General features: G+C 33.3%; 176 protein-coding genes, 4 tRNA genes, 51 pseudogenes and 1 riboswitch. Of the genes and pseudogenes, 127 read left to right on the top strand and 104 right to left on the bottom strand.

What is annotated here, in order from left to right; genetic code table 11:
- Positions 1–5: 5 nt before the first annotated feature.
- Positions 6–114, bottom strand: a riboswitch (SAM riboswitch).
- Between the two features lie 190 nt (positions 115–304).
- The 4 genes from ACZZ95_RS08155 to ACZZ95_RS08140 all read right to left on the bottom strand — a co-directional run bounded on the left by ACZZ95_RS08155 (position 305) and on the right by ACZZ95_RS08140 (position 3966).
- Positions 305–436: a hypothetical protein gene (locus ACZZ95_RS08155; RefSeq protein ID WP_463468672.1), complete on the bottom strand. Its 132-nt coding sequence runs from the start codon at positions 434–436 to the stop codon at positions 305–307.
- Positions 437–1148: 712 nt separating this feature from the next.
- The gene (locus ACZZ95_RS08150) at positions 1149–2237 is read right to left on the bottom strand and encodes a homoserine dehydrogenase family protein (RefSeq protein WP_463468671.1); all 1089 of its coding nucleotides are present in this window, start codon (positions 2235–2237) and stop codon (positions 1149–1151) included.
- A gap of 151 nt (positions 2238–2388) precedes the next feature.
- A complete protein-coding gene (locus ACZZ95_RS08145) occupies positions 2389–3693 on the bottom strand; it encodes an O-acetylhomoserine aminocarboxypropyltransferase/cysteine synthase family protein (protein ID WP_463468670.1) in 1305 nt (434 codons plus the stop codon).
- A gap of 81 nt (positions 3694–3774) precedes the next feature.
- Positions 3775–3966, bottom strand: coding sequence for a hypothetical protein (locus ACZZ95_RS08140; RefSeq protein WP_095952577.1), 192 nt, complete (start codon positions 3964–3966; stop codon positions 3775–3777).
- Between the two features lie 746 nt (positions 3967–4712).
- Here ACZZ95_RS08140 and metK point away from each other — a divergent pair.
- Positions 4713–5963, top strand: a complete 1251-nt coding sequence (gene metK / locus ACZZ95_RS08135) for a methionine adenosyltransferase (RefSeq protein ID WP_463468669.1) — start codon at positions 4713–4715, stop codon at positions 5961–5963.
- A 111-nt stretch (positions 5964–6074) separates the two neighbouring features.
- On the opposite strand, the gene ACZZ95_RS08130 is transcribed toward metK, so the two are convergent.
- The 8 genes and pseudogenes from ACZZ95_RS08130 to ACZZ95_RS08095 form a co-directional block, all read right to left on the bottom strand.
- Positions 6075–6296, bottom strand: a complete 222-nt coding sequence (locus ACZZ95_RS08130; protein ID WP_463468668.1) for a hypothetical protein — start codon at positions 6294–6296, stop codon at positions 6075–6077.
- Positions 6280–7071, bottom strand: a complete 792-nt coding sequence (locus tag ACZZ95_RS08125; protein WP_463468667.1) for a hypothetical protein — start codon at positions 7069–7071, stop codon at positions 6280–6282. The genes ACZZ95_RS08130 and ACZZ95_RS08125 overlap by 17 nt, the downstream gene beginning before the upstream one ends.
- Before the next feature lie 95 nt (positions 7072–7166).
- Complete coding sequence (locus ACZZ95_RS08120; protein ID WP_463468666.1) at positions 7167–7604, bottom strand: hypothetical protein; 438 nt, start codon at positions 7602–7604, stop codon at positions 7167–7169.
- Complete coding sequence (locus tag ACZZ95_RS08115) at positions 7510–8136, bottom strand: hypothetical protein (RefSeq protein WP_463468665.1); 627 nt, start codon at positions 8134–8136, stop codon at positions 7510–7512. Before ACZZ95_RS08115 ends, ACZZ95_RS08120 begins: the two co-directional genes overlap by 95 nt.
- Positions 8108–8335, bottom strand: coding sequence for a hypothetical protein (locus ACZZ95_RS08110; protein ID WP_463468664.1), 228 nt, complete (start codon positions 8333–8335; stop codon positions 8108–8110). Before ACZZ95_RS08110 ends, ACZZ95_RS08115 begins: the two co-directional genes overlap by 29 nt.
- A 90-nt stretch (positions 8336–8425) precedes the next feature.
- Positions 8426–11120 (bottom strand): annotated as a pseudogene (locus tag ACZZ95_RS08105) (carboxypeptidase-like regulatory domain-containing protein).
- A 102-nt stretch (positions 11121–11222) separates the two neighbouring features.
- Positions 11223–11741: a GLPGLI family protein gene (locus ACZZ95_RS08100; protein WP_463468663.1), complete on the bottom strand. Its 519-nt coding sequence runs from the start codon at positions 11739–11741 to the stop codon at positions 11223–11225.
- Positions 11699–12106 carry a hypothetical protein gene (locus tag ACZZ95_RS08095; RefSeq protein WP_463468662.1) on the bottom strand — a complete coding sequence of 136 codons (408 nt, stop codon included), beginning with the start codon at positions 12104–12106 and terminating at the stop codon, positions 11699–11701. Before ACZZ95_RS08095 ends, ACZZ95_RS08100 begins: the two co-directional genes overlap by 43 nt.
- 225 nt (positions 12107–12331) lie before the next feature.
- On the opposite strand from ACZZ95_RS08095, the gene ACZZ95_RS08090 reads away from it, so the two are divergent.
- Positions 12332–13135 (top strand): hypothetical protein, encoded by an 804-nt coding sequence (locus ACZZ95_RS08090; protein WP_463468661.1) that lies wholly within the window; start codon positions 12332–12334, stop codon positions 13133–13135.
- On the top strand, positions 13135–13749 hold the full coding sequence (locus ACZZ95_RS08085) for a deoxynucleoside kinase (RefSeq protein WP_463468660.1): 615 nt from the start codon (positions 13135–13137) through the stop codon (positions 13747–13749). Before ACZZ95_RS08090 ends, ACZZ95_RS08085 begins: the two co-directional genes overlap by 1 nt.
- 110 nt (positions 13750–13859) lie before the next feature.
- Here the strand turns inward: ACZZ95_RS08085 and ACZZ95_RS08080 are convergent.
- From ACZZ95_RS08080 to ACZZ95_RS08060, 5 genes and pseudogenes are all read right to left on the bottom strand, one after another.
- Positions 13860–16408: pseudogene (locus tag ACZZ95_RS08080) on the bottom strand (sodium-translocating pyrophosphatase).
- A gap of 112 nt (positions 16409–16520) precedes the next feature.
- Positions 16521–17051, bottom strand: a complete 531-nt coding sequence (locus tag ACZZ95_RS08075; protein WP_095952568.1) for an inorganic diphosphatase — start codon at positions 17049–17051, stop codon at positions 16521–16523.
- Between the two features lie 133 nt (positions 17052–17184).
- Positions 17185–17784 carry a DNA-3-methyladenine glycosylase family protein gene (locus ACZZ95_RS08070; RefSeq protein WP_463468659.1) on the bottom strand — a complete coding sequence of 200 codons (600 nt, stop codon included), beginning with the start codon at positions 17782–17784 and terminating at the stop codon, positions 17185–17187.
- A gap of 224 nt (positions 17785–18008) precedes the next feature.
- Positions 18009–20510, bottom strand: a complete 2502-nt coding sequence (locus ACZZ95_RS08065; protein WP_463471640.1) for a DUF5686 and carboxypeptidase-like regulatory domain-containing protein — start codon at positions 20508–20510, stop codon at positions 18009–18011.
- Between the two features lie 70 nt (positions 20511–20580).
- The gene (locus ACZZ95_RS08060; protein ID WP_463468658.1) at positions 20581–21558 is read right to left on the bottom strand and encodes a pyruvate dehydrogenase complex E1 component subunit beta; all 978 of its coding nucleotides are present in this window, start codon (positions 21556–21558) and stop codon (positions 20581–20583) included.
- A gap of 499 nt (positions 21559–22057) precedes the next feature.
- Here ACZZ95_RS08060 and ACZZ95_RS08055 point away from each other — a divergent pair, with 499 nt between their 5' ends.
- The 4 genes and pseudogenes from ACZZ95_RS08055 (at position 22058) to ACZZ95_RS08040 (ending at position 25637) form a co-directional block, all read left to right on the top strand.
- Entirely contained in the window at positions 22058–22804 is a 747-nt protein-coding gene (locus ACZZ95_RS08055) for an electron transfer flavoprotein subunit beta/FixA family protein (RefSeq protein WP_095952566.1), read from the top strand.
- Positions 22805–22932: 128 nt separating this feature from the next.
- A pseudogene (locus tag ACZZ95_RS08050) lies at positions 22933–23902 on the top strand (electron transfer flavoprotein subunit alpha/FixB family protein).
- A 166-nt stretch (positions 23903–24068) separates the two neighbouring features.
- Positions 24069–24692, top strand: a complete 624-nt coding sequence (locus ACZZ95_RS08045) for a bifunctional nuclease family protein (RefSeq protein WP_463468657.1) — start codon at positions 24069–24071, stop codon at positions 24690–24692.
- Positions 24693–24785: 93 nt separating this feature from the next.
- A complete protein-coding gene (locus tag ACZZ95_RS08040; RefSeq protein WP_463468656.1) occupies positions 24786–25637 on the top strand; it encodes a thymidylate synthase in 852 nt (283 codons plus the stop codon).
- 39 nt (positions 25638–25676) lie between these two features.
- Here ACZZ95_RS08040 and ACZZ95_RS08035 read toward each other — a convergent pair whose 3' ends face one another.
- Positions 25677–25973 (bottom strand): isoamylase early set domain-containing protein, encoded by a 297-nt coding sequence (locus ACZZ95_RS08035; protein WP_463468655.1) that lies wholly within the window; start codon positions 25971–25973, stop codon positions 25677–25679.
- Positions 25974–26212: 239 nt separating this feature from the next.
- Here ACZZ95_RS08035 and ACZZ95_RS08030 point away from each other — a divergent pair, with 239 nt between their 5' ends.
- From ACZZ95_RS08030 to porT, 4 genes and pseudogenes are all read left to right on the top strand, one after another.
- Positions 26213–26557, top strand: coding sequence for a 2TM domain-containing protein (locus ACZZ95_RS08030; protein WP_095952561.1), 345 nt, complete (start codon positions 26213–26215; stop codon positions 26555–26557).
- Positions 26558–26568: 11 nt separating this feature from the next.
- A pseudogene (locus ACZZ95_RS08025) lies at positions 26569–27050 on the top strand (dihydrofolate reductase).
- 572 nt (positions 27051–27622) lie between these two features.
- The gene (gene ubiE / locus ACZZ95_RS08020) at positions 27623–28354 is read left to right on the top strand and encodes a bifunctional demethylmenaquinone methyltransferase/2-methoxy-6-polyprenyl-1,4-benzoquinol methylase UbiE (RefSeq protein ID WP_095952559.1); all 732 of its coding nucleotides are present in this window, start codon (positions 27623–27625) and stop codon (positions 28352–28354) included.
- A 1-nt stretch (position 28355) separates the two neighbouring features.
- The gene (porT, locus tag ACZZ95_RS08015; RefSeq protein ID WP_463468654.1) at positions 28356–29060 is read left to right on the top strand and encodes a type IX secretion/gliding motility protein PorT/SprT; all 705 of its coding nucleotides are present in this window, start codon (positions 28356–28358) and stop codon (positions 29058–29060) included.
- A gap of 9 nt (positions 29061–29069) precedes the next feature.
- Here the strand turns inward: porT and ACZZ95_RS08010 are convergent.
- Positions 29070–29799 (bottom strand): annotated as a pseudogene (locus tag ACZZ95_RS08010) (TrmH family RNA methyltransferase).
- 37 nt (positions 29800–29836) lie between these two features.
- On the opposite strand from ACZZ95_RS08010, the pseudogene tamL reads away from it, so the two are divergent.
- The 5 genes and pseudogenes from tamL to ACZZ95_RS07985 all read left to right on the top strand — a co-directional run bounded on the left by tamL (position 29837) and on the right by ACZZ95_RS07985 (position 35202).
- Positions 29837–32411: pseudogene (gene tamL / locus ACZZ95_RS08005) on the top strand (translocation and assembly module lipoprotein TamL).
- Positions 32412–32471: 60 nt separating this feature from the next.
- Positions 32472–33540: pseudogene (gene fbaA / locus ACZZ95_RS08000) on the top strand (class II fructose-bisphosphate aldolase).
- A 103-nt stretch (positions 33541–33643) separates the two neighbouring features.
- Positions 33644–34498, top strand: coding sequence for an acetyl-CoA carboxylase, carboxyltransferase subunit beta (gene accD / locus ACZZ95_RS07995; RefSeq protein WP_463468653.1), 855 nt, complete (start codon positions 33644–33646; stop codon positions 34496–34498).
- An 84-nt stretch (positions 34499–34582) separates the two neighbouring features.
- Positions 34583–34831: a hypothetical protein gene (locus ACZZ95_RS07990; RefSeq protein ID WP_463468652.1), complete on the top strand. Its 249-nt coding sequence runs from the start codon at positions 34583–34585 to the stop codon at positions 34829–34831.
- A complete protein-coding gene (locus ACZZ95_RS07985) occupies positions 34828–35202 on the top strand; it encodes a hypothetical protein (protein WP_463468651.1) in 375 nt (124 codons plus the stop codon). The genes ACZZ95_RS07990 and ACZZ95_RS07985 overlap by 4 nt, the downstream gene beginning before the upstream one ends.
- A 1-nt stretch (position 35203) precedes the next feature.
- Here ACZZ95_RS07985 and ACZZ95_RS07980 read toward each other — a convergent pair.
- Together ACZZ95_RS07980 and ACZZ95_RS07975 are read right to left on the bottom strand one after the other, a co-directional pair.
- Positions 35204–36092, bottom strand: a pseudogene (locus ACZZ95_RS07980) (cupin-like domain-containing protein).
- An 82-nt stretch (positions 36093–36174) separates the two neighbouring features.
- Positions 36175–37423, bottom strand: a pseudogene (locus ACZZ95_RS07975) (ABC transporter permease).
- Between the two features lie 164 nt (positions 37424–37587).
- Here ACZZ95_RS07975 and purH point away from each other — a divergent pair.
- From purH to rodA, 6 genes and pseudogenes are all read left to right on the top strand, one after another.
- Positions 37588–39117: pseudogene (purH, locus tag ACZZ95_RS07970) on the top strand (bifunctional phosphoribosylaminoimidazolecarboxamide formyltransferase/IMP cyclohydrolase).
- Between the two features lie 54 nt (positions 39118–39171).
- Positions 39172–40200: pseudogene (locus tag ACZZ95_RS07965) on the top strand (rod shape-determining protein).
- A 111-nt stretch (positions 40201–40311) separates the two neighbouring features.
- Entirely contained in the window at positions 40312–41142 is an 831-nt protein-coding gene (gene mreC / locus ACZZ95_RS07960; protein WP_463468650.1) for a rod shape-determining protein MreC, read from the top strand.
- The gene (locus tag ACZZ95_RS07955; protein ID WP_113677349.1) at positions 41135–41641 is read left to right on the top strand and encodes a rod shape-determining protein MreD; all 507 of its coding nucleotides are present in this window, start codon (positions 41135–41137) and stop codon (positions 41639–41641) included. The genes mreC and ACZZ95_RS07955 overlap by 8 nt, the downstream gene beginning before the upstream one ends.
- Positions 41638–43609 (top strand): annotated as a pseudogene (mrdA, locus tag ACZZ95_RS07950) (penicillin-binding protein 2). The gene ACZZ95_RS07955 and the pseudogene mrdA overlap by 4 nt, the downstream one beginning before the upstream one ends.
- A gap of 14 nt (positions 43610–43623) precedes the next feature.
- Positions 43624–44859, top strand: a complete 1236-nt coding sequence (gene rodA, locus ACZZ95_RS07945) for a rod shape-determining protein RodA (RefSeq protein WP_463468649.1) — start codon at positions 43624–43626, stop codon at positions 44857–44859.
- A 611-nt stretch (positions 44860–45470) separates the two neighbouring features.
- On the opposite strand, the pseudogene ACZZ95_RS07940 reads toward rodA, so the two are convergent.
- The 7 genes and pseudogenes from ACZZ95_RS07940 to ACZZ95_RS07910 form a co-directional block, all read right to left on the bottom strand.
- Positions 45471–46233, bottom strand: a pseudogene (locus tag ACZZ95_RS07940) (DedA family protein).
- Positions 46234–46366: 133 nt separating this feature from the next.
- A complete protein-coding gene (locus ACZZ95_RS07935) occupies positions 46367–46708 on the bottom strand; it encodes a heavy-metal-associated domain-containing protein (RefSeq protein ID WP_463468648.1) in 342 nt (113 codons plus the stop codon).
- A gap of 53 nt (positions 46709–46761) precedes the next feature.
- A pseudogene (locus ACZZ95_RS07930) lies at positions 46762–48755 on the bottom strand (TonB-dependent receptor plug domain-containing protein).
- A gap of 132 nt (positions 48756–48887) precedes the next feature.
- Positions 48888–49287: pseudogene (locus tag ACZZ95_RS07925) on the bottom strand (HYC_CC_PP family protein).
- Positions 49288–49335: 48 nt separating this feature from the next.
- Positions 49336–49782 (bottom strand): exosortase F system-associated membrane protein, encoded by a 447-nt coding sequence (locus ACZZ95_RS07920; RefSeq protein WP_463468647.1) that lies wholly within the window; start codon positions 49780–49782, stop codon positions 49336–49338.
- A complete protein-coding gene (xrtF, locus tag ACZZ95_RS07915) occupies positions 49772–50104 on the bottom strand; it encodes an exosortase family protein XrtF (protein ID WP_463471639.1) in 333 nt (110 codons plus the stop codon). Before xrtF ends, ACZZ95_RS07920 begins: the two co-directional genes overlap by 11 nt.
- Before the next feature lie 25 nt (positions 50105–50129).
- The gene (locus tag ACZZ95_RS07910; protein ID WP_463468646.1) at positions 50130–50309 is read right to left on the bottom strand and encodes a hypothetical protein; all 180 of its coding nucleotides are present in this window, start codon (positions 50307–50309) and stop codon (positions 50130–50132) included.
- Positions 50310–50379: 70 nt separating this feature from the next.
- Between ACZZ95_RS07910 and ACZZ95_RS07905 the strand changes: the two genes are divergently transcribed.
- The 11 genes and pseudogenes from ACZZ95_RS07905 (at position 50380) to rpe (ending at position 64082) form a co-directional block, all read left to right on the top strand.
- Positions 50380–50835: a GAF domain-containing protein gene (locus ACZZ95_RS07905; RefSeq protein WP_463468645.1), complete on the top strand. Its 456-nt coding sequence runs from the start codon at positions 50380–50382 to the stop codon at positions 50833–50835.
- Between the two features lie 98 nt (positions 50836–50933).
- The gene (locus ACZZ95_RS07900; protein ID WP_463468644.1) at positions 50934–51563 is read left to right on the top strand and encodes a toxin-antitoxin system YwqK family antitoxin; all 630 of its coding nucleotides are present in this window, start codon (positions 50934–50936) and stop codon (positions 51561–51563) included.
- 230 nt (positions 51564–51793) lie between these two features.
- On the top strand, positions 51794–52639 hold the full coding sequence (locus ACZZ95_RS07895; RefSeq protein WP_463468643.1) for an energy transducer TonB: 846 nt from the start codon (positions 51794–51796) through the stop codon (positions 52637–52639).
- Between the two features lie 98 nt (positions 52640–52737).
- Positions 52738–53004: a 30S ribosomal protein S15 gene (gene rpsO, locus ACZZ95_RS07890; RefSeq protein ID WP_041516556.1), complete on the top strand. Its 267-nt coding sequence runs from the start codon at positions 52738–52740 to the stop codon at positions 53002–53004.
- A 163-nt stretch (positions 53005–53167) separates the two neighbouring features.
- Positions 53168–55306: pseudogene (locus tag ACZZ95_RS07885) on the top strand (polyribonucleotide nucleotidyltransferase).
- Positions 55307–55561: 255 nt separating this feature from the next.
- Positions 55562–56305 (top strand): hypothetical protein, encoded by a 744-nt coding sequence (locus ACZZ95_RS07880; protein ID WP_463468642.1) that lies wholly within the window; start codon positions 55562–55564, stop codon positions 56303–56305.
- A gap of 7 nt (positions 56306–56312) precedes the next feature.
- Positions 56313–59096: a TonB-dependent receptor gene (locus tag ACZZ95_RS07875; RefSeq protein WP_463468641.1), complete on the top strand. Its 2784-nt coding sequence runs from the start codon at positions 56313–56315 to the stop codon at positions 59094–59096.
- A gap of 23 nt (positions 59097–59119) precedes the next feature.
- Positions 59120–60313, top strand: coding sequence for a DUF4249 domain-containing protein (locus ACZZ95_RS07870; protein WP_463468640.1), 1194 nt, complete (start codon positions 59120–59122; stop codon positions 60311–60313).
- A 126-nt stretch (positions 60314–60439) separates the two neighbouring features.
- A complete protein-coding gene (locus ACZZ95_RS07865) occupies positions 60440–62056 on the top strand; it encodes a hypothetical protein (protein ID WP_463468639.1) in 1617 nt (538 codons plus the stop codon).
- A 144-nt stretch (positions 62057–62200) separates the two neighbouring features.
- Positions 62201–63065: pseudogene (locus ACZZ95_RS07860) on the top strand (sigma-70 family RNA polymerase sigma factor).
- Between the two features lie 354 nt (positions 63066–63419).
- Positions 63420–64082: a ribulose-phosphate 3-epimerase gene (gene rpe / locus ACZZ95_RS07855; RefSeq protein WP_463468638.1), complete on the top strand. Its 663-nt coding sequence runs from the start codon at positions 63420–63422 to the stop codon at positions 64080–64082.
- Here rpe and ACZZ95_RS07850 read toward each other — a convergent pair.
- Entirely contained in the window at positions 64059–64862 is an 804-nt protein-coding gene (locus tag ACZZ95_RS07850) for a DNA/RNA non-specific endonuclease (RefSeq protein WP_463468637.1), read from the bottom strand. The genes rpe and ACZZ95_RS07850 overlap by 24 nt on opposite strands.
- A gap of 94 nt (positions 64863–64956) precedes the next feature.
- Positions 64957–67145 (bottom strand): annotated as a pseudogene (locus ACZZ95_RS07845) (carboxy terminal-processing peptidase).
- A gap of 213 nt (positions 67146–67358) precedes the next feature.
- Here ACZZ95_RS07845 and surE point away from each other — a divergent pair.
- The 5 genes and pseudogenes from surE to ACZZ95_RS07820 all read left to right on the top strand — a co-directional run bounded on the left by surE (position 67359) and on the right by ACZZ95_RS07820 (position 72165).
- The gene (surE, locus tag ACZZ95_RS07840; RefSeq protein WP_463468636.1) at positions 67359–68138 is read left to right on the top strand and encodes a 5'/3'-nucleotidase SurE; all 780 of its coding nucleotides are present in this window, start codon (positions 67359–67361) and stop codon (positions 68136–68138) included.
- Positions 68131–68400: a hypothetical protein gene (locus tag ACZZ95_RS07835; RefSeq protein WP_463468635.1), complete on the top strand. Its 270-nt coding sequence runs from the start codon at positions 68131–68133 to the stop codon at positions 68398–68400. Before surE ends, ACZZ95_RS07835 begins: the two co-directional genes overlap by 8 nt.
- 66 nt (positions 68401–68466) lie before the next feature.
- A pseudogene (lpxB, locus tag ACZZ95_RS07830) lies at positions 68467–69583 on the top strand (lipid-A-disaccharide synthase).
- An 11-nt stretch (positions 69584–69594) separates the two neighbouring features.
- Positions 69595–70080, top strand: coding sequence for a C40 family peptidase (locus tag ACZZ95_RS07825; RefSeq protein ID WP_463468634.1), 486 nt, complete (start codon positions 69595–69597; stop codon positions 70078–70080).
- 51 nt (positions 70081–70131) lie between these two features.
- Positions 70132–72165 (top strand): ComEC/Rec2 family competence protein, encoded by a 2034-nt coding sequence (locus ACZZ95_RS07820; RefSeq protein ID WP_463468633.1) that lies wholly within the window; start codon positions 70132–70134, stop codon positions 72163–72165.
- Between the two features lie 6 nt (positions 72166–72171).
- On the opposite strand, the gene ACZZ95_RS07815 is transcribed toward ACZZ95_RS07820, so the two are convergent.
- From ACZZ95_RS07815 to ACZZ95_RS07790, 6 genes and pseudogenes are all read right to left on the bottom strand, one after another.
- Complete coding sequence (locus ACZZ95_RS07815; protein ID WP_463468632.1) at positions 72172–72621, bottom strand: thioredoxin family protein; 450 nt, start codon at positions 72619–72621, stop codon at positions 72172–72174.
- A 258-nt stretch (positions 72622–72879) separates the two neighbouring features.
- Entirely contained in the window at positions 72880–73332 is a 453-nt protein-coding gene (locus ACZZ95_RS07810; protein WP_095952526.1) for a hypothetical protein, read from the bottom strand.
- A 215-nt stretch (positions 73333–73547) separates the two neighbouring features.
- Positions 73548–74015 carry a thioredoxin family protein gene (locus ACZZ95_RS07805; protein WP_463468631.1) on the bottom strand — a complete coding sequence of 156 codons (468 nt, stop codon included), beginning with the start codon at positions 74013–74015 and terminating at the stop codon, positions 73548–73550.
- 48 nt (positions 74016–74063) lie between these two features.
- Positions 74064–75548, bottom strand: coding sequence for a peptide MFS transporter (locus ACZZ95_RS07800; protein ID WP_463468630.1), 1485 nt, complete (start codon positions 75546–75548; stop codon positions 74064–74066).
- A 1-nt stretch (position 75549) separates the two neighbouring features.
- Positions 75550–77227: pseudogene (locus ACZZ95_RS07795) on the bottom strand (peptide MFS transporter).
- 39 nt (positions 77228–77266) lie between these two features.
- Positions 77267–79442 (bottom strand): annotated as a pseudogene (locus ACZZ95_RS07790) (S9 family peptidase).
- A 183-nt stretch (positions 79443–79625) separates the two neighbouring features.
- Between ACZZ95_RS07790 and ACZZ95_RS07785 the strand changes: the two are divergent.
- A pseudogene (locus ACZZ95_RS07785) lies at positions 79626–80942 on the top strand (hydroxymethylglutaryl-CoA reductase, degradative).
- Between the two features lie 95 nt (positions 80943–81037).
- Positions 81038–81952, top strand: a complete 915-nt coding sequence (locus ACZZ95_RS07780) for a GYDIA family GHMP kinase (protein ID WP_463468629.1) — start codon at positions 81038–81040, stop codon at positions 81950–81952.
- Here the strand turns inward: ACZZ95_RS07780 and ACZZ95_RS07775 are convergent.
- The 11 genes from ACZZ95_RS07775 to ACZZ95_RS07725 all read right to left on the bottom strand — a co-directional run bounded on the left by ACZZ95_RS07775 (position 81949) and on the right by ACZZ95_RS07725 (position 88911).
- The gene (locus ACZZ95_RS07775; RefSeq protein ID WP_463468628.1) at positions 81949–82200 is read right to left on the bottom strand and encodes a hypothetical protein; all 252 of its coding nucleotides are present in this window, start codon (positions 82198–82200) and stop codon (positions 81949–81951) included. The two genes, ACZZ95_RS07780 and ACZZ95_RS07775, sit on opposite strands and share 4 nt — an antisense overlap.
- Positions 82201–82670: 470 nt before the next feature.
- On the bottom strand, positions 82671–83279 hold the full coding sequence (locus ACZZ95_RS07770; protein WP_463468627.1) for a hypothetical protein: 609 nt from the start codon (positions 83277–83279) through the stop codon (positions 82671–82673).
- A gap of 42 nt (positions 83280–83321) precedes the next feature.
- Positions 83322–84125, bottom strand: coding sequence for a peptidylprolyl isomerase (locus tag ACZZ95_RS07765; RefSeq protein WP_463468626.1), 804 nt, complete (start codon positions 84123–84125; stop codon positions 83322–83324).
- A 29-nt stretch (positions 84126–84154) separates the two neighbouring features.
- On the bottom strand, positions 84155–84409 hold the full coding sequence (locus ACZZ95_RS07760) for a hypothetical protein (protein ID WP_463468625.1): 255 nt from the start codon (positions 84407–84409) through the stop codon (positions 84155–84157).
- Complete coding sequence (locus ACZZ95_RS07755) at positions 84390–84776, bottom strand: SurA N-terminal domain-containing protein (protein ID WP_463468624.1); 387 nt, start codon at positions 84774–84776, stop codon at positions 84390–84392. The genes ACZZ95_RS07760 and ACZZ95_RS07755 overlap by 20 nt, the downstream gene beginning before the upstream one ends.
- Before the next feature lie 107 nt (positions 84777–84883).
- Complete coding sequence (locus ACZZ95_RS07750; protein ID WP_463468623.1) at positions 84884–86140, bottom strand: hemolysin family protein; 1257 nt, start codon at positions 86138–86140, stop codon at positions 84884–84886.
- 2 nt (positions 86141–86142) lie between these two features.
- Positions 86143–86337 carry a hypothetical protein gene (locus ACZZ95_RS07745; RefSeq protein WP_095952519.1) on the bottom strand — a complete coding sequence of 65 codons (195 nt, stop codon included), beginning with the start codon at positions 86335–86337 and terminating at the stop codon, positions 86143–86145.
- A gap of 9 nt (positions 86338–86346) precedes the next feature.
- On the bottom strand, positions 86347–86901 hold the full coding sequence (gene lptC / locus ACZZ95_RS07740) for an LPS export ABC transporter periplasmic protein LptC (protein ID WP_095952518.1): 555 nt from the start codon (positions 86899–86901) through the stop codon (positions 86347–86349).
- A gap of 51 nt (positions 86902–86952) precedes the next feature.
- The gene (locus ACZZ95_RS07735) at positions 86953–87300 is read right to left on the bottom strand and encodes a hypothetical protein (protein WP_463468622.1); all 348 of its coding nucleotides are present in this window, start codon (positions 87298–87300) and stop codon (positions 86953–86955) included.
- Positions 87290–88048 (bottom strand): hypothetical protein, encoded by a 759-nt coding sequence (locus ACZZ95_RS07730; RefSeq protein ID WP_463468621.1) that lies wholly within the window; start codon positions 88046–88048, stop codon positions 87290–87292. Before ACZZ95_RS07730 ends, ACZZ95_RS07735 begins: the two co-directional genes overlap by 11 nt.
- A gap of 128 nt (positions 88049–88176) precedes the next feature.
- On the bottom strand, positions 88177–88911 hold the full coding sequence (locus tag ACZZ95_RS07725) for a type III pantothenate kinase (RefSeq protein ID WP_463468620.1): 735 nt from the start codon (positions 88909–88911) through the stop codon (positions 88177–88179).
- Between the two features lie 103 nt (positions 88912–89014).
- Here ACZZ95_RS07725 and ACZZ95_RS07720 point away from each other — a divergent pair.
- From ACZZ95_RS07720 to ACZZ95_RS07705, 4 genes and pseudogenes are all read left to right on the top strand, one after another.
- A tRNA-Phe gene (locus ACZZ95_RS07720) sits at positions 89015–89090 on the top strand.
- Positions 89091–89140: 50 nt separating this feature from the next.
- Positions 89141–89428: a GIY-YIG nuclease family protein gene (locus tag ACZZ95_RS07715; RefSeq protein WP_463468619.1), complete on the top strand. Its 288-nt coding sequence runs from the start codon at positions 89141–89143 to the stop codon at positions 89426–89428.
- A 639-nt stretch (positions 89429–90067) separates the two neighbouring features.
- Positions 90068–91562: pseudogene (locus tag ACZZ95_RS07710) on the top strand (MFS transporter).
- A 60-nt stretch (positions 91563–91622) separates the two neighbouring features.
- Entirely contained in the window at positions 91623–91799 is a 177-nt protein-coding gene (locus tag ACZZ95_RS07705) for a DUF6814 family protein (RefSeq protein WP_463468618.1), read from the top strand.
- A gap of 70 nt (positions 91800–91869) precedes the next feature.
- Here ACZZ95_RS07705 and ACZZ95_RS07700 read toward each other — a convergent pair.
- From ACZZ95_RS07700 to ACZZ95_RS07675, 6 genes and pseudogenes are all read right to left on the bottom strand, one after another.
- Positions 91870–94745 (bottom strand): annotated as a pseudogene (locus ACZZ95_RS07700) (alpha-amylase family glycosyl hydrolase).
- A gap of 88 nt (positions 94746–94833) precedes the next feature.
- Entirely contained in the window at positions 94834–95142 is a 309-nt protein-coding gene (locus tag ACZZ95_RS07695) for a cadherin repeat domain-containing protein (protein ID WP_463468617.1), read from the bottom strand.
- The gene (locus tag ACZZ95_RS07690; protein WP_463468616.1) at positions 95081–95845 is read right to left on the bottom strand and encodes a SusE domain-containing protein; all 765 of its coding nucleotides are present in this window, start codon (positions 95843–95845) and stop codon (positions 95081–95083) included. The genes ACZZ95_RS07695 and ACZZ95_RS07690 overlap by 62 nt, the downstream gene beginning before the upstream one ends.
- A 111-nt stretch (positions 95846–95956) precedes the next feature.
- A pseudogene (locus ACZZ95_RS07685) lies at positions 95957–97565 on the bottom strand (RagB/SusD family nutrient uptake outer membrane protein).
- A 35-nt stretch (positions 97566–97600) separates the two neighbouring features.
- Complete coding sequence (locus tag ACZZ95_RS07680) at positions 97601–99517, bottom strand: SusC/RagA family TonB-linked outer membrane protein (protein ID WP_463468615.1); 1917 nt, start codon at positions 99515–99517, stop codon at positions 97601–97603.
- A complete protein-coding gene (locus tag ACZZ95_RS07675) occupies positions 99441–100583 on the bottom strand; it encodes a carboxypeptidase-like regulatory domain-containing protein (RefSeq protein WP_463468614.1) in 1143 nt (380 codons plus the stop codon). Before ACZZ95_RS07675 ends, ACZZ95_RS07680 begins: the two co-directional genes overlap by 77 nt.
- A 236-nt stretch (positions 100584–100819) precedes the next feature.
- On the opposite strand from ACZZ95_RS07675, the pseudogene ACZZ95_RS07670 reads away from it, so the two are divergent.
- The 14 genes and pseudogenes from ACZZ95_RS07670 to ACZZ95_RS07605 all read left to right on the top strand — a co-directional run bounded on the left by ACZZ95_RS07670 (position 100820) and on the right by ACZZ95_RS07605 (position 118629).
- Positions 100820–101852 (top strand): annotated as a pseudogene (locus tag ACZZ95_RS07670) (LacI family DNA-binding transcriptional regulator).
- Positions 101853–102031: 179 nt separating this feature from the next.
- Positions 102032–103549: an MFS transporter gene (locus ACZZ95_RS07665; protein ID WP_463468613.1), complete on the top strand. Its 1518-nt coding sequence runs from the start codon at positions 102032–102034 to the stop codon at positions 103547–103549.
- A complete protein-coding gene (gene pgmB / locus ACZZ95_RS07660) occupies positions 103542–104216 on the top strand; it encodes a beta-phosphoglucomutase (RefSeq protein ID WP_463468612.1) in 675 nt (224 codons plus the stop codon). The genes ACZZ95_RS07665 and pgmB overlap by 8 nt, the downstream gene beginning before the upstream one ends.
- A 70-nt stretch (positions 104217–104286) precedes the next feature.
- A pseudogene (locus tag ACZZ95_RS07655) lies at positions 104287–106592 on the top strand (glycoside hydrolase family 65 protein).
- Between the two features lie 19 nt (positions 106593–106611).
- Positions 106612–108728: pseudogene (locus ACZZ95_RS07650) on the top strand (glycoside hydrolase family 97 protein).
- A gap of 210 nt (positions 108729–108938) precedes the next feature.
- Positions 108939–109781 (top strand): hypothetical protein, encoded by an 843-nt coding sequence (locus ACZZ95_RS07645; RefSeq protein ID WP_463468611.1) that lies wholly within the window; start codon positions 108939–108941, stop codon positions 109779–109781.
- 84 nt (positions 109782–109865) lie between these two features.
- Positions 109866–111745, top strand: a pseudogene (locus tag ACZZ95_RS07640) (glycoside hydrolase family 13 protein).
- 246 nt (positions 111746–111991) lie between these two features.
- Entirely contained in the window at positions 111992–113581 is a 1590-nt protein-coding gene (locus ACZZ95_RS07635) for an alpha-amylase family glycosyl hydrolase (protein WP_463468610.1), read from the top strand.
- A gap of 142 nt (positions 113582–113723) precedes the next feature.
- Positions 113724–114401: a glycerophosphodiester phosphodiesterase gene (locus ACZZ95_RS07630; protein ID WP_463468609.1), complete on the top strand. Its 678-nt coding sequence runs from the start codon at positions 113724–113726 to the stop codon at positions 114399–114401.
- 90 nt (positions 114402–114491) lie between these two features.
- A complete protein-coding gene (locus ACZZ95_RS07625; protein WP_463468608.1) occupies positions 114492–115700 on the top strand; it encodes a BaiN/RdsA family NAD(P)/FAD-dependent oxidoreductase in 1209 nt (402 codons plus the stop codon).
- Between the two features lie 4 nt (positions 115701–115704).
- A complete protein-coding gene (locus ACZZ95_RS07620) occupies positions 115705–116367 on the top strand; it encodes an HAD family hydrolase (protein WP_463468607.1) in 663 nt (220 codons plus the stop codon).
- A gap of 81 nt (positions 116368–116448) precedes the next feature.
- Positions 116449–117171: a hypothetical protein gene (locus ACZZ95_RS07615; RefSeq protein ID WP_463468606.1), complete on the top strand. Its 723-nt coding sequence runs from the start codon at positions 116449–116451 to the stop codon at positions 117169–117171.
- A gap of 9 nt (positions 117172–117180) precedes the next feature.
- Entirely contained in the window at positions 117181–117903 is a 723-nt protein-coding gene (locus tag ACZZ95_RS07610) for a hypothetical protein (RefSeq protein ID WP_463468605.1), read from the top strand.
- 9 nt (positions 117904–117912) lie between these two features.
- Positions 117913–118629, top strand: a complete 717-nt coding sequence (locus ACZZ95_RS07605) for a hypothetical protein (protein WP_463468604.1) — start codon at positions 117913–117915, stop codon at positions 118627–118629.
- A gap of 15 nt (positions 118630–118644) precedes the next feature.
- On the opposite strand, the pseudogene ACZZ95_RS07600 reads toward ACZZ95_RS07605, so the two are convergent.
- A pseudogene (locus tag ACZZ95_RS07600) lies at positions 118645–119122 on the bottom strand (TspO/MBR family protein).
- Between the two features lie 152 nt (positions 119123–119274).
- On the opposite strand from ACZZ95_RS07600, the gene ACZZ95_RS07595 reads away from it, so the two are divergent.
- The 7 genes and pseudogenes from ACZZ95_RS07595 to ACZZ95_RS07565 all read left to right on the top strand — a co-directional run bounded on the left by ACZZ95_RS07595 (position 119275) and on the right by ACZZ95_RS07565 (position 124807).
- A complete protein-coding gene (locus ACZZ95_RS07595; protein WP_463468603.1) occupies positions 119275–120357 on the top strand; it encodes a diphosphomevalonate decarboxylase in 1083 nt (360 codons plus the stop codon).
- A 30-nt stretch (positions 120358–120387) separates the two neighbouring features.
- On the top strand, positions 120388–120606 hold the full coding sequence (locus tag ACZZ95_RS07590) for a hypothetical protein (protein ID WP_463468602.1): 219 nt from the start codon (positions 120388–120390) through the stop codon (positions 120604–120606).
- 5 nt (positions 120607–120611) lie between these two features.
- Positions 120612–120914 (top strand): type II toxin-antitoxin system RelE/ParE family toxin, encoded by a 303-nt coding sequence (locus tag ACZZ95_RS07585; RefSeq protein ID WP_463468601.1) that lies wholly within the window; start codon positions 120612–120614, stop codon positions 120912–120914.
- Positions 120915–120917: 3 nt separating this feature from the next.
- Positions 120918–121857: pseudogene (locus tag ACZZ95_RS07580) on the top strand (mevalonate kinase family protein).
- A gap of 74 nt (positions 121858–121931) precedes the next feature.
- Positions 121932–122522: a DUF502 domain-containing protein gene (locus tag ACZZ95_RS07575; protein ID WP_463468600.1), complete on the top strand. Its 591-nt coding sequence runs from the start codon at positions 121932–121934 to the stop codon at positions 122520–122522.
- A gap of 60 nt (positions 122523–122582) precedes the next feature.
- The gene (locus ACZZ95_RS07570; RefSeq protein WP_463468599.1) at positions 122583–123539 is read left to right on the top strand and encodes a geranylgeranylglycerol-phosphate geranylgeranyltransferase; all 957 of its coding nucleotides are present in this window, start codon (positions 122583–122585) and stop codon (positions 123537–123539) included.
- Positions 123540–123894: 355 nt separating this feature from the next.
- Positions 123895–124807, top strand: a pseudogene (locus ACZZ95_RS07565) (pseudouridine synthase).
- 61 nt (positions 124808–124868) lie between these two features.
- Here ACZZ95_RS07565 and ACZZ95_RS07560 read toward each other — a convergent pair.
- Both ACZZ95_RS07560 and ACZZ95_RS07555 read right to left on the bottom strand, forming a co-directional pair.
- Positions 124869–125471 carry a DUF937 domain-containing protein gene (locus tag ACZZ95_RS07560; protein ID WP_463468598.1) on the bottom strand — a complete coding sequence of 201 codons (603 nt, stop codon included), beginning with the start codon at positions 125469–125471 and terminating at the stop codon, positions 124869–124871.
- Positions 125472–125747: 276 nt separating this feature from the next.
- The gene (locus tag ACZZ95_RS07555) at positions 125748–126248 is read right to left on the bottom strand and encodes a DUF456 domain-containing protein (protein WP_463468597.1); all 501 of its coding nucleotides are present in this window, start codon (positions 126246–126248) and stop codon (positions 125748–125750) included.
- 475 nt (positions 126249–126723) lie between these two features.
- Between ACZZ95_RS07555 and ACZZ95_RS07550 the strand changes: the two genes are divergently transcribed.
- Positions 126724–127209 carry a hypothetical protein gene (locus ACZZ95_RS07550; RefSeq protein ID WP_463468596.1) on the top strand — a complete coding sequence of 162 codons (486 nt, stop codon included), beginning with the start codon at positions 126724–126726 and terminating at the stop codon, positions 127207–127209.
- Between the two features lie 38 nt (positions 127210–127247).
- Here the strand turns inward: ACZZ95_RS07550 and ACZZ95_RS07545 are convergent.
- Positions 127248–128352: pseudogene (locus tag ACZZ95_RS07545) on the bottom strand (glycosyltransferase family 2 protein).
- Positions 128349–129293: a hypothetical protein gene (locus tag ACZZ95_RS07540; RefSeq protein ID WP_463468595.1), complete on the bottom strand. Its 945-nt coding sequence runs from the start codon at positions 129291–129293 to the stop codon at positions 128349–128351. The pseudogene ACZZ95_RS07545 and the gene ACZZ95_RS07540 overlap by 4 nt, the downstream one beginning before the upstream one ends.
- A 239-nt stretch (positions 129294–129532) precedes the next feature.
- Between ACZZ95_RS07540 and ACZZ95_RS07535 the strand changes: the two genes are divergently transcribed.
- The 9 genes and pseudogenes from ACZZ95_RS07535 to ACZZ95_RS07495 all read left to right on the top strand — a co-directional run bounded on the left by ACZZ95_RS07535 (position 129533) and on the right by ACZZ95_RS07495 (position 136402).
- Positions 129533–131212: a WG repeat-containing protein gene (locus ACZZ95_RS07535; protein WP_463468594.1), complete on the top strand. Its 1680-nt coding sequence runs from the start codon at positions 129533–129535 to the stop codon at positions 131210–131212.
- Between the two features lie 5 nt (positions 131213–131217).
- Complete coding sequence (locus ACZZ95_RS07530; protein ID WP_463468593.1) at positions 131218–131709, top strand: crossover junction endodeoxyribonuclease RuvC; 492 nt, start codon at positions 131218–131220, stop codon at positions 131707–131709.
- A gap of 157 nt (positions 131710–131866) precedes the next feature.
- A pseudogene (gene hemW / locus ACZZ95_RS07525) lies at positions 131867–133019 on the top strand (radical SAM family heme chaperone HemW).
- 115 nt (positions 133020–133134) lie between these two features.
- A pseudogene (locus tag ACZZ95_RS07520) lies at positions 133135–133512 on the top strand (GxxExxY protein).
- A 55-nt stretch (positions 133513–133567) separates the two neighbouring features.
- On the top strand, positions 133568–134380 hold the full coding sequence (locus tag ACZZ95_RS07515; RefSeq protein ID WP_463468592.1) for a cyclase family protein: 813 nt from the start codon (positions 133568–133570) through the stop codon (positions 134378–134380).
- 80 nt (positions 134381–134460) lie between these two features.
- Positions 134461–134859 (top strand): GNAT family N-acetyltransferase, encoded by a 399-nt coding sequence (locus tag ACZZ95_RS07510; protein WP_463468591.1) that lies wholly within the window; start codon positions 134461–134463, stop codon positions 134857–134859.
- Entirely contained in the window at positions 134859–135209 is a 351-nt protein-coding gene (locus tag ACZZ95_RS07505; protein ID WP_463471638.1) for a DUF4260 domain-containing protein, read from the top strand. Before ACZZ95_RS07510 ends, ACZZ95_RS07505 begins: the two co-directional genes overlap by 1 nt.
- Positions 135210–135217: 8 nt before the next feature.
- The gene (locus ACZZ95_RS07500; protein ID WP_463468590.1) at positions 135218–135586 is read left to right on the top strand and encodes an MmcQ/YjbR family DNA-binding protein; all 369 of its coding nucleotides are present in this window, start codon (positions 135218–135220) and stop codon (positions 135584–135586) included.
- A 107-nt stretch (positions 135587–135693) separates the two neighbouring features.
- Positions 135694–136402: pseudogene (locus ACZZ95_RS07495) on the top strand (PH domain-containing protein).
- A 168-nt stretch (positions 136403–136570) separates the two neighbouring features.
- On the opposite strand, the gene ACZZ95_RS07490 reads toward ACZZ95_RS07495, so the two are convergent.
- Positions 136571–137671, bottom strand: coding sequence for a DUF4407 domain-containing protein (locus ACZZ95_RS07490; RefSeq protein WP_463468589.1), 1101 nt, complete (start codon positions 137669–137671; stop codon positions 136571–136573).
- Between the two features lie 236 nt (positions 137672–137907).
- On the opposite strand from ACZZ95_RS07490, the pseudogene ACZZ95_RS07485 reads away from it, so the two are divergent.
- Together ACZZ95_RS07485 and ACZZ95_RS07480 are read left to right on the top strand one after the other, a co-directional pair.
- A pseudogene (locus ACZZ95_RS07485) lies at positions 137908–140719 on the top strand (TonB-dependent receptor).
- 73 nt (positions 140720–140792) lie between these two features.
- Positions 140793–141851 carry a phytase gene (locus tag ACZZ95_RS07480; protein ID WP_463468588.1) on the top strand — a complete coding sequence of 353 codons (1059 nt, stop codon included), beginning with the start codon at positions 140793–140795 and terminating at the stop codon, positions 141849–141851.
- 125 nt (positions 141852–141976) lie between these two features.
- On the opposite strand, the gene pckA is transcribed toward ACZZ95_RS07480, so the two are convergent.
- Both pckA and ACZZ95_RS07470 read right to left on the bottom strand, forming a co-directional pair.
- The gene (pckA, locus tag ACZZ95_RS07475) at positions 141977–143581 is read right to left on the bottom strand and encodes a phosphoenolpyruvate carboxykinase (ATP) (protein WP_463468587.1); all 1605 of its coding nucleotides are present in this window, start codon (positions 143579–143581) and stop codon (positions 141977–141979) included.
- A gap of 301 nt (positions 143582–143882) precedes the next feature.
- The gene (locus ACZZ95_RS07470) at positions 143883–144269 is read right to left on the bottom strand and encodes a DUF423 domain-containing protein (RefSeq protein ID WP_463468586.1); all 387 of its coding nucleotides are present in this window, start codon (positions 144267–144269) and stop codon (positions 143883–143885) included.
- 188 nt (positions 144270–144457) lie between these two features.
- Between ACZZ95_RS07470 and ACZZ95_RS07465 the strand changes: the two genes are divergently transcribed.
- Positions 144458–145822, top strand: a complete 1365-nt coding sequence (locus tag ACZZ95_RS07465; protein ID WP_463468585.1) for a saccharopine dehydrogenase family protein — start codon at positions 144458–144460, stop codon at positions 145820–145822.
- A 168-nt stretch (positions 145823–145990) separates the two neighbouring features.
- Here ACZZ95_RS07465 and ACZZ95_RS07460 read toward each other — a convergent pair whose 3' ends face one another.
- The 8 genes from ACZZ95_RS07460 to ACZZ95_RS07425 form a co-directional block, all read right to left on the bottom strand.
- Entirely contained in the window at positions 145991–147202 is a 1212-nt protein-coding gene (locus ACZZ95_RS07460) for a M56 family metallopeptidase (protein WP_463468584.1), read from the bottom strand.
- Positions 147199–147570: a BlaI/MecI/CopY family transcriptional regulator gene (locus ACZZ95_RS07455; RefSeq protein WP_095952467.1), complete on the bottom strand. Its 372-nt coding sequence runs from the start codon at positions 147568–147570 to the stop codon at positions 147199–147201. The genes ACZZ95_RS07460 and ACZZ95_RS07455 overlap by 4 nt, the downstream gene beginning before the upstream one ends.
- Before the next feature lie 44 nt (positions 147571–147614).
- Positions 147615–148226 carry a DUF6624 domain-containing protein gene (locus ACZZ95_RS07450; RefSeq protein ID WP_463468583.1) on the bottom strand — a complete coding sequence of 204 codons (612 nt, stop codon included), beginning with the start codon at positions 148224–148226 and terminating at the stop codon, positions 147615–147617.
- Positions 148216–148590: a TPR end-of-group domain-containing protein gene (locus tag ACZZ95_RS07445; RefSeq protein WP_463468582.1), complete on the bottom strand. Its 375-nt coding sequence runs from the start codon at positions 148588–148590 to the stop codon at positions 148216–148218. Before ACZZ95_RS07445 ends, ACZZ95_RS07450 begins: the two co-directional genes overlap by 11 nt.
- Before the next feature lie 10 nt (positions 148591–148600).
- Complete coding sequence (locus ACZZ95_RS07440) at positions 148601–149026, bottom strand: toxin-antitoxin system YwqK family antitoxin (RefSeq protein ID WP_463468581.1); 426 nt, start codon at positions 149024–149026, stop codon at positions 148601–148603.
- 233 nt (positions 149027–149259) lie between these two features.
- Entirely contained in the window at positions 149260–149889 is a 630-nt protein-coding gene (locus ACZZ95_RS07435; protein ID WP_463468580.1) for a glycosyltransferase 61 family protein, read from the bottom strand.
- On the bottom strand, positions 149855–150358 hold the full coding sequence (locus tag ACZZ95_RS07430; RefSeq protein ID WP_463468579.1) for a hypothetical protein: 504 nt from the start codon (positions 150356–150358) through the stop codon (positions 149855–149857). The genes ACZZ95_RS07435 and ACZZ95_RS07430 overlap by 35 nt, the downstream gene beginning before the upstream one ends.
- 378 nt (positions 150359–150736) lie before the next feature.
- Positions 150737–152125, bottom strand: a complete 1389-nt coding sequence (locus ACZZ95_RS07425) for a dipeptidase (RefSeq protein ID WP_463468578.1) — start codon at positions 152123–152125, stop codon at positions 150737–150739.
- Positions 152126–152234: 109 nt separating this feature from the next.
- Here ACZZ95_RS07425 and ACZZ95_RS07420 point away from each other — a divergent pair.
- From ACZZ95_RS07420 to ACZZ95_RS07410, 3 genes are all read left to right on the top strand, one after another.
- Positions 152235–152316 (top strand) — tRNA-Leu (locus tag ACZZ95_RS07420).
- Positions 152317–152485: 169 nt separating this feature from the next.
- Complete coding sequence (locus ACZZ95_RS07415) at positions 152486–153250, top strand: abortive infection system antitoxin AbiGi family protein (RefSeq protein ID WP_463468577.1); 765 nt, start codon at positions 152486–152488, stop codon at positions 153248–153250.
- A 39-nt stretch (positions 153251–153289) separates the two neighbouring features.
- Positions 153290–153706 (top strand): hypothetical protein, encoded by a 417-nt coding sequence (locus ACZZ95_RS07410; RefSeq protein WP_463468576.1) that lies wholly within the window; start codon positions 153290–153292, stop codon positions 153704–153706.
- Positions 153707–153861: 155 nt separating this feature from the next.
- Here the strand turns inward: ACZZ95_RS07410 and ACZZ95_RS07405 are convergent, their stop codons facing one another.
- Positions 153862–154095 carry a hypothetical protein gene (locus ACZZ95_RS07405; protein ID WP_463468575.1) on the bottom strand — a complete coding sequence of 78 codons (234 nt, stop codon included), beginning with the start codon at positions 154093–154095 and terminating at the stop codon, positions 153862–153864.
- A gap of 82 nt (positions 154096–154177) precedes the next feature.
- Here ACZZ95_RS07405 and ACZZ95_RS07400 point away from each other — a divergent pair, with 82 nt between their 5' ends.
- From ACZZ95_RS07400 to ACZZ95_RS07390, 3 genes are all read left to right on the top strand, one after another.
- Positions 154178–154408 (top strand): helix-turn-helix domain-containing protein, encoded by a 231-nt coding sequence (locus ACZZ95_RS07400; protein ID WP_113677264.1) that lies wholly within the window; start codon positions 154178–154180, stop codon positions 154406–154408.
- A gap of 276 nt (positions 154409–154684) precedes the next feature.
- Positions 154685–155230, top strand: a complete 546-nt coding sequence (locus ACZZ95_RS07395) for a hypothetical protein (protein WP_463468574.1) — start codon at positions 154685–154687, stop codon at positions 155228–155230.
- The gene (locus tag ACZZ95_RS07390) at positions 155181–155477 is read left to right on the top strand and encodes a hypothetical protein (RefSeq protein WP_463468573.1); all 297 of its coding nucleotides are present in this window, start codon (positions 155181–155183) and stop codon (positions 155475–155477) included. Before ACZZ95_RS07395 ends, ACZZ95_RS07390 begins: the two co-directional genes overlap by 50 nt.
- A gap of 194 nt (positions 155478–155671) precedes the next feature.
- Here the strand turns inward: ACZZ95_RS07390 and ACZZ95_RS07385 are convergent.
- From ACZZ95_RS07385 to ACZZ95_RS07335, 11 genes and pseudogenes are all read right to left on the bottom strand, one after another.
- Positions 155672–156306 (bottom strand): annotated as a pseudogene (locus ACZZ95_RS07385) (HAD family hydrolase).
- A gap of 283 nt (positions 156307–156589) precedes the next feature.
- Positions 156590–158008, bottom strand: a complete 1419-nt coding sequence (locus tag ACZZ95_RS07380) for an MFS transporter (protein WP_463471637.1) — start codon at positions 158006–158008, stop codon at positions 156590–156592.
- A 22-nt stretch (positions 158009–158030) separates the two neighbouring features.
- Positions 158031–158174, bottom strand: coding sequence for a hypothetical protein (locus ACZZ95_RS07375; RefSeq protein WP_463468572.1), 144 nt, complete (start codon positions 158172–158174; stop codon positions 158031–158033).
- Between the two features lies 1 nt (position 158175).
- Positions 158176–159225 (bottom strand): HlyD family secretion protein, encoded by a 1050-nt coding sequence (locus ACZZ95_RS07370; RefSeq protein ID WP_463468571.1) that lies wholly within the window; start codon positions 159223–159225, stop codon positions 158176–158178.
- 95 nt (positions 159226–159320) lie between these two features.
- Positions 159321–160682, bottom strand: coding sequence for a TolC family protein (locus ACZZ95_RS07365; RefSeq protein ID WP_463468570.1), 1362 nt, complete (start codon positions 160680–160682; stop codon positions 159321–159323).
- Between the two features lie 635 nt (positions 160683–161317).
- Positions 161318–162130: a helix-turn-helix transcriptional regulator gene (locus ACZZ95_RS07360; protein ID WP_463468569.1), complete on the bottom strand. Its 813-nt coding sequence runs from the start codon at positions 162128–162130 to the stop codon at positions 161318–161320.
- 368 nt (positions 162131–162498) lie between these two features.
- Positions 162499–162762: a GIY-YIG nuclease family protein gene (locus tag ACZZ95_RS07355; RefSeq protein ID WP_463468568.1), complete on the bottom strand. Its 264-nt coding sequence runs from the start codon at positions 162760–162762 to the stop codon at positions 162499–162501.
- A gap of 61 nt (positions 162763–162823) precedes the next feature.
- A tRNA-Asp gene (locus ACZZ95_RS07350) sits at positions 162824–162897 on the bottom strand.
- A 552-nt stretch (positions 162898–163449) separates the two neighbouring features.
- A tRNA-Asp gene (locus ACZZ95_RS07345) sits at positions 163450–163523 on the bottom strand.
- A gap of 86 nt (positions 163524–163609) precedes the next feature.
- Complete coding sequence (locus ACZZ95_RS07340; RefSeq protein WP_463468567.1) at positions 163610–164536, bottom strand: DUF58 domain-containing protein; 927 nt, start codon at positions 164534–164536, stop codon at positions 163610–163612.
- Positions 164533–167109, bottom strand: coding sequence for a M1 family metallopeptidase (locus ACZZ95_RS07335; protein WP_463468566.1), 2577 nt, complete (start codon positions 167107–167109; stop codon positions 164533–164535). Before ACZZ95_RS07335 ends, ACZZ95_RS07340 begins: the two co-directional genes overlap by 4 nt.
- A 968-nt stretch (positions 167110–168077) precedes the next feature.
- Between ACZZ95_RS07335 and ACZZ95_RS07330 the strand changes: the two genes are divergently transcribed.
- The 6 genes from ACZZ95_RS07330 (at position 168078) to ACZZ95_RS07305 (ending at position 172869) form a co-directional block, all read left to right on the top strand.
- Positions 168078–168554, top strand: coding sequence for a DUF4625 domain-containing protein (locus tag ACZZ95_RS07330; protein WP_463468565.1), 477 nt, complete (start codon positions 168078–168080; stop codon positions 168552–168554).
- A 460-nt stretch (positions 168555–169014) separates the two neighbouring features.
- Positions 169015–169347 (top strand): DUF4625 domain-containing protein, encoded by a 333-nt coding sequence (locus ACZZ95_RS07325; RefSeq protein ID WP_463468564.1) that lies wholly within the window; start codon positions 169015–169017, stop codon positions 169345–169347.
- On the top strand, positions 169316–169486 hold the full coding sequence (locus ACZZ95_RS07320) for a DUF4625 domain-containing protein (RefSeq protein WP_463468563.1): 171 nt from the start codon (positions 169316–169318) through the stop codon (positions 169484–169486). Before ACZZ95_RS07325 ends, ACZZ95_RS07320 begins: the two co-directional genes overlap by 32 nt.
- An 11-nt stretch (positions 169487–169497) precedes the next feature.
- Entirely contained in the window at positions 169498–171705 is a 2208-nt protein-coding gene (locus ACZZ95_RS07315; RefSeq protein ID WP_463468562.1) for a TonB-dependent receptor, read from the top strand.
- Between the two features lie 110 nt (positions 171706–171815).
- A complete protein-coding gene (locus ACZZ95_RS07310) occupies positions 171816–172622 on the top strand; it encodes a hypothetical protein (protein WP_463468561.1) in 807 nt (268 codons plus the stop codon).
- Positions 172585–172869: a hypothetical protein gene (locus tag ACZZ95_RS07305; protein WP_463468560.1), complete on the top strand. Its 285-nt coding sequence runs from the start codon at positions 172585–172587 to the stop codon at positions 172867–172869. The genes ACZZ95_RS07310 and ACZZ95_RS07305 overlap by 38 nt, the downstream gene beginning before the upstream one ends.
- Positions 172870–173062: 193 nt before the next feature.
- Here ACZZ95_RS07305 and ACZZ95_RS07300 read toward each other — a convergent pair whose 3' ends face one another.
- Together ACZZ95_RS07300 and ACZZ95_RS07295 are read right to left on the bottom strand one after the other, a co-directional pair.
- On the bottom strand, positions 173063–173224 hold the full coding sequence (locus tag ACZZ95_RS07300; protein ID WP_463468559.1) for a hypothetical protein: 162 nt from the start codon (positions 173222–173224) through the stop codon (positions 173063–173065).
- Between the two features lie 49 nt (positions 173225–173273).
- Positions 173274–173426: a hypothetical protein gene (locus ACZZ95_RS07295; protein WP_463468558.1), complete on the bottom strand. Its 153-nt coding sequence runs from the start codon at positions 173424–173426 to the stop codon at positions 173274–173276.
- A gap of 467 nt (positions 173427–173893) precedes the next feature.
- On the opposite strand from ACZZ95_RS07295, the gene ACZZ95_RS07290 reads away from it, so the two are divergent.
- A complete protein-coding gene (locus ACZZ95_RS07290; RefSeq protein WP_463468557.1) occupies positions 173894–174763 on the top strand; it encodes a M61 family metallopeptidase in 870 nt (289 codons plus the stop codon).
- On the top strand, positions 174760–175473 hold the full coding sequence (locus tag ACZZ95_RS07285) for a M61 family metallopeptidase (RefSeq protein WP_463468556.1): 714 nt from the start codon (positions 174760–174762) through the stop codon (positions 175471–175473). The genes ACZZ95_RS07290 and ACZZ95_RS07285 overlap by 4 nt, the downstream gene beginning before the upstream one ends.
- A 62-nt stretch (positions 175474–175535) precedes the next feature.
- Here ACZZ95_RS07285 and trxA read toward each other — a convergent pair.
- Positions 175536–175854, bottom strand: a pseudogene (gene trxA, locus ACZZ95_RS07280) (thioredoxin).
- A gap of 328 nt (positions 175855–176182) precedes the next feature.
- On the opposite strand from trxA, the gene ACZZ95_RS07275 reads away from it, so the two are divergent.
- The 6 genes from ACZZ95_RS07275 (at position 176183) to ACZZ95_RS07250 (ending at position 182118) form a co-directional block, all read left to right on the top strand.
- Positions 176183–178567: an AsmA family protein gene (locus tag ACZZ95_RS07275; RefSeq protein WP_463468555.1), complete on the top strand. Its 2385-nt coding sequence runs from the start codon at positions 176183–176185 to the stop codon at positions 178565–178567.
- A 106-nt stretch (positions 178568–178673) separates the two neighbouring features.
- Entirely contained in the window at positions 178674–178889 is a 216-nt protein-coding gene (locus ACZZ95_RS07270; RefSeq protein WP_463468554.1) for a hypothetical protein, read from the top strand.
- Positions 178840–179907 (top strand): DNA (cytosine-5-)-methyltransferase, encoded by a 1068-nt coding sequence (dcm, locus tag ACZZ95_RS07265; protein WP_463468553.1) that lies wholly within the window; start codon positions 178840–178842, stop codon positions 179905–179907. The genes ACZZ95_RS07270 and dcm overlap by 50 nt, the downstream gene beginning before the upstream one ends.
- A complete protein-coding gene (locus tag ACZZ95_RS07260; protein WP_463468552.1) occupies positions 179904–180713 on the top strand; it encodes a hypothetical protein in 810 nt (269 codons plus the stop codon). Before dcm ends, ACZZ95_RS07260 begins: the two co-directional genes overlap by 4 nt.
- On the top strand, positions 180700–181128 hold the full coding sequence (locus ACZZ95_RS07255; protein ID WP_463468551.1) for a hypothetical protein: 429 nt from the start codon (positions 180700–180702) through the stop codon (positions 181126–181128). The genes ACZZ95_RS07260 and ACZZ95_RS07255 overlap by 14 nt, the downstream gene beginning before the upstream one ends.
- Before the next feature lie 204 nt (positions 181129–181332).
- Complete coding sequence (locus ACZZ95_RS07250) at positions 181333–182118, top strand: HNH endonuclease (RefSeq protein WP_463468550.1); 786 nt, start codon at positions 181333–181335, stop codon at positions 182116–182118.
- Positions 182119–182163: 45 nt separating this feature from the next.
- On the opposite strand, the gene ACZZ95_RS07245 is transcribed toward ACZZ95_RS07250, so the two are convergent.
- Positions 182164–182397, bottom strand: coding sequence for a hypothetical protein (locus ACZZ95_RS07245; protein ID WP_463468549.1), 234 nt, complete (start codon positions 182395–182397; stop codon positions 182164–182166).
- A 331-nt stretch (positions 182398–182728) separates the two neighbouring features.
- Between ACZZ95_RS07245 and ACZZ95_RS07240 the strand changes: the two genes are divergently transcribed.
- Complete coding sequence (locus ACZZ95_RS07240) at positions 182729–183043, top strand: HPF/RaiA family ribosome-associated protein (RefSeq protein WP_095953605.1); 315 nt, start codon at positions 182729–182731, stop codon at positions 183041–183043.
- 149 nt (positions 183044–183192) lie between these two features.
- Here the strand turns inward: ACZZ95_RS07240 and ACZZ95_RS07235 are convergent, their stop codons facing one another.
- Positions 183193–183804: a hypothetical protein gene (locus ACZZ95_RS07235; protein WP_463468548.1), complete on the bottom strand. Its 612-nt coding sequence runs from the start codon at positions 183802–183804 to the stop codon at positions 183193–183195.
- 241 nt (positions 183805–184045) lie between these two features.
- Here ACZZ95_RS07235 and ACZZ95_RS07230 point away from each other — a divergent pair.
- The 5 genes and pseudogenes from ACZZ95_RS07230 (at position 184046) to ACZZ95_RS07210 (ending at position 188241) form a co-directional block, all read left to right on the top strand.
- Positions 184046–184535 (top strand): annotated as a pseudogene (locus ACZZ95_RS07230) (nuclear transport factor 2 family protein).
- A gap of 262 nt (positions 184536–184797) precedes the next feature.
- Positions 184798–186181 (top strand): annotated as a pseudogene (locus tag ACZZ95_RS07225) (ammonium transporter).
- Positions 186182–186380: 199 nt separating this feature from the next.
- Positions 186381–187058, top strand: a complete 678-nt coding sequence (gene trmB, locus ACZZ95_RS07220) for a tRNA (guanosine(46)-N7)-methyltransferase TrmB (RefSeq protein WP_095953608.1) — start codon at positions 186381–186383, stop codon at positions 187056–187058.
- Positions 187059–187101: 43 nt separating this feature from the next.
- Positions 187102–187740: a LysE family transporter gene (locus ACZZ95_RS07215; protein ID WP_463468547.1), complete on the top strand. Its 639-nt coding sequence runs from the start codon at positions 187102–187104 to the stop codon at positions 187738–187740.
- 173 nt (positions 187741–187913) lie between these two features.
- Positions 187914–188241: pseudogene (locus ACZZ95_RS07210) on the top strand (MGMT family protein).
- Between the two features lie 195 nt (positions 188242–188436).
- On the opposite strand, the gene ACZZ95_RS07205 reads toward ACZZ95_RS07210, so the two are convergent.
- The 4 genes from ACZZ95_RS07205 to ACZZ95_RS07190 all read right to left on the bottom strand — a co-directional run bounded on the left by ACZZ95_RS07205 (position 188437) and on the right by ACZZ95_RS07190 (position 191262).
- The gene (locus tag ACZZ95_RS07205) at positions 188437–189327 is read right to left on the bottom strand and encodes a sensor histidine kinase (protein ID WP_463468546.1); all 891 of its coding nucleotides are present in this window, start codon (positions 189325–189327) and stop codon (positions 188437–188439) included.
- A 22-nt stretch (positions 189328–189349) separates the two neighbouring features.
- Positions 189350–189763 carry a hypothetical protein gene (locus ACZZ95_RS07200; RefSeq protein ID WP_463468545.1) on the bottom strand — a complete coding sequence of 138 codons (414 nt, stop codon included), beginning with the start codon at positions 189761–189763 and terminating at the stop codon, positions 189350–189352.
- Between the two features lie 133 nt (positions 189764–189896).
- The gene (locus ACZZ95_RS07195) at positions 189897–190145 is read right to left on the bottom strand and encodes a helix-turn-helix domain-containing protein (protein WP_463468544.1); all 249 of its coding nucleotides are present in this window, start codon (positions 190143–190145) and stop codon (positions 189897–189899) included.
- A complete protein-coding gene (locus tag ACZZ95_RS07190) occupies positions 190135–191262 on the bottom strand; it encodes a sigma-54-dependent transcriptional regulator (protein WP_463468543.1) in 1128 nt (375 codons plus the stop codon). The genes ACZZ95_RS07195 and ACZZ95_RS07190 overlap by 11 nt, the downstream gene beginning before the upstream one ends.
- A 159-nt stretch (positions 191263–191421) precedes the next feature.
- Between ACZZ95_RS07190 and ACZZ95_RS07185 the strand changes: the two genes are divergently transcribed.
- From ACZZ95_RS07185 to ACZZ95_RS07170, 4 genes are all read left to right on the top strand, one after another.
- Entirely contained in the window at positions 191422–192669 is a 1248-nt protein-coding gene (locus tag ACZZ95_RS07185) for an efflux RND transporter periplasmic adaptor subunit (protein ID WP_463468542.1), read from the top strand.
- A 113-nt stretch (positions 192670–192782) separates the two neighbouring features.
- The gene (locus tag ACZZ95_RS07180) at positions 192783–193490 is read left to right on the top strand and encodes an ABC transporter ATP-binding protein (protein WP_463468541.1); all 708 of its coding nucleotides are present in this window, start codon (positions 192783–192785) and stop codon (positions 193488–193490) included.
- 184 nt (positions 193491–193674) lie between these two features.
- Positions 193675–195213: an ABC transporter permease gene (locus tag ACZZ95_RS07175; protein WP_463468540.1), complete on the top strand. Its 1539-nt coding sequence runs from the start codon at positions 193675–193677 to the stop codon at positions 195211–195213.
- Between the two features lie 31 nt (positions 195214–195244).
- Positions 195245–196057, top strand: coding sequence for an ABC transporter permease (locus ACZZ95_RS07170; RefSeq protein WP_463468539.1), 813 nt, complete (start codon positions 195245–195247; stop codon positions 196055–196057).
- A gap of 59 nt (positions 196058–196116) precedes the next feature.
- On the opposite strand, the gene ACZZ95_RS07165 is transcribed toward ACZZ95_RS07170, so the two are convergent.
- A complete protein-coding gene (locus tag ACZZ95_RS07165) occupies positions 196117–196263 on the bottom strand; it encodes a hypothetical protein (protein ID WP_463468538.1) in 147 nt (48 codons plus the stop codon).
- A 19-nt stretch (positions 196264–196282) separates the two neighbouring features.
- On the bottom strand, positions 196283–197584 hold the full coding sequence (locus tag ACZZ95_RS07160) for a L,D-transpeptidase family protein (RefSeq protein ID WP_463468537.1): 1302 nt from the start codon (positions 197582–197584) through the stop codon (positions 196283–196285).
- Between the two features lie 559 nt (positions 197585–198143).
- On the opposite strand from ACZZ95_RS07160, the gene ACZZ95_RS07155 reads away from it, so the two are divergent.
- The 4 genes from ACZZ95_RS07155 (at position 198144) to ACZZ95_RS07140 (ending at position 200694) form a co-directional block, all read left to right on the top strand.
- Complete coding sequence (locus ACZZ95_RS07155; RefSeq protein ID WP_463468536.1) at positions 198144–199271, top strand: Mrp/NBP35 family ATP-binding protein; 1128 nt, start codon at positions 198144–198146, stop codon at positions 199269–199271.
- A gap of 114 nt (positions 199272–199385) precedes the next feature.
- A complete protein-coding gene (locus ACZZ95_RS07150; RefSeq protein WP_463468535.1) occupies positions 199386–199625 on the top strand; it encodes a NifU family protein in 240 nt (79 codons plus the stop codon).
- A 213-nt stretch (positions 199626–199838) separates the two neighbouring features.
- Positions 199839–200318, top strand: a complete 480-nt coding sequence (locus ACZZ95_RS07145; RefSeq protein WP_463468534.1) for a hypothetical protein — start codon at positions 199839–199841, stop codon at positions 200316–200318.
- 58 nt (positions 200319–200376) lie between these two features.
- Positions 200377–200694 carry a 2Fe-2S iron-sulfur cluster-binding family protein gene (locus ACZZ95_RS07140; RefSeq protein WP_026982672.1) on the top strand — a complete coding sequence of 106 codons (318 nt, stop codon included), beginning with the start codon at positions 200377–200379 and terminating at the stop codon, positions 200692–200694.
- Positions 200695–200734: 40 nt separating this feature from the next.
- On the opposite strand, the gene ACZZ95_RS07135 is transcribed toward ACZZ95_RS07140, so the two are convergent.
- The 4 genes and pseudogenes from ACZZ95_RS07135 to ACZZ95_RS07120 all read right to left on the bottom strand — a co-directional run bounded on the left by ACZZ95_RS07135 (position 200735) and on the right by ACZZ95_RS07120 (position 205714).
- The gene (locus tag ACZZ95_RS07135; RefSeq protein ID WP_463468533.1) at positions 200735–201343 is read right to left on the bottom strand and encodes a DUF1877 family protein; all 609 of its coding nucleotides are present in this window, start codon (positions 201341–201343) and stop codon (positions 200735–200737) included.
- 162 nt (positions 201344–201505) lie between these two features.
- Positions 201506–202495 (bottom strand): aspartate-semialdehyde dehydrogenase, encoded by a 990-nt coding sequence (locus ACZZ95_RS07130; RefSeq protein WP_463468532.1) that lies wholly within the window; start codon positions 202493–202495, stop codon positions 201506–201508.
- A 175-nt stretch (positions 202496–202670) separates the two neighbouring features.
- On the bottom strand, positions 202671–203054 hold the full coding sequence (mscL, locus tag ACZZ95_RS07125) for a large conductance mechanosensitive channel protein MscL (protein ID WP_463468531.1): 384 nt from the start codon (positions 203052–203054) through the stop codon (positions 202671–202673).
- Between the two features lie 190 nt (positions 203055–203244).
- Positions 203245–205714, bottom strand: a pseudogene (locus ACZZ95_RS07120) (bifunctional UDP-N-acetylmuramoyl-tripeptide:D-alanyl-D-alanine ligase/alanine racemase).
- A gap of 262 nt (positions 205715–205976) precedes the next feature.
- On the opposite strand from ACZZ95_RS07120, the gene ACZZ95_RS07115 reads away from it, so the two are divergent.
- A complete protein-coding gene (locus ACZZ95_RS07115) occupies positions 205977–206582 on the top strand; it encodes a hypothetical protein (protein ID WP_463468530.1) in 606 nt (201 codons plus the stop codon).
- Here the strand turns inward: ACZZ95_RS07115 and ACZZ95_RS07110 are convergent.
- Positions 206577–207038, bottom strand: coding sequence for an outer membrane beta-barrel protein (locus ACZZ95_RS07110; protein ID WP_463468529.1), 462 nt, complete (start codon positions 207036–207038; stop codon positions 206577–206579). The two genes, ACZZ95_RS07115 and ACZZ95_RS07110, sit on opposite strands and share 6 nt — an antisense overlap.
- Positions 207039–207505: 467 nt before the next feature.
- Here ACZZ95_RS07110 and ACZZ95_RS07105 point away from each other — a divergent pair, with 467 nt between their 5' ends.
- The 7 genes and pseudogenes from ACZZ95_RS07105 to ACZZ95_RS07075 all read left to right on the top strand — a co-directional run bounded on the left by ACZZ95_RS07105 (position 207506) and on the right by ACZZ95_RS07075 (position 213707).
- On the top strand, positions 207506–207859 hold the full coding sequence (locus tag ACZZ95_RS07105; protein ID WP_463468528.1) for a hypothetical protein: 354 nt from the start codon (positions 207506–207508) through the stop codon (positions 207857–207859).
- A gap of 161 nt (positions 207860–208020) precedes the next feature.
- Positions 208021–210227, top strand: a pseudogene (locus ACZZ95_RS07100) (TonB-dependent receptor).
- A gap of 155 nt (positions 210228–210382) precedes the next feature.
- Positions 210383–211154: pseudogene (locus ACZZ95_RS07095) on the top strand (prolyl oligopeptidase family protein).
- Positions 211155–211173: 19 nt separating this feature from the next.
- Positions 211174–211968 (top strand): prolyl oligopeptidase family serine peptidase, encoded by a 795-nt coding sequence (locus ACZZ95_RS07090; RefSeq protein WP_463468527.1) that lies wholly within the window; start codon positions 211174–211176, stop codon positions 211966–211968.
- Positions 211968–212456 (top strand): prolyl oligopeptidase family serine peptidase, encoded by a 489-nt coding sequence (locus ACZZ95_RS07085; RefSeq protein ID WP_463471636.1) that lies wholly within the window; start codon positions 211968–211970, stop codon positions 212454–212456. Before ACZZ95_RS07090 ends, ACZZ95_RS07085 begins: the two co-directional genes overlap by 1 nt.
- Positions 212457–212710: 254 nt before the next feature.
- Positions 212711–212902, top strand: a complete 192-nt coding sequence (locus tag ACZZ95_RS07080; RefSeq protein WP_463468526.1) for a Gfo/Idh/MocA family oxidoreductase — start codon at positions 212711–212713, stop codon at positions 212900–212902.
- Complete coding sequence (locus ACZZ95_RS07075; protein WP_463468525.1) at positions 212880–213707, top strand: Gfo/Idh/MocA family protein; 828 nt, start codon at positions 212880–212882, stop codon at positions 213705–213707. Before ACZZ95_RS07080 ends, ACZZ95_RS07075 begins: the two co-directional genes overlap by 23 nt.
- 80 nt (positions 213708–213787) lie before the next feature.
- On the opposite strand, the gene ACZZ95_RS07070 is transcribed toward ACZZ95_RS07075, so the two are convergent.
- Positions 213788–214720, bottom strand: a complete 933-nt coding sequence (locus ACZZ95_RS07070; protein WP_463468524.1) for an outer membrane beta-barrel protein — start codon at positions 214718–214720, stop codon at positions 213788–213790.
- Positions 214721–214898: 178 nt separating this feature from the next.
- Positions 214899–219438: pseudogene (dnaE, locus tag ACZZ95_RS07065) on the bottom strand (DNA polymerase III subunit alpha).
- 660 nt (positions 219439–220098) lie between these two features.
- Between dnaE and leuC the strand changes: the two are divergent.
- The 4 genes and pseudogenes from leuC (at position 220099) to leuB (ending at position 225051) form a co-directional block, all read left to right on the top strand.
- A pseudogene (gene leuC / locus ACZZ95_RS07060) lies at positions 220099–221494 on the top strand (3-isopropylmalate dehydratase large subunit).
- Between the two features lie 150 nt (positions 221495–221644).
- Positions 221645–222241: a 3-isopropylmalate dehydratase small subunit gene (gene leuD / locus ACZZ95_RS07055; protein WP_463468523.1), complete on the top strand. Its 597-nt coding sequence runs from the start codon at positions 221645–221647 to the stop codon at positions 222239–222241.
- Positions 222242–222358: 117 nt separating this feature from the next.
- Positions 222359–223879: an alpha-isopropylmalate synthase regulatory domain-containing protein gene (locus ACZZ95_RS07050; protein ID WP_463468522.1), complete on the top strand. Its 1521-nt coding sequence runs from the start codon at positions 222359–222361 to the stop codon at positions 223877–223879.
- Positions 223880–223994: 115 nt separating this feature from the next.
- Positions 223995–225051: pseudogene (gene leuB, locus ACZZ95_RS07045) on the top strand (3-isopropylmalate dehydrogenase).
- A gap of 144 nt (positions 225052–225195) precedes the next feature.
- On the opposite strand, the gene ACZZ95_RS07040 reads toward leuB, so the two are convergent.
- From ACZZ95_RS07040 to ACZZ95_RS07030, 3 genes are all read right to left on the bottom strand, one after another.
- Positions 225196–225543 carry an RNA recognition motif domain-containing protein gene (locus ACZZ95_RS07040; RefSeq protein WP_095953636.1) on the bottom strand — a complete coding sequence of 116 codons (348 nt, stop codon included), beginning with the start codon at positions 225541–225543 and terminating at the stop codon, positions 225196–225198.
- Between the two features lie 113 nt (positions 225544–225656).
- Entirely contained in the window at positions 225657–225959 is a 303-nt protein-coding gene (locus tag ACZZ95_RS07035) for a DUF6252 domain-containing protein (protein WP_463471635.1), read from the bottom strand.
- Between the two features lie 22 nt (positions 225960–225981).
- Entirely contained in the window at positions 225982–226146 is a 165-nt protein-coding gene (locus ACZZ95_RS07030; protein ID WP_463468521.1) for a lipoprotein, read from the bottom strand.
- 201 nt (positions 226147–226347) lie between these two features.
- On the opposite strand from ACZZ95_RS07030, the pseudogene ACZZ95_RS07025 reads away from it, so the two are divergent.
- The 3 pseudogenes from ACZZ95_RS07025 (at position 226348) to ACZZ95_RS07015 (ending at position 228280) form a co-directional block, all read left to right on the top strand.
- Positions 226348–226922: pseudogene (locus ACZZ95_RS07025) on the top strand (30S ribosomal protein S16).
- A 15-nt stretch (positions 226923–226937) separates the two neighbouring features.
- Positions 226938–227463 (top strand): annotated as a pseudogene (gene rimM, locus ACZZ95_RS07020) (ribosome maturation factor RimM).
- Positions 227464–227570: 107 nt separating this feature from the next.
- Positions 227571–228280 (top strand): annotated as a pseudogene (locus tag ACZZ95_RS07015) (tRNA1(Val) (adenine(37)-N6)-methyltransferase).
- Positions 228281–228328: 48 nt separating this feature from the next.
- Here the strand turns inward: ACZZ95_RS07015 and ACZZ95_RS07010 are convergent.
- Entirely contained in the window at positions 228329–229981 is a 1653-nt protein-coding gene (locus ACZZ95_RS07010) for a S41 family peptidase (protein ID WP_463468520.1), read from the bottom strand.
- Between the two features lie 43 nt (positions 229982–230024).
- On the bottom strand, positions 230025–230672 hold the full coding sequence (locus ACZZ95_RS07005) for an HlyD family secretion protein (RefSeq protein ID WP_463468519.1): 648 nt from the start codon (positions 230670–230672) through the stop codon (positions 230025–230027).
- Between the last annotated feature and the right edge of the window lie 14 nt (positions 230673–230686).

The raw sequence follows: 230686 nt of genomic DNA, 5'->3' as shown, positions 1-230686 counted from the left end.
TCTCGTTGTTATCTTTCCACTTTTGGGAGTGGTAGAATGCGACACCTTCTTCGAATTAACGAAGGGTTGCTAAGGATTCATCGGGTCTAATCCCTCGTCCTTTCTTTATAACATTTCAATACTTTTTTGAACTTAATGGTGCAAATTAACTACTAATTTCTTTAACAAACAAATTTTATCGAAAACTGTTTGTTAAATTTCATAAACATCCTGCAGACAAAAACTCATATACGCAAAAATTTACCGAACAAAAATGCCCAGTAAAATTAAGCAGGCCGAAGCCTATTTTGCGAAACTTTTTAAGTTAAATAAAAAGCGTTTCATTTTCTTTTGAATACATCAAAAACAATAAAGAATTTGGTGTTATTTTTTCAGCATTTTTATCCGTCTCAGTAATTCCGAATCTTGGGTGAACCAATTCGTTTGCTGGCGGCATGGGTTATTTCTTTTTGTTCTTTTGTTTTTCAAAGTAGAAATCGTTTTTGCTAAGTAGTTCAATGTGCTCATGATATTAAGTTTTAGTTTAGTTGCGTTTTATAATGTTTATCTCTTTTTTATCTTTATGTTAACTCCCTTTACGGAATAAAAAAACCCTTTTGGAATTTCAGATACCAAAAGGGTTTAAGTTTTTAAACTCATTTATGCTTTTAGTATCAACAGACGTGCACGCAAATAAGCGCGACAGTAAACATCTTGTTTAGCTGTAAGGATTTATTCATCTGTGATTTATATTGTATTTTAAATTGTTGCATTTGTGTAAAATTAAAAAGCCCCCCAATTTGTTTTGGGAGGCTTTACTATATATATTGTATTCTTACAATTTTTAAGCAATAGACAACCCAGCCTCGGTAATAACCGAAATGGCGCAAAACATTTTGTTGACTTTTAAGTTCATTTGATTTCTAGTAGTTTTTGGGTATAACAAATATGCAAATATTTTTTTTATTACACAAATAAAATTCAAGAATTTAATTACAAAATACGTTAAAAAGTTATTTTTTAACGTCGAAAAACGTCTTACAAAAATAATTTAAAGAAAATTACTGCAAAAACAAGGCTAAACTAAGCATTTTCAACTTTCTAAATTTCCTTAACGAATCAATTTATCAAAGAACATTTCTTATTTTTTCTGCTTTTTTCTAAAAAATTCAGGACCAGACTGCCTCTTTGTTCCTAATTCTTTCGGCAACTTTCAAAATATCGGTTATAATTCCTCGCGAAATTGCCTGTTTACATGGCGACGCACTTTGAATTACAATTGGAACCTGAGCATAAGATTGTGTGTAGATTTCAAAAATGGTATCTGAACCTTTTAATTGTCCAATTGGAGAATGGGCGGGTTCTGAAATCAATTTAACTTCCAGCTTATTTCTTTCTAGATCAAATTCTCCAATATAACGAAGCACGTGATCCTCTGACTGGGTGATTTTAGAAATTTTAAAAGACTTATCTACCTCATCTTTATTAAGTATTCCATTTTTTTCTAGATGCTTTTCTGTTATAAATGGCTGTATCTGAATATCCGAAAAATCAAAATCTTTACCAATTTCTCTGGCTAAAATCAGCAGTTTTCTCGCTGTGTCATTTCCAGACAAATCTTCTTTAAATGTTGATTTCATTAATCCCAAAAGACTTGCATCTTTTAAAACAGATGAAAACGAAACATCTTCTGCCGAAAACCGATTAAAAACATAACTTAAATGATCTGAAAATACGCCTCGAATCTTGGTGATTTTTTCTCCCGAATAATACAAATCTCTTAAAGTCTGTAAAACCGGAATTCCAGTATCAACCGATGTTTCATACAAAAACTCTTTGTCATACTTTTTAAGGTTCAACCTTAGTTCTTTATATAAATCGATTGGCAGTGTGTTTGCTTTTTTATTTACAGCCACAATGTTAAATCCGTTTTTGATGAGCGTGTTATAATGTTTCACCAATTCATCACTGGCGGTTGCATCGACAGCAATCAAATTTTCGAATTCATTTTCTTTAGCAAATTCAATAATATCTTCTACTTTAAAAGGAACTGCCAATTGTCTGAAATTGGTTTCCCAAGCATAACCAACACCTTCTTTTTCAAAAAAAGCTACGGTAGAATTCGTTATAATAGGAAAATGAAAATCTACATTTCTACTTTCCAGAAAAAAATCCTGACTTTCAATAATCTGATTGATCAAAGTACTTCCGATATTTCCAATTCCAAAAAGGATAATGTTTATTTTAAGCTTTGACATAATTTCTAACATTTTAATGTTTAACCACAATAAGACGCACTGCAGTGCGTCTCTACATGGTTTAATTTTTATAATGATGCTTTTCATAAAAAATCACCTTTAGCAATAACCAATCGCTAAAGGCAATTTTTCAAACAAAAAACAAAAAAACCTAATTCTTATTTATACTGTATTGGGAAAGCGAAACACTTTCAAAAACAGTTTGAAGATCTGCGATTAAATCTTCGATATCTTCAATTCCCACAGACAGACGAACTAAATCTTTTGAAACTCCTGTTTCAACTTGTTCTTCATCTGACAGCTGTTGATGTGTTGTGCTTGCCGGATGAATAATCAGCGATTTGGTATCGCCTATATTTGCCAGCAATGAGAATAATTTGGTATCATCTACCACTTTTTTAGTCGCATCAAAACCTCCTTTTAACCCAAAAGTAATGATCCCGCTTTGGCCTTGTGGCAAATATTCCTTAGCTAAATCATAATATTTATTAGATTTTAAACCTGGATAATTTACCCACACGACCTCCTCTTGTTTCTCTAACCATTCGGCCAAAGCCAAAGCATTCTCACTATGTTTCTTGATTCGGATTGGAAGTGTTTCTAATCCTTGAATAATCTGAAAAGCATTAAATGGACTCAAAGCGACACCAAAATCACGCAGTCCTTCGATTCGCGCTTTTGCAATAAAAGCCGCATTCCCTAAAGCTTCGTGATATACTAATCCGTGGTATCCTGCAGATGGTTCGGTAAATTCAGGGAATTTTCCGTTAGACCAGTCAAAATTTCCAGCATCAATCATAACGCCTCCTAATGAAGTTCCGTTTCCAGCGATATATTTAGTTAAGGAGTGAATTACAATATCGGCACCATATTGAATTGGATTTAATAAATAAGGTGTCGCAACTGTATTATCTACTATAAAAGGTACTTTAAATGCTTTGGCTTCTGCCGAAATTCCTTTTAAATCCAAAACGTCTAATTTTGGATTCCCGAGAGATTCCACAAAAAAAGCTCTTGTATTTTCTTTTGCCGCTTTGGTAAAGTTTTCTGGTTTTGAAGGATCTACAAATGTTGTTGTAATTCCTAATCTTGGCAGTGTCACTTTTAGCAGATTGTAAGTTCCGCCATACAAGCTGTTTGATGCCACAATATGATCTCCCGCTTTTAGCAGTGTTAATAATGTTGTAGAAATTGCCGAGGCTCCAGAGGCCGTAACTACAGCTCCTATCCCGCCTTCAAGCGTCGCTAAACGCTGTTCTAAAACGTCATTTGTTGGGTTATTTAATCTTGTATAAATAAATCCAGCTTCGGCAAGACCAAATAGATTGGTCGCATGATCGGCATTATTAAATACATATGATGATGTCTGGTAAATTGGCACTGCTCTAGTCCCTCCGTTTTTAGTAACATCGTGTCCTGCGTGTAGTGCGTTTGTTGCAAATTTGTGTGTGCTCATGATTTCTTAGTTTTTAGGTATTGTTAATACTTTTATATATTGTTATTGAATTTTCTAATTTTAATTGACTTTTAAATTGATTTAAACAAAATGACTTTCTGCTTCTTCTTCCAGATCATACATGTGAAACAATAATGATTTTTGGCTTTTTATATATTGTTCTGGATTATACTTTACAGCTTCATTAATGGACTCTTCAGCTTTATTATTTTTTTGAGAATCTGTTCTCAATAAGTATTCAAATGCGATTGTATTTATATCTAGCGTGTTCATGATTTTTAATTTTAAAATGTTGGAAATAAAAAAGCCCTTTCGGATGGCTTACCAAAAGGGCTTATAGTTGAAACTATAACAAAGATTTTATCTTTCACTTTCGGCAATAGCAAATTGGGATGCACATCGACATCTTACAACACATCATCATTTTATTTACTATTGAATTATTCATTTTATTTTTATTTTTTTTTCACCTATAAGGTCATTAGCTTTTAATCGAACACAAAACTTATATTCTCTTATAAATCTTATTTAAATTACTTTCGGTTTGAACAAAAAAAAACCTCCGCGAATTGCAGAGGTTTTATTGTTATTTTTAGATTTAACTACTAAACAATAGCGCGCTCTGCGGAAGTTCCCGACATCATACAGCACATATTTTTAGCAATTAAATTCATTTTTCTACGTGTTTTGTTTGGCAAATGTGAGAACTTTTTTCCAATCCACCAAACAAAAACTTAATTATTTTCCATTACCCTATCAAATTACTATATTAATGTTAAATTTCTACTATAAAAAATAAAAAAAGTTGAACTTTAATTTGCAAATCAAAATGGTTTTGTACTTTTGCACGCGAATACAGAGGAAAAATTTGAACTGATTGCAACCTCTTCATAATGAAATGGTTCGTTATGAATGCTGAAAAATAGATTTCAGTAGTAAAAAATGCTAAAGCAGAAACTCTCCTTTAGCACTTTCAGCAATTACTTTTTCCTCGCTTAATGTTAATTTAATAAATTATTATGGCTTATTTATTTACGTCAGAATCTGTTAGTGAAGGGCATCCAGACAAAGTTGCAGATCAAATTTCGGATGCTTTAATTGATAACTTTCTGGCATTTGATGCTGACTCAAAAGTAGCTTGTGAAACATTAGTTACTACTGGTCAGGTTATTTTAGCAGGTGAAGTAAAATCAAATACTTATCTTGATGTACAACAAATTGCACGTGAAGTAATCCGTAAAATTGGATATACTAAAAGTGAATATATGTTTGAAGCGAATTCTTGTGGAATTCTTTCAGCTATTCACGAGCAGTCTGCAGACATTAACCAAGGAGTTGACAGAGCTAAGCCAGAAGAGCAAGGTGCTGGAGATCAAGGAATGATGTTTGGCTACGCTACAAACGAAACAGAAAACTTCATGCCATTGGCACTTGATTTATCTCATAAATTATTACAAGAGTTGGCTATTTTAAGACGTGAAAACAAAGAAATCACGTATTTACGTCCAGATGCTAAATCTCAGGTAACTTTAGAATACAGCGACGATAACAAACCAACTCGTATTGATGCAATTGTTATCTCAACTCAACACGATGATTTTGATGAAGAAGCTACAATGCTTGCTAAAATCAAAAAAGATATTATCGAAATCTTGATTCCAAGAATTATCGCTAAAAACCCAGAGCACGCTCATTTATTCAACGATAAAATCAACTACCACATTAACCCAACAGGAAAATTCGTTATTGGAGGACCTCACGGAGATACTGGTTTAACAGGAAGAAAAATCATTGTTGATACTTATGGTGGAAAAGGTGCTCACGGTGGTGGTGCATTCTCTGGAAAAGATCCAAGTAAAGTAGATAGAAGTCTTGCTTATGCTACACGTCATATCGCTAAAAACTTAGTTCTTGCAGGTGTTGCTGACGAAATCTTAGTTCAGGTTTCTTACGCAATTGGAGTTGCTGAGCCAATGGGAATTTTCATTGAAACTTACGGAACTGCTAAAGTTGATTTAACAAACGGTGAAATCGCTAAAAAAGTAGAAGCTATTTTTGATATGCGTCCTTACTTTATCGAACAGCGTTTAAAATTAAGAAATCCAATCTATAGCGAGACTGTCGCTTACGGACACATGGGACGTAAACCGGAAACTGTAACTAAAACTTTTTCTGCTCCGGGCGGACATTCAAAAACAGTTACTGTTGAATTGTTTACTTGGGAAAAACTCGATTTTGTTGACCAAGTAAAAACTGCTTTTGGATTGTAATTTAGATCATTAGACTAGCTTAGATTTTAGACATTCTTAGCTCGCTAAACATAAAAAAAGCCGATTTCTAAATTAGAAATCGGCTTTTTTGCATTTAAACCAAACTGTTTATTAATAAGTTCCGTTTTGCATTTTTGCTAACGTTTCTTTTATTTCGTTTGCAGTTTCTTCTTCACCAACAACAGCTAAATATTTTACGGCCAAAGTCTGTGTTTCGATTGCTTTTTGTTTTTGGCCGTCTTTATAATACAACTGCGCCAAAGTATCTAAGTAATACGGATTGTTTTTAGTGACAACTAAACTGTATTCTGACCATTTAATGGCATCTTTCAAAAAGGCCGCATTTTGAGGTTTTAGTACTACATTCCAAAGTCGCATTATTACTCAAGTCAGAATGATAATCTTTAAACGAATTCCAACCATCGTAGGAATAACTTGAACTCGAATCTAATCCAGAAAAAATTGCATCTAATTTTTCAATTGGACTTGTTCCTGCCAGAGTCGAATCAAAATAAGTATTAAATTCTTTTAGAAAAGTAGTATTTGATCCGTCATTGTCTTCAGTTTGATTTAAATAATCAAAGTAATTTCTATAAGCATCAAAATTTCCCTTTCCTGATGCAATTATCTTTTTATAAATAGAATTGAATTTTTCTTTATTAATAGTTCCATCAACTCCATCTTGAGATGCATAAACGTTTAATTGTAAAGCATTTGAAATTTCTGAAACTACATTTCCAAGACTGTGAATTTCTCCTTCTTTACTATTAAAGGCGACGGTATTATTTTCTATTTCTTGAGAATGTTTAAGCAAGTAATCGATCGCTAAGAAATCGGTATCGTTTAAAATTCTATCTTGATTGTAAAGCTGTTTTGTAAATCCTTGATTTTTGATTTCTTTTACAATTGTTTCAACCAAATACATGTTCGCATTCTTGTCTTTTTGATGCGATTCGATCAATTTTTTCCAGCTTTGTGCAACTTGTTTGCTATCCAAAGTAACTTTGGTAATTACAAACTCTGTTGAATTAGGATCTGTAACTGTGTATTCTGAATCATAATCATAAGAACTTTCTAATAAAGCTGCTTTATTAAAAGCTTTAATCAAATCTGAGTCAGTCTGCCTTTTTATTTTTTAAAACATTGTCCAATGAAACAAAAGCATCTGCTCTTAAAATCTTAAGATAAAGATCTCCAAAATAACTAAATTGATATTGCTGAGCTGTTAAATCTGATTTCGCAGCTGACTAATAAATCCCCTTCTCCATTTACAATTAGCACACTTGGATCATTAGTAATTTTATTACTTTTCAACCATTTTTTATCATCGGCTCCAGCCAAATAATAATTGTAAACATCATAAAGAGCATTGTATTTATCATACATATTATAACCTGTCTGCGTTTCCTGATCTTTTATGACAGCATCAAAACTTTCTTTTGCTCCTTTAGTTTTATTGTCTACTGCAACGACTAAAAATTTATTATCTGCTTCTTTTGTCGACTCAATAGCTTTCTTTAAGCTATTTTCAATTTTTAATTTAAAATCATATTTCGTGTACTCCTGCGATGAAATTGCATAATCTACATTTGTCGGCTGCGCTATCCACTGCGACTTCAACGGCTGTACCGAAATCTTCATTTACTAAAGTATTTTCTTTACCTGGATAGGTCCAATTTTCAATCGATAAGCTTTCCAAAGGAACAACTTTTGATGTTTTGGTTACGGGCTGAGGATTTTTCTCGTTTGTAAAAACCAAAGGATTTAATCCTGATTTTTCAGAGATTTTTAACTCATTTGTAGTTCTATCAAAAAAGCCTGTGATTTTCAAATCTCCTAAAACAGCCAATTCATAACCTATAGTTATTTCTGAAACATCTTTTGGCAGTGCATATTTATTAACTGTAGCTGGATTATAATTGTCTTCAAAAACTAAATATAAAAAGGCGACTTTTTCAATTTCAAATTCTAGGTCTGTTTTTTTCCATTCAGGATCTGACTTCGTTTTAATATCTGAAAGCCTTTGGTATTTAATTTCTTCTTTCCCTTTCTGGGTTCCTATATAAAAGGAATAATAAGACGGATCTAAGAATTTTACTTTGATATTTTTAGCCTTTTTATCTATTTTAAAAGAGAGATCAAAATTAGTTTGTCTTTGCAGTATTTTTGGCAAATAATAATGAATCTCCTTTTATTTCATAATCTCCAGAATAAAATACCAGTTCGTATTTATTATCTTCTAACAAATTCAGTTTGATTTTCTGACCTTTGTTTGTGGACAAATAAGTTCCTTTTTCAATACCATTTGTTTGAGCAAACGACGTAAAAATTACTGAAGTAAATAGCAGTAAACTCCAAATAAAATTGCGCATAATATAAAAATTTGGCTGTTAATATTAGCGTAAAGATATTCCATTCTTACTAAAAGAAGCGCCTTAATTTTAAAATTCGGACAAATTATATTACAAATTATATTTCATCGAAAATATAATATATCGAGGCTGTACGGTATATTGAGAAACTCTTGTTGAGAATTGCGAGAAGCTGTCATCGTTGAGATATTTCGTATTCAATAAATTGGTTGCTGACACTTTATATTCCCACTTACTATTTTTCTTTTGATAAATTAAGCTGGCACTTAAAAAATCATATTCGTTGTCAACCGTTTTATCTCCGTTGTAATAATGGTAAAATTCATACTCCGAAACAAAAGAGAAACTATCAAGGAAAAAGTAATCTAACTTAGCAAATGGCTTATCGGTATAAAAAGTAGAACCGCTGTATTTGTTCACCAAAAGATTGTATCCAAATTCAATATTTGGCAGGTTTTTGTAATTTGTTGAAGCTCTTACCGTATAACTCTGAACAAAACTTTCTGTTGTTCTTAATTCCTCATTCTGAATATTATTAAACTTTGACCAGTTCAAACTTGCATTTACCGAAGCTTTGTAATTCTTTAAAAATGATCGACCGTACGCTCCCATTCCAGAAAAAGTTTCATCGGCTAAATTGGAATTATAAGGTTCAGAGGACTGATTAATTCCATCAAACTTAGCTTCTGTCTTAATAGCATCTACCTTTCTTGTATAAGTTGCGTTGGCAAAAATGTTCTCAAAATTGAACATATTGTATTTAAAATAACGAAGCGAATGTACTTGCGAGGTTGCATTTTCTAAAGTACGATTTCCACGAAATAAACTACTGTAATCAGATAAAACGTAACCAGCTGCCAATTGATTAATGTCGGTAAAATCGTTTGTCAAAGAGAAGTTATAAGTCAGCGTTTCTGATTTTTTGATTTGGTATAAAGCAAAAAAGTCCGGCAGTATTTTGGTGAAACTTTGAGAATAATCTGTTCCCTCCTGTCCGTTTGTCATTTGGTATGAATGCACACTTACACCCGGCGTTAATGTAAATTTCCCAGTCAAAATTTTATAGTGAAATCCCACAAAAGCATCATTAAAATTGTAATCTACGTCATTATTATTTTCTGGATTATTCAAATCATTTCTGGTTCCATCATCCAGCATTTGAAAAATATGGGAATTAAAATTTTGGTACGAATAAGTATTTCCTAAAGTAACATTAATATTGCTTTTTGGCGTGACCATATAATAGTAATCCAGTTTAGCATCCAGTTTATTGGTCTTTACAAAACGATTTTGGTTGTAATCGTTTCTGACTTGTGCCGGATTTGTAACATACCCTGACAAAGCAAAAGGAAGTGTTTGCAAATTGGCATTATAAAACGGATTTTCGTCCTGATACAAATGCTTGCATTTCAAAAGCAAAAATATTTTTATCACTCTGTGTATAATACAAACTCAAATTCTGATTAACAGATGTAGGATTTTGTTTTTTTGTTGTAAAAATATCTTCGGAAGTCGCAACATCCTGCACAATCTGTTCTCTAAACAAATCTGAGTATTCTTCCTGTTTTGTCAATTTGGTTAAGATATCATAATCAAACTGAAATTTATCGTTTGGTTTATAAGTCGAACTTAATTTAAAAAGACCTAAATTATTTTTTTGACTTGTACTTTCGTCACGTCTCTGCTGATCTCCAGAGTCTAAAATCGTAGTCTGTGATTTGGTTTCCAAATCTGTTTTTGAAGTAGAAAGAATTCCGAAACCACTTAAATTCCATGCTTTATTGACAGAATAAGCAAAGTTTGTTGCACCAAATTTCGTTTCAATTTCTTTAGCTCGATTATTTCGAAGCAGTGAAATTCCTAAATCATTAGACGAAACATTAAAATTACTGCCTCCCTTTTTCATCATATTTTTAAATCCTCCCGTAAACTTAAAATAATCCTGTGCGGTTAAGGGCAATTCGCCAATATTATTAAAATTGGTAATCAAATTAATGCTGTACTTCGGACTATAATAAAATAATTTGGGATTAATTATATAACGACTGTCCAGTTCTCCAACTCCAATTCCTGCCGTAACATCTCCAAACCAAAAGTTCTTTTTTCCGTCTTTTAGTTTAATATTCATCGCCACATTATCTTGATCATTTTCAAGACCTTTTAGTGCGCCGACTTCGTTATAATTTCGTAAAACCTGAATTTTATCAATAGCATCTGCAGGAATATTTTTAACGCCTAATTTGGTATCTCCGTCAAAAAAATCTTTTCCTTCGACCATTAATTTACTTACTTTTTTTCCTTCAACTTCAATTTCTCCATCGGCATTTACCTCAACGCCCGGAAGTTTTTTCAAGACATCTTCCAGCTTTTTTTCGGTTCCAGTTTTGAAAGAATCAGCATTATAAACAATCGTATCTCCTTTAATAGAAACAGGCATTTCACGTACAATTTCAACACCTTCCAATTCAATTCCTGCGCCATCCAAAACAATATTTTGAGACATATTTTCAGCTTTGGTAGCAACTGTTATTTCTTTAGACTTCATTCCCAAATAACTTACTTTAATCGTATAAGCTGTGTTTGGTTTTAAAGTCAATTGAAATTTTCCTTTATCATTCGTGATTCCATATGAATCCATTGCTTTTGTAGTATTGTTTATAGCCATAATATTGGCCATTTCCAACGGATTTTTTTGTTCATCCTGAATAAATCCATCAAAACGGACACTTTGAGAAAAGCAGATAGAAGTAAAAAGTAAGGCAAAAATAAAAAGTGTCTTATTCATTATCAGAATATTGGAATTTGGAATTTGGAAATTTTGGAATTTTGGAATTTGGATTTTGGATTTTGGAATTTGGATTTTGGAATTTGGAAATTTTAAAAAATTTTATCTCCCCATTGGAGGTGGTCCGCCTGCACGCCCGCGATTCATTTCTCTAAATTCTTCAATTTTCTTAACAACCGTTTCGTCGTAATCTTTCTGTGAGACTACTTTTCCTTTTTTAGAAGGTTTTATTTCCACTTTTTCTTTGGCATTCAAAACAATTTTAGAACATAAAATTGTAGTTGTTCCATCGTTTATTTCTAAAATTAAACCTGGAAGTCCCCAATAATTTTCAGGACCTTGATTTACTGGAATTTCTGGTGTATACCACGCTGTTACCAAAATTTCTTTTGGCATTTCAAAATTATCTGCAAAATTTGTTTTTGTTTCGCCAGAAGTCTTTTTTTCATCCTCTTTTTTATCATCCGTTTTTTTAGGTCTGAAATTTCTAAAATCGGTTTTACTAGGTTCTTTTACCGCTGTTGCCTTAAAACAATTATAACCTCCTATTTGTTTGGTTTCCTGTTCTAATTTCCAGTTTAATTTTGGCGACGAATCAACAACCAAAAATTCTTTACCCATAAACTCTTTATCAACCGTGTAAGACTTTGTTTTGACATCTTTGTAGAAAGTACCGTCGCGCCTGTCATAGAACCAAACATAACACGCATACCATTTTGCTGTCCTGGAGCATCTAATTTTTCTTCTTCTTTGTAGATCGATGCTGATTTATCGAAATTTAAAATAAAAGTTTTCTCTAGCATTTTTTTCAAACGCTCTTCCATACTTTTTTGCATTTCGGGCGTAATATCTCTGTTGCCACGCATTCCCTCAAACTTTGGAGCTTGTGTTTTTGACTCGTAAACAGCCATTCCTTGAAAATCTTTTTGTGCTTGAATTTGTGTACAGGCAAGCATCAATGACATATAAAAAAATATTTTCTTCATTTATTTTTCTTTAAAAGTGAGTAAATCCGAGAAAACTTACATTCAAATGTATTATTAATTTTAAAATCCTAAAAATTAAATAGATTAAAAGAGTCAGATTATAGACAAAACCCGTTATTTTTTAGACTATTACAATAAAAAAAGGTTTAACTGATAAAAATGAATTTCTAAAGGGAGATTTTTTGTAATTTGGTACTTTGTAAATCTATTTCAATGCCTAAAACTGTGCAAAAACTTTTATTCTTCTTATTCCTTTACTGCACTTTTACTGCACTGAACGCTCAGAATTCTATTCTAAATCCTACTTTAATTTCTCATTTTAAAAACAATTCGGACAAGTTTTTAGGATACGATTCTTTCGGTTATTCGTATCAAATTACTAATAATGTTTTCAGCAAAATAAAAGGAAAAGAGATTTTTGAGTATAAAAACGTTTCTCTTGGAAAAATAACGAAAGTTGATTTACAAAATCCGCTGAAAATGGTTTTGTTTTATGAAGATTTTAATAGTGTCGTTTTATTGGATAATCAATTGAATAAAATAACCGAAATTAATTTTTCGCAAAATCAAACGCCTATCGTAGTTGTCGCAATCGGAATGTCAACTCAAAATCAGTTATGGATTTACAATACTTTAAATCAACAAATTGGTCTTTTTGATTATTTAAAAAATGAATACAAAACCGTTTCAATTCCGCTGACAGAACCAATTAAATATTATCAGACAGACTTTAATACTTTTTATTGGATAGATAAAAATAACAACTGGTTTTCCTGCGACATTTTTGGTAAAATTACTTCATTGGGCAAGATTGATGCTTTTGATAAAATTGAAATAATTAATGCTACACAATATATTTTCAGTAAGGATAGTTTACTGTATTTAAAAAGGATGAGCGAGTCAAATATTGAAGTAATTTCTGAGATTAAAATTTTAGAAAAAACCTTTGACAATTTTTATTACAAAGACCAAATTTTATCTATTTTTACAGTCGCAGATATATTAAATTATAAAATCGTAACACCGTAATGCACATAGCAATAGCAGGAAACATAGGCGCAGGAAAAACCACCCTGACCAAATTATTAGCGAAACATTTTAAATGGGAGCCTCATTATGAAGATGTGGTTGACAATCCGTATTTAGACGATTTTTACCATCAAATGGAACGCTGGTCATTTAACCTTCAGATTTATTTCTTGAACAGCCGTTTTCGTCAAGTGCGACAAATTCGCGAAAGCGGTAAAAAAATCATTCAGGACAGAACGATTTATGAAGATGCTTATATTTTTGCTCCCAATTTATATTCGATGGGATTAATGACAAGTCGCGATTTTGAAAATTATACCTCTTTGTTTGAATTAATGGAATCTTTGGTAAAACCACCAGATTTACTAATTTATTTAAGAAGTTCTATTCCTAATCTGGTTGGGCAGATTCACAAACGCGGACGCGAATACGAAAACTCAATTTCGATCGACTATTTAAGCCGTTTGAACGAAAGATATGAAGCTTGGATTCAGACTTACACAAAAGGAAAATTATTAATTATTGATGTGGATAACATCAATTTTGTCGATAATCCGGAAGATTTAGGAAACATCATAAATAGAATTGATGCTGAATTAAATGGGTTGTTTTAGAAAACACTGATTTCATGAAATAACACGGAAATAAAAAAAATGCCTCTAAATTTTAGAGGCATTTTTTGTTTTTCCTAACAGGTTTTGGAAACCTGTTAGGATAGCTGAAATTATTGTGCTGTATTTATTTTTGCTTGAACTTCTTCTTCTGTTCCTTCGTAAACTTCGGTAGTTGTTTTTCCGTTTTCTGTTTTGGTAACAGTCCCAACTGTTTTGCCGTTATCATTTCTTAAGTCAACACGAACAGATTTTTTTTCATATTTACTGGTATCAAAACAGTCTGTTTTTTGATATTTTCCCGTTGTGTCAAAATGCGCCAGACATTTAGCAGTTTCTTCTGGAGAACAGCCTTTTTCTTTACACATTTTAATACATTCTTCTTTTGTCATTCCAGACATATCCCCGCATTTAGAAACTCCTCCTGCGTGCAGTTCCGTTTTTGCACAGCAAGAAGTTTTACCAGCAATATCTGACGGAACATTTCCTGAACCTAAAATAGGTGCAATTACCAAACCAATTAAACAAGTCAATTTGATTAATATATTCATCGATGGTCCAGAAGTATCTTTAAACGGATCTCCAACTGTATCTCCAGTAACAGTCGCTTTATGTGCGTCAGAACCTTTATAGGTCATTTCACCATTGATCATAACTCCTGCTTCAAAAGATTTTTTCGCATTATCCCACGCACCTCCCGCATTATTTTGGAAAACTGCCCAAAGAACTCCAGAAACGGTAACTCCAGCCATATATCCTCCTAACATTTCAGCAATTAACTGATTGTTATCTCCATAAACTAACTTTCCTAAAAGAACAATCGCAATTGGAAAACCAATCGTTAAAATCCCTGGAAGCATCATTTCACGTAAAGTCGCTTTTGTAGAAATTTCAACGCATTTTCCATATTCTGGCTTTCCAGTTCCTTCCATAATTCCTGGAATTTCCTTAAACTGGCGACGCACTTCATAAACCATATCCATTGCCGCTTTTCCAACAGAATTCATAGCTAAAGCAGAGAAAACAACCGGAATCATACCGCCGACAAATAACATTGCTAAAACTGGTGCTTTAAAAATATTAATTCCATCAATTCCTGTAAAGGTTACGTAGGCGACAAATAAAGCCAATGAAGTTAAAGTCGCAGAAGCAATTGCAAAACCTTTTCCAGTTGTCGCAGTTGTATTTCCAACAGAATCTAAAATATCGGTTCTTGTACGAACTTCTTTCGGTAATTCGCTCATTTCTGCAATTCCGCCCGCGTTATCAGAAATTGGTCCGAAAGCATCAATTGCTAATTGCATTGCTGTTGTAGCCATCATTGCCGAAGCGACCAGCGCCACTCCATAAAATCCTGCCAAAGCATACGAAATCCAGATTGCTGCGAGCAAATAAAATTACGGTTGGAAAAGTCGAAATCATTCCTGTTGCCAAACCAGCAATTACATTTGTTCCCGCTCCAGTAGACGATTTTTGAACAATTGCCAATACTGGTTTTGTCCCTAATCCTGTATAATATTCTGTTACCGATGATATAGCACCCCCAACCACTAATCCGACCAATGTCGCGTAGAAAACACGCAATGACGAAATTGCTTTTGATCCTTCGCCAAAGAAACTCATCTGCATGGTTTCTGGCGAGCATATATTGAACTAAAAAGAAACAAGCAACAGCTGTTAAAACAATTGAAACCCAGTTTCCAATATTTAATGCTTTCTGCACTTGTGCTTCTTTTGCATTATCATCTGATATTTTTACTAGAAGTGTTCCTATAATAGAAAATATAATTCCGAAACCAGCAATTGCCATCGGCAGTAAAATTGGACCAATACCGCCAAAGGCATCATTGATACGGCCTCCCATATCTTTTATAACATAATTTCCAAGTACCATTGCGGCTAAAACAGTTGCTACATACGAACCGAATAAATCGGCTCCCATACCAGCAACGTCTCCAACGTTATCTCCTACGTTATCTGCAATTGTAGCTGGATTTCGAGGATCATCTTCTGGAATTCCTGCTTCTACTTTACCTACTAAATCGGCTCCAACGTCGGCGACTTTGGTATAAATTCCGCCTCCCACTCTGGCAAACAAAGCGATTGATTCGGCACCAAGTGAAAATCCTGCAAGGGTTTCCAAAACAACAGTCATTGTTTCAGTATCTTTCCAAACTCCATCGGAAAAAAGATTAAAGAATATTATAAAAAAAGTAGTCAAACCTAAAACGGCTAGACCAGCAACACCTAAACCCATTACGGTTCCATCGCCAAAAGATACTTTTAATGCCTGCGGTAAACTTGTACGTGCTGCCTGAGTAGTTCTAACGTTTGTTTTAGTTGCTATCTTCATACCAATATTTCCTGCATAAGCAGAAAATAATGCTCCAAAAATAAATGCAATTACGATTAATAAATGTGTTTTTACACCTGGGATAAAAGTAATTCCTGCCAACGCTAAACTGGCAATAATTACAAATATGGTTAATAGTTTATATTCGGCTTTTAAGAAGGCTAAGGCTCCTTCATAGATGTAATCTGAAATCTCTTTCATCTTACCGTCTCCAGCATCTTGTTTTAAAACCCAAGTCCTTTTTATTCCCATGAAAAGTAATCCTAAAACTGCCATTACAATTGGCAGATAAATCATAAATGCATTCATAATTTTTAATGGTTTTGGTTAATAGTCAACAATCTAACTGAAACGAATTTAAACAAAAAAGCAATACTCCTGACGGGAGTATTGCTTTTTTTATAATAGAACAGGGTAAAAATTATCTAATACTAAATAATCCCTCTGGTTTGTTTTCAATATCGTTAAAACGTTTTGTACACTCAGCAATAATTGCAAATGCCTCATTAACATCTCCCCATCCTTCAACATCTACTTTTTTATTTTCAAGATCTTTGTACACTTGAAAGAAATGCTCGATTTCTTTTACTAAGTGAGGATTCATATCTGATAAATCTGTTAATGAATTCCAGATTGGATCTGAAACTGGTACACAAATAATTTTCTCGTCTGGTCCTTTATCATCTGCCATGTGGAAAACACCAATTGGCTTAACTTCCATAACACATCCAGGAAAAGTTGGTTCGTTTACTAAAACTAATACATCAAGAGGATCCCCATCAAGTGCTAAAGTTTCTGGAATAAATCCGTAATCAGCTGGGTACATCATTGAAGAGAATAACATTCTGTCGAAACGCATTCTTTTAATTTCAAAATCGTACTCGTATTTATTTCTGCTTCCTCTTGGTATTTCGATTAATACATCGAAAGTTGTTAATTTGTCTGCGGTCATTTTCGTTTTTTATTATATCTATAATTTCGCTTGCAAAAGTAACCAAAGAATCCTTTTTTACAATGAAAAAAGTACATTAATATATGAACTTTATTCAATAATTAATATACTTTTCCATTTATATAACAGATAGTTAATATGCAATTTTCCTGTTTCGCTTATTTAAGTAGTAATGCCAGAGCAAATAGGTCGCATAAGACCGATACGGACTCCATTGTGCGGCATGTGTTTCCATTTCCTGTTTGTCGTGAATATTCAGTAATTCTTTGATCGTATTTACGACTGCAATATCTCCTAACGGAATCAAATCTGGTTCTTGAAGGCAAAACATTAAATAAATGTCAATTGTCCAGTTTCCAATTCCTTTTAGCTTAATCAGCTCTTCCCGAACTTGTTTTGCAGATTTTGAAGCTAAACTTTCAACATCTAATTCTTTATTTAAAATCGCTTCCGCTAAAATCTTAATGTATTTTGTTTTCTGACGGCTGACACCAAGATTTCGATATTCTTCATCAGGAAGCACAATCATTGTTTCTGGATTACAAGTGGTGTAGGATTTAATTTTTAAGAATGTGGCTTTCGCCGAATCTATAGAAACCTGCTGTTCGAGAATCAACAATACCAAAGTTTCAAAACCCTGCGGACGCTTTGGAATTGGCGGTAACCCGTATTTTTCGATTATTTCTCGAAATATTGGATTTTTATTGGTTAAAAAATCAATTGCTTCCTGCATGGTTTTTTACTTTAAATCTACTTCAAAATTAAAGAAAAAAGAATCTCGCAAAGTCGCAGAGACGCAAAGTTTTTTTGCTCGCAGATTCTGCAGATCGAGCAGATATTTAATTTCAGTTAAACTTTAAAATTTGCGTGAAATAAAATATCAGCCATAAAAAAAGCCGCAAAGAATTTAAACCTTTGCGACTTTGTAACTTTGAATCTTTGAACCTTTATTTATATTTAGAAATAGAATCCAAAAGATCCTTTTATAGCAAATTTATGAGCGTCAGGCATATCTAGATAATTTCCTCTCCAAGAAAAATCAATTCTAAAAACTTTGAAGATATTTCCAATTCCGGCGTTATACTCCCAATATACTTTTTCCGGAGCGTTATATGGTAATCCAGAAGCATTAATGGCACGATTAGCATCAGAAATGGTTCCATGAACTGCCCTAACACCAATAAACTCTCTCCAGTTCAATTTTCTCATAAAAGGAATTCTGGCAAATAATCTTCCGCCAAAATCATGATTCCATTGCAAAGTAGTATATTGATCTGTTACGAATTCGTAGAAATTAAGGTTACTAAAAGTATTTTCAATCGTAAAATAAGTTTGGTTACCAGGAATTACACTCATTAATCCTAACGGAATTGTTCCAAATGTTTTTCCCGTTTCTACAATAATATTTGATCTTCCTAAAGGCCCGATTATGATAGGCTGTTTGTAAAAAATCTGTATTTTTTCGTAAGCAAAGTCACTGTCCATAACTCCTTTTAGACCATAACTAAAGTTCACAAAGAAATGACTAAAAGGACTGTCAACTAAATCTCTCTCCACACCGTAACCAATTGTTTTACGATTTGGCATATATTCAAACTGAATATTGGCTTCTGTCTGCTTTACATCGCTTTTTACAACTCCCGTCGGATTTGTCGCAGTTGGCAGTGTTGTATAATAATCTAAACTAAAAGTTTTCGAAGCCGATTCTAATGTTCGATAGGAGAATCCTGCCGAAACAATAAAATTCTTTTTGGCCTCCATCTCTACAGAAAGATTAGTCAAATTAATATTGGTCAGTTTACCATTACTACCAGTTGTAAACAAAGCGGAAGAAGCAAAACTTCGTCCTAAAACATCATTTGTAGTGGTTAAACTAGCACCAATTTGTTCGATGTCACGTCTGTTTCCTCCAGAAATAATAACTCTATTTTTCTTATCGACCATCCATTTTCCAGAAAGTCCGTATTTGAATTTATTGTCATCAAATCCGTATGCTGTATAGGCTTGTATACGCCAAGGGTCGTTTGGTCCAAAATAAGTTCTTCCTCCTACTCTTAGTCGCAAACCTTCCACTTCATTATAACCAAAAGTGGAATAAATAGGCCCGTAATCGAAATTCTTAAATTCGACATAACCACTTCCTAAAATCGAGACGAGATTATACAATTGCTTAAATCGCTTGACGGTCTGTAAAGTATCCAGCATTTTATAAACACCTGCTTCGTCTTTATTTAGCTTCTCAAAACGATTTTCTTCCCAAAATTCAGGCGGTCGTTCATAGACGGCATTGTCTATAAAATTGACTTCTTCCTTATAAAATTTCTCTGGTTTCTGAATATTGAATTTATGATTGCGATACAATGTCGTTCGTTTTCCATAAACTCCTTTTGATTTTTCTTTTTTGTTCAAAGCAAAATCAGACATCATATAATCGCGGGTTAAAAGGAAAACAGAATCGTTATCTACTTCAAACTCCTGTTCAATATAAATATCTTTTACCCAGTTAATATTGGCACTTTTAGTTACGCCCATATTAATTTTTTTGATGGCAAACGTGGTATCGTTGACCCAAAAATCTCCTTTAAAAGTCAATTCGTTTTTACGTCTTGGATAGAAAACAATATTGTAACACCATTTTTTATCGATATACGCACTGTCTTTTAATACATAATTGTAAACATCAATTCCGGTTTTTGAAAGCGGGCTTGTGAAACTTTTATCAAAAAATTTAAGGTGGTTATCGTAAATATTGTAGTCTGAATAAAGATCTTTTACGAAAGATAAAATCTGCTGATTTCCATTGAAACCTGACATTTTATTCCCAGTAAGATTTTCTTTTACTTTCTTTAATTTATTATCGCCATAAACATCATAAACCGATTCATTGATGAAAATTGGAAGATATGTTTTCCCCGTAACATCTGAAGTATCAACATGATTAAAGATAAACTCCATGCCTTTAAAAAGTTTGTTTTTCATGAAGGCACTATCAATAGTATTCATATCAAACTCTACTTTTTCGTACTTCTGCATTTGATATTGATTAAATTGGTAAAGTCCGTTTTTACGCTTTCTTTCCCAAATTTTTCTCAAAATATCTAGTGCGGGATTGTTCTTTTTAGAAGTTTTACCCGTAAAAATTACAACTTCATTAAGTGCTTCGGCTTCGCCTAAAACAATATTAAAATTATAATTTACTGCTTTTTCTAAAGGAACTTCTTTATCTGAAAACCCTGCCGAGGTTACTAATAATGCTGTATAGGTATTTGGTGATTCTAAGTAAAAACGACCATCTTCATTAGAAACAATTCCGGTATTTGAACCTTTAAAAACAACATTTGCAAATGGTATCGGCTGATTAGATTTGTCCAAAACAATTCCACTCACTTTCGTCTGTGCAGTAGCAATAGTCGCAAATGCGAATACAAAAAATAGGCTGAGTAAAATTATTCTTTTCATCATCTGGGCAAAAAAAAACTTCATCAATTAACAATGAATGATGAAGTTTTGTGAGTATTTTAAATATGTATTATTTGTACAATACTTTTTTAACTGCTTTTACTACATCACCAGCATTTGGCAACCAGTCTTTTAGCAATACTGGCGAATAAGGTGCTGGAGTATCTGCAGTTGTAATACGTTGAATTGGCGCATCAAGGAAGTCAAACGCCTGCTCTTGAACGATATATGTAATCTCAGAAGAAATACTTGCAAATGGCCAAGCTTCTTCAAGAATTACTAAACGGTTTGTTTTTTTAACCGATTTAAGAATTGCATCTTTATCCATTGGACGAACTGTTCTTAAGTCGATAATTTCACAAGAAATTCCTTCTTTAGCTAATTCATCAGTTGCAATAAAAGCTTCTTTGATAATTTTTCCGAAAGAAACGATAGTTACATCTGTACCTTCACGTTTAATATCAGCAACTCCTAATGGAATTGTGTATTCTCCGTCTGGCACTTCACCTTTGTCACCATACATTTGCTCAGATTCCATGAAAATTACTGGATCATTATCGCGAATTGCAGATTTTAAAAGTCCTTTTGCATCATAAGGAGTTGAAGGAACAACAACTTTAAGACCTGGAGTATTAGCAAACCAGTTTTCTAAAGCTTGTGAGTGAGTCGCTCCTAATTGACCTGCAGAAGCTGTTGGTCCGCGGAAAACGATAGGCACATTAAATTGTCCTCCTGTCATTTGACGCATTTTAGCGACGTTATTTATGATTTGATCAATACCAACTAAACAGAAGTTGAATGTCATATATTCTACGATCGGACGATTACCGTTCATCGCTGAACCTACTGCAATCCCTGTAAAACCAAGCTCAGCAATTGGAGTATCGATTACTCTTTTTTCGCCAAACTCCGCAAGCATTCCTTTTGAAGCTTTATATGCTCCGTTGTATTCTGCAACTTCTTCGCCCATTAAATATATGGATTCATCGTGACGCATTTCTTCACTCATCGCTTCGCAAATGGCCTCTCTAAATTGTATTGTTCTCATATTTATATTGTATGTTGAATTTTCTGAAGAGCAAAAATAAATATTTTAAATAACTTAAAAGCATAAATTGAATTTAAAATCGCACGAAGTTCTTTCGTTCTTTAGCTTTTAACTTTTTAATGTTAATTGTGATATTTACGAAATCGATATAATAGCGTATAATTCACACTTAAATCATCAAAATTATTTTTTATACAAACTTTAATCTATTTGTGTAATTCCTGTTTCTCCAAAACTCATTCACAAAAACGTAAAATTTAAAAGAATAGTATTTTTAAGACAAAAATTAACAGTTTGAAATGCCTCCAATATTGCAATATTCCTAACAATCAGGCAAAATGGTTCGTTTTTTATTTTTAGATTCCGATGAAAATCATCCAAAACCATGTAAACTGCGAAATCGTAATAGTTTTAAAAAATATTATGCATGCATAGTATAATTATTCCAAATTAAATTCTAAATTTGTAAAAGCATATTATAAATTCAAAATATATACTTATGAAAATACTAGTTTGCATCAGCCATGTGCCTGATACTACTTCAAAAATTAACTTTACTAACGGTGATTCAGAATTTGATACAGCCGGCGTACAATATGTAATTAACCCTAACGACGAATTTGGACTTACACGTGCAATCTGGTTCCAAGAACAACAAGGTGCAAATGTAACGGTTGTAAATGTTGGAGGTCCTGATACTGAACCAACATTGCGTAAAGCTTTGGCAATTGGTGCTAACGAAGCAATTCGTGTGAATGCAAATCCTACTGATGGCTTTTTTGTTGCTAAACAATTGGCTGAAGTAATTAAAAACGGAGGTTACGATCTTGTAATTGCAGGAAAAGAATCTTTAGATTACAACGGCGGAATGGTTCCTGGAATGATCGCTGGAATTTTAGGTTCTAACTTCTTAAATTCTTGTACAGCTTTGACTGTTGACGGAAATAACGTAAAAGCAGTTCGTGAAATCGACGGTGGAAAAGAAACGGTAAGCACTACTCTTCCTTTAATTATTGGCGGACAAAAAGGTCTTGTTGAAGAAAAAGATCTGCGTATTCCAAACATGAGAGGAATTATGACAGCAAGAACTAAAGCTTTAACTATTCTTGAGCCAGTTGACGCTCCTTCAAATACAAAAGCGGTTAAATTCGAAAAACCAGCTCCAAAATCAGCAGTAAAATTAATTGCCGCAGATAATTTAGATGAGTTAATCAATTTATTACACAACGAGGCTAAGGTGATTTAAGATATTTTATTGATGAATTAAGATTAACGATTTTTGATTGCAGATTTAAAATCAAAAAATTAGTTAATCTAAAATCGTTAATCATAAATCTAAAATCGTTAATCACAAATCTAAAATCTAAAATTATCATGTCAATATTAATATATGCAGAATCTGCAGAAGGAAAATTTAAAAAAGTAGCTTTCGAATTAGCTTCTTACGCAAAAAAAGTAGCCGAAAGTTTAGGAACAACTGTTACAGCTTTAACAGTAAACATTAGCGACGTAAGCGAATTAGCTAAATACGGAGTTGATAAAGTTTTAAAAGTAAATAACGATAAATTAGCTGGTTTTACCGCTAAGGCTTACGCCGATGTAATCAAACAAGTCGCTGAAAAAGAAGGAACAAAAGTAGTTTTACTTTCTTCAACTACAGATAGCATCTACCTTTCATCATTAGTTGCGGTATCATTAAATGCTGGTTTTGCTTCAAATGTTGTGGGATTACCAGTGAGTACTTCTCCATTTCAGGTAAAAAGAAATGCTTTCTCAAACAAAGCTTTCAACATTACACAAATCGATACAGACGTAAAAGTTCTTGGTTTAGCTAAAAACTCTTATGGAATTTTTGAAAGTGCAGGATCTGCGACCGAAGAAGATTTTAATCCATCAATTGGAGAAAATGACTTTGGAGTAAAAGTAGAATCTGTTGAAAAAGTTTCTGGAAAAGTTTCTATTGCAGATGCTGATATCGTAGTTTCTGGCGGACGCGACTTAAAAGGTCCAGAAAACTGGGGATTAATCGAAGATCTTGCTTGCTGTTCTAGGCGGCGCGACTGCGTGTTCTAAACCAGTTTCAGATTTAGGATGGAGACCTCACAGCGAACACGTTGGACAAACAGGGAAACCAGTTGCAACCAACTTATACATTGCTGTAGGTATTTCTGGAGCTATTCAGCACATTGCTGGTATTAACTCATCAAAAGTAAAAGTGGTAATCAATAACGATCCAGAAGCTCCTTTCTTTAAAGTTGCGGATTACGGAATTGTTGGTGATGCTTTTGAAATCGTACCGCAGTTAACAGAGAAATTAAAAGCTTTTAAAGCGCAACATTCTTAATTCAAGAATTCTCTTCAAAAATATTTCTCTGCCTAAAAACAAGATATTGTATCTTTGTTTATAGGCGGCTTTTTTGTTCCATATTTTTTGATTAAAATTGCGACTTTATTTTTCCAACAAAAAAAGCAATAAAACAAGGCTCTAAGTGCCTTTTTTACAAACATATATGAGTCTAGTAAAATTATCTATAAAAGGAATTTCATACAGTCAAACTCAAAACGGCGCTTATGCCTTAATTTTGAACGAAGTTGATGGTGAACGAAAACTGCCTATTGTTATTGGTGCTTTTGAAGCCCAGTCGATAGCTATTGCCTTAGAGAAAGAAATAAAACCACCACGCCCGTTAACACACGATTTGTTTAAAAACTTCGCAGAAAGATTTGACATAGTGGTAAAACAAGTTATAATTCACAAATTGGTTGACGGTGTTTTTTATTCAAGTTTAATCTGCGAAAGAGATAAAATTGAAGAAATTATCGATGCCAGAACTTCTGATGCAATCGCTTTGGCATTGCGTTTCAGCGCTCCGATTTTTACTTATAAAAATATCTTAGATAAAGCGGGAATTTATTTAAAGTCAAATACCGCAGATACCGATCAAGGTTCTCAGGAAATTGACGATGTACTTTCTAACCCTGAAACTTTTGGACACGAAGAAGAAACCAATCAGTCTGGAGAAGTATATGCGAAACATACTTTGCAGGAACTGAACGAACTTTTGGATCAAGCCGTTTCTCAGGAAGATTACGAAAAAGCGACAAAAATTAGAGACGAAATCTCGAAAAGATAAATTTTCAATGGTTAATCGTTGATTTGTTTATTCGTTTAATCGATTAAACATTTACACGAATAAACAATTAAACGTATAAACGATTAAACAACAATGAAGCAATACTTAGATTTAGTAAAACACGTTTTAGAAAACGGAAACCAAAAAGGAGACAGAACTGGAACTGGAACAAAAAGTGTTTTTGGTTATCAAATGCGTTTTGATTTAAGTGAAGGTTTCCCAATGGTTACAACCAAAAAGCTCCATTTAAAATCGATCATTTACGAATTGCTTTGGTTTTTAAAAGGAGATACGAACATAAAATACCTGCAGGAAAACGGAGTAAAAATCTGGGATGATTGGGCAGATTCTAATGGTGATTTAGGACCAGTTTACGGACATCAATGGCGTAACTGGAACAGTGAAGAAATTGATCAGATTACTGAATTGATTACCGAATTAAAAACAAATCCAAACAGTCGCAGAATGCTGGTTTCAGCATGGAACCCTTCTGTTTTGCCAGATACTAAAAAATCTTTTGAAGAAAATGTGGCGAACAACAAAGCCGCTTTGCCTCCATGTCATGCCTTTTTTCAGTTTTATGTAGCGGCTCCAGATTTGGAGAAAGGCGAAACTAAAGGAAAATTGTCTTGCCAGTTGTACCAAAGAAGTGCTGATATATTTTTAGGCGTTCCTTTTAATATTGCTTCTTATGCATTATTAACGATGATGATTGCACAAGTATGCGATTTAGAAGCAGGTGATTTTATCCACACTTTTGGCGATGCGCACATTTACAATAACCATTTTGAACAGTTAGAACTGCAATTGACACGTGAGCCAAAACCATTACCAAAAATGATTCTAAATCCAGATATTAAAAACATTTTTGATTTTGATTTTAATGACTTTACATTAGTAGAATATGACCCGCATCCTGCCATAAAAGGAAGTGTTGCTGTATAATTATAAAAAAATCCGCTTTAAAAATTAAAGCGGATTTTTTTATACAACTAAAACACTATTTTCACTTCCGGCATAATCATTCCATTTATAGAAATCTGCTTCTGGATCATTTACATAAGCACCGTCGATTACGTACTTAAATTCGTAAATCGCATCTTTAACCAAATCGTAAGTAGCTTTAAAAGTTCCGTTTTTTAACTTACTTAGAACTCCTTCTGAAGGATCCCAGTTGTTAAAATCTCCAACGACTGCTGCCGTATCAGCATCTTTGGCATCTATAGAAAATGTTACTTTACAAACTGGCTTCGTTTTGATAAATTGTTTTTTCAAAGACATAACTATTTAGTTTTTAGATTTATACATCTAAAATTAAATAAAATCGACCAAACTCGCACCAATACTCTAATCGATTTGTCATAATATTAAAAACAGCGTGCTATTTTAGCTTTATCCATAATTTAAGGTGCTTAAAATTCTGCATTTCAAATTCTCAGATGCTTTTTAAACAAATATTCTACTTCCAAAATATTGACTTTCAAAAATAAGTTTTAACTTTATAATCTGATTTTTATCTTATGGAAAAAGAAGTACACGAACAATACGAATACGCTAGAAGGCGATTAAGACAAAAAAAGATCTTATATTTTCATTTTGTTCTTTTCCTGCTGGGAAGTTTGTTTTTATTTATTGCGAATAGATTTTTTGGTTTTGGACAGGGAACAACTCAAAACTGGTGTATTTGGGGTATTACAATCTGGCTTTTTATTTTTATTTTACATTTTATAAAAGTTTATATCACAGACCGTTTTATGAATAAAAAATGGGAAAGAGAACAAGTAGACAGATTGGTTGCTTTACAGCAAAAAAGAATCAGCCAGCTTGAATCTTCTATTAATGAAGAGAACGAAAATAAAATTTAGTTAAAAATACCATGATTATAATGATAGCGGCATGACTGAAAATAATGCGCTTGGAAAAAACAATGAATTAGTATGGCATCTGCCAAATGATTTTAAACGATTTAAAGCACTTACTACAGGTCATCATATTATTATGGGAAGAAAAACTTTTGAGAGTTTCCCAAAACCATTACCAAATCGTGTACATGTTGTGATCACTCGTCAGGAAAATTATCAGCCAGAAGGATGTATTGTTGTAGACAGCATAGAAAAAGCACTGGCCGTATGTCCAGAAAATGAAGATACTTATATTATTGGCGGCGGAGAAATTTACAATCTTGCACTTCCATTTACAGATATAATAGAATTAACAAAAGTTCATCACAGCTTTGAAGCGGATACTTTTTTTCCGAAAATCAATAAAAGTGAATGGACTTTAGTAGAATCTGAAGAAAATCAAAAAGACGAAAAGCATCTTTACGATTATACTTATGAAACTTACATTAGAAAATAAATAAAAAAACATCCTCTTGTAGGAGGATGTTTTTAAAACGATTGATTTTTTAGACCTGACTTACTCAAGAATAGTTTTGTTTAAAAATCACAAATGTCATAAACATTTGAAATAACTGAATAACATTTAATGTTATTGAGACAGAGTCTCAAAAGCCTTTAATAACAAATACCACTAAGATATTAAAGGCAGAAAATTAAAATTTCCAAAAACAAATTTAATCCTAAGAACGTATTTTGCACTATAAAATAGTATTTCCCCCCAAGAACAATACTTTACAAAACTTTTTCAAGAACAAATGAAATTACAAGTGCAAAAAGTAACCATCTGCTTAAGTCTTTTGGTACTACCAATCATTAAAACTTTAATCATTTTTACTTTGACAAAGTTGCTCATAAAAGAGAGATTGGACAATACCGCGTTTTAGTGGTTTTGTCAAAATACCTAGATTTAGGGATGCCGGATTATCTCAATAATTAGTTTTAAAATAAATCATTCAAACATTTATTTTACAAATTAAAAAACTCAATTACAGTTAAACTAGATTGTTTATATTTGCCTAAATAAAAAAAATGTCTGAAAAAATAACTCCGTATAAAGACTCTTCACTAGGAAAAAAAGAGCAGGTAACCCAAATGTTTGACACCATTTCTGGGAATTACGATAATTTGAATCGTGTCATTTCGTTTGGTATTGATGTAAAATGGCGCAAAAAAGTATTAAAAATAGTTTCAGACAAAAAACCAAAGGTAATTTTGGATATTGCTACAGGAACTGGTGATTTGGCTATTTTACTGTCTCAAACAAATGCTGAAAAAATTATTGGCTTAGATATTTCTGCCGGAATGCTGGAAGTTGGAAAAAAGAAAGTTCAGGAAAAAAACCTTTCTAATACTATTGAATTAGTTTTAGGCGATTCTGAAAATATGCCTTTTGAGGATAATTATTTTGATGCTATAACTGTTGGTTTTGGCGTGAGAAACTTTGAAAATTTGGAAAAAGGTTTTGCCGAAATCTTAAGGGTTCTTAAACCAAATGGTGTTTTTGTGATATTAGAAACTTCGGTTCCAGATAAATTTCCTTACAAACAAGGTTATACTTTTTATAGCAAAAATATATTACCGCTTATTGGAAAATTATTTTCTAAAGATAATGACGCCTATGGTTATTTATCTGAATCTGCTGCTGCTTTCCCTTATGGAGAAGCCTTAAACAATATTTTGAGAAAAACTGGGTTTATAGATGTTGTGGCAATGCCTCAAACTTTTGGTGTCGCAACGATTTATTCTGCATCTAAAAAATAGTATGAAAAAAGCTGTAATCTTATTTTTGTTGGTCTTAGCGACAAAAGGGTATTCTCAATTTGCTAAAAATATGTTTAGCAAAGACCCTATTATTAACCTTGAAAACTTTCAGAAGCGACGTGTCTACTTTGGATATTATTTGGGTTTCAATAGTTTTGACTTTAAATTTGATTACAAAACCCAGCAGGATATTCAAGTAAAGAAAACTACTGGATTTAATGTTGGTGTTGTTGCCGATTTGAGATTACAGGAATACGTTAGTCTTCGTTTTGAACCTGGTTTATACTACACAAAACGTGATTTATATTTCCCAAATTTCACCTCGGAAAATGATTATTTAAGAGAAGTAAACAGTACTTATATCCATTTCCCTTTATTGTTGAAATTTTCTGCCTTACGTACAGGAAACGTTCGTCCTTTCTTGGTTGGCGGTGTGTCTACAACTTTAAATTTATCGAGTAATGCTAAATCTAAAGACGATAACTTTGAACAAAAATTCAGAGTCAAACAATGGACAGCCGCTTATGAATTAGGTGTAGGAATTGATCTTTTTACAGAATATTTTATTTTCTCTCCATCTATTAGAGGAATGTTTGGAATTACAAATGAACTGATTCGTGACAATCCTGGTCAGGCAAGTGGATGGACAGACAACATCGATTCGATGAAATCCAGAGCTATTTTAATAAATTTTACTTTTCATTAAAACAAAATCTTAACTCTTTCGTTTAAATTCACTAAGAATAATTGCTGTTGCAGTAGCTACATTTAAACTTTCGGTTTTTTGAAGCTCTCCAAATCTAGGAATTGTCAGGCGGCTGGTTACTGTTTTTTCAATCTCTTCTGAAATACCATTGGCTTCATTACCCATAATAATGATCCCATCTTGAGGTAATTCTGATTGATAAATATTAGCTCCGTCCATAAAAGTTCCAAAAACTGGCAGTTTAGTTTGAACAAGAAAAGATTTTAAATCAACATAATTTATGTTTACTCTCGTAATGGAACCCATTGTTGCCTGTACAACTTTTGGATTGTAAATATCTACTGTTTCTTTAGAACAAATTACTTGTTTAATACCAAACCAATCGCACAGACGTAAAATAGTTCCCAGGTTTCCAGGGTCCCTAATATCGTCTAAGGCTAAAATTAAACCTGAATCGATTATTTTCTTTTCGGCGGGAATTTTAAAAACAGCCAGACAAGTATTTGGAGTTGTTAAAGCACTTATTTTTTTTAGTTCTTGTTCATTAATAAGAGTACGTTTTGAAGTTTGAACTGCTTCGAAATCATTTAATGTAGTGTATAAATGTTCTAATTCAAAATTGGATTGCGACAATTCTTGAATTACTTTTACTCCTTCAGCAAAAAATAATTGATTAGCAAAACAGTCGCTTTTTTTGATGTAAACTTGAGATAAGCTTTATTTGGTTTTTACTAACCATAAAATAATGTACTTTTGAATTAAATATTAAAAAACACTTGAAAAATAATTCCACAAAAATAATAGCATTTCTTCTAATTGCAATATTAATTTGCGCTTGTAATGCCGTAAAAAGAGTTCCCGATGGAAAAAATCTTCTTGTAAAAAATAATATTCTAGTAAATGGCAAATCGACAAACGATGAAGTTGCCTCCAACCAAATGTACCAAAAACCAAATGGTACATTATTAGGTTATAAACTCCGATTAAATTTATACAATTTAGCCAATTTAAACCCAGATTCAACTTATCAGGCAAAATTCAAAAATAATCCTGGTAAATATGAACGCATGTCTAAAATATATTCTGCAAAACAAGTTGACCGTCTTGGGCAGTCTTTTTACTATAAAGGAATTCACGAATTTCTAAAAAACACAGGTGAACCGCCGGTAATTATTGATACTTCGAAGACTAAAAAATCATTACTCCGTTTAAAATACTATTATTTTAACAACGGTTATTTTAATGTCTTGACAGATTATACAATTGACAGCCTTGGACGTAAAAGAGCCGCAATTAATTACAACATTACTACCGGACCAGCTTATAAACTGGATACCATCAAAACTAATATAATGACTCCTGCTTTAGATTCATTATACAAAACCAATAATGAGCCTTCGTTACTAAAATCTGGAAATCAGTACAAAACTACAGATTTTGAGGAAGAAAAAAACCGTATCACCACTTATTTCAGAAATCACGGTGCCTATTACTTCCAGCCTACTTATGTAACTTTTGACATTGATACGATTGGTAAAAAAGCCAAAGCCGATGTTACTTTAAACATTGGCAACAACAACATTCAGGAAAGAGACTCAAGTCGTACAGAGCCTTTTAAAATATACAAGATCAGTGATGTTAATATCTACACCGATTATTCTGCAGACAAATTCTAAAAAGAAACCTACTGACAGCACCACTTACAAAAACTTTAATCTTTATAGTTATAACAAATTAAAGTATAAACCCCGCGCTATTACAGATGCAATTTTTATTACTAAGGGAAGTACTTTTGCAGATTTTAGAACAACTCTTTCCTCTCGATATTTGAACAATTTAAAGATTTTTAACTATCCGTCGATACAATATGAAGTAGACAAAAGAGATTCTACAGCGCAGTCGCTCATTGCAAAAGTGTATTTGACGCCGAGAAAAAAATACAGTTTTGGAGCAACTTTTGACGTAACGCATTCTAATATTCAAGATTTTGGAATTGGAGCCAGTATCTCTGAAACTATACGAAATGTGTTTAATCGTGCGGAGACTTTAGAAATTTCTGCCCGTATGAATATTGGTTCTTCTAGAGACATGGCCAATCCCAACAACAATTTCTTTAATGTTTCTGAATATGGATTGGATGTTAAACTAAACTTTCCGAGAATTTTACTGCCATTTGGAACCGAAAAAATCATTCCTAAAAGTATGATTCCTTATACAACCATAACTTCTGGTTTCTCTAAACAGCGAAATATTGGTTTGGATAAGGAAAATTTCACGGGTGGTATTGCCTACAACTGGACGCCAAAACGTTACAATACAGCAAAACTAGAATTATTAAATGCACAGTTTGTTCGTAACTTAAATCCTAATAATTATTTTAATGTATACACGTCGTCTTACCGCGATCTGAATAATATCGGGAAAGATTATAATACTGATATTTCAAACTGGGGAACAACCCAAGAAGAACAAGATAGAAAAAACCTAACAATACCGGATGGAACTACAGGTTTTACAAATAATGTTTTGAATGGACAAACGGCCTTGACACCAGACAATCCAGAGTATCAAGATGTAGAAAGTATAGAAGAAAGAAGAGTGCGTTTGACAGAAAATGATTTTATCCTGGCAACGAGTTATTCTTTTACAAAGACAACTAAGAAAGATTTAGCCGATAATAATTTTTATCAATTTAGAACAAAAATAGAATCTGCGGGAACATTATTGTCTGCGGTTTCAAGTATTGGAAATCTGCCTAAAAACTCAAGAGGAAACTACGAAATTTTCAATCTGGAATATTCGGAATATATTAAAACGGAGTTTGATTACATTAAACACTGGGATTTTGGAAGAGAAAGAGTTTTAGCTGTTAGAAGTTTCTTTGGAATTGCGGTTCCGTTTGGAAACTCCAATTACATTCCGTTTTCACGAAGTTATTATGCCGGAGGTTCAAATGACAATCGTGCCTGGCGACCCTACGCTCTAGGCCCAGGAAGCACCAATGCTGTAAATGACTTTAATGAGGCAAATATGAAAATCGCGACGAGCGCCGAATTTCGTTTTAAGATTGCCGGAGATGTCAAAGGAGCTATCTTTGCAGACGCCGGAAATATCTGGAATGTGCTCGATAATGTCATAGATGAGAAAGCAAAATTCGACAACTTAAACGATTTAGATGAAATTGCTTTAGGAACAGGATTTGGTTTACGATACGATTTAAGCTTTTTTGTGATTCGTTTAGATTTAGGCTTTAAGACCTATAATCCGGCACATGAGAAGGGAGACAGATGGTTTAAAGAATACAATTTTGGGCACTCGGTTTTAAATTTTGGAATAAATTATCCGTTCTAATGCTAATTAATTCTTATTTTTGCAACCTAAAAACTAAAAACAACTATAAAAAAAATTACAATGGCACACAATATCAAACCCGGAGTAGCTACAGGAGATCAAGTTCAGGAAATCTTTAACTATGCGAAAGAAAAAGGATTTGCTTTACCTGCAGTAAACGTTACAGGATCTAGCACAATTAATGGAGTTCTAGAAACTGCGGCAAAATTAAATGCGCCGGTTATCATTCAATTTTCTAACGGAGGAGCACAATTCAACGCTGGAAAAGGATTATCAAATGCTGGTGAAAAAGCGGCAATCGCTGGTGGAATCGCTGGAGCAAAACACATTCATGCGTTAGCAGAAGCTTACGGAGCAACTGTAATCTTACATACTGACCATTGTGCAAAAAAATTATTGCCTTGGATCGATGGTTTGTTAGATGCTTCTGAAAAACATTTTGCAGAAACAGGAAAACCATTATTCAGTTCTCATATGATCGATTTGTCTGAGGAGCCAATCGAAGAAAATATCGAGATCTGTAAAGAATACTTAGCTAGAATGAGTAAAATGGGTATGACATTGGAAATCGAGCTTGGTATTACAGGTGGAGAAGAAGATGGTGTTGACAACTCTGATGTTGACAGCTCAAAATTATATACACAGCCAGAAGAAGTAGCTTATGCTTACGAAGAATTATCTAAAGTAAGTCCTAAATTTACAATTGCTCGCCGCTTTTGGAAACGTTCACGGTGTTTACAAACCAGGAAACGTAAAATTAACTCCAAAAATCTTAAAAAATTCTCAAGATTTCGTACAAAACAAATTCAACACTGGACACAATCCAGTAGATTTCGTTTTCCACGGAGGTTCAGGTTCTACACTTGAAGAAATCAGAGAAGGAATTAGCTACGGAGTTATCAAAATGAACATCGATACAGATTTACAATTTGCATATACTGAAGGAATCCGTGATTATATGGTTAAAAATCTTGACTATTTGAAATCACAAATTGGTAACCCAGAAGGTGCTGATGTTCCTAACAAAAAATATTACGATCCAAGAAGATGGGTTCGTGAAAGCGAAGTAACATTCAACGCAAGACTTGAACAAGCTTTTGCTGACTTGAATAACGTAAACACTTTATAAAAGTAAACAGTATTCAGTTTTTAGTGTTCAGTTTGAAACTGAACACTAAATTAATAACCTGAACACTGAAATTTGATTTACTGAACACTGAAAACTAGAACAAATGGCTTGGTTTAAAAGACAAGAAAAAGGGATTACGACCGCGACAGAAGACAAGATGGACGTTCCGAAAGGATTGTGGTACAAATCTCCTACTGGAAAAATTATTGATGCAGACGAATTAGCGAGAAACTTATTCGTAAGTCCTGAAGATGATTTTCACGTTCGAATTGGAAGCGCAACCTATTTTGAAATTTTATTCGACAACAACGAATTTGTTGAGTTAGATAAAAACATGACATCAAAAGATCCTTTGCATTTTGTGGATACAAAAAAATATGCAGAGAGATTGAAAGATGTAATGGAAAAAACTCATCTTAAAGACGCTGTACGTACTGGAGTAGGAAAATCTAAAGGAAGAGAACTTGTAATATGCTGTATGGATTTTGCCTTTATTGGTGGATCTATGGGAGCAGTTGTAGGTGAAAAAATAGCAAGAGGAATTGATCACGCGATCAAAAACAAACTTCCTTTTGTAATGATTTCTAAATCTGGTGGAGCTCGTATGATGGAAGTCGCTTATTCTTTAATGCAATTAGCAAAAACTTCTGTAAAATTAGCGCAGTTAGCTGAAGCTAAATTACCTTATATCTCTCTTTGTACAGATCCAACAACTGGAGGAACAACTGCATCTTACGCAATGTTAGGAGACATCAATATCTCTGAGCCAGGCGCTTTGATTGGTTTTGCTGGTCCGCGTGTTGTTCGTGATACTACAGGAAAAGATTTACCAGAAGGTTTCCAAACTGCTGAGTTTCTTTTAGAGCACGGTTTCTTAGACTTTATCACGCCTAGAAAAGAATTAAAAGATAAAATCAATTTATATATTGATTTGATTCAAAATAATGATATTAGATAGTTTTTGAACTTCTAAAACATATAAAATCCCATTCGCTTCGGCTGATGGGATTTTTTTATATCTTTAATTTTAAATCTTATTTCTATGGCGAGAATTTTTATTGGTTTTATGATTTGTTTTATTTTTCTGAATTGCAGTAAAAAAGAAGAAAATACGACTGTAAAACATAAAGATTACATCATTTCTTATGAAGACAGAAAACTTCAAAATTATTATGACTCATTACAAAAAGAAATCCAAAAAGTCCGCCACCTCCGAGAGGTTTCTATTCGGGAAACCAGCTTATTATTGACAATAAAGGAGATTACTATTATTATCAAAAAGAATTTATGAGATACGGATGTGGAACAATACCCGCAAGTGATACTGTACCGCATTTTATAGCTTTAAAACCAAACAATATACTGAAAGTCCCACAAGCAAGAATCATTGATTTTCTTTCAAAAAATATTCCAAAAAAAGAAGAATATAAAAAAATTTTAATCATTGCTTCTCAAAATGACACTATTAAAAACAACTTGCTTTTTGATTATTTGAATAAAAAGAATATTAGTCATTTTATAAGAAGAACGACGCAGGAAGAAGACACAGTTTTAAAATATAAGAAAACAAGCGTATATTATAATTCGCAACAAATTAAATGGAATAAAAACAGAATTACATTTCCTTTCATAAAACCAAAATTAGAAAAGACAAAAAATTAAATTACCTCGCTTTTTTCAAATCCTTTTTCAATTCCTTTTCCGCAATTTTAAAAGCTAACTTCTCTCTCCAAATTGCATATCGTTCTCTAAAAACTATTTTTATAGCGCTGTCTACTGCTCCATGCATAAACAAACTCCAAACGCTAGCCATTTTTCGAGTTACAGAAGAATCCCATGCACGAAGACTCAAAGAGAAAGAACCATCAATGTAGCGCATCCAGTGCCACATTCCGGTCGGCATGAATAAAGTATCACCGTGTTCCAGAAAAACCTCGTAACCTTCAACACCTTTTAGAGCAGGGAATTTTTCAAAATCTGGATTCGCAACATCATAATCTTCTAAAGCGTAAGTAGTATTTGGAATACAGTAAAGTCTTTTTTTCCATTTATTATCAAACAATATAATATGTTTTCTGCCTCCAAAATGGGTATGAAAAAGATGAGGCAGATCGATATCGTAATGTAAAAATGTAAAAGCTTGCGAACCTCCAAAAAACATGGCAGGCATACTTTCTATAAAACCGCCCATTAATTCTTTGGGAATTTTTACATCATTGATTAATTCAGGTCTGTGTTTGAAAAGATTGAAGAAAAAAATACGCTGTATGCGTTGGCTCTCTTTTTATTAAATCAAGATAATCCCCAAATTTCATATTGGAGATAGAGGCATTGATTACTTTTTTGGGATCTGCTTTAGAATTATCAACCAGCTTTACCTCAATATCTCCTGCAATTTCTTTAAAATAATCTGTAGACCACTTTTCTCGTGCAGGCCAGTCTTTTGTTAGTCCTTTTATAATTAGTGGCTTTCTTTTATCTAAATAGTTCTTTTTAAAGTCCTCTCTAGAAATAGACTCAACTGTGTCGACATTTTTTAGGATAAAGCTCATTCTTATTGATTTAAATTATCTACACACCAATACCTAACAATTTATATTCCTCAAAATATAATTATATAACACAAAAGAATCATTACATCCCCGTTCGAATAGCTTCAACAGGATCTAGATTTGAAGCAGAAATAGCAGGTAATATTCCAGAAACTAAGCCAATAAATGCGGCTAAACCAGTTCCTAAAAGAATATTTCCTAAACTTAAAACAAATTCGAAATCAAGCAGTTTGGTTAAAGCAACAGCAATTCCCCAAACCATCAAAAGACCAATAATTCCACCGATTACAGATAAAATTACAGCTTCGAACAAAAATTGGAATAAGATAAATTTATTTTTAGCTCCTAACGACTTTTGAATTCCGATAAGATTTGTTCTTTCTTTAACCGAAACGAACATAATATTAGCAATTCCGAAACCGCCAACAAGAAGAGAAAATCCACTTATAATCCATCCTACTACATTCATCTGTCCCAAAATTCCATCAATAAAATCGGTAAATCCAGAAAGCACATTAATAAAGAAATTATCCATCTCCCCTGCTTTCATTCCTCGAATCGAGCGCAATTTTTGAGCTATTTGCGCTTTGTATGCCTCCATATCTACACCTTTAACCGGTTTAAGAACAATTACTGGAGTCATAGCGTCGCTGTCGCCGTACATTCTGCGTAAAAAATTAGCCGGAAGATAAACAGACGTATCATTACTGTCTCCAAAAAAACCAGCTCCTTGTTTTGCCATTACACCAATAACGGTAAATCGGCTGCCCGTACAAACGAATATTTTTTCCAATTGGATCACTTGAACCAAAAAGTCCATCAGCAATATCATATCCAAGCACAATAACTGCCGTACCTGAATTGGATTCTGATTCGTTATAAAATCTTCCTTTATCAAAAGTTAGTCCGTCAATATCGACCATTTCGCTTGACGAAGGAACAATATTTACATCGCTGACTGTTTTAGAATCGTATTTTAAACTTTCTCTATTTACAAAAAGCTGATACGCTACTTGATCCGTATCATTCATTGAATTTTTCAAAGCAATATATTCATCATACTTTACATTTGGAAACTGTTCTCTTTTCCATTGTGGAATTTCTGAAGGCCCAAAGTTAAATTTCATTAAATAAATCGTATTTTTATCTAAACTGCTCAAATCTTTAGAGATTTTTTTATCTAAAGAATCAACTGCGACCAAAACAGCGATGATTGAAAAAATACCTATTGTAACACCTAAAAGCGACAATAAAGTACGCAATTTATTATTTCGCAAAGCATTGATGGCAAAGCTCAGACTTTCTTTTAATAATCTTAAATAAACAAGCATATTTATGTATTTTTCAATAAAGTAAAATTCAATAATTTAAAATCAAAAACCTAATAAAAGTTAACTTACTCATCAGTAGATTTTTTTAGCATTTTGTTACACTATTTTTTTTAAAATAATGTATAAAAAAACTACTTTTGCAGTCTCAAAATTATAACTACACAATGAGCACAACTAAAAAAATACAATCGGCATTAATTTCTGTTTTTTCTAAAGATGGATTAGAACCAATCGTTAGAAAATTACACGAACAAAATGTTACACTTTATTCTACTGGAGGAACTGAAGATTTCATTAAAAACCTTGGAATTCCTGTAGTTCCTGTTGAAGACATTACTTCATTTCCTGAAATTCTTGGAGGAAGAGTTAAAACTTTGCATCCAAAAATTTTCGGCGGTATCTTGAATCGTCAAGATAACGAAAGTGATGTACAGCAGATGAAGGAATTTGATATTCCTCAAATCGATTTAGTTATCGTTGATTTGTATCCTTTTGAAAAAACAGTTGCTTCTGGAGCAAGCGAACAAGATATTATTGAAAAAATTGATATTGGCGGTATTTCATTGATCCGTGCTGGTGCAAAAAATTTCAAAGACACTGTAATTGTTGCTTCGGTTAACGAATACAGCCTGCTTTTAGATTTAATTACAGAGCAAGATGGAGCAACGACTCTTGAAAACAGAAGATTATTGGCTACTAAAGCATTCCATGTTTCTTCTCACTACGATGGAGCGATTTTTAATTATTTCAATACAGACGAGACTATTTACAAAGAAAGTATTGCAAATGGCCAAGTTTTAAGATATGGTGAAAACCCACACCAAAAAGGATTCTTCTTTGGAGATTTTGATGCAATGTTCAACAAAATTCACGGAAAAGAATTATCATACAACAATTTACTTGATGTTGATGCTTTGCAGTAAACTTAATTGCAGAATTTAAAACTGACGGACCAACTTTCGCCATTTTAAAACATAACAATGCTTGTGGTTTAGCTTCAAGAAAAACTATCAGCGAAGCTTATTTAGGCTGCTTTGGCTTGTGATCCTACTTCTGCATTTGGCGGCGTGTTAATTTCTAACACAAAAATTGATTTAGCCACAGCTCAGGAAATCAATAAATTATTTTGCGAAGTAGTAATTGCTCCAGCTTATGATGATGAGGCAGTTACAGTTTTACAAGAAAAGAAAAACAGAATTATATTAGTTCAAAATGAAGTTGAATTACCATCTCGCCAAGTAAGAACTTGTCTTAATGGTTTGTTAATTCAGGACAGAAATAATATTACAGATAATAAAGAGCATTTAAAAACCGTTACCATTACAGAACCTACTGCTCAAGAGATCGAAGATTTGATCTTTGCTTCAAAAATCTGCAAGAATACAAAATCAAACACTATTGTATTTGCTAAAAACGGAACATTGATTTCTTCTGGAACAGGTCAGACATCAAGAGTTGACGCATTAATACAAGCTGTTGACAAAGCAAAAGCTTTTGGATTTGATTTAACTGGTGCTTCTATGGCAAGTGATGCATTTTTCCCGTTTCCGGATTGTGTTGAATTAGCTAAAAAAGCAGGAATTACAGCAGTAATTCAGCCAGGAGGTTCAATAAAAGACGAATTAAGCATAAATTATTGCAACGAAAATAATCTTGCAATGGTATTTACTGGAACACGTCATTTTAAACATTAATTTGTTTAACTTTGTTCAAAATAATTTATAACATTTTAAACCCCTAAAAAACTTATGGGATTTTTTGATTTCATGACCGAGGATATTGCGATAGACCTTGGTACCGCAAACACTTTAATCATTCATAATGACAAAGTTGTTATTGACAGCCCCTCTATCGTTGCCCGTGATAGAGTATCAGGCAAAATCATCGCTGTTGGTAAAGAAGCCAACATGATGCAAGGTAAAACGCATGAAAACATCAAGACCATAAGGCCTTTAAAAGATGGTGTAATTGCAGATTTTGACGCGTCAGAAAAAATGATCAATATGTTCATTAAAAGTATTCCTGCGTTAAAAAAAGAGAATGTTTACTCCAGCACTAAGAATGGTGGTTTGTATTCCTTCTGGAATTACTGAGGTTGAAATGCGTGCGGTAAAAGAATCTTGTGAAAGAGTAAACGGAAAAGAAGTTTACTTAATTCACGAACCAATGGTAGCGCAATTGGTATTGGAATTGACATCATGCGACCAAAAGGAAACATGATTGTTGATATCGGGGGTGGTACAACAGAAATCGCTGTAATCGCTTTAGGCGGTATTGTATGTGATAAATCTGTAAAAATTGCAGGTGACGTTTTCACTAATGATATTGTTTATTACATGCGTACACAACACAACCTTTTTGTTGGAGAAAGTACTGCTGAAAAAATAAAAATTCAAATTGGGGTCGCTATCGAAGATTTAGATGGACCGCCAGAAGATATGTCTGTTCAAGGAAGAGATTTACTTACAGGGAAACCAAAACAAGTAGATGTTTCTTACCGTGAAATTGCAAAAGCTTTAGATAAATCTATTCAACGTATTGAAGATGCGGTAATGGAAACATTATCTCAGACTCCACCAGAGTTAGTCGCCGATATTTACAATACTGGTATCTATTTAGCAGGTGGTGGATCTATGTTGAGAGGTCTTGACAAACGTATTTCTCAAAAAACAGATTTACCTGTTTATATTGCAGAAGATCCATTAAGAGCTGTTGTTCGCGGTACAGGAATGGCCCTTAAAAATATTGCAAAATTTAAAAGCATCTTAATCAAATAAGATTCAAAATAACAATCAATTTACTTTTATAAGGATCAGATTTTTAATATTTGATCCTTATAAAACCTGAAACCATAAAGCATATCCTGAAACAAAATAACCAAACAAGAAATGCGACAAATTTTTAATTTTATTATAAGAAACAGTAATAGACTACTGTTTTTCTTGCTTTTAGGTATTTCATTAGGACTCACAATTCAATCTCATTCCTTTCACAGAAGCAGAGTAATAAGTTCTGCCAATTTTTTAAGCGGCGGTGTTTATGAAAGAATTAATCGTGTAAATGAATATTTGAGTCTAAGAGCTGAAAATGACGAACTTGTACTTGAAAACGCAAGATTAAAAAGTCTTTTATTTAACAAAGAAGACACCACGAAACCAGCTTTGCCAGACAGTATCAAAGGGGTAAAACCTGCTGATATAATTGTATCAAAAGTAATCCACAACTCATACAATACACACGAAAACTATATCACTTTAAATTCTGGAAGCAAAGAAGGAATTAAACAAGATATGGGTGTTATTAACAGCTTAGGAATTATTGGAGTTGTAGACAATACTTCGCCAAATTATTCAACTGTGGTTAGTATTTTGAATATGAAATCACACATTAATGCTAAGATCAAAAAATCAAATCACTTTGGTTCGTTAACTTGGGATGGAAAAAGCACTGGATTTGTTCAGTTAGAAGATGTTCCTAGATTAGCGTCTATTAGAAAAGGTGATACTATTGTAACAGGAGGCCAATCTGTAATTTTCCCAGAGGGAATAAATATCGGAACAGTTGATATTGTATACCAGAAAGAAAATACCAGTTTTTATGTCATAAAAGTTAAGTTATTTAACGACATGACAAACCTTGGACACGTGTATGTGATCAAAAGTAAGGACAGAGAAGAACTTATTAATTTAGAAAACAAAAGCAAAGAAAAAAATGAATAGCGCTTTGTTGGTAAATATTTTCAGATTTATTATCTTGCTGGCAATTCAGATTGTTATTTTCAACAATATGAATTTCTTGGGATACATAAGTCCTTTTCCGTACATTTTGTATATAATTTTATATCCAGTAAACAGTAATAAAGCAGGTTTAATTATTTCCAGCTTTTTGCTTGGCTTAACCATGGATATGTTTTGTAATTCCGGCGGAATACACGCAACTGCATGTGTAATTCTGGCATATTACAGGCCTTATATTTTCAAGTTTTCTTTTGGACTCAGTTACGAATACCAAACGATAAAACTTAATGAATCTTTAACGCCAGAGCGATTCTCATTTATTTTGGTTTCGGTTTTAATGCACCACATTGTACTATTTATTTTGGAGGCTTTCCAATTCAAATTTATTTGGGACATTTTACTCCGAACCTTATTTAGCTCTATTTTCACCATAATCACCTCGATAATAATAATTTATCTTATTAAGCCCAATAAACGATGAGAAAAGTTCTGTCGCCCACTATAATTATTATTGCGGCATCTTTGCTAGTGATCAGGATATTTTATCTGCAGATTATTGACGATTCTTTTAAACTGAAATCAGAAAATAATGCGATCAAAAAAGTTTATGATTATCCTGAACGAGGTTACATTTACGATCGTAATGGAAAACTTTTAGTTGCCAATCAGGCTTCTTATGATATCATGGTGATTCCTAGAGAAGTAAAGAAAGACCTTAATATTGCCGAATTTTGTGCGCTCTTGAATATTACCCAAGAAGACTACAATAAGCGTATTGCAAAAGCAAAAGTTTACAGTCCAAGGCTTCCATCTGTTTTTTTATCGCAATTAAACAAAACTGAATTTGCCGCTTTTCAGGAGAAAATCAGAAAGTACGAAGGTTTCTATTTTCAGAAAAGATCTTTGCGTGATTATGAAGTAGATTACGGAGCTAATATTTTTGGCTTTATCACTCAGGTAAATGAAAAATTAATTGAAAAAAATCCGTATTACAATAGTGGAGATTTAATTGGACAACAAGGCGTTGAACAAAGCTATGAAGAGATTTTACGTGGAATTAAAGGTGTAAAATACATTCAGAAAGATAAATACAACCGTGAGATTGGCTCATACAAAGAAGGCAAATACGATACTATTGCCGTTGCGGGAGAAGATATCAACATCACTATTGATGCCGAACTTCAAAAATACGGTGAAGAATTGATGATCAACAAAAGAGGTGGTATCGTAGCTCTTGAGCCTAAAACAGGAGAAATTCTAGCACTAGTAACCGCTCCTTCTTACGATCCTGGTATTATGGTGGGAAGACAAAGATCTAAAAACTACACGCTTTTATATCATGACTCTATCGCAAAACCATTATATGACAGAGGACTCTTAGCCGAATACCCTCCTGGTTCTCCATTTAAAATTTTAACTGGTTTAGTTGCACTTCAAGAAGGAGTCGTTAATGAACAGACTACTTTTATGTGTCATCACGGATTTAGTTATGGCGGACCGATTTATGAAATGCCATGGTTTTGGTCCACATCAATTGCATAACGGTATTTACAATTCTTGTAATACTTATTTTGGTCAAGCATATATGTTAACCATTAACAAATATAAAGATCCAGGAAAAGCTGTTGATGTTTGGAGCGATCACGTAAGAAGTTTTGGTTTAGGACAATTTATGGGTTACGATCTTCCAACTGGAAAAAAAGGAAATATTCCAACTTCTAAAACCTATAAAAGAATTTATCCTAACGGAGGCTGGAGAAGTTCAACAATTGTTTCGAATTCAATTGGTCAGGGAGAAGTTTTAATGACTCCAATTCAATTAGCAAACATGATGGCTACTGTTGCCAATCAAGGTTATTATTACACACCTCATATCATTAAACAGATAGAAGGAGAAAAAATAGACGAGAAGTTTACTACTAAACATGTTACTTCTATCGATCAAAAATATTTCCCGCCTGTTATTAGTGGTTTATTTGACGTGTACAACAAAGGTACCGCTTATGCGCTTAGAGTTGAAGGTATCGATATTTGCGGAAAAACAGGAACTGCAGAGAACTACGCTAAAATAAATGGTAAAAGAGAGAAATTAAAAGATCACTCGATATTTGTAGCTTTCGCACCAAAAGACAATCCGAAAATTGCTATCGCAGTTATGATTGAAAATGGAGGTTTTGGAGCAACAGTTGCAGGTCCGATTGCGAGTTTAATGATTGAAAAATATCTTAGAAAAAAAATCACAAGAACTGATTTGGAAATAAGAGTATTAAACAAAAGTTTACTTTCGGAATATGCGAAATTAGGAGGAATCAGTGAAGCTCTTAAAATTGAATCTGTTCCAAAAGATTCTGTTTTACAAGCCAAAATCGTAAAACCAAAAGCACCAGTTACTACAGCACCAAAAACTGAAGTTAAAAAAACAGCAGTAGACACTACTAAGAAAAACTAGAAAGATTATTTCAAATGAGAAATCAAAGTGTAAAAAATAATATCGATTGGATAAGTGTCTTTATCTACGTTGCGCTGGTAACTTTAGGCTGGTTGAATATTTATTCGTCTTCTTTGTTATCAACAGACGGGACTTATCAAAAACAGCTTATTTTTATCTGCTGTACAATTCCTTTGATATTTGTTGTTCTTTTTGTTGATGGTAAGTTTTATGAAAAATATGCCAGTATTATCTTTGGAGTCTCTTTATTATCTCTTGCAGGATTGTTCCTTTTTGGAAAAACAATTGCTGGTCAGCGATGCTGGTATGCCATAGGAAGTTTTACTTTACAGCCGTCAGAATTTGCAAAAGCCGCAACGTCATTGGCTTTGGCTAAATACCTAAGTGACACGCAGATTAACTTAAAAGAAACCAATAGACAGATTCAGGCTTTAGCAATTATGTTCTTGCCTGTATTATTAATTTTACCACAGCCAGACCCTGGAAGTGCGTTAATTTATAGTGTTTTTATACTTGTTCTTTACAGAGAAGGTTTACCATCTTGGTACGTATGGACTGCTTTTATCACTATTGTTCTTTTTGTACTTACATTGGTATTAGAACCTTACGTAGTAGTCATAATCGCATTTGTGGTCTTAGCCATTATCCACTTCAAAGGCAGGGCTGTTGACCGAAATATAATTTTAAGCGCTATATTATTAGTCTTAATCTCTGGTTTTGTTTTTTCTGTTGATTATGTTTTTGATAACGTTTTTAAACAACACCATAGAGACCGTTTCAATATTTTATTGGGTAAAACTGTAGACATGAAAGGTATTGGATACAATACCAACCAGTCTGAAATCGCAATTGGGTCTGGAGGATGGATCGGAAAAGGTTTCTTGGAAGGAACACAAACCAAAGGAGGTTTCGTTCCAGAGCGACATACCGATTATATCTTTACAACAGTTGGTGAAGAATGGGGTTTTGCAGGTTCTCTAACAGTTATTGCTCTTTTCGTTGGACTATTGCTTCGCGTAATTTATTTAGCCGAAAGGCAGAAAACTAAATTTAGCCGAGTCTATGGATATTGTGTCGCCGGAATTCTATTTATACACTTCTTTGTAAATATTGCAATGGTAATTGGAATTTTCCCTACAATCGGGGTTCCTCTGCCCTTCTTTTCTTACGGAGGTTCTGGACTTTGGGGCTTTACTATATTGTTGTTTATTTTCCTTAAAATGGATGCGAATAAAGTAAATGAATGGTAGGTTTGATAATTGTTAATTGTTAATTGTTAATTGATAATGGTTAATTATTAATGGTTGTTGCCAATTTAAAATATAATAATCTGCATTTGTATTTCTATGGTTGAAACTATTGTAATGTTAAAATACTTGAATTCATTTTTTATATAAAGAGAATTAATTCTAATAAATACCAAAATAAAAAAGTCCGAAGTTTTGAAGCTTCGGACTTTTTTATTTTGGTATTTTTTCGCTTGGTCTCTTTTTAATAAGTTCCCACGGTTGAAACCGCGGGCTATATTAAAACACTAAAGAATCCATTTATACAAATAGAATTATATCCACCTTGAATAGGGAATAAAAAAGTCCGAAGTTTGAAGCTTCGGACTTTTCTTTATTTATATTTTTTCGCTTGGTCTCTTTTTAATAAGTTCCCACGGTTGAAACCGTGGGCTATATTAAAACACTAAAGAATTCATTTATACAAATAGAATTATATCTCCCTTGAATAGGGAAATAAAAAGTCCGAAGTTTTGAAGCTTCGGACTTTTCTTTATTTATATTTTTTCGCTTGGTCTCTTTAATATAGCCCACGGTTAAAACCGTGGGCTATATTAAAACACTAAAGAATTCATTTATACAAATAGAATTATATCCACCTTGAATAGGGAAATAAAAAAGTCCGAAGTTTTTGAAGCTTCGGACTTTTTTGTATTTATATTTTTTCGCTTGGTCTCTTTTTTTAAGAGTTTCACTAAGACTGGAAACGTTGATATGATAACAATAATTATAATGATATATTCAATATGTTTCTTTAAATCTATTCCTTGTTTTAAAAAGATGCCATACAAATAATGCCCTGCAAAAATCAATATGAATGACCAAAGAAAAGAACTTAACACATTAAAAAACATAAACTTCTTCTTGTCCATCGAAACGATTCCTGCAACTATTGGAGCAAATGTTCTAAAAATCGGAAGAAATCTTGCGTAAATAATCGCCTTACCTCCATATTTCTCGAAGAAATCTTTTGATTGAAGTAAATATTTTTTCTTAAACCAAAACGTATCTTCTTTTTTTAAACAAATAATAACCGCTTTTAGCTCCAAACCAATAACCTGTCATATTTCCTAAAACTCCCATTACCGCAACTGCAGTTGAAAGTAATAACACATTTAAAAAATCGTTAGGAATAATTAAGACATTTTCAATTAAGTCGCGGCTATAAATACCTGCTAAAAAAAGCAAACTATCTCCAGGCAGAAAAAAACCTGCAAAAAGCCCTGTTTCAGCAAATACTATAAACAGCACAATAAACAACCCAATCTGAAAACCTCCGACACTTAAAGTAATGTAAAATTCAGGGTTTATTAACTGGGTCCAATCAAAATTATTCATAAAACGAAGTTGGTTATCTATATAAGTTCGTGAAAGTAACAATAATTTACATTAACCACAATAAAATGCAGTATTTTAAACATAAATTAACTATTAAAAAAAGCCCAAACTAATGCTTGGGCTTAAAAAATAATTATTCTCTTACGTACTTGCGACAACTATGTAAATTATCATAATCTGCTGTTGTCGCTTTAACTTCTTTTGTATCATGCCCCGCTTTGGCAACTGCAGTATTTAAATCTATAGGAGAAGATTTCTCTTCGTTTAAAATTACCGAAAGCTGATGTGAACTTATATCCCAGCTGGCAGTTTTTACGCCTGGAACACCATAAGTCGCTTTTTCAATTCGTTTCTTACATTGCTCGCAGTTACCATTTACTTCTGTTGTGTATTTTAAATTTTTATTTTTTTTAGTTTGAGCCTGAGCCGAAAATCCTAAAAAAGTAATCATTGCGATTAAAACTATCTTGTTCATCTTATTTATTATTAATGTTATCGAAATTTATTACTGCAATTACTATTGCTTGTTTATTTAATTTTAAATCTTAATCCTGCGTAATACATTTGTCCAAAAATTGGCGCGTATGCTACAGACGCATCAAAATTTGGTCCAAAAGGATTTTCTGCACCTAAAATTGCTTTTTCTTGTTTGTAATTTCCAATGTTTTCTCCTCCAATATACACTTCAAAAACAGAAGAAAAAACGCGGGTAACCTGTGCATTCATCACAGCATAGGCAGGTGAGAAATCTGGAAATTGATCTGCCTCAGGATTTGAAGCCGTATAAGGCAATTGTTGTTTTCCTGACCAGTTATAAGTAAAATCAAACCTCCATTGTTTATCATCATTCAAGGTTGTTTCGTACTCTAAATTACCCAAGAAACGATGTTTAGCCTGCAATGGTACGCTGAAATGTACCTCTCAAATAATCGGTTTGGATGTCGTAATATTTGTATGCCGTTCTTAAATTTAAATTATGAATCAGCTCGTAATTAAACTCCACTTGAAGGCTGTTTGCAAATGAACTTCCTTTTAAATCATAAAACAATACTTGTCGCGGACTTTGCATTAAATCTACTACAGCTTGATTTTGGAAATCGGTACGGTAGAAATCAAAACCTGCGTCTGCATTTCTATTGAATAAAGTGAATTTCTGTGAAAAACTCACCCCATAATTCCAAGCAATTTCTGGATTTAAACCATATACTTTTCCGCTGGAATCCAAAATTGAAAATGCTCTGGAACTTGCAAAAAGCTGTTGGTTTTCGGCAAAAATATTAGCTGTACGTTTTCCTCTTCCGGCAGAAAAACGAACAACGCCGTTTTTCCAAGGATTATATCGCATGTGCAATCTCGGAGTTACAAAAAAACCCAATCGATTATGATTATCAACTCTTCCACCTAAAATCAAACTAAAATTATCGGTATTATCATAAGTATATTCGAAGAATGCTCCAACCGAATTATCGATTCGGCTGTAATCAGTAACATTCACAAATTCCTGATATTGATCGTAGGTAAAATTCAAACCAGTCGTAAACTTATGCATTGTATTGTTTATGATAGAATTGAATATCAAATTAGAATAAAAACTATTTTGTTTGATATCGTACAGATTTAAACCAAAATAAGAATCTTGTTTATGAGTGTTGAAAGCATTTTGAAAACCAATACTTTGATAAGGCATGTCTTTAAAAACATAACCTATTTTTGTTGACACATCAAAACGTTCTGTGTTAATTTCAGATCCCCACAAATTGGTCGTGCCACGGTCGCGGTCTTTATCAAAATCAACTTCTCCCGTTTGTTTTTTATCATTCATATACCTGAAATTGATAAAACTTACCAAACCACTTTCTGGATTGTAATATTGGTAACGGTTTAAAACATTGATTTGCTTCCCTAAAGGATTATCCAAAAATCCGTCATTGTTCATGTCGTTTTTTGCCACACGTGTGTTTCCGTGAACAAATAAACTTGTAGCCCATTTATTGGATAGCTTTTTATTAAAATGGGTATTTAATTCAAAACGAGAATCTGTTGAACCATAAGCATTCAAGAAAAAAGGAATATCACTCAAAGGTTTTAAAAGTTCTGTGTTGATTTGACCAGAAATACTTTCGTAGCCGTTTATAACACTTCCTGCACCTTTGGTAATCTGAACGCTTTCGATCCACGTTCCTGGTGTAAATGATAAACCATAAGCTTGAGAAGCCCCTCGAACAGAAGGAATATTTTCCTCGGTAATCATTAAATAAGGACTGGTTAAACCAAGCATTTTAATTTGCTTAGTTCCCGTTAAAGCATCAGAAAAATTGACGTCGATTGATGGATTTGTTTCGAAACTTTCGGCCAGATTACAACAAGTCTGCTTTAAGCAGTTCCTTACTTGTAATTAGAGATGTATTGGCTGTTACTGTGAAGGATTTTTTAATTCCTTTTTGCTTTTTATTGATTTTTACTTCCTCTAAATCTTCCTGCGAAAAAGCGACAACGGAAAACAAAAACGCCATAAAAAGCATTATATTTTTTTCATAAAAATGATTTTAATGTTGAATAGAATTACATTTTTGATGTTTGTTTGAAACAAAACCAATCAAAATGTAAATGCGAAGTTTTTAGACAAAACTTGCACTGCATCTTTCACATTAAAATCAGGAATAGAAAATATACTGATGATATAATTTAAATAAGGGGGGAGCATTCGCATCAGAGTAATACGAAAGGACTTCTTTCTTTTTAAAATTTGGAAGCGCTAAAAAGACTAAAGGTTTGTAGTCTTGAAAAACAGCTGGAAAAGCTAACTGAAAAAAGAAAAATTTGAAAGTTGCATTGTCCGATTTTTTTTCAAAATGAACAATTTTATCCTTACAGCAAGAATTCTTTTTCTCTTTTGAACCGCATGACATTTTTTTCTACTACCGGCTCTACTGTTGTATTTAATGAAACGGAAGCAATTTTTCCTCCGCAATAGTGCACATCAAAAGCAAACCCAATATTGGAAACCAATAAAAGGAACGCTAAAAACAGTCCTGTACACTTTTTTAAATTCATGCTCGCAAAGCTATTCAAAAAACAATCGATAAAAAACTAAAATAAATGTTATTTTTTAGAATTCTGGAGCTGATAGTAGAATCCAGGGATAAACAAAAGCACTAAAATAGGCTGAATTATGAATCTTCTTACATAGAAAAGAAGCCAGCCAGCATGAGGAAAATATTCTAGAATTGTATAGAACATTACCAAAAGCACTATTAGAAACAAACTATATATAATCAAGCTAAACTTAAAAATATCTCGGTCTTGAAATAATGTATAAATCAATACCAAAGACAAAACCGAATTTAAAAAGTAACGAGATAAAAGTCCGAAAAAAAGCTTCAATTCTTCAACCTGAGGATATGGCAGATTGTGAAAATCATTTTTAAAATAGTTCAAAAAAGGATCATAGAACAATTGTTTTTCAAAAACTCTTATCAATGCAAATCCCATTACAACAAGTATTGCAATTACGATTTTAAACTTATTGTCTCTTAAACTATTTAGCATATTTTGAAAACTTATTAATCCAGAAAATCCATAAAACAAAGACATATCCATAAATGATCAATGGAAACACAATTCCGTGAAGAAAGTCATTTTGTGCTGGAAAATAAAATACAAGAACCGTTAAAAATGCAATTCTAATAACATTTAAAATATAAATAGAAATAAGCCCAAAGAGTATAAACATTAAAGTCTTTTTAAACTTTCCAGAAAAGGCGACAACAAAAGAAACAAAAAGAATCATTACACTCACTGCATTACAACCTTCTGTTATACGAGCTACATATTTTTCGTTAATTATAATTTTTAACCACGGGTCCTGAATACTTTTTTGAATACTGACATCATAGTTAAAAAACTGCAGACAACTGCTCTGTATTGGCGCCTGTAATCATGCTTATACCGTCAAGATCATTGGCTTGATAACTGTTTAAATAGAATTTATAAAGCAAAGTCAGAACAATATATGTCAAGAAAAAGATGCTTACAAAAAGTAAAAATGGCTTAAACTGAACTAAATATTTTTTCAAGAGAATTTTTTTTCAAATTTATGTATTTTTTGAGTTCAGCTTTAAATACTTTTGTATAAAATTTTACATCATGACATTTCAAGAATTACAACCAAAAATAAGTACCATTATTGCTGGCACTGAATCAAATAGAGACGAAAAATTATTAGCTGTATGTCAGCTTTTAAATGAAAATATAGAATACTACAACTGGGTTGGTTTTTATTTTGCCAATCATGAGGCTAAGACTTTACACTTAGGACCTTATGTTGGGGCAGAAACAGATCATACTGTTATACCTTTCGGAAAAGGAATTTGTGGTCAGGTAGCAGAAAGCAACGCCAATTTTGTAGTGCCGGATGTTAAAGCGCAAGATAATTATATTGCCTGCAGTTTTACCGTTAAGTCAGAAATAGTAGTTCCGTTATTTGTTAATGGAGTTAATATAGGACAAATCGATATTGACAGCCATGTTATTGATCCGTTTACAGAAGCTGACGAGAGATTTTTGGAATTTGTGAATCAAGAAGTTGCTAAACTATTCTAGAAGGACTATTTTTAATAGAAAAAATAGACTGAATGACTAGAAACACATTCCTTTTTCTGCTTCTGATAATTTCAGCCAATCTATTTGCTCAAATTAACATGGTCTCGAAAAAAATTTTTCTTGACTCCTTAAATCGCGAAACTACACCAGAAAACTACACTTATACAAGAGTAATTACCAATTATTCTCAAAAAAGTGTAAGATATGTTGTGACTGATTTTTACAAAAATGGCAGAAAGAAAATGACTGGCGCCACTTTGGACAGAGATAATCTGAAAAAAGATGGAGAGTTTATTTACTATTATAAAAATGGCGCAAAAGAATCTGTCGTAAATTATTCCGAAGATAATAAATCGGGCAAAGAAATTAATTGGTACGAAAATCAAAGTAAGAAATGGGAGAAACAAAATATTTGGGATCCAAAAACAAAGAAATCCCAAACTTTGATTCTTAATTACTGGGAAGAGGATAAAAGCCAAACTGTAGCTGATGGAAACGGAGAATACAAAGAAACCGATGGATCTGTAACTCAAAAAGGAACTATTAAAGACGGCTTAAAACAAGGTGTCTGGCTGGGAAATGACAGCGTAAGAAAAATTTCCTTTAGTGATAATTACAATAACGGAATTCTAATCTCCGGCTTTAGTACCGACGAAAACAATGTGAAATTTTCTTATTCGTCGTTAAATGAAAAAAATGCTGGTAAAAAAATTCAGAAATTAAAGTAAGGCCTTATTTACATTCACTTCATTAATCTATTTATTTCAGATACTGAAAATTGTTATTTTGTTAAAGAGAATTCTTTGCTGGTTTGTATTAAAAATATTACTTTGGCGTACTATTTATTTTTACTACTCTATGAAACTAATTTTACGTTTAGCATTCCTCCTGCTCATTTCATCCAAAGCTTTTTCGCAAAAGCAAGTCGCAAAGAAACAAACTGATTTACCTTGACTCGATGTGGGTACCGAGTGATCCTGAAAATTATAAATATACCAGACTTATTGAAGAATATTACTCTGATAAAAAGTCTTATGTTTATCGCGATTATTACAAATCAGGAAAATTAAAATTTATTGCCGTCACTTTAAACAGAGATGTTATGATAAATGAGGGACAAGCAGTTTCTTATTATGAAAATGGGAATAAAAAATATACTGTAAATTATGCAAAAGATAAAAAATCAGGAAGGGAATACAACTGGTACGAAAATGGAAATATAAAATCTGAGATTGATTTTTCTGAAGATAAAAAAGCTAGAGATGAAGGTAAAATTAATAACTTTTGGAATCTGGAAAAAGAACGAATTGTTGCGGATGGAAATGGATATTATGCTGATAAAAGTGAAAACAGTGAACAATCTGGTCAAATAAAAAATGGCGTACCAGACGGCACTTGGACAGGTAAGAATTTTAAGAACAAATCAAGTTTTATTGAAATGTATAAAAATGGAGAATTAGTTTCAGGCGTCACCACCGATTCTTTAAATATAAAACACTCGTACGGCACAAAATACCTTAAACCAAGTCCTAAAAATGGAATAAATTCATTCTATAGCTATATTGGGAAGTCAATGCACATTCCTTTTGAAGCCAGAAAAGTTTCTGGAAAAATATATATGAGCTTTATAGTGGATGAAGAAGGAAATCTAGTGGAACCAAAAATAATAAAAGGTATTGGTTTTGGCATCGATGAAAATGCAATACAATTGATTAAAGAAGCACAAAAATGGAATCCTGGAAAGATAAGAGGCATTCCTGTTAGAGCACTTTATAAATTACCAATAACGATAATGGCAAAATAAGATGCAATAAAAATTTATTTTTCAAAAAAAAAGTATTAATTTTGCACCGTCTTACAAAAGATGTACGACATACATAAAAATCATTAAATAATATTGGAATGTATTTAACTAAAGAAAAGAAAGAAGAGATTTTCGCGCAACACGGTGAAGCAACAAACACTGGAAAAGCAGAAGCTCAAATCGCATTGTTTACTTACAGAATCAGCCACTTAACTGAGCACTTGAAAAAAAATCGTCACGATTATAATACTGAGCGTTCATTAGTACTATTAGTAGGTAAAAGAAGATCGTTGTTAGATTACTTGAAAAAGAAAGAGATCAACAGATATCGTGAGATTATCAAAGTATTGAATATCAGAAAATAATCAATATAGAAAAGAGGTGCGAAAGTGCCTCTTTTTGTTTTTACATTACAAGCATTTTATAAAAAAAAGTTTGGTTTTTCATTGGGTTTTAGAAACAACAACTACACACAACAACAACTACAACACAACTAAAACCCATTGTATAACCAATAAGGAAAAATTTATGATTCCACAATTATTTGTAGAAAAAATCGATTTAGGTGATGGAAGAAGCATCACAATCGAGACAGGACGTTTAGCAAAACAAGCTGATGGTTCTGTAGTAGTAAGAATGGGCGATACGATGATACTTGCAACAGCAGTATCTGCACGTACCGCTAACCCAAATGTTGATTTTTTACCATTAACGGTAGATTATCGCGAAAAATTTGCTGCAATGACTGGTCGTTTCCCAGGAGGTTTCTTTAAAAGAGAAGCACGTCCAAGCGACAGCGAAGTATTAACAATGAGATTAGTTGACCGTGTTTTACGTCCGCTTTTCCCAGACGATTACCATGCTGAAACACAAGTTATGATTCAATTAATGTCTCATGACGAAACTGTTATGCCTGATGCTTTAGCTGGTTTAGTCGCATCTGCTTGCATTAGCTGTTTCAGATATTCCTTTTTATAACTTAATTTCTGAAGTACGTGTTGCACGTATTGACGGAAAATTTGTTATTAACCCAAGCAGAGAAGATTTAGAAAAATCTGACATCGATATGATGATTGGAGCTTCTTTAGATTCTGTTGCAATGGTTGAAGGAGAGATGAAAGAAATTTCAGAAGCAGAAATGGTAGAAGCTATCAAATTTGCTCACGAAGCTATAAAAGTTCAAATTCACGCACAATTGCGTTTACAAGTCGCTTTTGGTAAAAAAGAAATTCGTACTTACGAAGGTGAGAAAGAAAACGAAGAAATTTACAAAAAAGTAAAAGCTGCGCATATGATAAAATATATGATATTGCAAAAGTTGGATCGGCTAAACACGAAAGAAGCGCCGCATTTGCTGAAGTAAAAGAAGAAGTTAAAGCTTTATTTACTGAAGAAGAATTAGTCGCTGACGGCGATTTAGTTTCTAAATATTTCTACAAAACAAACAAAGAAGCTGTTCGTAATGTAGTATTAGAATTAGGTGTTCGTTTAGATGGTAGAAAAACTACAGATATCAGACCAATTTGGTGTGAAACTGATTATTTACCAAGAGTTCACGGTTCGTCTTTATTTACTCGTGGAGAAACTCAAGCTTTGGCAACTGTAACTTTAGGAACATCTAGAGAAGCAAACCAAATCGACTCGCCTAGCGAGCAAGGTGAAGAGAAATTCTACTTACACTATAACTTCCCTCCTTTCTCTACGGGTGAAGCAAAACCATTAAGAGGAACTTCAAGAAGAGAAGTTGGTCACGGTAACTTAGCTCAAAGAGCTTTAAAAAATATGATTCCTGCAGATTGTCCTTATACAATTCGTGTTGTTTCTGAAGTTTTAGAATCTAACGGTTCTTCTTCTATGGCAACAGTTTGTGCTGGAACAATGGCTTTGATGGATGCTGGAGTTCAAATGGTAAAACCAGTTTCTGGAATTGCTATGGGATTAATTACTGACGGTGAGAAATTTGCTGTATTGTCAGACATTTTAGGTGATGAAGATCACTTAGGAGATATGGACTTTAAAGTAACTGGAACTGCAGACGGTATTACAGCTTGTCAAATGGATATCAAAATTGATGGTTTACGTTATGACATTATGGAACAAGCTCTTAACCAAGCTCGTGACGGACGTATGCATATTTTAGGAAAATTGACCGAAACTATCGTCGCTCCAAGAGCTGACGTTAAAGCTCATGCACCAAAAATTATCACTAGAACTATTCCTGGAAACTTTATTGGAGCATTAATTGGACCTGGTGGAAAAGTAATTCAAGAATTACAAAAAGCTACAGGAACAACTATCGTTATTAATGAAGTTGATGAGCAAGGTGTTATCGAAATCTTAGGTACAGATCCTGCTGGAATTGAAGCAGTATTGGCTAAAATTAAGTCAATCACTTTCAAACCTCAAATGGGAGAAGCTTATGAAGTAAAAGTAATTAAAATGTTAGATTTTGGAGCTGTTGTAGAATATACTGTCGCGCCAGGAAATGAAGTTTTATTACACGTTTCTGAATTAGCTTGGGAACGCACTGAAAACGTTACGGATGTTGTTAACATGGGTGATGTATTTGAAGTGAAGTATTTAGGTGTTGATCCTAAAACTAAAAAAGAAAAAGTGTCAAGAAAAGCACTTTTACAAAGACCTCCACGTGAGGAGAAAAAAGAGTAATCAGATCTTAGTTTACTAAAGGTTTATTCATAGAAAACCCCAATTCATTAATTGAATTGGGGTTTTTCGTTTTACAGCCGTCTCCTTTTTTTCTGTTTAATTTTTCATCAATTACCTTAAACTACTACAATAATATAAGGCAAACTATGAAAACATAAAAAAAATATCACAATTTAACAATTTCACGTTTTATTTGTAACCTTTTTTTATACTTTTGAACACCTACCAAAACAAATCATTAAACCACAGAATCCTTTGAAAAATTATCAAAAAAAGATAATATTCCTAACTTTATTTGGATTATTATTAAGCATTAATTCCATTCATAGCCAAAGTATTAAAGAAATTGAAATTTACAATTGGTTTGACAACAGTGTTGGGAAAAACAATCTTGACATAAATAATGGAATTCTCCACACCAATCCGTACACTACTTTAGACGGAAGTACCATTTATTTTAAAGACGACAAGTTCGAAAAAGGCACCTTGGCTTTTGAAGGACAATTGTATTATGAAACGCAATTAAAATATGATATCTACAGAGATATCTTGATTTTAAATCCTTCTGGCGCATCAGAATTAATTGGTATCAGCCTTGTAAAAGAAAAAGTAGACTCTTTCTCTTTGTATGATCGAAATTTTGTCAAATTAAATAAGGAACAATACAACTTAGCAGGCTTCACTACAGGTTATTACGAAGTTACAGAAAGTACTCCAGATTTTACTTTTTATATTAAATACAGTAAAACAATAAACAAAATTGTTAGAGAAGATGGTATTTTCTACCAGTTTAAACCTAAAAACAATTATCTCTTAGCCTATAAAAAATCGCTGTATACAGTGGATAGTAAAAGTGAGATTATTAAAATATTCCCAGAGAAAAAGAAAAACATTAATGAGTTTTATGATATGAATAGAGAACTTAGAAGATCTGACCTCAATTTATTCATGAAAAATTTAATGAAATATATCAATAACTCACTTTTGACTGAAAAATAAAAACTGCATGAAAAAAATTATACTCGCCTTTGTTATTATATTATCATGTAATTTTTCATTTTCCCAAAATACAAATGAAAAAATATCTATAACTTTTAATAACCAAACCTTATCAGAAGCTCTAAAAGCCATTGAGGCTTCGACTTCTTACAAATTTTACTTTGATCCTGTTTGGGTGGATTCAAACAAAACTTTAATTTCCGAAACTTACAGTAATGTAACGGTTGATGAATTACTGGACAAATTATTAAGTAAGACGGATTTGAATTTTATTGTTTTAAAAAACAAAATCATCTTAACTCTTAATCAGACAATTCATGAAAGCCTGCCAACAGGATTTTTCCCTGACGAACCATCAGAAGCCGCGAACAACAACAAAAGCGGTTCTGCCAATCCTGTTTTTTATCAGCAGTATGATTCGTTAAACAATTATAGCGTTAATAAAAAGTCGGCAATTGTTTTTATCGGTAAAGAAAATAGTGATTTAACTAAAAAGAATTTCACAATTACTGGAACGATCAGAAATGAAGAAACTGGTAAAGCGGAACCAAACATTTATATTAAGGTTAGAAATAAAAACATCAACGCTACAACAGATTTAGATGGTAATTACACCTTACAGCTTCCTAGAGGAACAAATGTTATTGAAATTAAATCGCTAAGTCATAAAGATGTTACAAAAACCGTAGTGGTCTATGATGACGGCAATTTAGACATTAATATTAATGAAAAATCGAACCAGCTGGATGAAGTTGTAATTAAAAAGAAAGGACAAAAAACTACTGAATCTGTTATTTCGGGCTTAGTTTCTATTGATATTGAGGGAATGAAAAATGTTCCTTTAATTTTAGGAGAACGAGATATTTTAAAAGTTGCTACAACTTTTCCGGGTATTAAAACAACCGGAGAAGGATCTGCAGGATTTAATGTTCGAGGCGGAAAGGAAGATCAAAATTTGATCCTTCTGGACAATGCTGTACTTTATAATCCACAGCACTTTTTAGGTTTCTTCTCTGCAATTAATCCTTACACTGCAAAAAAAGCAGACATTTATAAAGGAAGCATTCCTGCTGATTTTGGAGGAAGATTATCATCTGTATTTGACATTACAACCAAAAACGGAAATCCTGAGAAATTTTCTGGTGAGGGTGCTATTGGTCCCGTTACATCAAATTTAAGTTTTGGAACTCCAATCAAAAAAAATAAATCGAGTATACTTTTCGGAGGAAGAGCAACTTATTCTGATTGGATTTTGAAAACATTAGATGATGAAAATTTAAAAAACAGCCAAGCTAGTTTTTATGACGCAATTGTAAAATACAACAATGCGTTAAGTGCCAATAATAATTTAGAAGCTACAGTATATTACAGTAATGATAAATTTGCAATAAGTTCAGATTCTGTTTTCAAATACACAAATAGGTTAGCTTCTTTAAAATGGGATCATACTTATAGTAAAAAACACAAATCGGCACTTATTTTCACAAATAGTGAATATAAATTTAATATCGATTACAATACTGACGACGTTAATTCATTTGATTTTGGTTATAAAATTAACGAGTCTCAATTACAGCTGAAATTTAATTACGGGCTAAATGAGAAACATAATCTTTCTTACGGAATTGCAAGCAAATTGTACAATATATCTCCAGGATATCAGCACCCAACAAACCCTGAAGCTACCTTAATAGCAACAGATATTGCCAAAGAAAAAGCTCTGGAATCTGGAATTTATCTATCGGATAATTTTAAATTCAGTGACAAATTATTAATAGATTTAGGTTTACGATATTCATTCTATGCCTCTTTAGGAGTCGCCGACGTTAATATTTACCAAGAAGGCTTACCTTTAAATGATGCAACTGTAATAAGGACTGAGCATTATAACAATAATGAGGTTGTAAAAACCTATGGCGGACTCGAACCTCGTATCGTCGCGAGATATTTCTTTGCTGAAGATTTCTCGATAAAAGCAAGTTATGATGTAACAAGACAGTACATTCACCTTTTATCTAGTAATGTTACCCAGTCTCCAACTGATACTTGGAAATTATCAGATACAAATGTAAAACCACAAAGTGCACAACAGGTATCTTTAGGACTTTATAAAAATTTAAAAGACGAAGAATATGAACTTAGTCTTGAAGGGTATTATAAAACATCTAAAAACATCTTGGATTATAAAGTTGGAGCGCAATTACTTTTAAATGAAAATGTAGAAACAGAACTTTTACAAGGTGAAGGAAAAGCATACGGAGTTGAATTCCTTATTAAAAAACAAGTCGGACAGTTAAATGGATGGATTGGATATACCTATTCTAGATCGCTTATAAAACTTGACGGTCAGTTTAATGAAGAAAAAGTAAATAATGGAAAATATTTTGCTTCAAATTTTGACAAACCGCATGATTTGAGCGCTGTATTAAATTATAAATTTACAAAGCGATATAGCTTGTCAACAAACTTTTTATATCAAACCGGAAGACCAATTACTTTCCCAATTGGAACTTATAACTACGGAGGTGCAGAATACACTCTTTACAGCGACAGAAATAAATACCGAATTCCAGATTATATTCGTTTAGATATCGGAATTAATATTGAAGGAAATCATAAGATAAAAAAGCTTGCACATAGTTTCTGGAACATATCTGTTTACAATGTATTAGGACGTAACAATCCTTATTCGATATATTTTGTAACAGATCAAACTGGAAAAGTAAAAGGATACAAAACATCCATTTTTTCTATTCCTGTTCCTAGTATTACTTATAATTTTAAATTTTAATATCCAAAATGGATTCAAATATCATGAAAACATTATTTAAAAATAAACCCATCCTTCTGTCGCTATTTAGTATTTTACTTTCCAGCTGTGCCGAAAACTACGCCTTACAATCTGATACTTATGAAGAAGCATTGGTTGTTGAAGCAACGATAACAAATGAACTAAAAACTCATGAAATAAAAATTTCTAAAACAGCTCGTTTAGAAGATACTGGCGTATTAAATGAAACTGGAGCAACGGTTGTAGTAAAAGATAATCAAGGGGCAATTTATCCGTTTAGAGAACAAGACGGCGTGTATGTTTCTGAAACTCCTTTTCAAGCATCTGCAAATACAATTTACACTTTAGAAATTAAAACTAAAGATGGAAAAGTATACGAATCTTCTAATGAAACATTGACTACAGAAAATCCGATATTAGATGTAGTTCCTGCGGTAGTTACAGACAGTAAAGAAGGGCGTGGTGTTCAAATACGAGTGACCAATTATGACCCCACAAATACTTCAAAATATTATAGGTATGAATATGATGAAACGTATAAAATTATTGCACCAGTTTACAGACAAGAAAAACTTGTTGTAAAACCAGAGCCTCGTACAGTAGGTTTAGAACCAAACGATCCTAACACAAGAATTTGTTACAGTACAAAATCATCAAACGAAATTATTTTAACAAGCACTACAGATTTGCAAGAAGACCGTGTTAATTTTCCTGTTCGTTTTATAAGCGACCAAAACTATATTATCAGTCATCGTTACAGTATTTTAGTTAAACAATATGTACAAAGTTTAGAGTCGTATGTATTTCGTAGAACTATGAAAGAAATATCAAGTTCAGGAAGTGTGCTATCTCCAAAACAACCTGGTTTTATCAATGGAAATATTAAGTGTATTTCTCATACAGATCAAAAAGCGATTGGATTTTTTGAAGTTTCTTCTTTTTCGTCTAAAAGAATGTTCTTTAATTATGCAGACCTTTTTCCTGGCGAAGTGCTTCCGCCTTATTTTACAGATTGTACTGAAGAAGAGTATAAATTTTGTTTTGGTTTAAGCCAGCCTATTCCCTGCCGTGGAAACGTTTTAATTGACCGTCTTAATTCTAACACAATTAGTTACAAATACAATGTAGAAGGCTCATTCTACTACATGGTTCCTGTAGAATGCGGAGACTGTACATCATTTTCATCAAACGTAATACCTTCATTTTGGATAGAATAAAACACCTTATAGTATTGTTTGTATTGATAAATACACAATTAAGCGACCGCACAGCAAAACGTTACATTAGACGAAACGGTATTTACCCATGCAAATGCTTCGACATTTGTTTCTGGAGAAACGATCTTGTTTAAAATTTACTGTCTAAAATCATCAGACAAAACACCGAGTACCATTAGCAAAATTGCTTACGTTGAATTGGTAGATGAAAGTAAAAAATCGGTTTTTAAAACCAAAATTGCTTTAAAAAATAGTACAGGTCAAGGTGACTTTTTTATACCAACAACTCTAAAAACTGGGAATTACAAACTAATCAGTTACACGACTTGGATGCTGAACAAAAAAGTTTCTGATTACTTTCAGATAGATATTAAGATAATTAATCCGTTTAAAGCAAAAGATGGTGCTGAACAAAAATTGAATACGGGAAATTTGATTCCGCCAACAACTCAAACGGTTTCAGCTGTAAATACAGAAAACACCGCAAGTACAAATCCAAACATAAAATTTAGACTTTCTAAAAAGGCGTTTGCAAATCGCGAATTAGTAGATTTAAAAATAGAATCTACAAATGCCGCGTATGAAGATGGAAACTATTCTTTATCTGTTCGTAAAATTGACAATTTATCCAATAAAAATCAATCAACAGCGACCGATTTTTCTTCTTCCTCAAAAGAAACAAATCTAATTAATCTTCAAAATCAAACTAATAAATTAGTCTTACCCGAAGTTCGTGGAGAAGTAGTTTCTGGAAAAATAACTTCAAAAAACGGCACCGATATTATAAATGGAAAATTTGTCGGTTTATCGTTACCTGGAAAATCTTTCACTTTTGAAATTTCGCAGACTGATGCCTACGGAAACTTTATTTTTTACCTAAAAGATGTCTATTATTCTTCCAATATAACCGTACAGCTTCTAGATGAAAAAGCAGAGAATTACACTTTGACATTAAATGATGATCCTGCAATTAATTATGCCGGCCTGTCTTTTCCTGAAGCATCTGATTTGTCTTATGTTTTAAAAGAAAACATTGTAGAAAGATCAATTGCGACGCAGATTGAAAATGCTTATTTTCATAAAAAAGTCGATAATATTTCGAAAATTCCAACTTTAGAACCTTTTTATTCGCCGCTGGCAAAACAATACGTTTTAGATGATTACACGAGATTTAAAACGCTAAAAGAAACATCTGTTGAAGTTGCAACTGATATTTTCATCAGACAAAAAGACGGAAAAAATTACCTGCATGTAAACGATCCGAGTGTTTTTCCTCAATTACCAGAACCTGCTTTGGTGCTTGTTGACGGTTTGTATTTGGAAAACCAGAATGAGTTGATGAATTACCCAATGAAAAACGTTTACAAAATAGAAGTAATTATTGGGCGCTATTATGTGGGGTCAAAACCATTTAACGGATTAATTAGTTTTACTACTTTCGATAAAAATTTTGTTAGCACTCAAACAGGAAGTTCAATCGTAAAAACGGCAATTTTAAGTCCGAAGCCAAAAAAGATTTACAATAAAATTGAATATGCAAACCAAACAGATGAAGCTAGAATTCCTGATTATAGAAATCAATTATTCTGGGCTCCCGAAGTAAAATTAAATCAAGCCAATAATTCTTTTTATACTTCAGATGTCTCAGGAAATTTCGAAATAAGATTAGAAGGTTTTACAAAGAGCGGAATCCCTGTCTCAATTAAGGAATTTATTGAAGTAAAAGACGCTTCTATCAATTAAAAAAAGCTTGATAAAAAATCAAAATCTCCATTGCCGCATAGTAGTGGAGATTTTTTTTTGAATTTTTTTTTATCTTTTTGTAACTTTTTTGATACTGCTTACGTATAACCATTTGTACACTTTAAAAAATAGGGAGACAACAACATGAGACAACTTAAAATCACCAAGCAGGTAACGAATCGTGAAACTGCATCGTTAGATAAATATCTACAAGAAATTGGAAAAGTTGACCTAATTACCGCTGATGAAGAGGTAGAATTAGCACAAAGAATAAAGGCTGGTGATCAAAGAGCTTTAGAAAAACTTACAAAAGCCAACCTGCGTTTCGTAGTATCGGTGGCTAAACAATATCAAAATCAAGGATTAACTCTTCCAGATTTAATTAATGAAGGAAACTTAGGTTTGATTAAAGCAAGCACAACGTTTTGATGAAACTCGTGGTTTTAAATTCATTTCTTACGCTGTATGGTGGATTCGTCAATCGATTCTTCAAGCTTTGGCTGAGCAGTCTCGTATTGTACGTTTACCATTAAACAAAATTGGTTCTATTAATAAAATCAACAAAATGTACGCTTTATTAGAGCAGTCTAACGAGCGTCCGCCTTCTGCTGAGGAAATTGCAAAAGAACTTGACATGACTGTAAATGACGTAAAAGAGTCTATGAAAAACTCTGGTCGTCACTTATCAATGGATGCACCTCTTGTTGAAGGAGAAGATTCTAACCTTTATGATGTATTACGTTCTGGTGAATCTCCAAATCCTGACAGAGAATTAATTCACGAATCTTTACGTACTGAAATTGAGCGTTCATTAGAAACATTAACTCCAAGAGAAGCTGATGTTGTTCGTTTGTATTTTGGTCTTGGCGATCAGCACCCAATGACTCTAGAAGAAATTGGAGAAACTTTCGACTTAACTCGTGAGCGTGTTCGTCAAATTAAAGAAAAAGCAATTCGTAGATTGAAACATACTTCAAGAAGTAAAATCCTTAAAACTTACTTAGGATAAATAATATAAATTGCAATATTTTTAAATTCCAAATTCCAACTAACAATTGGAATTTGGGTTTTTAAAATTGGAATTTTACGATAAACAACAGTTTGATTGACTGTTCGTTTTTTGATTGATGATTGAAACTCCGGCTGATTACCGGAGTTTTTTATTTTTTTCCTGAGAGTTTTTTTTTACCGCAAAGACACAAAGGAATACGCGAAGTTCACAAAGTTTTTTGTTCTTTATTTAAAGAAAATCAAAGCTTTGCGAACTTTGCGTTTTTTTTTAAAGAAACTCGCAAATCAAAAATCTTTGCGCGCATTGCGGTTAAACGATTATCTTTGTAAAAAAACAACACACTACAACAAAATGAAAAAGACATTTATTGCTCCTTCAGTTCTTGCGGCAGATTTTGCTAATTTACAGCGCGATATCGAAATGATTAACAACAGTCAGGCTGACTGGTTTCATATCGATATTATGGATGGAGTTTTTGTACCGAATATTTCTTTTGGAATGCCGGTTTTAGAGGCAATCTCAAAACATGCTAAAAAATATATTGATGTGCATTTAATGATTATTGATCCCGATCGTTACATTAAAACTTTCGCTGATTTAGGTGCAAATGGACTAACGGTACATTATGAAGCCTGCACACACTTACACAGAACGCTTCAAGCTATCAAAGCAGAAGGAATGAAAGCTGGAGTAGCGATGAATCCTCATACCAATATTGATCTCTTAGAAGACGTTATTAACGATATTGATGTGGTTTGTATTATGAGTGTAAATCCAGGTTTTGGCGGACAATCATTTATCGAGAACACTTATGATAAGGTAAGAAAGCTTAAAGCATTAATTATCCGCAAAAATGCATCAACACTTATTGAGATTGACGGTGGTGTTACCAGTAAAAACGCCAAACAACTAGTAGAAGCCGGCGCAGATATATTAGTTGCAGGAAGCTTTGTTTTTAAAGCCGAAAATCCAACAGCAACAATTGAAGAATTAAAAGTCCTTACTACTTTTTAAGTTTTTAAGATTCGGAAAAAAATCAATTCCAGTCATTTTTTCTAAAGTTTCGATGGGAACAACGAAATCATAAATTGATTGGTCACTTTTTTCGTTTGGAACTAAAAAAGCAATTGCCTTGTGTTCTTTACCCGATTTAGCTAAAACAATTTTATAGAAATATTTAGGAACAGCAACTTTTTCTGTTCCTATTTTTTTGTCCGAATCTTTCAGAATTCCACCTGTGACTACATAAATATCATTGTGTTTTCCCGCCCAATAACGTGTCTTCTGCTCTAGCCTATTCCAAATTCCGGCATTAAATTCTTTCTTTTGAGGAGAAATATTCGAAGTATAAAAAGTATCATTATAAGCATCTTTACTAAATTCCATATCTCCTGCCGGACAAAGATGACCTTTATCGTAACCCGATTTTTTATAATTTCTCCAATCTGCAGAACCTGTGGTTACTTTTGGATCCTCTATAAAATAAGGCCTCTTATAATCGTGGTTTTTCAAATATTCTTTCTTTAATTCATAAGCAACCCATTCGGCCTGCTCAAACTTTTCATTGTAAGAAAGGGTATAATATTGATGCTTTACAATTTGCTTTGTTGTTGATGTTGGAAGATAAGCGACAGTATATAACGAATCTGTGCTAGTAGAATTTTCAGCAAAAGGAACAACTGCATTTTCGACAACACTTTCTTTGATCTCTTTCTTATCTTTAATTTCTACATTTTCTTTTTTACAAGATAATAACGCAAAACTCATCAAAACTAAACCTATACAACTTTTCATAGAATATTAATTAAGGGCTAAACTTACAAAAAAACGCTCCATAAATTCAAAAATTTATAGAGCGTTTTTTTAACAAATTAAATTCTTTTAGAACTTAAGACTTTACAAGTTTATCCTTTTTCATTTTAGGAGAAACGTTGTTATTTTTTACCAAACCTTTTGTTTGCAAATCATCTAAAACATTTAATGCTTCTTCCACATAAACATCTTTAGACAAAGCTTGGTGCCATACATCTCTTTTTTCTTTTAAAGTAGCATCTGCTTTCATTTCAGCTTCTTCATAAGGCAGTGATTTAAAGATCAAATCATTTTTATAATCTGAAATTGGTTTGTATTTCTTGCCTTCATTTTCTACTTGTTCCTGAGTTGCTTTAAAACTATTAATGTTTAAGCTATATGTATTTTCTTTGTTTTTAACATCAATCCATTTAGCATTGTCATCAATCAATTTAAATTGAGCGTTTTGAGCGATTCTACTTTTACTATTATTAATAGCTTTATTAAAATTCTCACTAGAAGTCCAAGTGCTGTAATCCGCTGGATCAATTTTATCCCATGGCATTGCATTATCAATATCTCTTTCACCCATTTTTAGGTAAGCGTAACGATCCGGCATAACAACATCACTATGAACACCCTCTAATTGAGTAGAACCACCATTGATTCTGTAGAATTTTTGTCCTGTAATTTTCAAAGCTCCAAGATCTCCGTAATTCGCATTACGAACAAACTGATTCAAATCCAGTACGTTCTGTACCGTTCCTTTACCATAGGTTTGTTTACTTCCAATAATTACGCCACGTTTGTAATCCTGAATTGCGTACTGCCAAAATCTCAGAAGCCGAAGCAGAAAAACTATTTACCATAATTACTAACGGACCATCCCATTCGATTTTTTTGTCTTTATCGTATAGAACTTCTTTCTTTTTACCAGCAGATTTAACCTGAACAATTGGTCCTTCTTCAATAAATAAACCAGCAATATCAACTACTGTAGAAAGAGATCCACCACCATCATCACGTACGTCTAAAACAATCCCGTTGATGTTTTCTTTTTTCAATCTTTCTACTTCAAGAGCGATATCTTTTCCTGCATCACGTCCGTCTTTGTTTTCAAAATCGATGTAAAACTTAGGAAGATAAATCACTCCATATTTCAAACCATTTTTCTCAACAATACTTGATTTAGCATACGTTTCTTCAATTTCAACCACATCTCTGATAATTGAAATTACCTTGATACTTCCGTCAACTTTTTTAACTGTCAATTTAACTTCAGTTCCTTTGTGACCTTTAATTTTCTTCACAACATCGTCTAAACGCATTCCAACAACATCTACAGGTTCCTCATTTCCTTGAGCAACTTTTAAGATTAAGTCACCAGCTTCTAGTTGTTTTCCTTTCCAAGCAGGTCCACCAGAAATCAACTCATCAATTTGAGTGAAATCATTTTTCTTAGTCAAACGCGCTCCAATACCTTCCAATTTACCACTGATATTTACATCAAAACGGTCTTTTTCTTCAGGTGCAAAATAACTTGTATGCGGATCAAAACGAGTCATTATCGAATTCAAATACACTGAAAACCAATATTCTCTATTTAAATCTTTAATTACGCTGAAATTATCATCTAGAGATTTTAAAGAACTTTCACGAGTTTCTTTTTCTAAAGTTTCAAAAGATTTTTCTTTGTAAGTCTGCATCTTTTTTCTTCTTTTCCTCTTCGATTTTTTGTTTTGTTACAAGAGAAGAAAGTGTAGATAACTTAATTTGTTTTCTCCATCTTTCATTAATCTCGTTTAAGTTTTTTGCATAAGGGATTTTTTCGTAATCGGCATCAAAAGTTTCATCAACATTGTAGTTAAATGGCTGTGCCAAAATCGATTTATAGCGCTTTTTACTTTCTTCCATACGTTTCATCAACCTTGTATAAGTTAGGTTGAAAAAAGTAATATCTTTATTCAAAAATTGATCATCAAGCATCAATTCATACTGCTTAAATTCATCAATATCCGACTGAAGGAAAAATCTTTTTGAAGGGTCTAATGCTTCAATATAATCTTTAAAAATACCTTTTGAGAATTCATCATTTATTTCTGCTGGGCTGTAATGTCCTTTCTCAATAACAAATGCTAGTAACTCTAAAAGTGTCTTGTCTCTATTCGGATCCGGGTCGATTGTTCTATCGGCATTCATTTTAAATGCAAACAATGTAAGCGATAAGCACAATACGGCAATGAGTATCTTATAATTTCTTTTCATAAACTTTATAATAGCATTCATCAATTTTTTTATCTAAGTTACGTTAAAAACTATGCCACGAGAGCTAACGTCACGATAATTTTTTGTTAAAGATATAAAAATGTTTAATTCGCAAAAAAGTTCTTTAACTTAGTTGACAAAATTTACAATATTTGTGACTTATCGCGAGAAATCTGTCACTACATTTGTTTTTAAAATCTTACAATTGTTAAAATTACACATAATATTCATAAAATGAAAGCCGAAAAACCCTTAATACTCGTAACCAATGACGACGGTATATTAGCCCCTGGAATACGAGCACTTATCAGTGTTATGGAAACGATCGGCGAAGTCATCGTTGTTGCGCCAGACAAACCGCAAAGCGCAATGGGCCACGCTATTACAATTAACAACACTTTATTTCTAGATAAAATTTCTAAAGAAGATGACACAATTGCAGAATACAGTTGCTCTGGAACTCCCGTTGATTGTGTAAAACTGGCAGTAAATGAAATCTTAAAACGCAAACCTGATTTATGCGTTTCTGGTATTAACCACGGATCAAATTCTTCTATAAATGTCATTTATTCCGGAACCATGAGTGCGACCGTTGAAGCTGGAATAGAAGGTATTCAGGCAATTGGTTTTTCTCTTTTAGATTTCGACTGGAATGCCGATTTTGAACCAATTAAATCATTCGTTAAAAAAATAGCTTTAGAAACTTTAGCTAATAAATTACCGCCTGGAGTTGTTCTAAATGTCAATTTCCCGAAACTAAAAGAAACAGAAATTAAAGGCATCAAAGTTTGTCGTCAAGCGAAAGCTTATTACGCGCAAAAATTTGACAAAAGACAAACTCCTTTTGGAAAAGATTACTACTGGCTTGCCGGCAAATTTGTAAACGAAGATCAAGGCGAAGACACAGACGAATGGGCTTTGGAAAACGGCTATATTTCTGTTGTTCCAGTACAATTTGACCTTACGGCACACCACTCTATTCAACAACTTAATACTTGGAAATTAAATGATTAAAGAAATACTTGTCGGTTTTATAATCGGAATTTTTACAGCTCTTTTAGGAAGTTACCTGTTTGTCACGTTTTTTACAACTTTTGACATTTCTTCTGGTCTTCATATCATAAAACAGCAGGGATATCTTGGAAAAATCATTACACTGGGAACGCTTTTAGATCTTGCTGTATTTGCAATTCTTTTAAAAAGAAACAAAGAATTAATGGCTCGAGGCGTAATTTTAGCGGTGATTGTTTTGGCAATTTCTACATTAGTTATTTAAATCTTATCTTTGCTTTGTTACAATAATTGCTGTTTACAGCTTTAGCACATTTTCAAAAAAACCAACATGAAGTATTACATAATTGCAGGTGAAGCCTCTGGAGATTTACACGGATCAAATTTAATGAAAGCTTTGTATACTGAAGATCCAGAAGCAGATATTAGATTTTGGGGAGGCGATTTAATGCAAAAAGCAGGCGGAACCCTTGTAAAACATTACCGAGATTTAGCTTTTATGGGCTTTATTGAAGTGGTTTTTAATTTGAAAACCATTTTAAACAATATTAAAATCTGTAAAAAAGACATTTTGGAGTTTCAACCAGATGTTTTAATATTTATTGATTACCCTGGTTTTAATATGCGAATTGCAAAATGGGCAAAAGAATTAGGATACAAAACTCATTATTATATTTCACCTCAAATTTGGGCCTGGAAAGAAAACCGCATCAAAGCAATCAAACAGGATGTCGACAAGATGTTTGTTATTTTGCCTTTTGAAAAAAGTTTTTACGAAGACAAACATCAATTTCCAGTTGATTTTGTCGGACATCCTTTAATCGATGCTATTCAAAATCAGCCTGCTTTTGACGAAACTTCTTTTAGAGCCACAAATAATTTAGGAGAGAAACCTATAATTGCTGTTTTACCTGGAAGCCGTAAACAGGAAATTACCAAAATGCTAAGCGTAATGCTGAGTGTTGTTGATGATTTTCAAGAGTATGAATTTGTGATCGCCGGTGCACCGAGTCAGGAATATGAATTCTATCAGCAATTCCTGAAAAATAAAAACATTGCATTTGTTTCGAATAAAACATACGATTTATTGCGTTCCTCAACTGCTTGCTTTAGTTACTTCTGGAACAGCAACGCTTGAAACAGCACTTTTTAAAGTTCCCGAAGTGGTTTGTTATAAAGGAAGCGAGGTTTCCTATCAAATCGCGAAGCGTATTATTACTTTAAAATACATTTCTCTTGTCAATTTAATTATGGATCAAGAAGTGGTAACCGAATTGATTCAAGCTGATTGTAATACCAAAAGAATTAAAGAAGAGCTTCAAAAACTATTAGAGCCAGAATATCGTAAAAGAGTACTGCAAAACTATGATATTTTGGAACAAAAACTTGGAGGAGTTGGAGCAAGCAAAAAGACAGCAGAACTGATCGTTGCAGATTTAAAAAAATAAAATTTAAGGTTTTGAAAAGAGTACTGATTTTTCTGATTTTGGCAATAACTTTTACTTCTTGTAAGTCAACATCAACAGCCGTATCAAAAAGTGAATCTAAAAAAGCAAATAGATCCTTGGTTAATAATCTAATTGAAAAAGCAACAGACAATATTGGTGTTCGCTATAAAGTCGCAGGAACAACAAAAAGTGGTTTTGACTGTTCTGGATTAGTTTACACGACTTTCGAAAGTGAAAACATTAAGCTTCCACGAAGTTCTTACGATCAGGCAAAAGTTGGAAAAGTAATTCCGCTGAATGATGCCAAAAAAGGTGATCTTATTTTCTTTAAAACCAACAAAAGCAAACAGATCAATCATGTTGGATTAATTACAGAAGTCAATTCTGATGAAGTTAAATTTGTACATTCTTCTACTTCAAAAGGTGTCATTATTTCTTCAACAAAAGAAGCTTATTACAAAAATTCTTTTGAGCAGGTCAATAGAGTTATTTTCTAAAAATATTTAAAATAGATTATTTTTCTTACAAATATTTAATACTTTTAAACCATGAAAGTATTAGATTTTCCGTTGGTTAAAATTACCATTGCCTTTATTTTTGGAGTTATAGCTTCTTACTATTTGCATTTTTCTATTTCAATGATAGTGATTCCTCTTTCATTGTCCTTATTATTCTTTTGCTTTACTTACTTTAGAAATTTAAAATACAAGAAAAAATATATTTCATTTGGTCTATCTGTCTATTTTCTCTCTTTTTTTATTGGTGCTTTAACCTTTTTGAGCCACACCGATAATCTTCAAAAAGATAATTATACACATTGCCAGACTGCATTTGAAAAATCACAATCCGTAACTTTAATTCTTAGAGAAAAATTAAAAAGCAATGATTATAGTGATCGCTACATTGGTCATATAAAATCAATCTCTAATAAGTATTATACAGGAAAAATTATAGTTAACATTGAAAAAGACAGCACTCAAAATTTTTTGATAATTGGCAATATTATTAAAATTCAAACGACTTTACAAGCCAATAAATCAAATAAAAACCCCAATCAATTTGATTACAGTAAATACTTGGCAGACAAACAAATTTATGCTCAGATTTATTGTCAAAAAAAAGAAATAGCAGTCAGCAAAACCATTACGAAAGACATTTGGTATTATTGTGCCAAACTGCATGCTAGAATTATCTCCAATCTGGAGAAATCTAAATTCAACAAGTCCGAAATGAATGTTGCATTGGCACTGATTTTAGGACAGCGACAAGAAATTTCACAAGACATTATTCAAGATTATCAATACTCTGGAGCGACACACATTTTGTCTGTTTCTGGTTTACATGTCGGTTTTATAATGCTCTTTATCACTTTTATATTAAAGCCAATTCCAAATACAAAAAAAGGTTCTTTCATCAAACTTGCTTCAATTTTGATTTCATTAGCTGGATTTGCCATAATATCGGGTTTATCACCATCAGTATTGAGATCTGTTGTTATGTTTTCTTTTATTGCAATTGGAAATCATTTACGCCGAAATGGAAATATATACCACACTTTATTAGTATCGATTTTATTGATATTACTTTTTGAACCCTATTTCTTGTTTGATGTTGGTTTTCAATTAAGTTATCTGGCCTTATTCTTTATTCTTTGGTTGCGACCAATTTTTAAAAACATTTACAAACCAAAGAACAAATTGACCGTTTACATTTGGGAAGCACTGACCGTTTCTTTCGTCGCACAGATTGGTACCTTGCCATTATGTTTGTATTATTTTCATCAATTCCCAGGTTTGTTTTTTGTCACCAATATTATTATACTGCCAGTTTTGTCCTTTATAATGATTGCCGGAATTATTGTAATGATTATTGCCATTCTTACAAGTCCGCCACTATTTATGACCATGATTTTTGAAAAAAGCATTTATCTTTTAAATCTCATGATTCATGGCGTTGCTTCTGCAGAATCTTTTGTTATTAGAGATATTAGTTTTAATTCTTATTATTTATTTTCCTTTTATCTCTTCATTATTTATTCCATTGTCTGGCTTAAGAAACCAAACTACAACAAACTTATAGTCGTATTTTGCACTATAATTTTAATACAGCTTTCATTTATCTTAACTAAATTTCAAACGGAAACTGGAAAAGAACTAATTGTCTACAACGAAAAAAATAATACACTTATATCGGAACGCACAGGCAAAAATATTGTTCTTTTTACAAGAGATACCACTTTCAATAAAAACAAGAGCAATAGGAATCTAAATATGTATCTCGTTGGAAATTCTATTGCCTTAACCAAGGTCAAAGAGATTAAAAATTTGATGTTCTTTAAAAACAACAAAATTCTTATAATTGACAGCACGGGAATTTATCCTTCTAATACAGCGCCAGAAATTTTGATTCTTACGCAGTCTCCAAAAGTAAATCTAGACAGAGTACTAAAAGAAATCCGTCCGAAAATTATAATTGCCGACGGCTCAAATTCAAATTCCATTCAGAAATCTTGGAAGAACAGCTGTTCCAAAAAAAATATCCCTTTTCATTCTACGAAGGAAAAGGGATACTATAAATTGTAATTTTTTTTATTCTGGATTTAAAATCAAATTAGATTCAGAAATCCAAGCTCTAACGCCCGAAGACATATAGGAAATAAGGCCCAGTTTATTAAAATTGGTTTTTCCTTTTCTAACAGCGACTTCGGTAAAACATACCTGCGGAATCTCTTCGATACCAAAAGCATTTTTTAATCTAAGGTTTTGTTCTTTTGCCGCATCCGCAACTGTAGGATCTGAAAGGTCTAATTTTACAAGAATAACGTTTTTACGAGACCATTCTTCAAAATCACGAGTAGCAAAAATTTCATTTTGAAGTTGTGGATTTACACCTTGACCTGTAAAAAAATCAACAATGGTTTCCTTTTTTTCTGCACTTGTGGCTACAGCTTCATTGATGTCTGTTTTCCATATTATGCTTTGAGACTGCATCAAAAATGGACTTAAAAATAGTAGTAGGATAAGTAGTTTTTTAGGCATATAATTTTGGATTTGGTTATGTTAATAAAATCGAAAATAGTATAAAAAAGACATCAAATCAATTATTTAATGAATTAATAACCAAGTTCTAAACATTAAAATCAAATTAATAATAAACTGACTCTTTTTTAATAAATGTTAAATAAACACTACTAAAAAAAGCAAATTCTTTACAGAAACTGCACTAATAAAAAAATCCCTTCTTTGCGGCGCAAAAAAGGGATTAAAAAAATTAAATGAAAGTTAAATGAAATCGTATCATTCTGCTGGATGTAAAATCGAATTCGATTCTGCAATCCAAGCTTTTGCTCCTCCAGGCTTATAAGCAATTTTTCCTAGAGAACTGAATGTTGTTTTGTTTTTTCTTACTGATGCCAATGCAAAACATACTTCTGGAAGATCTTGAACACCAAATGCATTTTTCAGTTTTACATTTTGTTCGCGATCGCTGTCAGAAGCGTTGACATCTGAAAGATCCAGCTTTACTAAAATCACGTTATCACGCGACCAAACGGCAAAGTCAGGAGTTTTAAAAATTTCGTTTTGAAGATTGTCTGGTACACCTGAGGCAGTGAATAGAATCATCATTGGTTTTCTTTGGTCATTACTTATCGCAATAGCATCGGTCATGTTAGTCCTCCATGCTAAATTTTGCGCTTTCATCATAAATGAACCTAAAAAAAACAGTAGGATAAGTAGTTTTTTAGTCATATTAATTGGTTTTGGTTAGATTAGCATGACGAAATTAACATTATATTTTAATTTTCCAATTTTTATTAGCACAAAAAATACATTATATGTTTTTTTATTTACAATAAAATATCAAATAATCAAAACAAGAAAATATGTTGAGAAATTTTTCTTACTAAACAAAAAAAGCCCCTTACAAACGTAAGAGGCTTCTATTATTTTTTTAAGTTTAAAACTTATGATTTCTTTGGATGAACAATTCCTTCGGCAATAGTTAACCAAGCAGATGGTCCACCGGCCACATAACCTGTTTTACCAAGACCTTTAAAATTCACTTTTCCGTCTTTAGATTCTGCACTAGTGAAGAAAATAGTTGGAAAACCTTGAATACCGAAAGCTTGCTGTAGTTCATTATTTTGACTTCTAAGCTCTGGTGTTTGAGCAACACCTCTTGGATAATCCAGCTCTACTAAAACAACATTTCCAGCGACCCATTTTTTGAATTCGTCTGTTTTTAAAACTTCATTCTGCAGACGAATACACCAGCCGCACCAGTCACTTCCTGTAAAGAACAACAACATTGGTTTTTGCTCTTTGTTGCTTACAGTAATAGCTTCTCTTACATCTGTGTACCATTTTAATTCTTGTGCCTGAACATTCACCGCACCAATTAAAAACATAGCAATAAGTACTATTTTTTTCATATTGAGAAATTTTTCACAAATTTACATAAAAACAGAATACGCTAGTATCTATTTTACTTCTTGCATTAATTTTTTAAGCATAGGTGAAATTGCAATTAAAACAACTCCCGCTACAAGTGAATAAATCGCTAATTGATAATATCCTTCTGTATACGATTGTAATTTAGACATTAATGTATCGCCTGTATTTGATCTTGATATTTCAGCACCAAGTTTTCCTGCCGCCAACTGTCCAAATGCACTTGCCAAAAACCACAATCCCATCATCATTCCGAACAATCTCTTTGGAGAAAGTTTCGTAATAATTGACATTCCGATTGGCCCTAAACAAAGCTCACCAATGGTCGTTACCAAATAAGCAAAAGTAAAGACATTTAAAGAAGCAATTCCTTTTGCATTAGCAAAAAACTTTGTCAAGTAGAAAATATAAAATGAAGCCGCCAAGAATAAAAATCCAATTCCGAATTTAATCAATGTATTAGGCTCAATTTTTCTTTTTCCCATCCAGATCCATAGCAAACCAATCAGCGGACTTAAAACCACTACAAAGAATGTATTCGAACTGTTATTTATAATATTCGGATCAATTGTAAAAAACAATAATTTATTATCTAAATTATCTTTTGCAAAAAGCGATAAAGAACCACCGCTCTGCTCATAAATGGCATTAAATAAAAGATAAAAAACCACAAACAGGAAAGTCGCAAAAAGCTTCTTCTGCATTTTTATATCTCCCAATTTCAACAATTCATAAGCAAAATACACAACAGCAATAATACCAATTGTATACATGAAATAATCAGTATAATCGGTGTTTTTTACCATTATAAAAATGAAAGGAATACTTAAAAGAGAGAGTACATAAACTGCAATTTCTCGAATTCTTCTTTTAGATGGTTTTAAATCTAATAAGGGAGAATCTCCAATTGGACCTAAATATTTTTTAGTAAATAAAAATGTAATTAATCCCAAAAGCATTACCAAAGCGACCGATAAAAAGCACAACTGCCAAGAATAATATTTCCCTAAATAAACACATAAAGCACCTCCAAAAAGACCTCCAACATTTATTCCGGCATAAAACATTCCGTAACCAGCATCTCTTCTTCCGTCATCCTCTTTATACAATTCCCCAACCATCGAAGAAACATTCGGTTTAAAGAAACCAGTTCCAATAATAGAGAAAGCGATTCCGTAGTAAAACATTTCCTGAGGAGAAAAAGCAATCAAAAGATTTCCAAGAATCATTACGATCGCTCCAAAAAATAATGACTTTTTAAATCCTAAAATTTTATCAGCAAAAATACCGCCGACAAAAGTAAACGCATATACAAAAGCCTGAATAGCTCCGTATTGTAAATTGGCATGTTCATCTTTCAAAAAAAGCTGATCAACCATAAATATCGTGAGTACGCCGCGCATTCCGTAAAAACAGAAACGCTCCCACATTTCAACAAAAAACAAGTACCACAATTGCTTTGGGTACTTGCCTTCAAAATTTTGAATTTCTTCTAATGTAATTTTCTTTTCCATTTTATCTAACACCGTGCATCATCTTTTTCAAGAATGGAGTCAAAGCAAATAATATAATTGCCGCGATACCTGTAAGCACCACAAATACCATAAAGAACTCATATAAATTGTGGATTTCAAATCCAGCAAAAAAGTGATTATGAGCACTAATTTGGTCGTCGCTCTAAAAGAGCTAATTGCTCTGCAGTAGGCACTACTTTATTATCTAAAACTGCTTGAAGATCGATTCCTAATTCTTTTGCTTTTGCAAATTTATCTCCAGTTGCAGGCAGGATAGAACCTAAAGTTCCTCCTAACGCATAACCTGAAGCATTAGACAAGAAAAATACTCCGTAAAGCAAAGATGCGAAACGTTTTGGAGATAATTTACCAACCAATGATAATCCGATTGGTGACAAACATAACTCAGCACAAGTATTTAAAAAATATAAAAGAATAAGCCATTTTACCAATAACAATCCAGAAGTTCCGATATAAGAAACCTGAGTTGCGATCATAAAGAAACTTATAGAGATAACAACTAAACCTACAGCCAATTTTACAGGAGAAATAGGCTCTTTTCCTTTTGCTCTTAAAGTATCCCAAAGAATACTAAATGGAACTGCTAACAGAACAACAAATAATCCGTTAAAGATTTGAACCATCGAAGGTGGCATCTGCCAGCCAAAGAAATTTCTATCTGTTTGGTTGTCTGCAATAAAAGTCAATGACGAACCTGCCTGCTCAAAAGTCGCCCAAAAGAAAATAATGAAAAATGAAACGATGTAAATTACAATGATTCTATCTCTTTCGATTTTCGTTAATGAAGTATCAGAAATAATCAATCCTGCTAACGCTATACCACTAGAATATATCAATGTATAAATTAAATTCTGCCCCACAACATAGTGAAAGAAGAAACCTAAAGCGATAAAAGCAATTCCTGCAATAGCTAAAGCTTTATTAGAAAAATTAGCTGTCTGCGCCTCTCCTTCTTCAAAATCTTCTGCTACATTTTTAGAAGGCAAACCTCCTAATGGTCTTCCTTCTGGAGAAACCACATATTTATTTTTTAAGAAATAGAAAAGGATTGTTCCTAATAACATTGCAACAGAAGCCGCCATGAATCCCCATCTAAAAGCGTGGATATCTCTAATTCCTCCAGCGTCTTTCACGTCTCCCAACAAAGGACAAATAGACTGACCTAAAAAAGCCCCTATGTTAATCCCCATATAGAAAATAGTAAAAGCACTATCTAATTTTGTTTTTTCTTGTTTTGGATATAAACTTCCAACCATACTTGAAATGTTTGGTTTGAAAAATCCGTTACCAAAAACAATTACACCCAGTGCAGAGTACATTATGATTTTTGCTAAACTTAAATTAGATTCAAAAATACTACCACTAGTAAATAAAAGCATTTGTCCAATTGCCATCAACAAACCGCCTAATAAGATACAGTTTCTGTTTCCTAAAAAACGATCGGCAATAAAACCACCTAACATTGGCGTTAAGTAACAAAGCCCTAGAAAACCTCCATAGATTAAGGAGGCTTCTTCTTCTTTCATTAATAATGAATTTACAAGAAATAAAGTCAATAAAGCCCGCATTCCATAAAAATTGAACCGCTCCCACATCTCCGTTCCAAACAATACCCAAAGTCCTTTTGGATGTGCAGTTTTTACTTGAGTTTCTCCCATATTATTCTTTTATTTAATTAAAAAGTTTAAAGATTTAGATTATAAGTTCTCTTTAATAAAATTTGTCATTTTATTATAAAGCTGAATTCTTGTTTTTCCTCCGTAAATACCGTGATTTTTATCTGGATAAATTTGAGATTCAAACTGTTTGTTAGCCTGAATTAAAGCTTCCATCATCTGCATAGAGTTCTGAACGTGAACATTATCGTCACCAGAACCGTGAATCAATAAAAATTTACCTTTTAATTTATCTACGTGATTAATTGGTGAATTTTGATCGTATCCGCTTGCATTTTCTTGTGGCGTCTGCATATATCTTTCTGTATAAACGCTGTCATAAAATCTCCAGTTCGTTACCGGAGCAACCGCGATTGCCATTTTGAAAACATCATTTCCTTGGAAGATACAATTAGAAGCCATAAAACCACCATAGCTCCATCCAAAAATACCAATTCTAGAAGGATCAACATAAGAATAAGATCCAAGTACTTTAGCAAGATCAATTTGATCTTCTACTTCATATTTTCCTAATTCTTTTTGAGTAACTTTTTTAAATTCTGCTCCTTTAAATCCAGTTCCTCTTCCGTCAACACAAGCTACAATATAACCTTGTTGCGTAAGTGACAAGAACCAATAATCATCAGAATTATTCCAATCATTATTTACCTGCTGTGATCCTGGACCAGAATATTGGTACATGAAAACTGGGTATTTTTTTGAAGGATCAAAATCTTTTGGTTTTAAAATCCAAGCGTTTAATTCGTTTCCTTTTGCAGTTTTTAAAACGATAAATTCTTTTGCAGGCAAGTTATACTCTTTCAATTTATCAGCAAGCGCTTGATTGTTTTCTATAACCTGAATTTCTTTTCCTGTTTTAGACTCATTTAAAGTGTAAGTCGTAGGTACTAAATTACTTGAGAAAGTAGTGATAAAATATTGGAAGTTCGGGCTTAAAGTTGCGAGCACTTGTTCCTGTTTTTTTAGATAAACGTAATTTATTTTTTCCGTCTAATCCAATTCTGTAAAGATCTCTATTGATCGAACCATTTTCTGTAGATTGATAGAAAATAGTTTTAGTTTTTTCGTCAAATCCGTAGTATGACGTTACTTCCCAATTTCCTTTTGTAACTTGAGTTTTAAGTTTTCCGGTTTTGTCATATAAATAAATATGATTAAAACCATCTTTTTCGCTTGTCCAGATGAAACTATTATCTTTTAAGAAAGTTAAATTATCTGTTACATCAACATACGCTTTGTCTTTTTCATTCAAAACCACTTTTGCAGTAGACAGTATTTCCATCAACAAATAATAAATCCAGATTATCTTGGTGACGGTTTAAAACTTGTGCAGAAAGCACATTTGCATCGGTTGTCCATTGCAGTCTTGCAATATAAAAATCATTGTATTTTCCTAAATCTACTTTTTTTGTTGTCACTAGCTGACTACATCATATATATGTAATGAAACTACTGAGTTTTTTTCTCCAGCTTTAGGATATTTAAAAGTTTCAACTGTAGGATATAAATCTTTATGGAACATTGACATTGAAAACTCAGGAACCTGGCTTTCGTCAAAACGAATGTAAGCTACTTTTTTACTGTCTTTGCTCCAGTCAAAAGCGCGGACAAAAGCAAATTCTTCCTCATAAACCCAGTCCGTAATACCATTAATTACAGCATTCTTTTTACCATCTGTAGTAATTGCAGTCGATTTTTTAGAAGCTACATCGTATACATATAAGTTATTTTCTCTAGCGTAAGCAATTTTTGAACCATCAGGAGAAAAAGTCGGCTCTTGAATTTGAAAATCAAAAAGTTTAGACAAAGATTTTGAAGCAATATCATATAAAAAATAATCCGCAGTAAAAGAGTGACGGAAAATCTGATTAGTGTTACAAGCAATTAAAATCTTCTTTTCTGATGCATCAAAAATATAACTATCAATTCCTTGCGCTAGTTCTTTATGATTTTTAGTATCAATTAAATTAGATACTTTTTTTAAAGTTGCAAAATCATATAAATCAATCTGCATGCTTCTGTTTGTTCTATCAACATTTAATACAGTATATTGGTCAGTATTTTTTAGTGATTGAAGCTCATCCATTCCTTTTGCTCGGAATGTTCCGCCATAAATATTTTCGATAGTGATTTTTTGTTGGCCAAAAACGGTCGCAACTAGAAATAAAAGTATTACAGTAATTTTACTTGTACTCATTACAATTAATTTAAATATAAAAAAGAGCCCAATTTTAGTAAAAAAAATAAACATAATACACATATTAAGTGTTAAATGTTAAAAAAAATAACGATTGCGTGCTTTCCAACTTTAAAATACATTTTAATCAAATCTCTTAAAATGGTATATTTGCTCGCAACATTATTATTTAATATACTGAGAATGAACAACGCTGTTGCTGGATTTTCTAAATTATCCAAAAAAGAAAAAATAAACTGGATTGCAAATGAATATTTTTCGAACCCTGAAGAGGCGCAAAATATTATAAGAAATTACTGGAATACAGATGAAAAGCTTCAGCAATTGCATGATGAATTTATCGAAAACACCATTACAAACCTTTATATCCCACTTGGAGTCGCTCCGAACTTTTTAATCAACGGAAAATACAAAACCATACCAATGGCTATTGAAGAGAGTTCTGTGGTTGCAGCGACGATCTAAAGCGACAAAATATTGGTCTACCCGAGGCGGATTTAAAACCACGATTATTAATACCGAAAAAATTGGCCAGGTTCATTTTACTTATAATGGTGATGCAGAAAAACTAAAAAACTTTTTCGAACTAATAAAACCTAAATTTTTATCAGAAACTCAAAGCATTACCAAAAACATGCGGCGAGCGTGGCGGCGGTATTTTAGATATTAAACTAAAAGACAAAAGAAGCTTACTCGAAAATTATTATCAGCTTCATGCTACTTTTGAAACGAAAGACAGCATGGGAGCAAATTTTATAAATTCTTGTTTAGAACAGTTTGCATCTACTTTAAAAGAGGAAGCTAAAAATAATGACTTATGCGAGAATGATGAATCACTAGAAGTCATAATGAGTATTTTGTCTAATTATGTTCCAAATTGTCTCGTTCGAGCAGAAGTTTCCTGCCCAATTGAAGAGTTAACCGAAAAGCATATTAACGATCCCAAAGAATTTGCAGAACGTTTTGTGCAGGCAGTACAAATCGCCGAAGTTGAACCTTTTAGAGCCGTAACACATAATAAAGGTATAATGAACGGTGTCGATGCCGTAGTGCTTGCAACAGGAAATGACTTTAGAGCTGTAGAAGCTGGCGTGCATGCGTACGCTTCTAAAAACGGGCAATATGCAAGTTTGTCCCACGCAAAAATCGAAAACGGAATTTTTACTTTCTGGCTTGAAATACCTCTTGCCCTCGGAACCGTTGGCGGCTTAACTTCTTTACATCCTTTAGTAAAATTGTGTTTAGACATTCTGGAAAAACCTTCCGCACAGGAATTAATGGAAATTGTTGCCGTTGCCGGTTTAGCACAAAATTTTGTCGCGGCTGCGCTCCCTTACCACTACCGGAATCCAGGAAGGCCACATGAAAATGCACTTAAATAATATCATCAATCAATTTGAAGCTACCGAAGAAGAACGTCAATTAATCAAAATCCACTTTAAAAAAACAGCCGTTACTCACAGTGCTGTGGTAGAATTTATTGAAAACTTAAGAAAATAATTTGGAGCTATTCCCGCTATTCGTTACAATCTTTTCCTTTTTTAAAGAAAAAAAGCAAAAGGATTTCCACTGCTATCGGGGCTAAAAAATAACGCATGAAAAAAACATTTTACAGTAACGGAAAACTTTTTATCGCCGGAGAATATCTGGTTTTAGACGGAGCAGATGCTTTTGCGTTACCTACACGATTTGGACAAAGTTTAGTAATTGAAGATGGCGAAGACAAAGAAATAGAATGGAAAAGTTACGACTACGACAAACACGTGTGGTTTGAAGAAACGATTTCATTTGAAGAAATTATTACCAATCCCGAAGTAAAGGTCGAAAACATTAAATCAACTTTAATTGATATTTTACACGAAGCTTATGTTTTAAATCCAAAATTTATCGATGAGTCAAACGGTTTCAAAATCAAAACAGAATTGTCGTTTCCAAGAAATTGGGGATTAGGAACTTCTTCAACACTTATAAACAATATTGCTCAGTGGGCAGATGTTAATGCGTTTACTTTACTAAACAATAGTTTTGGAGGAAGCGGCTACGACATTGCCTGCGCACAAAATGACACACCAGTTTTGTATCGTGTTAAAGATAATTTTGTTGAACCCGTTGAGTTTAATCCTGATTTTACAGAACATATCTATTTTGTTTATTTGAATAAAAAACAAAATAGCAAATCAGCAATATACGCTTACAACAATAACAAAAATCATCATTTAGCAACAAGCGTAGCCAAAAACAATAAAATTACCCACGACATTCTTCATGCCAAAACTCTAAAAGAATTTGCTTTAGCAGTGCGGCGTCACGAAATTCACTTAAGTAATATATTAGAAATGCAGACCGTAAAAGAAGCTGTTTTTCCAGATTTTGATGGCGTAATTAAAAGTCTAGGTGCTTGGGGAGGTGATTTTGTAATGGTAGTTTCTAAAGAAAATCCAAAAGAGTATTTCTTAAATAAAGGATATGAAACGATCTTTACCTACGAAAAAATGATTCTAAGTAATTAGTAATTTACTTTCTTATTTTTGACATGTTTAGTTTCCAAACGTCGAACAGATTGGTTTTCTTGTTCATTCGATTCTATTAGTCTATTATGCAGACGCTCAGCCATTTTTTCAATGCTATTCGTTATAGAATCGTAAACAAGTTCCATTCTGCGATGTTTTTCTTCTTTTACTGCTTTTAAAACATCTTCAACAAAAATCTTATCGTATTTTTCAGCTACAGAATCATGTGTATTAGTTAATCGTATCACATAATCGTTACTTAAGATGGTAACTTTAAAATGCTGTTCATCGTTACTTAAATAATATTTTCCACCCAATTCATCTACATTGATGTCGGTCGTCGCTAACTTTTAAAAGCTCAGTAATGATTCCAAAAATATGACTTTCAATTTTGGTATATACTCTTGGCTTCTTTCTAAAAAAATTAAAAGTAAAAAACATTAAATGTTTGATTATTAAAGTATTTGTTTCTGGGATTTTAATTGTCTTTATTTCAACATACTGAAAACAAAAAAATATGTTAAAATTAAAAATCGGACAAATTAACTGCAATAATTTGAATACCGCAAATATTTTAAATTAAATTTCGATTATTCCCATATAATATAAGAAAATTAGCTAAAAATTATTGCAAATTAAATTATAGGATTTTAAATAATAAAGAAAACCCGAAACATCAAATGACGTTTCGGGTTTCTATAATTTTAATTACTACTATTTAGTAATTGAATTGTAATCTGTTATCTTCAATTTTAGCATTATTTTTCAATGCTGGTAATAATCTGCTTGCATCATTTGCGCTTTGAGATTTTACTTTCTCAACATACTCAGCATGATTAGCAATTGCAGGAGCTTTTACTGTTTTAATGTTTTTTACAACATAAACTCCAGTGTTTCCTTCAATAGGTGTAGAGATTTTGTTTGCGACTAGTGCAAATGCATTACCTACAACTCTTGGCTCTTGCCCAACTCCACCAGGTAAAACTGGATTATCTAATGTTACATCTGCCGCTTGTTGAACAGCAACTCCAGCGGCTTTAGCAATAGCTTCAAGACTAGAACCTTCCATCTTTTTCTTTAAGATTTCAGCTTTTTTCTTGTTTTTCAAGATTGGCTCAACGTATGGTCTTGCCATTGTAACAGAAACTAAACCTGATTTGTTCTCACCTTTATATTGTGCGATCACGTGTCCGATGTTTGCAATTTCAAAACGCTTAACATCTCCTTTGCTTGTTTCTTTATCAAAAGCCCATCTTACGATGTTACGTTGGTTTCCTAATGGTCCAAATGCTTCATCCATAGCTTTAGCATCAACTGGCTGAGCCACTTTTAAACCTAATTCTTTTGCTTCAGACGATTGAAGTCTTTATCAGCAAGCATCCATTTCGAATTTAGTTGCTAAAGTAAATACTTTGTCAGAAGTAGTTTCAGAAGGCTCAATTTTCTGAGCGATTGTAGCTAAACGAATACCGTCTTGTTTATCTGTAATTTTGATAATGTGAAATCCAAAAGGAGTTTCTACTAAACCAACTTTACCAATTCCGTTATTGAATACAAAATCATTAAATGGTTTTACCATTTGGTTTGGACCAAAATATCCTAAATCACCACCTTGTTGTGCAGATGAATCATCAGAACTTGTAAAAGCCAACATCATGAAACTATCTGGATTAGCTTGAACTTGCGCTAAAATTTCTTCAGCTTTAGCCTTAGCTTCTTCTTTTGTTCTTTTTTCTTTTGCCGATGGAGTTTGAGAACCATCGTATGCAATTAAGATATGACTAGCTTTTGCGTTAACTCCAGCTTTAAATCCTAAAGATTTAGAAATTGCATAATATCTTCCATAAACATATGGTCCGTAAATTGCTCCAGCAGGTAAGCTGAATAATTTATCAGCATCAACAGCTGGTAAAGCATTTTTAGGAACATAAGTAGAATCGTAAGGAACATCAGAATTTGAATTTACAAATTCAGCAATGTTAGTCGCGTTTCTAAATCCTGGCAATGTATCATTTTTGTTTGTTTTAGCGTTGTAAACAACACTTCCAGACAATAATGCATTTAACTTAGTTTTTATTTCAGCTTCATCTTCTTTAGAAGCTTTATCTTCAACTAAAACATATTGAATTTCACGAGTAGCATCTGCTTTGAATTTCTTCTCGTTTTTCTTCATATAGTCAACAATTTCTGAATCAGAAATTTTTACTTCACTGTCTTTAATAGAAGAATAAGGTGCTTCATGACGTAAGCAAAACTTACTTTATTAGCTTCCATTTCATACTTTAATTTTCCTTCACTAGCAGTTGTGTAAAGTCCTGACTTAATTAAAGTACTATAGATTTGAAATTTTGCATTCAATTCAGCATCTTTCTCTTTTTGAGCGATGTATTGTGTCGCTTCAGGATTTGATTTGAAGTAATCTTTAAACTTAACTACGTCAAAAATTCCTGCTCGCATTTAAAAACATTGGATTTTTACCAATATTTGGATCTGATTTTAAAACTTCTAATAAGTGTTTTTCACCTACTCTTAATCCTAATTTATCAAATTGAGATGACAATAAAGCGATTGAAACTTCTTGATCCCAAACTCTGTTTGCGGCTTCAGTGGAAGTAATACCCTGCCCACTTTTTTCAACATTACTAACTTTAACTCTAAAGTCTTCAAATGAAATATCTTTTCCATCGATGCTTCCTACATCTTTTGAACTTTGACCAAATGTTCCTCTTGTAAATAGATCTTGTATTATAAATGCAAATAATGCAAGTGCAATAACTCCTATCAATAAAGCGGAACGCTGTCTAATTTTTGCTAAAACTGCCATTTTATTATCGTTAATTTTATATTCAGTTTGCGAAAATACAATTATCTAGTTAATAACAATACAACTAGCGTTTTATTTTACACATTTTTTTTTAATAATTTAAAAAATCAATCTTTAATTGTCAATTTGACTAGTTCGATCTTCTTATTTGAAGCCTCTTTTATAAAAAAATGATACTTATCTATTACAATTTTGTCTCCTTTTTGTGGGATTTCTTTTGTATGATTGACAATAAATCCTCCTAATGTTCCATAAGAGTCTTCTTCTGGAATCATTAATTTGTACGTTTCATTTAAATACTCAACATCCAAACGCGTTGAAAACAAATATTTACCTTCTCCGATTTGTTCTTCAATTAATTCTTCATCTAAATCATGTTCATCTTCAATTTCGCCAAAAAGTTCTTCAACTATATCTTCAATAGTAATAATTCCCGCAGTGCCTCCATATTCATCTAAAACGACTGCAATATTTTTACGCTTTTTAATCAGCACAGTCAGCACATCTTTTATCAAAATGGTTTCAGGAACAAATTCAACTGTCATTAAAACCGATTTTATGGTCGACGGCTTCTTAAACAAATCAAACGAATGTACATAACCCACAATGTCGTCTAAGGAATTCTGACTTATAATGATTTTAGAATATCCCGTTTCGATAAACATCGCTTTCAGATCATCAACGGTATCAAACAAATCCACATCTACAATTTCGGTTCGAGGCGTCATTATATCACGAGCTTTTACACCTGAAAATTCTAATGCATTTTGAAAAATCTGAATTTCAGAATCTACTTCTTCATCTTCTTCAACTGTACTCATCTGTTCTGTAATGTAGTTACCGAGTTCAATTCTGCTGAATAATTGTATTTGACTTCCTTCGGTTTTAAGGAATTTACTCAATACAAAATCTGCAATCCAAATAAAGAAGGTCGAGATGTAGTAAAATAATCTGTAGAACAAATAGGCTGGAAGAGCCAAAATCTTAATTAAGGAATTGGCATAAATCTGAAAAAATACTTTTGGAAAAAACTCTGAAGTCAATAAAACGACAAATGTTGCCAGAAGAGTCTGAATCAGTATATTCCACCAAGTTGAAAAAACAAAACCAAAATGTGCCATCCAATTCAAAATCAGATCGCCCATAAAAAATCCGTAAACAACCAAAGCTACATTGTTACCAATAAGCATAGCAGCAATAAATTTGGACGGATTTTCGGTGAGTTTAGTTAAGATGCGAGACAAGAAATCGTCCTGCTTCTTTTCTATTTCGAGATAAATTTTGTTGGAGGAAATAAACGCGATTTCCATTCCAGAGAAAAAGGTCGCTAGTATTAAACATATTATTATAATACTAATTTCCATTTTTATTGTTTTTTGTTACGGTTATCGTATTTGTTAAGAAATCTTCTTCTAAAGAAAAACATAAAAATAGCCATTCCTGCGATTACAAAGTAGAAAGGATAGCTTTCGTCACCTTCGTTTAGTTTTACAATACCATCATAAGCAAAAAAAAGTGCAAATGCGATATAGATGAATTGTGTATATTTTAAATAACCCATAATTTTGTTTTATTCTTCATCGGATTCAATTTCACCGCTTATTCGCTGTGAATTAATCACTTTAAAATCTTTACTAAAATCTATTCCCTGACCGTTCGAAACCCCTTTTGCATCGGTAAGTTTAAATTTTCTTTCGGTATAAAACCATTCATTTTTCTGGTCGAAATACAATTGTTCTGTTTCCAAAACCTGCCCTGCTTCTGAAGTGATTTTTACTTTTCCAATCAAATCAATAATTCCGGTATTTTTATACGAAACGGCATAATTCCCTCTTATAAAAGTTCTTTTTTGCTTTTTATCGTATAAGGTAACGTCTATTCCTTTAGGAAATTCTGTAAAAGGAAAATCAAGATTAGAATAATCAAGCATTTTACGGCTTATTAAAATGCCTGAAATGCGTCCAGAATCTGTATACTTTATATTAATTGTATCATTATCACTTGCAGGAACAAATTCTGAGAAGTTAATTTTTTGAACGTCTTTAAAATTACTTTCGCAACCAAAAAACAGCGTCACAGCAAAAACTGTGACAACTATTAGACTATATCTCTTTGGTAAATTCATTTGCCAAATGTAATAAATTGTAATGAGCTTAGAAAAGATAAAATATTATGTTTACTGGAATTTACTCTTCACAAACCATTTGTCGTTGAAAGAGAAACTTAAACTAAAATTCACGTAGTTTTCTTGTACCAAATTAGAAGAAACTGTACCGCGTTTACCAAATTCGATTCCGAAATTTAAGTTTGATAAAGACTGCGGAATAGGAATTCCTGCTCCTAATGTTACTCCAACATCTTTGATAGATTCATTGTTTACAATCAATCCAATTTTTTCATATTTCAAACCTGCTCTATAGGTAATTCTGCTCAAGTAACTTGTAAATGAGTTATAATTAGGAAGATAATATCCTCCAAGAGCATATTTTGAATATTTTTCATAACTAACATTCTCAGCAAGCATTATAATAATTTGCCAATTGTCCGTCTCCTTGGAATGTCATATTTGCTCCTACAAGCCATTTTCTAGCCTCACCAACTCCTAAACCAATACTTAATTTATTAGGAAGTTTTAAGGTTTGTGAATTTACAGGAAGAACATAAGAATCTGGATCACCCTGAACAGAAATTGTTCTGGTATTATCTGAGTTTAAATTACTTGCAAAAGTATAGCTTAAACTAGAAAACATACTAATTTTTTTGTAGACTTTTTTCTGGTACATTGTTCCAAAACTAAAAGCCATACCTGATAACTCTGAAGCGTTTACTTCTGCCGTACCATTTTGAACTCCTGTTATAGCTTCAACTGTTGTAGTTGTAATTTTTCCAAAATTATACTGTGCGTCAACTCCAATATTCCAGTTGCGCATTATTTTATATCCAAGTCCGAAATAAACTTTATTTATACCGCCTTTTCCATCAAGCTGTGAACTTGTCGCTCCTTCTGTTGCAGAATTATCGGTAAGAATTTTATAACCTACTGAAGTTACTGGTATTAATCCAAATGAAGCACCAAATTTTCCCATCGGAATTCCTAATGCTAAATAATCAAAAGTACTGCGCTGTGCTTTTTCAGATTGTGTACTTGTTTTTAAATTAGAAGTTGCAAAAGTTCCTCCAACTGTAAAAGTGGTTTGTATTAAGCTGGCATAACTTGCAGGATTTTCTAAATTTAAATGAATCGTATCTTGCTCCACTGCAACCCCGGCCATAGATCTATTTTCAAGAGTTCCCTTGAATCTCACATCTCCTATTCCGAAAAAAAGAATAAGGTGAAGCAGTACCTTGCTGAGCAAATGAAACGAACGATATAAGCAAACAAGCGCTTATTAATACTTTTTTAATCATTGTCGATTTTATATTGATATGTTTGGTTCAAACTCTCTAGAAGGAAATTTGAATTGGCAAATATGGTATTTTTTAATCGTTTAGCCAAAAAATCTGCATCGTCGCCCGTTAAAATTATGATAAAATTTGAAAACTGTTTTCGATATTCATCGATAAAACCGTCAATCTCATAGACGAAACCATTGACAACACCAGAATGTATGGCTTGTTGTGTTGAGTTTCCTATATATGTTTCAGGTGCTTCTAATGTAAGTAACGGCAGTCTGGCCGTAAAATTATGCAGTGATTCATATCGCGACCGAAGACCTGGAGATATAGCGTCGCCCAGATAATTATCATTTTCGTCGATAAAATCGTAGGTTATGCAAGTTCCCGCATCAATAACTAATCTGTTTTTTTTAGGAAATTGCAATGTCGCTCCAGCGACCAAAATCATACGGTCTATTCCTAAAGTTTTTGGTGTTGCATATTTATTGGTGAACGGAAAAATATCTTCGTGCGTAAAAAAATGAATTTTTAATTGTTTTTCGAATGTCAAAAAGGATTGTTTTTCGATGCTTCCGACTGATGCAACAACCAAATCGGAGCAGTTTGGGAATTTTTTTAAAATTTTTTTAATTTTTTCTTCGAGCTCTTTTTTCTCAAAAATAAAATTCTCTAGAGAAGTATTTCCCTCAAAGACAGATGCTTTAATTCGAGTGTTTCCAATATCAACAGTTAAAACCATTTTGCTTTTTTGTTTTTGCGAAGATACGAATTGATTTTTTTTCTTAAATGTTTTGGATAAACGGAAAATGATTCTATCTTTGCACCCGCAATGAGCACAACACGGTACCTTAGCTCAGATGGTAGAGCAATGGACTGAAAATCCATGTGTCCCTGGTTCGATCCCTGGAGGTACCACCAAAACCCACTCAACAGAGTGGGTTTTTTGTTTTAAACATGTTTTTTTACAAATGCATTATTTATATATCCTGTATTCAAAATCTTCTGAAAAATTCTACATAGGGGAAACAAATGATATCACTGAAAGAATTTCAAAACATAGAGATCACTTTTACACCAATTCTTTTACCAAAATTGCTAATGACTGGGAAGTAGTTTTATCTTTTATTTGTAACGATAGAGACGAAGCCCTATATCTTGAAAATTTTATTAAGAGAATGAAAAGCAAAATTTTTAATAATAAAATAATAGCAGATCCATCAATTCTTAAAGATATTCTCAATAAAAGAAAATCATAATGTGTCCCTGGTTCTCCCGAAGCCTCGGGACTGGAGGTACCACCAAAACCCACTCAACAGAGTGGGTTTTTTGTTTTTTTATACGTTTTGTTCTTAACCGCAAAGTGCACTAAGATTTACGCAAAGGTCCGCAAAGTTTAAATTTAAACTTTGCGGACCTTTGCGTTTTTTCTTTGTTTTCCGTTTCTGCGATCCAGAGGAAAAATAAATTACATCCCGAAATTGATATAGCCCGCGGTTTCAACCGCGGGGATATAAATTGAAAACAAACAACTCCCCAACGGTTAAAACCGTTGGCTATGTTTCTACATGAGTTCAGATTACCTTTGCGTTTTTTCTTTGTGTACTTTGCGGTTAAATTTTACTAGAATATATTTTCCACTTCTGCGATCCAGAGGAAAAATAAATTACATCCTGAAATTCATATAACTCCCCTACGGTTAAAACCGTTGGATATGTTTCTCCATGAGTTCAGATTACCTTGACGTTTTTTGTTTGTGTATTTTGCGGTTAAATCTCATAAGTCAACAAATTAATAGTTTTTGTTAAAAAAGTATTAAGTGAATAAAAAAATATCTTCTATATTCGTAAAACTATATTTTTAACTTTCATTTATTAACAAGATCTCAAAGCAGTTTTATGAGCGAAACTTCTACTAAGGGCATTTGGAAAGTAATTTCAGCCTCTTCTATGGGCACCATGATTGAATGGTACGATTTCTATATTTTTGGCAGTCTGGCTGTCGTTATTTCGACTAAATTCTTTCCCAGTGATAATCCAACTGCGGCATTTTTATCAACTCTTGCCACTTTTGCGCCGGATTTGTAGTTCGCCCATTTGGCGCTTTGTTCTTTGGGAGGCTTGGAGATATTATTGGTCGGAAATATACTTTCATGGCTACTTTATTATTAATGGGCGGTTCTACTTTTTTAATTGGATGTATTCCGAGTTATGAAACAATTGGTTTTCTTGCTCCTTTATTAGTTCTCATTTTACGTTTGCTTCAAGGACTTGCTCTTGGCGGAGAATACGGCGTGCGCAAGAACTTATGTAGCAGAACACGCTCCTGCCGGCCAAAAAGGTTATTGGACTTCTTGGATTCAAACTACTGCAACTGTTGGTCTCTTTATTTCTTTAATGGTTATTCTGGCAACTAAAAATATCCTATCTCCAGAAGCTTTTGATTTATGGGGATGGCGCGTTCCTTTTTGGGTTTCGATCGCAATGGTGGGCGTTTCCTATCTTATTCGAAAAAAATATGGATGAGTCTCCTGTTTTTGCAAAAGCTAAAAAAGAAGGAACTACGAGCACAAATCCGTTAAAGGAAAGTTTTGGGAACAGATACAACATGAAATTTGTTTTACTTGCTTTATTTGGAGCTACAATGGGGCAAGGCGTTGTTTGGTACACGGGACAATTTTATGCCATGAGTTTCATGAAAACAGTTATGAATATTGACTCTTCGCAAGTTGATGAATTATTAGGTATTGCACTTTTAATTGGAACACCTTTTTTTATTATTTTTGGATGGCTGAGCGATAAAATCGGACGTAAATATATTATGATGTTTGGAATGCTGATCGCTATATTATCTTATAGACCTATTTATAAGACGATGTACAACACAACAGACATCAGCCAAAAAACGGAAATTGCAGAAAATCCAAAAGAAACGAAAGAGGTAAGAGCGGATGGAAGTTCTATCGTTACGACACAGAAAAAATACACCGACGGCACAACCGTTTTTGAGAAAAAAACGTACATAGAAAAAAAGGATGTGCAATCCAGCATTTCGATCACAATTAATTCAAGCGATAAATGGACATTAATTTTATTAGTTTTTATTCAGGTACTCTTTGTAACAATGGTTTATGGGCCAATTGCCGCCTTTTTAGTCGAAATGTTTCCAACTAAAATCAGATATACTTCGATGTCACTTCCTTACCATGTAGGGAACGGTATCTTTGGAGGATTACTTCCTGCTATTTCTACTTATTTTGTAACTCACGCCAAAACAGCCGGCAAACCAGATTATTACCTGAACGGTTTGTGGTATCCTATTGTTATTGCAGGAATCTGCTTTGTAATTGGAATGATTTATATTGACAACAAAAACAAAACTACTCACCTTTAAAATTTAAAAAAATGAATGCGATTAAACAAGTTTTAGGGGCTTTATGGATTGCTTTAGCAATTGCAAGCAGCTTATTTCTGTGTATTTGAATTTGGTCTCCCAAAACTACTTTCAGACCAGCAAGACGATTTAGTATTTGGCGTAATTATTCTCTTTATATTAACACCGCTTATTGTGATGGGATTAGGAACATTTGGGTATTATTCTTTAATAGGAGAATACAATAAAAAGAAGTAAAAAAATCAAACCGATATAAACAAAAAAAGGCTGTCTATTTCTAGACAGCCCTTTTCATTACTAACTTAACCTAATTTTTAATAAATTTCACAACCTGAACTTTATTATTATCATTAAACGTTTTTACAACATACAATCCCGAAACTAAATCGCTAACCGAGAATTGAAAATCTGCATTTCCGTTTGTATTAAAAGTTTTTACTAATTGTCCTGTAATCGAATATATCTCCACTTTTGAAGTCGCGAATCCTAAAGTAAAATAATCTGCAACTGGATTTGGATATAGACTTACTGAATTCCCTTTTTCAAAATCATCAATTGCCAAATTTGCCGTTTGGTTTCCATAAATTCTATACTCTCCTGAAAGAAGATTTATTGGCGCATTTACATCTGCTACATTAATAGTTGTGTTGTCCATTAAATTATACCAAGCTCCTGCGTACGGAAAACCTGCTACAACATTTTGTGCTGTGGTATCGAAATTGGCTAAAATCAATACATTTTTTAATTGTAGCGCCGTTAAGCTTGGATTTTCAATTTTAATACTGATCGTCAAAGAGTTCGCATCTGTCATTGTTGGAGTTCCTAAAAAAACAGGCTCAACCGTTTTAAGCGTAATCATTTTTGCCCAATCGTTATAAATTTTAGTACGATTAGCATCTCCAAGCCAATTTTCTGTCCATTGAGGCTGTGGTTTTGTATCCAATTTACAATCACCAGGAATTGTTCCTGAATCATCATTTACAGTTCCGTTATTACAACTGAAAATTGAATCGTCCATTCCTAATTCACCAAAATGCCAAATCATTTTTGGACCTGGAACCAATAACGAAACAGCTCCAATGGCAGACATTCTAGACAAAGCTGTATTTAATGTTTTTACATTATAAGTGCCATTTACAGCACCATATTGGACATTTTTATACATCAAACGTTCTTCATCATGGCTTTCTGCATATCCCATTAAACGATTCGCAGTAAAACCACGGCTCGCACTTGTCATTCTTGAAATATTACTATCTGAAGCATAACCCATTGACAATTGATTGTAAGGGTTAGTCATTTTTCCCCACATCATAATTCCTTTACTTGGCGTTTCGGTAATTTTATAATTTGCCCATTCTTTTTCTTCTGCATCAGTTCCTAAATGTTCAAAAATGGTATAATGTGTCGGATCTAAACTCCATGAATAATCTGCATATTTTTTCAATACATCAACCCTATCCTGCTGATACGCGTTGGTACAGCTTTCATCTGCTCGCTGTACAAGCCTGCGTAAATCCTTTGGTTAAGTCCCATCGGAAACCGTCAATTTTATATTCTTCAATCCATTGTTTGATAACGCGATTGACATAATTTTGAGTTTTAAGAGATTGATGATTAAAATCTTCTCCAACATTGTAACTGTGTTTTGCGAGCAGTATTAAAGTATGGATTTTCGGCAGTTGGCGAACCAAAACCATCTCCGTCTGGATCATTCATCCACATTCTTACCATCGGATTTCTGCCAAAAGCATGATTTAATGCAACGTCAAGAATAACAGCAATTCCATTTTGATGACATAAATCGATAAACTCTTTTAGCTTATCCGAAGTTCCGTAAAATTTATCCAAAGCCATATGAAATGAGGTATTGTAACCCCAGCTTTCATTTCCTTCAAATTCCATTACCGGCATTAATTCGATAGCATTAATTTTTAGGTTTTTAAAATAATCAATACGGTCGATCAGGCTTTGATAACTTCTGCCAGCATCAAAATCACGTACCAAAACTTCGTAAACAACTAGTTTTTCTTTTTCTGGTTTTATAAAATTATTAACCTGCCAATTGTAAGCAGACTGACCTGTTTTTAAAACGGTAACCTCAAAATTTTGTCCCGCTGGATAAACCGGCATATTTGGATATTTTACTGCTGGAATCGAAGCATCATCATAAGGAGACAAAACCAACGTAGAATAAGGATCTGCGGTTTTTACCATTGCTGGTGAATTGGCAAGCGATGTGGCATCTATCACCCAATATTGATAAGTATTATTTGCACCCGAAACCAATCCAGTTAATTCCAGCCAGAATTTTCCTGAAACTGGATCTTTTTTCATGGCATACGCCGAAGTTGGTCGCCAGTTATTGAAACTTCCCGCCACGTAAACAAAGTCTTTTAAAGGCGCATCGAGAACCAAAATTGCTTTTGAAAAATCTGAAGAATTATAATTAATTCCATCAACTAAACCTGCAGGCATCGCTTCAGATACCGTATTTGGGTTTACTATAACTGAAAACTTTTTTACAATCGTAGTCGCGCCTTGAGTTACAGTCAATTCGTAAGTTTGGTTATTTGTAATATTGAGATGAGAATAAGAATAGGTAGTCGCTCCCGTCTTTGTATTAATAACTGTTCCGTTGGCTTTTAAAGAATAATTTGCCGCACCGTTTGTGTTTGAAGCAGTAATATTAAAATTTGATCCAGATGATACAATTGATGTACTATTTTCTACTGGCGAAGTTAGATTTACTTGAAAAGATCCAACTTCAACTAGAATATCCTGAGATTGTTTTGTACCAGTTCCGTCTTTAGCTTTAATAAGAAAACCAATTCTTCCGATTCCATTTCTATTAAAATATACAGATGGAGTAAATGATTTTGTGTACGTATCTGTTCCTGCATTATAAGTAAATTTACTGGCTTCCGCCGATGCTGTCCAAGATCCGTTTGAAGGAGAATCTGACTGATTGGTATCATTTACATCATAAGACCATGACCAAAGGTACAGTGCATTTCCTGTAACTCCCCAAGTACTTTCATTAATACTTGTTCCCGCAATTGAAATAGTGATTGGAGTTGTATCTTCAAAAGTGGACGGGTTTATTGAATATGTAACGTTTTGAATCTGGGCAAAAGCAGTTACTGCCATCAATAAAAATATTGATAGTAAAGTTTTTTTCATGATTTTTGTGGTTATTTGGTTAGTTAGTTTGATCAAAAAAAGGGCTATCTAGCAGATAGCCCCTTTTCAGTTATTAACTGAAGTTTTCTTATTGATTAGGAATCATTAGATAACTTCCGTCTAAATCATTGAAATAAATAACATATTTAGATTTTGAAACTGGTGTATTATCACCTGTACTTACACCAGAAAAAGGTGTTTTTCCTCCCCAAGAAACATCCCAGGCATCATTAGCTCTAAATTTTATATCACCATCATTTAAAGATGTTACCCCTAATGACCAAATGTGTCCATTAAAAGTAGATTTCACCATTGGAGTTGAAGCATCCCAACCTTTAGCAGTAGCGCTTCCAATAATACCAACTGTTGAATAAGTTACTGCAAGCAGATGCATCATATGGCGTCAAAGTATACGTTAACTTTTGAACATCCATTTTAAACTTGTAGTATCCATCCGCAGGAATGTTAAAAGTAGGTGGGTCCGCATCAGCATCTGTTCCTCTATAAGCCATAGTAGTTGCTGAAGCATAACCAAACATTGGTATCCAGCTTCCTAAATTTTTAATAGTTTTAAAAGATCCTGCTTTAAAGAATCCTGTAAAGGTATATTCATCAGAATTTGTTGCACTTCTGAATAATATCTGGTTTCCTTTGTTATTATCCCAACCAGCAACTGTTGCATCTCCAACTAAATACCAATCAACAAAATCATAAGGAACTTTTCCTGTATAAGGAGTTACGGTCATTGTAATCAAACCTTTTGAAACTTGAGTAAATCCTCCGGAAACATCTGCCTTAATTTTTACATCATACTCAGTCGCAACTTCTGGCTGTCCGCCAAGATCTATTGCCGCTTGATTTAATTCTCTTCCAAGAACCGAAACCTCTGTACTACTATTAACAGCAGTTTGAAGCGTTTTAGCGACAGTAAAATCACCACCTTTTTTATCAATTAATAGCGTATATTTTATTGCTACTGGTGTAGAATAATCTGCGACCGACCAAGTAAATTTAAGTATTTCCTCTCCTGCTTTATCAACATCTAAGACAATATTTTGTCCTGTAGCTGGAGCCGTGATTTCCGGCGCAACGAACAACATTAAGTACTGGTCTTTCGTCTACAGCGTCAGCATTACACGACACCGCTAAAACACCAATAAATGCGATTAAAACTTTATATATATTTTTCATTTTTACAGTTCAATTAGGTATTAGTATCCTGGATTTTGTTTCAACGTTGGATTTGCCTGAATTGTCTTAGCAGGGATAGGCATTAAATCTCTGAATGATTCTGTAGCAAGACCATTCATGGTTCCGCCTTTCCATTGCCAGATTTTATCTCCTCCTGTAAATTTTCCAAAACGAATCAAATCGGTTCTTCTGTGGCATTCCCAGAATAATTCTCTTCCTCTTTCAGCTAAAATAAAATCAAGAGTTAAATTTCCTGTTGATATCTGACTTGCTCCTGCTCTTGCTCTAATTTGGTTGATGTAACCTACAGCAGTTGTAGTATTTCCAGTACTTGCTCCTCTAACTGTAGCTTCAGCATACATTAGATAAGCATCAGAAATTCTGAACATTGGAAAATCAGTATCTGGAATATCTGTTCTTTGAGCGACTGAACCATCAGAATTTTTATTAATATATTTTGTTACAGCATAACCATCTGTAAATGTTGATACATTAGTAATATCTAAAGCTTGTCCATCTGTATAGAATGTTCCTCTTTTATCTGCCGCAACGAGTTGCATCAGGAAAAAGGGCCACAAACTCTTTACGAGTTCTGATTCCCTGCCATCCTCCGTCCATTCCTCTAGTTGCAAGCATCCATACTTCCACCAATAGAAGCGTGAAGAATAAAACTCATTCCACCACCAGTTGCTCTAATTGCATTTCCATCACTTACGATTGGAAAAATAACTTCATTTTGAGCGCCATTTCTATCGTTATCTGCTGAGAACAAATAAGCGTAAGGAACGTCTGCAAATGTATAACCTGAGTTAATAATTTCAGAACATAACGTTGCTACTTCGTTATTTCTTTCTGTTCCTGTGTAAACTTTAGAATTCAAATAAATCTGAGCTAGTAAAAACTTAGTCGCAACTTTATCAACTCTTCCATATTCATTAGCTCTTGCGTTAGCTAGACTAGTATCTAAATCTTTCAATTCAGACTCTACGAAAGCAAAAACTTCTGCTCTTGTTTTTTGTTCTGGATAAAAGAATCCAACTGGATCATTTTCTGTAGTAATAGGCACATTACCAAATAAATCCATTAAGTTAACATAAGAGAAAGCTCTTAAGAAACGAGCTTCAGCTCTAAAAGTAGCGATTTCAGATTTTAAAGTCTGCATCAACTCCTCTTGCTTCTAATTTTTCATCTGTAGTTTGTCTTAAAAATTCATTAGCAACACTAATGTGGTAAGACGCTCTAGAATAAGTTCCGTATAAAAACTCATTTACAGGAGACCAAGTCTGTGCGTTTAAGGTTGGTAAAGTACCATCTGCCCAAGCAATAATTGCTTCGTCTGTAGGTAATTCCTGTGTTACAAACAATAATCGTAAGTAACTGCTAAAATCACCTCCAAGACCAGAAATGTCTGCAAGCACCATCACCATCATTACCTCCAACATATAATCCAGCATATAATTTTGCTAAAACTTGTTTGTACGATGCAGGATCTTGAAAAAAGGTTTCAGATAAAAACTCATCATCATCCTTTGGAGTCACGTTTAAATCGTCAGTACACGAAGTCAACGTCATACTTATTCCTAAAATAAAAAGGAAAAAATAAGATATATATTTAAATGATATTTTCATTTTGTATGTTTTAAATTTTGTTTTTCAATGTACTATTAGAAACTTGCATTTACTCCAAACAAGTATGTTCTTGCTCTTGGATAAACGTTACCATCGATTCCGTTGAATTTCTCCGGATCTAAACCATCGTATTTTGTAAGTACAAAAACATTTTGAACTCCAGCTGAGAATCTTAAAGAAACATCTTTTAATAAAGATTTGTCTAAAGTATATCCAACTGTAACGTTATCTAATTTGATAAAAGAAGCATCTTTTATGTAATAGTTAGACAAATAACGTTGTGTACCATTGTCTTCAAACTTAAATCCAGTGTTTAAATAATCTGCACTAAGGTTAGACAAATCATTATCTCTTCTTAAAGCCTGATCCGAATATCCTAAGTTAGAGTTTACGTTATCAAAAATGTAATTTCCTAAACTTGCTCTCCAGTTCATTGTAAAATCAAACTTTTTGTAGTTTAAAGTTGAGAACAAACCAAAAGTGTAATCTGCAGTTGGTTTTTTATATCTGTAACGATCTGAAGCATCAATTTTTCCATCTCCATTTCTGTCAACATAAGCACCAGCGATTGGTTTTTTGTTAGCATCGTATAATTGCTCGTATACAAAGAATGAGTTTGGAGCATATCCAACAGTATTGATTAGAATTTTGTTTCCATTTCCTCCTTGAATATTATCTCCTACTTCATAACCTTGAAACCCTTCAACTGACTCCCCTAAACTTTCAATTTTTTGATCTAAATAAGTTGCATTAACAGCTACATTCCAAGTTAAGTTGTCATTTTTAACAACATCTGATTGAAGGCTGAACTCCAAACCTTTTGTTCTTAAATTACCAATATTATTGAATCCTTGGTTTCTTAAGTTAGCTCCATCAGGAACTAATACGTCTGCTAATAAATCTGTAGATTTTTTATCGAAGTAGTTAAGCGAACCTGTAATTCTTTCATCTAAAAATCCAAAATCAACACCCACGTTCATCTCAGCAAGCTCTTCCCATTTAATATTTTGATTATATCCTTCTGGTCTAGCTGTTCTGTATACAACACCATTAAATACATATTGCGTATTAACTGTACCAAGTGTTACTCTTCTTAAATAATCGTATTGAGCAGAAATATCCTGCTGTCCTGTTGTACCGTAACCAACTCTTAATTTTAAACTAGAAAGTGTTCCGTTATCTTTCAAGAAAGACTCTTCAGCAATATTCCATGCAAAAGCACCTCCCATAAAGTTACCCCATCTGTTTTCTTCAGAAAAACGAGAAGTACCGTCTCTTCTATAATTTAAAGTCAATAAATATTTACTATCCCAACCTAAATTCAAACGACCAAAGAAAGATTGTAAATTGATATCTGGATCAGTGATTACGTCTTCATTTCTAGTTGCTTCTGGCTGTGTAAGTGCTCCTGATTGGTATTTTTCCTTTTGAAACAATTGGTAGTTATAACCAGCTGTAGCATCCAACTTCAATTTTCCTAAATTTTTGCTGTAAACAAAATATGTATTTAAGTTTTTGTTTTGAAGATCGTCAGTATACGTATCATAGTTTCCTAAATTCACATAACCCGCAGAAGTAAAAGGATTTGGCTGAAATCCTAAAATACTTTCTGTACTTTGTCTATTATATCCGTCGCTGTCAAATCTGTCAATACCAGCTTCAGCTACTACTCTTAAATCTTCAAAGAAGTGGAATTTATAGTCTACACTAATATTACCCCATTTTCTAGTAGATTTAGATCTTTTATCTTCTTGATTTAATCTTGCAACAGGATTTTTAGCAGGTAATAATGCAATATTTCCATTTGGCTCTAACCATTCAAAATATCCTCCGTAACGAGAACCTGCCTCATAAGGAGACTGCGTAGGATCAAAACTAATTGCAAGCACCAATAACAGCATTCTCATCTTGAAATCTATTTTTACTAAAAGATAAGTTTCCGCTAATATCAATTTTTAAGTGATTGTCAAATAAAACAGGATTTAACGATATCGATGTCGTAGTTCTTTCAAAAGAAGTGTTTCTTAGGATTCCAGGATTATCAACATTTCCAACAGATAAACGTACTGGCAATTTGTTAAACAAAGAACCGCTTACAGAGATATTATTGTTAGTTGTTAAAGCTGTATTGAAAATTTCATTCTGCCAGTTAGTGCTAGCAGTACCCATTGTAGCTTTTTGAGCATCATTACCCAATGTGTTTACTAATGTACGGAATTGATCTGTACTTAAAACATCAACTGTATTGGCAACTGTATTAATACCAACTTGTGAACTGAAGTTAACTTTTACACCGCCTTTAGTTCCTTTTTTAGTTGTAATTACAATTACTCCATTTGTCGCACGAGAACCGTAAATAGCAATTGCAGAAGCATCTTTAAGAACCGTAAACGACTCAATATCATTAGGATCAATAGTAGACAAGATACTTGTAGCACCACTAGGAACAGCGTTACTTAAAGGAAGTCCGTCTAAAATAATCAATGGATCATTTGAAGCACTTAATGAAGATCCTCCACGAATTCTAATATCTGCCTTTGCACCTGGAGCTCCTCCTCCAACAACATTTACACCAGCGATACGTCCGCCGATTAAACTTTCTGGAGTTACGTTAATTCCTTTATTAAATTCTTTTGCAGAAATTTGAGAGACAGAACCTGTTGCATCTTTTTTCTTAACAGTTCCGTAACCTACCTGTACTACAACTTCTTTCAGTTGGTTAGTATCTTCTTCTAAAGATACTGGCAGATTTTTTTGACCATTGAACACAATCGTCGACGTTTTATATCCAATAAATGAAACCTGAATTTTGTCTCCATTTTTTAGATTCGGTAATTGAAATTTACCATCAAAATCTGTAGAGGTTCCTGTTGTTGAACCTTGTACATTTACATTTACTCCCGGTATTGGCTGACCCGTGGCAAGATCAGTTACTGTTCCAGTTAAAGTGCTTTGAGCTAACACCGTAAACGGAAGCAGAAGGAATAAAAATAACAACTTTTTGTAAATTGTTTTCATACTTTTTGTTTAAATTAGTTTTGAGTTTTTGACTGTTAGTTAAGTTTTTAATTTTACTTCGAATTTCAAAATTATGAATTTATTAACATGCTCGACCAGAGACTATTTTAATTGAGTTACGAAAACGTGGTAGTGTTGAAAACTTTCTATATTTTGTAATCTTTTCAGTCAAAAATTGTCAATTATAAAATTTTCGGATACCTTTATTATTAATTAGATTTTTTTCAATTCTCGCCATGAAACGTAAAATAACCCTAAAACAGATTGCAAGGGAACTTGATGTGTCCATTTCAACTGTCTCAAAATCACTTAGAAACAGTCTTGAAATTGGAGAAGAAACGCGCTTAAAAGTGCAGGCTTTTGCAAAGTTTTACAACTATAAACCAAACAATATTGCGCTTAGTTTAAAAAACCGAAAAACCAAAAGTATTGGTATTATCATTCCGGAAATTGTACATTATTTTTTCTCTACTGTAATCAACGGAATTGAGCAGGTTGCGAACGAAAACGGCTATAGCGTTGTCATTTGTTTATCTGATGATTCTTTCGATAAAGAAGTCCTAAATATGGAGATGTTAGCCAACGGAAGTATCGATGGTTTCATCATGTCCCTTTCTAAAGAAACCCAATATAAAGGTGATTTCCACCACATTACAGAAGTTATCAATCAAGGGATGCCGGTTGTAATGTTCGACAGAGTTACCAATGATATTTTGTGTGATAAAGTAATTATTGATGACAAAGCTGCAGCTTATGAAGCTGTTCAGAGTTTGATTGATAACGGCCGAAAAAAAGATCGCTTTAGTAACTACTGTCGATTATGTAAGTGTTGGGAAATTAAGAACCGATGGTTACGAAAAAGCACTCTTAGACAACGGGATTCCTTTCAACGAAGATTTAATCATTAAAATTGAAGATGTAGATACCTGCGAAATAACCATTTCTGAACTTTTGCATGCCAGAGCTTTTGATGCTGTTTTTGCTGTAAACGAACTTTTTGCGGTAACGATTATTAAAACCGCATCAAAAATGGGATTAAAAGTTCCCGAAGACTTAGCGGTAATTGCTTTTACAGACGGAATTATCTCAAAATATTCAACGCCAAGTATTACAACGGTAAGCCAAAGCGGTGAAAAAATGGGAAATAAAGTCGCTAAAATGCTGATCGAAAGGCTTGAAGCCGAACATGATGATGACGAAGAAGAAAACGAAAATTACACCACAGAAGTTATAGAAACACATTTAATAAAAAGAGAATCTACTGACTAATTTTCTTAAAATCAACATATTCCAAAGCCATAATTAATATTTATGGCTTTTTTATTAGCATAAATAAAAAAATAATTAATACTTTTACGCCCGTCAAGGCTTTTACTTTTACTTCGAAAAAAACAGTAAGTTTTGATAAGCAAAGCGCTTATCGTATAATTAATTCTTTAATTACGATAATGGAAAAGCGTAAATTAAGTTTCTGGGAAATTTGGAACATGAGTTTCGGTTTCTTGGGAATACAGTTTGGTTTTGCACTGCAAAACGCAAATACTTCTAGAATTTTTGAAACCCTTGGTGCTAAAATAGATGAAATCCCGATTTTGTGGATTGTCGCGCCTGTTTCAGGTTTAATAATTCAGCCCGTTATTGGATATTTTAGTGATAGAACCTGGACTCGTTTAGGCAGACGTCGCCCCTATTTTTTAATTGGAGCTATTTTATCTTCAATTGCATTATTCGTTATGCCAAACTCTCCTACTTTGTGGATCGCGGCAGGAACTTTATGGATAATGGATGCCTCAATAAATGTTTCTATGGAACCTTTTCGCGCCTTTGTAGGCGATAATTTACCTGACGAACAACGCGCATTAGGTTTTGTTATGCAGAGTTTCTTTATTGGTACTGGAGCTGTTGTGGGTTCTATTTTACCTTACCTTTTCGCAAATGTTTTTGATGTTAGTAATGTTGCGCCTAAAGGAATTATTCCGGATGCCGTAAAATGGTCTTTTTATATTGGCGGAATCGTTTTTCTGCTTTCTGTTTTATGGACTGTTTTTAAAACAACCGAATATACTCCCGAAGAACTTCACGCATTTGAAGCTAATAGCAAAAAAAATACAGAACATATCTCTAATTCTGAAACTGAGTCTGGTGTTTCTACAAACAAACAATTACTTTTAGGAGTATCATTTACAATTATTGGAGGGTTGGTTTCCTTTTTAATTTTCGAAAACAGTCTTGCAAAAGAATTATATATTTTGTTTATCGGCCTGATTTTTATGGGTGTTTTATTCATCATTGCATCACAATTAAGAAATAAAAAAGTCCAGAATGGATTTACAATCATCATGACCGATTTATTGAACATGCCAAAAACAATGCAAAAATTAGCATGGGTTCAATTTTTCTCCTGGTTTGCGCTTTTCTCTATGTGGATTTATACAACACAAGCTGTTACGACACACCTTTTTCACACAACAGATACAAAATCTAAAATATACAATGACGCAGCGCTATGGATTACAGTCTTATTTACAGTATATAACGGAGTAGCAATTGCTGTAGCATTTCTATTGCCTGTTATTGCAAAGAAAATTGGCCTTAGAGCAACACATTTACTTGCATTATGCACTGGAGGTGTTGGTCTAATCTCCTTTTATTTTATTCCTAATAAGGACCTGCTAATTATTCCAATGATAGGTGTTGGTATTGCATGGGCAAGCATTTTATCGATGCCTTATGCCATGTTATCAGGTGCTTTACCGGCGACAAAAATGGGTTATTATATGGGAGTTTTCAACTTTTTCGTAGTAATACCACAAATTGTAGCGACAACAATATTAGGTTTTGTAATCAAAAAATTCTTTCATAATGAACCTATTTACGCTTTAATTATCGGAGGAGTATCGATGATATTTGCCGGATTACTGACCCTTAGAGTAAATAGCAGAACTAAAATTGAAATTCATGAATAATAAAAAAGCATTCATATTCGACCTTGACGGAGTAATTGTCGATACCGCTAAATACCACTTTTTAGCTTGGCAGAAAATCGCGCAGTCCTTAAATATAAATTTTACACATGAAGACAACGAACTTTTAAAAGGTGTAAGCCGCGTTCGTTCATTAGACATTATACTTGGATTAGGAAATGTCCAGGCTTCGCAGGAAGACAAAGACAAATGGCTGATTCAAAAAAACGAAGATTACTTATCTTATTTAGTTGACATGGACGAAAGCGAGATTCTTCCTGGAGTTTTTAAAATTCTGCAATTATTAAAAGATAAAAAACAAGGAATTGCATTGGGTTCTGCCAGTAAAAATGCAAGACCAATTTTAGAGAAAACAGGAATCCTTTCGTATTTCGATGTTATTGTTGACGGAAACGACGTAACTAATGCAAAACCAGATCCGGAAGTTTTCTTAAAAGCGGCTCAATTATTAAATATTGATCCAAAAGATTCAATTGTATTTGAAGATTCTGTTGCCGGAATTCAGGCGACAAACATAGGCGAAATGGTAAGCGTGGGAATTGGTGAGGAAACAATTTTACATGAAGCTGACTATATTTTTAAAGATTTTACCCAAATCGAAACAAGCTTTATAGAAAAAATTAATCAATTAGAAAATGTGCCAATTTGATAATTAGATAATTGCTGCAAACATGAATTATCTAATTTTCTCATTAACGAATTATCAAATTAAGAAAAAAATGAACCAAGATTATATAAAACCAGATAATTGGTCAATTATAGAAGAAGGATTTGATGCCGAAAGAGTAAAATCGTCTGAAAGTCTTTTTAGTATCGGGAACGGTGCTATGGGACAGCGCGCCAATTTTGAAGAAACATATTCTGCTGAAACTTTTCAGGGAAGTTATATTGCAGGAATTTATTATCCAGACAAAACAAAAGTGGGCTGGTGGAAAAACGGCTATCCGAAATATTTTGCCAAAGTTCTTAACGCTCCAAACTGGATTGGAATTGACGTTGAAATCAACGAAGAAAACCTGGATTTAAATACGTGTACCGAAGTTAGGAATTTCCGCAGAGAACTGAATATGAAAGAAGGATGGTACAATCGTTCTTTCGAAGCTGTTCTAAAAAACGGAACTGAAATTGCCGTAAACGTTCGTCGTTTTCTTTCATTAGATTTAGACGAAGCGGGAATTATCAAATACGAAATCACGCCTTTAAACAAAGATGCAAAAATCGTTTACAAACCTTATGTAGATGCAGGCGTTACGAATGAAGATGCCAACTGGGAAGAAAAATTCTGGGAACCTCTTGAAGTAAAAAAAGGCACAAACGAAGCTTTTGTAACCGCTCAAACCTTCAAAACGCATTTTAAAGTTACGACTTTCATGCACAATACGATTTTGGCAAACAATGAAGACATTCATGTTTCGCCTTCAACAATCGATTCAACCACAGATAAAGTTCAGTATACTTACGGAACTATTATCGCTAAAGGACAAACCTCAGCAATTCAAAAAATTGGTGGATATACAGTTTCTTTAAACCACGAAAATACTTTGGCTGCATGACCGAAAAAGTAATTAAATCTGCTGTAAATTCAGGATACGATGCACTTCTTCAAAATCAAATTGATGCTTGGGCAAAAATCTGGGAAATGTCAGATATTACAATCGATGGCGATGTAAAAGCACAACAAGGAATTCGCTTTAATATCTTCCAATTAAATCAAACTTATTTAGGAAAAGATTCTCGTTTAAACATTGGACCAAAAGGTTTCACCGGAGAAAAATACGGAGGATCTACTTATTGGGATACCGAAGCGTATTGTATTCCATTTTACATGGCGACAAAAGACCAGCAGGTTGCAAGAAACTTATTGACGTATCGTTTCAATCAATTGGACAAAGCGATTGAAAATGCGAAGGACAATTTAGGTTTCAAAAACGGCGCGACGCTGTATCCGATGGTTACCATGAATGGAGAAGAATGCCATAACGAATGGGAAATCACACACGAAGAAATCCACAGAAATGGTGCGATTGCTTTTGCGATTTACAACTATTACCGTTACACGGGCGATTACTCTTATATTCCAGAAAAAGGATTAGAAGTTTTAATTGGAATTGCACGTTTTTGGCACCAACGAGCTTCTTTTTCAAAAGAAAAAAATCAGTATGTGATTTTGGGTGTTACAGGTCCAAACGAATACGAAAACAACATCAACAATAATTTCTACACGAATTATATTGCAAAATGGTGTATCGATTTTGCATCAGAACAAATTACTAAAGTGGGTTCAGAATATCCTGCAGATCACAAACGCATTTTAGAAAAAGTAAGCCTTTCGTCAGAAGAAATTCAGGAATGGAAAAAAGTGGCCGATGATATGTATTTCCCAACTTCAAAAGAACTTGGAATTTATTTACAGCAAGACGGTTTCTTAGACAAAGATTTAGTTCCGGTTAAAGATTTAGATCGCTCGCGGCGTCCTATTAACCAAAAATGGTCTTGGGACCGCGTTTTACGTTCGCCTTACATCAAACAAGCCGACGTTTTACAATGTTTTTATTTCTTCGAAGATCATTTTTCTAAAGAAGAATTAAAACGCAATTTTGAGTTTTATGAGTCATTTACGGTTCATGAAAGTTCGCTTTCGCCTTGCGTACACTCAATTCAGGTCGCTGTTTTAGACAAAATGGATATGGCATACACTTTCTACTTAAGAACTTCTCGTTTGGATTTGGACGATTATAACAAAGAAGTTGAAGAAGGCCGCCACATCACGTCAATGGCTGGAACATGGATGAGCATTGTGGAAGGTTTTGGCGGCATGCGTGTGAAAAATGACCAATTGCATTTCTCTCCAAAAATTCCAAAAGAATGGAAAGGCTATTCTTTTAAAATTAATTTCAGAAATCAAATTTTAAAAGTAGCTGTAAATCATAATGAAACAACATTTACTGTAGACGGCGATCAAGATTTAACAATTATGGTTAATGGAAATCCTGTAATTGCAAGTAAATTTGTACAAATAAATTAATTACATAAAACTAAAAAACATGAAAAACTTATTTTTCGCAAGTTTAATCTTGTTTGCTTTTAGCTCGATTGCAGAAGCACAACAATTAAAATCACCCGAAGGAAAGTTCGTAATGGAATTTTCTCTTCAAAACGACGGAACTCCAACGTACAATTTAAAATACAAAAATAAAGAAGTTGTAAAAACCAGTAAATTGGGTCTTGAACTTAAAGATGATAAAAAATCTTTACTAAACGATTTTACTGTTGTTGATACTAAAACTTCCACTTTTGATGAGACTTGGAAACCAGTTTGGGGAGAAGTAGATCAAATTAGAAATCATTATAATGAATTGGCTGTTACTTTAAACCAAAAAGGAACAGACAGACAAATTGTAATTCGTTTCCGTTTATTTGATGACGGACTTGGATTTAGATATGAATTTCCGGCTCAAAAGAATCTTACTTATTTCACAATTAAAGAAGAAAGATCACAATTTGCAATGACTGGAGATCATACTGCTTTCTGGATTCCAGGAGATTATGATACTCAGGAATACGATTATACAAAATCGAAATTATCTGAAATTAGAGGATTATCTGAAAAAGCATATACAGCAAACGTTTCTCAAAAAAACTTTTCTCCAACAGGAGTTCAGACTTCTTTGATGTTAAAAACAAATGATGGAATCTACATCAACTTACACGAAGCGACTTTAATCAACTATTCTTGTATGCACCTGAATCTTGATGATAAAAACATGACTTTCACATCTTGGTTAACGCCAGATGCAAAAGGAGATAAAGGATATATGCAGGCACCTAGCCATTCGCCTTGGAGAACTATTATGGTAAGCGATGATGCGAGAGAAATCTTAGCTTCAAAAATGACTTATAACTTAAACGATCCATCAAAAATTGATAACACTTCTTGGATTAAACCAGTAAAATACGTTGGTGTTTGGTGGGAAATGATTACAGGAAAAAGCTCTTGGTCGTACACAAATGATTACCCAACGGTACAATTGGGCGTTACAGATTTCGCAAAAGCAAAGCCAAACGGAACGCACGGAGCGAATAATGCTAACGTAAAAAAATACATTGATTTTGTCTGCTGCAAATGGTTTCGACGCCGTTTTAGTGGAAGGATGGAACGAAGGCTGGGAAGATTGGTTTGGGCATTCAAAGGATTATGTTTTTGATTTCTTAACACCTTATCCTGATTTTGATGTAAAAGGTTTGCACGAATATGCAAAATCTAAAGGTGTAAAAATTATCATGCACCACGAAACTTCAGGTTCAGTTCGTAACTACGAGCGTCACATGGATGCTCGCTTATAAATTCATGAATGATAACGGATATGATGCTGTAAAAAGCGGTTATGTAGGCGATATTTTACCTCGCGGTGAAAACCACTACAGCCAATGGATTGTGAACCACTATCAATATGCAATCGAAAAAGCGACTGATTATAAAATCATGGTGAATGCTCACGAAGCGGTCCGCCCAACAGGAATTGCAAGAACGTATCCAAACTTAATTGGAAACGAAGCGACAAGAGGAACAGAATATCAAGCGTTTGGAGGTTCTAAACCAAATCACGTTACCGTTTTACCATTTACACGTTTAATTGGAGGTCCAATGGATTACACGCCGGGAATCTTCGAAATGGATATCAGTAAAATGAATCCTGAAAATACATCTCATGTAAACAGTACAATTGCAAACCAATTGGCTTTATATGTTACCATGTACAGTCCGTTACAAATGGTCGCGGATACCCCAGAGAACTATAATCGTTTTCCAGATGCATTCCAATTCATTAAAGATGTTGCTGTAGACTGGTCAGAAAGTAAATATATTGAAGCTGAACCAGGCGATTTTATCACTGTTGCCCGTAAAGCAAAAGGAACAAACAACTGGTTCGTTGGAAATGTAAACGGAGAAACTCCTCGTACATCAAACATCGATTTCAGTTTCCTTGAAAAAGGTAAAAAATACACGGCAACAATTTATGCTGATGCAAAAGATGCGCATTACAAAACAAACCCACAAGCTTACACAATCAAGAAAATTGCTGTAACTAATAAATCAAAATTATCTCAGTTATCTGCTTCTGGAGGAGGTTATGCAATAAGCATTATTGAAAATAAATAATTTTTCAAAAGACAAGTGATTTTCCCCAGAATTACTTGTCTTTTTTTTAATCTGATATATTTAGTCTTCCTGCAAGGTTTCCAAAACCTTGTAGGTATAATTGATTACCTATTTAAAACGTACAAGCAATTCCTATCTAGACCTACAAGGTTTTGAAAACCTTGCGGGAAATCGAAACAAAATACTTCTTGCTAGTCAAATTAATATAAAATGAAAAACGTTATAAGTTTCTTTTTTACTCTTTTACTGATTTCGTGTCATCAAAAAAATGGCACGATTACTAAAACAATTGTTGCGAATAAAAAATTAGATTCTTTAGATAAAATTGATACAAATAGCATTACTATAGATACTACAAGTCTTTTTTCTGTTTATGATTTATCAAAAACAACAACAGCAATTGCAGTAAATCTAGAAGAAGAAAACACTTATAATGGGGTTAGTTTTGATACAATTTTTAATCAGGTAAATGCAAAAGATTCTCTATATAATGTTTTAAACGATGAAAAGAACAAAATTCAAAATTTTGAATATTATGATACTTTAGGAACTTTTAAACTTATACGAAATAAAACGTTAGAACATGAGATTAAAAAAGTAATTGATCAGAGTTACTATGTCTATGGTACAAAAGGATTTTCTAAAGTAACCATAAATAAAGTTGTTTGTGCATTAAATGTATGCAGAACAAATTTTATTGCTTTTCCAATTGAAGATTATAACAGAGCTAAAAATGGAAAACCGCTTTTTTGCACCAGACAATTATTAAAAATAAACTATCAAAAAAGTTATTCTACTATAGAAAGAAGGATTCGTCAATACGATGAAAAGCAAAGCAAAAACTATGATTATAAAGATGAAATCAAAACCAAAGTATTTGCGAACATTGGAGATTATTATTTTACATACAGTGACGATTTTATATGGGGACAATATCCTGAAAAAACTAAATGTTTATTTCCTGGAAGAACAATATATATTGTAAAAAAAGGTGAACCAATAAAAAAGCTCTGGGTTGACGGCTTAGATTTATTTGGAATTCCTTGTGACTAAAGCAGTCTTAATAGAATAAAAAAATTAAAAACGATACAGATATTCAATATTGTCTTTCGATATCTGTCAAACCTTAAAATAATTATGAGAACTTCAAAAACATCATTTACTAAAAAGCATCTTTTTTTAATAAAAACAGTTCTACTTGTTCTACTATTTTCTGCTTCCGCGAAAGCGCAAATACAGAAAGTAGAACCGCCATTTTGGTATGCTGGAATGAAAAATCCAGAATTGCAGATTCTGTTCTACGGAAAAAATATCGCACAATACGAAGCTTCTGTTTCAAACAATGTGGTGATTAAAAATGTAGAGAAAACAGAAAACCCAAATTACCTTTTCGTAACCATTGATACGCAAAACTTAAAAGCTTCAGAATTGGTTTTCTCTTTCAAAACCAAAAACAAAGTTGCCTTTACACAGAAATATTCACTTAAAGAAAGAAGAGCAAATTCTGCTGACAGAAAAAGTTACGATGCATCGGATATGATTTACTTAATCATGCCAGATCGTTTTGCCAACGGAAATCCGAAAAACGACAGCGATGCCAATTTAACAGAAAAAGGAAACCGTCAAGATCCAAGCGGACGTCACGGTGGAGATATCGAGGGAATCATTAAAAACTTAGATTATATTTCCTCTCTTGGTGCTACAACAATTTGGAGTACACCTTTATGTGAAGACAACGACAAACAGCATTCATACCATACTTACGGACAATCTGATGTTTATAAAATTGATCCGCGTTACGGAACGAATGACGATTACGCGCGTTTAGTCGCAGAAATGCACAAAAAGAACATGAAACTGGTTATGGATTATGTAACGAATCACTGGGGAATTACACACTGGATGATGAAAGATATTCCAACGAAAACATGGTTCAATCAATTTGAAACTTTCACGCAGACACATCACCGTCGTGAAGTTATTACAGACATTCATGCATCAAAAATAGATCAGGAAGTTTGTGTTGATGGCTGGTTTGTACCTTCTATGCCCGATTTGAATTTGAGAAATCCTTTAGTTGCAAAATACTTAACTCAAAATGCCATTTGGTGGATTGAATTCGCCAATCTTGACGGATTTAGAGTTGATACTTACAATTATTCTGATGTCAGCTGCAATGGCAAATTGGGCAAAAGCCATTACAAATGAATACCCGAATTTTAATATTGTGGGTGAAATCTGGATGCATAATCAGGCGAATTTGGCTTATTGGCAAAAAGACAGTAAAATTGGTGCCATCGAAAACTACAATTCGAATCTTCCAAGTGTAATGGATTTTACGCTTCAAAGTCAGGTTACATCTGCCTTCAACGAAGACGAACCAAGCTGGGACAACGGGTTGATTAAATTCTACAACAATTTTGCAATGGATTATTTATATCCTAATACGAATAACATTTTGGTTTTTTCTGAAAATCACGATACAGATCGTATGAATGATAAGTTTAAATACGATTTTCCAAAATACAAATTGGCAATGACTTTATTGGCAACCGTTCGTGGAATTCCGCAGTTATATTATGGTTCAGAAATTGGAATGGGCGGTGACAAAAGCAAAGGCGATGCAGATATTCGTCAGGATTTTCCAGGAGGATGGGCAGGCGATAAAAACAATGCGCTAACCGCGAGCAGGAAGAACTCCTGAACAAGCAAAATATTTTGATTTTACATCGAAATTATTCAACTGGAGAAAATCAAACGAAGCCGTTCACTTCGGAAAAATGACACATTATATTCCAGAAAATAACACCTATGTGTATTTCAGATATACAGATAATAAATCGGTGATGGTCGTTTTTAATAATAATGCAAAAGGGCAAACTATTAAAACCAATCGTTTCAAAGAAAGCATCAAAAACTTTAAAAAAGGAAAAGATGTTTTGACTGGAAAAACATTTGATTTAAGTTCTGAAATTACTTTAGAACCAAAATCGGCTTTAGTTTTAGAATTGGAATAGAAAATCAACGATTTACCATAACGTTTATCGTAGAGACGCACAGCAGTGCGTCTCTTTTTTATGTTCAAAGAGACCTGACAGGTTTTTAAAACCTGTCAGGTCTCACAACGGTAAAATTTAACACAATATATTTCCGTCACGAATTCACGAATTTCACAAAACAATAATTCGAGAATTCGTGGCGGATTTTTCAATTATATGCTTTCCTTTCTTTATCTTTAATATTCTGGCTTAAAATCAGTTTTAATGAATAAAGAAAATACTCCTAAAATACCTTTCATTTGGGAAGGGGCAAATATATATTTTTTACTTACCGATCGTTTTTACAACGGAAATCCTTCAAACGACATCAATTTTAACCGAACCAAAACTCCGGGAAAATTACGTGGTTTTGAAGGCGGAGATATCATCGGAATTATAAAAAAAATCGACGAAGGTTATTTTGATGAATTGGGAATAAATGCCATTTGGCTTACGCCGATTGTAGAACAAATTCACGATGGTGTTGATGAAGGAACTGGTCTTAGCTATGGCTTTCATGGGTATTGGGCGAGAGACTGGACGGCTTTAGACCCTAACTTCGGAACCAAAGAAGATTTGGCAAATCTGGTAAAAAAAGCACACGAAAAAGGCATAAGAATTATGCTTGACGGCGTTATTAATCATACCGGCCCCGTAACTCCCGAAGACCCGATGTGGCCGGAAGACTGGGTTAGAACTGGAATTGTCTGTGATTATAAATCATTCGAGAATACAACAATGTGTACCTTGGTCGATAATCTTCCGGATGTAAGAACCGAAAGTAATCAGGAAGTAGAACTGCCTTCTTTTTTGATTGAAAAATGGAAAAATGAAGGACGCTATGACAAAGAGATAAACTCGTTAAATGAATTTTTCAAAAGAACAAATTATCCAAGAACACCAAAATATTATATCATAAAATGGTTAACAGATTATATTTTGGAATTCGGAATTGACGGTTACAGAGCTGATACTGTAAAACATACTGACGAAGATGTCTGGATTGATTTTAGAAAAGAATGCGATTATGCATTTGAAACTTGGAAAAAACATCATCCGTTGGAAGTTTTAGATCAGAATCCATTTTACACCATTGCTGAAGTTTATGGTTATGAAATAAGTGGCGGACTAGATTATGATTTTGGAGACCGAAAAGTAAATTATTTCGAAAATGGCTTTAACTGCATGATTAATTTTGAATTTAAACTTGATGCTCAAAATGATTATGAAGTTATATTTTCGAAATATTCAGCCAAACTTCAAAATGAATTAAAGGGTTACAGCGTTCTAAATTACGTATCGTCGCACGATGATCCTGAACCTTTCGATGGAAATCGAAACAGAACTTTTGAAGCGGGAACAAAACTCCTGCTTTCTCCCGGAATTTCTCAGGTATATTATGGTGATGAAACGGGTCGTTCTTTAGAAATTGAAGGCACTGAAGGCGACGCTACTTTACGATCTTTTATGAACTGGGAAGATGTTGAGAATAATTCTGAAACTCAGAGCATACTTTGGCATTGGCAAAAACTAGGGCAATTTCGCAGAAATCATCCATCGGTTGGCGCTGGAATCCATAAAATGATTTCAGATCAGCCGTATATTTTCTCCAGAAGTTTTACTAAAGTTAATTATAAAGACGAAGTTATAATTGGTCTTGATTTAGGAACTGGCCCAAAAGAACTTCCAGTTGATTCTATTTTTGAAGATGGCACCAAATTAAAAGATGCTTTTTCGGGTAAAGAAACAGAAGTACAAAACGGAAAAGCAATCATTGATTCTGATTACGGGCTTGTTTTATTAGAACTTGCTTAACCGCAAATTTTTTTTGCCACGAATTACACAAATTATCACAAATTTAATTAGTGTAAATTCGTGAAATTCGTGGCGACTTTTTTATCTAATCCTTGCGTACTTTGCGTAAATCTTTGCGACCTTTGCGGTTAAACTTTACAAAATGCTAAAAATAGCACACCGCGGTGCCAAAGCTTACGAACCTGAAAATACTTTAAAAGCTTTCCAAAAAGCGTTAGACTTAAATTCAGACGGAATTGAACTTGACGTTCATTTGAGCGCCGATGGACATATTGTCGTAATGCATGATGAAACTATCGATAAAATGACCAACGGAAAAGGCACCATAAATACATTTTCTTTAGCCGAATTAAAATCATTTTTAGTCGCCGAACAATATCAAATTCCAACTTTAAATGAAGTTTTTGATTTAGTAGATAAAAAATGCCTGATCAATATCGAATTAAAAAATGCTGACACATCTGAGAAAGTCGTTTCTTTAATTGAAGCATATATTGCAGAAAAAGATTGGAGTTACGACAATTTTATCATTTCAAGTTTTGACTGGAATGCATTGCAGGAAGTTCAAAATCTAAATCCAAAAATTCCTATTGGTGTTTTAACAGAAGAAAATATTGATACTGCTTTGGCTTTCGCCGAAAGCATAAAAGCAAAAGCCATTCATCCTGATTTTCATTTATTAAACACTGAAAATGTTCAGGAAATGCGACAAAAAGGATTCTTGGTTTTTCCTTGGACAGTAAATACTGAAGAAGACATTCTAAAAGTAAAAAGTTATAAAGTAAACGGAATTATCTCTGATAATCCAGACAAAATATAAATCAGTCACAAGAAACTTTGTCAAAGTTCATCAGGGTTGAATAAAAAATTCGTGATCCCGATAGCTATCGGGAGTGGCAAACCAAATAATATGATCAAAAATTTCGACATAATCATCGTTGGCGGAGGCGCCGCAGGTTTTTTTACTGCGATTAATATTGCAGAGAAAAATCCGAAACTTAAAATTGTTATTTTAGAAAGAGGAAAAGAAGTCCTTTCTAAAGTCCGTGTTTCTGGTGGCGGAAGATGCAACGTAACACATGCTTGTTTTGAACCAAACGAATTGGTTAAATTTTATCCGCGTGGCGAAAAAGAACTTCGTGGTCCTTTTCATCAATTTTGTTCCGGCGATACAATCGAATGGTTTGAAAAACACGGCGTAGAATTAAAAATAGAAGAAGACGGAAGAATGTTTCCCGTTTCTAATTCCTCTCAAACCATAATTGATTGTTTCTTAAAAGCAACCGAAAAATTAGGCATTAAAGTATTGACCGGCCAAAGCGTTCAATCAATCTTTAAAAAAGAAAATCACTGGAAAATTGATACACAAAGCGACAATTATGTCGCCGAAAAATTAGTTTTGGCAACTGGAAGCAACCCGAAAATATGGGAAATGCTTCAGGAGAAAGGACATGCAATTGTAAGCCCCGTTCCTTCCCTATTTACTTTCAACATCAAAGACCCGCGCATTAAAGAATTACCCGGCGTTGCGGCACAAGTTACCGTAAATGTAAAAGATACTAAACTAGAATCGACAGGTCCTTTGTTAATTACCCATTGGGGAATGAGCGGTCCGGCAATTTTAAAGCTTTCGGCTTGGGGAGCGCGCATTTTGTTCGATAAAAATTATCAGTTTACGATTTTCGTGAACTGGCTAAATGATGTGGATACCGAAGATGCCGAAAAAATCCTAAAAGATTTAAAACAGGAACATGCTAAAAAAGCAGTTTATAAAAAATCACCTTTCGACTTCCCAAATCGTTTATGGGAAAGTTTGGTTTTTGCTTCTGAAATTGATGCGGAAACAAAATGGGCTGATTTATCAAAAAATCAATTGCAAAATTTAGCTTCACAATTAACAAAAGCAAAATTTCAGGTAAACGGAAAAAGCACTTTTAAAGAAGAATTTGTAACCGCAGGCGGCATCGATTTAAAAGAAATCAATTTCAAAACCATGGAAAGCAAAATTCATGAAAACCTTTATTTTGCTGGCGAAATTGTAAACATCGATGCGATTACAGGAGGTTTTAATTTCCAAAATGCTTGGACCAGCGGATTTATTGTTGCAAATAATATATAATAGAATGAAATTTAAAGGAATTATTTTTGATTTAGACGGAACTTTAGTAAACTCATTAGAAGACATTTCTGATGCAATGAATACGGTTCTTCAAGGTCTAAATTACCCAACTCACACTTACGATACGTATCAATATTTTATAGGAAGCGGTTTGCGAAATTTGGTCAGTAAAGCTTTGCCTGCCACAAACAATTCAGATGAACAGATTGAAATTTGTTTTGACTGCATGATCGAAACATATCGTGAAGTATGCACCATTAAAACAAAACCATACAAAGGTATTCGTGAGTTATTAGACAATTTGAAATCACAAAACATCAAACTAGCCGTTTTTTCAAACAAAGCTGATGAGCTTACCAAAAAAATAGCCTCAGAGATATTTCCTGATTATTTTGATTCCGCAATTGGTTTAAGCACGGAAGAACTTAAAAAACCAAATCCGTTTGAAGCTGTTGCAATAAGCAAAAAATGGAGTTTAAAACCAGAAGAAATTCTTTTTGTAGGTGATTCTGATATTGATATGCAGACTGCAATAAATGCGAATATGTTTCCAGTTGGAGTTTCTTGGGGCTATAGAACAGAAGAGGAATTAAAAGTAAGCGGCGCTAAATTGGTTATCGATACTCCTTCGGAATTAATTAATGTATTGCAAAAATATTCTAATTAAATAATTAACAAGAATTTACAGGTTTCACAAGTTTTCATTAAGACAATTCTAATAATTTTACTTTCAACTAAATACCACTAGATGAAAGTAAAATTACTCACTACAATTTCTTTTTTCACATACCAGCTTTCTATTTCTCAAACCGAAAAACTATTAAACGGAAAAGTTTATTCTCAGAACATTTTGCTTAAAAATGTTGAAGTAATCAACAAAACTGCCAAAACGAGTACAAGAACAAATGAAGCAGGAGAATTTTCGATTTTAGTTCGCCCTAAAGACAGCTTAATTTTCTTCTCAAAAGATTATTTTTTCAAAAGATTAAAAGTTTCGCAAGAGAATATAGATCAAAATAATATTACTGTTAATATGATTTTGAAACCCGAGGAACTGGATGAAGTTGTTATTACTACTATTACACTTCCTCATATTGGCCCCGCAGACGAAAATTCTACTGTAATACCAAAACCCGCAATATCTAATCCTGGCGTTTATACTGGCGGCATTACCAATGGAGCAGATTTAATGGCTATTTTAAGTTTGTTTTTAAAAAAGGATAAAAAAGCTAAGAAAATTAAATTCAAAGAATTAGACTTCAAAAAATTAGCTGAATCTACTGTCCCAATAGATTTCTTTACAGATGATTTAAAATTAAAACCTGACGAAAAAGATTTGTTTCTTCAATTTTGCGATGCCGATCCGCAGGCTAAAATCCTTGTACAGCAGAAAAATTTACTTTATACAATGGACTTTTTATACACTAAAAATCAAGAATTTAAAAAACTAAATTCTGGAATTAAAAACTAAAATCCATTCATGAAAGTAAAATTACTTACTACAATTTCTCTTCTAACTTATCAATTAAGTATTTCGCAAACAGAAAAATTACTTCAAGGAAAAGTCATTTCTAATAATGCCCCGATTAATAAAGTCGAGGTGATTAATAAAACAGCTAAAACCAGTACAAGAACAAATGAGCTGGGAGAATTCTCTATTTTGGTTAAAGAAAGAGACAGTTTACTTTTTTTCTCTAAGGATTTTTTCTTTACCAGATTGAAACTTACTGCCGAGAACATAAAAACTAATAATCTTGTTGTTAATATGGTTATTAGAGCCGAAGAATTAGATGAAGTTTTAATTACTAAAATGAAACTGCAAAAAGTAACATACGATGCCGAAAAGGTAAAACAGATCTATGTAGACAAAATTGCAACTGATTTGAGTGGTTATACTGGAGTTAATGACGGAAGAATTAGAAATTCGCCACATATAGCATTCCCGATTGGAAACAAAAAGCCAAAAGAAAAAAACGAAATTGACGACCGCTTTAAAAAACATGCCACTGCCTACTGTACTCCAGATTTTTTTAGCAACGATTTAAAACTAAATGCCGAACAAAAAGAGCTTTTCCTAGAATTTTGTGATGCTGATCCAAAGTCAAAAAAACTTTTAGAACACCCAAATGTTTTGGCAACAATGGATTTTTTGTATGCTAAAAATGAAGAGTTTAAAAAATTAAATTTAGAAATCAAAAACTAAAATCTGTAAATGAAAGTAAAATTACTTACTACAATTTTTTTTTTCACCTATCAGGTTAGTATTTCTCAAACCGAAAAATTGCTTCATGGAAAAGTAATCGCTAATAATGCTCCACTAAGCAAAGTTGAAGTCATAAATAAAACTGCAAAAACAAGCACCAGAACAAATGAACGTGGAGAATTCTCCATTTCAGCAAAAGCACAGGATAGCTTACTTTTTTTCTCTAAAGATTATTTCTTTACAAGATTAAAACTTACCTCTGAAAAGATAAATTCAAATAATCTTGTAATTAAAATGATTATTAAGCCTGAAGAATTGCAGGAAGTAATAATAGCTAATGAAATAAAATTTGATCCCTTACCACCAGATCCAGAGGCGGTAGCAGATATAGATGTTAAAAAAAGAGACAAGAATCTGAAACGATACATAACTGGTTATAATGATGGCACAATCGTAAACGGAATGCAGACAAAATTTTCTTTCGGTGGTGGAAAACCACATAAAAAAGACAAAACCGAAAGTGCCTTCAAAAAGCTTATCAAAAAAACGTGTTCTACAGATTTTTTCTCAAAAGATTTAAAAATAACTGCCGAACAAAAAGAGCTTTTTATCGATTTCTGCGATGCCGATCCAAGGTCAAAAGCACTTACTCTAAATCCTAATATTCTAGCAACAATAGAATTTTTGAATGCTAAAAATAAAGAATTTAAGAAGCTGAAACCATAAAACCTGAAACAAATTTTACCTGTTCAACCACCAAATACTAGCATTTAAAACAGCCGCAAATCCAACCCACGCTAGATACGGAATCAATAAATAACCTGCTGTTTTATTGATTTTTATAAACTTCAAATAGGTTTCGTAAATCATCAGCCATAAAAGTGCTATTTCTACTAAAGCCAGCATCGGATTTTTTAAGCCGAAGAATAGATAAGACCAAATGGCATTTAATATCAATTGAATGATAAAGAAAAGTAATGCTTTTTTAACTTCTTCTGTTTGTTCTTTAATTTTATCCCAAACTAATCCTGCAAGCAACTGCCATAAAAATGTAAAGAATTGTCCAAACCGGCATAAAAATCCAGTTCGGCGGATTAAAAACTGGTTTTGCAATAGTTGGATACCAGCTTTCTACGCTCGGTCTTGTTACCAAACTTGCAGAATATCCTACTGCTAAACAAATAATTAAGGCTATTATAATCTTTACGGTCTTATTCATTTCATTAAAATTTTGTATTCAAAAATAGTTAAAAGAAAGATTTAAACCATATAAGTTCTGTAAGTTCATTTATTAAACTTTGAATTATAATTTCTGATATAACTTATAGGGTGAAATATTTTAAAAACTATCTTTGCCAAAATTTATATTTCATGTTTACAGCGACTGATTTTATTCCTAAAAAATATACTTCTACAATCGAAAACGGAAATTTTGAGTGGAGCGCTCCCAGCAATATTGCATTAGTAAAATATTGGGGCAAAAAAGACAATCAGATTCCAGCAAATCCTTCGGTAAGTTTTACTTTGAATAACTGTAAAACGATTACGAAATTGGGCTTCGAAAAAAGAGCAAACCAAAATTATTTTTCATTTGATTTACTTTTTGAAGGAAAACCAAAAGAAGATTTCAAACCAAAAATTCAGAAGTTTTTAGAAAGAGTTGAAGTTTATCTGCCATTTTTAAAAGAGTATCATTTTACAATTGACACCCAGAATACATTTCCGCATAGTTCTGGAATTGCGTCTTCGGCTTCTGGAATGGCGGCTTTGGCAATGAATTTCATGAGTTTGGAAAGAAAACTAAATCCAGAAATGACAGATGAATATTTCTATCAAAAGGCTTCTTTTTTAGCTCGTTTAGGATCAGGAAGTGCCTGCCGAAGCGTAAAGGGAAATGTTGTCGTTTGGGGAAATCAAGCCAATATTGAAGGAAGCTCAGATTTATTTGGAGTCGAATATCCGTATAGTATTCATGAAAATTTCAAGAATTATCAAGATACAATTTTATTGGTTGATAAAGGCGAAAAACAAGTTTCGAGTACCGTTGGCCACGATTTGATGCACAATCATCCGTATGCCGAAAGACGTTTTGCTCAAGCACACGAAAACTTAGATCAGTTAATCAAAATTTTTGAAAACGGTAATTTAGAGGAATTCATCAAAGTTGTAGAAAGTGAAGCTTTAACTTTGCACGCGATGATGATGACCTCAATGCCTTATTTTATTTTGATGAAGCCTAATACGTTGCAAATTATAAATGCAATCTGGAAATTTAGGAATGAAACTCAAATTCCGGTTTGTTTTACACTTGATGCCGGAGCAAATGTGCATGTGCTTTATCCCGAAAACGTTACAGAAAAAGTATTACAGTTTATTCAGGACGAATTAGTTGTATTTTGTCAGAATCGTCAGTACATTTGCGACAAAATTGGAGAAGGCTCAATTGCATTATAATTTTGCGTATCTTTAATTAAAATTTAGGTTATGGACATTCAATTAGAAAAACGCGAAGTGATAGATATTCTGGAAGGTACAGATGACCTTTCAATTATTTTGGCGGTCAAAAAATTGCTAACCAAAAAGAAAAAAGATTGGTGGGATGATTTAACTGATGAACAAAAAGCAGAAATTCAATTGGGTGAGAAACAAATCCAAAAAGGAGAATATTCAGATTTTGAATCTTTTATACAGAAATATATCTGATTTAAATGAGGAAAATTATAATTTCGGATGTTGCTCAATCAAAAATTGAAAATCTTTTAGAATATTTAGAAATAAAATGGTCAGATAGAATTCGGAAAAAGTTTGCAAACAAATTGTACCAAGCTGTAAATATTCTTCAAGACAATCCGGAAGCATTTCCAAGATCAGAAAGCAATAAAAAAGTACATAAATGTGTGATTACAAAACAATCAACATTATACTACAAGTTTAATAATAAAAGAGTTGAAATAGTTGCATTTTTTGACACACGACAAGACCCAAATAAAATTAAGAAAGACATAAAATAAATCATGAAAGGACCATTATTTTACTCAAAAATATTACTCTTTGGAGAATACGGAATCATCCGCGACTCTAAAGGACTTTCTATTCCTTATAATTTTTACAATGGTGCTTTAAAGAAGTCTGAAGAGCCTTCTGCAGAAGCCATTGCATCAAACGCAAGTTTGCGACGTTACACAACTTATCTTGAAGCTTTACAGACAGAACAGCCTGATTTGGTTTCTTTTGATTTGTTAACTTTAAAAAACGATGTTGAAAGCGGCATGTATTTCGATTCTAGTATTCCGCAAGGATATGGTGTTGGAAGCGACGGTGCACTTGTGGTCGCGATTTATGACAAATATGCTACAAATAAAATCACAGTTTTAGAAAATCTGACTCGTGAAAAACTTTTACATTTAAAAACTGTTTTTTCTCAAATGGAAAGCTTTTTTCACGGAAAAAGTTCAGGTTTAGATCCTTTAAACAGCTATTTGAGTATTCCGATTTTAATTAATTCTAAAGATAATATTGAAGCAACTGGGATTCCGACTCAAAGTTTTGACGGGAAAGGTGCTGTGTTTTTATTAGACTCTGGAATTGTGGGAGAAACTGCTCCAATGGTTAACATCTTTATGGAAAACCTAAAAGACAAAGGTTTCCGTGCGATGCTTAAAAACCAATTCGTTAAATATACAGATGCCTGCGTAGAAAACTTTTTACATGGCGATATGACTTCTTTGTTTACCAATACTAAAAAGCTTTCTAAAGTTGTTTTAAATCATTTTAAACCAATGATTCCAGAACAATTTCACGGAATCTGGCGAGCACGGAATTGACACAAACGACTATTATTTAAAACTTTGCGGTTCTGGAGGCGACGGTTATATTCTTGGTTTTACCGAAGATTTAGAACGTGCTAAGGCATCGTTGAAAGACTATAAACTAGAAGTTGTCTATCAATTCTAAATTTGAATTTATTTAAAACCCCACGCTTATTGAATATCCTTTCTTAAAAATAATCACCCTAATAGTTATTGAATATGAAAAGTATTTTAAAGATTATCAAGGCAACTTTTTTAGGAGGAATTTTATTTTTAGCACCTTTAATTTTATTATTGGTTCTTTTAGAAAAAGGTTTTAGTATTATTCAAAAAATTACAAATCCAATTATCAATCACTTTCCAAAAGTGAAGGTTTTAGGACTTGCGATTGAAGAAATTGTTGCAATAGTAATCATCATTTTCATTTGCTTTACTGCTGGATTAATAGCCAAAACAACTTACGCTCAAAAACTGATTCATCGATTAGAAAACGGAATTTTAAGCTTTGTTCCTGGTTATTCGTTTATGAAAAACATGAACGAGAGCATTATGGGTTTTGAATCCAATCAGGATTTAAAAGTTATTCTTGTTCCTACAGATGCTGGTCTTCAATTTGCTTTTTTAATTGAGCAGATAAATGAAAATAGTTTTGCCGTTTTTATTCCAGATGCACCAAATCCATGGAGCGGATCTGTGGTTTTTGTAGAAAAAAAAGATATTAAAGAAATAGAGATGACTCAAAAAGAAGCTCTGGCCTGCATTCGAAAATTAGGATATGGCTCTAAAGAATTGTTAAAAAACAAGCTTTAAACTATTACAATTAGAAAATATCCGTTAACTTCCCTCATCTAATCCATCAAAAAATTATTTATGTTAAGCAGACAGCACAAACTTTTAGTAATGAAAATTGTTAGTCTGTTTTCTGTAGTTAGAGGTTACAATATCCCGATTATAGTTTTAGCGCAATATTTGTCGGCGATTTTTATATTGGCGCCCGAAATTAGAGCGCTGGATATCCTTCTTGATTTCTATCTGTTTTTAATTGTATTTGCTTCTGCCGTTACCATTGCTTCTGGTTATATCATCAATAATTTTTACGACAGTCAGAAAGATTTAATTAATAGGCCCAACAAATCTATGCTGGATCGATTGGTGAGTCAGAAAACAAAGTTGACTGTTTATTTTAGTTTGAACTTTCTGGCCGTTTTAATGGCTTCTATAGTTTCATGGAGAGCTTTTTTATTCTTTTCAGCTTATATTTTTCTAATTTGGTTTTATTCGCATAAAATAAAAAAATACCCAATTATTGGAAATTTGATGTCGGCATTATTGGCTGTAACGCCGTTTTTCGCCATTTTACTTTATTTTTACAATAAGATTTCGTTTGAAGAAATTGAAAATCACATGAGTCATTTTGTAGTGATTTCAGCTCATGCCGTTTTCTTGTTTTTGCTTTTATTAATTCGCGAAATGATAAAAGATCTAGAGAATTTAAAAGGCGATTTGGTAAGTGATTATCGAACAATTCCTGTTTTGTACGGAGAAAATATCTCGAAACAAATTATTACTGCCCTGACTCTTTTGACCATTTTACCTGTTTATGTTTTGGTAAACATTTATGATGTGGGCTATATGGATATTTATTTTTACGCTTGTTTTGGTGTTTTACTTTTTTTCCTGATTTATTTATGGAAATCGAATTCCAAAGAACAGTTTTTAATGCTTCATAATGTTTTGAAATTCCTGATTGTTTCAGGCGTTTGCTGTATTGTTCTTATTAATCCGAGTGTTTTGTGGCACGGGCGTGAATTGATTTCTAATTACTAAAGTCTTTACTCAGAGATTTTTTTATTTCACGCAGATCTTGCAGATTCAGCAGATTTTCTCTTTTGTGTCTCTTTGTGTAAATTTTGCGAATCTCTGCGAAATAATATAATATCAATATATTTAAAAGAAGCCAATTGTTTTAATCTAGCCCCGGTTGAAATGAAAATCCTTTTTTGGTCTCGTTTTTTTATAACGAGACCAAAAAAGATTGTAATGGAAAACGGGAAACAATGTCTCAAAAAAAGCCAATTGTGGAGCTTCTAAACCTCTTAAATTTCATTGCTATTAATCTAAGAACATTGAACTTAAGATTTATTAGCAGGAAAAAACTATCTTTGCACAAATTAATGATTTTATGAACAACAAGGAAGGCAATAATAAAAGAGGCGGATCTAGACCAAATAGCTCAAGATCAAACTCTAGTAAGCCAAAACCTCCTATGGCGAAACGTGCGCAAGGGCCGAAAAAAGTAAAACCGGAGGTTAAAGCCGCTAATCTGTCGCGCGGAAGAAAAAGTAAAAAAACAGAATCAGGCTCCGAAAAGACAAAAGGCTTCAGATGAAATTCGTCTGAACAAATACATCTCGAATTCTGGTGTTTGTTCTCGTCGTGATGCTGATATTTATATTCAGTCTGGAAACGTTAAAGTAAACGGTGTTCCTGTGACTGAAATGGGGTATTTGGTGAAATTGGATGATGTAGTAAACTTTGATGGTGCTACTTTGACTCCTGAAAAGAAGGAATATATTTTATTGAATAAACCTAAAAACTTTACAACTGCTCTTGACGAAGGTCAGGAATATCGTAACGTTCTAGAACTTGTTCGTGGTTCTACAAATTCGAAAATCGCTCCGATTGGTAGAATGGACAAGAATACGACTGGTTTATTGGTATTCACAAACGATACAGATATGATTCGTAAGTTTACTTTACCGAATCAGAAATCGTCTAAAATTTATCAGGTTTCTTTAGACAAAAACTTAAAATTTGAGGATTTAGAAAAAATCAGCAAAGGTTTGGTTCTTGACGGACACCGCGTTTTTGTTGAAGAAGTAAGCTATATTGACAATGAACCTAAGAGTGAAGTTGGTCTTAAGCTAAAAACATCAAATGTAAAAGTAGTTCGTTCTATTTTTGAATCTTTCGAATACAATGTATTACGAATTGACCGTGTGGCGTTTGCTGGTTTGACTAAAAAGAATCTTCCTAGAGGAAACTGGCGCTTTTTGACCGAACAAGAAATCATCAATTTGAAAAACGCTAAATAAGTTTTTCAAATTTTGAAATTATACTAAATCCTGTTTTCTTTGAAAATGGGATTTTTTTATTTTATAAAGTAAAGAAATTATGTCCGAAAAGGGTAAATATTGATCTTCCGATAGATTGGTTTTTATCTTCTACTGTTTCGTAACATGAAAAACCTAGGATGATTTTAATTCCGGGAGGAATACTGTTTAAAATTTCTCTTTTTTGGTCTTCGAGAAGGAGTTTTAAACTTTCTAGTAATTGAAGATTGTTTCTTAAGTAGGAAACTACAAGGAGTGCTGAAAAGTTAAGTATTTCTCTGGCTGTTTCGCTTTTGATGCCGACTTCGTTTGAAACCATTTCTGAAATTCTTCCTTTTTTATTGGAAAATAATTCTTTTAGAAAATCATTTCCTTCTAAACGGTAGCAGTCATCAACTGATAAAATTCTACCTGCGTTAAAATCTATTTCCTGGTAAAAGGTCGAATCTTCTTTTAACATTGAGACTATTTCAGAGTAAAAGTCAGATTCTTCGGCTTTGTTGTAGAGACCCATTAAAATTGTACCGATCGAGACATCAATTCCCTTAATTAGAAGGGCATCATTTTCAAAATAAAACTTGTTCAACTTGGAGACAACATTAGATGAAATAAAACGTCTAAGTTCAATTTGTAGGTTTGGGGTCATACGCTTAACTTATTTAGAAAACATTATTTGAATTGGGTCAAAATAATCGATAAAGTGAGGCTTTTTATCGTTTATTGTGATAAAAATATAAAATATATTAAGATTTCCAAAAAATAAGTTAAAATTTTACACGAATAATAACCCGCTCTTAACATAAAAAATCCCGCAGTACCAGTAAATACTATACTTTCGTCTTGAAATAAAAAAGAATAAAATATAGGATTTTTTTTATATTTCAAACAAACGCAACGCGGGAATTTGCAAATTGTTATATAATTAAAATAAAATGTTTCGATATTTCCATATTATGCTTAAAAATATGCCGAAGTAAATGATGCAGAACATAAAGTTGATAAAGCTTGAAGCAAGGAATCCAAGGAGTGAACCTGTCGCCGCTTTCATTGCTCGTTTATGGTTTTTGGAATCATATAACAATTCGCCAACCAGCGCTCCTAAGAACGGTCCCACAATAACTCCAAAAGGAATTGGTGCCAAAATACCAATTACTAAACCAATGTTGGTTCCCCATACGCCATAAGAACTTCCTCCAAATTTTTTTGTTCCTTGCGAAGGAATTACATAATCTAAGATTGTGATAATTACCATTAAAACAAAAGTAATTCCCAAAACCCAGTAATTGTTTTCTACTGCTTTGGTGAGATAAAGTAAAAGCAAACCCACCCAACAGCTTGACAATCCAGGTAAAACGGGAAGAAAACTACCAAAAACACCAACAATCATGAATATAAAACCGAGTGAAACCAAAAGTAAATCCATATAGTTTTGTAAATTTGTACTTACAATTTAAGTAAATTTAATAACATGCAAACTTTGTCCAAATTAATTATTGCTTTAATATTTGTCCTTTCTGTTACTGAAAATTCGTTCGGTCAAACGAAAAAACACTCAATAGAAGATCAAATATTACAGGACAGTCTTTATAAAAGTAATAAGAAAAAAGTATTAAACTTCTCCATGAAAGAATTTGATAAACTTTTTTTGAATTTTTTAGTCAAAGAAATAATCCAGACATAGTTTTAACAAAGACTGAATTTTATAATTATACCGTTCAAATTGCAGCCTTTTTCAGACCGACTTGCCAAATTATATCCTGATCAAAAGGAAGTTGCAGAAAAAAACAAAGAAAATTGGCTTTCTGAAAACTATGAAGATTATTAACAATACAAAGCTTCTCAAAAAAAATAATCGTATTTTTATACCATAATTTGTTTATCCATTCAATATCAAAATCTTGAAGCAGTTTTTTCCCTTTTTAATTTGTATCGTTTTTAATTCTTGTCAATATTTTGAGAAGCAGGTTCCGTCTGAAAAGGAATTACTTCAAAAAGAGTTAAAATCAATTAATTGGAAAGAAGTAGACGAATATCCATCTGTTTCAAGTCGCGAAAAAATTGCAGATAAAAAACTTCGCCAGCAATGCTTTTTCGAGGTTATGTCAGACCTTATTGAAGAAAAATTAAACGTAGATACTTTATCCATTTTATATCCAGAATTGGATACCATTGAAGTAAAAGTAACGATTTTTCCAAATGCAACTATGAAGTTTGAACCTCAGTTTCCTAAAGATTCTGTTGCTTATGACACCATAAAAATTGACAGCATTTTACATGCGCGTCTGGTTGATTTTCCAAAAATAAATCCGGCTATAAAACGCGGTATTCCAGTAAAAACGCAATTCATTCTACCCGTAATTCTGAAGGCAAAAGACGAAAAGTAATCCGTACTATCTTGAGCAAAGAAACTTCACAAAAATAATTAACTTCTAAAACTTCTACCTTTCCATTCATAGGAACCAAATAAGCTGTATAACGCCACAGTTGAACTAAAAAATGGATAAAACAAGTCTGCTCAATAAAAGACTTTTAATTCGGTCTTTTGTCAAAAATTGATTTGTTTTAGAAAGCAAAACAAAATCAATAGTGAACTTTAAAAAGGCAAATAAAACAAAAAACGGATAATCTACGATTTGAAATAATACTAAGAAAAAGCCAATTTCAAAACTCAAATTTCCAAAGAAAACGATTAGTCCTAGACACTTTCCAAAAGTACTTTTATATGAAGTTGTTTTTGTCGCCCAGCGCACTCTTTGATAAAATAATGATTTCCAATTTTGGGTTGGTTTTGTAGTTACGATTGCTTCATCTGCTTTTAAATAATGAACTTCATGAGGCGATTTTTCAATTGCTTTCTGCAATAAAAAAACATCATCTCCACTGGCAATTTTATTATTTCCTTCGAAGCCATTCAAACTTTCGAAAAATGATTTTTTATAAGCGAAATTGGCGCCGTTGCACATAAAGCCTTTATGTAAACCAAAACTTCCAATTGTTGCGCCTTGCAGACTCGTGAGATCTAATTGTTGAAAATGATGCAGAAATGAATTTTCGCATTCATACGTAACCGCTCCCGCAAGCATAGAAATTTTATTTTCCTGAATGTAATTGTCAAAAGTTAAAAGCCAGTTTTCTGGAACAATACAATCGGCATCTGTGGTAATTACCCAATTGGTTTTTACGTGTCGCATTGCCGTTGTAATAGCATCTTTTTTAGGCGAATTGGAAATCCGAATATTGTTTATTTGTGAAATGTGAAATGTGAAAAGTGAGGCTTGAAATTTCTCCTCAGAACTGTCGTCAACTAAAATTACTTCAAATAAATCTGCTGGATAATTTAGTTTTGAAAAGCTTTTTAAGAGATTAGGAAGATTTTCTTCTTCATTTCGGAACGGAACAATAATCGTAAAACTTGTCTTTGGTTTTAAATCTTTCTTTTGATATTTTTTTACTTTGAAAAAACCATAAATAAGCAAACCGACGCTTATCATGTAAATTGCTAATATGGTAAATAAAGTAAAAATCATTCTGCTGTTTTGGTTTTAAAATTCAGCACAAAATAACTTCCTAAAACTACTGGTAAAACTACATTTAGAAACCACATTAATGTACTGATGAAAATTACGATCCATTCGTTTACACCAAGAATTCCGAAGAAATAAATGGCGACGCTTCCTTTTACAGCAAAATCTAAAAATTGAAAAGTTGGCAAAGACGATGCTAAAAAGTAAACCGATGTAATGGCCGCCATTAAAGTTAAATAAGGCAAATCGACATCAAAACCTAAAAACAAAAAGTAGTACTGATGGGAAAAAACCAGATAACGGCAAATTCCTAAAAAGATGTTTTTTTGATGAATTGGTTTCGGAATTTCATTGATTTTATGAATCAGTTTTTCAATCGAATATTCTTTGATTTTGATCTTTTTTATTGAAAATAAAACAATCAGAATCAGTAAAAATCCGCCAAATAAAATTAAAACTGTTTTGGTAGTAATTACATTAAATTGTGCATTGAAATACAGCAATCCGAAAATCCCAAAAATGATAGTCAAAATCATCTGGATTCCGTTGCAGATTAAGTTTAAAAAAACGACTCCTTTGGCCTCAGATTTTGGATAATACAATGCTTTTCCAGCGTACTCTCCTACTCCATTTGGCGTAAAAATTCCAGCAGTTAAAGCAACTAAAACCTGTTTTGTTGCTTCGTATATAGAAATTTGATGAATAACTTTGGCAAGGTTCTGCCATTTTAGTATTTCGAAATAACGATTCAAAACACTCAAAAGCAATATAAAGGAGATTCCTAAAACCGACTGATTTTTACGAAACAAAACAATGAACTTATTCCAGTCCAATTTGTCGTTATTCGCCAGCTGATTGTAAATAAAATAAAATGCGCCGCCAACGATCAAAAGTTTAGCCAGAAGAACGAGGAATTGTTTAGCTTTGTGAGGAATTAAAATCATGCCGCAAAAGTAACACAAAGTATTGTAATAATGCTATTTCACAAAGATTCCCAAAGCAAACACAAAGACATACAAAGAAATTTAAAAAAATATTTGTGAATCTCTGTGTAATCTTAGTGCAACTTGGCGTAACAACTTAAAAATTGAAAAAAGAACGCATCATATTATTTTTTTCATTATTGCTAATACTAGCATGCAATAAAATTGATAAAAGCACTCCAAAACTACATGTTAGAATTATGGACAAAGGTTCTTGGGGGTTTAATGATGAAAAAGGGAACGTTCTTATTCCGCAAGGAAAATATGAATTTCTAAATCCAATAGATGAAAAAGGAATGATTTATGCCCAGAAAGGAGCTAAACACGGTTATATTGATATTCATGAAAATATATTGGTTCCTTTCGAGTATGATGACTTAACTGTTTTTTCTGAAGAAATTGCGTGTGTAAAAAAGAACGGGAAGTTTGGCTTTATTAATCGAAAAGGAAAAATTATAATTCCTATTCAATTTCAAAATGAAACTTATTTTCATAAGAACGGATTAGCTCTTGTAAAGAAAAACAACTTTTATGGCTTCATTAATAAAAAAGGAAAAGAAATAATTCCAATCATATATCAAAATGCAGATGTAGGCACAGCTGACAGTTTAGTTTCTTTGAATAAAAAAGGGAAATGGGCTTTTTTTAATTCTTTCGGAAAACAAAAAACAGATTTTATTTATGATGAAATTGCATTAACTGACATTGATATAAAAGGAGAAAGCGAAAGTACTTTTGGGAAAAACGGTTTAATCTTAGTTCGAAAAAACAAACAAATCGCTTACCTAGATAAAAATTTAAAAGAAATAATCCCTTTTGGCAAATATGAAACTGGCGAAAGATTTAATAAAAATAGAATTGCAATTGTTTCTAAAAATCACAAATATGGAATCATAAATGAATTTGGAAAAGAAATTGTAAAAACTGAATACGACACAATAGAACATCCCGAAGAATCTTATCACGAATCTGAAATTTTTGCCGCAAAACACAATAACAATTTAGTTTTACTTGATGAAAATGGAAAGAAAATCTATGATAAAATAAAAGACTTTTCATTTGATTATTGTCGTTTAAATAACAAAATTGAAAAAATCTACCATATTCAGGATTTGAATGGAAAATATGGAGCAATCGATACAAAAGGGAAATTAACAATTCCTATTATATATGAAGAATTTCAAGATTTTGGGAGCAATTATAATGCGATTGTAAAGCACAAAGGTAAATTTGGGTTGATTGATTCTAACAATAAAATTACCTATCCAATTGATAACGTTCTAATTTATGGCGACAGAAGAGAATTAGATTATTATATCATACAAAATAAAGACAACAAATTTGGAATAATCGACAAGAACCTAAAACCCATTTTTAATTTTAATTTTCAGCATTTATCTCCTTGCTTTTACGATACAAAAAATAGATTTATTGCCAAACAAAACGATAAATATGGCGTTATAGACAGAGCCAGAAGAATAATTATCCCTTTTGAATATAGTAAAATATCAAATTGGGTTGAAGATGGACCTGGTTCAAACTATCATTTTGTAGAAAAAAACAATAAAAATGGTATAATCACGAAAGAAGGAAAAACGGTTATCCCTGTAATCTACGATACTCTTTTTTATCATAACGAGAAGATGATTATTCTCTCTAAAGATAGAAAATATGGAGTTGTAACGATTCAAAATGAACAAGTAATTCCTTTTATTTATGAAAAAATCTATATCGAATTTAGCTTTTTTGAACAAAATAAAGAAGCAGAATTTTATGTTTTAAAAAATAGAAAATACTCGATCATAAATAAAAAAAATGAGATCATTAAATCGAACATTTCAAAGAGTGAGGTTGAAGATAAATTCTCATATTTAAATTAAAAAAATTGACAAAAGAACGCATCATATTAGGTATTGACCCTGGAACCACGATTATGGGTTTTGGATTGATAAAAGTCATCAATAAAAAAATGGAGTTTTTGCAGTTAAACGAATTGCAATTATCCAAATACGACAATCATTACCAAAAATTAAAAATCATTTTTGAAAGAACCATCGAATTAATCGAAACGCATCATCCAGATGAAATTGCGATTGAAGCGCCTTTCTTTGGCAAAAAACGTACAATCGATGTTAAAGCTTGGACGCGCGCAAGGCGTTGCAATGGCAGACAGGACTTTCCAGAGATATTCCGATTACAGAATACGAACCCAAAAAAGATAAAAATGGCGATTACCGGAAACGGGAATGCCAGTAAAGAACAAGTTGCCAAAATGCCGCAACAGCTTTTAGGCTTAAAAGAATTGCCAAAAAACCTGGATTCAACAGATGGTTTGGCTACGCAGTTTGTCATTTCTTTAATTCGGGAAAAGTCGTAGCAGGAAAAAGTTATTCGGGATGGGATGCTTTTGTAAAACAAAATGAGGAAAGAGTTAAGAAATAGTTTGCAGTCTCAGTCTCAGTTTTCAGTTTTCAGTTTTATCTGAGACTGAAAACTGAGACTGAAAACTGAGACTGAACACTGAACACTAAAAAATGAGCGGCATCTACATTCATATTCCATTCTGCAAGCAGGCTTGCCATTATTGCGACTTTCATTTTTCGACTTCGATGAAAAAGAAGGACGAAATGGTTTTGGCTTTAGCCAAAGAAATTGCCATGCGTAAAAATGAATTTGAACTTCTCGACTCCGCTCGAAGCGACAACACAATTGAAACCATTTATTTCGGCAGGAACACCTTCTGTTTTAACCAATGACGAAATCAACTTTTTAATTTCAGAAGTTTATAAAAATTATGATGTTGCAACAAATCCTGAAATAACACTTGAAGCCAATCCGGATGATTTGTCTGCAGAGCGAATTTTAGAATTAGCTAAGAGTCCAATAAATCGTTTAAGCATCGGAATTCAGTCTTTTTATGAAGAAGATTTGAAGATGATGAATCGCGCTCATAATTCGGCGGAAGCCATAAAATGTTTGCAGGAAGCGACAAAATATTTTGATAATATTTCGCTTGATTTAATTTACGGAATTCCGGGAATGAGCGACGAAATGTGGAAACAAAATATTGAAACCGCTTTGTGTTTTGGCATTCCGCATATTTCTAGTTATGCTTTGACGGTTGAACCGAAAACGGCTTTAAGTAAATTAATTCAAACCGGAAAAATTGCCGAACCTCAAGACGAAGTCGCCTCAAATCATTTTATGATTTTGGTTGAAACGCTTGAAAAGAATGGTTTTATTCATTACGAATTGTCCAATTTTGGAAAAGAGAATTATTTCTCCAAAAATAATTCGGCATATTGGTTAGGCAAAAAATATATCGGAATTGGTCCTTCGGCACATAGTTATGACGGCGAAAAAAGAGGCTGGAATGTTGCTAATAATTCATTGTATTTAAAGTCCATTCAGAATAACGAACTTCCTTTAGAAACTGAAATCCTGACTGTTTCTGATCGTTATAACGAATATATTATGACAGGACTGCGAACGATTTGGGGCGTTTCTTTAGAAAGAATCAAAAATGAATTTGGATTGGAATATTTCAATTATCTCAAAAAACAATCTGAAAAATTCTTGAACGACGATTTACTTTCAATTGAAAATAATATTTTAAAACCAACTCCAAAAGGAAAATTTTTAACGGATGGAATTGCAAGTGATCTCTTTTACTTAAATTTGGATTAAGAGATTTACCGCAAGGTTCCCTAAGGTTTACGCAAAGCACGCTATTGTTTTTTTGAAGGTATAAACTTACAATATAAATTTTAAAACGTAGATTTGAGCTTTAATTATATCGCTCATGTCAGAAAATGAATTATCAAGAATTGTATTTAACTGCGCACTAAAAGTTCATCAAACTTTATGACCAGGACTTTTAGAAAGTGCTTATGAAGAATGTCTTTTTTATGAATTAAGAAAAATTGGTTTATCAATTGAAAAACAAAAGGCTTTACCTCTAATTTATGAAGAAGTAAAATTAGATGTTGGTTACCGATTAGATATTTTAGTAGAAAATAAACTAATTTTGGAGATAAAAGCTGTAGATTGTTTAAATGAAATTCATCTTGCTCAGCTATTGACTTATTTAAAATTAACAAATTGCAAATTAGGGTTATTAATAAACTTTAATGTTTCTTTAATCAAAAATGGAATCAAAAGAGTGGTAAATAATCTTTAATAAAATCCTAGCGCCCTTTGCGTAAAACCTTAGCGAACCTTGCGGTTAAATCAACATGATAGCAAAAATCAACAACTTCGAAATCGACTTATCAAAACCCATTGATATTTCAATTCCATTGACCAACACAGACGAAAACCCTATTGCTTGGTACATTGAAAAACCAGTTATCGAACCTGTAGTTTTTGGCGATTGGATTGGTAAAGTTTCTGAGGGGAAATCATCAACTAATTTTAATAATATTTTCTTCAATCCGCATGGGCATGGCACGCATACGGAATGTCTGGGACATATTACCAATGATTTTTACAGCATCAATCAATCGCTGAGGCAGTTTTTCTTTTTTGCTAAATTGATTACGGTTGAGCCTGAGAAAATTGGAGATGATTTTGTGATTACGAAAGAAAGCATTTCGACTTCGCTCAATGTGACATCAAATGAAAGCAATTCTCGCGAAGCCTCGGGATCACTCAGTGTGACAAACAAGGCTTTAGTAATCAGAACTATTCCAAATTCAAAAGATAAAAAATCAAGAAAATATTCGAATACAAATCCGTCTTATTTGTCTGAAGAAGCAGCGATTTTCATTCGCGAAAGCGAAATTGAACATTTATTAATTGATCTGCCAAGTGTGGACAAAGAACACGATGAAGGTAAATTATTGGCTCATAAAGCGTTTTGGAATGTAAAGGATACTGTGAATCTAAATTCTGATGCACGATTAAACGCAACAATTACTGAAATGATTTATGTTCCAAACGAAATCGAAGATGGAAATTATATACTAAATCTTCAAATTGCTTCGTTTGAAAATGACGCAAGTCCGAGCAAGCCTTTATTATTTAAGATTGCAGATTTTAGATTTTAGATTTGCTGAAAACTGAGACTGGGACTGAGACTGGGACTGAGACTAAAACTGAACACTCAAAAACTGAACACTGAATACTAATGATAACCGTTTCTACAGATAAAAGCAAACTTGACGTTCCGTTTATACAAAACTTTTTGAAAGACATTTATTGGGTCATGGGACGAACGATTGAGGAAGTTCAAACTACAATCGATGCTTCGGTTTGTTTCGGAATTTATTTAGATGACAAACAAATTGGTTTCGCACGCGTAATTACCGATTATGTGGTTTTCGCTTATTTAATGGATGTTTTTATTGATGAAGAACATCGCGGAAAAGGATATTCATCGATTTTAATTGAAACAATGATGAATGAACCACAGCTTCAAAATGTCAAAATTTGGCGTTTGGCAACAACTGACGCTCATTTTTTATATGAGAAATTCGGATTTACAAAACTAAACCATCCTGAAAAAATGATGGAAAAAATAATATGATGAACACCATTATTAAACTCGAAGAAACGGCTTTGTTTATCCTCGGCATCTTTTTATTCAATCAGTTAAATTTTGATTGGTGGTGGTTTCTCGCTTTAATTTTAGCTCCAGATTTTTCTATGCTTGGATATCTTTTCGGAAATAAAAGCGGTGCATTTTTGTACAATGTTTTTCACCATAAAGGAATTGCACTTTTAATTTATGGTTTAGGATGTTATTTAAGTATTGAAAGTATACAATTAGCCGGAATTATTTTATTTTCACATTCGGCAATGGATCGAATTTTCGGTTACGGATTGAAATATGAAAAGGCTTTTAAATACACGCATTTAGGCGAAATTGGTAAATAATAAATGATATGAATTTAGAAACATTTTACGAGTATTGTCTTTTAAAAAAAGGGGCAAGCGAACATTTTCCTTTTGATGAAGATACTTTGGTTTTTAAAGTGGGAGGCAAAATTTTTGCTTTATCCTCTTTGTCACAATGGGAAAAAAGTGAACCCGCAGTCAACTTAAAATGTGATCCAGAACGCGCACAAGAACTCAGAGGAGAATATGATGAAATACAACCGGGGTTTCATATGAGTAAAGTGCATTGGAATACGATTGCTTTAAACGGAAATCTTTCAGACAAATTTGTCAAAGAATTGATCGATCATTCATATGAATTGGTTTTCAAAAGTTTGACAAAGAAAATTCAGAATGAAATTATCAACCCGAGGTAACTTTTTTACCGAACAGGCGGAGCAATTAGAAAATTAGGCATTACATTTGCACGGTAAGATAAAAAAAGAAATCCCAATCAATTTGCAACTTAGCAATTTATAAAATCATGAAAGAACAATTTAAAAAATTTCTAAACGAAGAACAAGATCCAAAAGCGATTGAAAAAATCACTTCGAAACTTACAGATTTATTGATGAAAGGCGAAGAAGTTGGATATATCGCAGTGCAAAAAAAAGCCTGCAATTACTGTTTTTCCTGATAGTATTGTATTAACAAACAAGCGTATCATTATCTGTAAACCTAAAAATTTAGGTCTTTCAATGGATTTTACAGATTATACTTGGGATGATATTGCGAGTACTTTTGTAAAAGAAAATATTTTGGGTTCTGAATTTTCTTTTGGCACCAAAACAGATTTGGCAGTTTCTATTGATTATATTCCGAAAATTCAGGCTAGAAAAATTTATACTTACGCTAAAGAACAATTGGATTTATTGAAAAATCCAGTTCAGGTCGCAACTCCAATTCAAGAAGTTATAGAGCCAGAATATGAAGAGGAAGAAGATGAAGAAATTGAAGAAGTTGAAACTGAAGAAGTAACAAGCTTTGCTGAAATTTTACCAGCCGCACCAGTTTATACGGAGACATTTGAACCAATTCAGCCAGCACAGCCAACAGGCGATCGCAAATTGAGTGAATTATCTAAAGAAGAACTTTTTGATAAATTACAGAATTACAAAAAACTCCTTGATAACGGTTTGATCATGCAAGGTGAATATGATGCTTATAAAAAAGAGATTTTAAGTTACATGTAAAATTTTAGTCTTAAAGTCAAAAGTCGAAAGTCGTAAAGCCCTTTGACTTTGTCTAAAATATAAAAGCCCTAAATAGAAATTCTATTTAGGGCTTTATCTTTTTAAGTCCTTTCTTCGACTTTCAGACTTTCGACTTCTCCTTTCGACTTTTGACTTTTGACTTTCGACTTATAAAGTCGCTTTCTGTTTTTCTACAAATTTATGCGATTGCAATTCTAGTAACTCTTTTGCATTTTTGCGCTGTAAATCGTACAGACTTTTATCTTCTGCAATATCGGCATATACTTTATCGTGCATTTCGGCGCTTGTTTTCACTAGCAGTTCACGTTGGTATTTGTTTTGTACCAAAGTTGCTTTCATCGCTGTTTCGGCTTCTTCTTGTTTAAAATCGAATTCGCCTTTTGGTGCTAATAATTTGGCAATAATTGGAGACGTTTCGATCGCTAAAAACAACAGCATAATAAAAAATGATGGAAGCCACGGCAATTTATTCAACGCATTGATACGCGCCATTAATCCGTCAAAACCTTCGATGATCGGCTGTGTCTGCGAAACTTTTTTATCTAAATCGGCTTGCAGTTTTATTCCAGCTTTTTCTTTTTCAGCAATTTTAGCTTCGTTTGCTGTTTTTAAAGTTTCAAACTCTTTTAAAGAGGCATCGTGTTTTTCTCTTTTCTCTTTATAAACAGGACCTTTTCCAAGTTTTTTAGTTCCAGTCGTTCCTTCAGCTTCTGTGATGTAAGTAGAATATAACGCATTAACTTCTTTTTCTTTCTTTACAATATCTGCTTTTAAAGCCGCAATTTCTGCTTTGTTTTTATCTAAATCAGATTTGAAATATGTTCCAATCTGCTTCTTATTCGCCAATTCCATTTCGTTTTTTTCTTTCAACAAAACAGTATTGATTTCTTTTTCGAAGATTTTAATCTCCAAAGGTTTAGAAATTACAATAGCAATAATAACCGCCAATAAAATACGTGGTGTTGCCTGCAGGAATTCGTCTAAAAAACGATCTCTTTTTTTAATAGTAGAAACGATAAATCGGTCTAAATTAAAAATCAGTAAACTCCATACAAATCCGAAAATTAAAGCGGGATAAATAGAATCGAAAACGGTAAAAAGCGCATAAGCACTGGCCAGAAAAGCCATAACTGCTGTAAAAAATACAGTGGCGCCAATACCTACATATTTAGTTTGTTCGCCTTCTGAGCAGTCTTTCAAGAGATCTCGGTCGACTCCTGAACATAGGATAAAAAATTGTTTTAACATGATTGATGATTTTTGATTGTGATTGATAAGGCAAATTTAACGCCAAATTTTCAAATACAATCAAAATAATTATTTGTTTTTAATTGTGAATCAATTATTTGAAGTTTTAATGTTAGTTAAACATTAATAACATCCTCAAATTTTTGGTTAATCATAACACTATGTTAATTTTTTTTAAGGCTTTTAGTAATACGTAGATTATAGTTTCGCATAACAAATCAAACTAAACACACACAATGAAAAAATTTTTAGTACTAACAGCATTCTTTTTACTAGCCTTTACAGGTTTTGCTCAGAAAGCGATTATATCTGGAAAGATATTAGATGCCGATGACAAACTGCCTCTTCCTGGAGCTATGGTTCAAATTGTAGGCGAAAAAAAATATACCGTTTCTGACTACAACGGTCGTTTTGAATTATTGAATATTAATGAAGGAACTTATAAAGTTGAAGTAAAATATATTGGATATACTTCTTTAACTCAAGAAATAAAAGTAGAGCAGGGAAAAAACAACGTAATCGATTTTGCTCTTAAAACTTCTGGAACAGAATTAAATGAAGTTGTGGTTGGAGACATCTTAAAAGGTCAGGCCAAAGCTTTGAATCAACAAAAAAACAATAAAAATATCGGAAACGTAATTTCTTCTGATCAAATGGGTCGTTTTCCAGATGCTAACGTTGGAGACGCTTTAAAACGTGTTCCTGGTATTACTATGCAAAATGACCAAGGTGAAGCTCGTAATATTATTATTAGAGGTTTGGCACCGTCTTTAAACTCTGTAACTTTAAATGGTGACCGTATCCCGTCTGCAGAAGGAGATAACAGAAACGTACAAATGGACCTAATTCCGTCTGATATGATTTCGACTATTGAAGTAAATAAGACTTTAACTTCAGATATGGATGCAGACGCGATTGGAGGTTCTGTAAACTTAATTACAAGAGCGACTCCAAACGGAGAAAGAATTTCTGCAACACTTGCCGGCGGTTATATGCCAATTCGTGACCACGCTTCTTACACTGCTGGTCTAGTTTACGGTAATCGTTTTTTCGACAATAAATTAGGAGCTGTTTTCAGCGGTTCTTATAACAATGTTGATTATGGCTCTGATAACATCGAAAACGAATGGGTAAAAGATGAATTTGGAAATGAGTATTTACAAGCTTCAGAAATTAGAAAATATGATGTTCAACGTATTCGTCGCAGACGGATCTATAGCTTTAGATTATAAATTTGACGAAAACAATACGATTTTTGCTAATGCAATTTATAACTGGAGAGATGATAGAGAAAACCGTTTCAGAACTACTTACGATGATATTGACCCAATTTATAATGGTGAAGAAATCACTGGATTTGAAGGCCGTGTAAAACGCCAGACAAAAGGTGGTTTAGACAACAGTAGAAACAAAAACAGAAGATTAGAAGACCAAAGAGTTCAAAATTATTCACTTCGTGGAGAACACTTAATCAACTCAACATTAGATTTAGACTGGTCTGCAAACTACGCAAAAGCAAGAGAATACCGTCCGGGTGAGCGTTATATCGAATACCGTCAGAAAGGATTGGAAATGTTCCAAGATTTATCTAATCCAAGATTTCCTTTAATGACAACTGCTGGCGAATCAACTGATGCGTTTGAATTTGATTCAGTTACAGAAAACACAGACGAAACAAGCGAAAGTGAATTTGGTGCAAAAGTAAATATCCGTTTTCCATTTTCTGTTATTGCAGGAGAAAAAGGAAGATTGAGAACTGGTCTTAGACTTCGTTTAAAAGAAAAAGAAAGAAATAATATGTTCTATTCTTACTCGCCGCTTACGGATGGGATGGAATTACTATCTGAAGTTCCAACAAGTTATTATGACGGAAACGGATTTAATCCAGGAAGTAAATATGTGCCGGGAACTTTTGCTTCTGCGACTTATTTAGGAGGTTTGGATTTAAATAATGCTTCTTTATTTGAAAAAGAAACAGATCCAGCAGAATATTTAGCGGTAAACTATAACGCTAAAGAAAGAATTACTGCCGCTTATGTAAGATGGGATCAGGATTTTAACGACAAACTTTCTATGGTTTTAGGTTTCCGTGTTGAGAATACACATATTGATTATACAGGAAACAGAGTTTTGGATGAAGAAGAATTAGAAAGTAAAATCAACAATACAAATTCATACACGAATCTTTTACCAAGTATTTCATTTCAATATAATGCAACAAAAGATTTAATTTTAAGAGTCACTGCAACAACGGCTTTGGCAAGACCAAACTATTACGCTTTGGCGCCTTATGTAAACAACATTGTCGCCGATAAGGAAATTACAGCAGGAAATCCAGATCTTGATGCAACGTACTCATACAATTATGATTTCATGGCAGAAAACTATTTCAAATCTGTTGGTTTGATTTCTGGAGGTTTTTTCTACAAAAGATTAAATGATTTCATTTACAACTACAGCGACAATCAATATACTGATGCGAAATTTGCCGCAGATTTCCCAAATCAAATAAATCCAATTCCAGCGGGAGAAAACTGGTCATTTTTACAATCTAGAAATGGAGACAAAGTTGATGTTTACGGATTTGAAGTTGCTTTTCAACGTCAGTTGGATTTTCTTCCTGGTAAATTCTTAAAAGGATTTGGTATCTATTTAAACTATACTTATACGCAGTCCAAAGCTAGAGGAATTGCTGACGAAGACGGAAACGAAAGAAACGATATCAGTCTTCCTGGAACTACACCTCATATGTTTAACGGATCTTTGTCTTGGGAAAACAAACGTTTCTCTGCAAGAATCTCAACAAACTTTACATCTGATTATTTAGATGAATTAGGTTCAGAATCTTATAAGGACAGTTATTACGATAAGCAGTTTTTCTTAGATGCAAATGCTTCTTATAAAATTACTCCAAAACTTCGCTTTTTTGCTGAAGCTAATAACTTAACAAATCAACCGTTACGTTACTATCAAGGAGTTGTCGCACATACAAAACAAGCAGAATATTACCAAGCTCGTTACAATTTCGGATTGAAATTAGACTTGTAAAATCAATTAAAAAACGACTAAATTAGACAGAACTTAGCGGTTCTGTCTAATTCTTTTAAAATAAAATATAGGAATGAAAAATAAATCTATACTAGCTTTTTTACTTTTAAGTCTTGCATTTACGGCTTGTAAAGATGATAAACTAGCCCCAATTCAGCCCAATGCGGTAAAACCAACAGCGGTTACCGAAGCTTTGCCTCACGATACCGATGATCCTTCAATCTGGATTAACCCAGCTGATGCTTCAAAAAGTATTATTGTGGGAACTGATAAAGATACAGACGGTGGTTTGTATGCTTTTGATTTGAATGGAAAAATCCTTAAAAAATCAATTCCGTTAAAACGTCCAAATAATGTTGATATCGCTTACGGATTAATTATTAATGGAAAAAAAGTAGATGTTGCCGTTACTACAGAACGTGAAAGTAACAAAATAAGAATCTTCAGTCTGCCAGATTTAGAGCCAATTGATAATGGCGGCATCGAAGTTTTTGAAGGTGAAGCACAACGCGATCCAATGGGAGTTTCGTTGTACACACGTCCAAGTGACCAGAAAATTTTTGCTATTGTAGGAAGAAAAACAGGTCCTTCTGGAAGTTATTTATGGCAGTATGAACTTTCTGGAAACGGAAAATTTGTCGCGCAAAAGTGGTTCGGAAATTTGGAACATACAGCGGTAAAAAAAGAAATTGAAGCTATTGCCGTAGACAACGAATTAGGTTTTGTTTACTACTGTGATGAACAAGTTGGAATTAGAAAATACAAGGCAGATCCAGCTTTAAATGATAATAAAGAATTGGCTTTCTTCGGGCAGAAAGATTTCAAAGCAGATCACGAAGGAATTGCTATTTACAAAAAAACAGATTCTACAGGATATATTTTAGTCTCTAACCAGCAGGCAAATTCTTTTATGGTTTACCCTAGAGAAGGTGCAAAAGGAAATCCAAATAATCATACTTTATTGGCTGAAGTACCAACATCAACAATTGAATGTGATGGTGCAGATGTTACAAGTGTAAACTTAGGAGGTCAATATAAAAACGGACTTTTCGTAGCGATGAGCAACGGAATGACTTTTCACTATTACGCTTGGGATTTAATCCAGAAACGTATAGACGAATCAAAAAAATAAAGTTCTAAAGGTTTTCAGTCGCAGGTTTCAGTGTTTATTTATTTTTTTTTTTACTGTGATTGAAAACCAAACAAAAAAAGCTGTTCGTTATGAACAGCTTTTTTTATTGAATTAACTAATTCCTTTTATTCTGTAATTGGTGAACCTGCCAAGATTTCGGCATTGGCAAACTCTTCAAATTTCGCAAAATTAGCTTTGAATTTCTGTGCTAATTCCAACGCTTTTGTATCGTATAAATCTTTGTCTTCCCAAGTATTTCTAGGATTTAAAATCTCTTCTGGAACATTTGGACAAGATTGTGGCTTTGCAATTCCGAATACGGAATGATTTACATACTCTACGTTATCCAATTCGCCTTTTAAAGCCGCAGTAATCATCGCACGAGTATATTTTAGCTTCATACGGCTTCCTGTACCGTAAGGTCCGCCCGTCCATCCTGTATTGATTAACCAAACTTTTACTCCAGCATCTTTCATTTTTTTGCTCAACATTTCAGCGTAACGTGTTGGATGTAAAGGCATAAATGGCGCTCCAAAACAAGCTGAGAAATTTGGCTGAGGCTCTGTTACACCAGCTTCTGTTCCAGCAACTTTTGCTGTATATCCAGAAATAAAGTGGTAAGTCGCCTGACCCGGCGTTAATTTTGAAATTGGAGGCAGAATTCCGAAAGAATCTGCTGTTAGGAAAAATATATTTTTTGGATCATGTCCAACCAAACCTGGCTGTACATTATCGATATGCGTTATTGGGTAACTTACACGTGTATTTTGTGTGATCGAAACATCATCAAAATCTACTTCGTTTGTTCCTGCTTTGAAAACGACATTTTCTAATAGCGCTCCTTTTTTGATTGCTCTAAAAATGTCTGGTTCATTTTCTTCTGTTAAGTTGATCACTTTTGCGTAACAACCTCCTTCAAAGTTAAAAACCGTATTTTCATTTGTCCAGCCGTGCTCATCGTCTCCGATTAATTTACGTTCTGGATCTGCAGATAAAGTAGTTTTTCCCGTACCAGACAAGCCGAAGAAAATTGCAGTATCTCCGTCTTCTCCAACATTCGCACTACAGTGCATTGGAAGTGTATTTTTGAAAACTGGAAGAATAAAGTTTAATGCAGAGAAAATACCTTTTTTCATTTCTCCTGTATAACCTGTTCCGCCAATTAAAGCGATTTTTTTTGTAAAGTCCAAAATAGCAAAATTAGACTGACGCGTTCCGTCTACAGCAGGATCTGCCATAAAACTCGGAGCACAAACTACTGTCCACTCTGGAGTAAAATTAGCCAGTTCAGATTCTTCTGGACGTAAGAACATATTGTAACAAAACAAATTTGACCAAGCTGTTTCGGTTACAACACGAACATTTAATCTATAATTTGGATCAGAGCAAACATAAGAATCGCGAACAAAAACTTCTTTGTCTGATAAAAACGCTGTTACTTTATTATATAGCTTTTCAAAAGCCTGAGGTTCAAATGGGATATTTACATTTCCCCACCAAACTTGATCCTTTGTAATATCATCTTTTACAATGAAACGATCTTGTGGCGAGCGCCCTGTAAATTCACCTGTATTAATTGCCAAAGCTCCAGTAGAATTCTCAACACCTTGTCCTGACTGCAAAGTAATCGCATGTAATTCATCTGCAGATAGTTGGTAACGAACTTTTGCATTTTCAATTCCTAATTCTTTCAACGAAATCGATTGCGCGAAAACTGTGTTAGTGTCCATAAATTTTAAGTTGTGTGTGATATTTATTTCAGAAGCAAAATTACAGATTAATTCTTATTCCTTTTAAAATAATTAAATTTCACTTTGATTTATACGAAAAAAGAGAAATTTCACTTTAAAAATTACAAAAAGAAAAAAATAACTGCTTCTAATTTGTTTATTTACAACCCTATGAGTGAATTTGTTATATTATTTCTGTTTTACAACAGAAAATAGAAAAAAATTCACATAACAAGAGTTATATGTTATTTATGAGACAAAATTAAAGATTAATTCTTAGACAGAATTTTTTTTCGGGATTTTATGATTTTCGCTTCAAAATCGTAAAGAATAATAGCGCCCAACCAATAATTAATAGAAAACCGCCTATTGGAGTTGCGAATACGATAATTTTAGAATAAAACAAAGTATAGTCTTTTGTTGCCACCAAATAGATTGAACCACTAAAAAGTACGACACCGGCAACTATAAAATTATAGATTGCTTTTAGCGTCTTTTCCGCAATGTCTTTTTGAGTTGATAAGAAGAGAAGAAAAAGAGCATGATACATTTGGTAGCGAACACCAACTTCAAAAGTATTTAATTGATCAACTGAAAGATATTTTTTCAATAAATGAGCGCCAAAAGCACCCAAAATAATAGCTATCATACCTACAAAAGCTCCAGTTAAAACGATTCTTCTTTTCATGATTTATCTCTTTAGAAATTTGAAACAAAAATACTTCAAACAAACCAAAAAACCGCTTTAGATTCTAGATAATTTAGTATAGAATCGCATTATTCTTTTATACTAATCTCAAAAATAAAATCAATTTTATTTAATTCAAATTGTTATGTTTATAACATTTTAATATATTTGTGTTAAATATTTAGAACATGAGAAACGTTTTAATAATTGGAGCAGGAAGATCTGCATCGTCTTTGATTCGGTATTTACTATCAAAATCAAGTGAAGAAAAACTGCATTTAACTGTAGCGGATCTTTCATTGGATTTAGCCAAACTAAAAACGCAAGAACATCCTAATGCAACTCCTCTAGCTTTAAATATTTTTAATGAAGTAGAGAGAAAAACGGCTATCTCAAATGCTTCAATAGTAATTTCGATGCTTCCCGCACATTTGCACATCGAAATTGCAAAAGACTGCCTGTCGTTTAAAAAACATTTGGTTACCGCTTCTTACATCAGCGACGCAATGCAGGCTCTAAATGAAGAAGCCCTAAAAAACAATTTGATTTTCATGAACGAAATTGGTCTTGATCCAGGAATCGATCATATGAGCGCCATGAAAGTTATTGACGAAATTCGAGCAAAAGGTGGTAAAATGCTGTTATTCGAATCTTTCTGGCATGGACTTGTGGCTCCTGAATCTGATAATAATTTATGGAATTATAAATTTACTTGGGCACCTCGAAATGTAGTTTTGGCCGGACAAGGCGGTGCAAGAAAATTTATTCAGGAAGGAACTTATAAGTACATTCCGTACAGTGCTTTATTTAGAAGAACTGAATTTCTAGAAGTAGAAGGTTACGGAAAATTTGAAGCCTATTCTAATCGGGATTCTCTCAAATACAGATCGATTTATGGTTTAGATAATATTCTGACTTTATACAGAGGAACTATTCGAAGAGTGGGTTATTCCAGAGCTTGGAATATGTTTGTACAGCTTGGCATGACAGATGACAGCTACATCATTGAAGATTCAGAAAACATGAGTTACCGTCAGTTTGTGAATTCTTTCCTTCCCTATCATCCGACAGATTCTGTAGAAATTAAAACCCGATTGATTTTAAAAATTGATCAGGACGATATAATGTGGGATAAACTTTTGGAACTGGATTTATTTAACCCAGACAAAAAAGTGAATTTACCTAACGCCACGCCTGCTCAGATTTTAGAAAAAATCTTAACCGACAGCTGGGCACTACAATCTGATGATAAAGATATGATTGTAATGTATCATAAATTCGGATATGAATTGAACGGCGAAAAGAAACAAATCGATTCTAAAATGGTTTGTATTGGCGACGACCAAACCTATACGGCTATGGCAAAAACTGTAGGACTTCCAGTGGCTATTGTCGCATTATTGATTTTAAACGGAAAAATTACCACTCCAGGCGTGCGACTTCCGATTAAAAAAGAAGTGTATGAGCCAATTTTGAAAGAATTAGAAGAATATGGCGTAATTTTTAACGAACAAAAAGTACCTTATTTTGGATATAATCCAGATTTATTTTAGTCTGGATCTGCATGTTAATTTTTTAGATTTTTTAGTTTGTAATTTTATCCGCTTCCAAATTGCTGAAAGCGGATTTTTTTTGTTTTGACGTACAAAGTGAAAAGGTTCAAAGGGACAGAGTTTTAAACCTTTGAATCTTTGCCGCTTTGAACCTTTGCACCTTTAAAGCTATTTATCAGCCTGAATTGTAATTGGCAGACTGTACATTACTCGAACCGGTTTTCCTTGATCAGAAGCTGGAATCCATTTTGGAGAAAGCTTCAATACACGAACAGCTTCTTCTCCTGCGCCATAACCCAATTTATCTCTCAGGATTTCGATATTGCTTAACGAACCGTCTTTCTCAATCATAAATTTAAGATATACTTTTCCGTTTAGTTTTTGCTTAGATACATCCGCAGGCATTTTATAATTTTGACCTACAAACTTATAAAACTCAACTATTCCGCCAGGATATTCAGGCTTAACACTAACCTCTGTTAATTTCTTAAAATCATCATTTTTAATTACTTCCTGCGCCACAGTTTCAGTACTGAAAACAAACAACAGTAAAACATAAAGCATACTTACACTAAATACTTTCAGTGCAATCTTAATTGGAGATTCTCTTTTAGTCATCATTAGTAAACGTTTTTTAGTGATTAGATAATTAATATTGCTGGCTAGAGAAACTGTACTTTTATGCGAAGCAAAATCCAGAAGGAGATTCTGATAATTTTTGATCTCGCCAAATTGTTTATTTACAGCTTCATCAGCCAAAAATTCGTGATTGAGTTTAATTTCTTTTTCAAATAGTGCAAATAATGGATTGAACCAAAACACAATTTGCAAAACCTCAACAAACAAAATATCCAAAGTATGTCTTTGTCGCAAATGGGCTTTTTCGTGTGCTATTAATTCCGGTTGAATTTTACCATTTTTAAAATCTTCCTGATTGATAAAAATAGTATTCCAGAAAGAATGCGGCAAAACAGGCTCTTTAGTCAAAACAATTTTTTGCCCGTTAATAAATTCGATTTTACTTCTTTTCTTTCTAATCGTAAATGAATATATATTTCGTATCAAACGAACGATCAAAATTGCTGTAATGACAATATAAATTACACTCAAAAAGTACGTTAGAATTTCCGTGTAATTTACTTTATCTAAAACCGCTTTATTCGTTATAATCATGATTTCATCCAGTTCAATCATTTGTGTTTTGGTCGACAAAAATGATCCGATCGAAAACAACTGAAGCGGAATTATCAAACTAAAAACAAGACTTCCAAGAAGATAAATTCGATTAAAACGAAACATTTTTTCGTTTTCTAAAAGCATTTTATACACCGCATAAAATACAACAAGCAATACGCCTGATTTTAAAAGATACGTTATCATTTTTTCTTTTTTTGAATTTCTGAATCGATTATTTTTTTAAGATCTTCCAGTTCCGATGCCGACAAATTGGTTTCGGTTGTAAAAAACGAAGCAAACTGCGATGCCGAATTATTAAAAAAATTACTGATTAATCCGTTTACGTGTTTAGAAAAATAAGTTGTTTTTTTAACCAGCGGATAATATTCGCGTGAATTCCCGAATTCGTTATACGCTACAAATTTCTTATCAATCATTCGCTTTAATAAAGTTGCGACCGTTGTTGTTGCCGGTTTTGGTTCTGGATAAGCTTCGAGTAAATCTTTCATAAAAGCTTTTTCAAGCTTCCATAAATGCTCCATTAATTGTTCTTCTGCGTTTGTTAATTGCATTTTTTATAAGTTACTAAGTTGCTAAGATTCTAATTTTCTAATGTTTAATTCGTCTTTTGTTTTTTCTCCTTAAGAAGTTTCTCAAATTCGGGAAGTTCTTTTTTATAGGCTTCCACATCCCAAGTCGCATTAAAATTTTTAAGATAATCAGACAATGTTCCCAACCCAACTGACGCTCTTCTTTTATCAACATTATCAGGATCTTCAAGCGACGAAACAAACGGTTTTTTAGTAATCGGATGATTGGAAACCTGACTTCCGTAAATTTGTTTTTTACCTTCTCTTAAAGCTATTCTATCTTCCAAATATGCCAAATTACTTGGACTTGCATTCCCTTTTTTAACTGCTTCTCTCATCATTGGTAAATACTTTTGCTGGTATTTTAAATCAGCATGCTGAATAACCAAAAACAAAGTTTGATTGGCCTGCGACCCAACAACATTTTTTCCCACCCAGCCTTTTTCATCTAATATCTTCATTACCTTAACGAGATTAAGACTGTCTTTGTACTGCATTATTTTTCCAATACTATCAATTTTCTTTTTATCAGCATTAGGTTCTTTATAAATTTTCATAAACGCTCCACGAATACCCTGATCCTCAGTATAAATATCCAAAAGTTCTTTCTGCAATGGTTTATCATAATTAGCGCTCATAATATCCATTTTCTTCTGCAATTTTTCGATTGTCTTTGTCCACTCCTTTTTTATTATGCGGCGATTCTAAATCAGTATCAATTTTTATATGGGCAATGTTTTCATATCCATTATCAATTGCTAAGTCCAGCCATTTAAAAGCTTTCCTATCATCATTGTTTAAAGCTGCGGCGCACGCACCATTGTACAAATCCGATGATGATGTATGCTCCATTTTAAAAGCTTTTTCGTAAAAGGCAACAGATTCCTTATAATCTTTCGCGTTATAGGAATCATCGCCTTTTGCAACAAATTCTTTATAGGTTTGAGACTGCATCAATCCAATATTCATCGTAATAAAAAAGAACGCAATTATTTTTTTCATAGATTTAGATTTAATGGTTTATTTTTTGTTCTGAGATTAATTCTCCGTTAGTATAGTTTTTGATTTCTTTTAATTTCCCGTTATCTGAATAGAATTTCCATTCTCCGAAATAAAACCAATGTGTTTCTGTGTTATTAACTTCTAGTTTAGTTTTTCCTTTAGATTCTAATTTTCCGTTTTCGTAATAATTTTTTACAATGCAGATTCCGTTTTTGTATTTTTCTGTTTTATAAATTTTTCCGTCGATATAAGATTTCCACTTTTTTACGGGCTGATCGTGTTTGTAATATTCATACGATTTGTATCTGATATTATCCTGCGTATAATCATTAATCCAAACACCTTCTTTTTCCTTATCAATCTTTTGATTGATCGCTGGACTTTTACATCCAAAAAGAATCACGCCAAAAAACAATATTAAAAAGAGTTTTTTCATATCATTAAATTCTACAACTATAGACACTGCTCTACAAATGTAGAATTATTTTTTTAAAATGCAAGTTTTTTTTTTTGAGGTGCAGAGGAACAAAGGTACAGAGGGACTGAGGTTAACTATTATTGGTTTAGCCTGATTTTGGGAACTATTTATACAAGAATCTTTGTCAAAGTTTAAAACTTTGACAAAGTGAAAAACCTTTGCTCCTTTGAGACTTTGCCCCTTTGAACCTCTTAAAAAGAAAGTAAAGCAATCGTTCTCTCTACTTCTTCTAAATTAATATAGAAATTTTCTTCTTTTTGAATTCCTACTACAAAGCCATATTTCAAGCTTTGCATATCGGTGGTTACTTTTAGAACACCGCAAAAGCGATTTGGAGGTTGTAATGTTAAAACTGCTGCGCCAGGCTCAAGCACCATAAGACCGTGCATAAGATGACTGCCTTCGATCCCGACAACCATTCTGGCACCTGCACAGGCAGAAAGAATCTCATTGACACTTTGCTGGGTAACGTCTACAATTTTAAAACCGTATTTATCGCGCAACTGCTCGGCGATTTCGATTTCGTTTAGCATTATTCGGGTTTTTCCCGAATTACGACGTAATATAAAAACACCAGGATGCGAATTTTTGGAAAACTTCGACAGTAAAATGTCTTTATTTTCATTAAATAACTGTCGCTTTTTGTTGTTATTGCCCCAATCGTCGTCAAAAAATAGAGCATTTTGCAAATACGCGGCATTAGTTCTATAGGGATTCATTCCTAACAATTCCTCATACTCAAACATATGCGGACTTGTAAAAATATTCGTTGTTATGGGAAATCCTTCAGATGCTCGCCAATTTATAGTTTGTACAATCATCTGTTAACCAAAGTCCGAAAAATTCATTGCCATCATATGAGCTGTAAATAGTCGCATCCTTTATTTCTGTATCAATTATAGCGGGTGGGAAATAATTCATTTTTGGACTAAGCTTGGTATTGTGGTGTAATAAAAAACGATGCAGTCCTTTGTAAATCGATCCATTAACCATCCATATATCCTTGAGCTGATAGGCTCGGGTTGGTGCGTGCTGTGTAGTAACTCCGCCATGCATTACAGCATACGGATTATCTGTGTAAGCTGTACCGGTAATGCGCTCAAGCTGACCTTCTAAAAAATAAGCTTTTGATGAAATTGTCGTATTTCCTGGTGCAATCTCCCAAGATTTTACAGCCAAACTTTCTAATATTTTCCCCTGACGAAACATCGTATGGGTCTTTTTCAGTCCTTTAAGATATTTTGTGTAACCAATTGGCGCAAATCTAACCTTCTTTTTAATTAATCTCATTTCTCAACATTAAAGCAATATTAAAACAACATTAGAAAATTTCAAAAAACAGAATTATTTTCAAATCAATAAGATATTTGATAATAAAAAAACCAAAAATAAGTTAATTTACCTAACAAAATACAAAGCCAAAATTATTTTTTTTAATGTTTAGATTTAAATTTGAGAACATGAAGAACAAAAAAATCCGCTCATTTCTGAACGGATTTTATTTATAAAAAAGTTAACCGCAAAGAACGCAAGGTATTTTTTAAGGCTACTAATCTAAACGCAAAGTTCGCAAAGCTTGTAAATATAGCTTTGCGAACTTTTATAAATCTTGCTAAATAAAATCTTACCGTCCTTTGCGTAAATCTCAGCGCCTTTGCGGCAAAACCTTTATTTACTTAATTCCACAAAATACTTGTAAAACAACGGAATAGTCTCAATTCCTTTCAAGTAATTAAAGATTCCGAAATGTTCGTTTGGCGAGTGAATAGCATCAGAATCCAAACCAAATCCCATTAAGATTGTTTTGCTTTTTAATTCTTTTTCAAACAAAGCCACAATTGGAATACTTCCACCAGAACGAACTGGAATTGCAGGAACTCCAAACGTTTCTGTATATGCTTTATTTGCCGCCTGATATCCAATGCTGTCAATTGGTGTTACGTAACCTTGACCACCGTGGTGAGGCGTTACTTTTACCGTAACTCCAGCTGGAGCAATACTCGTAAAATGTTTAGTAAAAAGCTCTGTAATCTCTTCCCATTCTTGGTTTGGAACCAAACGCATTGAGATTTTAGCAAAAGCTTTACTCGCAATAACCGTTTTAGCACCTTCACCCTGATAACCGCCCCAAATTCCGTTCACGTCTAATGTCGGACGAATTGAGTTGCGCTCATTGGTAACATATCCTTTTTCACCATAAACATCGGCGATGTTTAAAGCATTTTTATATTTTTCTAAACTAAAAGGCGCTTTTGCCATTTCAGCTCTTTCTTCTGCAGACAATTCTTCAACTTTATCATAGAATCCTGGAATCGTAATATGATTATTTTCGTCGTGAAGAGAAGCGATCATTTTTGCCAAAATATTAATTGGGTTCGCCACAGCACCTCCGTATAAACCAGAATGCAAATCGCGGTTTGGACCCGTAACTTCTACTTCAACATAACTCAAACCTCTTAAACCTGTCGTGATTGATGGTTGTTGGTTTGAAATCATTCCAGTATCCGAAATCAAGATTACATCATTTTTCAGTTTTTCCTGATTGCGTTGTACAAACCAAGCCAAACTTGCAGAACCAACTTCCTCTTCACCTTCGATCATGAATTTTACGTTACAAGGCAAATTGTTGTTTTGCACCATATATTCAAGCGCTTTTACGTGCATATACATCTGACCTTTATCGTCACACGCTCCACGGGCGAAAATTGCTCCTTCTGGGTGAATATCTGTTTTTTTAATAACTGGTTCAAACGGTGGTGAAGTCCATAATTCTAACGGATCTGGCAGTGCGACATCATAATGTCCGTACACTAAAACCGTTGGAAGATTTGGGTCGATTATTTTTTCTCCATAAATAATTGGATAACCCGGAGTATCGCAAACTTCGACTAAATCGCGACCTGCTTTCGATAAACTTTCTTTTACAGCCTCTGCTGTATCAATAACATCTTGTGAATATGCAGTGTCGGCACTTACCGACGGAATCTTTAATAATTCGATCAATTCGTTGATAAACCGATCTTTATGTTGTTGAACGTAGGACTTAATATTTTCCATTTAAATTATTTTTATAGAAACCCAAAAATACAAAAAAGAGAATTAATAATTTTTTTTAAATTTTTCTTTGAATATTCGAAAGTATGCTTATCTTTGCACCCACAATTACGCGGATATGGTGAAATTGGTAGACATGCCAGACTTAGGATCTGGTGCCGCAAGGCGTGTAGGTTCGAGTCCTATTATCCGCACTTAAAAAAGCTTCTGAGAAATCAGAAGCTTTTTTGTTTTTACCACTTCTCTATTTTGTTATTAAAATTGTTGATAAGCAATTTACTACAATTCTAAGTCTTTGCTTTCTCTTTTTATTTTTGAAAAACGAATTGTAATTTTTTTTTAATAAAATAATATGACCCAAAAATGGCAATAAGCACAAATTCAATTATACATTATACTAAAAGTTTAGATACTTTGTTGCAAATACTTAAAAATGGTTTTTCTCTAAAATATTGCAAAGAGGTTTTCTATTGGAAAAACAAAACGCTTCGCTACGCGTATCCTATGATATGTTTCTGCGACATTCCTTTATCAGAAGTTAAAAAGCATTTAGAATCATATGGCCATTATGGGATTGGTTTAAGAAAAGATTGGGCTGTAGAAAAAGGATTAAATCCAGTGTTATATTTAGAAAGAGAATCTTTTTTATCAGAAAGCATTATGCAACAAATAGACAGATTACATAAAGATAAAATAGAATCTTTAAAAAATCCTGAAAAGAAAATTGATGAAGTTTGGAGACAAGAATTAATTACACTTTGTTCACACATAAAAAATTATGATGGTGATTTAATTATTGATGGTAATCTCATATCAAATTATCGCTTTTATGACGAAAGAGAATGGAGATACGTACCAAGTGCATCAAATCTTAGAGGAAACAAAAGAGCTGTCTTAGAAACAGACTATCTTTCAGATAAATCTAAATACAACAACGAAGTCGGCAAACTAAAACTAGAATTCAACATCGCAGAAGACATAACTTATATTATTGTAAAAGAAGATGAAGACATTCACAAAACTCTTGATTTTATATCATTAAATTTTAAAAAAATACTTTCTGTCGCAGAATTAGAAATACTTATGACAAAAATAATTAGCACAAAACAGATTATTTATGATTTCTAATATTAAAAAACATCAATAACCTAAAAAAAAAACTATTAGATGAAAAATTTTGATTTTGAAGAAGCTAGAAGTGAACAAGAAAAAATTGACAGCAACTTCAATCGCACAGAAGAAGAAGGACTAAAAAACATCCTTAAACACTTTGATCGAATTCACGACAAGCTATTCGTATTTAATAATATACTAATTGCAGGTTTCTTTGCATTATCCAAAATTGATAATCCAATTCCAGTCAAAACAATTTTAATTCCTATTTTAAACTTATGTTTTCTCATTTTCATTGAATATGAAATGATGGAGAAAAGCAGATTTGAAGCATCAGTTAATACTCAACCATTTGATAAATACGATTCTCATGGAAAAAGAATAAAAAGAACGAATCTCTATTCTCTATTAAGCATAATTACAACATTAAGTGTTACTGCATTCTTTTTATACTATTTAATCTATTTTTAAAACTCATCCTTAATATCACCTTGACGAAAGGAGATTCCCAGCATAACCAACGGGTTGTACACATGAAAAAAATTGCGGAAATCACTCTGGAATTTTTTGTCGATTTGCTGTTTTAGTTTCTCCTTTCGTCGAAATGAAAGTATACTATCTTTTACTTAATCAACATCCAGATAAGGATCTAGAACTTCTGCCAATCTATTCATCCAATAAAAATTATCATCGATATTAGGCAATTCAGATTCTAAGGTTTCGCGACCTCTCATGGAACATATCGAAACAGCATAATTTACTTGTCGTAATGTTTTTGCCATATCTTTTGGATCGATAATATTGATGAAAAAATCTTTTAGACTGTTTTCAATTTCTTTTGAGAGGCTTTGTGTAATCATTATCTTATTTTTTGGTCAAATATAATAATTATTGACACAAATTTGTGTCAAAACAAAAAATAATTGTTATGACTTTTGAAATATGAATATTTCAGAAGAAACTTTTATCTCAAATCTTGGCATTCACATAAGACAGTTACGTGAAAAGAAAGGCCTATCACAACAAGCTTTAGCTGATGATTGCGACATTACAAGAAATCAAATTGGGAGAATTGAGAGAGCTGAAATAAATACTGGCATAAAAACTTTAATAAGAATATCAAATGCTTTAGATATTGACCTTAAAGAATTGCTGGATTTTCCTTTGAAATAATAATTCGGCTAAAGCCTTTTACTTTCCAATACAAAAAACCTCCAGCTAAAACAGGAGGCAGTTCATTTAACTTTATTATTTAATGAAGTAAATCAGTATAGTTTGTCTTTTCGGCGTAAGGAAAAATCACACTTGTATATCGACAAAGATTGGCGACTAAGAAATTTCTTTAATTATTTTATACTTTAATCTCTAAATATTCTTATTTTTAAAATACCAAAAACCTAAATCTGCACATTTTATTTTGTTTTTAAATCTCTAAACCATTTAGAACACATGAAAAATTACAGATTATTAGTTATCCTTTTAGGAATTATTGTCATTTTCTTCTTTATAAGAAAAGTCAGAACCTTTACTGTTGAGCAAGAAGCTAAAACCATTCAATCGAAACATTTTGTTATTTCCTACAGTGGCATTTATAAAAGCGAGGCCGAAAAAGTCAGCAAACATTTAGAAAACAATTATTCTAAAATAAGGGCAGATTTAAAAGATGTAAAACACGACTTGATCAAGGTTTTTGTTTACGGTTCTCAATACAAATTTAATTCGGCTACAGGCTTAAAAGAAAATGTAAGCGGTACAAGCCGTGGACCAAATGAATTTCATTTTGTTTGGTCGAACTGGTTCAATTCTGTTTTTCCAGACGATCCGCTAAAAACTGCTCTCCATGAATTTACGCACTGCGTTCAATTAAACATATTAATAGACAAAGCAAAAGAGACAATTACCACCCAAGACCGCCTTACTTTTGAAAAGGAATTTGATAAAAAATTTGCGAGCAGAATATCCGCGCTGGCTCTGGGAATCGATCAGTATTTTTGAAGCGGGAGAAGTAAATTCGATAAGCGTAAAATATGCCAAAAGCAAAAATCTAACTTTAGAAGATTTAAATCAAAGCAATCAGATTTATAATATTGGCTATACTATAATAGAATATCTAACCCAAAAATGGGGAAAAGATATGTCGCCAAAATTGATTGCTTCATTTGGTAATATTGAAAAAACACTGAACATTACAACTGAAGAATTTGAGAAAGGCTGGATTGCTTTTTTGGATAAGAATTATTAAGCGGTTTTAAAATTTATCTAATTTGCAGAGTTACTTGCGCAGATACCTCGTTCCTCAAAATGACAAACTTTGTGGTTACAAAACTTTACAAAAAAACCTTTGTCAAAGTTTTAAACTTTGACAAAGGCCTCTCGTATTTAAATGAACTTATATAACTTATATGGTTCAAATCTTCACAATTCACTTTTTACAAATTACTTTTCACTCAAAAGCTCCAGAATCTTATCCACATTCACTTCACTATAATCATTAATATAAAAATCACATGGCGGAAGCTGTTCTTTTGTATGCGTGCTCAAAACACCAACGACTTTCATTCCAGCATTTAAGCCCGCTGTAACGCCCGAAAAAGAGTCTTCGAAAACCACACAATCAGACGGAGAAACTCCAACACGTTCTGCCGATTTTAAATATACTTCTGGATTTGGTTTATGAAGTGTGACGTCTTCGCTGGACATCATCGAATCCATTTTTTTATCAAGTTTTAAAACATTGGCAATCAAATCCAGATTCGCACGCGCGCCGATGTGGCAACAGCCGTTTTAAATCCGCGTGATTTTAATTCGCTTAAAAAATCCAAATAATGCGGAATCGTTTCGACTTTGTCTTTATAAACCTCACGAAACATTCCTTCTTTTTCGTCTTCGAGTTTTAGCAATTCTTCTCCCTCAATTGGGCGTTTGAAGAAATGCGTCATGATATAACTGTTATGTTTTCCGTACATATGTTCTTCAAATTCTTCATTGGTATAAGGAATTTCATATTTATCGAAAAACGCCTCAAAAGCCTTCACATGATGCGGATTAGTGTGACAAATCACGCCATCCATATCAAAAATTACACATTGCTGTTTCATTCTATATTTTTTAATAGTTGCAAGATAAGTTTTTCCGCAGAGTTGAATAGCGGTTTTTCGCAGAGATTCGCGGAGTTTTTTTACAATAATGTTTAAACCTACTGTTTGTCATCCTGAGGAACGAAGGATCACACGCGAAATTCCGCAAACTGAATCGCCAATTTTTGTCGATTTTCTAGTGTGATCCTTCGTTCCTCAGGATGACATAAAATGAGGCGAAACTTTGAACTTTAAACTTTAAACCTGAAACAAAGACTTACCCAATCCAAATCTTACTCTTAACCAAAGTCATTGTTTGTCTTAAATGCTGATTGCAGGCAATCAAAACAATCAAAACAATCAAACCATAACCTACAATCGTATAAATTTCCATATCTGCCAATAAAGTCGCTTGTTTGGCAACTGATCCGAATACTTTTTTCAACGCCAATGTATTCGCATTATCTGCCGAATATCCTTTTGCCATAAAACTCTGCGTTGTCGCGGTAATACTTTCCTGTGCCTGCGGATTGTCGCCCGTTATAAACTGACTTAGTTTTAAAAAGTGTTTTTTATTTAAAAATACTGTCGCATTCTGCATGACACAAAAACCAATTGTACTTCCCCAAAAACGTCCCGAAACACCCACAATTCCTGAAGAAACCGCCATATTTGCCGGAACCGAAGATGTGGTAAATAAAATTAACGGAACGAATAAAAACCCAACACCAATACCTTGTAAAACGTATGGAATGATAATATCAGACAATGCTACATCTGGCACAAAAAGGAACGTAAACCAGAAATGAAACAACGCGATTAATGAAAATCCGATTATAAAAATGATTTTAGTCGAAACCGATTTCATTAGAAAATATGCCGCCAGAATCAAGCCTATTACATTTCCTAATCCGTTAATGTATTGCACGCCCGCAACGCGAGACGGATCCCAATTCCAAATCGAAAACATCGCCGAATGGCAAAGACTCAATGTTGCCCTGCTGATATAAAAAAGGAAAAACAATAAAAATCCAATTCGCAGATTGGCGTATTTAAAAACCTCAAAATTAAATGTCGGTCTTTTTACCAAAAGCTCTTTAAAGATGAATAATCCGCCCGTAATCAGGGCAATCATCAACATTAAAACCATTTGAGAAGAGTCGAACCAATACTTCTTTTCGGCATAAACAAAAAAGTAAGCACCACAGAGAATTGCGGTTAAAACCAAAATATAACTCATCCAGTCGATTTGATACAGCGGAATTTTCTTCGTGATTCTATGTCCGCGACACGTAACCAAGATCAAAAAGACATTTAAAACCTGTAATCCGCCTGAAACATAAAGCATGTATTTCCAATCGTAATGATCCAGAAACCAAACCGCAATATTCATAATAAAAGGCGTTGACAACAAAAGTGAACCGTAATAAAAGGAGAAGCCAATTATAATAGCATTTTTAGAATTAAACTGCTCAATCAATAATTGTCTGATCGTAATTACGGGAAGCGCCATTAAAATTCCCTCGGCAATTCTCAATATTAAAAAAAGCGAAAAATTGGTAATATACGCCGATGAAACAATCGTAATTCCGATTAAGGAATAAACCGCCATTAGGTAATTTTTTGCAGGGAAAAAACTCGAAAATCGGCTTTCTATCAAAATTGTGGCGAGCGCTGTTCCATACGTAACACACATCGCAAACTGCAAATCTTCTGGCTCAATGTCCAGAAAACTTGCTTGCGTAGGTTACATTTGAAGTGTAAACTCCCAATAAAATCATGGAATGCAAAAGGCAGACAAACAAAATAATAATGATTGCCCATTTTGGAACCCACGATTTAAAAATACTTTTATCTTCCATTTTAGTGCGCCGCGATCACAGTGATATTCATTCCCGCTCTTAAAAAATCGGCTTGTTTTTCGTTGTCTTTCAACTGAATTCTAACTGGGATTCTTTGTTCAATTTTCACGAAATTTCCTGTTGCATTATCTGGAGGAAGCAACGAAAATCTTGCCCCGCTCGCAGGCGATAAAGAAGCAATTGTACCAATGAACGTTTTGTCGCTCAAAGCATCGGCTTTAATTTCAACCTGCTGACCAACGGTTAAATATTGCAATTGTGTTTCTTTAAAATTAGCCGTAATCCATTTTTCTTTACTTACAATTGAAAGCAATGATTGTCCTTCTTTTACCAATTGTCCTGGCTGTAACGTTCTTTTTCCAACCCAGCCGTCGTAAGGCGCGGTAATTACCGTGTACGAAAGAAATAACGCCGCATTATCTGCCACAGCTTGTTTTGAAGCAATATTCGTTTCTGTTGTTGGCACATTTGCCTCAGCCACAGAGGTACTCAAAGTCGCCGAATGAATTCTGTTTTTCATTTCTGCAAAATGTGCCTGCGCCGCTTCGTAATCTGCTTTTACTTTTTCTAATTGTCGCGAAGTTGTCGCTTCGTCTTTTACTAGCGCTTGGTATCTTTCGTATTCTAGTTTAGTTTTCCAAAGATTCGATTTTGCGCCGTCCAATTGTGATTCGTTAATTGCAGTTGCACTGGCTGTTGTAACCGCATTTCTTTGTGCCACAACGCTGTTTTGTTTCGCATTTTGAACATCGGCAAGAGCCACATTCAATTTCGATTGGTATTCTCTGTTATCGATCACTACCAAAGTATCGCCCTTATGCACAAACTGATTTTCGTTAAAACGAACGTCCTGCACATAACCTGTAATTCTCGACATAATTGGCGTTACATATTGTTCAACCTGCGCGTCATTGGTCTCTTCGTGATTTCTATTGAATACATAAAACCAAATTCCTAAAATAACACCGCTTACTACCAGCGTACACGCAATAATTGTTATAATGATATGAAACGTTCTGTTTCTTCTAGTTTCATTTTTTATCTTAACCATAAACTTTATATCTTTTGTCTATTTTCTATTCTCTATATTCTATTTCTTGTCTCTTGCTTGTAATGTCTTTCTTCTTTGCTCTTTTTTCTAAGGCTTTAGCCTAACTCTGCGGAAGAATTCCAGCCGTATGCAGACAGTTCATAATGTTTTAAAACCGCATCTAATCGTGTAGAAATTTTATTGTATTTCGCCTGAAGCAAAGCATTGTCAGCATCGACCATTTCGGTTATTAAAACCAATTGGTTTAAGTATTTCAGTTTTACGATTCGGTAATTTTCATTGGCTAAATCCAAAGCTTTGTCGACTACTACAAATTTTTCAAGGATTTCCTGGTATTGCGTATGTTCTTTATACAGTTTATCCTGAATTTCATCTTTAATGATCTCAGTCTGCATTTGCCGCCATTCGATTTTTTTGTTTGCCTGTTCTACTTTGGTTTTGTTTTTATACAAAGCCGAAATATCAAAACTAGCTTCAATTCCAACCTGACCTAAAGTATACAAATACGGATTGGGCGGAAAAAATTTGTAGTTTGGATAATAAAAACCATAATTACCAAAGAAGTTTACCGTTGGCAGATAATTTCCTTTAACCAATTGCAGTTCTGTTTTTTTGATATTTAATTCCTGGCTTGCCATACGCATTTCTTCGTTTTGCAAAGCTTTGGTCATGTAAAAATCATACGGGTCCAAACCGTTCATTTCGTCCAAACTTGCAGTCGTATCAATCGCTATTTCTGCGTTTTCTGGAAATTGAATTAGAGTTTTCAGATCGTGAAGCGCAATTTTTATGTTTTTGGAGTTTGTAAGCGCATTTAACTCACGATCCGAAAGCTGTAATTCGGCTCTAATAACTTCGTTTTTAGTAACTGTTCCGTGTTTTTGAAGCGACTGTACTTCTTTCAATCGGCTTTTTTCTTCTTTAATGTTTTCTTCAAAAATCTTCTGAAGCTCCATCATTTTATAAATCGAAAGATAATTGGCAACTACTTCGAGTTCAATATCATTTTCGGTTTTCTCTGTTTTTATCTTCGCAATTTCACTTTCCTGATTGGCAATTTTAATAGCGTTATTGATTTTATTTCCCGCATAAATTGGCATTTTAAAAGTTGAATTTACCTGATAGATTTCAGGAATTGCCTTTGTAACTTCTTTGCCGTTCAAGAATCCGTTTCCTTTAAATTCGGTAATATTCGTAATTCTAGAATACTCGCCGTTTAATTCGATATCCGGCAGTCGGAGTTCTTTTGTTTCTTTGATGTTTTGCTCTGAAAGCGTAGTCTCCAATTGAGATCTAAGGATTTTTTTATTGTTTTCTTTTGCCAGTTTCACGGCTTCTTTTAATGAAACCGAATGAATTTCCTGTGCTTCTAAACCATTGAATGACAAAATGATTAGAAAAATCAACAGGCTTTTGAGAAAACATTCTTCTGGAGAATTTGTTGTTTTGAGTAACATGAATACATAAATATTTTATGCCGCAAAGTTCCTTCATTTTTCTGTTGACTGATAATTATAAAAAGTCAATAACATATTCATTTCGGACAAATGTTAAAATTCAATTTTCCGAAAACGTTATATTAAAACATTGAAAAACAATTTATTACAAACAAAAGAGGTTTTTGTGATTATTTTTAAAGTCTCTCGCAGATTTTGCAGATCAAGCAGATAGAATTAAAAAATCTGCCGAATCTGCTAAATCTGCGAGAGAAATAATTATAAATTACGAGTGAAATCTGCGTGAAATTCTTTTGTAGACAACAAAAACAATTTATTACAAGCAAAGCGGATTTAGGTATTATTTTAAACCCTCTCGCAGATTTTGCAGATCAAGCAGATAGAATTAAAAAATCTGCCGAATCTGCTAAATCTGCGAGAGAAATAATTATAAAATTACGAGTGAAATCTGCGTGAAATTCTTTTGTAGACAAACAAAAACAATTTATTACAAGCAAAGCGGATTTAGTGATTATTTTAAAGTTCCTCGCAGATCAAGCAGATAGAATTAAAAAACCTTCCGAATCTGCTAAATCTGCGAGAGAAATAATTATAAAATTATGAGTGAATCTGCGTGAAATAAAAAACCATTTAAATTACAAAATATCTTCCCCATTTAAGTAATCAGAAGGTCTTTGTCCTAAAATCTTGAAAAAAGTATTACTAAAAGTCGGAACACTATTATAACCAACTTCTAGCGCTACCTCTTTTACCGAAAGTTTTCTTTCTAATAAAAGTTCGATCGCTTTTAAGATTCGGCGAATGGTGTAATATTGAATAAAAGACATTTTGAGATCCTTTTGAAACAGGCGATATAAAGAGCGTTCGCTGTATCCAAATTCATGGGCAACATCGGCAAACAAAATAGTTTCACCCAGATTATTCTCGATATAACGCAGGATTTTCCCAAGGCGTTTGTCTTTAGGCTGTGGCAATTCTAAAGGTAAATTATTAGTACATATTTGAGGCAGAATCGCTTTTATGGCTTTGGCGATGGCAAAATTTGGAGTTCCTTTTTTAAGATCCCCATTCCAACGATTCGTAAAAAGCATCATTTGTAATAATAAATTGTTGACTGGGTAAATTCCTTCTATTTGATAAAATTCATCTTCGCCTTTTTCAACCGGAAAATACAAATTACGCATTGTCACGCTTTCAGATTTCGGCTCAATACTGTGCTCCACTCCACTCGGAATCCATATAAAATGCCTTGCTGGCAAAAAGTAGCTTTTAGTTTCTGTCGTCACAAAAACAACATCTCCTTCTGCATACAGCATTTGTGCTTTGATGTGTTTATGTGTCGGCACAAACAATTCACCCATCAAATCGTGGTGACAGTAAATGCTTTTTTTATCAGCATCTACTTTCTTGATGTAATATTTATCGAGTTTTTGACCGGAATGTTCCATTTTTTTCTAACCGCTATGAGCGCTAAGGTTTACGCAAAGTTCGCTAAAATTCTTTATTAGCTGTTTAAATATGCTCGCAAAGTCGCGAAGTCGTAGAGTTATTATTTTTTGCCACAGATTATATGGATTAAAAGAATTTATGCTTCTGCTGTAGATTTGGGCAGATTGAGCAGATATTTTTTAATAAATAGATAATCTCCATGATCTGCCAAATCTGCGAGTAAAAAAACTTTGTGACCTTTGCGTAAATCTTTGCGGTTAAGTCCAAAAAAAAATGCCTCTCATTATGAGAGGCATTTTACAAACTTAGGCGGTCTGGACGGGACTCGAACCCGTCTCGTCCCTAGACGAGATGACAGACATGTATTCTAATCCGCTTTACCTTTCTTATTATACTCTTTAATTAGAGCTTCTATTGACTTTCGATTTAACTTTTTCAATCTCAATTCTTCAATCAAAGCTTCTTTTTTAGTTTCAAATGCTTTTGAATAAACCAACTCCCATGGCCCTTTATTTGAAGTATACCTGCTTCTGTTCTCATTATGATGTAATAATCTTTGGACAACATCTTCACTAAACCCTTTGTAATAAATATCTAAAGTTTTAGAATAAATTATGTAAACGTAAAACATAAATCAAAATTTAATGTAAAAAAAATGCCTCTCATTATGAGAGGCATTTTACAAACTTAGGCGGTCTGGACGGGACTCGAACCCGCGACCCCATGCGTGACAGGCATGTATTCTAACCAACTGAACTACCAAACCCTGCGTTATTGTGAGTGCAAAAATACAACAGAAGTTGGATTCTGCAAGGGTTTTTAAGAATAAAAATTGAGAAATTTTTAATTCGTTAAATTCCAATATTTTAAAATTTGATCATTCATTCAAAAAAGAAGAACTTTCTTTCTTTTTCTTAACCACGGAGTTTGCAAAGTCTTTTTATTATTACCTTAAACAAACAAAAAGTTCGCAAAGCTTTATCAATTAAAACCTTTGTCTTACGTCTAGAAATATTTTGCACCTGATCCAAAAAAACCTTAGCGTTCTTTGCAATTAAACCAAACAAGTAAAAGCGCAAAGGTTCGCAAAGCCATATATAAACTTTGCGAACCTTTGCGTAAATCTTATCGCCCTTTGCGGTTAAATCAAAAGTGTCTTAAATCAAAAAAGCCATCCACAAAAGTGGAAAGCTTTTCATTGGTCTAACTACTAAACCAGCTACGAGTTACAAAGTCGTAGCAAAACAACACAACTAATCTTAGATACCGTATTTGGGCAAAAAAGCCTTTCCGTTAAGAAAGGCTTTTCCCAATATTGCGGTCTGGACGGGACTCGAACCCGCGACCCCATGCGTGACAGGCATGTATTCTAACCAACTGAACTACCAAACCTCTGCGTTATTGCGGTTGCAAAGATAGTACAGAATTTCATTTCTGCAAGTGTTTTTATAAAAAAAATGAAATAAATTTCAAAATATTTACCCAAAGTTTTGTTTTTCAACCAAATATGTAGTCAATATTTTTTCGAAATTATCGCCAACATTCACCTCAACGTACTTAATTTGGTTCTTTGCGCAGGTTAAAGCCAGGTTTTTAAAATATGTCACGCCTCTTTTTTCATATTCTACTTTAACATTATCCGCAAAAATCGAAACTTCTTCTCCCGATTCTAAGTCGATAAACTTCCTCGGCGTGTTGTCAAAATCAAACTTCAACTCGGTTTCATTATCAACAACATGAAACAAAACTACTTTATGTTTGTTGTGTTTTAAATGCTGTAAAGCGTTAAAAAGCTTTTCATCGTCTTCAGTCTGAAACATATCGGTGAACAAAATAATCATCGATCGGCGGTGCATTTTCTCTGCTATTTGATGCAGATATGTAATAGTATCCGTCGTTTTTTTGACTTTTGGTCGCACCAATAAATCTTCCAGTTTGCTCAAAAGCATTCTATGGTGGCGATCGCTTCCTTTTTCGGGAGCATAATATTCATATTTGTCTGAGAAAACGCTTAAACCAACAGCATCGCGCTGTTTCTTTAAAATATTCATTAAAACCGCCGAAGCCAAAACTGCAAATCCGATCTTCTTTTCATAAAAAGGCTGGTTTGATTTTAGTTCGGGGTAATGCATCGACGACGAATTATCGACAATAAGATGGCAGCGTAAATTGGTTTCTTCCTCAAAACGTTTCGTGTACAAACGATCGGTTTTGGCAAACAATTTCCAATCGATATGTTTGGTGCTTTCGCCTGCGTTATACACTTTATGTTCCGCAAATTCAGCCGAAAATCCATGAAACGGACTCTTGTGCATTCCCGATATAAAACCCTCCACAACTTGATTCGCCAGCATTTCGAGATGCTGAAAACTGGAGACTTTCTCTATTTCCGATTCTATTTTCATTCGGTTTCTTTTTTAATATTTTGTGCTTTATAAAGCAAATCTGTGGCCTGAAATAATTTCCGCTTCAGAATTGGACTAAAATTAGGGTTTTCTTTTAAGAATCGCTGTACTTCATCAAAAGCAAATTTCGATGAATATTTCCCAACCGTATTATCCAGCCAGTCTTTCGGAAAGAAAATATCTCCCGTGCGCTGAATTTCATCAACCAAATCTAGTGAAAATCTGATATATTTCTGAGCACTTTCCTGACGAAGCGGATGATGAACATTTGCCAAACCAACCGAAACCCAAGATTCTTTCTCACGGTTTTTATCGTCTTTTAAAGATTCTACAAACGCATTACGAACCGATTCGTCTTTTGATAATGACGGAAGCAAAAACTCAAAACGCTTTTGTTTATCAGGATTTGTAAACGATGTTCTGGTTTTCTCCAAAATCTCATCAGCTTTTGGATGTTCAAAAATAGCCAGATTCATTGCCATGTTGGTATAATCGTCTTCGTTTAATTTTAGACCTGAAATGGATATTTCTCTATTCCAAACCTTATATAAACTGGCTTTCGCCGAATTAGAATAAGCAATTGAACTAAACAAACCGAATAATGTCTTTTTGATATTAGCCGATAACTTAGCCTGCAAGCGTTCGTACAGAATACCTTCAAGTTGTTTTTGCACTTTATTCTGCTGGTTTTCGGTAAAGAATCTCCAATAAATGGTATTCAGACTATTGGATGCAATTCTCAAAACCAATTCATTTTCTTCTGTTTGAACTGCCTTTAGAAAACAATGAAATGCTTGATCTGGAGAAATATTCCCAATCAAAGCATTCTCGTAAAGATTGCTGTAACTCGACGCTCTTGCAACCTCATCTTTCAAAGAAGCAGTATAATTTAAATTTTTCCCGTCAAGCGGAAAAACTCCATATCCAAAACCATTATAATTGTAAACAATGGCAAGCGGTTTTTCAAGTCCGACAGCTTCCTTTTCAATCGTATTTTTATCATTAATATTAACCGATAAGACCTTTACATCTTTATCATAAACTAAACCAATCTGAAAAACCTGAGGCCATATATTATCTGATTTATCCTCAGCTTGTCGCGTAATATCAAAAATTTTGATTTTGTTTTGAGCATCGTATTGTATTTTATATGTAAAAATGGCTCTGCCCGATTTATTGACCCAGACTTCGCTCCATTTTTTCATATCAAGCGGTGTTTCGGCATCCAGAATTTCTACCAGATTATTCCAGTCCGCATTGTCGTTGGCATATTTCTGAATGTATTTTTGGATTCCTTTTTGAAACTGTTCTTTTCCCATCGAAGCTTCTAACTGACGCATCATAATTGGTGCTTTGTTGTAAATAATGGCTCCATACAACGAACCTGCATTCTTTAAATTTGCCAAATGCTGTTTGATCGGATGTGTCCCCAAAGATCGGTCTTCCGCGTAAGCGCTGGGATAATGCGCCGTAAAAAACTGCAGATTATGATTGACTTTTGGGAAAATCGGATTCATAATTTTGTCCGCCATAAAATTGGCAAAAACCTCTTTCATCCAAACATCATCAAACCATTTCATTGTAACCAAATCGCCAAACCACATATGCGAGGTTTCATGCGCGATCAATTTTGCTCGGTTTAATTTCTCACTGTCGGTTGCGCTGTTGTCCAAAAATAAAGTTGATTCTCTATATTGAATCGCGCCAACATGCTCCATCCCGCCGTATTGAAAAACGGGAATCGAAGCAAAATCTAACTTTTGAAACGGAAATTTATAATTGCTATATTTTTCTAAAAAATCTAAAGATTGCTGATGTAAATTAAAAATAGTATCAGCACTTACGCGAAATTTCTCCGGACTATTTTCACGATACAACATTGTCATTTCTAAATTACTTGGTTTCTGTGTGGCACTTTTGAACTTTCCAGCAACAAACGAAAACAAATAGGTGCTCATTTTATCTGATTCTCCAAAAGTATAACTCGTGAAATCGCCTTTTTCTACTTTCTCTTTTACATCGGCTCCAGCCAAAACTGACCAATCTTTTGGTACAGAAAGACTTAGTTTATAAGTTGCTTTTATATCTGGCTGATCAAAACACGGAAATAATGTACTCGCGCGGTCTGGAACTAAAAGTGTATAAAGAAAATCATCGTTTCTATTTAAAGACAAATTCCCCGCAATAAAAGAAATTGTAACGCTGTTTTTTCCTGAAACTAAAGCCGAAGGAGAAATTACAACATGTCCGTTTTGATGCACAATTGCAAGACTTTTTCCGTTTACGACTATTTTTTTGAGGTTTGACGTTTTCTCTTTAAAATCTAAAAGCAAAGGCTGACTTAAATCGGACAAATTCAAATTGACGGCTAAATGAGCATCTATATTTTCTTCTTTCTGATTCGGAATCTCAAAAGACAAATTGTATTGAACCTCTGAAATTTGTTTTTTTCTAAAGTGTGCCAGCTGTTCTGAAACGCCGCTTTCGAACAAAGCACTTTCTTTTTCTTTTGATTGAGAAAAACCGTTGGAAATCAACATAACAAAACAAAGAAGGCTGTAGAAAATTTTCATTTTTAAGGATATAAGATTTGCTAAAAATAACAAAACCATTAATTTTTCGCAAACAATTACTGCAACAACATTGCATTTGAAAATAAGATTTCTATATTTGCAACAACATTGCATTAATTCTGATCTAAATTCACATCAGAAGTAATCCTGACGAATGAAAAAGAAACTTAAAATTATTAATCTTTTTATGCCTTTAATTGTATTGTTCGCAATACTTTTTCCGGCTGTCCATTCGTACGAGCATATTCTTGACACCAAACTTTCGAAGGAAAAAATTGAATTTTCTATTTCAGAGAAACCGCAATTTAAAACCCACCTGCATTCATTTCATAAATGTTCGATTTGTGATTTTAAATTCAGCGCTGTTGGCACTTTAGAATTTACTGTTTTTCAGTTTTTCAAAAATAATCCTGTTGTAAAACATCTTAATTTTTACAGCAAACCGCATTTTGCATTTTTTAAAGGGGCCTTATTTTCACTTCGAGCCCCGCCTTTTACCCTTTAGTATTTTTTTGTGTTCGATTTGTTTCGGCAATTCGGCTATTTATCTGTTTTAATGATTTTAAATCTTAAAGGCATCAATAGCTAATTAATTTATTTTAATCAGTCGATACATTTTATTGACATTGATATTGCTTTCTCTACACAAAAAATACCTTCCAAACTTTATCGATTATCGCACTCGAACTAAAGCTTTTTAATCAAGCTTTGTTTACTGCCGTGCTGTTTTTTATTCTTAGAAAAGAAATATGTCGCTTCTCTGAAGCTTTTTCATATAACAAATTCTTTTCTATAAAAATTTAGTCGCGCTGTTTCTATAAATATTTCGTTCCACTGTTTCTATAAACATTTCGTCCCGCTGTTTCTATAAACATTTCGTCCCGCTGGGACTTACAAACATTTCCCAGCAAAACTTAATCGTAACCCAAATAATCTTTTATAAAATGATCAAAATCAAATCAGAAAAAATGAAAACAACAAAACTAATTCTGGCTTCGCTTTTTGCCGCAATTGCTTTTACAAGTCGCAGTAACGACGATAAGGAACAAGAAAAAGCAATTCCTGCTATTGACAAAATTGAACTGGGTCTAGGTAATAATGAAACCGGCACTATTGGCGAAGATTTTCATTTTAATGCCGAAATCACGGTCGCTGACAAAATTGAAAATGTACAGGTGAAAATTGTGCAGAAAAGTGGCGAGACCTACTCAAAAGTATGGTCGCACGAAATAATCTGGACGCAATATGCGGGAGCAAAAAACGCAACAGTTCACAAACATTTTGATATTCCTGAAGATGCTTGCCGAAGGAAAATACGATTTTATCATCATTGTAAACGATCAAAACGGAACGAAGCTGGAAGTGAAGAAAAACCTAACGATTTACAAACTAGAAAATATACCCGTAAACCCAGTCGTTTCGGTATTTACCGTTTTTATAAATGATGCTTTTATGTACCGAAAAGGCAAATTTTCTGATGCGGAAGCTAAATTTAAAAACAACGATATTTTCAGTTCTCAGATTACGCTTGAAGGCGTAAAAGGCGACGGAATTATGTATTTGCTTTTGATTAATAAAAATGTAAAACACAATCCAGAAAGTGTAGATCAAATTGATTTTAGCAAAGTAATTGTTTATGATGTTTTTGAGCATAAAAACGTAGCAGATGCTGGTCAATTTTCTAACATTCCTTGGGACGGCGTTAAGTTTACCAGAGATACGCCAAAGCTTACAATTGGCGCCGCAAAAGACAACAACTCTCCCGTTCCACAAGATTTAACTGCCAATAAATTATGGGCTTCCGGCAATTATACTTTTTTGGTTTTGTATAAAAACACGACCTACAATATCAATTTTTCACAAGCTTTAGAACTTCCATTTGCACTTTAATTCAATCAAAAAAATATGAAAAAGATAAAGTTTTTAATCGGTGTTTTTGCACTTGTTTTCATTTCCTCATGCTCAAGCGATAACGCAGAAATTGACACAGAATATCCTGTAATTGATATAACTGGAGCAACTGCTTTCCCTATTCAATGCAGTAGAATCGAGCGCGGTCAAACAATCACTTTTAAAGCCGTTTTTAATGATAACGTCGCGCTTGGTTCTTACAGCCTTGATATTCACCACAATTTTGATCATCATACACACAGCACAGAAGTTACCAAGTCGCGAAATGGAAGCCGTAAAAAAACCTGTAAAACCAATGCTCTTCATCAACAATTACACTATTCCTGATGGTGTGAAAAATTATGAGGCAACGGCGCAGATTACGATTCCGGCAGATGTTGATCCGGGAGATTATCATTTTATGATTCGCTTGACGGACAAAGAAGGCTGGCAGACGCTGAAAGGTTTAAGTATTAAAATTTTATAAATCCAGATTTAATGAAGAATGCCCAATTCCTTTTGTGGAAAAATTATTTTTTACTCATCAGTTTATTAATTTCAGTAAAGGCTTTTTCTCAAAATCAGCCTTCAGGAAAAAAACCAGAAATTAAAGAGCTTGACGAAGTTTTAATCAACAATAATTCTGTTGAAAAACGCAAAAAAGAAGAATCGCTGAGTGTTGAAACTGTAAACAATAGTTTCATTCAGCGAAACCTCGGCGGAAGCCTGATGCAGTCTCTGCAGAAATTGCCCGGAGTAAAAACGATTTCGATTGGTTCAGGAGGTTCAAAACCGCTGATTCGAGGTTTGAGTTTTAATCAGGTTATTGTGGTCGAAAATGGTTTGAAACACGAAGGCCAGCAATGGGGTGCCGATCACGGATTGGAAATTGATCAATATGCTGTAAATCGGGTAGAAATTATAAAAGGTCCTTCTTCATTTATTTACGGATCTGATGCTGTCGGTGGTGCGATAAATATCAAACCACTTCCACTTCCATCCAAAAATACTTTTGGCGGAAGTGTTGATATTACAGGAAAAAGCAACAATGCCCAATTTGGAAGTTCTTTTAATTTATTTGGAAGAAATGAAAATTGGTTCTTTGATTCGCGTGTCACGACAATGGATTATGGCGATTACCGCGTTCCGACAGATACGGTTCATGTGTACAGTTATGCGGTTCCGCTGTACAAAAACAATTTGCGAAATACGGCTGGGCGAGAACTTGATTTTCACCTCAGCACGGGATATTCGGGAGATCGTTTTAAGTCGGTTTTTTATTTCAGTAATGTTCATACAAAAAGTGGATTCTTCGCGAATGCGCACGGACTTGAACCTAGAAATGTGGATACCGATTTACACGACAAATCGAGCCGTGATATTTTGATGCCATATCAAGAAGTTAATCATTTAAAGGTCAGCAATACAACTTCTTTTCAATTCGAAAATCATGCTTTTGAAACGCAGTTTGGTTTTCAAAATAACTTTAGAAGAGAATGGAGTCATTACGTAAATCACGGTTATATGCCGCCCATTTATCCCGAAGATATGTATGCGCCACAGAATTTGGAACGTCAATACGATAAAAATGTCTGGTCGTTTTCTGCAAAAGATGAATTTGCTGTAAAACGTCATCAAATTACAATTGGTTCGAATGTGGTTTATCAGCAAAATGAAATTGGCGGCTGGAGTTTTCTAATTCCGGCTTTTACTCAATTTAATGCTGGTTTATTTATCTATGATAAAATCGAACTGAACGAAAAATGGTTTTTACACGGCGCTGTTCGTTATGATTACGGAAAAATCAAAATGGAATCGTATTCTGATTGGTTTCAGAGTGAAATTTCAGAAAATAATCAGACTCGTTTAGAATATCTACAGCGTTCCGAAGATCTGACAAAAACCTTCGACAGTTTTACGTGGTCGGTTGGAGCAAATTACAATCCGGGGAAACTTTCGCTGAAAGCCAATTTAGGTTCTAGTTTCAGAATGCCGATTGCGAAAGAACTCGCTTCAAATGGTGTAAATTATCATTATTTCCGATTTGAAAAAGGAAACCAAAATCTGGATGCCGAACGCTCTTATCAATTGGATTTAGGAATGGAATGGGCGAGACAGAACTGGTCTTTTCAATTGACACCGTTTGCCAATTATTTTCCGAATTTCATTTATCTCAATCCAACTTCGGCTCATGACATTTATTATGGCGCAGGAAATCAGGTTTTTGAATATGAGCAGAGTAAAGTGTTTCGTTACGGTGCCGAATTGCAGACGAGATATTATTTCATAAAATCTCTAAGTGTAGAAATCGCCGCCGAATATCTGTATTCAGAACAAAAATCGGGCAGTAAAAAAGGCTATACACTGCCGTTTTCACCGCCGCCTTCTGTTTTATTCGGACTTAACTATGAGCCTGAAATCAGTTTTTTAAAAGATTCTTATTTCTCTGTTGATTATCGCATTACAGGAAAACAAGACAATATCGTTCCGCCAGAAAAGAAGACAGCCGAAAGTCATGTTTTTAATCTCGCATTTGGTTCAAAAATAAAAGCCGCAAAACAAGATATCAGCATCAGCATTCAGATCCAAAATTTATTTAATACGAGATATTTAAATCACACAAGCTTTTACCGCCTTATCGAACTTCCTGAAGCCGGACGGAATATTATTGTATCGATGAAGATTCCGTTTTTGGTTTCACGATAAATCCGGCAATTCAAAACTCAAATATTCACAAATTTTTAATCCTTTATTACAATGAAAAACAAATTTTACAAACTGCTTTTTTTATTCGCATTATCTCTTTTTGCATTTTCGTGCGAAGCAACGACGATGACAATCATGACGATCATGATCACGAAGAAACTTCTGGCGAACACACCTTTGTTAGAATTTTACTTTCTGACGAAAAAACGACTGAGTTAACGCTTTTTGATCCGTCAGAAAATAAGACCAGCTCTTTTACGGCTAAATTTCCAAAATCTGCTTTGTACACCACAGAATCTGGAAGATTTGCGGGAATTATTCACCGAGATAATAATTTCGTAGAAACTTTTGACAGCGGACTAGAACTGCACGGCGATCATATTGATGTTGATGATGTTCCAAAATTTGGTTTTTTGAACACAAGCGCGCAAAAGCCAACACATTTTAAAAGTAAAATTGGTGAAATCCTGACTTTTAATGACGGAGACGGAACGCTTTCTGTTGGAAAAGAAGCTGATGTAAACAAATCTGGCGCAGCATTTAAAACGATAAATGCAGGTTTATTGGCACATCACGGCGCTATGGCCACTTTTACAAACGGAACTTATGCTATTACGGAGAAAGATAATTCGGTTACAGGAACACTTCCTGAAAAAGTAAAAATTATCGACAATACAGGAAAAACACTTTTTGATGCTAAAATCGCAACAAAAGGAATTCACGGAAATGCTTCAGACGGGGTTTATGCTGTTTTTGGATCTGCAAGCGGTATTTTGGTTGTAGAAAGTAACGGAAACCAAAAATTAATCAATCATCCAGAAGATTTTGGAACGGCTTGGTTTGGAAGTATTTTAGAAACGGCTTCTGCAGGAAAATTTATTGGATACACTGTCTGCAAAAGGAGCTTATTTAATTGATGTTGTCGCCAATACAGTAAAACCTATTATTCAAAGTACAGCGATTATGCAATGCAAAACAAGTTACGACCATAAAAAACTGGCTGTTCTTTTGCATTCTGGAGAATTTAAACTTTACAACATCAATAGCTTACAAGTAGAAAAAGAAATTAAAGCAACTACTGAAACTGCAAGCAGACGCAACATTAAAACCTCAAATTGCGGTAACAGATCGATTTGCTTACATTACTTCGCCAAGTACGGGTGAACTATTACAAGTAAATATTGCTACATCAGAAATCAAAAAGACAAAGGTTTCAAGCACGCCTTACATGATTACTGTAATTGGTTATGAAAACAGTGAAACTCACAACCACTAATTAGTTAAGATATAAATTAAATTACAAAGACCTCACAGTTTATAAAGCTGTGAGGTCTTAAAAAAACTCAAATTGGTTACATTAATTTGGTTTATTTGGTGGTGCATTAACCTGCGTTACCTGCATACTTGTAATTTTCCAAACGGCATTCTTCTTTTCGAAAACAGCTGTAATAAATTTACTATTGACAGTTCCTTTTTTAACCACTCCGCCCGGAACCGCATAATCTTCTTTTGCAGTCAATGTTTCCTTAATATGTGCAACCGCCGCATTTTCAGATAAAGTTTTAGAATCAATCCATTCGAATTTGACCGATGTTGGTTTGATGCAAGCATTCGTTTATATGCGAAAACTGAGTAATTATTTCTTCTTTACCTTTCCAGTACATTCCTAAAAAATTGATCAAAATGGCGTCTTCACTAAATGCTTGAGAAAAAGATTTCATGTCATTTTTATTCCAATCTAATTCTTGCTTGCTGTATGATTTTTTGCAGTACTTCTTCTTTATTTTGAGCAAAACCAATTGTCACGCTAAATAGCACAAACAACACATATAACTTTTTCATTTTCAATATTTTAAATTGATTCACAACTATCAAATATACACTATTTTTATTTAAAAATAGGGTTAAAACAAATCGGGATTGGGAATCCATTTAACTCGTGATCTTGCTTCGGCAATAAATTGTAAAATCGAAGTCTGTTCTAAACCTGATCTGGGCACTACAATTACGATAATATTACCTTTATAAAGTTATTTCAACTATTTCTTCAAAGTTTATTCAAAACGGCTTCTTATATTTCGATATTTTTTATATTTTTCTGCTCAATTAATAAATTATTGCTATTTACGTATTATACAGAATCTAAAATAGTTACCAAAAACAAATCCAAACTTAAAAACCTTAAATAATGACAAAAGCCATAAAATTGTGCTATTGTGTACTGCTTTTACATACTTTTTTTATTTGTAAAGCGACAGACAAAATAAATAATGAAGAGATCAAAATGGATTTTTCTGTTTCTTTTGAAGATTCGCAGTCGCACTATGTAGAAGTTGTTTTAAACTTTGAAAATCTTCATTCCAAAAAAACCAATTTAATTCTTCCGGTTTGGACTCCAGGCTATTATTTGATTTTAAATACGCCAAGATATATCGTTGATTTTGAAGTTACAGATGATAAAAACCAAAAAATTAAATGGAAAAAATCGACCAAAAACAGCTGGGTAATCGAAAATGGTGCAACGTCAAAAATTAGTGTAAAATATCGAGTTTTTGCCAATAAAAAATCGGTTGCAGAATCTTATGTAGATTCAGAAAAGGCTTTTATAATGCCGAACACCATTTTTATGCATGTCGAAAACAAAATCAATAATCCTGTTACAGTAACCTTGAATAAACCTGCAAAGTGGAGTAAAATTTCGACTGGATTAAAATGCATCGATGAAACCAAAAACAGTTTCTACGCGAAAAATATCGATGTTTTTTACGATAGTCCAATTTACATTGGAAATCAAAAAACTATCGAATTTGAAAATGAAGGAAAAAAATATTCGCTGGGAGTAGCGACACCCCAAGGACTTGAGGAAGAGAAGTTTGTTGGCGACCTGAAAAAAATCATGAGTGCGACAACCTCAATTATGAAGAAAGTTCCTTATGAAAATTACAGTTATATTATGATGGAAGCCGGCGGCATGGTTTGGAACACTGGAATTCGCAGGCCATTTTTACAAAAGGTTCTTTCGATTCAAAATCTCGAAAAGATTATCTGGATTTTATGAATTTTGTAACTCACGAATATTTTCATCTTTATAATGTAAAAGCAATTCGCCCTATAGAACTAGGTCCTTTTGATTATAATAAAGAAAACTATACTACGATGCTTTGGTTTTCTGAAGGTTTTACGGTTTATTATGAATATCTTATCATGGTAAAAGCAGGATTAATGGAAGGAAAAGATGCTTTACAATACCTTTCTGGTTCTATTAAAAAATATGAAAACGAAGAAGGATGCCGCCATATGTCTCTGGCACAATCCAGTTTTGATATTTGGTCAAACTTTTTCAATAATGAAAGCAACGCCAAACAGACTACGATTTCATATTACGACAAAGGGCCAACAATTGGTTTGCTTTTGGATTTGGAAATTAGAAACAATACAGCCAATAAAAAATCGCTTGACGATGTTATGCGCTTTTTATACAATGAATATTTTGAGAAAAAAGAAAGAGGTTTTACTGAAGATGAATTCTGGTCTGTCGCAAAAGAGATTTCGGGAAAATCATTAGAAGAATTAAAAACTTATGTCAATACAACACAAGAAATCGATTATCAAAAATACCTAAAATACGGCGGTCTTCAAATTGATTTGACACCCTTAAAAACAGAAGCAAAAAACGATAAGTTTACAGAGAAAAACTATACAATAAGCGAGTCGCCAAAGGCAACAAAACTACAATTGGAAATTAGAAAGTCCATTTTTAATTTTTAAAAGCAATAAAAAAGGTTTGACTTTCGTCAAACCTTTTTTATATCAATCGTAATCTTTTAAGATTACAATAAAGCGTCTAAACTATCTGCGTAGGTTTGTTTAGGAGCTACTCCTACTTGTTTTCCTACTACTTCACCGTTATGAAATACCAAAACGGTTGGTATGTTACGCACACCATATTTTGCGACGAAATTCTTGGTTCGCATCTACATCTACTTTACCAACAACTACTTTACCAGCGTACTCATCGCTTAATTGGTCAATGATTGGACCAACCATTCTACAAGGACCACACCATGTCGCCCAAAAGTCTACCATTACTGGTTTATCTGATTTTAAAACTACTTCATCAAAAGTAGCATCTGTTATTGCTAATGCCATAATATATTAAGATTAAAATTATGTCTGAATGATTAACTTTCAAACTACAGTACAAATTTAAAAATTTAAAACAAATCAAACACGATTACTAAATTAGTTTTCATTATAAATGTATTGTCATTAATTATCAACTGTATACTCTTTTTTTATATCTCAATTTACGACATATTGGTTTGAAAACCAAACTAATAAAATGTTAATATTTTTTGTAGTATCTTTAATACTACCTAAGATTCAATTAAAATGCAAGCAAACTTTACTCCAAATAAAATCCTTTCTTCTATCTGATCCTTTTAAAAAATATGCCAAACGGTTTGGATTTTTTATTTTGGGGTTAATTGCAATACTTCTAATTGCCTGCGGTGGTTTGTCTATTTATTTCAATCAGAATAAAACCGAAATTATTGCAAAGGTCAACCATAAAATCAATGAAAACATTAACGGTAAATTCCATGTGACCGATTTCCATTATAAATTTTTAACTGGTTTTCCGAATTTTACTTTGGCTTTAAAAGAAGTCGAAATAAAAGACAATCAATGGCAGACTCATAAACATACTTTATTAAAAGCGAAGGAAATCGAGGCACGTTTAAACATTTGGAGTTTATTACATAATGAAATCAACATTCATAAAATCCTGATTAACGATGCGCAGATTTACATTTATAAGGCTGAAAATGGTTATTCGAATGTGAACATCTTTAAACCTAAAAAAAAGAAAACCGCATCCAGCAATGAAAAACCGGAAACTACAATTGATGAAGTAAACCTCAACAATGTTCATGTTATTATAGACAATCATCTGGGGCATAAATTATTTGATTTTGATGTGGCGAGTTTAGATTCTAAAGTAGATTATGATGATGACAACTGGCACACAAATTTGTTCTTAAAAACAAAAATTAACAGCCTCGCTTTTAATACGGTTCACGGAAGTTTTGCCAAAGAAAAAGTGCTTGAAGGAAATTTTGATATTTCATATTCTGAAGAACATCAAAAAATAAACATTAAAACCCAGAAACTTAAAATTGGTTCTGATGCTTTTGAAATCGCGGCGTTTTTCAATATCGGAAAACAAAATTCACTTTTCGGAATCAATATCGAAACCAATATTTTATGGCGAAATGCTTCTAATTTATTGTCTGCCAATATTAGTTCGAAACTCGATCAGTTTGATTTAAAAAAACCAATCGAAGTAAATTGCACTATCAATGGCGATCTTAATGCAGAAGGCGATCCTAAAATTGTGGTTCAGGCCGATATTCGTAACAACGAACTTACAATTCCCGACGGGTTGTTTACCAATTGTTCTTTTAAAGGAATATTTACGAATAATTTTAAACCCGAAAAAGGTTTCAGCGATCCCAATTCTGCTATTATTTTGACACATTTTAAAGCCGAATATGAAACTATTCCGCTTCAAATTTCGCAGGCTGTTATTAATAATCTCGAAAAACCAATTGCAACCGGAATTGTAAATGCCGATTTTGACATTTCAAAACTGAACGGAATGATGAATGAAAAAATTCTTCATTTTGAAAGCGGTCGTGCGAAAGCCAATTTAAGATTTCAGTTTGATATTGTCGATTTGTATATCAACAAACCTCGTTTTACAGGCGATGTCGATATTGACAATGCTACGTTTGATTATGTTCCGAAAAACATTCATGCTGAAAAAACAGCGGTACAATTATCGTTTACGGAACAAGCGCTTTACATTAAAAAAATCGCTTACAAACACAAAAAGAACATCATTCGCATCGACGGAAAAATTGATAATTTCCTGAATCTGTATTACGACGCGCCCGAAAAAATGGTGGTAAACTGGAATATTTACTGTCCGTATATTGACGTGAAACAATTTTTAGGCATTTTGAAAAATTCTCCGTCTCAAAAAATCGTTCAGAAAAAACAAATGAAAAAGGCGAATGTCAATTTTACAAATCAGCTCAAATCGGTTATAGAAAAATGTACGGCGGTGATTAATCTTAAAGCCGATAAAATTACTTACGGCTCGCTTACAGCAACCAATACAAACGCAACATTGCAAATGCTGAATTCTAAATTATTGCTCAAAAACGGAACACTGCAGACTTCTGGAGGCAGTATTACGTTTAACGGAGCGATTCAGCCAAGCGGCAACCAATATATTTTTAGTTCGACAGCGCAGGTAAACCGAGTAGATATTGCGAGTTTTTTAAGGTCTTTCAACAACTTCGGAATCAAATCTTTTAGTCCAAAAAACATTCGGGGCCGACTCAGCGACAACGCCAATGTTGTTGGTTTAATGAGCAGTAATGGCGATTTGATTGTCAATTCTATGAAAGGAAAATTAGATTTTAATGTCAACCAAGGCGCCTTACTCAACTTTGACCCTATTGTAAAAATAGGCAAGTTTGCTTTTCCGCGACGCGATGTGGAAAATATTACGTTTAGCGATTTATCAGGTTCGCTTAATCTTCGCGACGAACAAGTCGATATTAATAAACTAACCATAAGTTCGAACGTTTTAAACTTTGACATAGACGGAATTTACTCTTTTGGCCGAGGCACTAATCTCGCACTTACGATTCCGCTTCGTAATTCAAAAAACGACGCCAGTCTTGCCACAAAAGAGGAACGAAAAGCGGTTCGCGAACGCGGTATCGTACTGCATTTAATTGCTTATGATAATGAAGGAAAAATGAAAATTAAATGGGGAAAAAAAGGATAAATAGACTCTCTATTTGTAAGCCGAACAAAGATGATTTGGGCAAAAATATAATTCCCGATTTCGGATTATTATTTATAAATTGCACCTTATAATTTTAGCGAAAAAAATGAAGGCGACAGAAAAAACAAGTATTGAAAAATTCGACGATAAAAATCTTAAAATTAGAACTTTAGAAGAAGAAGACAATAAAAAAGCTGTTATAACTCATTATTTACATAATCTTCATAACGACGTAAAAAATCATTATGAAGAAGAAGCGCTGACTTATTTAAATGAAATTGCCGGAAAAAAATGGGAAAGAAAACAAAAACCTGTTTGCTGATCCTGCCGTAAAACAATTGAAATCTGAAGTAGAAAATGTTCCGTTTAAAACTTCTAAAAAGTCCGATTTTAAATTTATAGATTTATTTGCCGGAATTGGAGGTTTTAGAATTGCTTTGCAAAATATTGGCGGCGAATGTGTCTACACAAGCGAATGGAATCCTGATTCTAAAAAAACCTATCAAGCTAATTTTGGCGAATTTCCATTTGGTGACATTACCCAAAAGACCATCAAAAATTATATTCCAGACGATTTCCAAGTATTATGTGCCGGTTTTCCGTGCCAGGCTTTCTCTATTGCCGGTAACAGAAAAGGTTTTCATGATACGCGAGGAACTTTGTTTTTTGATCTTGAAAAAATTATTGAAACCAAAAGACCAAAAGTGGTTTTCCTTGAAAATGTAAAAAATTTAGTTTCGCACGATAAGGGAAATACGTTTAAGGTAATTTTAGAAATATTAGAAGAGAAATTGGGCTACAAAGCCTACACCAAAGTTTTAAACTCATCTACGCACGCGAATGTTCCGCAAAATAGAGAGCGAATTTTTATTATTGCATTTGACAAAGAGCAAGTGCCAAATCATGGCGATTTTAGATTTCCAGAGCCAATTCCTTTGACAAAAACAATCCACGATATTTTAGAAAAAGGAAAACAAGCCGATAATCTATATTATAAAAAAGACCACCAATATTATCCTGAATTAGAAAAAACAATCACTTCAAAAGATACAATTTATCAATGGAGAAGAGTTTATGTAAGGGAAAATAAAAGTCAGGTCTGCCCAACCTTAACCGCAAATATGGGAACGGGAGGCCATAATGTACCGCTGATTTTAGATGATTACGGAATTCGAAAATTAACTCCAAAAGAATGTTTTGCTTTTCAAGGATATCCAATGGAAAAATATATTCTGCCAAATATTGCCAATAGTAAATTGTACATGCAGGCAGGAAATTCTGTAACTACGCCTTTGATTGAGAGGATCAGTCAAGAAATTTTAAACGTTTTATTGCCATGAGTATTTGGGAACAATTTCCCATTGAACAAAGAAACGAGTATGTAAAGTTTTTGCAGGTTTACGGAGCATTATCTAATTTGTTTCGTCAAAAACAAGGGGATTTAATACCTTATCTTGATTCTAAATTTCAGGAAACTGTTTTTACAAAAATATTCAATAGTCAAAATGTAGATATTGGCAACACACCGCATGATGTACTTTCTGTATTTGGCGATAACCGAATTGGAATTGGTCTAAAAACTTGGATGGGAAGCAAGCCTTCTTTTCAAAAAGTTATGCGACTTAAGCGTTATCAAAATGATATAAATGAGTATCGCGATGATTTGCATTCATTAGCTTATAAAATTTCGGAGATTAAAAATCAAAGAATGAAAAGTGATTATGAACGATTAGGCTTATCAGAAGACAAAAATATTTACCATTATATAACTCGTGATAAAGGTATTTTTACCATAAACGAATGCGCTTATCCGTTAATTGATGTAGACAAACTTCAAGATTTAAGCACAACACCTTCTGCTTTATCGTGGTCTGACGGAAATAAAGATTACAGATATACATTTGGCGATTCTCAAATATGGCAGAAATTTGATTGTGAAAAATACAATACTTTAACGCTCAATAAATTTGATGTAAAAATTATTGAAGATCCTTTTTCTTTTTTGTTGAAAGCTTATTTTGACATTATTGAAACTTCAAAAACCGCAGAACCTGATATTGTCGAAGTTTATTTACCATTGTATTCTTATCAATCTAAAGAAGTAGAAGAAAAGTCTGGACTAAATGCTTGGAATGCCTGCTTCTAAAAATAAAGGCGACAACACTCCAAGACCTTTAAATGAAATTTATGTTCCTATTCCAAGAGAATTTCATAAAAAGTATCCCGATTTTTTTACATCTAATATATTTGAATTTGAAAAAATTAAAGAGAATTACAGCGGTCCCGCAGATGAAAAACCTGAAGTTCGTTTTTCTTTAAAACTTCCAAATGGCAAAACTATTCCAGCATTGGTTACGCAAGATAACATGAAAGGTTTGCAATCTGGAAGTAATATTTTAAAAGATGAAAACGGCAAAAGATACGGACAATCGGCATTAGGCCAATGGTTGCTTGTAGACGTTTTAGGATTAAAAGAGCGCGAACCCGTAACTCGTAAATGGTCGCAAAAAAAGGCACGGATTCTATTCGTTTATGGCGAAATAAAAATGATTTTAATGTAATTAATATTGACTTCGCTCCTATTGGCTCTTTCGAATTGTTCATGAAAGGTGAGCCAATTCCGATGGATGAGGATAATTTTTTAGTGTAGGAGAGATTTGATTTAAAACGAAGACTTTAAAATACCCAAGCTTAACACTCTTTCTTCCGACAAATCATAATTAATAATTTATTCTTTATATTTACTGAAGAACAAATTATCCGAAATGCCACAAAAAACTCTTTGGACACGAGATGAACTTATCGTTGCCTTTAATTTATATCTTACAATCGAATTTGGAAAAATACATTCTAAAAACCCTGAGATAATAAGATTATCTGGAATTATTGGCAGAACTCCAAGTGCAGTAGCAATGAGACTTTCTAATTTTGCAAGCATAGATCCTTTTCACCAACAAAGAGGTATTGGAGGTTTAAAAAACGGAATGAATCAAGTGCAACCAATATGGAATGAATTTTTTAATGATAAAGAAGAACTACTATTTAAAAGTGAAGAAATCTTAGCCTCAAAAGAAAATACTTCTATTGAAACAAAATATCAGGACCTTCTTATTGATTTAAAAGATTTAAAAGGAGAAACGGTCATTCGTGAAGTAAAAACAAGGGTAAATCAATGTGTTTTTAGAAAAATAGTTTTAACAAATTACGCAAATAAATGTGCAATTACAGGCATTGATCTTCCCGAATTATTATTTGCCAGTCATATAGTTCCTTGGTCTGCTAATGAAAAATATCGATTAGAGCCTGAAAATGGAATTTGTTTTTCCGCACTTTATGACAAAGCTTTCGATAAAGGGTTAATTGGAATTAATGTTGACCATAAAATCATATTTTCCGATTCTCTTAAAAATAAAAAGAACAGCGAATACTTCCATAAATATTTTGCTCCAATTGAGAATCAAGAAATTATTAAAGCTCAAAAATATTTGCCAAGAAAAGAATTTCTAGAACATCATTTAGATACAATTTTCAACAAACAAGTTGTATTGTAAATCCAAAAAAGCCACTTCTGCAAGTGGCTTTTTCCAATTCTATAATCATTCAACCTCCAAATAAGGATTTAAAATCTCAGCTAATTTATTCAGCCAATAAAAATTGTCTTCGAGATTGATTTTTTCGGTTTGCAGGGTTTCTGAATCTCGCATTGCGTTTAAGGCAAGGACGTAATTTACTTGTCGAATGGCTTTTGCCATACTCTTTGGATCAATAGATTCGTTGAAGAAATCAGCTAATCTTAATTGGGTTTCTTTTGAAAGGGTGTTTGTACTCATACTCTTGAATTTTAGGAATAAAAAAACCCATATGACTTAGCTGTCCTGCGCCTTCAAGAAAGCGTCGCGGTTGTTTCCAATACCGCCAGCATACCATACGGGCAATAATTTTTTTGTGTTCATAATCTTGAATTTTAGGAAATACAAACATACGAAAACAAAAAAACAAATTGTAAGTTTTTTCTTTATTTAAACTTTAAAACACTAAGTCGAAATCTAAATTACAAAATTGAAAAATAAATCTCTTAAAATTCATAATATTTCCTTAACTCGCTTGGCTTTTCCCTTTAAAATAAATAAGTTTGAGAATAATCATTAAATATATTCCGTTATGAAAGTACAAATCAACACCGACAAAAACATTGAGGGACATGCAAGATTAGAAGCTTACTATTCTGGAGAATTAGAGAAAGGTTTAGCGCGTTTTGAAGATAAAATAACCCGTATAGAAGTTCACTTTGGAGATGAAAATGGAGAGAAATTCAGTTTGCATGACAAAAAATGTGTAATCGAAGTTCGTCCTGTAAAATTACAGCCAATCACTGTTACAGAACATGCCGATACGCTTGAAAAAGCTTTTAGCGGTGCTTTGGCTAAAGTCAAAAAATCGTTGACTACCACTTTCGAAAAAATAAAAGCACATTAATATTTGTGTTTTAAAATCATAAAAAAAGACGTTTCAAATTTTCGAAACGTCTTTTTTGTTTTATATCAGTTTGATTCTGCTTTTAAGATTTTGGCGCCGGTGCTCCAACGGCAATATCACAACGGTGTCCTGGTTTTCCGTGCGCCGGATTAATTCCGTCTGCTACTGCTGTGTCCTGCCCTGCACTTTCGGTGCTTAATAATGCCGGAACTGCGTTTGATGCTGGCGGTGTTACTGTAAAATTCTGAGTAACCGATCCGCTTTGTCGTCGCATTTGAACTTGACGCTGTAGTTTTAGCAACAGGAGAATTTAACGGTGCTCCAACTGGAATATCACATCTATGTCCCGGCTGTCCGTGCGGCGGATTCATTCCTTTTGCCGTTTTAACAGGCGTTGTAGTTGTAGTAGTCGTAACCACATTTTGTCGCGTCGGATTTACTTGTACTGTTTGTCCTGGAGTTGCTTGCACTTGTTGTGTCGGCGCAGAACTCAAAGGTGCTCCAACGGCAATATCACATCGGTGTCCTGGTTGTCCATGTGCTGGATTAAGTCCTTTATTATCGCTCAAAACTGTATTCGGATTTGCCATTTGATTTTGGTTTTGAACCACTGGCGCCGCAGTTTTAGTAGTGTCTTTTGCAAGTCCTAATCTTACCAATTCAGACGTTGCCGTGCTTTCTTGCGGTTCTAATTCCTTTTTACACGAAACAAATAATAGTGAAGTTATAGCGAGTGAACTTATAAGTAATTTTGAATTCATTGGGGTGGTATTTTAAAATCTCTCAAATATAATTGTTTTTTCGTGATTACACCATATAAGAAACGTGAGATAATTTAGTAAGGGACAAAGTTGCAAAGTTGCAAAGGTACAGAGTCGCCAAGAATCTTAAAATAAACTTTGCGCCCTGGTGCCTTTGTGGCAATAATTCGTTTTCTTTAATTTTCTTATATCACTATATGTTTCAAAAAATTATACCTTTAAACTAAAATAAAACATTATCATGAAAAAAACACTTTTACTGCTATTATTAGTTACTTCCTTTGCAAATGCTCAAACCGACAAAGATCAAATTAACAAAACACTAGATGCTTGGCACAAAGCCGCTGGCGAGGTAAAATATGATGCTTATTTTAATACTTTGACAGACGATGCAATCTATATTGGAACCGATGCAACCGAAAACTGGACTAAAAAAGAATTTGCAGTTTGGGCAAAACCATTTTTTGACAAAGGAACAACTTGGAATTTTAAAGCTTTGGAACGTCATATCTTTTTTGACAAAACTGGAAAACTAGCTTGGTTTGATGAATTGCTGGATACTCAAATGAAAATCTGTCAGCGGTTCTGGAGTTTTGGTAAAAGTGGGAAAAGAATGGAAAATTCAGCATTATGTTTTATCAATGACAATTCCGAACGACGAAGTTGACGCTGTTACCAAAATCAAAACACCAATTGAAGATGCTTTAATAGCAAAGCTTCAGAAGAAATAAAACATTTTAGGCATTTCTTATTATAAACATAACTTTTATAGCACTTTAGAAAACGTGTTGAGAATTTAATTTTAATAAATTCAGCAAAAACAGTGCTTTTTTGTAACTTTAAAATAAGATACTGTCAAAAAAAGAACCCGTATTTTAAAAAATCAATCAAAATAAAACACACACCTCTATTTTAACAGCCTTAAAAACAAGAATCTTTATTTTTTTTTAACTTTGACCCCAAAAAAAATAGGGTTAACAAAGTATTTTAAAAATGAAAATAGAAAAACGCTGGATTATTTCCTTTATCATGATCAGTGTCGTTTGCACAATCGGTGCATTTTGGCCAACAGTAACAGAAAATAGTTATGTTCTATCAGAATTTGGAACTATAGAGAATATTGTACCTGCCGATGTTGCCTGGATGCTGACTTCAAGTTGTCTGGTTTTAATTATGACACCTGGCTTATCTTTCTTTTACGGCGGAATGGTCGGCAAAAAGAATGTGATCTCGACAATGCTTCAAAGTTTCATTTGTTTGGGAGTTGTAACGCTTTTATGGGCTGTTGTCGCTTTTAGTTTAGCATTTGGAGATCCAGTTGGTTTTGGTACTGGAGATCATTTTTACAGCTTTTTTGGAGATCCAAGAACTTTCGCTTTTATGGATTATGTTGGTGTTCTGCCTCATAAACAGCTGGCAAATACGATTCCGTTTATGCTTTTTGCTTTGTTCCAAATGAAATTTGCTATAATTTGTCCGGCAATTATCACGGGTTCATTTGCAGAACGTGTTCGTTTTATCTCTTATTTAGTTTTCATTAGTTTATTTACCATATTTATATATGCTCCTTTATGTCACGCCGTTTGGTATCCAACTGGTGTTTTAGGAAGTTATTTTGGAGTAAAAGATTTCGCTGGAGGAACAGTAGTTCATATGAGTTCAGGATTTGTCGCTTTGGCCGGAGTTATTGTTTTAGGAAAAAGAAAAAACAGTCAGCATATTCCAACCAATATTCCGTTTGTACTTTTAGGAACTGGAATGTTATGGTTCGGCTGGTTCGGATTCAACGCTGGATCTGCGCTTGTCGCCAACGGAACCGCCGCTATGGCTTTTGCAACTACTACCACTTCATCTGCGTACCGCAATGTTAACGTGGATTTTCTTTGACAGAATGAACGGAAGAAAAGTTTCTGCACTTGGTGCCTGCATTGGCGCTGTTGTGGGTCTGGTTGCTATTACGCCTGCGGCAGGATTTGTATCTGTTCCAGAAAGTATGTTCTTTGGATTTGTTACGGCTTTGGTTTCTAACACTGCTGTAAATTGTAAATATTCAAAAAGATTTGATGATACTCTAGACGTTTTTGCCTGTCACGGTGTTGGAGGAATTATGGGAATGATTTTGACTGCCATTTTTGCGCACGGCGAAAATGCAAGTTTACTTCACGGTGGCTGGAACGTTTTTGGACATCATATGATGGCTTTAGTATTGGTTTCTGTATTTACTTTCTTCGGAGCTTATTTCTTATTTAAAGTAACCAATTTCATTATACCGTTAAGAGTTTCTGAAGAATCAGAGCACATCGGATTGGATTTATCACAGCACGATGAATCGCTTGATCCAAAAGCCCAGCCAATTACAGAACCTCATTACGGGTAATATTTACTGCAACGAATTTCACAAATTTTCACTAATTTTTCTTCACTCAAACTGATTAAATTGATTCGTGAAAATTCGTGAAATTCGTGGCAAAACAAAATATAGATCATAGAAATTAAAGGTCGCCAAAATTTAAACCGCAATTACGCCTTATCCATTCGTTTATATTCCTTAATTTTGCGGAAAATTTTTGTAAAAAGTGGGAAGTAAAAATAAACTTAAGAGATTCAGAGAAAACGAAACATTTCAAAACGTTTTTCAACCAACCAGAGAAGAAGTTGTTGGCGATTTAATGCCTTTAAAAGGAAAATGGAATTCTGATTTCTTTAAAAACGATAATCCGTTAATCTTAGAATTAGGATGCGGAAAAGGTGAATACTCTGTTGGTTTAGCTGAGAAATACCCAGACAAAAATTTTATCGGAATTGATATTAAAGGTGCCCGTTTCTGGCGCGGTGCTAAAACTGCTGTTGAAGACGGTCTTCATAATGTTGCTTTTGTGCGCACTCAGATCGAATTGATCGATCATATTTTTGCTGAAAATGAAGTAGACGAAATCTGGATTACTTTCCCGGATCCGCAAATTAAATATAAAAGAACGAAACATAGAATGACAAATTCTGAGTTCTTGAAATTGTACAAAAAAATCCTGAAAAAAGACGGTGTCGTAAATCTTAAAACCGACAGCGAATTCATGCACGGATATACTCTTGGATTGCTTCATGGCGAAGGTCACGAAGTATTATATGCCAATCATAATGTGTACAAAAATGAAGGAAGTCCTGAAGTTGTAACAGCGATTCAGACATTTTATGAGAAACAATATTTAGAAATTAACAAGGCAATTACGTATATTCGTTTCAAAATTAAAGACTAATTTAGTATTCCAAAAACTATCTTTTAACCACTTAAACAACTGAATGGTATATCTTACTCCATTACTTTCAGGCTTTATTGCTCGCGCAATTGGGATTTTTCCACCGGGATTAATCAACATGACGGTCGCCAAAATAAATTTGAAAGAAGGAAAAAAGAATGCTTTATGGTTTGTTATTGGTGCGGTTTTAGTGATTTTTTTTCAGGTCTACGTTGCCGTTTTATTTGCACAAGTAATTGATAATCGACCAGATGTTTTGACGCTTTTGCGCGAGGTTGGTTTTGTTATCTTTTCAATCTTAACGATATACTTTTTGTTTATTGCAAAAGATCCTAAAACCAAGAAAAAATCGAAGATCAAAAAAAGCAGTAAAAAAAGCCGTTTCTTTCTTGGGATGCTTCTTTCTGGCTTGAATTTCTTTCCTATTCCGTATTACGTTGTTGTAAGCGTTACTTTGGCTTCTTATCATCTTTTTGTATTTGAAAACAGTATTATTTTCACTTTCGTTTTAGGATCTATTTTAGGTTCTTTTGCGGTTTTGTACAGTTATATTGCTTTCTTCGGAAGAATCGAAAAGAAAACCGATTACTTAATGCGCAACATGAACACGATCATTGGAAGTATTACTGGTCTAATTGCTATTGTAACTCTTTTTAATATTCTGAACTATTATTTCGGATAATAATAGTGTCAAATAAATTTCATTGCCTGTAAAATTTATGCCTCTCGCAGATTTTGCAGATCAAGCAGATAAAAAATGTTTCAAAAAAAATGATCTCTCTAATCTGCAAAATCTGCGAGAAAATTTTAATAGAAGATCATTTTTAATTCTATAATCTTTGCTAAAAACAAACTATGGCTGAGGAAAATTTTTTCGAAAGAGTTTATGTAATTGCAAGACAGATTCCGTACGGAAAAGTAACTTCTTATGGTGCAATTGCAAAAGCATTGGGTGCCGTTCGTTCTGCCAGAATGGTCGGCTGGGCGATGAATGCCTGCCATAATATGGATGATGTCCCAGCGCACAGAGTAGTAAATCAAAAAGGACTTTTGACAGGAAAACATCATTTTGACGGCACTAATTTAATGCGAGCAACTTTTAGAGAATGAAGGAATTAAAGTCGTCAATAACAAAATTGTAGATCTCGAAAAACATTTTTGGAAGCCAGAGGTTGAACTTTAATTTCACCACATAAGTTCGTTTTAAGTTTGCTTTACTTTATCAATTAATCGCGCAAAGACGCAGAGTCGCTAAGTTTTCCTTTTTAAGTTTTCCTTTGCGACTCTGCGTCTTTGCGCGATTAAATACCAATAACTTTCCGTAAAATTTATACGCAACGTTTAAATGAACTCATATCACTTATATGGTTCAAGAAAATCAAATCAAGCAAATAACAAAATCGGTTTTTTCGGCATCGGTTTGATAACTTAGATAACCGCCGTGCGCTTCGATAATATTTTTTGAAAGCGTCAATCCAATTCCAGCGCCGTCTTTTCTGGTGGTGAAGAAAGGCAGGAAGACCTTATCTCTAATTTCAGGATCCACTCCTCTTCCATTATCCGAAATCACAATAAAAAAGCGATTGTTTTCTGTATAACTCGAAAGTATTAATTTCTTTTCCGTTTTCTCTTTTAAAGCATGAATACTATTGGTAATCAAATTAATAATCACCTGTTCCATCTGGTTTTTATCTATCAATATAGAACGAGAACTATTGATTTCATTAATCAATTCGATTCCTTCCGCTTTCAAAATTGGACTCATAATACGCAGACAATCTTCAAACAATACATTAATCTGTGTCATTTGTTTATTTGGCGTTGGGAGCATCGCCAGCTTTCTATAATTCTCCACAAAAACCTGTAAATGATCGCTTCTGTTTATAATGGTAGAAATACTGCTTTTAATATCTTCAAAATCATCCTCTTCTAATTTTTCCTGATCTACAATGTGCAGTAAATTCTGCGAAAGCGCACGGATTGGCGTTAAGGAATTCATTAATTCATGCGAAATGATTTTCATCAAATTAATCCAGGCTTCTTTTTCTTTTTTCTCAATAACGCGCTGAATACTATCTAATAAAATAATAAAATATTCCTTATCATAAGTTTGTGTATACGAAGTCTGCAAGATAAAAGTCTGCAGATCCTGCTCTTCAATTTTTATCGAAATAGCCGTTTTAAGTTCAGCAAAACCAACATTTTCAATTTCGCCGCAAAGCGCAGGCAGATAATTTTTAAGGTATTTCCAATGACTTACTTTTGGCACTTTGAATAACTTCGAGAAACAATCATTCATTAAAAAAATCGCCCAAGTATCGTTTTCCTTCTCTAAGATTAATGCCTGCAGTATCAATACTGTTCAGTATCGAACGATAAATCAACTCTTTGGAAGTCTGCTCCTGTCTTTGAACTTTTAAAGTATCATACAAAAGATATAAACTATTGAAATTTTCTTGCTTATGTTCCTCCTGAAAATGCGTAGAAAAATCATTATGCAAAATGGAGTTTATCGTTTTGTCATAAAACAATAATTGGTTTTTGACAAAAAAATACATTTCGAACAGAAAGACTAAGACAAAAAAACCAACTAGAATCGCATTGAATCTAAATCCTTCATAAAGCAGAAAAGCACTGCATAAAAACAGTGTGATGATAAACAAAACCCTTACAAACAAAGCGTTATAAAACTTCCAATTCTTCATGTTTTATTTTTTCTTGCCACAGATTAAAGGATTAAAAAGATTGATCTTAATTACCAACCTAAATTAATCTAAACCGCGCAAGCATTATAATCATTTTTAATCTTCTAAATCTGTGGCAAAACCTAATGTAAGTCTAATTCTTTAAATCATATTTTTCGATTCTTCGGTACAGGGCGCCGCGCGACAAACCTAATTCTTCGGCAGTTTTACTGATATTTCCGCTGTGTTTGAATAATGCTTTTTCGATGGCACTTTTTTCCATTTCAGATAATGGGTTTTCATCATTTTCCTGAATTTCCTCAAAGTCCAAAATATCCAAATCCATTACAGAAATGGTATTATTTTCAGCCAAAATCAAAGCACGCTCGATTTTATTTTCCATTTCGCGCACATTTCCTTTCCACGGATATTTTTCTAAATATGGCGCAAGCATTGTCATCAAAATGCCATCCCGAAGCTTCGGAACCATTATCGTATTTTTCAGCAACCTGTTCTAAAATGAAATTTGCCATTGGCACAATATCATCTTTTCTCTCACGAAGAGACGGCAGATTGATTTCCATTGTATTTATTCTATAAAGCAAATCTTCTCGAAAAGTTTTATTCTTTACTTCGGCTTTAATATCGCTGTTTGTCGCCGCAATAACGCGCACATTTAGCGGTCTGGGTTTGCTTTCTCCCAAACGCGTTACCATTTTTGTCTGTAAAACATGAAGCAGTTTAGCCTGAAGATGAAGCGGAATATTTCCAATTTCGTCTAAGAAAATAGTTCCGTTTGAAGCAGTTTCAAAACGTCCGGGTGTATCAATTTTGGCATCTGTAAAAGCTCCTTTGGCATAACCAAAAAGTTCGCTTTCGAATAAATTATCACTTAGCGAACCCAAATCGACATGCACAAACGGCTGATTCCTTCTTTCAGAATGCTGGTGAATAAACTCCGCAAACACATATTTTCCTGTTCCATTTTCGCCTAAAATCAAAACATTTGCGTCTGTTTTGGCTACTTTTTCAGCCATTGAATAGGCTTGTTTTATTTTGGCAGAAGTGCCGACAAAATACTTTTTCTCTGTTTTTTCTGTTTTTTCAGCACTTGTTTTTTTGCTGTTTTTTCTGCTTTCAACTACAGCTTTGTCGATTGTTTCCAGTAATTTTTCATTGTTCCAAGGTTTTAGAACATAGTCAAAAGCTCCAATTTTTATACCTTCAACAGCAGTTTCAATTTTACCAAAAGCGGTCATTAAAATGACAATCGTTTGCGGTGAAAGTGTTTTTATTTCTTTCAGCCAATGAATTCCTTCCCGCCCATCTTCAAAACCAATTCGGTAATTCATATCCAGTAAAACCACATTTATCTCATTTTCGCTCAAAAGAGAAATGATTTTTTTTGGATTGTTTGTCGTAAAAATCGTTTCAAAATGTTTTTTGAGAATCATTTTTGCCGAAAAAAGAATTTCTTCCTGATCGTCAACAACTAATATTTGGGCTTGTTTTTTTCTCATGTGGTACTTTTTCTGTCCGCTTCCGAACGGTCAACTGTTCATTATCGAACACTCCTTTTTCAAAGCTAACTTAAAAGCTTCTTTAAAATCAATACTTTACAAATAATAAATTTTATGGCACAGTATTTACCTATTGATTATCAGTAAAATAAATTAAAAATGGACAAGATAATTCCTCGTAAAAATAAAAAATTTAGGTATCTCGCAATAGCAATTGCTGTTTTTTTAGTTTTGCTGGTAATCATCACTTTTGCTTTTAGTTCGAAAAGAACGCTAAATGTAAAAGCAGAAGAACTGGTAATTCAAAAAGCAGAAAAAGCCTTTTTTGAAGACTTTGTAGTTTTTCAGGCAAAAGTAGAACCTTTAAATGTAATGCTGGTAAACGTTACTGAAGGCGGTTCTGTAAAAGAAATTTTTGTAGAAAACGGCGCAATGGTTACCAAAGGACAATCGCTGGCCCGACTATATAATCCAAACACAGAATTGAATTATCTGACTCAGGAAACTGCTATTATCGAGCAGATCAATAATTTAAATACGGGAAAATTAAACATCCGAAATCAGGAATTAAACTTAACCAAAGATTTTGTTTTGATCGAACATGATTACAACGATGCGAAAAGATTATACGATATGAATTCTAAGCTTTTTGAGAAAGATGTAATTTCTAAAAATGACTGGAATACGTTTAAAGAAAGTCTGCGTTTTCAGGAAGAACGTAAAAGAACGATTCAGCAGAGTATTCAAAAAGAAAAACAAAGCAATCAGGTTCAGATTTCTCAAATTAACCGCTCTATTCAGACCATGGAAAAGAGTTTGGATATTCTGAGGAACAACAAAAAGAACTTTTTAATCACAGCGCCGGAATCTGGCAGGCTGACTTCTTTTGAACCTGTTTTAGGAAAAACTTTTCAGGCGGGAGCGAGCATCGGAAAAATTGACTCTAATAAAGGATATAAACTTATAGCAGAAGTGGATGAGTTTTATTTGGAAAAAATTAGAGAAGGATTAAAAGGCCAAGTTGAATTTAAGGGCAAAAATCTTGAAATTATGGTTACGAAAGTAATTCCAGAAGTTAAAAGCGGCCGTTTTACTGTAGAGCTAGCCTTTATATCTAAGGAAACTATTGTGTTGCAAGACGGACTTAGTTTTGGCGTAAAACTGATTTTATCTGAAAAGAACAAAACACTGGTAATTCCGAGAGGAAGTTTTAATCAGGAAGCGACAGGAAAATGGATTTTTGTAGTAAAAGGAAATAAAGCCGAAAGAAGAAATATAAAATTAGGACGCGAAAACCCTTCTTATTATGAAGTTTTAGAAGGCTTAAAAGAAGGCGAATCTGTAATTACTTCTTCTTATTCAGATTATAAAGATATCGAAGAGCTTTCGCTTGAGAAAAGTAATTAGTATCCAGTCGCAGTCACAGTTTACAATTCACAATTCACAATTTACAATTATAAAATCATCGTTTCAATCATCAATCAAAAAACATAATAATAACATTCAAAACCTTAAAAATTATGATCAAAATTCAGAATTTAACCAAAGTTTTTAGAACAGAAGAAATAGAAACTGTCGCTTTGAGCGGTATCAACTTAGAAATAAAAAAAGGAGATTTTTTAACGATAATGGGACCTTCGGGCTGTGGAAAATCGACTTTATTAAATATCATTGGACTTCTTGACAGTGCAAGCGACGGAAGCTACAAATTGTTAGATCAGGAAATGATTGGTCTAAAAGAGAAAGGAAGAGCAAAAGTGAGAAAAGAAAACATTGGTTTCATTTTTCAAAACTTCAACTTAATCGATGAACTTTCGGTTTACGATAATATTGAACTGCCGCTTCTTTATAATAATGTGAAAGCTTCTGACAGAAAGCAGAAAATCGAAGCTATTGCCGAAAAACTGAATATTTCTCATCGTTTGAAACATTTCCCGCGCAGACTTTCGGGTGGACAACAACAAAGAGTTGCCGTTGCAAGAGCTTTGGTTAATGACCCGAAAATCATTCTTGCCGATGAGCCAACTGGAAATTTAGATAGTAAAAATGGTAATGAAGTAATGGAGCTTTTAACCGATTTACATGCTAAAGGCGCTACAATCCTGATGGTTACCCACTCTGATTATGATGCTTCTTTTTCGCAAAGAACTATTCATATGAAAGACGGAGTTATATTTTCTGAAAAATTAAATCAGCGAAATGTTGATGTTTTTATGGACGCTAAATAATTAAATAATGATTAAAATTATTGTAACTGCATTGGTAGTTCTGGTAGAACTTGTCTGCAAAATTTTCACATTGATCTAAACCCGAAAAGGTTTTACAAAAACAGCCATATCAACTATAAAAATATACAACAAAATGATTTTTAACTGGTTTAAAATATTTATATATCATTTAAAACAAAGCAAATTGTTTTCGTTTTTAAATGTTCTGGGATTAAGCATCGGAATTGCAAGCGTGATTTTCGCTATTCTTTATTGGAATAACGAACATGCTTACGATCAATGGAATCCCGAAAAAGAAAACTCTTTTCAGGTTTTAAATAAAATTGGAATTACTGGAGACACTTGGGCTTCAAGTTCGATTCCGTTTGGAAATACCTGCAAAGCAACTATACCTGAAATCGAGAGCATCTGCTTTATGAATATCTGGTACGATCAGGAAATTGTAAAGTATGAGGATAAAAAAATATTAGACAAAAAGATCTTTTATACAGATGAAAACTTCTTCGAATTCTTTCCTTTTGAAATTCTAAAAGGCGCTAAGAAAAACATTTTAAAAGAAAAAAATAGTGTTGCCATTGCCGAGGATCAGGCGAAATTACTTTTTAAAGATGAAGATCCTATTGGGAAATCTGTTGAATACAGCAACAAAACCTACATCGTACGATCTGTTTACCGTATTACAAAACCTTCTTCTGTTGAACCTAATTATGTGTTTAACGGCATAGTTCGCGAAGGAGATATAAACAGCTGGGGAAATTTTAATTATGGTTTAATGATTAAAATAAAACCTGGAGCTGATGCGGCTTTGGTTCAAAAAAAGATGCGACATGTAAATTTTGTCAACCGTACTTTAAAAGAAGCTAAAGAAAGCGGTAAAACTACAGCAGAATATATAAAAGAATTTGGAGAAATTACTGTTATTCTGGATCAATTAAAAACGGCACGCTTAAACGGTACAAAAAGTTCTGGAAATCAAAATTTTCCTGAAGGGGCCGGCAATTTAAAACTGCTTTACATTATGGGCGGCTTATCCATTTTGATTTTGGTTTTATCATTGGTAAACTATATCAATCTGGCGACTGCATCGGCTATCAAACGCGCTAAAGAAGTTGGTGTTCGTAAAATTGTGGGAGCTTCAAAAAAACAGATCATTTCGCAGTTTATTTTTGAAACTGCCATTATCGTAACGCTTGCAATTTTGTTTGCATTGGCAATTGTCGAACTTTCATTACCTTATTATAATACCTTTTTAAACAAAAACTTGACTCTAAATGGCGGTGAATTTTACCTGCGACTCATTTTTATATTTGGATTAGTAATCATTCTTGCGGGTATATTCCCTGCTATTTATATCTCAAATTTTGAGACGTTAAAGGTTTTAAAAGGTAATTTTTCAAGAAGTAAAAGCGGTATCTGGATTCGTAACTCGATGCTTATTTTTCAATTCGGAATTGCGGCATTTTTTATCATTGGCGCTTTGATTGTCAATTCGCAGGTTAATTATATGATGAATAAAGATCTTGGATTTAGCGGGGATCAAGTTATTTCTATTCCGTTTAACAAACCGGATAGAATGAAAAGAATCGAACAATATTTGACTGCAAAACAAGAAATCGCTAAAATATCTGGCGTAGTAGATGTTTCTACTTTTGCAGGAACTTTTGGAGGCAAGCACCAATTCCAGCTCTGGATTTACGCACAATGGTATTTTTGTGCGACTTAGAAATGTCGAAATGGATTTTAATTTTCTAAAAATGATGAATATTAAAATCGTTGAAGGCCGTGATTTTTCTCCAAAATATGCTTCAGATACTATAAACAGTATGCTTATGAATGAAACTTTAGTGAAAGCTTTAGGTTTGAAAAAACCCGTAAATACGATTATAACTTCTGGCTGGAGTATGGGAGATGGAGAAAATCTGAAGTTTAAAATTGTGGGCGTTGTAAAAGATTTTCATATTACAGGGTTACAAAATAAAGTACCTCCAATGGTTTTTATTAATCTTAAAACCTTAAAATGGAACAACTTTAATAATGTGTACATAAAAGTTTCTCCAAATAATTTGAGTCAGACATTAGAAAAATTACAGGCGTATTGGGAGAAAAACGTAAATGCCGATTATCCTTTCGAATATGAGTTTGTCAATAAAGGTTTTGCAAAAACGTATGCCGAACAAGTAAAACAAAAGAACCTGTTTTTTATTCTAAATCTGGTAGTAATTATAATTGCGATATTCGGATTGTTTGCTTTGGCATCATTTTCGATGGAAAGAAGACTGAAAGAAATAGCCATTAGAAAAACATTAGGCGCAGAAACCGATGTTCTTTTGAAAGAATTATCAAAACAATATATTATGTTCTGCTTACTAGGATTTGGGATCGGAATTATTCCGGCTTATATCTTATTGCAAAAATGGCTTGAAGATTTTGCTTTTAGAATTGGAATCTCAACCTTACCGTTTGGTATTGCACTGCTTTCTCTTTTGCTTTTGACATTAGTAATTGTTTTAACAAAAGCATTTCAGGTCACTAAAATAGATGTTTTAAAATATTTAAAATACGAATAAGCTTGTAGAACCATTTTTTTAAACCCGACAGATTACCTAAAAATCTGTCGGGTTTTATTTTATTTCATAGTTACAGAATCTGAATAAAGCAGTTTATCTAAACTTTCATCTCTGTCATATACATCTGGGAAAAAATTTATTTCGCCATTGTCCTGAACCCAAGCTGTAAAATACCCAATGTAAACCGGAATTTTAGTTTTAAGCATGCAGGTTGTTTCTTTTTCGTCAGCTCATTGCTTTATCAATTTTATCTGCCGGCCAGTCTGGATCGTCTTTTAAAATAGCGAGAGCTAGTCCTTTTGCTTCTTTTACATTTATACAGCCATGACTGAAAGTTCGTTTTTCAAATTCAAACAAACTTTTTGCGGGCGTATCGTGCATATAGATATCATTCGGGTTCGGGAACATGAATTTTACCAAACCTAAAGAGTTTTTAGGCCCTGGTTTTTGTCTTACTTTTCCGCCGTTCCATTCCATATTATGATCTGCCAGATAGTTTTTGTCATTTGCCATCTGCAGTTTTAATTCGTTTTGAATAATGCTGTTTGGAACATACCAATAGGGACTAAAAACGATTCGGTCCATAGTACCACTGAAAATTACAGTTTCACTCAATCTATTTCCAACGAATATATCCGAAACAAAATCATATTTTCCATCTTTTACATAAAACATTCTAAACGACGGAATATTAACCATTACATATTCATTTGCTTTAGACAATTTAGTCGGAATCCATCTGCATCTTTCCATATTCAGCATGATTGTTTTAATACTTTTGCTGATCGGTTCGTTCATCTGATTGATATGATCTCTCGTTAAGGCGTAATTTAATTTTAGATTGTATCTTTTTTTATAATTCAAAACGCCGGCCATCAATTCTTCATCATAAACATTGCTTTTAGAATCCTGCTTCAAATCTCCCACAATAAACAAACGATTTCTAATTTGTTTAATGGCAATGGCAGTATCGTCGGGTCTAAATTCTTTAAAGCTGGCACTATCAATTCCAATTTTCTGCCAAAGATTGTCTTTTTCTAATTTTCTGTATTTTTTTAAAGCATCCTGTAGTTTGTAATATTGGCTGAACAATAAATAATCATCTTCATTTAATCGATTTGTATCGACAATTAGAGAATCTAAAATTCGGGAATACGAAATAGTTTTAGCGGGTAAATACCAGCCAATTTTCTTTAAAGTTGTCGCATCAACGCCAGAATAAACATTGCTGGCATAAAAAATATACATGCTCGTTAGGAGTAGTTCTGTATCTATTTGAGGGGGATCAACATTATCACTTTCGTTAAATGCCTGATCAATTACCTCTTTATAAGGCATTTTATTATCTATTCCCTGATCTTTTAAAACATTCACTTTTTGATACAATAAGGCGCCAAATTCGCTTATGCTTTTATCATCATACCAAATAGATTTATATTGTTTGTCTTTATAAATATCCTCAACATCTTTTTGGTATTTTTTAAGTTTAGGATACTTTTTAAAGAAAGCATTTATAGACGCAAGCATCTATAGAAATCACCGAAAGATATTTATGTTCTGAAACCTTTTTACTTTCTGTTTTCCCTGAGAATGAGTTAAATGAAAATGCAAAAAAGCTAACCGCAATAATGATTGTTGAAAAAGTAAAATTTCGCATATTTTTAAAGTTTTAATGAAGAAAATAATCTTTTTAAAAAATATCGAAAACCCAATAAATGTTTCTAAAAACACAAGTTTTCATATCCTTTTTTCCGATCTAAAAATCATTGATTTGGGCAATCAAATATAGCGAAGATTTGTGAAGAATTAATTAAAAAAACAAGAAAATTTATACAAAATATACAATCTTTTGAGCAGACTGAAATTTAGTTTAACGGAGACATTACGCCTTTCTGTTCAAATATTTGTGTTGAAAAAGCACCTAAAAAACTTTAAAGCATAATTTTGAATAATCTCTATATCAATAATTACAATTCAAAAACGCTTAATTCCGAACTTAATCTGTTATCTTTGCACCCTGAAATCAGTTTAAATAAAGATAATCTTTACAACTGGCTTCTCAGAATAGAAAAATAGCCCATTTACAATGAAATTAGATAGAAAAGAAATTCTAAAAGCATTAGAAACAATTACTATTGCTGGAGAAGGAAAAAATATGGTTGAAAGCGGCGCTGTAACCAATGTTATTACTTTTGGTGACGAAGCTGTTGTTGACTTAGTATTGCATACACCTGCAATGCATATTAAAAAAAGAGCTGAAGATGATATTAAAAAGACAATTCACGAATTAATATCTCCAGACGCTAAAGTAAAAGTAAATATTAAAGTAGAATCTCCAGAGAAACCTGAAATAAAAGGTCGCGCTATTCCTGGAATCAAAAATATCATTGCAGTTGCTTCTGGTAAAGGAGGAGTAGGAAAATCTACTGTAACTGCAAATTTAGCGGTAACGCTTGCAAAAATGGGTTTTAAAGTCGGAGTTCTTGATGCCGATATTTATGGACCTTCAATGCCGATCATGTTTGACGTTGAAAACGAAAAACCGGTTTCTATAATGGTTGACGGAAAATCAAAAATGAAACCTATTGAAAGCTACGAAATCAAAATGCTTTCTATCGGATTTTTTACTGCTCCAAGTCAAGCTGTAATCTGGAGAGGACCAATGGTCGCCAAAGCATTAAACCAAATGATTTTTGATGCAGATTGGGGAGAATTAGATTTCATGCTTCTTGATTTACCTCCAGGAACTGGTGATATTCACTTATCTATCATGCAGTCTTTACCAATTACTGGTGCTGTTGTAGTAAGTACTCCGCAGGCAGTAGCATTAGCCGATGCCAAAAAAGGAGTTGCTATGTTTATGCAGGATAATATAAATGTTCCTGTTTTGGGAATCATTGAAAATATGGCGTACTTTACACCAGAAGAATTACCTGATAATAAATATTATATTTTTGGACAAGAAGGCGCTAAAAACCTTGCCGCAGATTTAGATGTACCATTTTTAGGAGAAGTTCCACTTGTACAGTCTATTCGTGAAGCAGGAGATTACGGTCGTCCGGCAGCATTGCAGACTGCTTCTCCAATAGAAAAAGTATTTGAAGAAATTACTCGTAATGTTGTACAAGAAACTGTAAACAGAAACGATAGTCTGCCTGCAACAGAAGCTATTAAAATTACAACAATGGCAGGCTGTTCAGCAGTAAAAAAATAATTAGATAATTGAGATAAAACTAATGAGATAATTTGAAGATTAGACAATTAGATAATTTTACTCCAAGTGAATTTTCTAATTTTCTAATTGACACATTTTCTAATTGATAAAATTATGACAACAGAAGAATTAACAAATAATGTTTTATTGGCCTTAGACGAGATTAGGCCTTTCTTAAAATCCGACGGAGGAGACATTTCATTAATTTCTATTGAAGAGGATAAACATGTTAAAGTTCGATTGGAAGGAGCTTGTATTAGTCGCAGTGTGAATCAAATGACATTGAAAGCTGGCGTTGAAACAACTATAAAAAAATACGCTCCGCAAATCGAAACTGTGGTAAATGTAATGTAACAAAACCTGCATTTTTCACGTCTTTTAAATTTTATGTATTTAACAAGAATAATAAGCCTTATTAATTTTTGTTTAAAGATTTACTAAAAAAAGACTTTAAAAAATGCCTTTTTTGCCACATTCATAAAAAACAACTCAAAGTTTTAAGATTTTTTGTTAAGGAATTGTTACATTTTAACTTAAATTTGTCGCATAACCCTTAAATCTTAAACTATGAAAAACTATTACGCTCTTTTTTTATTATTGTTTTTTGTTACCGCAGGTTTCGCACAAAGCAAAAATGTCATTGTTGACAAAGCTTGGGTAAGCGAATCTGAAGAATGGACTGATTTTCAATACGCAGGAAAAATTGTTTTTTCGATTAATCCTAACGAAGAAGCTGGTTCGTTGAGAATTGGCAACTACGATTTTTTGTATGACTTTACAGACGGTAAAGGTAAATTTGCAAGTAAGGCAACTTACAGCTCAGCCGAATTTTCTCATCCAAGAAAAGTTTCAGCGACGACAGACAAACAAGGTGTTTTAAACACTACTTATGAAGGAACTTTGGTTTTCCAATCTGATAGAGATTATTATTCTGTAATTGCAGTTATAACAATCCTTGAAAAGAATGAAAATGTTCTTGGTGTAAAAATGAAGTTAAAAGACAACAATAGAAAAGAATACGCTTTTAGTACTAAGCCTGCTAGTTAATATAAATAAAGGATTTTTTCACGTTATAAAATCCTGATAAAAAATTCCAATAATCAAAATGGATGTATTAATAAAAATTAAAGATCGAGAAGGAGTTATACACGAATTACAGGCTCCGACTGATATGGCAATGAACATAATGGAGTTATGCAAAGCATACGAACTTCCTGTTGAAGGAACTTGCGGAGGAATGGCAATGTGTGCTTCCTGCCAATGTTATGTTCTTAATGATGTTGCATTACCAGAAATGGGAGATGAAGAAGAGGCTATGCTTTCGGAAGCGTTTTATGTTAAATCTAATAGTCGTTTAGGCTGTCAGATTCCAATTACTACAGAATTAGAAGGGCTGGAATTAGAACTGGCTCCGGAATATTAAAAATAAAGAAAAAGCGAGAATCTAAAAGTTCTCGCTTTTTTTATGATATTTTAACAACAACAAAAGCATTCAGCTTTTTCGATTCTTTATAAAATTTTTTAAGTTCATTAAATTCTTCTTTTAAAAATATAAACATATCAGGGTATATCAAATTATAAATAATATCTTGGATTTTATCTAAATCATAATATTTTAAAAGGTCGTCAAAATCAATTAATTCAAGAAGATCACAAATTTCACTTACTTCTTTCTCTCTAATGTATTCAAATCGAACAAATTGCGAATCATTTTCAATTTTAATTCCTGAATAAAATAATTCTGAAGTTTCTCTTTTCCTTTTATCTATTAAATATTTTTCTAAAAGATAATTAATAGTACTGTAACCTCTTGTTTTACTATAAAAAGTATAATTTTCTTTACTGCGGTTAGGATAACTATCCAAAACAATTATTGAATCTTGAATAAGCTCTTTTAGTATATTTTCAGGTGTCCCGTCTGGGTTTTCCTGAATCATTTTCAAATGCGACTTTAGTGTTTCAGTTTCTAAAATTTTATCAAAATCTATCGCATACAATAAATTTGATTTTGCTTTATCAAGAACAAAATCCACCTTACTAGAAATTGAAAAAAGTTTTAGATCTAAGCCCATAATTTACCTTTTTTTATAAAAATATACTAAATCCCCATATCGCAGTATATTGGTAAGACATTAAAATATTAAAATAAGACATTTATAAAAATCAAAAAAACCGTAATTACATTACTGCAATTACGGTTTTCTCTTTTATAACAATTTTATTTAATCTCTCAGTTATACCAAACCAGCTTGAATTAAATATTCAGCGATTTGAATGGTGTTTGTTGCAAGACCTTTTCTTAAGTTATCGGCAACAATCCACATGTTTAAAGTGTTTGGCTGGCTTTCGTCGCGACGGATTCTTCCAACAAAAACATCATTTTTACCTTCAGCATACAATGGCATTGGGTATGTAAAAGTATCTAAGTTATCTTGTACCGTTACTCCGTCTGTATTGTGAAGGATTTCCCTAACTTCATTTACTTCAAAATCATTAGTAAACTCAACGTTTACAGCTTCGCTGTGTCCGCCTACAACTGGCACACGAACCGCAGTTGCTGTAACTCTAATCGTGTTATCACCAAGAATTTTTTGAGTTTCGCGAACTAATTTCATTTCTTCTTTAGTGTATCCGTTTTCTTCAAAACTATCGCAATGCGGTATAGCATTTCTGTGAATTGGGTATTTATATGCCATTTCACCTTGAATTCCAGCGTATTCGTTTTCTAATTGTTTTACCGCTTTTACACCAGTTCCTGTGATTGATTGGTAGGTAGAAACAATAATTCTTTTAATGTTGTATTTTTTATGCAAAGGAGACAAAGCCAATACCATTTGAATTGTAGAACAGTTTGGGTTTGCAATAATTTTATCTTCTTTTGTTAATATAGAAGCATTGATTTCTGGAACAACCAATTTTTTAGTCGGATCCATTCTCCATGCCGATGAATTATCGATTACAGTTGTTCCGGCAGCAGCAAATTTTGGAGCCCATTCTAATGAAGTATCTCCACCTGCAGAAAAAACAGCAATATCAGCTTTCATATCAACAGCTGTTTGTAAACCAACTACTTTATATTTAGTTCCTTTATATTCAATTTCTTTTCCTACTGATCTTTCAGAAGCAACAGGAATTAATTCTGTAACAGGAAAATTTCTTTCCGCTAAAACTTTAAGCATTACTTCGCCAACCATTCCGGTAGCTCCTACAACTGCAATTCTCATTTTTATATGTTTAAATAATCAATTAATCTAATTTGTAAGGCAAAAATAAGTATAATAAAAGTCTTGGCAAGGTGATTCACAAAAAATAACAAAATGTTACAAAATAAACATTTTGTAAAAAAAACCGCCTCTTTAGAAGGCGGTTAAGTTAGACTTAGTGCGACGGTATTGTATCTTATTGTTTGTTTTTCAACAAATCTCTAATTTGTGTAAGCAATTCTTCCTGTGTTGGTGCAGCAGGCTGATTTGGAGCTGGTTCTTCTTTCTTTTTAAGACTGTTTAATCCTTTTATAATCAGAAACAAAACAAAAGCAACAATAATAAAGTTAATTACTGCCGAAAGAAACAGACCATATTTAACGCCGCCAAAAGCTGTTAAATCTTCTATTTTTGACAAATGAGTCGCATCTAAAGCAGGTTTTAATACTAATGGCGTAATTACATCTTCAATAAATGAACTTACAATTTTACTAAAAGCCGCTCCAATAATTACTGCAACAGCAAGATCAACTACGTTGCCTTTCATTGCAAATGCCTTAAATTCTGAAAAAAATCCCATATTTGATTTGTTTAGATTTATACTATATGAATATCGAAAATACGCAATTTTCCTGAAAATTCCTCAATTACAACTCACTTTTAAACCACATAAGTCATAAAAGATATTATAAGTTCTGCGTAACTGATAATGTATAGTTACAAAAGAGTGCAACTAAAATGAACTTATATAACTTATATGGTTTAAAAAATTATCTAAAAAATACCCGTTTTACACGCTGTGAAATACTCGTCATGATTTCGTAAGGAATTGTTTTTAAAGCTTCTGCCATTTCGGTAACTGTTGGGCTTTCGCCGAAAATAATTACAGAATCGCCTTCTTTACATTCAATTTCGCTGACATTAACCATCAGCATATCCATGCAAACACTGCCAACAATTGGAGCTTTTTGATTTTTTATCGTTACGAAACCAACCTCATTTCCCCATAATCTGGAGATTCCATCGGCGTAGCCAATTGGTATTGTCGCAATTTTAGTTTCTTTTTCTGCCATAAAACGACGCCCGTAACCCACGCTGTCTCCTGCCGGAATAGTTCGAACCTGCGAAATAATGGATTTTAATGTGCCTACATTTTCGAGATATTTTTGTTCTGATGCATCATTGGAAACTCCATATAAACCAATTCCTAGACGTACCATATTATATTGTGCATTTGGGAAATTGCTGATTCCTGAGGTATTCAAAATATGACGAATTGAATTAATGTTTAATTCGGTCATTAATTTTGAAGACAATCTCTCAAATAAGCTGATTTGTTTCTCGACAAAATCATAGTGTTTTGGATCATCGCTGGTTGCTAAATGCGACAAAATACTTTGAACCCGAACGGTGCCATTACCGCGCAATGCAGTAATTAATTCATCTATTGTATTTTCTTCAAAACCCAAACGATGCATTCCGGTATCAATTTTAATATGAATTGGAAAATCCTTTAAATTCTTTTCGCGCGCTATCTTTAAAAAGGCATTTAATCCTTTTATGGTGTAAATTTCAGGTTCTAATTGATATTGTATGATCGATGGAAAACTAGTCGATTCTGGATTTAAAACCATAATTGGCAGTTTTATACCACCATTTTTCAGTGAAATTCCTTCATCGGCGAAAGCCACACCTAAATAATCAACTTTATGATGTTCTAGTAATTTGGCTATTTCTAAACCTCCATTTCCGTAACCAAAAGCTTTTACCATTACCATCATTTTGACATTCGGCGCCAGTTTTGATTTGAAATAATTAAAGTTATGGCTTATAGCGTCTAGATTAATTTCAAGAACCGTTTCGTGTGTTTTCTCTTCAAGAAGCGAAACAATTTCTTCAAAATGAAATGATCTTGCTCCTTTTACCAAAATGGTTTCATTGGCAAAATTTAAACTTTCTAGTGCCTCGATAAAATCATCTTTGGTTTGAAAAACGATACTATTTGGAAACTTATTGGCAAAAGCGCTGATAGTTTCTCCAATTCCTATTACACGATTTATTTTATTTGAAGCAATTAAGTCGGCAACTTTAGAATACAACTCTACCTTTGAGAATCCGCTTTGAAAAATATCAGAAAGAATAACGGTTTTTGAAGCATTTTTTTTCTGGCTTTCCAAGAAATCTAAAGCGATTTTAAGCGATTGAAAATCGGAACTGTAACTGTCATCAATTATACTGCAATTGTTAATTCCGTTTTTGACTTCAAGACGCATTTGAACGGGATAAAGCATTTGAATTCGGCTTTGAATCGTTGTCTGATCGTAATTAAAATGCAATAAAACCAGCAGACAAGAAATAGCATTTTCAATAGAAGCGGAATCACTAAACGGAATTTCTAAAGCAGAAATTTCATTTTGATATTGATATTGAATTGTTGTACGTTCATTTTTACTTTCTTTTTTCAAAACAAAAACGTCGGCACTTTTATCTGTAAAACTCCATGAAAAAAGTTTTCGCGGATGAATCATATATTCGGTCGCAAATTGAGTCAGACAAGAATCTACAACTTCATTTTTTTGATAAATAATAACCGGAGAATCTTTAAATAAAAGCAATTTTTCATCAATCTTCTGCACTAAATTGACAAAGCCTTCATCGTGTGCGCTTCCAATATTCGTAAGTACGCCAATTGTAGGTTTAATGATTTTTTCGAGATTAACCATTTCGTTTACCGTAGAAATTCCAGCTTCAAAAATTCCTAGATTATGTTTTTCGTTTATAGCAATTACCGAGAGAGGAACTCCAACCTGCGAATTATAACTTTTTGGACTTCTGATAATGTTGTATTCGGGACTCAATAAAAAATTAAGCCATTCTTTAACTATAGTTTTTCCGTTGCTTCCCGTTAATCCAATTACTGGAAAATGAAAAAGATTTCGATAATATCCCGCAAAATGCTCGCAATGCTTCAAGCGTATTATCTACAACCAAAAAATTAGCTTTAGCGGCATAATTTTCTGGAATATATTGCACAACAAAGTTGTGAACTCCTTTTTCTATTAGATCGGGAATAAATAAATGAGCATCATTATTTACTCCTGCCAAAGCAAAAAATAATGTTTGAGATCCGTTTTGCGGCGAACGGCTGTCAATCGAAATATGATCGATAAAAACTGCGACATCTGAGCCAGTCCATTTTGCATTAAGAACTGAAACTACGTTTTTTAAATTTATACTCATTTAGAAATATCTTTTTTTCAAATTTAAAAAAAGGTTTGCCATGAATTGCACTAATTGTACTAATTCTTTAGTTTAAATATTTTTGATTGCACTTAAAAATTTGCCGCAGATTAAAAGACTTTTAAAGATTATAATTCATTTAAACTTTATTACGACAGCTATTGGGAGCGACAAAAAATTAAACAATAATTTGTGAAAATCTTTTAATCTGTGGCAAAAAACATTATTATATTTGTTTTATACCACAAAAAAAAATAGCGTTTTGAAAAAGTTACTTCCCATTTTCTCCTACATATTACACCCGATTTTTATATCGCTTTACGCAACTTTGTTTTATTTGTTTTACAAGGAAGACCTTTTTAGTGCACAGGAAAAATATTTTGTTTTAATTCAGATTCTGGTAATCAATGTGATTGTTCCAGTGCTGTTTTATTTACTGTCGCGATCTACCGGCCATGTAAAATCAGTCATGCTGAGTCAGACTTCAGAACGAACCATTCCGTTAATTTTACAGTGCTTTTTGTATATTTTATTAGTAAAAAGAAGTATTGTTATTACACGATATCCAGAACTTCATTTCTTTTTTCTGGGTGCTTTGTTTAGCACTATTTTGGCTTTAGTATGTACGTTGTTTAAAACAAAAGCAAGTTTACACATGGTGGCTATTTGTGGTTTTGCCATTTTTGTAATTGGTTTAAACATTCACCTTCAAATGCACAACCCGTATTGGCCGGCACTGCTTATTTTATTATCGGGAATTGTGGCTTCATCCCGATTGGAAATGAATGCGCATACATCTAGAGAAATATTAATTGGATTGTTTATTGGAATAATGCCGCAACTTTTATTTTTATCCTTGTGGTTATAAAATATAAAAGATCAATCCTGCATTTAAGGTCTTTAAATTGATTTTTTCGCCAGACAATGTGGTTGCCGAATTAAACAACGGATTTAAACCGTAGTATATATAAATATTCCAGGTATTATATCCCGCTGAAAGATACGGGCCGTATTGAAATTTATTAATGTCTGGATTGTTATTGATTTTAAAAGTATTTTCTCCATCGTCTAATATTGAAGTATTGGAGAAAACATAACTAAACTTCAAACCAAGATACACACGCCAGAATTTATAACTGTCAAAAGTTGAATTACGCCATCTAAATTCTATTGGAAGATCTACAGAATATTGTCTGTACCGATTGGAAACAAATTCGCTGTAACTATTTACACCATATATAATTTGATCTGCTCCATCGCGAGAGACATTTAAATTCTGATAATAGTTTTGATAACTTAAACCTAAACCGGCGACGAATTGCAAGGGTTCTCATTTTATTTATAGGCATATCTCGCAGAAAACCTGTTGAAAGTCCCAAAGAGAATTTATTCTGCTTGAATTGACTGGGAGCATCGGTAAACATATTATAGGTCAGCGAAAAGTAAAATTGATCCTCTCTATACAAAGAATCTATTTTGACTATTGGTTTTATTTCAGGCTTAACCTCTTCTTGTGCAAAAGAGCTAAAAAAAGTGAGTAAAAATAAGCGACTGAAAATAATTCGCATATTCGGGATTGGTTTTAGATATGTTTTTAAAATAAACGCTTTACCGCGCCTATTTATTTCATATACAAATATAACATAATGCTTTTTCTAGTACCACTACGAACTATAAATATTCTCTTTTTGTTGGAGAATAAAATTAATCGTCGCGTTTTTTTCAATAAACAGGCTTTTACAATCAAAAAATAAATCAATTTTCTTTTTATCTTTTATACCTTTGCAGTAAATGAAGAAAAAGCGACTCATATTAAGTTTGTCTTTTGCTGTAACAATATTGTTTTCGATATTGTTTCAGTTTATACACAGCTATGAGCATATTGCAAAGCGACTTTCAGAAAAGCAATGCCATCATAAATACAATGATCCTAACGGCGAAATAACGCACCAGCATCATGATTATGAAGTTTGTTTTATTTGTAATTTTGCTTTTGAATCCTTCATTGTTCCGCAGGAATTCTCTTTTCAATTTTACTATTTCAACAGCGATATTCCTTATTTCTTACCGCTGGCTGAGAAAATTTATTCTATTCCAAAATCCGCCTATTTACTGCGCGGACCTCCAACTGCTTTAGTTTCTTAAATTTTCGTATTTCGAAAAAAATCAATTTCTTTTTTAATTTAAAATTCAAACAGCATTGAGTTTCCTCATCCTATTTATATAATTAGGATCAGAATGCTTTACTGCACGTTTTGTTTTTCATTTAAAGAGAAAAATCAATTTAACTATAGCATTATTTTCAAATGAAAAAATTAATAATTGCCCTAATTTTAGGGTTTTCGGGCATTCTTTCTGCTCAAAATTCGGTTTCAGGTATTGTAACCGATGCTCAAAATCAGTCACTTCCAGGAGTTTCCGTTTATGCTCCAGAATTACACAAAGGAACTACAACAGACCAAAATGGAAAATATGAATTAAAAAATCTTCCAAACGGAAGTCTTCGTCTTGCTTTTTCTTATGTTGGATATGCCAATCAGAACCAGACTATTGTTAAATTAGTAAAAGAAAATACGCTTGACATTATTCTTTTAGAATCTATTTTAGAAATGGATGAAGTAGTTGTTTCTACGCCTTTTAACAAATTACAATCGCAAAACGTAATGAAAATTGAGCACGAAAGCATCAAGACATTACAGCAAAAAGGAACCTCAACTTTAATTGAAGGTTTGGCGACAATTCCTGGCGTTTCTCAAATTTCGACGGGAACTTCTATAGGAAAACCAGTAATCCGCGGTCTTAGCGGCAATCGTGTTTTAGTATATTCTCAAGGTGTTCGTATCGAAAATCAGCAGTTTGGAGACGAGCATGGTTTGGGTTTAAATGATGCCGGAATAGAAAGTGTTGAAGTGATAAAAGGACCAGCTTCTTTATTATATGGTTCTGATGCTTTAGGTGGTGTTTTGTACTTCAACCCTGAAAAGTTTGCTGATGCTGGAGATTTTAAAGCTAATTTCAGTCAAAAATATTTTACTAATACACAAGGAAGTAATTCTACAATCGGATTAAAAACTTCTACAGATAATTGGAAATTTTTAGCTCGCGGAAGTTACAACACGCATTCTGACTATAAAATTGCCGATGGCGACCGCGTAACCAATTCGCGTTATAATGAAACCGATTTTAAAACTGGAATTGGATACAGTAATTCGACTTTCTCAAGTGTTTTAAGATACAATTACAACAAATTGGATATCGGAATTCCAGAAGATGGAATTGCGGAACAATCTTCTAGCAAAGACACTCAATTTCCGAGACAGGGAATTTTCAATCATTTATTGAGCTTGAACAACGTTATCTTTTTGAAAACTCAAAACTAGATGTTGATTTAGGTTATATCGCTAATGACAGAAGCGAATTTGAAGATAGTAACGAAGCTTCTCTTCATATGAAATTGAATACTTTTAATTATAATGCAAAATATCATCTGCCTAAATTCGGAAAAATTGAAACTATTTTCGGTGTTCAGGGAATGCATCAAACGAACAAAAATTCTGGTGAAGAATATTTAATTCCAGATGCGACAACCAATGATTTTGGTGTTTTTGGAACTGCCAATTACGAATGGGACAACAGTGTTATTCAGGCTGGTTTACGTTTTGACAACCGAAATGTAACTTCAATCGCACATGGAACTGAAGGTGAAGAAGGTTATTTTCAAGCTTTAGACAAATCATTTGACAGCTTTAATGCTTCTTTGGGTTATAAAACCAAACTGGCTGAACCTTTAACGCTTCGCTTAAATGTAGCAACTGGATTTAGAGCGCCAAACTTGGCAGAATTGACTTCAAACGGTGTTCACGAAGGTACAAACCGATATGAAATTGGAAATGCTGATTTAAAAACAGAACAAAACGTTCAAACAGATTTAAATTTAGAATATAAAAACACGCACTTTGAATTTTTCGTTAACGGATTTTATAATCACGTAAACAATTATATCTACACTTCGCCAACAGGAGAAGTTCTAGACGATAATAATGTTTTTGCTTATGTTCAGGATAATGCTCAATTGTTTGGTGGAGAGATTGGTCTGCACTTTCACCCTCATCCATTAGACTGGTCGCATTTTGAAACTAGTTTTGAAACAGTTACTGGTAAAAAAGATAATGATGATTATTTGCCTTTGATTCCTGCCAACAATTGGAACAACACGCTTAGAACTGAATTTGATATCAAAAATTTCTTAAGTGAAGGTTTTGCTTCTTTGAATGTTTCATCAACTTTCAGCCAAGATAATGTAAGCGGATTTGAAACGGCTTCTAAAGGGTATACTTTGGTAAATTTAGGTTTTGGCGGTACCTTGAAATTAGGAAAAACGGCATTTGACATTAACTTGAATGGAAATAATTTATTTGATAAAAAGTACATTGCCCACCTTTCAAGATTAAAAACAGACGGAATTCCAAACATTGGCCGAAACATTGTTTTGGGAGTTAATTTCAACTTATAATTTTTCTTTAAACCATATAAGTTATATAAGTACATTTTAGTTTAAGCCTTTTTATATTTACTTACATAACTTATATGGTTTAAATTATTTTTACACAAAAAGTGCTATTTTTGTTACAACAGATAAAAACTAACTATGAAAAAAACTTTTTATTAATGGCAATCACAACTGCAGGGCTTTCATTTGCACAAAATAAAATTAAATATCCTGAAACTAAAAAAGGAGAAACTGTCGATGTCTATTTTGATGCAAAAGTAAGCGATCCTTACCGCTGGCTTGAAGACGACAAATCTGCTGAAACCGGAGCTTGGGTAAAAGCTGAAAATGAAGTAACATATGGTTATTTAGATAAAATTCCGTTTCGTGAAGAACTAAAAAAGCGAATGGAAAAAACTTTGGAACTACGAAAAAATTGGAGCTCCATTTACAGAAGGAAAATTCACTTATTTTTCTAAAAATAATGGTTTACAAAATCAATCTGTTATTTATAGAAAAGGAAAAGATGGCAAGGATGAAATATTCTTAGATCCGAATACTTTTTCTAAAGATGGAACAACTTCTCTTGGCGGGTTGAATTTTTCTAAAGACGGAAATAAAGCGGCTTATTCTATTTCAGAAGGCGGAAGCGACTGGAGAAAAGTAATCATTATTGATGCCGTTTCTAAAAAAGTATTGGAAGATACTTTGGTGGACATAAAATTCAGCGGTGTTTCATGGCTCGGAAATGAAGGTTTTTATTATTCTAGTTACGACAAACCAAAAGGAAGCGAATTATCTGCAAAAACAGATCAGCACAAATTGTATTTTCACAAACTTGGAACCTCTCAAAAAGAAGATAAAGTAATTTTTGGAGCAGATCAAAAAAGAAGATATGTTGGTGGTTATGTTACAGAAGACAATCATTATTTAATCATTACAGTCTGCTAATTCTACTTACGGAAACGAATTGTATATCAAAGATCTGACTAAACCAAACAGTCCGATTGTTACGATTGTAGATAATTTCAATAGTTCTAATTCAATTATTGAAAATGAAGGAAGTAAATTATTTATAGAAACGGACTTGAATGCGCCTAATGTACGTGTGGTTTCTGTAGATGCAAGTAATCCAAAAGTAGAAAACTGGAAAGATTTTATTAAAGAAACAGAAAATGTTTTAGCACCTTCAACTGGAGCGGGATACTTTTTTGCCAATTATACAAAAGATGCCGTTTCATTTGTACTGCAATATGATTACAGCGGAAAGTTAGTTCGTGAAATCAAACTTCCTGCTGTGGGAAGTGCTGGAGGATTTGGAGGTAAAAAAGAAGAAAAAATCTTGTACTACAGTTTTACAAATTATACAACTCCTGGAAGTATTTATTCTTTTGAACCAAAATCTGGCAAATCTGAAGTATATCAAAAACCAAAAGTTGATTTCAAAAGTGAAGATTACGAATCTAAACAAGTTTTTTACACATCAAAAGACGGTACAAAAGTTCCAATGATTATTACGTATAAAAAAGGGACAAAATTAGACGGTAAAAATCCAACTATTCTTTACGGTTACGGCGGATTCAATATTAGTTTAACTCCAAGTTTCAGTATTGCAAATGCAGTTTGGATGGAAAACGGAGGAGTTTATGCAGTGGCTAATTTAAGAGGCGGCGGTGAGTACGGAAAAAAATGGCATGATGCAGGAACGAAATTGCAAAAACAAAATGTGTTTGATGATTTTATTGCTTCGCGACAGAATATTTAATTGCTCAAAAATATACTTCTTCAGATTATTTAGCTATTCGCGGAGGATCTAACGGAGGTTTATTAGTTGGTGCAACAATGACGCAGCGTCCTGATTTAATGAAAGTTGCTTTGCCAGCTGTTGGAGTTATGGATATGCTTCGTTACAATGCTTTTACAGCAGGTGCAGGATGGGCTTTTGATTACGGAACTGCTCAAGATAATAAAGAAATGTTTGAATATTTAAAAGGATATTCTCCTGTTCATAACGTTAAAAAAGGAACGCACTATCCAGCTACAATGGTAACTACTGGAGATCATGATGATCGTGTAGTTCCAGCACACAGTTTTAAATTTGCTTCTGAATTACAAGAGAAACAAACAGGAGACAATCCAGTATTAATTAGAATTGATGTTAAGGCGGGACACGGCGCAGGAAAATCTGTTGCTTGCTACTATTCAAGAGAATGTAGATATCCAGGCTTTCACACTTTACAATATGGGTTTTAAAACTTTACCTAAAAAATAAAACTTTCAAACTCAATTTTTATTAGCCACGAATTCACGAATTATTTTTTGTGAATATCGTGGCTTTATTATTTTTTTTCACGCAGATTCTGCAGATTTAGGCAGATTTAATCTAAAAAATCTGCATTCATCTGCTCAAATCATTTTAAATCTGCGTGAAATAAATTCATGAATTCGCGACTAACTTTTTTAAATAAACCATTTACACTAAATTTGAGAAACTAAAAAACCAAACGATGAAAATTATAAAATGGGGAATTATAGGCTGTGGTAATGTAACCGAAGTAAAAAGCGGACCCGCTTTTCAGAAAGCACCAAATTCTGCTTTAGTTGCTGTTATGCGAAGAGATGTTGCCCTTGCAGAAGATTATGCCAAACGCCATAACGTACCAAAATGGTATTCGAATGCTTGCAGATTTAATCAATGATCCAGAAGTTGATGCGGTTTATATTGCTACTCCTCCATCTTCTCATAAAGAATATACGATTTTATGCGCCAAAGCAGGAAAACCTGTTTATGTTGAGAAACCAATGGCATTGACTTTTGAAGAATGTAACGAAATGATCAGCGTCTGTAAAGAACATAATGTCCCTTTGTTTGTTGCTTATTACAGAAGGGCTTTACCACGTTTTTTAAAAATAAAAGAAATAATTGACCAAGGAAAATTAGGAACAATAAGACATGTAAACTGTGTTTTATATCATCCTTTTGAATCTCGTTACGATGATGAAATCAATTTGCCTTGGACAGTACTGCCTCACATTTCAGGCGGCGGAATTTTTGTTGACTTAGCTTGCCACACTCTAGATTTTCTGGATTTTGTTTTAGGTCCGATAAAATCTGTTCGTGGTCATGCCACTTCCCAATTACAAGCTTATCCTGCTGAAGATGCGGTTTCGATGTCCTTTTTATTTGAAAATGGAATCCACGGATCTGGTTTATGGAATTTCGCCAGTTTTGAACGTTATGATAATACAGATATTGTGGGTGATAAAGGTAAAATCTCTTTTTCCACTTTCGGAAATGATCCCATTCATATTCAATATGCAGATGGCGAAAAAGAAAGTATTACTATAGAAAATCCATTGCACATTCAGCGACCGTTTGTGGAAACAGTAATGGCGGAGCTTTTAGGTAAAGAGGGCGCTTCTGCTTCTAAAGGAACTTCTGGAGCAAGAACTACTTGGGTTATTGATGAAGTTTTAAAGGAGTTTAGGGGGGCTTCAAAATAATATTATTTGACAACAAGCTTAAAAAAAAGAGGATATTCTTAACGAATATCCTCTTTTTTTAAACTATAAATTCTTTAGAACTATAGGCTATATCTTAAACCTAATGTCAAACCTAAACCTGAAATTCCAACATAAGAACTAATATCATCCGTAGCTCTTGTGTTATCAAATCCTGCGGCATTGGTTACTTTACTGTTTGATGTAGTATTGATTTGATCAACATATTTTGTATGGCTTGCTGAATACGAAGCATCTGGACGGAAACCAGTTGGCGTATTTAATCTATCAACTCCGTTTTCAGTATATATCTCAGTTTCTTTAGATTTACCATGAACAGTAAAGTTACGGTATTCTAATTCTCCAAAAACAGCAATGTGTGACCCTAATTTGTAAGATGTTCCTAGTGCGGCTAAAAATCCAACGGTTGGATTAGGTTTTACTACGTCTTTAGCATAACTATTGGTAGCTCCTGCAGGTGTTGTATAAGTTCTATTTGTTTCGATTGTTAAATCTCCATGAACAGGAACAATAACTCCTACTTTCGTGTAAGGTTCAAAACCGTGAGATTCACCTAAAAATAATACAAGAGCTGGTGCAACATCAAAAGCCCTAATTTTTCCAACAGCGCTACCAGTAGCAAATACAGGACCTGCGGCTACTAATCTATTAGTAGTTTGAACCATAGTTTTACTAGCACTACTGAAATAGTTAAATCCTACTTCTACACCCAAACGAGTTGTAAAACGATATCCTGCAGTTAAACCTGTACGAAATCCTTCTCCAAATGAGCCATGATTTGTTTCTCTCGAAATTAAAGTTGTACCATCTGCGGCATAAACATCTGTATTAGGTAATGCACCGTTTACAATTGGAAATTCAGTAGCGACAGTTTGAATAAAATAAGATCCACCCAATTTAAAGTACCAGCTTTCTGGCTTATCTGCTTTTTCTGTTTGCGCCATTGTGGCCATAGAGCAAACTAATAGTCCTAATAAAAATAGGTTCTTTTTCATAATTCTTATTTAATTAATTTATACAAATTTAGAATATTTTAACATATTCTTACAATCTGTGAAGTTAGACTTGGAACGAAATCGTTGTAATTTTGGGCAATATTACTAAAAATCTATTATGCATGCATATTTTTAACATTAAAATTTTACATACTCTTAAATTTTAACTGTTAAATTTTTAGTTCAATTTAAAATTAATCTGCATTTTTTCTAATTCCTGCAATAATTCGGTTGAAATCCTCACTTTTAAGCGACGGCTCGGCATGCTTAATTTGGTAACTACCTTTATTTCTTCAACCTCATTTACCTCTTGTACTTTTGTACTTTCTAGTACTGCATCTTCATTCTCATTTTCATCTTCAAAAACAGCGTCATCGACTTCAAAATCGGTTGGTGTTTCTACCTCAACCAAGCGTTTTATATTTTCTAATTCCATGATTTCAAAAGTCACAGAATTATCTCCTTTATATTCGTTAAATAAATGACTAAGCTTATGAATAAATTCTGCCTGAAGATCTTTAATATTCAATAACAAAATTAGTTTTTTAGCGAAAGCTTCTAAAATATCCTGCAGTTGTCGTATCTCTACAAACTGCATTCTCGGATCAGATTTTTTACCTGTATCATGATTTACCCATCCATCTTTAATTAAGATTTTCAGGAATGCAAAATTATTTTGAATCAAGAAATGGCGGAATTTAAGGTATTCTTCACCAAAAATCTTAAACTCAAAACTTTCATCATATCCTTCCAGATTAAATACTGCCCAGCCTTTTCCGTTTTTGGCTACACGATGCTGTACGTTATTAATAATTCCAGCGAAGTTTAGATTTTTACCTACATATTCATTCATACTTTTTAATGATTCCAATCGGGCATTACAGAAGTATTTCATCTCAAATCTAAAATCATCAAGAGGATGTCCAGAAATATAAATCCCGACAACTTCTTTTTCTTTCGCTAGTTTTTCCATTGTACTCCAGTCTTCACATGCAGGAATAATTGGCTCTGCAATCTGCACTTCACTTGCTTCTCCAAACAAGCTTACTTGAGATGAATTTTCATTTTCCTGAAACTTTGATCCATACCGAATTGCTTTTTCATAAAATGTAATTCCATCGCCATCATCATGAAAATATTGTGCTCTGGTCGTTCCTTCAAATGAATCAAAACCACCAGCAAGTACTAAGTTTTCAATCGCTTTTTTATTGGTCGCACGCAAATCAATTCGTTGCGCCAAATCAAAAATCGATTTATATCTTCCGTCTTTTCTATTTTCTACAATAGTTTCTACGGCTCCAGAACCAACTCCTTTAATCGCTCCCATTCCGAAACGAACGGCATAATCGTCGTTTACCGTAAATTTATAGTACGATTCGTTTACATCTGGTCCCAAAACTTGCAATCCCATACGTTTACATTCTTCCATGAAAAATGATACCTGTTTAATATCATTCATATTATTCGAAAGAACCATCGCCATATATTCGGCAGGATAATGTGCTTTAAGATACGCTGTTTGATAAGCAATCCAGGCATAACAAGTAGAGTGCGATTTGTTGAAGGCATAACTCGCAAAGGCCTCCCAGTCTTTCCAGATTTTCTCCAGTACTTTTGCATCGTGACCTTTTGCCGAAGCCTGTTCCACAAACTTAGGCTTCATTTTATCTAGTACATCTTTTTGCTTCTTACCCATCGCTTTACGCAAAACGTCGGCCTCACCCTTTGTAAATCCTGCCAAAGACTGAGACAAAAGCATTACCTGCTCTTGGTAAACTGTAATTCCGTAGGTTTCCGATAAATATTCCGCACAGGCATCTAAATCGTATTTGATTTCTTCGTCGCCATTTTTTTCTTCGAACGAAAGAAGGAATATACTCCAAAGGTCCTGGACGATAAAGTGCATTCATGGCAATTAAATCTCCAAAAACCGTCGGTTTCAGATCTTTCATGTATTTCTGCATTCCAGGCGACTCATATTGGAAGATTCCAACGGTTTCACCTCTTTGGAAAAGCGCATACGTTTCTTCATCATCAATTGGAAAAGTATCTGGATCCAAATCAATATTGGTTCTGTATTTTACCAGTTTTACGGTATCTTTTATCAGCGTAAGGGTCTTCAGACCCAAGAAGTCCATTTTAAGCAGTCCGGCACTTTCTGCAACCGAGTTGTCAAACTGCGTTACATATAAATCAGAGTCTTTTGCGGTAGTTACAGGAACATAATTCGTAATATCCGACGGCGTAATGATAACCCCGCAGGCGTGAATTCCGGTGTTACGCATTGATCCCTCAAGGATCTTTGCCTGCTGAATGGTTTCTCCTGCCAAATCATCTTCATTGGCAATCGCGATTAATTCTTTTACATTTTCAAATTCGTCAGAACGAAGGGCTTTTTTGACCTCTTCTTCACTCTCCGAAATAAAACGCGCCAGATTCCATTTTGACGGCATCATTCCTGGAATCAACTTTGCAATTCTATCTGCTTCAAATAATGGTAAATCCAGTACACGCGCCGTATCACGAATCGCCGATTTGGTTGCCATTTTACCATAAGTGATGATCTGTGCCACCTGTTTTTGACCGTATTTATTGATTACATAATCCATTACACGACCACGACCCTCATCATCAAAGTCGATATCAATATCGGGCATGGATACACGGTCAGGATTTAGGAAACGCTCAAAAAGCAAATCATATTTAATCGGGTCAATATTGGTAATTCCAAGGCAATACGCAACGGCAGAACCTGCTCGCAGATCCACGACCAGGACCTACCGATACATCCATTTTTCTTGCCTCGGCAATGAAATCCTGTACAATCAAAAAGTAACCGGGATATCCAGAGTTTGAAATCGTTAACAATTCAAAATCCAAACGTTCCTGAATCGATTCTGTAATTTCACCGTATCGTCTTTCTGCTCCTCTCATTGTAAGGTCTCGCAAATAAGCATTTTCACCGCGAACACCGTTGTCTTTTTCATCTTCAGGATTAACAAACTCTTGCGGAATGTCAAATTTAGGAAGCAATACATCACGATAAAGCGAATATCCTTCCACTTTATCAATAACTTCCTGAATGTTGATAATGGCTTCTGGAAGATCAGCAAAGAGTTTTTTCATCTCTTCTTCCGACTTAAAATAATATTCCTGATTTGGAAGTCCGTAACGATAACCGCGCCCGCGTCCAATAGGCGTTGCCTGCTTTTCACCGTCTTTTACACAAAGTAAAATATCGTGCGCATTGGCATCTTCTTTCTTTAAATAATACGTATTATTTGTGGCAATTAATTTGACACTATGTTTTTGTGAAAACTCAATCAGGGTTTTGTTTACACGATTTTCATCTTCCTGATTGTGGCGCATTACTTCTAAATAGAAATCTTCACCAAATTGTTCTTTCCACCAAATCAAAGCTTCTTCGGCTTGGTTTTCACCAATGTTCAGGATTTTACTCGGAATCTCTCCGTATAAATTCCCAGACAAAACCATGATATCTCCTTTGTATTTTTCGACAATATTTTTGTCAATCCTCGGAACATAATAAAATCCTTCGGTGTAAGCAATCGAAGCCATTTTAGCCAGATTATGATAACCTGCTTTGTTTTTAGCCATTAAAACAACCTGATATCCGTTGTCTTTTTTGCTTTTATCCAAATGGTTTTCACAAATATTAAATTCGTGACCTACAATAGGTTTTACTTCAGTTTCTGTTGGTTCTTCTCCAGCTTCAACCAAAGCTTTATTTTTTCCAGATCTCGCTTTATTGTGATTCATAACGGCACTCACAAAGTGAAAAGCCCCCATCATGTTTCCAGTATCGGTCATTGCTACGGCCGGCATTCCGTTTTTATACTGCTGCTGCGACAATATTTCCAATTCCAATAGTAGATTGCAGAACCGAAAACTGCGTATGATTGTGTAAATGTGCAAATTTCTGTCGCTTTAAAATCTGCTTTATCAGATTCTGAAACTACAGTCTGCTGATCATCTGATTGTAAAGCTTTAAGCTGTTCTCTGATTTTATCAGAAGTCGCTTTTAAATTGATATGTTTTAATCCGATTAATGGAAATTCCTGCGGATTTCTATCTTGAAATTCTTTAAAATATTCCTTCGGAACGTCTAGTTCTTCTTTTGTAAAAACTTCTCTTCTAACCAATTCTAAGAAACAACGCGTAGTTGCCTCAACGTCGGCAGTTGCGTTGTGCGCTTCCGCGAAAGGTTTATCGAAAAGATAGCTATGTAATTCGGTTAGCGTTGGAAGTTTAAATCTTCCTCCACGACCTCCAGGAAGTTGCAATAATGAAGCCGTAACTTCGGTACAAGTATCTAAAACCGGCATTGAACTCATTTGAGACTCCACTCCCATTCTATGAAACTCAGCTCCCATAATATTAACGTCGAATCCTAAATTCTGACCAACGATAAATTTGGTTTTGCTTAAAACTATGTTGAATTTCTCCAGAACTTCAGCCAGCGAAATTCCATCGGCTTCGGCCAATTCAGTTGAGATTCCGTGAATACGTTCGGCATCATACGGAATATTAAATCCGTCTGGTTTTACCAAATAATCCTGATGCTCGATAAGCTGTCCCATTTCGTCATGGAGTCGCCATGCGATCTGAATACAGCGAGGCCAGTTATCAGAATCAGTTATTGGGGCATCCCAGCGTTTTGGTAATCCGGTTGTTTCGGTATCGAATATTAAATACATAGAGTTAAATAACAAAAATTAAAGCTCCAAATTCCAATTTTTTCAATGTAAACATTTGATTAAATGGAGGATAAAAAAATGTTTTATAGAAAATGGAGGAGGTTCAAATTTACGCTTTTTTTGGAGATAGAAAATGGATAATTTCTTAAAAAGACATTCTTATTTATTAATCAGATTTTCTCTTAAAATTCATAAAAATTCATAAAAATACACCTCTTGGATGTCGTAGTATTTGGACCTTTTATTGAATCTAAATAATGTCTAAAAAACTCTTTTAAAAGCTTTCAAAAATCAAAAAAGCAATCTTTTTACAAAGAATCGAAAACTAATAATTATTACTATTTTCACCCAATTTGTTACATTTTTTCCAATCAAACCTTGTATTTTATAGTGATTTTACGATAAATTTGCAAACTATTAAAACAAAAAACAATCAAGGAAAATTAAAGCCGAAAAAGAAAAACTAAATCAGTTTCTTTATCATTTTTCTGTCAAAATTGCAGATGCAAAAGCCTATTGGCATTTTGTATTTTAGTTTGGGTATCGTATATAATGAAATATTGAAATTGACGCTTTTCTATCTTTTTTTACTTTTGTTTTGCTATTATAATGAACAGGAAAGTTGCTGTGGTTATAGAAATACAATTAAAAAAATAAAAAATGAGTAAGACATTATTTGACAAAGTATGGGATTCACATGTAGTGCGTAAAATTGAAGATGGACCAGATGTGTTTTTTATTGACCGTCATTTCATTCACGAAGTTACGAGTCCTGTTGCTTTTTTAGGATTAAAATCAAGAAACGTTTCGGTATTATATCCAGAACGTACTTTTGCAACTGCAGATCACAATACACCAACCATAAACCAACATTTACCAGTTCAGGACCCTTTGTCAGCAAATCAGCTTCAAGCTCTTGAAGACAATGCTAATGAATATGGAATTTCTCACTGGGGATTAGGTCACATTAAAAATGGAATTGTACACGTAGTTGGTCCTGAAAACGGAATTACTTTGCCAGGTGCTACTATTGTTTGTGGAGATTCTCATACGTCTACTCACGGTGCTTTTGGAGCTATTGCTTTTGGTATCGGAACTTCTGAGGTTGAGATGGTGCTTTCTACTCAATGTATTATGCGACCTAAACCAAAGAAAATGCGTATTAACGTAAACGGTCAATTAAGCAAAGGTGTTGGTCCAAAAGACGTTGCACTTTATATTATTGCTCAATTAACTACTTCTGGAGGTACAGGTTATTTTGTTGAATACGCCGGAGATGTTTTTGAAAACATGACTATGGAAGGACGTATGACAGTTTGTAATTTAAGTATCGAAATGGGTGCTCGCGGCGGAATGATCGCTCCTGACCAAACTACTTTCGATTTCCTTGAAGGAAGATTATATGCTCCTAAAGGCGAAGCTTGGACTAAAGCTGTTGAATATTGGAAAACACTTAAAACTGATGCTGATGCTGTGTTTGATGCTGAATTAAACATTAAAGCGTCAGACATTGAACCAATGATTACTTACGGTACTAACCCAGGAATGGGAATTGGTATTTCAAAACATATTCCAAACGCCAACCAAGTTGAAGGCGGTGAGGAAACTTACAAAAAATCCCTTGCTTACATGGGCTTCCATGAAGATGACGTGATGATTGGAAAACCAATTGATTATGTTTTCTTAGGAAGTTGTACAAACGGACGTATTGAAGATTTTAGGGCTTTCGCCGAAATTGTAAAAGGAAGAAAAAAAGCCGATAATGTTACCGCTTGGTTAGTTCCGGGTTCTCACGTTGTTGAAGCGCAGATTAAAGAAGAAGGTATTTTAGATATTTTAACTGAAGCTGGTTTTGTATTACGTCAGCCGGGTTGTTCTGCTTGTTTAGCAATGAACGATGATAAAGTTCCTGCCGGAAAATATGCGGTAAGTACTTCAAACAGAAACTTTGAAGGTCGTCAAGGTCCTGGTTCAAGAACACTATTAGCAAGTCCGATTATGGGCTAGCTGCATTGCTGTTACAGGAAAACTAACAGACCCGAGGGAATTATTTTAATTCCCGCTGTAAGCTTTAAGCAATAGGCTTTAAGCTTTTAACAGCATCTTAAAAAAGGCTCACAGCTTATAGCTTAAAGCCCAAAGCAATTAAAAATAAACACTGTGGGAAAAGCCTAAAGCTTACAGCCTACAGCCTAAAGCAAAAAAAATGGCATACGATAAATTTAATATACTTACCAGCAGTGCAGTGCCACTGCCAATTGAGAACGTAGATACAGATCAAATTATTCCAGCTCGTTTCTTAAAAGCTACAAAACGTGAAGGTTTTGGAGATAATCTTTTTAGAGACTGGAGATACAACGGAGACGATTCTCCAAAAGCTGATTTCGTTTTAAACGATTCAACTTACAGCGGAAAAATCTTGGTAGGAGGTAAAAACTTCGGTTCAGGATCTTCTAGAGAACACGTCGCGTGGGCAGTTTACGATTATGGTTTTAGAGCGGTAGTTTCTAGTTTCTTCGCAGATATCTTCAAAGGAAACTGTTTAAATATTGGTGTTCTTCCAGTTCAGGTTAGCCCAGAATTCGCTGATACTATTTTTAAAGCAATCGAAGCTGATCCTAAAACAGAATTAGAAATCAACTTGCCAAACCAAACGATTACTTTATTGGCAACTGGTCAGTCTGAATCTTTTGCTATTAACGGATACAAAAAGAACAACATGATCAATGGTTTTGATGACATTGATTATCTACAAAATATTAAAGAAGATATTAAGGCTTTCGCCGATAAACTTCCTTACTAAAAAATCAGGTTCAGTCTATGAGACCCGACAGGTTTTTTTCAAATCTGTCGGGTCTTTATAAGTTAAACCAAAACAACACAACTAAAATTTACTTCTAAAGAAATTTAGAATATCAATATGAAAAAAAGAAAAATTGAAATAATGGATACGACGCTTCGTGATGGTGAACAAACCTCAGGAGTGTCTTTTTCTCTTGCAGAAAAACTAACCATTGCGCAATTATTGCTGGAAGAACTAAATATTGATAGAATCGAAATTGCTTCGGCACGCGTGAGCGAAGGAGAATTTCAAGCCGTAAAAGGCATTACTTCTTGGGCTCAAGAGCGCGGATATATTGACAGAATCGAAGTATTATCATTTGTTGATGGCGGCGTTTCTATTGATTGGATGAAAAAAGCTGGTGCAAAAGTGCAGAATTTGTTGACCAAAGGTTCAATGAACCACTTAACGCATCAATTAAAAAAAACTCCAGAACAACACTTTTCTGAAATTGCACAAATTATCGCTTTAGCAAAAGAAAATAATATTGAAACGAATGTTTACTTGGAAGATTGGAGCAACGGAATGCGAAATTCTCCTGAATATGTTTTTCAATTTTTGGATTTCCTTTCAACCCAGCCTGTCAAAAGAATTTTACTTCCAGATACTTTAGGCGTTTTAATTCCGTCTTTAACTTTTGAATTTATTTCTAAAATCAGAGTCAAATATCCAAACATTCATTTTGATTTTCACGCCCACAACGATTACGATTTAAGTATCGCGAATGTGATGGAAGCTATAAAAGCCGGCATAAACGGACTTCACGTAACGGTAAACGGAATGGGAGAACGCGCTGGAAACGCACCGCTTGAAAGTACTGTTGCCGTAATAAATGATTATCTGCCAGAAGTAAGCATCAATATTAAGGAGACTTCTTTATATACTGTCAGCAAATTAGTTGAAACATTTACAGGATATAGAATCCCTGCAAACAAACCAATTGTTGGTGACAATGTTTTTACACAAACTGCCGGAATCCATGCGGATGGAGACAATAAAAATAATTTATATTTTAATGATTTGCTTCCGGAACGTTTTGGACGAAAAAGAAAATATGCCTTAGGAAAAACTTCGGGGAAAGCTAATATCGAAAAAAATCTTCAAGAATTAGGTTTAAAACTAAATCAGGAAGATTTAAAATTGGTTACCCAAAGAATTATTGAATTAGGCGATAAAAAAGAAACCGTTACAAAAGAAGATCTTCCATACATTATTTCAGATGTTTTGGACAGTCATACGTATCAGGATAAAATTACCATTGAATCTTATGTGCTAATGCATTCAAAAGGAATGCGTCCGTCCACGACTTTGCTTCTCAAAATTGATGATGAAATTATTGAAGAAAGTGCGCAGGGCGATGGTCAGTTTGATGCTTTTATGAATGCATTATCTAAAATTTACAAAAGCAAAAAACTAACGCTTCCAAAATTGATTGATTATGCTGTGAGAATCCCGCCAGGAAGTAGTTCTGACGCTTTGTGTGAAACCATTATTACCTGGGTAAACAACGGAAAAGAATTTAAAACAAGAGGATTAGATTCTGATCAAACCGTTGCGGCTATTATTGCAACACAGAAAATGCTTAATGTAATTACTTAATATTAGATACAAAGGTTCAGAGATACAAAGGCACAAAGGTTTTTAACCTGCTTTTAAAACTCTGAACCTTTGCTACTTTGTCACTTTGAACCTTAAAATAATAAATAACAAAAAAATGAAATTTAACATAGCCCTTTTAGCAGGAGACGGAATCGGACCAGAAGTAATTGAGCAAGCTGTAAAAGTATCAGATGCTGTTGCACAAAAATTTGGACATGAAATTACTTGGAAACCAGCTTTAACCGGTGCAGCGACAATTGATGCAGTTGGTGAACCTTATCCAGATTCAACACATGAAATTTGTAAAAATGCTGATGCCGTTCTTTTTGGAGCGATTGGCCATCCTAAATACGATAATGATCCTTCTGCACCAGTTCGCCCAGAACAAGGTTTGTTAAAAATGCGTAAAGCATTAGGTTTGTTTGCAAATGTAAGACCAACTTTTACATTCCCATCTTTATTAGACAAATCTCCTTTAAAAAGAGAAAGAATCGAAGGAACTGATCTAGTTTTCTTAAGAGAATTGACTGGCGGAATTTACTTTGGTGAAAAAGGAAGAAAAGATAACGGTGACACTGCTTTTGACAACTGTGTTTACACAAGAGCAGAGGTGCGGCGTTTAGCTAAAAAAGGTTTCGAATTAGCAATGACACGTTCTAAAAAATTATGCTGTGTTGATAAAGCAAACGTTTTGGAAACTTCACGTTTATGGAGAGAAACAGTTCAGGCAATGGAAAAAGATTATCCAGAGGTTGAAGTCAGCTACGAATTTGTTGATGCCGTAGCAATGCGTTTGGTTCAATGGCCAAACTCTTATGATGTATTAATTACTGAAAACTTATTCGGAGATATTTTAACTGACGAAGCTTCTGTAATTTCTGGGTCAATGGGATTAATGCCATCTGCATCTATGGGAGCTAAAGTATCTTTATTCGAACCTATTCACGGTTCCTATCCACAAGCTACAGGATTAAATATCGCTAACCCAATGGCAACTGTTTTATCTCTCTGCTATGATGTTCGAAAACTTCGGATTGATGGAAGAAGGAAAAGCAATGAGAGATGTTGTAAATAAAGCTTTAGAAGCTGGAGTAGTTACAGAAGATTTAGCAGACGGAGGAAAAGCATACGGTACTAAAGAAGTAGGCGACTGGCTGGCGACTAATTTGTAATAGTTCATTTTTTGTTTCAGGTTTCAAGTTTCAAGTTATACTTGTAACGTAAAATCTGAAACAAATAAAACCCAAAACAAAATTCACCGCATAAAAAAAGGGATCAACTTTCGTTGATCCCTTTTATATTTTAGAAAAAAAATATTAATATCCTCCTCTGTTTCCGCGGTCATTTCCTCCACGGTTGTTTCCATAACTTCCACGAGAATCACCTCCACGGTTGTTATTAAAACTTCTTCTTTCGCCTTCTGGTTTCGGCTCAGACTTGTTTACAACGATTGTACGTCCTGAAACAACAGCACCGTTCAATTCGTCAATAGCTTTCTGAGCTTCGCTATCATTTGGCATTTCAACAAAACCAAATCCTTTACTTCTTCCAGTAAATTTATCAGTAATAATTTTAACAGAGTCAACTGCTCCATAAGCCTCAAAAGACTCTCTTAAATCTGCTTCCTCAATACTGAATGGAAGGCTTCCAACAAAAATATTCATAGATATTTATTTATAATAATAAGCAAATGTAGTCTTATTATTTTGTAATCTACTATATATTAGTTTATTTATGTTTTTATTTTGATTTTCCAAATGAAAAAACACCCTACAGCTTAATTTGTGTTAAAATTAGACACTGAAGAAACTGGGATTTTATGAAAAACACCTTCGGTAAAATACGTCGCCTGTTTTTCTGCGGCAGGATCAACATTAATTGCTGTAAATTTAAATGTTCCTGAAATTGTATTTTCTACTGTATTATATTCCGTAACTATAATTTGTCCGTCGCCTTTGCCTTCACCTGTTGAAAATTCAACTTCTTGTCCAGAAAAAGTATCTTTATAAACTGCTTTAGCAACCTCATCAATACCTAATATATAGGTCTTTTGAGATGGCTCAGGAAGCTGAAAACTGATTTTTTCATAACCTAAGGAGCCTTCAATAATAAAAACAGCCGCTTGTTTCTGTTCCAGCCTTATATATTTGAGCTCTCCAAAAGGTATTATCTTTTAAGGTTTGGAAAGCTGGATTATTAAATCTTACATCCTCTGTACAGGATGTCAGTAAAAGTAAAAATGATAAAAAGTAAAAGTATTTTTTCATGTTTAGGATGAATTTTGCGCAAAAATACCGCATTAAGAGTAATAAATGTTTTAAAATAAAACTAAATACAGCCAAAAAAATGATAAAAATCTATCTCCAATATATTTAATACCATTTTCAAACGCTTTATTTGTAAAAAAATTATATCTTTGCGCCCTTAATTAATAGAGGTCGAGTACCTCAAAATTTAATCACAAGATTATGTCAGTAAAAATTAGATTACAAAGACACGGTAAAAAAGGAAAACCTTTTTACTGGGTTGTAGTCGCAGATGCACGCTCAAAAAGAGATGGTAAATACTTAGAGAAAATCGGTACTTACAATCCAAACACAAACCCAGCAACTGTTGAGTTAAACCTTGACAGCGCAGTTAAATGGTTACACAATGGTGCACAACCAACTGATACTGCTAGAGCAATCCTTTCTTACAAAGGTGCTTTATTGAAACACCACCTTGATGGAGGTATCCGTAAAGGAGCTTTAACTCAAGAGCAAGCAGACGCTAAATTAGCGGCTTGGTTAGAGTCTAAAGCAGGAAAAGTTGATGCTAAAAAAGATGGTTTATCAAAAGCACAAGCTGATGTTAAAGCTAAAGCTTTAAAAGCTGAACAAGAAGTTAATGCTAAACGTTTAGTCTGCTGCGACTCAGGCTGAAGCTGATGCTATCAGCTGCCGCAACTCCTGCAGTTGAAGAAGAAGTTGCTGAAGTAGAAGCAGAAGTCGCTACTGAAGAAGCTCCTGTCGCTGAAGAGAATAACGAAACAACTGAAGCATAATTTTATTTAGCGAGAATGCGTAAAGAAGAATGTTTTTATTTAGGTAAAATCGCTAAAAAATTTAGTTTCAAAGGTGAAGTTCTAATCTATTTAGATACGGATGAACCTGAGTTATACGAAAATCTGGAATCAGTGTTTGTTGAACACAACAAACACTTGGTTCCTTTTTTTATTGAAACAAGTTCTTTACACAAAAATGACTTTCTACGAGTTCGTTTTGAAGATGTAAATACCGAAGAGGAAGCAGATGCCCTACTTGGAAATGCTGTTTATCTTCCTTTAACAATGCTCGCCAAAACTTTCTGGCAACAAATTTTATTTCCACGAAGTTATCGGATTCGAAATAGAAGACAAACGTTTAGGCGTTTTCGGAAAAATAACTTCTATTAATGACTCAACAGCTCAACCGCTTTTTGAAGTTTTAAATGGTGAAGTGGAAATTTTAGTTCCGATGATTGACCATTTCTTGGTTAAAATTGACCGCGAAAACAAAAAAGTTATCATGGATCTTCCTGAAGGTCTTATTGAGATGTATCTTTAAAAGTTTATTCGGTTAATCGGTTATTTGTTTAATCGGTTATTTGTTTAATCGAAAACAAAATCTTATTTCATTTAGAGATTATCTAAATTCATAAAATCTTAAATTCTATGTTTCAGTTCAAGCAATTTTCTGTAAAACAAGATAAAACAGCTATGAAAGTTGGAACCGATGGTGTTTTATTGGGCGCTTGGGCTCCAACAAACCATAATCCGTTTAGTGTTTTAGACATTGGTGCAGGAACTGGAATTATCGCTTTGATGCTGGCGCAGCGAACTCATGCTGAACAAATCGATGCTCTTGAAATTGACGAAGATGCTTATGAACAAGCCGTTGAAAATTTCGAAAACTCTCCGTGGGGGGATAGATTATTTTGTTTTCATGCTGGTTTAGATGAATTTATTGAAGAACCAGAAGACGAATATGATTTGATTGTTTCCAATCCGCCGTTTTATGCAGAAGATTACAAAACTGAGAATGAACAGCGTGATTTAGCCCGTTTTCAAGATGCAATGCCTTTTGAGGAAATTGTCGAAGTTTGCCGATTTATTACTTTCGGAAAATGGAATACTTGCCATAATTATCCCTTTTAAAGAAGAAGAAAAGTTTATTACTTTGGCAAAAGAATTCGAATTGTATCCAATAAAAATTACTCGCGTAAAAGGAACTCCTAAATCAGAAATTAAACGCAGACTTATTAGCTTTCAGCCGTAATGAAGTTTCTGAAATTGAGATCGACGAATTAATTATCGAAATCCACAGACACGTTTACACTCCAGAATATATTGAGCTTACTAAAGATTTTTATTTGAAGATGTAAAAACATCTTTGTCAAAGTTTGAAACTTTGACAAAGATCTAGATATTTATTATTTTCCATTTTTAGCAAAAAGAACAGCTCTTTCCAAAACCTCATCTCTTCCTTGCTGAATCCCTAAAATAGTTGGCTTAACTTCGATATCAGGAACAATACCGATTCTTTGTGTTTCTTTTTTATTTGGATAAAAAACGCCATAACAAGTAAATGTAGAGTAAAAACCTTTGATAATTGGAAATCCATAATTTGCTCCATCTGCACCGCCTGTCTGACTTCCTATCACTTTAACTTTCGGAGCTGTCTGCAGACTCATAGCATTAAATTCTGCGTGACTTACAGCTTTCTCGTTTATTAAAACAATTACGTTTCCTTTGTAATAATCTGGATTAATTTTGCCACATTTTTCTATTCCTGCTCTCCAAAAATAGCGCCCAGGATAACTTATATCCGGATCTAAAAATTTAGCAAATTCCTTAGGTTCTGGATTAAGCCAATCTGAAATAGCAAACATCACATCATGTGGACGCATTCTGTTATCAAAAATAATAGCACTGGTATTATTAAGGGCTTTAATTAATTCTGGAATATCTTTTTCTTCAACCTCATCATAATTTACATAACCAATATTTCCATCTAAAATTTTCCACTTTTCGTTGTTTGGAAACTGAATCTTTAAATCTTGATATTTATAGCGATTTATGGCTTTTACCGACGTTTTCCCGTCACGGACAAACTCTACTTCAACCGAAGGTGTTTTTCCATTAAAAATTGTCCAATAAGCATTTTTTAATACAGATGGTTCATTCGATCCTTCAACATACTTTCTGTTTTCTTTTAATAGCTCTGCAATAGTTTTTCCATCAACTTTTGTAATTACATCACCAACTTTTAAATCATTTATTTTTGCTAATGAATCGTTTTTTAAGTTAATTACAACTGCTTTTTCATCTATAATTTTGACATCTGCCGGAATAAATTTATCTCCAAAATATTCAAACAATTGAGACATTTGGGTCGACGCATGCGTATCATTCAATTTTATGGAAATCTCACGCATTGCCAAAACAAAATCTTTCTCTGATTCTGGAGCATAAAATCTTGGAAGCATCGTAATTAATACTTTGTCCCAATTTTCATCCATTTGATATTTGTACGGAAAAAAATATTCTATGTAATTCCAATATCTAAATAATGCCAGAAGACGTAAATTTTTATCTGTCCATTTAAAATCGGCGTACTTTACTTCGTTGTTAAACTGCAAAGGCACTTTTCCTGTATTCAATTCAAAATCAACATAAAACTGTTTTCCTTGAATTCTATTTTCTTCAATGAATTGGAGCTTTTTTGAAAGCGATTTAGAAAACAATTCGTTTTTAGAGAACCATGATAAATCGAAATTTTTATCAAAATATTCCTTTTTTAAAACTGTTTTAGAAGCGTCCTGTTTTTTTATTTCCCCTAAAGAAGTAATCCAGTTTTCTAGCACCAAAGAAAACGCTTCAGGAGTTTGAGCTTCTTCAACTTTTGGAAGAATTTGAAATAACTCGTCATCCCAGTTTTTACTTCCATCCGCAACATTAGGATGATAATACTTTAAGAAACCCCAAATTTTGCAAGTTGTCGCAAATTTTTGAGTTTCGGTTATTGGCTTTGAGAACGAAATTTGGAATAATAAAAAAAAGGCAATAAGTATTGTTTTTCTCATTTAATAAAGTGGTTTTAGGTTGTTTTTGGGTTTTGGGTTAATTTTAAACTTGTTCAAATATACTTTTAAATTGATATAAAATTCTTTCAATTAATCTTAAATCTTCTGTTATTATTTCTGCACTTCCTTTCATTTCCTGCTGAAAAAGAATTTGCTTATCATAAGAAGTTTTTAATCCGTTTGGCAGTGCGACATCTAAAAGCAGATTTCCATCTTTGTCCGGCACTAACGAGATGTTTTTTATTTCCCCTTTCAGCACACCAAACTCTCTATCTGGGTAATTTGCAAGACGAATATTTACACGCTGTCCAACCTTTATTTTTCCAGAGTTTAGAGCCGGGGCTTTCACTTTTCCAACAAAACTATTTTCAGCGTCGGGAATTATAGAGAAAACATTATCTCCAACATTGATCGTTTGATTTTCGTTCCAAACCTGCAAAAAAGTCACTTTTCCGCTAATCGACGATTTTAAGGTATATGCCAGTTCCCAGTCTCTTATTACTTTTTTCAATTGATAAAAGGACTGCGAAACACTTCGCCCGAGATTAACTTCCTCTTTGGTGCTATTTATCTGCGAATTCTGACTCGATTTTGTATTGTCAATCAATGAAGATCTTAACTGAGAAATCGACGAAAGAAGACTTCTATAATTCTTCTGTGCCTGAAGAAAACTCAGCTTTTTAATTTCCATTTCCTGAGCAGAGA

The sequence above is a fragment of the Flavobacterium sp. AC267 genome, from assembly GCF_979258715.1.
Note: the sequence above shows the minus strand (reverse complement) of the source record. Positions and strands in the feature narration are given on the sequence as shown.

Coding starts and splice junctions, on each gene's coding strand:
- ACZZ95_RS07800 (WP_463468630.1), bottom strand. CDS start 75,548: ATGGAAAAGAAAATTACATTAGAAGAAATTCAAAATTTTGAAGGCAAG.
- ACZZ95_RS07750 (WP_463468623.1), bottom strand. CDS start 86,140: ATGGAAATTAGTATTATAATAATATGTTTAATACTAGCGACCTTTTTC.
- ACZZ95_RS07585 (WP_463468601.1), top strand. CDS start 120,612: ATGAGGAAAATTATAATTTCGGATGTTGCTCAATCAAAAATTGAAAAT.
- ACZZ95_RS07570 (WP_463468599.1), top strand. CDS start 122,583: ATGTTAAGCAGACAGCACAAACTTTTAGTAATGAAAATTGTTAGTCTG.
- ACZZ95_RS07235 (WP_463468548.1), bottom strand. CDS start 183,804: ATGAATTCAAAATTACTTATAAGTTCACTCGCTATAACTTCACTATTA.
- ACZZ95_RS07630 (WP_463468609.1), top strand. CDS start 113,724: ATGCTAAAAATAGCACACCGCGGTGCCAAAGCTTACGAACCTGAAAAT.
- ACZZ95_RS08145 (WP_463468670.1), bottom strand. CDS start 3,693: ATGAGCACACACAAATTTGCAACAAACGCACTACACGCAGGACACGAT.
- ACZZ95_RS07555 (WP_463468597.1), bottom strand. CDS start 126,248: ATGGATTTACTTTTGGTTTCACTCGGTTTTATATTCATGATTGTTGGT.
- ACZZ95_RS07595 (WP_463468603.1), top strand. CDS start 119,275: ATGTTTACAGCGACTGATTTTATTCCTAAAAAATATACTTCTACAATC.
- ACZZ95_RS07010 (WP_463468520.1), bottom strand. CDS start 229,981: ATGAGAAAAACAATACTTATTGCCTTTTTTTTATTATTCCAAATTTCG.
- ACZZ95_RS07460 (WP_463468584.1), bottom strand. CDS start 147,202: ATGATAACGTATCTTTTAAAATCAGGCGTATTGCTTGTTGTATTTTAT.
- mreC (WP_463468650.1), top strand. CDS start 40,312: ATGCGACAAATTTTTAATTTTATTATAAGAAACAGTAATAGACTACTG.
- ACZZ95_RS07500 (WP_463468590.1), top strand. CDS start 135,218: ATGAATTTAGAAACATTTTACGAGTATTGTCTTTTAAAAAAAGGGGCA.
- ACZZ95_RS07040 (WP_095953636.1), bottom strand. CDS start 225,543: ATGAATATTTTTGTTGGAAGCCTTCCATTCAGTATTGAGGAAGCAGAT.
- ACZZ95_RS07105 (WP_463468528.1), top strand. CDS start 207,506: ATGAAGAAAAAGCGACTCATATTAAGTTTGTCTTTTGCTGTAACAATA.
- ACZZ95_RS07070 (WP_463468524.1), bottom strand. CDS start 214,720: ATGAAAAAGAACCTATTTTTATTAGGACTATTAGTTTGCTCTATGGCC.
- ACZZ95_RS07340 (WP_463468567.1), bottom strand. CDS start 164,536: ATGAAAATAGAATCGGAAATAGAGAAAGTCTCCAGTTTTCAGCATCTC.
- ACZZ95_RS07395 (WP_463468574.1), top strand. CDS start 154,685: ATGAAAAATTACAGATTATTAGTTATCCTTTTAGGAATTATTGTCATT.
- ACZZ95_RS07330 (WP_463468565.1), top strand. CDS start 168,078: ATGAAAACAACAAAACTAATTCTGGCTTCGCTTTTTGCCGCAATTGCT.
- pckA (WP_463468587.1), bottom strand. CDS start 143,581: ATGGACACTAACACAGTTTTCGCGCAATCGATTTCGTTGAAAGAATTA.
- ACZZ95_RS07620 (WP_463468607.1), top strand. CDS start 115,705: ATGAAATTTAAAGGAATTATTTTTGATTTAGACGGAACTTTAGTAAAC.
- ACZZ95_RS08040 (WP_463468656.1), top strand. CDS start 24,786: ATGAAGCAATACTTAGATTTAGTAAAACACGTTTTAGAAAACGGAAAC.
- ACZZ95_RS07810 (WP_095952526.1), bottom strand. CDS start 73,332: ATGACTAAAAAACTACTTATCCTACTGTTTTTTTTAGGTTCATTTATG.
- ACZZ95_RS07335 (WP_463468566.1), bottom strand. CDS start 167,109: ATGAAAATTTTCTACAGCCTTCTTTGTTTTGTTATGTTGATTTCCAAC.
- leuD (WP_463468523.1), top strand. CDS start 221,645: ATGGCATACGATAAATTTAATATACTTACCAGCAGTGCAGTGCCACTG.
- ACZZ95_RS08070 (WP_463468659.1), bottom strand. CDS start 17,784: ATGCAGGAAGCAATTGATTTTTTAACCAATAAAAATCCAATATTTCGA.
- ACZZ95_RS08035 (WP_463468655.1), bottom strand. CDS start 25,973: ATGTCTTTGAAAAAACAATTTATCAAAACGAAGCCAGTTTGTAAAGTA.
- ACZZ95_RS07435 (WP_463468580.1), bottom strand. CDS start 149,889: ATGATTGTACAAACTATAAATTGGCGAGCATCTGAAGGATTTCCCATA.
- ACZZ95_RS07270 (WP_463468554.1), top strand. CDS start 178,674: ATGAAGGCGACAGAAAAAACAAGTATTGAAAAATTCGACGATAAAAAT.
- ACZZ95_RS07875 (WP_463468641.1), top strand. CDS start 56,313: ATGAAAAAAATTATACTCGCCTTTGTTATTATATTATCATGTAATTTT.
- ACZZ95_RS07180 (WP_463468541.1), top strand. CDS start 192,783: ATGATCAAAATTCAGAATTTAACCAAAGTTTTTAGAACAGAAGAAATA.
- ACZZ95_RS07245 (WP_463468549.1), bottom strand. CDS start 182,397: ATGAGTACAAACACCCTTTCAAAAGAAACCCAATTAAGATTAGCTGAT.
- ACZZ95_RS07005 (WP_463468519.1), bottom strand. CDS start 230,672: ATGGAAATTAAAAAGCTGAGTTTTCTTCAGGCACAGAAGAATTATAGA.
- ACZZ95_RS08110 (WP_463468664.1), bottom strand. CDS start 8,335: ATGCGCAATTTTATTTGGAGTTTACTGCTATTTACTTCAGTAATTTTT.
- ACZZ95_RS07480 (WP_463468588.1), top strand. CDS start 140,793: ATGAAAAATAAATCTATACTAGCTTTTTTACTTTTAAGTCTTGCATTT.
- ACZZ95_RS07560 (WP_463468598.1), bottom strand. CDS start 125,471: ATGACCCCAAACCTACAAATTGAACTTAGACGTTTTATTTCATCTAAT.
- ACZZ95_RS07635 (WP_463468610.1), top strand. CDS start 111,992: ATGAATAAAGAAAATACTCCTAAAATACCTTTCATTTGGGAAGGGGCA.
- ACZZ95_RS07780 (WP_463468629.1), top strand. CDS start 81,038: ATGAAAAAAACATTTTACAGTAACGGAAAACTTTTTATCGCCGGAGAA.
- ACZZ95_RS07410 (WP_463468576.1), top strand. CDS start 153,290: ATGAAAAATTTTGATTTTGAAGAAGCTAGAAGTGAACAAGAAAAAATT.
- ACZZ95_RS07165 (WP_463468538.1), bottom strand. CDS start 196,263: ATGCTTAAAACTAAAATTCCGGTTTACATTGGGTATTTTACAGCTTGG.
- ACZZ95_RS07360 (WP_463468569.1), bottom strand. CDS start 162,130: ATGGAACATTCCGGTCAAAAACTCGATAAATATTACATCAAGAAAGTA.
- ACZZ95_RS07605 (WP_463468604.1), top strand. CDS start 117,913: ATGAAAGTAAAATTACTTACTACAATTTTTTTTTTCACCTATCAGGTT.
- ACZZ95_RS07815 (WP_463468632.1), bottom strand. CDS start 72,621: ATGCCTAAAAAACTACTTATCCTACTACTATTTTTAAGTCCATTTTTG.
- ACZZ95_RS07200 (WP_463468545.1), bottom strand. CDS start 189,763: ATGAAGAATTGGAAGTTTTATAACGCTTTGTTTGTAAGGGTTTTGTTT.
- ACZZ95_RS07610 (WP_463468605.1), top strand. CDS start 117,181: ATGAAAGTAAAATTACTTACTACAATTTCTCTTCTAACTTATCAATTA.
- ACZZ95_RS07445 (WP_463468582.1), bottom strand. CDS start 148,590: ATGAAAAAAATAATTGCGTTCTTTTTTATTACGATGAATATTGGATTG.
- ACZZ95_RS07170 (WP_463468539.1), top strand. CDS start 195,245: ATGATGAATATTAAAATCGTTGAAGGCCGTGATTTTTCTCCAAAATAT.
- ACZZ95_RS08085 (WP_463468660.1), top strand. CDS start 13,135: ATGCACATAGCAATAGCAGGAAACATAGGCGCAGGAAAAACCACCCTG.
- ACZZ95_RS07895 (WP_463468643.1), top strand. CDS start 51,794: ATGTGGGTACCGAGTGATCCTGAAAATTATAAATATACCAGACTTATT.
- ACZZ95_RS07615 (WP_463468606.1), top strand. CDS start 116,449: ATGAAAGTAAAATTACTCACTACAATTTCTTTTTTCACATACCAGCTT.
- mscL (WP_463468531.1), bottom strand. CDS start 203,054: ATGGGATTTTTTTCAGAATTTAAGGCATTTGCAATGAAAGGCAACGTA.
- ACZZ95_RS07415 (WP_463468577.1), top strand. CDS start 152,486: ATGGCAATAAGCACAAATTCAATTATACATTATACTAAAAGTTTAGAT.
- ACZZ95_RS08150 (WP_463468671.1), bottom strand. CDS start 2,237: ATGTCAAAGCTTAAAATAAACATTATCCTTTTTGGAATTGGAAATATC.
- ACZZ95_RS07820 (WP_463468633.1), top strand. CDS start 70,132: ATGAAAGTATTAGATTTTCCGTTGGTTAAAATTACCATTGCCTTTATT.
- porT (WP_463468654.1), top strand. CDS start 28,356: ATGAAAAAAGCTGTAATCTTATTTTTGTTGGTCTTAGCGACAAAAGGG.
- ACZZ95_RS07145 (WP_463468534.1), top strand. CDS start 199,839: ATGAAAAACTATTACGCTCTTTTTTTATTATTGTTTTTTGTTACCGCA.
- ACZZ95_RS07675 (WP_463468614.1), bottom strand. CDS start 100,583: ATGAAAACAATTTACAAAAAGTTGTTATTTTTATTCCTTCTGCTTCCG.
- ACZZ95_RS08045 (WP_463468657.1), top strand. CDS start 24,069: ATGAGTCTAGTAAAATTATCTATAAAAGGAATTTCATACAGTCAAACT.
- ACZZ95_RS07250 (WP_463468550.1), top strand. CDS start 181,333: ATGCCACAAAAAACTCTTTGGACACGAGATGAACTTATCGTTGCCTTT.
- ACZZ95_RS07285 (WP_463468556.1), top strand. CDS start 174,760: ATGAATTTTGTAACTCACGAATATTTTCATCTTTATAATGTAAAAGCA.
- ACZZ95_RS08095 (WP_463468662.1), bottom strand. CDS start 12,106: ATGAAGAAAATATTTTTTTATATGTCATTGATGCTTGCCTGTACACAA.
- ACZZ95_RS07440 (WP_463468581.1), bottom strand. CDS start 149,026: ATGAAAAAACTCTTTTTAATATTGTTTTTTGGCGTGATTCTTTTTGGA.
- ACZZ95_RS07430 (WP_463468579.1), bottom strand. CDS start 150,358: ATGAGATTAATTAAAAAGAAGGTTAGATTTGCGCCAATTGGTTACACA.
- rpsO (WP_041516556.1), top strand. CDS start 52,738: ATGTATTTAACTAAAGAAAAGAAAGAAGAGATTTTCGCGCAACACGGT.
- ACZZ95_RS07260 (WP_463468552.1), top strand. CDS start 179,904: ATGAGTATTTGGGAACAATTTCCCATTGAACAAAGAAACGAGTATGTA.
- ACZZ95_RS07745 (WP_095952519.1), bottom strand. CDS start 86,337: ATGGGTTATTTAAAATATACACAATTCATCTATATCGCATTTGCACTT.
- ACZZ95_RS07370 (WP_463468571.1), bottom strand. CDS start 159,225: ATGGTTAAGATAAAAAATGAAACTAGAAGAAACAGAACGTTTCATATC.
- ACZZ95_RS07195 (WP_463468544.1), bottom strand. CDS start 190,145: ATGGAAAATAAAATCGAGCGTGCTTTGATTTTGGCTGAAAATAATACC.
- dcm (WP_463468553.1), top strand. CDS start 178,840: ATGAAATTGCCGGAAAAAAATGGGAAAGAAAACAAAAACCTGTTTGCT.
- ACZZ95_RS07575 (WP_463468600.1), top strand. CDS start 121,932: ATGAAAAGTATTTTAAAGATTATCAAGGCAACTTTTTTAGGAGGAATT.
- ACZZ95_RS07425 (WP_463468578.1), bottom strand. CDS start 152,125: ATGGAAAATATTAAGTCCTACGTTCAACAACATAAAGATCGGTTTATC.
- ACZZ95_RS07905 (WP_463468645.1), top strand. CDS start 50,380: ATGACATTTCAAGAATTACAACCAAAAATAAGTACCATTATTGCTGGC.
- ACZZ95_RS07715 (WP_463468619.1), top strand. CDS start 89,141: ATGCATTATTTATATATCCTGTATTCAAAATCTTCTGAAAAATTCTAC.
- ACZZ95_RS07365 (WP_463468570.1), bottom strand. CDS start 160,682: ATGTTACTCAAAACAACAAATTCTCCAGAAGAATGTTTTCTCAAAAGC.
- ACZZ95_RS07255 (WP_463468551.1), top strand. CDS start 180,700: ATGCCTGCTTCTAAAAATAAAGGCGACAACACTCCAAGACCTTTAAAT.
- ACZZ95_RS07135 (WP_463468533.1), bottom strand. CDS start 201,343: ATGGGCTTAGATCTAAAACTTTTTTCAATTTCTAGTAAGGTGGATTTT.
- ACZZ95_RS07075 (WP_463468525.1), top strand. CDS start 212,880: ATGCTTGCAGATTTAATCAATGATCCAGAAGTTGATGCGGTTTATATT.
- ACZZ95_RS08120 (WP_463468666.1), bottom strand. CDS start 7,604: ATGAAGATTTCGGTACAGCCGTTGAAGTCGCAGTGGATAGCGCAGCCG.
- ACZZ95_RS07835 (WP_463468635.1), top strand. CDS start 68,131: ATGATTAAAGAAATACTTGTCGGTTTTATAATCGGAATTTTTACAGCT.
- ACZZ95_RS07325 (WP_463468564.1), top strand. CDS start 169,015: ATGAAAAAGATAAAGTTTTTAATCGGTGTTTTTGCACTTGTTTTCATT.
- ACZZ95_RS07455 (WP_095952467.1), bottom strand. CDS start 147,570: ATGCAATTAACAAACGCAGAAGAACAATTAATGGAGCATTTATGGAAG.
- ACZZ95_RS07295 (WP_463468558.1), bottom strand. CDS start 173,426: ATGAAATCTTTTTCTCAAGCATTTAGTGAAGACGCCATTTTGATCAAT.
- ACZZ95_RS07760 (WP_463468625.1), bottom strand. CDS start 84,409: ATGCGAGCAGGAATTTTTGACGTAGTTAAGTTTAAAGATTACTTCAAA.
- ACZZ95_RS08030 (WP_095952561.1), top strand. CDS start 26,213: ATGGAAAAAGAAGTACACGAACAATACGAATACGCTAGAAGGCGATTA.
- ACZZ95_RS07375 (WP_463468572.1), bottom strand. CDS start 158,174: ATGGAAGATAAAAGTATTTTTAAATCGTGGGTTCCAAAATGGGCAATC.
- ACZZ95_RS07755 (WP_463468624.1), bottom strand. CDS start 84,776: ATGGCAGTTTTAGCAAAAATTAGACAGCGTTCCGCTTTATTGATAGGA.
- ACZZ95_RS07240 (WP_095953605.1), top strand. CDS start 182,729: ATGAAAGTACAAATCAACACCGACAAAAACATTGAGGGACATGCAAGA.
- ACZZ95_RS07470 (WP_463468586.1), bottom strand. CDS start 144,269: ATGAAAAGAAGAATCGTTTTAACTGGAGCTTTTGTAGGTATGATAGCT.
- ACZZ95_RS07805 (WP_463468631.1), bottom strand. CDS start 74,015: ATGAAAAAAATAGTACTTATTGCTATGTTTTTAATTGGTGCGGTGAAT.
- ACZZ95_RS07140 (WP_026982672.1), top strand. CDS start 200,377: ATGGATGTATTAATAAAAATTAAAGATCGAGAAGGAGTTATACACGAA.
- ACZZ95_RS07290 (WP_463468557.1), top strand. CDS start 173,894: ATGACAAAAGCCATAAAATTGTGCTATTGTGTACTGCTTTTACATACT.
- ACZZ95_RS07150 (WP_463468535.1), top strand. CDS start 199,386: ATGACAACAGAAGAATTAACAAATAATGTTTTATTGGCCTTAGACGAG.
- ACZZ95_RS07510 (WP_463468591.1), top strand. CDS start 134,461: ATGATAACCGTTTCTACAGATAAAAGCAAACTTGACGTTCCGTTTATA.
- lptC (WP_095952518.1), bottom strand. CDS start 86,901: ATGAATTTACCAAAGAGATATAGTCTAATAGTTGTCACAGTTTTTGCT.
- ACZZ95_RS07080 (WP_463468526.1), top strand. CDS start 212,711: ATGAAAATTATAAAATGGGGAATTATAGGCTGTGGTAATGTAACCGAA.
- ACZZ95_RS07735 (WP_463468622.1), bottom strand. CDS start 87,300: ATGCTTGCTGAGAATGTTAGTTATGAAAAATATTCAAAATATGCTCTT.
- ACZZ95_RS07380 (WP_463471637.1), bottom strand. CDS start 158,008: ATGTGTGTTACGTATGGAACAGCGCTCGCCACAATTTTGATAGAAAGC.
- ACZZ95_RS07190 (WP_463468543.1), bottom strand. CDS start 191,262: ATGAGAAAAAAACAAGCCCAAATATTAGTTGTTGACGATCAGGAAGAA.
- ACZZ95_RS07450 (WP_463468583.1), bottom strand. CDS start 148,226: ATGAGCGCTAATTATGATAAACCATTGCAGAAAGAACTTTTGGATATT.
- ACZZ95_RS07850 (WP_463468637.1), bottom strand. CDS start 64,862: ATGAAAAGTTGTATAGGTTTAGTTTTGATGAGTTTTGCGTTATTATCT.
- ACZZ95_RS07315 (WP_463468562.1), top strand. CDS start 169,498: ATGAAGAATGCCCAATTCCTTTTGTGGAAAAATTATTTTTTACTCATC.
- ACZZ95_RS07535 (WP_463468594.1), top strand. CDS start 129,533: ATGGACAAAGGTTCTTGGGGGTTTAATGATGAAAAAGGGAACGTTCTT.
- ACZZ95_RS07990 (WP_463468652.1), top strand. CDS start 34,583: ATGGCGAGAATTTTTATTGGTTTTATGATTTGTTTTATTTTTCTGAAT.
- rpe (WP_463468638.1), top strand. CDS start 63,420: ATGAAAAAGACATTTATTGCTCCTTCAGTTCTTGCGGCAGATTTTGCT.
- ACZZ95_RS07490 (WP_463468589.1), bottom strand. CDS start 137,671: ATGTTAAAACAATTTTTTATCCTATGTTCAGGAGTCGACCGAGATCTC.
- ACZZ95_RS07540 (WP_463468595.1), bottom strand. CDS start 129,293: ATGATTTTAATTCCTCACAAAGCTAAACAATTCCTCGTTCTTCTGGCT.
- surE (WP_463468636.1), top strand. CDS start 67,359: ATGAAAGCCGAAAAACCCTTAATACTCGTAACCAATGACGACGGTATA.
- ACZZ95_RS07515 (WP_463468592.1), top strand. CDS start 133,568: ATGATAGCAAAAATCAACAACTTCGAAATCGACTTATCAAAACCCATT.
- ACZZ95_RS07985 (WP_463468651.1), top strand. CDS start 34,828: ATGAGATACGGATGTGGAACAATACCCGCAAGTGATACTGTACCGCAT.
- ACZZ95_RS07695 (WP_463468617.1), bottom strand. CDS start 95,142: ATGATGCATCTGCTTGCAGTAACTTATTCAACAGTTGGTATTATTGGA.
- ACZZ95_RS07160 (WP_463468537.1), bottom strand. CDS start 197,584: ATGCTTGCGTCTATAAATGCTTTCTTTAAAAAGTATCCTAAACTTAAA.
- rodA (WP_463468649.1), top strand. CDS start 43,624: ATGAGAAATCAAAGTGTAAAAAATAATATCGATTGGATAAGTGTCTTT.
- ACZZ95_RS08075 (WP_095952568.1), bottom strand. CDS start 17,051: ATGACCGCAGACAAATTAACAACTTTCGATGTATTAATCGAAATACCA.
- ACZZ95_RS07690 (WP_463468616.1), bottom strand. CDS start 95,845: ATGTTGTTCGTTGCGCCGGAAATCACGGCTCCAGCTACAGGACAAAAT.
- metK (WP_463468669.1), top strand. CDS start 4,713: ATGGCTTATTTATTTACGTCAGAATCTGTTAGTGAAGGGCATCCAGAC.
- ACZZ95_RS08055 (WP_095952566.1), top strand. CDS start 22,058: ATGAAAATACTAGTTTGCATCAGCCATGTGCCTGATACTACTTCAAAA.
- ACZZ95_RS08140 (WP_095952577.1), bottom strand. CDS start 3,966: ATGAACACGCTAGATATAAATACAATCGCATTTGAATACTTATTGAGA.
- ACZZ95_RS07625 (WP_463468608.1), top strand. CDS start 114,492: ATGATCAAAAATTTCGACATAATCATCGTTGGCGGAGGCGCCGCAGGT.
- pgmB (WP_463468612.1), top strand. CDS start 103,542: ATGAATAATAAAAAAGCATTCATATTCGACCTTGACGGAGTAATTGTC.
- ACZZ95_RS07900 (WP_463468644.1), top strand. CDS start 50,934: ATGGTCTCGAAAAAAATTTTTCTTGACTCCTTAAATCGCGAAACTACA.
- ACZZ95_RS07730 (WP_463468621.1), bottom strand. CDS start 88,048: ATGGCCGGGGTTGCAGTGGAGCAAGATACGATTCATTTAAATTTAGAA.
- ACZZ95_RS07215 (WP_463468547.1), top strand. CDS start 187,102: ATGGTATATCTTACTCCATTACTTTCAGGCTTTATTGCTCGCGCAATT.
- ACZZ95_RS07050 (WP_463468522.1), top strand. CDS start 222,359: ATGAAAAAAAGAAAAATTGAAATAATGGATACGACGCTTCGTGATGGT.
- ACZZ95_RS07505 (WP_463471638.1), top strand. CDS start 134,859: ATGAACACCATTATTAAACTCGAAGAAACGGCTTTGTTTATCCTCGGC.
- ACZZ95_RS07920 (WP_463468647.1), bottom strand. CDS start 49,782: ATGCTAAATAGTTTAAGAGACAATAAGTTTAAAATCGTAATTGCAATA.
- ACZZ95_RS07355 (WP_463468568.1), bottom strand. CDS start 162,762: ATGTTTTACGTTTACATAATTTATTCTAAAACTTTAGATATTTATTAC.
- ACZZ95_RS07465 (WP_463468585.1), top strand. CDS start 144,458: ATGAGAAACGTTTTAATAATTGGAGCAGGAAGATCTGCATCGTCTTTG.
- ACZZ95_RS07130 (WP_463468532.1), bottom strand. CDS start 202,495: ATGAGAATTGCAGTTGTAGGAGCTACCGGAATGGTTGGCGAAGTAATG.
- ACZZ95_RS08100 (WP_463468663.1), bottom strand. CDS start 11,741: ATGGGTAAAGAATTTTTGGTTGTTGATTCGTCGCCAAAATTAAACTGG.
- ACZZ95_RS07935 (WP_463468648.1), bottom strand. CDS start 46,708: ATGAACAAGATAGTTTTAATCGCAATGATTACTTTTTTAGGATTTTCG.
- ACZZ95_RS07030 (WP_463468521.1), bottom strand. CDS start 226,146: ATGAAAAAATACTTTTACTTTTTATCATTTTTACTTTTACTGACATCC.
- ACZZ95_RS07725 (WP_463468620.1), bottom strand. CDS start 88,911: ATGGTTTTAACTGTTGATATTGGAAACACTCGAATTAAAGCATCTGTC.
- ubiE (WP_095952559.1), top strand. CDS start 27,623: ATGTCTGAAAAAATAACTCCGTATAAAGACTCTTCACTAGGAAAAAAA.
- ACZZ95_RS08060 (WP_463468658.1), bottom strand. CDS start 21,558: ATGAGAACAATACAATTTAGAGAGGCCATTTGCGAAGCGATGAGTGAA.
- ACZZ95_RS07665 (WP_463468613.1), top strand. CDS start 102,032: ATGGAAAAGCGTAAATTAAGTTTCTGGGAAATTTGGAACATGAGTTTC.
- ACZZ95_RS08065 (WP_463471640.1), bottom strand. CDS start 20,510: ATGAAAAGAATAATTTTACTCAGCCTATTTTTTGTATTCGCATTTGCG.
- ACZZ95_RS07955 (WP_113677349.1), top strand. CDS start 41,135: ATGAATAGCGCTTTGTTGGTAAATATTTTCAGATTTATTATCTTGCTG.
- ACZZ95_RS07400 (WP_113677264.1), top strand. CDS start 154,178: ATGAATATTTCAGAAGAAACTTTTATCTCAAATCTTGGCATTCACATA.
- ACZZ95_RS07590 (WP_463468602.1), top strand. CDS start 120,388: ATGGACATTCAATTAGAAAAACGCGAAGTGATAGATATTCTGGAAGGT.
- ACZZ95_RS07765 (WP_463468626.1), bottom strand. CDS start 84,125: ATGAAGAAAAACGAGAAGAAATTCAAAGCAGATGCTACTCGTGAAATT.
- ACZZ95_RS07185 (WP_463468542.1), top strand. CDS start 191,422: ATGGACAAGATAATTCCTCGTAAAAATAAAAAATTTAGGTATCTCGCA.
- accD (WP_463468653.1), top strand. CDS start 33,644: ATGGCTTGGTTTAAAAGACAAGAAAAAGGGATTACGACCGCGACAGAA.
- ACZZ95_RS07320 (WP_463468563.1), top strand. CDS start 169,316: ATGCTCTTCATCAACAATTACACTATTCCTGATGGTGTGAAAAATTAT.
- ACZZ95_RS07405 (WP_463468575.1), bottom strand. CDS start 154,095: ATGATTACACAAAGCCTCTCAAAAGAAATTGAAAACAGTCTAAAAGAT.
- ACZZ95_RS07645 (WP_463468611.1), top strand. CDS start 108,939: ATGAAAAACGTTATAAGTTTCTTTTTTACTCTTTTACTGATTTCGTGT.
- ACZZ95_RS07870 (WP_463468640.1), top strand. CDS start 59,120: ATGAAAACATTATTTAAAAATAAACCCATCCTTCTGTCGCTATTTAGT.
- ACZZ95_RS07155 (WP_463468536.1), top strand. CDS start 198,144: ATGAAATTAGATAGAAAAGAAATTCTAAAAGCATTAGAAACAATTACT.
- ACZZ95_RS08155 (WP_463468672.1), bottom strand. CDS start 436: ATGCCGCCAGCAAACGAATTGGTTCACCCAAGATTCGGAATTACTGAG.